The organism is Nonomuraea sp. B10E15 (assembly GCF_039871615.1).
In the GTDB taxonomy this organism is placed as follows: Bacteria; Actinomycetota; Actinomycetes; order Streptosporangiales; family Streptosporangiaceae; genus Nonomuraea.
In genome coordinates, this window is record NZ_JBDPMB010000004.1 from 1 (window position 1) to 224,413 (window position 224,413).

Genomic DNA, 224,413 nt, shown 5'->3' on the forward strand with positions numbered 1-224,413 from the left:
GGAAGCGAGCAGATCACCATCGCCCCCGCGGGGATGACCTGCCCGGCGATCTCCACCTCGGCCGTGGTGGAGCGGGGCGGAGGCGCCTGCGAAATGGACAGCCACCGCAGCAGCTCTTCGACGGCGGACTCGATCAGCGCCGGGTCCTCGCGGATCAACGCGAGCTGGTCCGGATGCCGCAGCAGGGCCAGGGTGCCCAGCCCCAGCATGTTCGAGGTGGTCTCGTGCCCGGCCAGCAGCAACTGCCCGGCCACGCCGATGAGCTCGTCGGCGCTGAGATCGCCGCCGTGCTCGCGCACCAGCATGCCCAGCATGTCCTCGCCCGGATCAGCCTGCGCCCGGGCGACCAGACCGGCCAGATAGGCGCGCTCCTCCCGCCGCACCGCGGTCAGCTCCTCCACCGGCAAGGAAACATCCAGCAAGCGCGTGGAACGCTCCTGGAACTCGAACCGGTCGGCATCCGGCACCCCCAGCAGCTCGCAGATCACCAGGGACGGCACCGGCAGCGCGAAGTGCGCCATCAGGTCGGCCGGCCTGCCCGCCCCCTCCAGACCGTCCAGAGCGGTCTGGACGATCTCGGTGATCCGCGGCTCCAGCCGGCGCATCCGGCGCGCCGTGAACTCGGCAGTGAGCATCCGGCGCAGCCGGGTGTGCTCCGGCGGATCCAACCCGATCAGCTGCCCGGCACGCATCCTGGCCACCTCATCGGGATCCAGCGCACCCGCTCCGCGAAGCGGCGTCAGGGCACTGCTGAACCGGGCCGGATCCGCCAGCACCCCGCGGACGTCCTCATGCCGGCAGACCAGGTACCCCGGCAGACCCCAGGCCGTCCCCACCCGCACCACACCCTCGCCGTCGCGAGCCCGGGCCAGTTCCTCTGCCGGGTCGAGCCCGTTCCGCCGAAACTGCAGCGGCACCTCTTGCGCATGCGTCATCGTCCGTCCACCCGTCCTGTGATCGATGCCCAGCGTCTTGCGCGGTGTGAACCGCGGCCCCGAGACGGCGCACGCGCCAGGAGCCTCGACGCGGAAGGCCGGAGCAGTTGTCGCTCATATCCAGGTGACGAACGGCCGGCCTTCCGGGGGACACCCCGGACCCGGGGAACGGCGTTCAGGGGCCGCGACAGGCACACGGTGGCATGTGCCGTACGTCTGCGGACCCCTGATGCCCCAGGTCAGGTAGTGGGTTCTAGCTGATCCGACGATTCCGCTCCGCGGGCGCTTCGCTCATCGGGAAGGCCCGGGCTCCACTCAGCCGTGTTCCTTCTTGAACCGCTCGTAGGCGGTGTTGACCAGGTTGATGTAGGAGGCCATGTTGTTGCCCTCCAGTTCCTTGACGTAGGCGTCCCACTCGCTGAGGTCGCGCTCGCCGAGGATGAACTTGAGCGTCTGCTGGGTGACGAAGTCCTTCAGCGGCGTCTCCCACAGCGTGGCCTGCTCGCGCTCCTCCTCCTTCAGCGGGTGGGGCGGATCGACCGGCCAGGCCTTCCTGGCGTTCATCACCTTCTGGAACTCCAGCTCCTCCTCGGAGAAGGTGGACTCCAGCAGCTTGGTGGGGCCGCCGTAGGCGAACACGCCGTTGGAGAAGCCGAAGTCCTTCTGCAGGTGCTTGGAGGCGTCGGGGTTGAGCCCGACGAAGTCGACGTCGTCGGCCAGCTTGTAGCCGCCGGAGGCGTCCTTGGTGTGCGTCGTGCCCTCGACGCCCCACTTGGCGAACTCCAGGCCCTGGTCGGAGTACCAGAGCCAGTCGACGAACTGCATCATGGCGACGAAGTTCTTGTGCTCCAGCGCCTTCTTGGAGATCATGACGCCGTTCTCGAGCCGGGTGCCGATCTTGTAGTCGCCGACGGGGCCCATGGGCACCGGGATCTTGGCGATCCTGGCGTCGGGGTTGGCCTTCGTGAGCGCGCCACGGAACTCGTTGACCAGGGTCTGCGCGTTGGTGCTGATCACGAACGACTTGCCGGAGATGAGCTTCTGGTCGGCCTGCTCGTCCTGCTGGGTGAAGGCTTCGGGGTCGAGCAGCTTCTCCTTCACCAGCTTGTGCAGGTACTCGATCATCTGCTTGTACTGCGGCATGGCGCCGGTGTAGACGAACTTGCCGGCGGTGGCGTCCCAGAAGGCGTGCTGGTACTCCCAGCCGCCCTTGGTGCCGTAGGCCTGGGCGACGAGCTTGAGCAGGTTGCCGCCGGGCGTGGGGATGCCGAACCGGTCGGTCATGGGATAGAGATCGGGGTATTTGGCCTTCATGGCCTTGAGGACGGTGTAGAGCTCCTCCCAGGTCTTCGGGACCTCCAGGTCGAGCTCCTCCAGGATGTCCATCCGGACGGCGAGGGTGTAGTCGACCCAGACGTTCTCGTGCAGGCCCGGCAGCAGGTAGATGCGGCCGTCGGCCTGCCGGAGCGTGTCGAGCTCCGGCTCCATCTTCCACTTGGCGACCTTGTCCTTGAAGTTCGGCATCAGGTCGAAGTACTCGCTGACCGGCAGGACCGCGCCCGAGGCCACGAAGGCCTCCTCCTGCGGGTGGTACGTCTTCGGGATGATGAGCGGGGCGTCCCCCGCGCCGATCATCAGGCTGCGCTTCTTCTCGTAGTCGCTCAGCGGCACCGCGACCGGCTTGAGCGTCACGTTCGTGCGCTTGGTCAGCTCTTCCCAGAACAGCCAGTCGTTCTTCAACGGGTAGAACGGGTGGTTGTTGTAGAGCACGTCGAACGACAGCGGCTCGGTGGCCTTGAACTGCTGGCTGACACCGTAGTTGGCCATCGCGCCCGCCTTGTTCGCGGACTGGGCGCTCTGCTTCGGGGCTTCGTCCTCGCCGCAGCCGGCGAGGACGAGGGTGAACGCACCCAAGCCGATGATCGCCTGACGCCGTGATAGTTCGCGCATTGGGGTTCCTTTGCCGTGTCCGGGGGGTTGTAGAGGCGTGAGGAGGCTAACCCTTGACCGCGCCGAGCATGACTCCGGAGACGAAGTACCGCTGGACGAAGGGGTAGACCGCGAGGATGGGCAGCACGGTGAGCATGATCGTCACCGACTGGATGTTGGCCGCGACCTGCGTGAGGTCCGCCGCGCCCGCGCCGGCGTTCTCGGCGCCGGTGGCGCCCGCGATGATGTTGCGCAGATAGACGGTGACCGGGAACAACTCCGTCCTGTTGAGGTAGAGGAACGCCGAGAACCACGAGTTCCAGAACGAGACCGCGTAGAACAGCACCATCGTGGCGATGACCGCCTTCGACAGCGGCAGCACGATCCGCCCCAGGATGCCGTAGGTGTTGAGCCCGTCGATGGCAGCGGCCTCTTCCAGGTCGCTCGGCAGGTTCTCGAAGAAGGCCTTCATGACCAGCAGGTTGAAGACGCTGATCGCGTTGGGCAACACGATGGCCCAGATGGAGTTCGTCAGCCCGAGGCTGTTGACCAGCACGTAGTTGGGGATGAGGCCGCCGTTGAAGAACATCGTGAAGACGGCGACCCAGATGAGGAACGTCCTGCCCTTGAGGTGCCTCTTGGACAGCACGTACGCGTAGCAGGTGGTCAGCACCATCGCGATGGCGGTGGCGACGACGGTGTAGACCACGGTGTTGCGGTAGTTCGTCCAGAACATCGGGTCCGCGACCACGATCTGGTACGTCGTGAGGTTGAACCCGCGCGGGATGAGGTTGACCTCGCCCGACAGGATGTACCGCTCCTCGCTGAAGGAGCGGGCGACGATGTTGACGAACGGATAGAGCGTCACGATCACCACGCCGGTCAGGACGACGGCGTTGACCACCTGGAAGGCCCGGTAGCCCCGGCTTCTGTCGAGTGTCACCACAGGCTCGTCCCCACTGCTCGACGGGAGATCAGGTTCGCCGACAGGATCAGGGTCAGCCCGATGAGGGCCTCGAACAGGCCGATCGCGGCGGCGTAGCTGAAGTTGCTGGACTCGACACCCATCCGGTAGAGGTACGTGGAGATCACGTCGGCGGTCGGATAGGTCAGGGGGTTGTAGAGCAGGAGCACCTTCTCGAAGCCGACGGCCATGAACGTGCCGATGTTGAGGATCAGCAGGGTGACCGCCGTCGGCCGGATGCCGGGCAGGGTGACGTGCCAGATCTGGCGCCACCGGCCGGCGCCGTCGATCCTGGCCGCCTCGTAGAGCTGCTCGTCGATGGTGGTGAGGGCGGCGAGGTAGAGGATCGTGCCCCAGCCGACCGTCTGCCAGATCTCCGACGAGATGTAGATCGTCCGGAACCACTCGGGTTTCTGCATGAACGTGATGGGATCGTCGCCGAACGCCCGCACCAGCTGGTTGACCGGCCCGTCGATGGCCAGCGTCTGCATGACGATGCCGGCCACGACCACGATCGACAGGAAGTGCGGCAGGTAGGACACCGACTGCAGGAACCTCTTCAGACCGCGGTTGCGGACCTCGTTGAGCAGCAGCGCCAGCACGATGGGCAGAGGGAAGCAGAACAGCAGGGTGAGCCCGCCGAGGATCGCGGTGTTGGTGAAGACGTTCCAGAACGTGGGGTCGTTCAGGAACAGGTTCACGTAGCGCAGGCCCACCCATTCCTCGCCCAGCACGCTGCCGCCGGGCTCGAACTTCCGGAACGCGATCACGTTGCCGATCATGGGGGCGTACCGGAAGATCGCGAAGAACAGCAGCGGGAGGATGGCCAGCGAGTACAGCTGCCAGTTGCGGCGGAACGCCCCGCTCCAGGAGGTCGAGGTGCCGGCGGGCCGCCGGCGGCGGCGGACGGGTGACCGGGCCTGCCTGGTGTCCGGTGGCGGGTTCACGGTCGTGGGGGTGCTGCTCATCCTCTGTCCTCCGGTGCGATGCGCTCGATCCGCGCCCGTGGCCGCAGCCGCCGCTCGTGGCCGACCTCGCGCACGTCGCCGGTCAGGCGCAGCGGCACGGCCGCGACCACGTCGGCGCTCGACCGCGCGAAGCGCAGCTCGACCTCGCCCGGCTCGACGATGCGCCGGCCGCGCACCCCGGTGAACGAGGTGACGTCGGCCGGCACGCCGAACGTCACGCGGGCGGCCTCGCCCGGCTCCAGCGGCACGCGGGCGTGACCGACCAGGCGGACCACGGGGCGCGTGGTCTGCGCGACCGGGTCGTGCAGGTAGAGCTGGACGACCTCGGTGCCGGGCCGCGGCCCGGCGTTGCGGACGGTGACCGCGACGCTCACCTCGCCGTCGACCGGCCAGGCGGCCGGCTCGCCGGGCTCCGTCACGTCGCTCCACTCGAACGTGGTGTAGCCCAGCCCGTGGCCGAACGGGAACGCGGGGGTGGGGTCGACGGACGACACCTGGGAGCGCCGGCCCAGCCACGGCGACAGGTAGGTGGCCGGCAGGCCGCCCGCGTCGCGCGGCACGCTGACGGGCAGCCGCCCCGACGGGTTCACCGCGCCGGTGAGCACCTCGGCCAGCGCCTGGCCGCCGCGCTGGCCGGGGAAGAACGCGTACACGATGGCGGCGGCGGCGTCCGCCTCCTCGCCCAGCGCGTACGGCCGCCCGGCCAGCAGCACGAGGACCACGGGGGTGCCGGTGGCGAGCACGGCCCTGACGAGCTCGGACTGGACGCCCGGCAGGCGCAGGTCGGTGGCGTCGCAGCCCTCGCCGGAGGTGCCGCGCCCGAACAGCCCGGCCCGGTCGCCGACGGCCAGCACGCACACGTCGCTGGCGGCGGCGACCGTGGCGGCGGCCGCGATGCCGGAGGTGTCGTCGCCGGTGATGTCGCAGCCGGGCGCGTAGGCGAGGCGGGGCACCAGCGCACCCAGGGCCTCGCGCAGCGAGGGGATCTCCAGCCCGAGCCCGTGCTCGGGGTGGGCGCCCACGTGCGCGGGGAAGGCGTAGCAGCCGAGCATCGCCATCGGGTCGTCGGCGACCGGCCCCACGAGGGCCACCCGCCGGCCGGGCGCCAGCGGCAGGATGTCGCCGGTGTTGCGCAGCAGCACGGCCGACTCGCGGGCCAGCCGCAGGGCGATGTCCTGGCTCTCGGGGTCGTCGAGGCGGAGCCGGTCGGCGCCCTCGGGCAGGCACTGCCAGCCCTCGTCGAGCAGGCCGAGCTCGGCCTTCTGCGTCAGCACCCTGCGCAGCGCGCGGTCGACGAGCTTCTCGTCGACCGCGCCCGCCTTCACCGCCTCGATCAGCGGCTCGCCGAAGGTGTCGACGGTGGGCAGTTCGACGTCGATGCCGGCGCGCAGGGCGAGCCCGGCCGCCTCCGCGGCGTCGGCGGCCACGCCGTGCAGCTTCTGCAGGAACCGGATCGCGAAGTAGTCGGCGACGACCGTGCCGGCGAAGCCCCACTCGTCGCGCAGCAGCCCGGTCAGCAGGCCGTCGTCGGCCGCCACGGGAACGCCGTCGATCTCGGCGTAGGAGTTCATCACCGACCGGGCGCCGCCCAGGCGCAGCGCCATCTCGAACGGCGGCAGGACGACGTCGGCCAGTTCCCTGCGTCCCATCGGCACGGGGGCGAGGTTGCGCCCGCCGCGCGAGGCGGAGTAGCCGGCGAAGTGCTTGAGCGTGGCGACGACGCCGGCGCCCTCCAGCCCGCGCACGTAGGCCGCTCCGATGGTGCCGACCAGGTAGGGGTCCTCGCTGACGGTCTCCTCGGTACGGCCCCAGCGGTAGTCGCGGGTCACGTCGAGCACCGGCGCCAGGCCCTGGTGCACGCCGGCCGCCCGCAGGGAGCGTCCGATCCGCCCGGCCATCTCCTCGACCAGCCCGGGGTCGAACGTCGCGCCCCAGCTCAGCGGCGCCGGGTAGACGGTCGCCCGCCAGGCGGCGAACCCGGTCAGGCACTCCTCGTGCACCTGGGCCGGGATGCCGAACCGGCTGGTCGCCACGATCTCGGCCTGGGAGGCGGCCAGGGACCGGGCGCCGGCGACGGGGTCGACGGGCGCGGTGCCGTACGGCCTGGTCAGCTGGCCGAGCCCGTGGCGGATGACGGTGCTCCACTCGGGCCCGCCCGCCATCTCGGTCTGGTGCGGGGCGACGCCCTCTCCCGAAGCGCCGGCGCCGACCCACACCCCGACCAGCTGGGCGACCTTCTCCTCCAGCGTCATGAGCGGGATGAGGGCCTCGGCTCGCTCGCCGGGGGACAGCCCTGGGTCCCGCCATCGCGTGCTGTCGTCCGGCGTGGGGGACGTGTCGATCGCTCCTTGGCCCGTCATGCCATCCCTTCGGGCTTCCCACGGCAACATGCCACGCGCATTGCGGTATGTGAAGCCGAAACTTTCAAGGAAAAATGCTTAATATTGCGGCAACATAAGGGGCCTCGCGGAAAACTGTCAAGAGTGTCGTCAACTGCTATGTTGCAGATCTGACCGGCCCATGAGGCCCGAGCTCACCGGCTTTGCCGGACGTTGTGCGGCAATAACTTTCCTGAAACTTTCGGAGCAACGTGAGGGTGCCGTGACATGGACACATCCGGACGCATCGATCAGGGAGAACCGTACTGCGAATGCCGCGATCACCGTCACCCCCGGACGGCGTTCCGCTGCCGGATCGGGATGTGACCGCCGGCCCGGCGCGAGCACCGGCTCGGGCCGGGCGGCTCTTCCGGAGGTTCGCGGAGAGCGCGGGCGGCTGCGTCCTCGGCCGTCATCCCGCGCGCGACATGACTCCGCCCACCGGCACGGGCATGAGCACGGGCGGCCGGTGGGCGGAAGCGGGGCGGTCAGTCCTGCAGGGCGGTGCGCAGCTTGGTGAGCACGGCGCGCAGGATGCGGGAGACGTGCATCTGCGAGATGCCGAACTCCGTGGCGATCTCCGACTGGGTCATGTTGCCGTAGAACCGCATCAGCAGGATGTTGCGCTCACGGTCGGGGAGCGCGTCGATGAGCGGCTTGATGGCGTGCTTGCCGAGCATGTTGTCGAGCGAGTCGTCCTGCGCGGGCAGGAAGTCCCCCAGGTCGGCCGCGTCGTCCTCGCCGCCGACCGGCGCGTCCAGCGACAGGGTGCTGTAGGCGGCGGACGCGTCGAGCGCGAGCAGCACGTCCTCCTCCGAGATGCCCATCTTGCCGGCCAGCTCGGCGACCGTGGGGGCGCGGCCGAGGGTCTGGGTGAGCTCGCTGGTCACCTTGTTCAGCTCCAGGCGGCGCTCCTGGTAGACCCGCGGCACCCGGATCGCCCACGTGCGGTCGCGGAAGTGCCGCTTCACCTCGCCGACCATCGTGATCATCGCGTAGCCGCGGAAGTCGTGCCCCAGGGTGGGGTCGAATCCGTTGATGGCCTTCATCAGGCCCACGTACGCGGCCTGGCGCAGGTCCTCCATCGGCTCGCCGCGGTAACGGTAGCGGCGGGTGACCTCGCCCACCAGAGCGTCGTACATGGCCACGACCCGCTCACGGATCCGTACCTTGCGCAGCTCCGGCGTCTCGGGCCGGTTCATCTCGGTGAGCAGCTGCTCGGCGGTCATCTCTTCGAGTGTGATCTCCAGGACGGCCATCTGATGCTCCAAAGGTCAGATCATGGCGGCCCCTGCAGACGCGAAAAAGCCCAGGCAGAGGCACGCCACGTATAACGCGTGGGTCGAAGCCCTCTGCTGGACTTCTGGATCAGAGTATTCCCCATTCGGGGGCATTAATCAACATATCGCGCTACAGATTCGCTCCTTTGCTTCAGCGACCGTCAACGCACGGTGAAGACGAAGGTATGCGGGCCGGACGGGACGGCGGCGGTCAGGCGCACGCGGTGCACCGTCTCCGGCACGCCGTCATGGCCGCGTACCTCCAGCTCCTCCGCCTGGGCCCGCCACGGGGGCGGGACCTCCAGCACCACCGGCCCCCAGCCGACGGAGCCGTGGCCCACCTCGGGGCGCAGGCGGGAGACGAACAGCTCCGCCACCGGGCGGTCGCCGCCCGCGAAGGCGAAGGTGTCGGTGAGCTCCAGCCGCCCCGGCCGCCAGGCGAAGGCGCGGGTGAAGCGGATGAGCCGGGGCGCGTCGTAGGCGGCCGTCAGGTCCAGCGTCCAGTCCACGGTGTCGTGGCCGGCCGCGTACCGGACGGTCTCGGCGCGGCGGTCACGGCCGGGGCGCTGCCCGTTGCCGTCGATCAGCGGGATCGAGTGCCACTCCGCCGAGGCCTGCGGCACCGCGTAGCGGCCCGCGCCGAAGTAGTCGCGCGTGTACTCGGGGGCGCCCAGGTCGTCCAGCACCGTCCTGCCGTGGACGTGGAGGACGAAGTGGCCCAGGTCGAGATGGTTGTGCGGCTCGTCGTTGTGGCCGCCCTTGGCGGCGAAGGCCGTGCCACCCGCCCTGGCGACCACGATCGCGGCGTCCGGCAGGCGGTCGCACGGCGCCGGCGGGGTGCGCGGCGCCCGTGTCGCCCGTGCCGCCCACCACAGGGTGCGGCTCAGGTGGGCCCAGCGGTAGCAGGGGTCGTCGTGGAACGACGGCTCCCGCCCCTGCGGAACGGGCACGCCCAGGCGTCCGGCCAGGCGCTCCAGCAGACCGGCCGGGTAGGCGCCCGTGCCGGAGGAGTCGGCGAAGGCCGGGCGCGCGCCGCCGCCCAGGTCGATCCTGGCGGGGTAGGCGGCCATCTCGCGTACGTGGGGGTCGTCCAGCAGGTCCCTGCCCGTGCGCTCGCGCAGCGCCTCGGCGAAATAGACGAAGTAGCCGAAGCCGTAGGACCAGTAGTCGGGCCCCTCCAGGCAGGCGCCGTCCGGGCCCGCGCCCGCCAGGAACGACTCCAGGGCCCGCTCCAGGCGGGGCAGCAGGGCCGGCAGGTGCTCGGAGTCCAGCGCCAGCGCCGCCATCCCGGCCGCGCCCGCGCAGACGGCCGCCCAGTTGTGCCCGGCCGACTCCCACCACAGGGGAGGCGCCTCCTCCCGGAGCGGGCGCAGGACCCTGCGCTCCACCTCCTCGCGCACCCGGGCCCGCACCCGGGGGTCGAGGTGCTCGCCGAGCAGGCCCACCGCCTCCGCCAGGGCATGGCCGGTCTCGGCGGCGAACAGGTCGACGAACGCGTTGACCGGGCGGTCTCGCGGCTCGTGGGCCGGCAGCACCCAGGTGTGCTCGTCGCACACCGACCACAGCAGGTCGTCCAGCGCCGGGTCGGGGCGATCGTCCAGGTGCGCGGCAAGCATGAGGGCGGCCAGGCGGCGACGGCGCTCGAAGTAGACCCGCTCGTAGGCCTGGCGGTCGCCGGTGTCCGCGTAGCGGCGCCACAGGGCGAAGGTCAGGGCGGGGAGGGGCTCCGTACGCGCCCTGGCGGCCTCCTCCCGCGCCTGCCGCACCAGCGCGTCCGGGCTCATCGGCCCCTCCCCCGCGTCCGCCGCACCAGCGCCTCCCGGCTCATCCGCTCCTCCCCTGCCGTGCGGAATCCCGTACGGCCCGCCCCGGACCCTCCGCGTGCGCGGGAGACCCGCCGCGGCGGCATCAGGCGATGCGGTGCAGGTCGGCAGGGCGGACGGCGCCACGCAGCGGGCGGCCGCGGGCGAGGCGTTCCACCTCCGCCACCGCGAACTCCCCCAGCCGCCGCAGCTCCCGGCCCCTCGCCCCGCTGATGTGCGGGGTCACCAGGACGTTGGGCAGGGCGAGCAGCGGGTGGCCCGGGGGCAGCGGCTCGGGGTCGGTCACGTCGAGGACGGCGCCGATGCGGCCACCCGCGCAGTGGCGTACCAGGGCGTCGGTGTCGACGAGGGCGCCGCGGGCGGTGTTGACGAGCACCGCCCCGTCGCGCAGGAGCGACAGCCGCCGGTCGTCGAGCAGGCCGCGCGTCTGCGGCAGCTCGGGCGCGTGCACGGTGAGGAGCTCGGCGCGCCGGCACAGCTCGTCGAGGGGGACGAGGCCCGCGCCCAGCGCGGCGGCCTCCTCAGGGCTCGCGTACGGATCGCTGAGCAGGATGTCCGCGCCGTGGGCGCGCAGCCGTCCGATGACCAGCCGGCCCACCCGCGAGGCGCCGACGACCCCGACCACCGCGCCGGCCAGCCCGCCGCGCTCCCCCGGCGTGGCCACGCCCGGCAGCGCGTCGCCCGACCAGCCGCCGGCGGCGTACGCGCGGGCGCGGACGAACGCCTGCTTGGCCGCCAGCACCAGCATCGCCAGCGTGAAGTCGGCCACGGGCACCGCGTTGGCCTGCGCGGCCGAGGAGACGACGATGCCCCGGTCGAACACCTCCGCCGTCAGATGGCCCTTGACGCTGCCCGCCGCGTGCACGACCGCGCGCAGCCGGGGCGCGGCGGCCAGCACGCCGGCGTCGATGCGCGGGCAGCCCCAGCCGGTGATCAGGATGTCGGCGTCGAGTGGCCCGTCGAAACGGTCGATGACGCGGTCGTGCACCCGGGCCACCAGCGACAACCGGCGCCGCAGGTCCGGCGGGAAGAGCTCGGGCAGCAGCGGCGGCCGCAGGGCGAAGGCCGCGAGCGGGCTCATCGGGAAGGTCACCGCGGGCCGAGCGGCCGGACCGAGCCGCGTACCACGATGTGGGTGCCGAGGATCAACGGGCCGGCGCCCACCCGGCCGAGCGCGAGCCGCACGGCGGCCCGGCCGAGCTCGTCGTGCGGCAGGTGCACGGTCGTCAGGCGCAGGTCCTGCGCCGGCGGGACGTCGTCGTAGCCGACGATCGAGATGTCCTCGGGGACGCGCAGCCCGTGCTCGTCCAGCGCCTGGATGGCCCCGGCGGCGACCAGGTCGTTGCCGGCGAAGACGGCGGTGAAGCCGGGCGGCCCCTCGGCAAGGCGGCGTTTCATCGCGTCGTAGCCGGCCTCCCGCGAGAACTCCGCCTCGACCTCCAGCGCCGGGTCGGCGGGCACGCCGTGCTCGGCCAGCGCGCTGCGGTAGCCGGCCACCCTGCTCTCGGAGGTGGTGTGGCCGGGCCGCAGCCCGAGGTAGAGGATGCTGCGGTGACCGGCCGAGAGCAGGTGGGCGGTCACGGCGTGGGCGCCGCCGGTGTTGTCGTAGCCGACGACCAGGGCCGGCACCCCCTCACCCAGCGGCGGGCGGCCGCACAACACCAGGCGCGAGCCCGCGGCCGCCAGCGCGTGCGCGTACTCCGTCATCCGCTTGCGGTAGTCGTCGTCCAGGATCACGCTGCCGACCAGGATGACGGCCTCGGCCCGATGCTCGCGCAGGAGCCGCACGATCGACAGCTCGCGGCCGGGGTCGCCGCCGGTGGTGCAGATGAGCGACAGCCGGCCCTCGAGCGCCGCCTGCTCCTCCACGCCCTGGGCGATGTAGGCGTAGTAGGGCATGGCCACGCTGTCGACGACGATCGCGATGGCGCCGGGGCGGGCCGCCGACAGGGCCCTGGCGTGGGCGTTGGGGACGTAGTCGAGCTCGCGCACGGCCCTGACGACCTTGTTGCGGGTGGCGGCCAGCACGGGGTAGTCGCTGGCGAGCACCCGGGAGACGGTGGCCACGGACACCCCGGCCCGCCTGGCCACGTCACGGATGGTGACCCGGCCGGACGGGGTCACGTGGCCTCCCCGGTGCGGAGAGCCGCGGTGACGGCGGCCCCAGTGACGGGCCCGGTGACGGGCCCGGTGACGGGCCCGGTGACGGGCCCGGTGACGGGCCCGGTGACGCCGACGCCGGGCGCGCGCGGCGCCACCCGCTCCCGGGCCTGGCCGGTGCACGCGCGGGCGGCCCGATCGGGCGGCAGTCTCACGGCGAACCTCCAGACGGGTAACCGGTTACATGGCTGATGCCCGCGACGCTAAGAGATCCACCACGGTCCGTCAAGGCCAGCTCCAGCAGCTTTGTAACAAAAAGTTAACAGCGCATTGACGCCACCTGCCGACGCGTCTAGCGTCCGCCTCACGACGTCAGAAGTAACCGGTTACCTCGCATCGGCACCGATCTCATTCCCCCACGAGAGGTGGCCTCGATGGACAGACCACTCACCCGCCGCGGACTGCTCAAAGGATCCGTGCTCTTCGTCGCCGGCGCCGCCGTCTCCGCATGTGGCGGCGACCCGCTGGCCAAGACCAAGACCCCGCCCGCCACCGGCAACGCCAAGATCACCCTCAACCACTGGTACCACGAGTACGGCGAGGAGGGCACCCAGCAGGCGGCCCTGCGCTACGCCGCCGACTTCACCAAGGCCAACCCCGACATCGCGGTCAAGGTGTCGTGGATCCCCGGCGACTACGCCACCAAGTGGACGGCCGCCGTCCTGACCCCCGACGGCCCCGACGTCTACGAGGTGAACGACGTCGGCCCCAACATGGTCAAGGCCGGGCAGGTCACACCGCTCGACGACGTGCTCGGCGCGGAGAAGTCCGACTTCGACCCCAAGGTGCTGGCGCCGTACACGTGGGGCGGCAAGGTCTACGCCGTGCCCATGGTCGTGGACCCGATGCTGGTGTTCTACCGCAAGTCGCTGTTCCAGAAGGCCGGGGTGGCCGTGCCGACGAGCTTCGCCGAGTTCGCCGCGGCGGCCAGGAAGCTGACCACGGGCAGGCAGAAGGGCCTGTTCGTCGGCAACGACGGCATCGGCGACCTGGGGATGCTGGTGCCCTGGTCGAACGGCAACCTGCTGGTCGACGACCGGAAGATCATCTACGACGACCCGAAGGTGGTCAAGGCGCTGACCGCGCTCAAGGACCTGTACGACAGCAAGGTGACCCTGCAGGGTTACTCGACCGACTGGTGGGACCCCGGCGCGCTGATCACCGGAGCGGCGGCCATGCAGTGGGTCGGCATGTGGGCCGTCCCCGGCATGACCGCCGAGCTGGGCGACGACTTCGCCTCCTTCCCGCTGCCGGCCTTCGGCCCCGGCGGCCGGCAGGTGGTCAACATGGGCGGCTGGGTGCAGGTCGTCAACGGCAAGAGCGCCCACCTGGAGGCGGCCACGAAGTACGTGCGCTGGTTGTGGGTGGAGAACACCGCCGCGCAGACCGACTGGAACCTCGGCTACGGCTTCCACATCCCGCCCCGCACCAGCGCCGCGAACGCGGCGGACAAGCTCAGGACCGGTCCGGCCCAGGCGGTGATGGAGGCCGCGAACACGCACGGCGTCAAGCAGCCCGCCCTGTGGACCCCCGAGGTGGAACAGCCCTACACCGACGCGGTCACCGCCATCGTCAAGAAGGGCGCCGACCCGGCCAGGACGCTGGCGGAGGCGGCCAAGCGGTCCCAGGACATCCTGGACAAGGTGCCCGCGCTATGACGACGACGGCCGCGCGCCCCCGCGCCGGCGGGCCCCACCGCGCCCGCGCGCGGTGGGCCTCCAGGTGGCCGGCCTGGCGCGCGTTCGTGCTGCTCACGCTGCCGATGGTGGCCGGGCTCCTGCTGTTCAAGTACGTGGCCATCGGCTGGGGCCTGCTGCTCAGCTTCAACGACGCGCGCGGCACGATCAGCCTCGGCTCGTGGAACGGCCTGGACAACTACCGGCGGCTGCTCGGCGACCCCGCCTTCACCAGATCGCTGGTCACCATCCTGGTGTTCACGCTGTTCATCGTCCCGGTGACGTTCGCGCTGGCGCTGGGCCTGGCGGTGCTGGTCAACCGGCTGCGCGGCGGCCGGGCGTTCTTCAGGACCACGTTCTTCATCCCGGCGGCCGTCTCGTACGTGGTCGGCGCGCTCGTGTGGAAGATGAGCCTGTTCAGCGGCACGCCGTCGGGCGTGGCCAACAGCCTGGCCTACCTGCTCGGCCACGAGGACTCGATCGGCTGGGTGGCGACCGTGGACCCGCCGCTGTACTGGATCGTGCTGGTCACGGTCCGGCTGTGGCTGCAGACGGGCTTCTACATGATCCTTTTCCTGGCGGGCATCCAGCAGATCCCCGCCCAGCTGTACGAAGCGGCGCGGGTGGACGGCGCGCACACCGAAGGGCAACTGTTCCGGCACATCACCTGGCCGATGCTGCGCAACACGTCGGTCGCGGTGACGCTGCTGCTGATCATCAACGCGTTCCAGGCGTTCGACGAGTTCTACAACATCCTGGCCTCCAACCTGTCGGGGCTGGGCGGCGCGGACGGCAGGACACCGCTGACCTACCTGTTCCAGACGGCGCTCGGCGAGCAGAACTACGGCGCAGGATCGGCGGGGGCGTTCGTCGTCACCCTGCTGATCGTGGTGTTCACGCTGCTGCAGGGCCGCTTCGCCGGGTTCGGCAGGACCGCCGAGGAGGAGGGGCGATGAGGAGACGGCATCCGGGCTCCTACGCGGCGGCGATCGTCTTCGCGGTGCCGTTCCTGCTGCCGTTCTACCTGCTGATCCGCAACGCGCTCATGACCAGGCGGGAACTCGGCTCGCTCGAATGGCGCTGGTGGCCCGAGGAGATCAGCTTCCAGGGCTTCGCCGACGCCTTCGGCAACGAGGCGGTGCCGCTGGCGCACGCCCTGGTGAACTCCACGCTCATCGCGACGATCTCCGCGCCGCTGTCGACGCTGCTCGCGTCGATGGCCGGGTACGCGCTGGCCCGCATCCCCGTGGCGGCGTCCAGGCCGGTGTTCTTCTTCATCATCGCCACGATGATGGTGCCGGGCGCGGCCACGTTCATCCCGACGTTCGTCGTGGTCGGCTCGATGGGCGGGGTCAACACCCTGTGGGGGCTGATCGCGCCCGGCCTGTTCAGCGCGTTCGCCGTGCTGCTGTTCCGCGGCTTCTACCTGCGTTTCCCGCGCGAGCTGGAGGACGCGGGCCGGGTGGACGGCCTGGGCTTCCTCGGCCTGTACGCCCGGCTGGCGCTGCCGAACTCCGGCGCCCTGTTCGCCTCGCTCGGCATCCTGTCCTTCATCGAGCACTGGAACGCCTTCCTGTGGCCGCTGGTCATCGGCCAGGACCCGGAGTACTGGACCGTGCAGGTGGCGCTGTCCACCAACCTCAACCAGCAGGCGGTCAACCTGCCGGCGCTGTTCGCCGGCGCCCTCGTGGCCATCCTGCCCCTGGTCGCCCTCTTCCTCATCGCCCAGCGGTGGATCGTCAGGGGCGTCCTGCTCACCGGCATCAAGGGCTGAACCGGCGATCCACCAGGACGCGGCCCCGCCCGGAATGGCCTCGCGGGCGGGGCGCGGCCTTGGTTACATTTGCGTACGTGTCGGAACCTCTTGAAGTGGTGTGCGACGAGTCCGGCGCGGAGGGCGAGAAGCTCGTCGGCGGCAACACCGACGTGTTCGCCCACGCCGCCGTCCTGATCAGCCGGCGGGCGGCGGAAGAGTGCATCGGCGAGCTGCGCGAGAGGGCGCCCACCCCGGCCAGCCAGTACGCGGCCGCCCACGTCCTGCGCGACAAGCACCGGGCCACGCTCAGGTGGCTGCTCGGCCCGTCGGGTCCGCTGCTCGGCCGCGCCCACGTCTTCCTGGCCGACAAACCCTTCCTCGCCGTACGCAAGATCGTCGCCCTGCTCGACGCGGGCCACCCGCCGGGCATCGACCTCGACCTCGGCCCGCTCTCCGCGGCCAGGGCGCTCACGCTCCACCGCGAGGGCCCGCGCGCGTTCGGGGCCACGCGGTGGACGTCCTTCCTCGACTCCTTCAACTACCTGCTGCGCGCCAAGAACGGCCAGGGCGTCACCATGTCCGCCGACGACGCCTTCCTCCTGGTGGACGAGCTGCGCGGACCCGGGCCCGCGGGCGAGATCATGGAGCTGCTGTGGCAGGCCAGGCCGCGGGTGGCCGCCTTCAGGGAGCGGCTGCTGGAGGCCCCGCACGTCTTCCCCGCCCTCGACCCGCTGATCCCGGCCATCGTGCGGGCCGTGGAGTTCTGGCACCGCGGCGGCGAACCGGTCCGGATCGTGCACGACCGGCAGACCACCCTCACCGACGAGCGCGTCGCCCAGCTGCGGGAGATCCTCGACGGCCGGCTCGCCGGGCTGCGGCTGGCCGAGTCGTCCCTCGACGTCCGGGTCCAGGTCGCCGACGTCATCGTGGGCGTGGCCCGCAGGATCGCCGAGGACGAGCTGGCGGGGCGGGGCGATCCGGTGCTCACCGCGCTGTTGCGGCCGTACGTCGACGAGCGCTCGATCTGGAGCGACGCCCGGATCTGGGCGCCGCTGGGGCAGCACCCAGATGCGGTCATGTCCGGGTAAATACCCTGACCACGCCCTGTTTCGCCACAAAATGCGACGATACAGTGACGTACTGTGAACGAGACTAAGCGTGTGGAAATAACCTGGCCCAGCCTCGGCATCACCGTGGCGGCCCAACTCGACGAGCGCAACCCCGCCCTGGCCCAATGCCTGTGGGACGCGCTCCCCTACCGCAGCCTGCAAGGACACGCCCTGGTCGCGGGATACCACCTCTACCACGTGGCCCCGGTCCACTCGCTGCTGCACGCCCCCGCGGAATACCGCGTGGACCGCCGCACCGTGCCCGACGGCACCCTGTTCTGCTCGCGCCTGCAGCACCTGGGCATCAAGTACGGCGAGCTCACCGAGCCCATGACCGCCACCCCCGTCGGCCAGGTCGCCGAAGAGGACCTCGACGCCCTCACCCAGGCCGGCCACGAGGTCTGGAACGCCGTCTACACCACCAAGGAACCCGTCATCGCCGAAGTGCGCCGCGCCGGCGGGGACGGCGGCCACGTCCTGCCCCGGCTGCCCATCGGCGACCCGCAGCTCAACGAACTCGTCAAGGACGTCCACGCCGAGACCCAGCGCATCTGGCTCGACCCGCCCCGCGAGCTCGTCGACCTCCACGAGGGCCGCATCCCCTCCGGCGCAGGCAGCTACGAGACCGTCCTGACCACGCTCCTGTTCGTCAACGGCGAGACCCGCCCGCTCGGCTACAGCTGCTACGGCGGCCTCGTCCGCGCCGCCCTCGACGGCATGCCCATGCCGTGGCTGCGCCAGATGACCCGCCAGCTCGCCGCCACACCCGCCGAGTTCCTCGGCTACTGCGGCCTCGACACCCTGTGGGACTTCACCCAGCGCCTCCTGTCGGGCCTGGAGCGCCTCGACAGCCACGAGGACTTCATCTCCGTCATGGCCCACATGGCGCTCTACTGCAACTGCCTGGGCGGCTGGAACCTGCACCTGTTCCCCTGGCAGGCCGGCGAGAGCCTGCGCGCCGTACGGGAGCCGGTGTGAACGGCGGCTCCCGGGTGGTGGTGGTCGGCGGCGGCGTCATCGGCCTGTCGATCGCCTACCACCTGGCCGAAGCCGGCGTCGACGTCACCCTGCTCGAACGCGGCACGCTCGGCTCCGGCGCCTCCCGCGCCACCGCCGACGTGGTCCGCTCCTACTTCGCCGGCAACCCCGTCAGCTCCGCGCTGGCCGTACGCAGCCTGCAGGCCTACCACGCCTTCCCTGACCGGCCCGGCACCGACCTGCCCCTGCGGCAGGTCGGCTACCTGATCCTGTTCACCGAGCCCGAGCAGCTGTCCGCCTTCCAGGCCGACCTGCCCGCCCAGCACGCCGCCGGCGTCGACGTCCGCCTCATCACCGCCGAGGAGGCACGGGAGCTCAACCCCCTCGTCGGCGACGACACGCCGCTGCTGGCCGCCGCGTACTCGCCGCAGGCCTACATCTCCGACACCACGGCCATCGTCACCGCCTACGCGCAGGCGGCCGAGAAGGCCGGCGCCGTGCTGCGTACCGGCTGCCCGGTCACCGGCATCGACGCGCAGGCCGGCCGCATCCGCACGGCCAGCGGCGAGATCGGCGCCGACGCGATCATCTGCGCCGCCGGCGCCTGGTCGGCCTCGCTCGTCCGCTGCGCGGGCGTCGACCTGCCGCTCACCGAGCCCATCGAGCAGGAGCTGCTCACCACCGACCCGCTGCCGCCCGGCACGCCCGACGTCCCGGTCACCCTGCACGCCGCCACCGGCCTGCTCATCAGGGTCCGCGACGACCGCATGCTGATCGGCATGGGCTACCCGGGGCCCGACCGGGAGGCATGGCGGCGCGAGGTCGCCGACCGGGTCGCCGACGTCTACCCGAGCCTCGCGGAGCTCGCGCTGCACACCGCCGTCACCGGCCTGCGCGACGCCAGCCCCGACCGCACCGCCTTCATCGGCCACCAGCCGGGCCCTCCGGCGTTCCTGTACGCCACCGGCTTCTCCGGCCACGGCCTGTGCAACGCGCCCGCCGCCGGCGAGCTGGTCCGCGACCTCTACCTCGACCAGGACCCCGGCTTCGACGTGACCGCGCTGGCGGTCAGCCCACGACGAACGGGATGACCATGACAGACGACCACCGCTTCATCCTCGACCCGGCCACCCCCGACCTGCACGGCGACGACGACCGGCTGCGCGCGGCCGGGCCGCTCGTCCCGGTGACCGCGGAAGGCGTGCACACCTGGGCCGCCACCCGCTACTCCACGCTGCTGGCCGTGCTGACCCACCCGGACCTGTCCAGGGAGCTGCGCTACTGGAAGGACCGCGACAGCGCCCCGCCGGGCACGGCCATCACCCGCATCGTCACCGACACCTCGATGCTCAACGCCGAAGGCGACGAACACCGCAGGCTGCGAGCCCCGCTGACCGCCGCGTTCACGCCCCGCCGGCTCAAAGGGCTGCGCCCGAGAATCGAGGAACTCACCGCCGCACTCATCGACCGGCTCGCCGCGATGCCACCCGGCCGGCCGGTCGACATGCGCAAGGAGTTCGCCTACCCGCTGCCCCGCGACGTCATCTCCGACATGATCGGCATCCCGGCCGGGCACCAGGAGAGGCTGCACGAGCTCACCGACGCCGTCGCGCAGGTCGGCGGCAGCCTCGACGACACACCCGACCTGCGCCAGGCCCTGCACGTGCTGCTCGGCCAGATCATCGACGAGCGCCGCGACAGCCCCGGCGAGGACCTCATCACCGACCTGATCACGCTGCGCGAGCAGGACGGCGGCCGGCTCTCCAACGAGGAGCTGTTCGCCACCATCGAGCTGCTGTTCATCGCCGGCCACGTCACCACGGTCAACCTCATCACCAACGCCATCGGCGCCCTGCTCCACGTGCCCGACCAGGTCGAGCTGCTGCGCGCGGGCAAATGCCCCTACAGCGCGGCCGTCGAGGAGACCCTGCGCTGGGACTCGCCGATCGCCTACTTCCCCATGCGCTACGCCCGGCGCGACGTCGAGATCGACGGCGTGCGCGTGCGCGCCGGGGAGCCCGTGCTGGCCTGCTTCGCCTCCGCTGGACGCGACCCTGACCAGTACGGCGAGGACGCCCACCTGTTCGACCTCACCGACCCGCCGGCCACTCACCTGTCCTTCGGGCACGGCCCGCACTTCTGCCTCGGCGCGCCGCTGGCCCGCCTCGAGGCCGAGGTGGCGCTGTCCGCGCTCTTCGACGCGTTCCCGGAGATCGCGCCCGCCGTGCCGGCCGAGGAGCTGCGCCCGCTGGACACCCTGCTCGGCAACAGCACCCGCACCATGCCCGTCCTGCTGGGCCCGCGCGCACAGTGACCAGCCGCGGGCCCGGCGCTATTCGCAGTCTCGTGCTACTCCTGCTGACGCGCCACCCAGCGATCCGCGACGGCGCTCCTGGCGCCGCCCTCGGCCTGGGATTCTGCCCCGTTCTGGCGTCGATCATGTCGGGGTGAGGTCCGGTACCCCTCCTTCGCGAGCAGAAAATCTGTTGTCGTCACGGTAGACATTCGCGCCTGTAGGGGATAATGTTTCTGACATCGCAAGGGACGGATCCACGAGGGCAGCGCAGAACGAGCACCATGACGAACTGCCCGGACGGACGTGGACAAGCAGTGGGAAACACGAGGAAAGGCAGGAAGGCAGAAGGTCGGACTGCCGCGGCCAGTGCGGTTGGTAGAGGGCCGGGGCGGTGGACGCGCTGCCGTTGCACAACGTCGACGCAGGCTGTCGGCGCAGGAAAAACCGGAAAGGAGTGTTGAACGCCATCAGGATCGCCCGTTGCCGGCTGGATGTCATCGCCGCACGGGTACCGCAGCTCCACGAACAGGACGGTGGTCTACGGTCACGATTACGCGATCCCCGCACCCCGCCTCAGCTGGCGGACATCTGCGGAAGAAGTGAACCGGCCGGATGGCCGGTCGATGGTGTTAAACCTCATTCGGGCCCCGGCGCATCCATGCGCCGGGGCCCCTGTTCGCATTCGGGAAGGTTAGATGGATCAAACACACCAGGTGTCACCCTCCGGGCGAAACCCGCACCACCGCGCACAAGACACGGCGGCCGGCAAGGCGGCCGCCGCCTCCGGCAGTCCCGAGCAACGGCTCGATGACGACGACTACCCGGCCTACAGCATGGGCCGGGCGGCCGAGATCCTCGGCGTCAGCCCGGCGTTCCTGCGCAGTCTGGGAGCCGCCAAGCTGATCGAGCCGCTGCGCTCCGAAGGCGGCCACCGCCGTTTCTCCCGCTACCAGCTCCGCCTGGCCGCCCGTGCCCGCGAACTTGTCGATGCGGGCACTGCCTTGGAGGCGGCCTGCCGCATCATCATCTTGGAAGACCAGCTCGCCGAGGCGCTGCGCATCAACGAAGAACTGCGCCAACGTAACTGACCACCGCATTCGGGCCCCGGCGGAGCCGGGGTCACCGCGACCCACACCGAGTAACGGCTTGCCGGAGCCGTAGGAGTTCCGGGCCGCAACACGGCACCTGAGTGCTGACGCCCGCCGATCGCGTTCTACGCTCCAGGGACGACGATTGGAGCCGACGCCGTGCCACAGAACGACCTGCCGCCGACCGACGCGCCCATGCGCCTGGCCACCACCATCCGCCCCTACGACTGGGGCTCGGTCACCGCCCTGCCCGAGCTGTTCGGGACGGAACCCACCGGCCGGCCGCAGGCCGAACTCTGGATGGGCGCCCACCCCGGCGCCCCGTCGACCGTCGACGGCATCCCCCTCAACGACCTCATCGCCCGCGAGCCCGCCGCCACCCTCGGCGAGCGCTCCACCGCACGATTCGGGCCCGCGCTCCCCTACCTGCTGAAGGTCCTCGCCATCGAGCGGCCGCTCTCCCTCCAGGTCCACCCCACCACCGCGCAGGCCGAGGCGGGCTTCGCCGACGAGAACGCCCGCGGCGTCCCGCTCGACGACGCCACCCGCACCTACAAGGACGCCTCCCACAAGCCCGAGATGGTCTGCGCCATCACCCCCTTCCACGGGCTGTGCGGGTTCCGCGACCCCGCCGGCACCGCCGACCTGCTCGACCGCCTGCGCCTGCCGGACCTGCGGCCCTGGATCGGCACGCTCCGCTCCGGCGAGCCGGAGACCGCCCTGCGCACGGTGTTCGCCCAGATGCTCGACGACGCGTCCCGGCCGCTGCGCGCCCAGGTCGAGCGCGCCCTGCTCGACCTCGGCCCCGGCAGCGGCACCGGCGCCGGCTCCGGCGGCGACGACCTCGCTCCCTACGCCGGCATCGCCCGCGCGTGCCCCGGTGACCCCGGCATCGTGGCCGCACTCCTCCTCCACCACGTCGACCTGCTCCCCGGCCAGGCGCTCTACCTCGGCGCCGGGGTGCCCCACGCCTACCTCGGCGGCATCGGCGTGGAGATCATGGCCAACTCCGACAACGTGCTGCGCTGCGGCCTCACCACCAAGCACGTCGACGTCCCCGAACTCATGCGCGTCGTCGACTTCACGCCGGCCGCCCCGCACGTCGTCCCTCCCGGGCACGACACCGCCGGCGAGCACCGCTACCGGCCGCCCGCCCCCGAGTTCGCGCTCACCCGCTACGACCTGACCGGCCAGGCCGCCCACACCCTGCCCGGCGGCGTACCGCGGATCGTGCTCTGCGTCGACGGCGAGAGCCGCCTCGGAGAGGGCCTCACGTTGCGCCCCGGGCAGTCGGCCTTCGTGCCGGCCGCCGCGCCGCCGGTGCGGCTTTCCGGCAAGGGCACCGTGTACGGCGCCGAGCCCGGCGCCTTTACAATGTAGATTTCCAGGCGTCTGGGCCCGCGGGCGGCCGGGCTTGACCTGTCACGTTACTGTGGGACATGGCCACGAAACGGCCCGACGGCAACCTGCCGCTCGAACTGACCAGCTTTGTCGGCCGCCGCCACGAGCTCGCCCAGGCGCGGCGGCTCATGACCCAGGCCCGCATGCTGACATTGACCGGCGCCGGCGGTGTGGGCAAGACGAGGCTCGCGCTGCGCGTCGCGGCCGACGTGCGCCGGGCGTTCCGTGACGGCGTGTGGCTGGTCGACATCGCCCCCCTGAGCGACGGCGAGTCACTCGCCCCCGCCGTCCTCGACGCCCTGGGATTCCGCGACGAATCCCCGCAGCGGCCCGACTCCGGCCTAGTGGAACTCCTGGAGTCGAGGCAGCTGCTCCTGCTGCTGGACAACTGCGAGCACATGCCCATGGCGGCGGCCGTACTCGCCGGCAAGCTGCTGGGCGCGGCCCCTGGGCTGCGGATCCTCGCGACCAGCCGTGAGGCTCTCGGCGTGGAGGGCGAGTGCGTGTTCACGGTGCCGCCGCTCGCCCTGCCCGGGCACGGCCGGTCCACGGCGTCCGACGAGGCGTTGACCCTGTTCGCCGAGCGGGCGGCGGCCGTCCAGCCGGACTTCGCCCTCGGCGACGACAACGAGCCGGCGGCCGAGCTGTGCCGGCGGCTGGACGGCGTTCCGCTGGCCATCGAGCTCGCCGCGGCGCGGGTGCGGGTGCTGTCCGTGGCCCAGATCCTCGACCGCCTGGACGACCGGTTCCGGCTCCTCGTGAACCGGCGGCACACCACCGTCCCCCGGCACCGGACGCTGCGCGCGGCGATCGACTGGAGCTACGACCTGTGCGACCCCGCCGAGCGCGCCCTGTGGGCCCGGTTGTCGGTGTTTCCCGGCGAGTTCGGCCTGGAAGCCGCCGAGCAGGTCTGCTCCGGCGGCGAGATCGCCACGGAGGAGGTGTTCGACCTGCTCGTCGGTCTGCTCGACAAGTCGATCCTGACGCGCTCCGAGCGCGCCGGGCGCGCCCGATATCGTTTCCTCGACAACATCCGTGCATACGGCCATGCCATCCTCGTGGACTCCGGCGAGGAGCCGGAGCTGCGCCGGCGGCACCGCGACTATTCTCTGGGCCTGGCGCGGCGGGCACGGGACGAGTGGTTCGGCCCCGACCAGGCGCGGTGGGTCACCAGGCTCCAGCACGAGAAGGACGACCTCAGGACGGCGCTGGAGTTCAGCCTCGGCGAGCCCGGCGAGGCGCACGCGGCGCTGGAGATGGTCACCTCGCTGTGGAACTACTGGCTCTTCGCCGCGGGTTCCTTCGGCGAGGGCCGCCGCCTGCTGACCCGGGCCCTCGAAGCGGCTCCCGAGGCCACCCCGGTCCGCGCCGACGCGCTGTGGGTGGCCGCCTGGTTCGCGCTCAGACAGGGTGACGTGGACGCCGCCCTGCCCCTGCTCAGCGAGTGCCACGATCTCGCGCTGCGGCTGGACCATCCGGGCGCGCTGACCTGTGCCACCCACTTCTCGGGGCTGGCCGCCCACCTGAAGGGCGAGCACCGCGAGGCGCTCGCGCTCCTGCTGGAGGCGCGCGAGCGCTACCTGGCCGACGGCGATCAGGCGGGCGGGTGGATGACCCTGTTCCACCTGGCGATCGTCCACTCGGCGCTGGGCGACCGTGACCAGGCCGCGTCCTCGGCGGGTGAGTGCCTGGCGATGTGCGAGGGCCTCAGCGCCTACCTGTCCAGGTCCAACGCGCTGTGGGTGGCGGGCCTTTCGCACTGGTTCCAGGGGGCGCACGACCGGGCGGCGGCGCTGGTCAAGAAAGGGCTCGACGTCATGCGCCGCCACGACGACCGGTGGGGCGTCGCCGAGAGCCTGGAGGTGCTGGCCTGGATCGAGGCGGCGCACGGCCGGGAGGAGCGGGCGGCCACCCTGTTCGGCGCCGCGGGCATGGTGTGGCGCTCGATCGGCACGGTGACGCCCGGGCTGCGGCCCTTCACCGACTTCCACAACATCTGCCAGACGCGGGTGCGCGGCGCCCTGGGCGCGAGCGCGTACATGAGCGCCTTCCAGCGGGGCGCCGGCCTGTCCCTCGACCAGGCCGTCGACTACGCGCTCGACGTCGACCGCGGCTCCTCGGCCGAACGCCCGCGGCCCTCCGTCCTCACGCCTCGCGAGCAGGAGGTCGCCGAACTGGTCGCCCAGGGGCTGAGCAACAAGGAGATCGCCGCGAGGCTGGTCATCGCGCAGCGCACCGCCGAAGGGCACGTCGAGCACATCTTGACCAAGCTGTCCCTCTCCTCCCGGGTGCAGATCGCGACATGGTTCACCACCCACGGCCGCTAGAACGACGACGCCGTGCTCAGGCGTTGGGGCAGCGGGCCGGGGCGGTGCCGTAGGCGTACTGGAGGAAGTCGACCAGGACGGCGGGCCAGGAGCCCCTGTCGTGGCCGTGCGAGCGCGTCGTTGCCCAGGCCGGTCAGGCAGGTGTGGAAGGCGCCGGCCTGGGAGCCGAGAATGGACTCGTTGACGCTCCTGGCCTTGGTGTTCTCCGGCGAGGTGGTGCTGTGCGGCCCGAACAGGGTGTCCAGCCGGTTGAGCAGCTGCTCCTGCTGGTCACGGACGAGGACGCCGTCCCTGTACGTGGTCACCCGGTATTTGCCCAGGTCGAGGAGGGTGATCGCGGCTCCCGACTGCCACATCGAGTCGGACACCGTGCGCTGGGCCGGCTTGGCCCGCCAGCCCGCACGCAGCTCAAACCCGTCGGCATGGGACACCACCTCCGCATGGAACGGCCCCAGGGACGGAGCCGGGGGACGGGGCCGCGCGATCAGAAGATCAGGGATCAGCGACCCCGTCAACGACGGCCCTAGGGAAGGCGGCGGATCTTCAGCACGTTGTCGGTGCGGGTGCCCGGCCGGCCCTCGTGGTCGTGCTGGCTGCGCTCGTACTCCTCGCTGCGCAGCACCTCCCACTCCCCCTCCGGCAGGTCGAGCGCGTCGAGCACGTCCTGCGTCGTCGGGAAGTGCACGCCGGGCATCGGGTCGTGCTCCCAGCTGGGCCAGCCGCCGTGCCCGAGGACGAGCAGCACCCCGCCGGGCGCGACGGCCGCCGCCGCGGAGCGCAGGATCTTCTCGCGCGGCAGCTCGCTCTTCGAGTGCAGGAACGAGGCCGAGACCAGGTCGTAGTGCCCGTCGGGGAACGTGCTGCCCAGGTCGTGCCGCTGCCAGTCGATACGGTCGGCCACCTCTGCGGCCTTGGCCTGCTCGGCGCCCCGGTCGAGGGCGACGCGGGAGATGTCGGTGGCGGTCACCCGCCAGCCCCGCTCCGCGAGCCAGATCGCGTCGGCGCCCTCGCCGCATCCCAGGTCGAGCGCCCGGCCCGGCTCCAGGTCCGTGGCCTCGCGCACGAGCATGACGTTGGGCCTCCCGCTCCAGATCTGCGGGCGCTCGGTGTAGAAGGCGTCCCAGAACTCCTCCGGAGAGATCTGGCCACCCGCGTGCGCCCGTCGGACGGCGACGGCCCGGCGGGTCTCCTCGGCGATCAGGTCGGCGTTGATGGCCGCGCCCGCGCGCACACCCGCCGCCGCCGCACCGATGACCTGCTCGGGCAGGTTCGTCACGTTCCCCGCCACCCACACGCCGGGCACGCCGGTCGCGCCCGCCGGATCGGCGGGGACGTAGGTGCCGATCACGTGCCCGGCCATCTCCTGCTCGGCCGTCTCCAGCCCCAGCCCGGCGAGCAGGCCGGAGCGCGCGGTCATCCGGGTGGCGACGGCGAGGGCCCGGCGCGGCACCACCGTGCCGTTCACCCGCACGCCGCTGATCCGCCCGCCGGTCAGCTGCAGCCCGGTGACACGTCCTTCCACCACCGTGACGTCCCTGGCGACGAGCTGCTCGATCTCCTCCTCGCCGAACTCGGGCGCGGTGTGGCGGAAGAGGGTCACGTCGTCGCTCCACTGCCGCCACAGCAGGGCCTGGTGCACGGCGAGCGGGCTGGTGGCCACGACGCCGATCGCCTGGTCGCGTACCTCCCAGCCGTGGCAGTACGGGCAGTGCAGCACGTCGCGGCCCCACCGCTCGGCCAGCCCGGGCACGTCGGGCAGCTCGTCGACCAGTCCGGTGGTAACCAGCAGCCGGGCGGCCTCGACCTGCGACCCGTCGGCGAGCGCGAGCCGGAACCCCTTGCCGGTGCGCTCGGCGGTCTCGACCGTGCCCGTGACGATCTCGCCTCCGTACCCGGTCACCTCATCGCGGCCGGCCGCCAGCAGCTCGTGCGGCGGCACGCCCTCGCGCCCCAGGTAGACGTGCACACCATCGGCGGGCGCGTTGCGCGGCTCCCCCGCGTCGATCACCAGCACCCTGCGCCGCGCCCTGGCCAGCGTGAGCGCGCCGCTCAGCCCGGCGGCGCCGCCGCCTACGACGATCACGTCATATCTCGTGTCCATTGCCGCTCCTCTTGTCCGTGTGGTGCGGCCACTGTCCGCGACGAGGCGCGAGTTTGACAAATATCATTGCCGAAATGGCAAGCTGGATCCATGGAACTCGACGAAGTGCTGCAGGCGGTGGGGCCGCGGCTGCGGGCGTTGCGACAGGAGCGCGGCGTGACGCTGGCGCAGTTGTCCGCGAGCACGGGCATCTCCGTCAGCACGCTGTCGCGCCTGGAGGCCGGGCAGCGCAAGCCGACACTGGAATTGTTGCTCCTGCTGGCCACGGCCCATCAGGTGCAGCTCGACGAGCTGATCGACGCGCCCGTCACCGGCGACCCGAGGGTGCACATGCGGCCGGTCAAGCTCAAGGGAGGCAGGACGTACATCCCGCTGACCCGCCGGCCGGGCGGGTTGCAGGCGTTCAAGCAGATCTACCCGCCGCACTGGCCGGGCTGCGAGCTGGAGCAGCAGGTCCATGAGGGTTACGAGTGGCTGTACGTCCTGTCGGGCCGGCTGCGCCTGCTGCTCGGGCGGCACGACGTGATCCTGACCCCGGGCGAGGCGGCCGAGTTCGACACGCGCACGCCGCACGGCTTCGCCAACCCCGACTCCGAGCCCGCCGAGGTGCTGGCCCTGTTCGGCCCGCAGGGCGAGCGCATGCACGTCAGGGCCAAGCCCGCCCCCAAAGGAGGGCGGGCCGGTGCCTGAACCGCCGCGAGGCGGCGTTCACGTACGATCAGCGAACGACGTGGATCCTGAAGTACGCGACGGTGCCGCGCGGGTCGGGGTTGAGGTGGGTGCGCTCGACGTCCGCACGGAACCGGTACCTGCCGGGGGCGACGTCGTCGGCCGCGATCCGCAGGTTGAGCTCCACCGTCTGCCCCGGGTAGATGGTGTCGATCGTGCAGGTCACCTCGCCGCTCGTCCCCTCGCAGTCGGACTCGGAGTCGGGCACCAGGCGGAACCCGCGCGGCAGCCGGACGCTGACAGGCACGTCCGCCGCGCCGCTCAGGCCGTTCATGGCGACCGTCAGCGTGGCTATGGTGCTCTCGCCCTGCTCGATCGTCCCGTCCGCCACGTCCGCGCTGATCGACAGCTGGTCGTAGACGCCCTCCGGGTCGGCCGCCTTGACGATGGCGCCGTACGAGTCGATGCCCAGCGCCGTGGCGGTGGTGCTGCCGTTGTCGCCGTTGTGCGACCGCCCGGTGGAGGTCACGCCGACGAGGCCGCTGCCCGGGGCGCGCACCATCCACGGGCCGCCGTTGTCGCCGTCGACCAGCTGGCAGTTGTGGGTGGTCAGCCCGCCGAACCGCACGTCGTGGCGGCGCGGCTCGTAGGGGCGGGCCGGGCGGGTGCGGCCCTCGCACCACATCTGGTCCTTGCCCTGGTAGGCGCGGTTCTTGTGCACGGCGGGGTAGCCGATCGTGTTGACCTTGAAGTAGCCCCCCTGGTTGCGCAGCACGGTGTAGCCGCCCACCCGGTCCTGCAACGTCTGGTCGGTGTAGATGTTCTCGACCTCCACCAGCGCGACGTCGTACGGCGAGTTGGCGCCTCCGCCCTCGTGGCCGGTGTAGGCGCTCGGCTTCCACGCGCGCACCGCCCCCCAGCGGCTGTACGGCTCCCGCTCTTTCCGCCCGTCGTAGGCGGGCACGAACAGCAGGTAGCGATGCCAGCCGTGGTGCCGCGGATCCTGGCGGTACCCCCCTTCGTGGTGGTCGCCGGGCTCGCCGTACACGCACTGCGCGGCGGTGACGATCAGCGACTCGTCGCGCGAGCGCACCACGGCCGCGGTGCAGGACCTGAGCTTGTCGTGGGCGTCGACGAAGAACAGCCGGCCGGCCGCGCGCGTGTGCGGGAGCTTGCTGTACGGGCGCCGGACCTTGGCGTAGCCGTTGCTGTCACCGCCGGGCGTCAGCCGCTGGGACGACGGGACGCCGGTGACCCGGGCCGCGCCCTCGCCGTGGTACGGCGTCAGCTCGGTCTCCGGCAGGGGCGCGCCGAGCGCGGCCGCCATGCGGGCGGGCGTCCAGAAGTCGCTCGACCGGTGGGCGTCCATCTCCGGCGACTTGTCCGCGCCGTGCGGCCACCGCGGGCGCGTGTCCGCCGGCCCCGCCACGGGTGCAGCGGCCCTGCCGGCCCCCGACGCGGCGGCCACCGGCACCATGAGGCCGGTCATGGCCAGGGCGGCGGCCGTCGTGATCGGGATGGTCCGTGATCTCATCTGTCCCCCTGAACAGGCGATGACTGAAAATGACGGGGAAACTGTAAGTCATCGTCCTGGCACCCTCCGTGCATGTCGGCGCATGTCCACCACACCCGCGCCGGTTACGGAGGTTGCGCGCTGCCTGGCGTGTCGGCACCCGACGGCCAAAGCAGGAAATATCATGATGCGCACCGACCGCGCGGAATCATCCGTTACGGGCGATGTCACGTGTGGGCGATGGGGATGCGCCTACGAGCGGCGGCGCCGCCGCTCGTCGACCAGCGACCAGGCGTCCTCCCACGCGCGGTACCGGCCGCGGTTCACCAGCCACCGGAACCCCGCCAGGGCCGTCAGCACCGCCGCCACCGCGGCCAGCATGACGAGCATCCCCGTCACCACGCCGGTGACGTGGATCTCCACCGCGGTCGGCGGCGGGAGTGCCGGCCGGCCGGTCTCGTCGACCCAGATCCGCACCGTCGTGCCCGCCTTGGCCATGGCGGGCCCGCGTACCTGACCGGTGTGCTCCTGCCCGGAGGGCATGGTCCACCGCGCCTGGACCGGGCCGCCCCTGGGCACCGAGCCGAGCGACGTCGGGCTGACGGGCACGTCCGCCAGCAGCGTCGCGTTCACCTGCAACCGCCCGCCGGCGCCCGCGTTCGCCGCGCTCTGGTACGCCTGCCGCCCCGCCGTCACCGCGGGCCACGCGCTGAGCAGCACCAGCAACACGGCGACCAGCAGCGCGAGACTCTCCAGGCGGTCGGATCGGCGGCGCAGCGGGTTGCGGTCGAACCGGTATCTCCGCACTTGTCGCATCACCGAGTCGCGCATCACGAACACCCCCTGACGGCACTCTCCGGGTGTCGCCATCATGTCCGGCAGAGGCATGGGTCCCTCATAGGTCCCTGCCCGCCCGAGCCCCGCCGTATCAGGATATTGCCTGGTTAAACCCCTCATGGGCGCACGCCACCCGCAAGCCCCGCGTTCCACGCCGGTACGGGTCGCGGCCAGGCCGGCGCCGCACGGTGATCAGCGGATCGCGGGCGCGCTCGCGGCGCTTCTGCTCGTTCTGCTCATTCGCCGGGGAACCGCCGGCCGGACGGGGAACGTCTTCCAAGCACAGGGGGCCGCCTGCGTTTCATCATTTCTCTGCTCAAGGGGAGACACAATGGACGGGGTTTCCTACGCGATCGCCATCTCGCTGGTCGCACTCATCGCCCTCGCCGCGGCACGTACACACCTGGCGTTGTCCGCCGCCCGATCCAGGACGGCGCCGGCCACAGGCTCTCCACTCGACCTCTACCAGGCGGCCTATCTCGCGGGCGGGCCGCGCCGGGTGATCAACACGGCGCTGGTGTCGCTGGTCGCCCAGGGCGGGGTCCGGGTGTCCAGCGAGGGGGTCGTCACGCCGGTGCAGGGCTTCCGGCCGAGCAAGCGGGCCCGGATCGAGCGAGCGGTATACCGGCAGGTCAAGGGCGGGATGGGCGGATCCACCGCGGCCGAGGTACGCCACGGCGCCGGCGACGCCGAAGCGATGCGATGGTTGTCCGCCCCCCTGCTGCGGCGGGGCTACCTGATGCCGCCGGCCGCCCGGGTGAGGGCACGGCGGCGTACCGGCCTGCTGGTCGTCCTCGCCGCGCTGGCGGTGCTCGCGGCCGCGGTGGGGACGGCTCTGCACGGCCCCGTGGGCGCGGTCGCGATCGCGGTCGTGGCCGCCGTGGCCGGGCTCGGCTGCTCCTTCCTGCTCCGCCGCCGGCTGGCCGACCCGCTCACCAGGTCCGGACGGGCGGCGCTGGAGCGGGCGGACGTCCGGGCCCTCGCGGACGGCTCGTGGCAGAGTTCCGACGACATCAGCGAGGTGGCGTTGCACGGGTTGACGAAGCTGCCCGACCGGCGGCTCGCCGACACGCTGCGCCGCGACACCCGGACCAGGACCCGATCGCGCGCCGCGTGCTGCGCTCCGGGACACTGCGGGTCGTACGGCAGGACGAGCATCCCGGTCCACGACGCCGCCGGCGCCTCCGGCGGAGGGTCGTGCGGTGGCGGCTTCTTCGACCTCGGCGGCCTGTTCGGCTCCGACCGCTCGGGGTCGCACTCGGGCGGCGGCTACGGCGGCGGCGACTTCAGCGGCGGCAGCAGCAGCGGCGGGGACAGCGGCGGCGGTGGTTGCGGTGGAGGCGGCTGCGGCGGGGGCGGCACGTGACAGAGACGGCGCGTCAGGCGGCGCGGGCCGGGCGGGTGACAAAGACGACGGCAAGTCATGAAGCGGGCCTTGCGCTACGCCGACGTTACGCCACATATCGTGGTGGCCTGGGTGACAGGTGACGACCAAGGTGGTGACTGCGATGCCGGAGGCGAGCATCGACGTGGCGGCGCTGAAGCGGCGCATGGGGCGGGTAGGTGTCTGGAACGCCACGCTGACCGGCGAGCCCGCCGTGGTCGAGCGGGACGCCGCCGGCGAGATCGAGAGCCTGGGCTTCGGCACGCTGTGGTTCGGTGAGACCCCGGCGGGCAAGGAGTCGCTGGTCCATGCGGGGCTGCTGCTCGACGCGACCCAGAGCATGATGATCGCCACCGGGATCGCCAGCATCTGGGCCCGCGACGCCACCGCCGCCGCGAACGGCGCGAGCGCGCTCGCCGAGGCGTACGGCGGGCGGTTCGTGCTCGGCCTGGGCGTGAGCCACGCGCCCGCCGTGGAGATGCGCGGTCATGACTACAGCAGGCCGGTGTCGGCGATGCGCGACTACCTCGACGCCATGGACTCGGCGAAATACGGCGGCCCGCTGCCCGCGCCGGCGCCGCGGGTGCTGGCCGCGCTCCGCCCCCGGATGCTGGAGCTGTCCGCCCAGCGCACGCAGGGGGCGCACCCCTATTTCGTCCCCGTGGAGCACACCACGCGCGCCCGTGCCGTTCTCGGCCCCGATCCCGTGCTGGCACCGGAGCAGACGGTCGTGCTGGACACCGATCCGGTACGGGCGCGGCAGACCGCCCGCCGCTTCATGTCGCTCTACCTCGGCCTGCCGAACTACGTGAACAACCTGCTCGACCTGGGCTGGAGCGAGGACGACGTCACCGGTGGCGGCAGCGACGCGCTGGTCGACGCCATCGTGGCCTGGGGCGACCCGGAGGCGATCATCGAGAGGGTGCGCGACCACCTCGACGCGGGCGCCGACCATGTCTGCGTCCAGCCGCTCGCCGCCACGACCGAAGACCTGCTGGAGCACCTGCGCGTCCTGGTCGGCGCCGGCCTCGCCTCGATCTGACCCTGCCGTTCGACCGTGCCCGCTCGACCGGTGAGCCCTGCCCCGCCTCGCTCCGACCCGGCTCAGCTCTCGCGCAGCCCGAGTGCGACCGAGGCGGTCGCCAGGGCGGCGATGTGCTCGTCGACGGAGCTCAGCCCCGCTTTCATGGTGTTGACGGCCAGGTGCGTGGCACCGGCCTCGCGCCACCGGCCCGCCAGCGCGCCCAGCTCGTCGGCGTCGCCCGTCCAGCTGACGCGCCCCTCCATGCCGATGGCGGAGGGGTCGCGTCCGGCCTGCGAGGCGGCCTCCTCGACGATGGCCCTCGCCTCGTCCAGCCGCGGTCCGGGAGACATCTGCGGGAACCACCCGTCGGCCAGCCGGCCGGCGCGGCGGTAGGCCGGAGGCGACTGCGCCCCGAACCAGACGGGGATCGGCCTGCTCACCGGCAGCGGCGCGAGGCCCGCCCCGGTCACCCGGTCGAAGCTGCCCTCGAACGTGACCGACTGCTCGCTCCACAACCGGCGCATCAGCCCGACCTGCTCCTCGATGCGCCTGCCCCGGGTGGCGAAGTCCTGGCCCAGGGCTTCGTACTCGACCTGGTTCCAGCCGAGCCCCACGCCGAACCGGAAGCGGCCGCCGGTGAGCAGGTCGACCTCCGCCGCCTGCTTGGCCGCCAGGACCGTCTGCCGCTGGGGCAGGATGACGATGCCGGTGACCAGTTCCAGCCTGGTCAGCGCGGCGAGATAGCCGAACAGGACCAGGGGTTCGTGAAAGGTGCTCCGCACGTCGTAGGGGCCTTCCCAGCCCTGGTGGACCGCCGGGTCGGCGCCGACCACGTGGTCGAAGGCCATCACGTGCCGGAATCCGAGCTCCTCGGCCGCTTGCCCGTAGGCGCGCACCGCGCCCACGTCCGCGCCGATCTCGTTCTGCGGAAATACGACACCGATTCGCATCTATGGCTCCCGTTCGACACGAGACGTCTTTCGACCATCATCGCGTGCGCGGTGCCGGCGCCTCCCGCGGGTGTCGCGGGAGGCGCCGGCGGCGCGGCTCACTTCAGCGCGTACGCCCGCTCGATGGTCTGCGTGACCGTGGCTCCCTCCTTGTTGGACGCGGTGACCCGCAGCGAGACGTACCCGCTGGTGGCGGAGAGCGGCGGGTGCACCACGAGCGCCTGGTAGCGGTCCTGGCCCCGCTTCCCGGTGAGCGCCGGCAGCCAGGTGGCGCCGTCGTCGACCGAGTACTCGGCCTCGAGCCGCTTGACCGCGTGCTTCTTCGGGACCGACCCGTGCGGGCCCGCCCCGATCTCGAACGTGAACGGCTGGCCGGCCCGCGCCCGGTTCAGCAGGTCGAGCGGGAGGTCGTAGCTGAGCAGGATCGCCGGCTGGACGGCGCACGACGGCCCGTACGAGCAGGACTGCCCGTCCGGAGTGCCGGACGGCGGCGAGGAGGCGAACGACCACTCGGTGCTCACCTTCGGCGACAGTGTCCGCTTGGTGGTGTCGACGCTCTCCAGCCGGTACGCCGCGCTCCCCCCGGGGACGGTGAACGAGCGGGGCGCGCGCCCCTGCACCGGGATCTCCCGGTCGCCCGCGAAAAGCCGTGGCGCGGACTTGACCTCGGCCGTGCTCAGGTCGGTGAGGTGGCGCGGGTCGGAGTCCGACCACCGGTCGAGCGGCACGAACCGGTCGCCGTCGCGGCACATCACGCACGGCACGCCGGCGGGGTAACCCTTGGGCTGCTCGGCGGCGCCCGGCGCCAGGGGCGCCTTGAACCAGTGCTCGCTCTGCCGGCGGTCGTGCCGGGTGAAGCGGTCGCTGGAGTGCAGGCGCAGGCTCTGGTTGGTGATCTCGCGGCTCCAGGTGACCTTGTCGTCGACCGGGCCGAAGTACTCGGTGCGGGCCAGCGGCATGGTCAGGGGCTGCCCGTACGTGATCTCGCCGGGCTCCTCGTCCGTGGTGGACGACCCGAACTCCCGGCCGGCGGTGCCCGGCTGGTCGGCGTGGTACTGGGCGTCGATGCGCACGAGGTCCCGGGTGTCCACCGTGGGGGCCTTGCGGGGGATCCGGTCGCGCTCGTCGTAGCGCAGGCGGTACACCGGTCCCTGGTCATCCGCCGCGTCGTCCGGCACCAGGCGCATGGAGACCGGCCGCGCGTCCACGGCGGCGCGCAGCGCGCGACCCTGTTCGGCGCTCAGCCCCAGCCCGAGGAACTGCCCGGTGGAGTAGGGCGCCCTGGCCCTGCCACCGTCGGCGTCGAGGTAGCCGGCGAAGCCGGCGGCGCCGCGCGCGGCGGCGAGCTTGGCCGCCTGGTCCATCGCCCCTGCCGCGCCCCGGTACGAGCCGTCCGGGACCGGCACTCCGGCCAGGACCAGCTTGCCCGCCACGTCGACGTCCTGGAAGTCCGCCTCCCTGCCCTGCCCCACGGACACGACGGGGAGGGTGCGCTCCTCGGTCAGGGCGGCGTGCATGCCGGCGACGTCGTAGACGGGGTCGAGCCGGAGCCGGCCCGCGGTCGCGGAGGTCAGCGCGGCCGGGTCGAGCCGCCACCCGTGGGAGAGCCGCATCTCGCCGACCGGGACCTCGCCGACGGGCGTGACGTGGAGGTCCTGGCCGGGAGCGGTGCCCGCGTACACGGAGACGGGGTTGTTGCGGTCGGTGAACGTGCGGACGTACCAGGCCCTTCCGTCGCCTTCCGTCTTCTCCTTGGTGACCGGCCTGATCGGCACGGTGTCGCGGGCGTCCAGGGTGACGGTCCTGTCGCCGTCGAGCGTGACGGTCGCGATGACCATGCTGGTACGGTTCGCGGTCGTCGCGTCGTGGATCACCGTGACGACCTCGTACTCGCCCGCGGGCAGCGGCACCTGCCTGTTGCCCTGGGCGTCGGTGCGCGCGGTGTAGTAACCGGCCGGGTGGAACGGGTCCTCGGGGCTGACCTTCCGTTTCGTCGGGATGTAGTAGACGAGCGGCTCGGTGCCCGCGCGTCCGCTGCCGAACTCCTTGAAGCCGTAGGAGTTGACCAGCGAGACGGTCAGCTGGTGGGTGGGCAGGCCGGTGTAGTAGCTGAACGGCGTGACCAGTTCGGCGCCGCCGCCGCTCGCGGTGATCCAGCCGCCGTACGCGCCGGCCTCCCCCTTGGCGGGATCGACGGTGACGTCGACGGTGGCGGAGCCGTTCGCGGGCACGGTGACGCTCCCGGTGCTGAGGCGCACCGCCCCTTCGGGCGCGGGCCTGCCGCTCCAGCCGCGGGTCGCGGGCGCGACGGACAGGGTGACGTCCTCGTTCCCGGTGTTGCGGTAGGTGACCTGCCGCGTGACCGGCTCGCCGGCGAGCACGCGGAAGTCGACGGCCCACGTCGCGAACACCTGCTGGGCGACCGCGCGGGCCACGTCGACGCGGCCGCTGCCCTGCTCGAACCAGCTGTGGCCGCCGTCGCGCGCGGCGGTGGAGGTCAGCGCGTCGCGCAGCTCGCCGGCGTCCCAGCCGGGGTGCTGCTGGGCCAGGATCGCCGCGGCGCCGGCCACGTGCGGGGTGGCCATGGAGGTGCCCGAGCCGGCGGTGTAGCGCTCGTTGCCCGGGTACGGTTTGCCGGACGAGGCGGAGGAGAGGGCGGCCACGATGCCGTCGCCTGGGGCGACGATGTTCGGCTTGACGGCCGCGTCGTACAACCGGGGTCCCTTGCTGGAGAAGCCGCTCAGCGACGTGCCGGTGTCCTTGTCGACCGACCCGACGGCGACGGCCTCGCCGGCGGCGGCGGGGGTGTCCACCGTGAGCGTCTGCCCGGCGTTGCCCGCGGCGGCCACGAACAGCGTGCCGTGCTTCCTGGTGAGCTCGTCCACGGCCTGGCTCATCGGGTCGGTGCCGTCGCCGCAGCAACTGCCCAGGCTCAGGTTGACCACGTCGGCGCCCTGCTCGGCTGCCCATTCCATGCCGGCGATGGCCCACGACCACTCGCCTCTGCCGTTGTCGCCGAGCACCTTGCCGATCAGCAGGGAGGCGCCGGGCGCGACGCCCTTGTACGTCCCTCCCGACGCGCTGCCGGAGCCGGCGATGGTGGAGGCGACGTGGGTGCCGTGGCCCTGCTTGTCGGTGATGCTCGGCGAGGTGGAGAAGTTCTCGCTGGCGGCGATCTTGCCCGCGAGGTCGGGGTGCTCGGCGTCGATGCCCGTGTCGAGCACGGCGACCTTGGTCCCGGTGCCGTCGAAGCCCTTCTCCCAGCCGGCGGGCGCGCCGATGAGCGGCACGCTCTTGTCGAGCGATGCGGTGACCTGCCGGTCCAGCCAGAGCTTGGCGATGCCGCCCGCCGTTCTCTCGAGCGCGGGCCGCTCGCCGAGGAAGCCGTTCCAGAACCGGCCCGCGTCGGCCGGCTTCACGGTGAGCGCGGCCCCGTCGATGCTGGGCAGCGGGCGCACGTCCGCGGCGCCGGCCAGGGCTCTCGCGGTCGCGGGCAGCGCGGACGCGGCGGGCTCGCCCCGGTAGGTGACCAGCAACGGGATGCGGTCGGTACGCCCTTCGCGGGCCAGCGTGTCGACGTCGAACAGCGTCTCGTCCAGGGTCCCCGAGCTGACCAGGGGGGCGGCGTCGGACGGCAGGACCAGCCGGCCGCCGCTCCCGGCCGGGAGGGTCGCGAAGCTGACCGGCGTGCCGCCGGGGCGCGGGGCCTCCTGGATGGAGATCTTGGGCACGCCGTCCTTGACCGGCGTGTACGTGACGACGTCGCCGGTGATCAGCGTGATGGTCAGGGGTTCGCCGGCTTCGGCGGCGACCTGGCCGGCCGTGGCGGGGACCCCGGTGGCGGTCTGGCCGGGAGGGGCGGCGTGGCCGGGGCTCGCGCCGAGGGCGAGGACGAGGGCGGCGCCGGCTAAGAGCGCCGGGAGCCTGAGGTGCTGGTGGTGCACAGGGTTCTCTCTTCAACTACCGGTGGGAACGCTCCCACACTGGAAGATCGGTTCGCCTCCCTTGTACCAGCGCCACCACTGCCCTCAGCCTGCACGGGCCATTTTTCGGTATACCGAATCGCGCGCCGGCGCAGCCGTCCCGCGAAGGGTCAGAGCTTCCTGTGGGGGCCCAGCGTCTCGTCGAGGGCGTCGCGCATCGCGTCGGCGAGGGCCCCCTCGCCGGTCAGCGCCCAGAGGATGAGCACGCCGTTGTAGGTCACCTGCACCGCGCGGGCCAGCCGCGCGACGTCCGTCTCGCCCGCGAGCTCCCCCGCCGCCACCGCCTCGGCCAGCAGCGCGGCCATCTCCTCGCGCGTACGCCGGGCGTGCTCGGCGGCGTGCGCGCGGAACTCGGGGTCGGTCAGGTCGAGTTGCAGGAAGCCGAGGCTGTGGGCCAGCTCTTCGGGGGTGGCCACGCTCTCCGACAGGCCTGCCACGGCGGCCCGCAGCGCCTCCAGCGGCGACCCGTGCTCCTGCCTGGCCCGCAGGAACGGCCGCGCCACGCTCTCCCCGGCCTGCCCGGCCACCGCGAGGAGCAGGCCGCGCTTGGAGCCGAACCGCTGCACCAGGGTGGCCGGGGACAGCCCGGCCTCCTGGGCGACCGCGGCCAGGGTGAGGCTCTGCGGCCCGTGCCGGCCGATCGCGCGGGCGGCGGCCTGGATGATCGCCTCGTCGCTGGTCGTCCGGGGCCTGCCCATGATGCCTCCGCTGGTCAACGAACGGTCATCCATGTTAGCCGCCGGGGTCGGCAGGTGGCGGCGGGCGAGCGCGGTGCGCCGAGTAGGCTCAAAGCTCACATGAATGTCAGAGGCAGGTCTTGTGCCGGAGATCACACGGGGAGGACGACGTGCGCATCGGTGAGCTCGCGTCACACACGGGAGCCAGCGTCCGGTCGCTGCGCTACTACGAGGAGCAGGGGCTGCTCGCCAGCACCCGCAGCGCGAGCGGGCAGCGGCACTACACGGACGACGTGGTCGAACGGGTCACGCTCATCCAGCGCCTGTACGCCGCGGGCCTGTCCAGCCGCACCATCGCCGAAGTGCTCCCGTGCGTCGATTCGCCCAGCGAGGAAACCTCCGACGCCGCCCTGGAACGGATGGCGCAGGAGCGCGACCGGCTCTCCGCGCACATCGCCGACCTCGTCCGCACCCGCGACGCGCTCGACGAGCTGATGGCGGTGAACCGCGCATATCGCGAGAAGCTGCGGGCGGCGCCGGTCGGCTGAGCCGGGTTCGCGCCGCCGGCACCGCCGATCGCAAGGCCTTGGGACGCTCTCACCGGCCTGACGATGCCGCGGTCCGCACCGGCCTTCAGGACGTGACGGTGACGCCCGTCACCGCGAAGCGCTCGACCGTCGCCACGTGACCGCCCGTGGAGACCACGACCGTGAGGGTCCTGCCCGGCCGGGCCGTGAAGTCGACCGTGGCCGACCAGGGTGCCTTCCGCCCGCCGGCGGGCACGCAGCACCGCTCGCCCAGCGGGGCGTCCGAGCCCGGCCGGCGCACGTGGACGGTGATGCTCTCGTCCACGCCCGAGATGCGCCCGCCCACGGTGAGCGGCGAGGTCACGGCGGTGCCGTACGCCGGCTTCGTCAGCGTGAACGAGGTGTCGTCGGTGCCGACGACCTCCCACGGGGCGTCCTCGCCCGGCCCGTACCGCATGAGGTGCACGACGGCCGCGACCGCCGGCCGGTCGCCCTCCTGGCTGCGGTAGCCGACGTGCACGCGCGCGTGCACGCCTTCCTGCTCGGTCTTGACGGCCCGGTCGATCTCGGTGAAGCCGAGGTAGTCGCGGGTGAAGGCGAGCGCGGTGCGGGCGGCGTCGAGGTGCCATGCCTGGTCGCCGTCCTCGCCCCGGGCCTCCCGCCAGCGCGCCGCCTCCTCCTGGGTGGAGAACGGCCACAGCGGCTGGTAGCGGCCGGCGACGAGCGACTCGCCCGGCGCGGGCGTGCCGGCGTCCGGGGCGGTCGAGGGCGAGCCGGACGGGCTGGGCGGGCCGGTGGGCGCGGTCGAGGGCGGCCCGATCGAGGAAGGCGCGGTCGAGGGAGGCGCGGTGGCCGTCGCCTCCTGGTCCGTCCCGCCCCCGCAGCCGGCGACGGTGACCGCGACGGCGACCGGGAGCGCCGCCAGCGGGAGCGGCACGCGGAACACCTTCATGCGGACCTCCTGCGACAGCGCTCACGGTGGCGAACCCAACGTACCCCCGATGGCCCAGGACCGCGGGAAGCCCGCGTGGTGGCCGTCCCGTCCGTCCCGTCCGGTAGCCGGGTCGCACGGTCAGGGCTGGCGGCCCCGTACGCGGGTAGCGTCCTGACATGTCCACCTTCGACCTGAGCAGACTCCGCGCGGTGGTCTTCGACACCGACGGGGTGGTCACCGACACGGCGCGGGTGCACGCGGCCGCGTGGAAGCACGTGTTCGACGCCTTCCTGCGGGGCCGGGGGGCGGCGCCGTTCGACATCCGCGCCGACTACCTGGCGTACGTGGACGGCCGGCCGCGGCTCGACGGGGTACGGACGTTCCTGGCCTCGCGCGGCGTCTCGCTGCCGGAAGGCGGCCCGCGCGACGAGCCGGGGGCACCGACCGTTCACGGGCTCGGGCTGGCCAAGGACGCGCTGTTCCAGGAGCAGATCGACAAGCACGGTGTGGCCGCGTTCCCCTCGACCGTCGCGCTGCTGCACGAGTTGCGGCGCCGCGGGGCCCGTACGGCGGTGGTCTCGGCCAGCAGGCACTGCCGCGCGGTGGTGGCGTCCGCCGGACTGATGCACCTGTTCGACGCGGTGGTCGACGGCGACGACGCGGCCGGGCTGGGGCTGCCGGGCAAGCCGGATCCCGCGCTGTTCCTGGAGGCGGCCCACCGCCTGCAGGTGTCCGCGACCGAGGTGGCGATCGTCGAGGACGCGTTGCCCGGGGTCGAGGCCGGCCGCAGGGGCGGGTTCGGGCTGATCGTCGCGGTGGACAGGAGCGGCTCGCAGGAGGCGCCGATGCGCGCGGCCGGCGCCGACGCGGTGGTGGCCGACCTGGCCGACGCGAGCGTGACCGGGCGGGTGCCCGTGGGGCGGCGATGAACGCCTGGACGCTCGTCTACGAGGGATTCGACGCCGCCGGCGAAGGACTGCGCGAGGCGCTGTGCACGCTCGGCAACGGCCGGTTCGCGACGCGGGGGGCCACCCCCGACGGGCAGCCGCGCACCCCGGGCACGTACCTGGCGGGCTGCTACGACCGGCTCGACTCGGTGGTGGCCGGCCGTACGGTGACGAACGAGGACATCGTCAACCTGCCCGACTGGCTGCCGCTGACGTTCGCCACTCCGGAGTGCGGCTGGTTCCGGCCCGAGGAGGCCGGACTGCTGCGTTACCGGCACGAGCTGGACCTGCGGCACGGCGTGCTGACGCGGGAGCTGCGCTGGCGCGACGGCGCGGGCCGGGTCACGCGCGTACGCCAGCGCCGTCTGGTGTCCATGGCCGACCCCACGCTGGCCGCGCTGGAGACCACGTTCACCGCGGAGAACTGGTCGGGGCCGATGCGGGTGCGCTGCACGCTGGAGGGCCGGGTGACGAACTGCGGCGTCGCCCGCTACCGCGACCTGCGCGGCGACCATCTCACCGGGCACGAGACGGGCGCGGACAACGGCATGGCCTGGCTGACGGCGACCACGCGCAACGCGCGCGTCATGGTGGCGCTGGCCTCCAGGATCGACGGGGACACGCCGTCCGCGCGGCCCGCGCTGGGCGGCGACCACATCACCTCCGACCACGTGCTCGACCTGGCCGAGGGTGAGCCGGCCCGGATCACCAAGACCGTGGCGCTGACGAGTTCGCGCGACCCCGCCGGCCACGACCCGCGCTCGTCGGCCCTGCGTCACGTACGCCGCGCGCCGCGCTTCGACGAGCTGCTGGCCCGCCACGCGTCGGCGTGGGAGTGCCTGTGGCGGCGGGCCCGGCTCGACGTGGACGGCCCCGAGCTGTCGCAGCTCGTCCACCTGTACGTCTTCCACCTGCTCCAGACGCTCTCCCCGCACACCGCCGACCTCGACGCCGGGGTGCCCGCCCGGGGTCTGCACGGCGAGGCGTACCGGGGGCACGTGTTCTGGGACGAGCTGTTCGTGGAGCCGTGGCTGAACCTGCGCTTTCCCGAGATCTCGCTCGGCCTGCTGCGCTACCGCTGGCGGCGCCTGCCCGAGGCCAGGGACGCGGCCGCGGAGGCCGGGTACGAAGGCGCGATGTTCCCGTGGCAGAGCGGCAGCGACGGGCGCGAGGAGACGCAGAGGCTGCACCTCAATCCCGTCTCCGGCCGCTGGCTGCCGGACAACTCCCACCGCCAGCGCCACGTCGGCCTGGCCATCGCCTACAACGTGTGGCACCACTACCTGGCCACCGGCTCGATGCCGCCGTGGTGCGCGGAGCTGGTGCTCGACATCGCCAGGTTCTTCGCCTCGCTGGCCGAGCTGCGCGACGGCCGCTACGAGATCCGCGGCGTCATGGGCCCCGACGAGTATCACGACGCCTACCCGGGCTCCGACGAACCCGGCGTGGCGAACAACGCCTACACCAACGTCATGACCGTGTGGCTGATGACGCTCGCCCGCGAGACCGCCGTGCTGGCGCCGCAGCTGGCGCCGCCGGCCGCCGAGCTGGCCCGCTGGGACGACGTCAGCCGCCGCATGAGGGTCGACTTCCACCGCGGCGTCATCAGCCAGTTCACGGGGTACGGTGATCTGCTGGAGCTCGACTGGGAGCGTTATCGCGGCGTGCGCCGCCTGGACCGGGCGCTGGAGGCCGACGGCGACGACGTCAACCGCTACCAGGCCTCCAAGCAGGCCGACACGCTCATGCTCTGCTACCTGCTGGGCGACGAGCAGCTGACCGCGATCCTGGAACGGCTCGGCTACGCGCCCGACCCCGGCCTGATCTCCAGGACGATCTCCTACTACCTGCGGCGCACCAGCCACGGCTCCACGCTCAGCGCCGTCGTGCACGCCTGGATCCTGGCCCGCCGCAACCGGGAGCGGTCCTGGGAGTTCTTCATCGAGGCCCTCACCGGTGACGTCAGTGACGTGCAGGGCGGCACGACCGCGGAGGGCATCCACCTGGGAGCCATGGGCGGCACGCTCGACCTGCTGCAGAGCTGCTACCTGGGCCTGGAGCTCGAACGGGGCGGGCGGCTGCGGCTGGACCCGCTGGTGCCCGAGCGGCTCGGCCTGGTGTGCATGCCGCTGCGCTACCACGGGCGCCAGATCTTCGTCGACGCCGACCATCGCGAGGCGCGCATCAACGGCACCGTGCGCCGCACCTATACGCGAGGAGATGTGATCATGACTGGTACCGGCGATTTCGGACGCCGCATCATTCATCACCGCGAACGTCTCGGTTTGACCCGGGAGCAGGTCGCCGACAAAGCCGACATGTCACCCGGTTACGTGAAATATCTGGAAGAGAACGCCGACACGCCCGACACCGGCGCCCTCTACCGCCTGGCGGACGCCCTGCAGACCACGGTCGAGGAGCTGCTCGGCGGCGGCCGGGACCGTCCGCCCGGACGCGGCCCCGCCATGGCCCATCCCACCCTGGAAGTGCTGGACCGGGAGGAGTGCCTGCGGCTGATCGAATCCGGCGGGATCGGCCGGGTGGCCTTCAACGGCTCGCACGGGCCGACGGTGCTGCCCGTCAACTACAAGCTGCACGACGGCGACATCGTCTTCCGCACCGCGGCGGGCGGCGCCATGGACGAGGACCTGCGCAGCGGGGTGAAGGGGGTCGACATCGTGATCGCCTTCGAGATCGACCGGATCGACGAGGTCAACCGCGAGGGCTGGAGCGTCCTGGTGCAGGGTCCCGCCCATCACGTGCCGGCCGAGGAGGTGGCGGACGCGGCAGGCTCCGGTGTCACCCCCTGGGCGGGCGGCGAGCGGCTCCTCTACGTCCGCATCTCCCCGCGGCAGATCACGGGCCGCCGCATCCACGGCGTGTGAGCACACCTCACGGGGCCCGCCGGACGGTGTTCATGAAGCTCAGGTCATGGTGACGGCCGAAAGGGGGCGCGTACCACGGCGACCGGGCAGTGGGCCCGCTGGAGCACGCCGTGGCTCACCGTGCCGAGCACCGTCGCGGTGAGCCTGCTCAGCCCGCGCGACCCGACCACCGCCAGGTCGGCGGCGCTGGACGCGCGTACCAGCGCGGGAACCGGGTGCCGGTCGACGAAGGAGTCCTCGATCGGCACGTCCGGGTACATCTCCCGCCACGGCTCCATCGCCGCCTCCAGTTCCTGGCCGAACCCGGCCCCCGGCAGCGGCCCGTACCCCACGGGGTGGGGCGCCAGCACGGACACCTGGCGGCCGTACACGACCCGGACCCGCGCTCTGCGCGCGTTCGCCTGCTCCAGCGCGTACGCGAGGGCCGCGTCGGCGTCGGCGGACCCGTCGTACCCCACCACGACCTCGCCGCGTTCCGGCCCGGGCGGCTCGTGCACGATGACCGCGGGGCAGCGTACGTGCCCGGCCAGCGCGAACCCGGTGGAGCCCAGCATCAGGCCGGCGATCGCGCCCCGTCCCCTGCTGCCCAGCACCAGGCTGTCGGCGTCGGCGCCCTCGGTCCGCAGCCGCTCGACCACCGCGCCGGTGATCAGCACGGCCGTCGTCTCCACCTCGGGCGCCATGGCGCGAACCCTCTCGACGGCGTCCGACAGCAGCGCCTCGCAGCGCTCGCTCAGGGTCAGGCGCGTGCCCGCCAGCGGCCGCTCCGGCTGCCACGGCTCGCGTACGTGGACGATCCGCAGCGGCCGCCCGCGCCGCGCGGCGTCGTCCGCGGCCCACGTCAGCGCGGTCCAGGCCCGGTCCGTCCCGTCGATCCCGACCACGATCGGTCCGCTCATCGCCGCCCTCCCGTCCGGCCTGTCCCTGTCCCGCACAGCTACCCCGGAGCAGGGAGTCATCCACCTCGGCAACCTCCCGCGGCGGGCCCGCCACCGGCCTTGGCGCACGGCCGCGGGCCCCGGACGGCTCGAGCCGCCCTCCCCGCGCAGAGGGCGGCCCACCCGTGCGGACCCGGGCGGCCGGCGGGACGCGCCGGCACCGCGTGGGGTCAGCGGCAGCCTGTCGCGCCGAACACCAGGAAGTTGGTCGACTCGCGCTCGTCGAAGTTGTCGTCGGAGCCGATCACGAGCGTGCACTCGCCGCCGGCCAGGCGTGGCCCCCAGGCCAGGCTCTCCCAGTTCTGCACCGGGGGCCGGAAGGTGCCGAGGTCGAAGACCAGGCGCTTGGTCACCGCGCGGTACGGGCTCCCGCTCGCCAGTGCGGCCCTCTCCAGCACGTTGGTGGCGTCGCGCAGGTTGATCTCGTAGAGCTTCGCGCGGTAGCCGGTGCCCTCGACCCAGGAACGCTCCAGCGCCAGGTAGCGGGACTCGTCGATGGCCAGCAACTCGGACACGCCGGTGTCCGAGTGCCCCGTGGACGGGACGGGCGCGGCGGGCAGCGGGTCGAGCGGGTAGACGTACTGGCCTTCCAGGGTGCCCTGGCGGTTCCACACGGTCAGCCGCGCGGGCGCGCCGCGTTCGGCCGTCGGCGGCTGCCCGTCCTCGTAGCGCGGGCCCTCGGTCACGGCGGTGATCGTACGCCTGGACACGGCCAGGCCTTCGAACCCGAAATTGCGCCGCGGCCCGGTCTCGGCGGTCGTGAGCCGCAGGTTCTCCGGCAGGGGCAGAGCGCTCGTGTGGCGGCCGCGGTGGTCCATCGAGCGCACCGCCGGGGACGACACCGGAATATCCGGATTTCGGGTGTCCGGTCGATCTCCTTCGTCGCCCCAGAACAGCCGCCGGCTCCACCGGTCGTACCTGATGGACTCCGGATCGGCCGACCCCTGCTTGCCGTAGGCCGGGTACGGTGTCCCGTCGGCCCTGAGCATCGTCGTGACTCCCGTCAGGCGTATTCCGGAGAACGCCCCCGACCGGCGGTCGATGTCGAGCCGCCCGGTGTAGAAGCGGGCGGGGTTGTAGCGCCAGCGGTCGTCGGAGACGAAATACCACGTGTCGGTGCGGGGGTCGCGGTCGATTCCGGACAGACCGCCCACGGTGGTCCCCGCGAACTGCACCAGGTGCGGCACCCGCTGCTCGCCCAGGAAGCGCGTGATCCGGACGGACGCCGGCGGCGCGCTCCCTGCCGCCGCCGGCGGCGCGGCGCTCACCACCATCGCGAACGCGATGGTTATTTCCATTATTTTCCGCGAACGACCCATATGATCCCCCGTAATTTCACCGGCCGTCGAGCGAAATCGACGGAGGACATGAAATCGCGGATCACCAGGGAAGTCCACGGACGCCAAACTCGCACGTCACCACAGAAATCAGGGAAATTCCCCTTTTCCCGGCGCCCGTGCCGCATATCTTCCTTGGATCAAGAAATGTCAGGAAGCGTGAGGAGGTGCAGGGTGCCGTCGCCGAGCACCGCGGCCGAGACGTGCAGGACGTCGGCGTCGCCGTCGGCCTTCACCGCCGCGCCGGCCCAGGCCCCGGCCGCGCTGCGCGACCGGTTCCACACCCCGGACCCGGGCACCACGGTCTGCACCTCCAGCCCGCCGTCCGGCAGAGCGGCGCTCGACAGGGCGGTCACCGACCCGTTGGCGTCGATCTTCACCGAACTGGCCCACGCCCCGGCCGTACTGCGCGAGCGGTTCCACACTCCCGCGCCCGGCACCGCGGTCTGCACCTGGAGCGTGCCGTCGGGCAGCCCGGCGGCCGAGAGCGCGTGCACGGCGCCGTTCTCGTCGATCTTGACGGAGCCCGCCCAGCGGCCACCGGCTCTCCGCGTGCGGTCCCAGACCCCCGCCCCCGGCACCAGCGTCTGCACATGCAGGCTGCCGTCCGGCAACGCCGCCACGGCCACGTCGGAGATACCGCCGTTCGCGTCGATCTCGGTCGCGTCGGAAGCCCAGGAGCCCGAGGGGCTGCGGGTGCGCCCCCACACCGTGCCGCGCAGGCTCTGGTCGGCGACGCCGTAGTACGGGCTCCACACGCGCGCCTTGTAGAAGGCCGCGCCCGTGCGCCTGCGCGTCATGGCGGGCGCGAAGAAGTCGACGGTGTCGGTGCACCAGGTGCTGTCGGTGCACGCGCCCGGCGGCGTCTTGGAGGAGTCGGGCCTGGTCTGCACGATCTGCCCGGACGGCTGGTTGCCGATGGACTTCACCGCGGCCCGGTTGGCGCCGCCCGGCAGGTCTCCGTCGAAGGTCCTGGTGGCCTTGTCGTACAGGTAGGCGGCCGAGCCCGTGGTGAGCCAGAGCTTGCCGGGGTCGGTGGCGTGGCCGTACACGTCGTGCCCGCCGCCGGTCGGCAGGACCGCCCTGCGCTGGATGTCCTCGCGCAGCGTCGGCCGGGCGGTGGTGCCCTCCACGGCGAGCGCCGCCAGGATGTGCTGCCCGGACGCGGGGTCCTGGCCGATGACCCACAACCGCCTGATCGCCGGGTCCCACAGGGCGGCGTGCGCGTCGGTCAGCCTGAACTCGGCGTACGTGGCCGCGTTCGGCCCCTGCGAGGACGCGTACACCCTGACGTAGCCGCCGGTGGAGGCGGCGACCGCGATGTTGCCGTCGGGCAACAGCTCGGCGGCGTGCAGGTTGCCCGGCAGGATCCGTGCCCACTGGCGGAGCCCCTCCGGATAGGACACGACGGCCGCGACGACGACGCTCTGCGCGCCGGACGGCCTCGTACGCAGCTTGAAGTCGGCGATGAGCCCGAACGCCGACACCTCGTCGCCGGAGAAGCGGCCGGGCGTGACGCTCGGCTCCCACGACCACTTCACGGCCGCCGAGCTGTTCCAGTCGGTGACGGCGGGATCGAAGGCCAGCAGTCTCCTGCCCGTCTGGTCCCCTCCGGCGACCCAGTAGTCGCCGGGCGTCGCGGCGGCGCCCCCGGCGGGGACGGCCAGGCCGGCCAGCATCACGGCGACCATCGATAACTTCCGCACGCGCGTCCTCCTTCGACGATGACCCACCGATTATCCGTGGACCGGCCCCGGCGCCCAATGCCGTCGACGCCGCTTCACGCGCCTCCCGCACGTCGCCGGTCAGGTGTGCGGGGTCAGGGGCGGGTGCCGATGACGGCGGTGGCGTCCAGTTTCTCCGAACGCTCGACACGGGCGCGCAGCCCGGCGCCCGCCACGGCCGCGGCGGTGGCCTCCGCCTGGCGTTCGCTCGTCTCGATCAGCAGGTGGCCGCCCGGCGCCAGCCACCGCGGCGCCCCGGCGATCACCCGCCGGGCGACGTCGAGGCCGTCGCCTCCTCCGTCGAGCGCCGTCAGCGGCTCGTGCAGCCGGGCCTCGGACGGCAGCAGGCCGATCGACCCCGACGGCACGTACGGCGGGCTGGCGATGAGGAGGCCGACCCGGCCGCGCAACGACGAGGGCAGCGGCTCGAACAGGTCGCCCTCGTGGACGTGCGCGCCCGGGAGGTTGCGCCGCGCACAGCGCACGGCGGCCGGGTCGAGGTCGGCGGCGTGCACCTCGGCCCCGCCTCCCCCGGCGCCGGCGAGCTCGGCGATCACCGCTGCCCCCATCGCGCCCGTGCCGCAGCACAGGTCGAGGATCACGGGCGGGCCGGCGGCCGCGCGGGCCAGCGCGACGGCCCGGCGGACGAGGAACTCCGTGCGCGGCCGGGGCACGAACACCCCCGGCTCGACGACGACGCGCAGGCCGCAGAACTCCGCCCAGCCCAGCACGTGTTCGAGCGGCTCGCCGGCGACCCGCCTGGCGACCATGCCGGCCAGGACCTCGGGGGTCGACGCGGTGGAGAGGAGCAATGCCGCCTCGTCCTCGGCGAACACGCATCCTGCGGCGCGCAGCCTCGTGACGGTCTCAGCGGTCTGGACGGGTGACGAGAAAGCAGACATGGAAGCCTTCCGGGATGCCGATGGGCGCTCCCGCGGTCACCTGGTCCCGGTGGTCCGCCTGGCCGGGAAGGGGAGCACCCAGCCTGTCACAGCGGTAATGGGTCTCACCTCCCTGGCCGGTCCGTTCGGGGATGGTCACGCTAGCAGATCCCTGTCGCAAAGGTCCTGTCCGTCCCCTGATCACCGGCCTACAGTCGAGGTGGAGAGCGGAACGGGGGCACGGCATGGGTCCTGTGGTGATCACTGGCGGTTTCGGGCGGGTGGGCAGCCTGGTGCGGCCCGCGCTGCTGGCGGAGCACCGGCTGCGCGTCGTCGACCGGGTGGCCGGGGCGACCCTGCCCGGCGAGGAGTCCATGGTGGCCGACCTGGCCGAGCCGGGGGTGGCCGAGCGGGCGCTGGCCGGGGCGTCGGGGCTGGTCCACCTCGCGGGCGACCCCAGGCCGCACGCGACGTGGGAGGAGGTCTACCGCGCCAACGTGGCGCTCACCCGCCGCGTGCTCGACGCCGCCGCCGGACAGGGCGTGCCGCGGGTGGTGCTGGCCAGCACGGTGCACGCCATGGGTGAGTACAACCGGCCGGAGCACCGTCCGGTGGACCCTGCGTGGGAACCCCGGCCCTGCTGCGCGTACGGGCTCAGCAAGGTCGTCACGGAGAACCTCGGCCGGCTGCACGCGGAGCTGACCGGCGCTTCCGTGGTCTGCCTGCGGCTCGGCTCGACCGGCTACGCGCTGGACGAGGCGAGGTACCTGGGCATGTGGCTGTCCGGCCGGGACGCGGGCGCGCTGCTGCTGGCGGCGCTGACGGCCGGCCCCGGGTGGAGCGTGCACTTCGGCATGTCGGCCAACACCCGGCGGCACTGGGATCTCGCCTCGGCCAGGAAACTCGGCTACGAGCCGCGCGACGACAGCGAGCCGTACGCGGAGACCGCCGGGCCGCCGACGGTGATGATCTGCCGCATCTTCGACGGCGCGGACAACCCGCCCGCGCAGGCCTGAACGGGGGTCAGGCACCGCCTGGTGGCCGCCCGGCGCGGGGCTCAGGCGGATTTCTCGCGCGGTTCGCCGTCGTGGTGGCTGCGCGGCACGAGGGTCGGGTTGACGTTGGCGAGGACCGTGTCGCGGGTGACCACGACGCGGGCCACGTCGTCCCGGCCCGGCACCTCGTACATCACGTTGAGCAGCACCTCCTCGAGGATCGCCCGGGCGGCCCTGGCACCGGTGCGGCGCAGCAGCGCCTGCTCGGCGACGGCGGCCACGGCATCCTCCTCGAACTCGAGCTCGACCCCGTCGAGTTCGAACAGCCTGCGGTACTGCCTGATCAGCGCATTGCGCGGCTCGGTGAGCATCCGCGTCAGCGCCGCGCGGTCGAGCGGCCGCAGCGTCGTCACCACGGGGAGCCGGCCGACGAGCTCGGGGATCAGCCCGTACGCCACCAGGTCCTGCGGCATGAGCCGGGACAGGACGTCCTCGTCCGCGCCGGGTGGCGTGGCGCCGAACCCCGAACGCCGGCGGGCGACGCGCCGCTCGACGATCTCCTCCAGGCCGGGGAACGCGCCGCCGGCGATGAAGAGCACGCCGGCCGTGTCGAGCTGGAGGACGTCCTGGTGCGGGTGCTTCCTGCCGCCCTGCGGCGGGACGGACGCGACCGCGCCCTCGATGATCTTCAGCAGGGCCTGCTGGACGCCCTCGCCGGAGACGTCGCGCGTGATCGACGGGTTCTCGCCCTTGCGGGCGATCTTGTCGATCTCGTCGATGTAGACGATGCCGGTCTCGGCGCGGACGAGGTCGTCGCCGGCCGCCCGGATGAGCGAGAGCAGCACGTTCTCGACGTCTTCTCCGACGTATCCGGCCTCGGTGAGGGCGGTGGCGTCGACGATCGCGAAGGGCACGTCGAGCATTCGCGCGAGCGTGCGCACCAGGTGCGTCTTTCCGCTGCCGGTGGGGCCGGCCAGCAGCACGTTGGACTTGCCGAGTTCGACGGGCTCCGCCCCGGCGGGTGCGCTCAGGCGCTTGTAGTGGTTGTGCACCGCGACCGCGAGCGTCTTCTTGGCCGGTTCCTGGCCGATCACGTACTGATCCAGGAACGCGTGGATCTCCCGGGGCTTGGGGAAGTCCCTGGCGGTCTCGCCGCCGTCCGCGCGTTCCTCGGCGATCAGCTCGGTGCAGACGGCCACGCACGCCTCGCAGATGTACACGGACGGCGGGCCCGCGATGAGCTTGCGCACCTCGTCCTGCCGCTTGCCGCAGAACGAGCAGCCCAGCTGGTTCTCGCGCCTGCCTGTGCGGGTCATCGGGCGCCTCAGCCGTTCGGGCGCAGCGTCACGGGCAGGGAGGCCAGGCGCAGCGTGCCCGGGTCGGGGGTGTACGCGACGTCGCCGGCGAGCGCCAGGTCGGGGAAGCGGCGCAGCAGCGCGCCGAGCGCGGCGCCCGTCTGCACCCGGGCCAGCGAGGCGCCGGCGCAGAAGTGGGGGCCGTGCGCGAACCCGAGGTGACCGGACGCCTCCCGCCGGATGTCGAACGTGCCGGGATCGTCGAACGCGCGGGGGTCCCGGTTGGCGGCGGCGATCGCGGCGGTGACGGGCTCTCCTCTCGGGATGAGCACGCCGCCGATCTCGACGTCCTCGGCGGGGAAGCGCGGGATCGTCAGCAGTTGGGGGCCGCACCAGCGCGTCAGCTCCTCGACGGCGCGCGGCATGAGCTCCGGGCCGGCGCGCAGGGCGGCGAGCTGCTCGGGGTGGCCGAGCAGGGTGAGCACGGCGTTGGCGATGAGGTTGGCAGGCGTCTGGCCGGCCAGGACCAGCTGCCAGACCATGGTGACCAGCTCGACCTCGCTGAGCCGGTCGCCGCCCTCCTCCATGACGCGGGCGAGGTCGGAGACCAGGTCGTCGCCGGGCTCGGCGATGCCGCGGGCGACGGCCGCCGTGGCGCCCTCCATGATGGCCGGGACGGCCTCCCGCAGGCCCTGGCCGTGCCCGGCGGCGACGGCGGCGCCGTACCCGCGCCAGCGGGGGCGGTCGGCGGCGGGGATGCCGACCAGCTCGCAGATCACCTCGATCGGCAGGGGCCGCGCGAAGTGGGCCAGCAGGTCGACGGCGCCGTCCGCGGCGGCGTGCCCGGGCAGCTCGTCGAGGAGGCGGCCGGCGATCCGCTCCATGCGGGGCCTGGACGCGGCGGCCTTGCGCGGCGTGAACGCGGGAGCGACGAGCCGGCGCAGCCGGGAGTGCTCGGAGCCGTTCAGCACGGACATGGTGCGCATGTACCGCCGGCAGTGCTCGGGCACGTCGAACTGCGGGTAGCTGTCCACGCTGGTCTTCAGGCGCGGGTCGCTGAGCATGGCCCTGGCCTCCGCGCGCCGCGTCACGGCCCAGAACGGGCCGAACCCGGGCGCGGCCAGCCGCACCACGGGCGACAGCTCACGCACCTGGGAGAACGCGGTGAGCGGGTTTGCCAGCACCGCGGGGTCGCTCAGGTCCATCCGGGGCACCTCGGTCATCGCCGCTCCTCGACCATTCACATGATGATGACATCGGGATGGTGAGAGTATCTCGATACTGGGCGTGCGGCAACGTGAGGACCATTCGGATGCGAACCCGGAAAGTCGTTCGCCGAGGGAACCGGAAGGCACGGACGCGCGGTCCAAGCCATGGGCGACGTTCACGCCGGCGCCCCATCGCGCACCGCCCGCTCAGGTGGCGACGGTGGCCGCGACGGGAAGCCGGCCGAGGCCGCGGGCGGCCCTTCCCGTCCGCCGGCGAGAGCTGGACGCCGCCCCCGCCAACGTCACGACACGCTGCCGTCCAGCACCTTGGCGAGGAAGGCGTCCAGGTTGGCGACGGCGCCAGGCGCAGGGTGACGCCGACCAGGTCGCCGCCGCGCTCGGCGACCAGGTAGGCGCGACCCGGGTGATCGGTTTCATGCTTCTTCCCTTGCGTACGGAATGGCGCTAGGAGGACACGCGCCAGTGGGTGAGCGCGTTGTCGAGCGCGTCGAGGATCTTCTCCCACGAGGCCTGCAGGTCGCGCGGATGGCCGAACCCGCTGCTCGCCTCGATGGCGAAGAACCCCTGGTACGTGCTGCGCAACAGGCGGATGGCATCGGTCAGGTCGGGCTCCGGCAGCCCGTACGCGCCCAGGTGGGCGTACGTGATGGCCATGATCCGCTGATGGCCGGTAGACCCGGCGACGGCCTCGGGGGCCAGGGCCATCTGGGTGGCCTGGTAGCGGCCGGGACAGTCGCGCGCGAAGTCGCGCCACGCGTTGGCGAACCCCGCCAGCGACTCCTTGCCCGCCCGGCCCGCCGTCGCCGTGGCGAGGCGGTCGGCGAGCTCGCCCGCGGCGCGCACCGCCACGCGGGTGCGCAGGTCGCGCATGTTCCTGACGTGGGAGTAGAGGCTCGCGTCGGCGACGCCGAAGCCGCGCGCCAGCGCGGACAGCGTGATGTTGTCGAACCCGACCACGTCGGCCAGGTCGGCCGCCGCCTCCGTCACCCGGTCGGCGGTCAGTCCGGCACGCGCCATGGGCCACCTCCGCTCCGCCAACCTATGCCTCCTAGGTTTTAGCCTAGAGAGGGACGGTTACGCAAGCCGGAGGATCAGAGGGCGGCGGGCAGGACCGGGCGGCCGCGCACGCCCGGGTCGGCGGCGAAGAGCGCGCCCGCGGCGGGCTGCTCGCCCCTGTCGACGTCGAGCGCGGAGGTCGTGATGAACAGCCGGTCGAGGCCGTCGCCGCCGAACGCCACCGCCGTGACCTTGCGTACGGGCAGGGTGACGACCGCGTCGAGCCGGCCTCCCGCGTCGTACCTGTGCACGGCCCCGCCCTGCCAGAGCGCCACCCACACCCCGCCCTCGGCGTCCACGGTCAGCCCGTCGGGCGCCCCCTGGTCCGGGTCGACGACCGCGAAGGGCCGGCGCCCGCTCAGCCCGCCGTCAGGGGTGTAGTCGAGCACGTCCACGCGGCCGGTCTCGGTGTCGGCGTAGTAGGCCAGGCTCCCGTCGGGGCTGAAGTCGAACCCGTTGGAGATCGTCACTCCTGGCAGCACCACGCGCAGCTCCCCGTCCGGCCCGGCCACGTAGAACGAGCCGCGCCCCGGGGTGGTGTCGTAGGCCATGCTGCCGATGTAGAAGCGGCCGTCGGGGTCGCAGCCGCCCTCGTTCATCCGGATGGAGGGGTCGGTCCACGCCTCGCCCAGGGAACGCAGCGGGGCGTCGAGGTCGTCGGAGTCGGCCAGGAGCAGCTCGCGCTCGGCCGCGACCACGTAGCCGCCGGAGACGCGGGGCCGTACGACGGCGGCGAGCGCCCCCGCGTGCCGGCGGCGTACCCCTCCGCCGGCGTCCAGCGCGAGCACGTCACCGGCGAGCATGTCGACCCAGCGCAGCCCGCCCCAGCGGCTGGACCACACGGGCCCCTCGCCGTGCTCGGCGACGGGATCGGTCACGGTGTACGCGGCGACGGTCATGCGGCTCTCCTCAGCGGGATCACGGGGGCGTGGTTCACGACTCTAACGGCGGCCCGCCGCCGGGCCGCGGCGTCAGTACGCCACCGTGAACCTGCGCCGGCGATGCCGGGGGCGCTCGGCCTCGTCGAGGAGCGCCACGGCGAGGTCCTCCATGGAGATCACCGAGCGGCCGTCCGCGCCGACCAGCAACTCGTCGGCGCCGAGCCGGTAACGGCCGGTGCGCTCGCCCGGCTCCAGCAGCGCCGGCGGGCTCAGGTAGGTCCAGTCGGCGCGCGGCGCCGTGCGGCAGGCGGCGAGCTGGGCTTCGCAGGCCAGCGCGATGGGCCGCCAGGAGGGCGGGAAGTCCGGGGCGTCGACGACGGTGAGCCCGCCCGTGCCGGGCACGGTCAGCCCGGCCGCGCCGCCGACGAGCAGCAGCCGCACGCCGGTCACCGAGACCCCGGCCAGCAGGGACTCGGCGGCGGTCACCAGCTCGTGCTCGCGGCCGGGCCCGGGTCGGGTGGCGCTGATGACCAGATCCTGCCCGGCGCTGAGCGCGGCGACGTCGCCGATGTCCGACGCGTCGCCGCGGCGGATCTTCGCGCCGGAGTGCGGCAGCGGACGGCGGGCGGGGTCGCGGACGACGGCGGTGACGTCGTGGCCGCGCGACAGCGCCTCGGCCAGCGTCCTGGTGCCGACGGCTCCGGCTGCGCCGAAGAGGGTGATGCGCATGGCGGTCAGGATTCCTTACCTGCGAGCACGGCCTGCGCCGGCCGCGGCCGCGCGGGGCGGAGCTGGGCGGCGACGAGCGCGGCCAGGACGACGACCGCGCCGAACGCCTGGGCGGCGGTGAGAGCCTGGCCGAGCACCAGCCAGCCGAGCGCGGTGGCGACCACGGGGCTGAGCAGGCCGAGGAACGTCACCTGGGTCGCCGACAGCCGTCCCAGTCCCCAGAACCACAGGGCGTAGGCGAAGGCGGAGCCGATGACGGCGAGATAGGCGTACCCGGCGAGGTTGGCGGTCGTGAGGACGGCGGGCGGCGGCCCTTCGACGAGCAGGGCCACGGGAAGCAGCAGCAGGCCGCCGGCGACGAGTTGCCAGCCGGTGGTGGCCAGCAGCGGCGCGGGCGAGCGCCACCGCTTGCTCAGCACGACACCGGTGGCCATGACGGCGGCGCCGCCGAGGGCAGCGGCGACGCCGAGCGCGTCGAGGCGCGCGTCGGCGCGGAGCACGAGCAGGCCGACTCCCGCCACGCCCGCCACGGCGGCCAGCGCGGTGCGCAGGGACAGGCGCTCGGCGAGCAGCCCGGCCGACAGCAGCGCGACGAGCAGGGGCTGGACGGCCCCGACGGTCGCGGCCACCCCGCCGGGCAGGCGGTAGGCGCCCACGAACAGCAGCGCGAAGAACACCCCGATGTTCAGCGCCCCCAGCACCAGCGAGCGCCACCACCAGATCCCCTTCGGCAGGCGCCGGGTGATCGCCAGGAGGAGCAGCCCGGCGGGCAGGGCCCGGATCAGCGCCGCGAGCAAGGGCCGGCCGGGCGGCAGCAACTCGGTGGTGACCAGGTAGGTCGTCCCCCAGATGGAGGGGGTCAACGCGGTCAGCAACACGATTCCCGTTTGATTTCTTAGCACTAAGACAAAGTAGCTCACCACTAAGATACTTGCCTAGGTGATGTACCTCACCGCTAAGACATCGCTAGGCTGGAAGAGTGGCAGATCACGTCGACCTCGTGCTCAAACAGTGGGCCGCCCAGCGCCCTGACCTGGACGTCTCCCCGATGGCGGTCATCGGCCGGCTGTCGCGGCTGTCGCGGCTGATCACCGCCGAGCTGCGCCGCACCTTCGACGCCCACGGGCTCGACCCGGCCTCGTTCGACGTGCTGGCCACGCTGCGCCGCAGCGATCCCCCGCACCGGCTGACGCCCGCCGTGCTGATGCGCGCGTCCATGGTCACCTCGGGGGCCGTCACGCAGCGGCTCGACCGCCTGGAGGCGCGCGGCCTGGTGAGGCGCGCCCCGAGCGACCTGGACGGGCGCGGCGTCCACGTGACCCTCACGGACGAGGGGCGCACGTTGATCGACGAAGTGCTGCCGCACCACATCGCGACGGAGCAGCGTGTGCTCGCCGCGCTGCCGGAGGAGCGGCGCGACGACCTCGCCGACGCGCTGCGCGCCCTGCTGGAATCCCTCGGCGACACGACCGGCCCCGCCTGAACGCGGGCACTCCCGGCCCGGCGCGGGCGCCCGCCGCGCGGGCTCCCGTCCTCCCCGGCAGCACCCCGGCCGGGCGAGGTACCGGGCGACGGTCAGCGGTGGTGATCAGCGGCGACGGCCGGCGCCGCGCGCTCTTCCCCCGCCCCTTGCACGCGGCCGGGACGGCCGGTCCTGCGGGGCGGACCAGTGCGCCGGTCGGGTGAGCGCGGCGGGCAGGCGGGTCGCCCGGTCGCCCCTGGCGGAGTCGAGCTGGGGCTGGGTGAGGAAGAGAGCGCCGTCGAGGTCGGCCCCCGACAGGTCGGCGCCGCGCAGATCGGCCCCGATGAGGTCGGCCTCGCGCAGGTCGGCTCCCCTCAGGTCGGCCCCGATCAGGTACGCCCCTCGCAGGCTGGCCGCGCGCAGGTCGGCGCCGCGCAGGCGGGCGCCGATCAGGTCGGCTCCTCGGTGATCCTTGCCGGCACGGCCCGCCCTGACCAGCTCGCTGACCCGCAGCAGCAGCGTGTTGACGCGCACCCGCTCCGCCTCCACGTCGACCTTCTCCAGCTCGCCGGCGCTGCGCAGGGTGAGGCGCTCGGTCGCGGCGAGGGCCTCGGCCAGCTCCGCGTGCACCGGCCGGGCGGCGTCGAGCGCCAGCGCCTCCGCCAGATACCACAGCAGCTCGTGCAGCTGCCGCATGATCGGGAACACGGAGTACATCAGCCGGGCCGTGCCCGGCGCCTCCCGCCAGCTCGTGCCCTCGAACGTGACCTGCGAGACCTTCTGCCCCGCCCCGAAACAGTCGAAGACCGTGCAGCCGGCGAAGCCGCTCTGCCTGAGCCGGTCGTGGATGGAGCAGCGGAAGTCGTCGCGCAGATTGCGGCAGGGCTGCCCGGCGTCCTTGTCGGCGGCGAAGTCGGCCGAGGCCGAGAACGGCAGCGCCACGCAGCACAGCCCGAAGCAGCTCTCGCAGTCGGCCAGCAGGCCGAGCTCGCGCGGGTTCGTTCCGGGCACGTGCAGGTCTCCTCGCGGGTGACGGGGTGTGGCCCACCCACCCTAGTCAAGGATGCGTGTACGGCGTCGTGGTGGTGAGCGCGGCGAATCCCAGCCGCTCGAGTATGGGACGGCTCTGGCTGGACGCGTCCACCTGCAGGTAGGGGTGGCCGAGCGCGACCGCCTCGCGGGCACGCCACGCGACCAGCGCGCGGTAGACGCCCCGCCCGCGCCATCCGGGCACGGTGCCGCCGCCCCACAGCCCGGCGAAGCCGGTGCCGGGATACGGATCCAGCCGGGCCGCGCTGACCGGCTCGTCGCCGGCCAGGGCGAGCACGGCGTTGAGCGTGCCGGCCGCGAGCCGGTCGAGGAGCTGCCTCCTGAGGTGGTCGCCGTGGCGCTCCCCGACGAGGCCGAACGCCCGGTCGTGCACGCCGGCCATCAGCTCCACCCCGTCGGCGCCGGTCACCGGGACCAGGCGTACGCCCTCCGGCTCGGCGGGCGGGCCCGCTGCGATCGCGGCGGACTCGGCCACCATGACCGTCTCCTCGGGCTCGGCGGTGAACCCGGCCGCCAGCAACCGGTCGCCGAGGTCGGCGGGGCGGTCGTGGGCGTACAGCTTCCACTCGAACGCCAGCCCCAGCGACCCGAAGTGCCGCACCTGCCCGGCGATCTCCGCGTCCGCGTCCTGCTCGTCGAGGCCGGACCACAACACGCCGTTCCAGCCGTGCGCGAGGCCGGTCTGGCGCACCACGCCGCCCGCCCGCTCGACCCGCATCCCCGGCCCGTCGGGGCGGGCCTCCCGCCGCAGTTGCCGGTCGAACAGGGCCAGCACGTCGTCATTGTTCACCCGGACACCTCAGCATCGCCGCGCGTGCCGGGCAACAGGTTTTTCACCCTCCGTAGCGGCGTTGCCGCGCCGCGAAACTCCGCAGCGCGCGCAGGAAGTCGATCTCGCGGAAGGCGGGCCAGTACGCCTCACAGAAGTACAGCTCGGAGTAGGCCGACTGCCAGAGCAGGAAGTTCGACATGCGCTGCTCCCCGCTGGTACGGATCACCAGGTCGGGGTCGGGCTGCCCGGCGGTGTACAGGTGCGGGGCGATGTCGTCGACGGTCAGCGTGGCGGCCAGGTCCACCATGGACTGTCCCGACTCGGCCCGCTCGTACAGCAGCTCGCGCAGGGCGTCGACGACCTCCTGGCGGCCGCCGTACCCGATGGCGAGGGTGAGGTGGAAGCCGGTGGCGCACGTGCGGGTCGCCTCGACGGCGCTCTTGAGGGCGCGGGCCGTGGTGTCGGGCAACATGTCGAGCATGCCGGCGACGTGGACCTGCCAGCGGGCGTCCGGCCGGTCGAGCTGCTCGGCGACCATGCGCTCGATCACGCCCAGCAGGGAGGCCACCTCCTCGTCGCCGCGGCGCTGGAGGTTCTCCGTCGAGCAGAGGAACACGGTCAGATGCTTGATGCCCAGCCCCTCGCACCACGCCATGACGTCGGCGATGTGCTCGGCACCGGCTTTGTGGCCGAGGCCCGGATGCGCCAGGCCCTTCTGCTTGGCCCAGCGCCGGTTGCCGTCGATGATCAGGCCGACGTGGCCGGGGAGCGGGCCCGCCATGACCTGCCGGCGCAGGCGCCGGGCGTAAAAGGCGTGAAGGAGGTCAGTCGTCTGCACCCTCACAGGATGGCGTGCCCGGACGGTCGGTATCGGATCTTTCCGGATTTCCGTCGGTGATCCGTACCAGCTTGTCGGGGTTGGTGACGGCGTAGATGCCGGCCACCTGCTCGCCGTCGGGGGTCAGGTCCAGCACCATCATGCCGAACGGCGCGTCGCCGTCGAACAGCACGGCCGACGGGTCACCGTTGATCTCCCGGTGACGCACCTCGAGCCCTTGCGGTGCGCGCCCGGCGCCCGCGGCCAGGAGCCTGGCCACCTTGTCACGGCCGCGGACGGGACGCAGGCGGGCGGGCGCGGGAGCCTTGCCTCCGCCGTCCGACCACAACGTCACGTCGGGGGCCAGCAGCCGCAGCAGCGCCGCCAGATCGCCGCCGAACACCGCCGCCAGGAACTTCTCCGTGGCCTTGCGCCGCACCCCTGGATCGACGTCGTAGCGGGGACGGCGGGCGTGGACGTGCTCGCGGGCGCGGTGGGCGAGCTGGCGCACGGCCGGCGGCGTACGGTCGAGGATCCCGGCGATCTCGGTGTGGGCGTAGCCGAACACCTCGTGCAGCAGGAACACGACGCGTTCGAGCGGGGTGAGCGACTGGAGCACCACGAACAGGGCCATCGACACCGACTCGGCCCGCACCGCGGGGTCGGCCGCGTCCTCGCGCTCGGTGACGAACGGCTCGGGCAGCCACGGGCCGACGTACTCCTCGCGCCGCCTGCTGACGCTGGCCTGGCGGGCCAGTGCCGCGTTGACCGCGATCCGCACCAGGTAGGCGCGCGGGCTGGCGACCGGCTCACCGGCCGACGGCACGCTCCGCCTGGCCCAGGACAACCACGTCTCCTGCAGCACGTCCTCCGTGTCGGCGACGCTGCCGAGCATGTTGTAGACGATGGAGAACAGCAGCTCACGGTGGTCGATGAAGACCTGCGTGGCCTGCTCGTCGGACATCGCGGCGTTCCTCCCTGCGCGGCTTGCGGCTGTCACGGACCCAGAGCCCGTACGCCCCGTGAGTGTGACATCGGCGCCGCGAATGTGACCGGCGTCTCTTCCTGCGCACGGGCGGCGACGGGGTGGCGGCGGTTCCCGTCCCCCGCCGCTACCCCGCCTCCTAGCTCACGTCACCTCCGTCACCGGCACGCGGCCAGGCGTCTCCCCAGCCGGTGTCCCTGGCCAGCCGGTAGAGCCCGCCCTGGCGTCTGGACACGGTCACGTCGCGGACCGCCTCCTCGTCCGTGCACACCCGCAGCGACACCATGCCCTTGCGACTGCGCGGATGACGTACGACCCTGCCGCCGGCCCGGGGCCACCGCGACGTCGTGGCGGCCACGTAGGAGAACCTCTCGTCCTCGAAGCCGAGGGTGCCCGCCTTGACCCTGCGGTGCAGCGCGCTCCTCGACAGCCGTACGGAGAAGTGGCACCAGTCCTCGCCCTGCCGGATCGGGCAGGGGCCGTCGTGGGGGCAGGGGGCGACGATGGTCATGCCGCGTCCGGCCAGGATCTCCCGGGCGGCGGCGATGGTGGCGTACCCGGACGGGGTGCCGGGCTCGACGACGACCACCATGGCGGCGTCCGCGGCCAGCCAGCGCACCGCCCCCGGGCGGTCCTCCGGGGGGAGCTCGCCCAGGGCGTACGCCATGGTGACCAGGTCGGCCGCGGGCCGGTCGAGGCCCGGCCGGACGGACGCCCGCCGCCACGTGGCACCGCTCAGCGCCGGCGAGGCGCGGGCCAGGCGGCGGCCCAGGCCGATGGCGTGCGGGTCGCGTTCGACGACGGTGACCTCCTCGATGGACGGCCAGGTCGTGGCCGCCGCCCAGACGGCCGCCCCCGTGCCGCCGCCGGCGTCGAGGTGGCTGCGGGGCAGGAATCCCGGCACCGCCGCACGGCGCAGGGCGGCGGCGGTGGCGGCGTACGTGGCGGGCATGCGGACCGCGGCGTAGGCGGCGACGTCGGCCTCGCCGCGCAGGTGCACGCCGCCGGTGGCGGCGCCCGCGCGGTAACGCTCGGTGAGCCGCGCCGCCGCGTCAGCCAGGTCGTGCGCCGGGTGGCGGGCGAGCTCCCGGTCGAGCGCGGCTCTGAGCTCGCCGGGAAGCGCGTACGCGTTCACAGCGCCCTCGCCCCGGCGAGCGGCCGCCACGCGGCTGCGGCGATGGCGGCCGTGACGGCGGCGGCCAGCCAGTAGGGCGCCGTGATCGTCGTGGTCCGGGCCAGCAGCCCGCCCAGGAGCGATCCGAGCGCCGCGCCCCCGACGTCGATCAGCGCGCCGGCCCCGCTCACCCGGCCCATCAAGTGGGCGGGCACGACCTGCTGGCGCAACGTCGTCGCGACCACGCCCCACACCATGGTGTGGATCCCGAACACGACCAGCACCGCCGCCGCGACCAGCGGGGCAGTCGTGGCGGCCAGCGCGGCGTGGGTGCCGGCCTCGATGATCAGCCCCGCCCGCAACAGGGCCGTCGCCCCGAACCTGGCCCGCAGCCGCACCGCCAGCGCCGTGCCGGTCAGCCCGCCGACGCCGAACGTGGTGAGCAGCAGCCCGTAACCCACCTCGTCCAGCCGCAGCCGGTCGCGCGCGTACAGCACGAAGACCGCGAACGCCGCGCAGAACACGATGTTGGCCAGTCCCATGCTGAGCGCGAGCGTGCGCATCAGGCGGTGGCGCCACAACCACCGCAGCCCGGCCGCGATCTCGGCGCGCAGCCCGCCGGTGCCGTCCCGCGGCTGCGCGGGCACCGGCCGTACGGTGGCCACCAGCGCGGCCGCGACCGCGAACGACACCGCGTCCACCCCGAACGGCAGGGCCGCCGCGGCGGCGAACAACCCCGCGCCGATCGGCTTGGCCAGGAACTGGTTGGCGAGGGTGAAGGTGGCCATCAGCCGCGCGTTGGCGGCGGCGAGCCGCTCGGGCGCCACGACGGCGGGCACCATCGCCGCGGTGGCCGTGTCGGCGAGCGTCTCACCCGTGCCGAGCAGGAAGAACGCCAGGTAGATGACGGGGATGCCGGTCGTGCCCGTGGCCACGGAGACGGTCAGCGCGCCGAGCACCAGGGCGCGCAGCAGGTTGACGGCGACGATGAGCCTGCGCCGGTCGAGCCGGTCCGCGTACGCGCCGCTGATCAGCGCGAAGAGCAGCCACGGCAGTTGCTGGGCGAAGGCGGCGCCGGCGACGAGCGCCGGGTCGTTCGTGAGGGAGGCGACGAGCAGCGGCCCGGCGGCCATGGTGATGCCGTCGCCGAGGTTGGAGACCGCGGAGGCGGCCCAGAGTCTGGTGAAGTCCGCGCCGAGCCGCGCGGAGGTGAGGGCACGCAAAAGAGCTCCTCGGAAGGAAGGGAAACGGTCGTGTGCGCGTGCGACCGCTCCAGGCGAGGAGCCTCATGCGCCGGAATGGGTCCGGCGGCACCGTGCCCGCGGGGGATCTGCCGCATCGCACCGCCGTCGCGGCGGTCCGACGAGCAGGTCCCCGTCAGTGAGGCGTCTCGGGCCCTCGCTTCGAAGCGGCGGCGTTGGCCATGCAGGTGCGCATACGGACCCCTCTCCGTCGGTGTCACCGGTCCTGGACGTCTCCGATCTTCTGATGTCGGGCCGGGGCGCGGCCACCGCTTTTCGCCCGGTGCTCCCCGAGCGGCCGCCGGGCGTGGTGCCCGCGGCGTACGTCACGCGTGGCCAGGAACAGCAGCACCGCCCACACGGCGCAGTAGGCGCCGAAGAGCGCGCCCCCGCGATCGGTCACCAGCGCGCCCCCCGTCATCCCCACCGCGCCCACCGCGGCGACCGCCGTGCAGACCCAGTGCGCCCAGAGCACCACCAGGTACGGCAGGCGCCCCGTGAACCGGATCCGTCCCGCCAGCAGGATCGCCATGATCACCACCCCGGACGCCACGTTGCCCCACTGCGCCAGCGCCACCTGGCCGGGCCCGTAGGCGAGGTAGCTGTCCGGCGACACCTGTGGCCCGCCGGTGACGCCCAGCTTGCCCTCCAGGGCGTAGACGACCTTCGACGCCACGTACAGACCCGTCCATGCGACACCCGCCATCACGATTCTCATGGCACCGACTCTGCCGACGGGGCCGCCGCCGGGGCTCCCCCGCGAGGGGGATGGGTTTCCCCCCGAAGAGCCGTTCCCGCGGCTGTGCCCACAGCTGTGCCCACGGCGAACGGCCGCGCTCGCGCAACCGTCCCGCGGTAGCGTCCCCGGCATGGTGACGATCGGCGGCGTCGAGATCGCCTGCGAAGAAGCGGGCCCCGGGAAGCCGGCGGGCACCGTGGTCCTGGCGCACGCGGGGGTGGCCGACATGCGCATGTGGGACCACCAGTTCGCGGCGCTGTCGCGGCGCCACCGCGTGATCCGCTACGACTGGCGCGGCCACGGCCGGTCCGGCGACGCCCAGGGCGAGGTCTGCCACCACGAGGACCTGCTCGCCGTCATGGACGCCATGAAGATCGAGCGGGCGGCCCTGATCGGCTGCTCGATGGGCGGCGCGTACGCCGTGGAGGCCGCGCTCGCCGCCCCCGGCCGGGTCGCCGCGCTCGCCCTGATCAGCTCGGGCCTGGCCGGTCACCGGTGGCCGCGGGCGATGCTCGATCAGGCCCGCGACCGCGTGCACACCTCGGTGCCGCCCGACCGGCTGGCCCGCTACCGCGCCGGCGCCGCAGGCCACGTCGACCCCGCCGACGTGCGCGCGATGGCCGAGGCTCACACGTTGTGGCAGGTCGCCGGCCCTGACCGCGGTCGTGATGCCCTCTCCGAGGAGGTGTGGGCGGCGGCGGTGGAGATGTGCGGGCTGGTTTTCCGACGGTCGTGGTCCGGCCCCAGGTCAGCCGAACGCCACCTCGACCCGCCCGCGGCCACCCGCCTGCCCGAGGTCGCCGTGCCTGCCCTGGTGATCAACGGCCTGTCCGACGTGCCCGGCATCCAGGAGGTCTCCCGCCTGCTCGCGGAAGGCATCCCCGGGGCCCGCCGCCTCGACCTGCCGGACACGGGTCATCTGGCTCCGCTGGAACGGCCCGCGGAGGTGACCGCGGCCCTGACGGCGTTCCTCTCCGAGGTCTTCACCTGACGCGCCCGTTCACCCGCCGGAGCCGAGGGCGGCCCGTTCGCCTGACGGAGCCGCCTTCCTGAGGGCCGCGTTCACCCGCCGGAGCCGCCACCCTGGGAGCCGCGCGCGGACAGCATGCCGGCGATGGCCGAGACCAGCAGTTCCTTGTCCTGCTCCGGCAGGTCCGCCGCCAGTGCCTCCAGGCGCCGGGCGACCTCGTCGTGCGCCAGCACCGCGACCCGGCGGCCGTCGCCGCTCAGCCCGATGCGGCAGGCGCGCCGGTCGCGGGCGTCGCGCGTACGCACGACCAGGCCGCGCCCGGCCGCACGGTCCACGAGCCCGGTCAGGCTCGACTTCTCCAGGTGGAGGCTGCGGGCCAGGTCCGTCATCCCCACCGGCCCGTCCACCAGCAGGCACAGCAGCTGGGCCTGCTGCGGCGTCAGGTCGTGCTCCTTGCCGACCTCGACGAACACCTGCTGCACCAGGTGCGCCAGGCGCACGAGCGCGTCGGTGAACCCCAGCACGGGCTGTCTCGTCATGACCACGGCACGAGTCTAATTGACAGTGGTTTGCCATCCGAACTAATTTACTTTCAACTGTTCGCAATGCCAACCATTTGCCCCGGGGGACCGCCTCATGCCCGACTACGGTCACGACCTGCTCTTCAGCGCCAACATCGTGCCGCACGCCCAGCACGCGGACACCGTCGTGGCCACCGCCCAGCTGGCCGAACGCGCCGGGCTCGACCTGGTCACCTTCCAGGACCACCCCTACCAGCCCGCCCTCCTCGACACCTGGACACTGCTCTCCTACGTGGCCGCCGCCACCGGCACCATCCGCCTGGCCGGCAACGTGCACCCGCTGCCGCTGCGCCCGCCGGCCATGCTCGCCCAGGCAGCCGCCAGCCTCGACCTGCTCAGTCACGGGCGCTTCGAGCTCGCCCTCGGCACCGGCGGCTACTGGGACGCCATCGCCTCCATGGGCACGCCCCGCCTGGCCCCCGGCCAGGCCGTCGACGCGCTGGAGGAGGGCATCCGGATCGTCCGCGCGGCCTGGGACACCGACGCCCCGGGCCGCATCCGCTTCGACGGCCGGTATCACCAGGTCGAGGGGCTGCGGCGGGGGCCGCGCCCGGCCCACGACATCGGCATCTGGCTCGGCGCGTACAAGCCCCGCATGCTCCGCCTCACCGGCCGGCTGGCCGACGGCTGGCTCCCCTCGCTCCCCCACCTCCAGACCACCGGCAAGCTCGGCGAGGGCAACGCCGTCATCGACGAGGCCGCCGAGGAGGCCGGCCGCTCGCCCCGCGACATCCGCCGCCTGCTCAACCTCGGCGAGGAGCTCCCGCCCGCCCAGCTCGCCGAGCTCGCCCTCACCCACGGCATCAGCGTCTTCACCCTCCTCGCCGGCGACCCCCGCCGGATTGAGCGCTTCGCCGCCGAGACCGCTCCCGCCGTCCGCGAGCTCGTCGCCGCGGAACGAGCCGCCGGCGCCCACCTCTCCGCCGGACCGGAGGGCGCCCGGGCATCCCTCGAGACGGACGGCACCCATGTGTCCGCCGGCCCGGACGGCGCTCCCGACGACGGCGTACGGCTGACGGACGGCCGCGTGTGGGACGAGAGCACCCGCCCCACCGCGCCCCGCCCCGACCGCTCCAGGAGCCACACCCCGCACCGGCAGTCGGACGGGCGGCACCTCGTCGACGTCCACGACCACCTGCGCGCCGAGCTGGCCCAGCTGCGCGATCTGGTCGACCAGGTCGCCGCGGGAACGCTCGACGCCGCCTCCGCCCGCTCGAAGATCAACACGCTCACCATGCGGCAGAACAACTGGACCCTGGGCGCGTACTGCGAGTCCTACTGCCGGCTCCTCACCCTGCACCACTCGGCCGAGGACACCGCGCTCTTCCCGCGCCTGCGCAGCGCGGAGCCCGGCCTCGTCCCCGTGCTCGACCGGCTGGAGGAGGAGCACCACGCCATCCACGAGATCATCGAGCGGGTCGACCGCGCCCTCGTGGCCTTCGTCGCCGAACCGGGCGGCCTCGGCAACCTGCGCGCCGCCGTGGACCTGCTCACCGACAACCTGCTGTCCCACCTGTCGTACGAGGAGCGCGAACTGGTCGAGCCCCTGGCCAGGCACGGTCTCTAGCGGCCCGGCGGCCGGGGAAGGCGTGCCGGCGCGCCGCGAGCACGATCGCCAGGGCGACCGCCACCAGCGGCAGGGCCGTCCACGGCAGCGCGCCCGCGCCGGCGCCCTCCAGCACCAGCCCGCCGGCCAGCGACCCGCCTGCGATGCCGGCGTTGTACACCGTGGTCTGCATGGAGGTGGCCACGTCGGCGTTCTCCGGCCCCGACGCGTTCACCAGCGCCGTCTGCAGCAACGTCGGCACGCCTCCGAAGGCCGCGCCCCACAGCGCCACCGCCGCCAGGGAGGCCGGTCCCCCGAGCGCGCCCAGCACGACCATCGCCCCCGCCACCACGGCCAGCACCGCCACGAGCGTCGCGCGCAGGGCCCGGTCGATGACCGCGCCCACCACCCAGATCCCCGCGACCGTCCCCACGCCGAACACCAGCAGCACCGCGCTCGTCCGCCCGGCCCCGGTCAGCGCGGCGAGCGGCGCCAGGTACGTGTACACCGCCTGGTGCGCCACCAGCACCAGCACCGTCACCCCCAGCACCGTCGGGACCCCGGGTACGGCGGCGACCCGCCGCAACGGCACGCGTCCGGCCGCGACTTCACCGGGGAAGCCGGGGACCGTGGCCAGCACCCACCCCACCAGGACGACCGCCGCGACGGCCAGCGCGCCGAACGCGGCCCGCCATCCGAACATCCCGGCCAGCGCCGCACCCGCCGGGATGCCCGCGCACAACGCCACCGTGATCCCGGCGGAGACGATCGCGATCGCCCGCCCCCGCCGCTCGGGCGGCACCATCCGCGCCGCGTAACCGACCAGCATCGCCCACAGGATCCCGCCCATCGCACCGGCCAGCACCCGGACCCCGAACGTCACCGCGTACGACGAGGACAGCGCGGTCGCCGCGTTGCACGCGGCGAACCCCACCAGCGTCCCCACCAGCACCGGCCGCCGGGGGAAGCGCCGCAGCAGCGCCGTCAGCGGGATCGCCGCCAGGAACGACGCCACCGCGTACGCCGTCACCAGGAACCCGGCCCGCCCTTCCGGCACCTCCAGCGCCGCTCCGATCTGCGGCAGCAGCCCGGCGGGCAGCAACTCCGTCATCACCGCCGTGAACGCCGCCGCGAACAACGCCAGCAGTCCCGGCCACGGCATTCTCCCGCCACGCATCCCATCAGCCATAGGACTAGGCTGAAACCTTCACATCAGTGTGAAGGCAAATCCCAGCGGACCGAGGCCTGCCATGAGAATCGGGGAACTCTCCCGGCGCACCGGCGTCCACACGCGCATGCTGCGCTACTACGAGGAGCAGGACCTCCTCCACCCGGAACGCGCGGACAACGGCTACCGCGTCTACCCGCCCTCGGCCGTGCACCGGGTCCAGCAGATCCGCGGCCTGCTCGACTCGGGGCTCACGACGGAGATCATCCGCCGCATCCTCCCGTTCCTCGACGGGCCCGGCGGGATCCACCTGCACCCGGAATGCCTCACGCCCGAGCTCGCCGGCCTCCTGGAGGCCGAGGCGGAGCGCATCCAGCAGCGTATCGACTGCCTCGCCCGCAACCGCGACGCCATCCGGGCCTACCTGGCCGCCGTACGCGATCTGCGGAGCTGATCCCACCGCCCTCCTTTACTATGTAGATCATGGATTCGCTGACCGAACTCCTCGCGGAGGTGCAGCGCGGCCGGCCGCCCGCGGCGGACGGCGGCGTGACGATCGTGCCCCAGCCGTCACCCCGCGACGCCGGCGTGATCGCCTTCACCGCGCACACGGTGGTCTTCACCGATCTCGACCCGGGCTGGGTCCGTGACCGGCTCCCGGCCGACGACCTGTCCGCGCCGCTCTGCCCGCCGTTCCTGCAGGCCATGGCGGACAGGACCGGCCGGCGGATCGGCAACGTCGACCTGCTGGGCCTGGCCACGCCCCTCGACGGCCCTCCGCCCGTCCCCCTGGCGGAGGTCACGGACAGCGGACATCCTCGGGTGGCGCGGGCCCGCAGGTTCCGCGACGCCGTACGCGTGTGGACCGGCCAGGGCGGCCTGCTCGCCGTGGGGCGCGGAGTGGCCGGACGGTGGGAGATCGCCGTGGAGGTCGAGCCGGGACACCGCGGCCGAGGAGCGGGCCGGACGCTGGCCACGTGCGCCAGGCACCTCGTCCCCGAGCCGGTGTGGACGCAGGTCGCCCCGGGGAACGCGGCCGCCGTACGGGCGTTCCTCGCGGCGGGATACCGGCCCGTCGGGGCGGAGGTCCTGCTTGCCTGACCGCCCCCGGGGCAGGCTGATGAGGTGCCGACCGAACAGGAGGTGACCGGCATGGGCCGCGGAAAGCTCCTGCGCCACCACCACGAGCATTCCGGCACCATCGACCATCCGCGCGCCTACGAGCTGTTCTCCCGGCTGGGCTACGCGGGGCGCAGGCGGCTGGTGTTCACGCAACTGGCCGCACTGGCCGGCGCCGGACCCGGCGACCGGGTGCTGGACGTGGGCTGCGGCACCGGCTACCTCACCCGCCGCCTGGCGCCGCTGGTGGCGCCGGGCGGCCAGGTCGTCGGCGTGGATCCGTCGCCGCGGATGATCGCCTACGCCCGCCACCGCGCCCCGGCGAGCTGCGTCTACCTGGTGGGCGAGGGGCAGTCGCTGGACCTGCCCGGCGGGCCGTTCGACGTGGTGGTCTCCAGCCTTGCCGTGCACCACATCCCGGCCGGGGCGCGGGAGACCGCCGTCCGGGAGATGTTCCGCGTGCTGCGTCCGGGCGGCAGGCTGCTGATCGCGGAGTTCCGGCCGCCGCGCCGGCCGCTCGCGCGCCGGTTGACCGGCCTGGTGAGCGGGCACGCCTGGCCCGACCCCGGGGAGACGCCGGCCGCACTGGCGCGGGCCGCCGGGTTCCGCGTGCGGGCCGAAGGCGACCTGTGGCCGCTGCTGTGCTACCTGCGGGCGGTCAGGCCGTAGTCCCGCACCAGAGGTCAGCGCGGAGTCCGGCGCGGCCGCCCTGTTGATCAAAAGAGGGCGTGGCGCTCCCTGGCCCCACAAGATCGCTACGTATAGTGATGACCGATGTCACTTCGTGATTACAGGGGGAGATCATGAGAAGTACCCTCATCGCCACCGGCGGTGCACTGGCCGCGGCGGCCGTGGTGTTCGGGGCCGGCGCGGCCGCCGCCGAATCCGGCCGGCACCCGCACAACTGTGACCTCGCGGTGAACGAAGACTCGACCTACCACCACGTGACGCATCACGGAAGGTTCGCCGGCACCCGCGACATCGACGCCTGCGCCCCGGGCCACGACCACGGGCGCGGCAACCCGCACCGGGGCGGCCGCAGCTGGGTGTTCGACTGGCTCAGCCGCTGACATCCCGCGACCTGCCCGGTCCCGGCCCCCGGCGCAGGGGTGCCGGGACCATGGCCTCTCCGCCGCGTCTCCCGGCCGTGCGCATTCGGTAGCCTGTCCCGGTGCGACTCGGCGTGAACGTTCCCAACTTCGGCCCCGGCACCGACCCCGGCATCCTGCGGCGGTGGGCGCAGACCGCCGAAGGGCTGGGGTTCGACCTGCTGATGGTGTCCGACCACGTGGTGATCACCCCCGACGTGGCGCAGAAATATCCGGCGCCCTTCTACGAGCCCTTCACCACCCTCGCCTGGCTCGCCGGGTGCACCAGCCGCATCGCCCTCGGCACGACCGTGCTGATCGTCCCCTACCGGCACCCGCTGCTCGTGGCCCGCATGGCGGCCAACCTCAACGACCTCAGCGGCGGGCGGCTGGTGCTGGGCGTCGGCGTCGGGTGGGCGCGGCAGGAGTTCGAGGCGCTCGGCGTGGCGCACGAGCGGCGCGGCCGGCTGACCGACGAGCATCTCGCGGCGATCCGCGCCGCCTGGGCCGCCGAGCACGACTACCGCTCCGGCTCCATACCGATCTGGGTGGGCGGCAACAGCGACGCGGCCCTGCACAGGGCGGCACGGTTCGGCGAGGCCTGGCACCCGCTCAAGAACACCATGCCCTACCTGCGGAAGACCTGGCCGCGGCTGAAAGACCTCGCCGCCGAGCAGGGACGGCCGGCGCCCGGCCTGGCGCCCAGGATTCTGCTGCGGGTCACCGCGTCGCCCGTCACGGGCCCCGAGCGGCTCGCGGGCGAGGGCACGATCGAGCAGATCGCCGACGACCTCGAGCAACTGCGCCTGCTCGGGGCGGAGACCGTCGTCCTCGACCCCTTCTCCGGCGACCCCGACGAGACTCTCCACCCGGAGGCGGCCTGGGAGATGATCGCCGCGGTGGCCGCCCGCAGAGGCGCCCGCTGATAGCCTTTATGGCGTAAAGAGTTTGTTCCGCGTGGGGAGTTCCGCGTTGGTCGTCTTCGCCGGGCAGGGTGACGCGCGCCGTTCCATGGCACTGCTGTGGCGCACGGGAGAGCCGGGAGAGGTGCGGCCCGGCCCCAAACCAGGGCTGAGCGTCGACGCGATCGTCGACGCCGCCATCGCCGTGGCCGACAGCGAGGGCATGGCGGCGCTGTCCATGCGCAGGGTCGGCGAGCGGCTCGGCCGCACCGGGATGGCGCTCTACACCTACGTGCCGAGCAAGGGCGAGCTGGTCGACCTGATGTACGACCGGGCCCTCGCGGAGTTGCCCACCGGGCACGACCTGAGCGGCGGGTGGCGGGCGGCCGTCACGTCGTGGGCCGAGGACGTGCTGGCGTTCTACCTGCGGCATCCGTGGGTGCTGCAGGTGTCGCAGGCGCGGCCGGTGCTGGGGCCCAACGAGTTCGCGATGCTGGATGGCCTGGTCCGGATCCTGCGCGAGACCGGCCTGCGGCCGCGCCGGATGCGGGGGGTCGTGGCTCTGCTGTCCGACTTCGTCCGAGGCGCGGCGCGGACCGTCTCCGAGTCGCGGCAGGCGCCGTCGGCGACCGGGGTGTCCGACGAGGAGTGGTGGCGGGCCCGCTCGTCGCTGCTGGAGGAGGTGGCGCCCGGGTTCGCCGCCCGGTTCCCCATGGTGACGTGGGTGGAGTCGGAGGACGACGGGCCCGCGACGGACGAGCCCTACCTCGAACACCGGGTCGGCGAGACGTTCGCCGGCGGCCTGGCCGTGCTCCTCGACGGCATCGAGGTGGCCGTGAAGTCCGGCTGAGCCTCCGGGCCGGTCCGCTCGCCTCAGCGCCGACCGGCGGGGCCGTCCCGGCCCGACCGCCGTTCCGCCAGCTCGTCGAGGTCGCGTACGAACCAGATGTGCTCGCCCCGGTTCGACTCGGTCACCCACGCCTCCAGCGCGGAGCCGGGAGGGGCGAGACGGGAGACGTCGCCGACCACCGCCAGGCCGATCCGGTAGTTGACGAACTTCTGCGCGAACTCGCCTGCGACACCGCTGCGCAGGACGAAGAAGTCGTCGTGCAGGCGCTCCACGGGGACGGCCACCCAGGTGGCCTGCCGCCCCCAGGCCTCGCCGATCAGGTCGAGCGCGTCGCGGGTCTCGCGCAGGGGCTCGCCGTGCGGGTCGCAGACGTACAGGTCGGGCATGGTGGTCTCCAGTCAGTGATCCGGCCAGTGATCAGGTTCGGCGGCGAGGTCATTCGCGCACGAGGGCGTCGACGATCCGCAACACCCGGGCGGTCTCCTCGAGCCCGCCCAGAACGATGATCTTCAGGTGGGAGCGCTCCTCGTCGTGGACGAACTCCACGCGCAGCCCGCTCGGCTGGCCGGCCAGGGCGCCCAGGACCATCGTGCTGACGCGGTCCATGTCGGCCCTGGCGATGCCGTCGATCTGCACGATGCTCGACACCTCGGCGCGGCGCGCGGGCGCGGCGACCGGCAGGCCGGCGAACGCCGCCAGGTCCTCCTTGGCGACGCGGTACCGCTTGCCGATCCGGACGGCGGGCAGCCGTCCGTCACGCACGTAGTTACGCACGGTCTTGACGTGCAGCCCCAGCTGGGCCGCCACCTGCTCCACGGTGTAATGCTCCATAACGCTCCCTATTATGGGGCATGTAAGGGAGCGATAGGGACTTGCAGAACCTATACAAAGCCTGTCACACCTTCTCCTACGCGCCGTCTCACGGATCGGTTCTCCCGCGGCACCCCCGACTAAAGTCAACGTCCCTACGTACCGAACGGCAGATGTGGCGGTCTCCCCCGCGCGCCAGGCTTCCTGGCATGCCACTGATCACCGTCGCTCCCACGTCGGTTCACCCCAATGCCTGGTTTCCCGGGCGCTTCCTCGGAGGCGGCGCCCTGGTGCTCGGGCCGCTCCTGTGGTTCGCCGGGTTGACGCTGCGCCACCTGGCGCAGAGCACGGCGGAGTTCACGCCGCAGCAGCGGGCGTACTTCGCCACGCAGCCGTTCGCCGCACCCGAGCAACTGGCCGCCTACACCGTGAACCCGGGGCTGGCCACCGCCGGGTACGCCTGTTACACGGCGGGGGCCATCGTGTTGTGCCTGGCCATCGTCGTCCTGGCCCGGGTGGCTGCCGCCCGCTCACCCTGGCCGGCCCGCGTGGGCGGCGCGATGGTCGTCGTGGGGCTGTTCTCGCGCCTGTACTGGGCGGGCGTGGACGAGACGGCCCTGCAGCTCATCGGGACGCTCGGGCTGGAGCGGACGACCGAGATCGTGATGGACCTGTACGCGGACATCTCCTACGGGCCCTGGCGCGTGCCGGTTTCCGCGGCCTTCGGCCTCTACATCGGGACGCTGCTCCTCGGTCTGGCCGCCTTCCGCTCGGGCACGTTCGGCACCGGGCGGCTCGTGTTGTTCCTGTTCTCGGGCTGGCTGTGGACCGGCGTGCTGAAGAGGAGCGAGCTGATCGACGGGGTTCTGTCAGGCGCTGCCCTGTGCCTGGTGCTCGTGCCGCTCGGGATCAAGGTGCTGCGCGATGCCGTGCCGGAGCTGCGCACCCGAGCCGAGCCCGCCGGGGACAGGGCCCCGTTGCGGGTGCTCAGCTGGTGACAGGCCCCTCCTGGCATGCGATGTCCTGGTGAGTGAGTCGTCGCGCGCCGGAGACCCGCGCGGATCAGGGCCGGGAGAAGACCGCGTCCAGCTCCGGGATGCGGGCCCGGTAGCCGTCGAGCAGTTCGCGGGCCACCCCTGCCGAGTCGACCAGCGGATGCAGCGCGAACGCCGCAGCCGCCAGCCGCGGCGACCCCGACAGCGCCGCCTCGATGGCCGTCCGCTCCACCGCCTTCACCTGCTGGACCAGGCCGAGGAAGCGGCCGGGGAGCGGCCCGGCAGCCAGCGGCCGCGCTCCTCCGCCGCCCACCGCGCACGGGATCTCCACGACCGCGTCGGCGGGCAGCCCGGGCACCGCGCCGCCGTTGCGCACGTTGAGGATCATGGTGGACGGCTCCCCGCGCGCGATGGCGGCCATGAGCGCGAGCGCGATGCCTTCGTAGCCGCCCGCCTCCAGGTCGGCGTCGTCGCGCTCGCCGGCCGCGGTCACGTCGCGGGCCTCGGCCATGTACGACTCGTCACGCTCCCTGCGTGCCCTCTCCCATGCGGTCAGGGCGTCGCCCGGCCGGGCCCGCACGGCCGCGTAGAAGTCGTCCTGCTGCCGCAGCAGGGTCTCGCCACGGGTGCGGCCGGAGATCGCGGCGACCGACTCGCGGGTGAAGTAGTAGTAGTACAGGTATTCGTTGGGGATCGCGCCCAGCGTGCGCACCCAGTCGGCGCCGAAGACGCGGGCCTCCTCCACCTGCCGCAGTGCCGCGTCGTCGGCGAGCAGGCGGGGCAGGACGTCCTCGCCCTGGTGGGTCAGGCCGCACAACCAGCCGAGGTGGTTGAGCCCCACGTACGCGGGCGACACGCGTGCCGGGTCGAGCCCGAGCGCGGCGGCGGCCCGGCGCACCAGCCCGATCGGCGAGTCGCAGATGCCGATCACGCGGTCGCCGAGCACCTGGCGCATGGCCTCGGTGATCATGCCGGCGGGGTTGGTGAAGTTGATGACCCAGGCCTGGGGGGCGAGGGCGGCCACCCGCTCGGCCACCCGCACCGCGACAGGGACGGTGCGCAGGCCGTAGGCGATGCCGCCGGGGCCGGTCGTCTCCTGGCCGAGCAGGCCCAGTTCCAGAGCGACCCGTTCGTCGGCGACGCGGCCCGCCAGCCCGCCGACGCGGATGGCGGAGAAGACGAAGTCCGCGTCGCGCAGCGCGGTGTCCAGGTCGGTGGTGACGCGCACCTCGGGCGGGTCGTCGTGCCCGGCGGCCTGGGAGCGCAGCACGTGCCGGACGGCCTCGAGCCGCTCGGCGGACACGTCGTGGAGCACCACCTCGTCCACGCGTGGCTTGGCGGCGTCGCGCAGGAGCGCGCCGTAGACGAGCGGGACCCTGAAGCCTCCGCCTCCGAGGACGGCCAGTCTCATCCGCACCCCTTCATGTGAGAAGCACCTGTCATGCGAGAAGCACCTGGGCGCCCGCGGCGACGCAGGCGCCCAGCGTCGTCTCGTCGGCGCCGTCATTGGTGACGATCACGTCGATGTCCTCGGGCCCGCACACCCGCAGGGCGCCGGTGCCGGGGAACTTGTGCCGGTCGACGAGCAGCACCACCTGCTCGGCCGCCGCGATCATGGCGCGCTTCAGCGGGACCTCGGCCAGCGTGGTGTCGACGAGCTGCCCGTCGGGCCGCACGCCGCTGGCTCCCAGGAACACCCGGTCGGCGACGACCTGGCTCAGCGCCGCCTCGGTGAGCACCCCGACCAGCGAGTGGTACGTCCTGCGCACCATGCCGCCGAGCAGCAGCAGCTCGACCGCGGAATCGGCGCGGAGCGCGTCGAGCACGGCCAGGCTGGAGGTGACCACCGTGACCCGCCGGCCGCGCAGCCGCCGGGCCAGCCGCATCGTCGTGGTGCCGATGTCGAGCAGCAGCACCTCGCCGTCGGCGACGAGCTGCGCGGCCCGTGCGGCCACGGCCTCCTTGTCCTGCTCGTCGACCCCGGCCACCTCGGCGAAGGGCCGGTCGTCGTCGGCGTCGGCCAGGGCGCCCCCGCGGACGCGCCTGAGCGTGCCGTCGCGGTCGAGCACCTCGAGGTCCCTGCGGATGGTGGACGGGCTCACGCCGAGCTGGCTGGCGAGATCGCGGACGCTGGTCGCGCCGGAGAGCCGGACCCTTCGCATGATCTCGGCATGCCGGAGGCGCTGAAGCACGGCGCGAGTCTATCAGTCAAATTCGCGCAAGAGTGAGCATCACTGAGCAAAAACACCGGCAAAGCACTTGAAGTACGCGAGCAAACATGCAAGATTGCGCACAATCGGAGTGTCGAGGAGGCCCCATCCCCGTGTCTGCCCAGGCGTACGACCCTCTCGCCGAAGAGCGCACCCCCGAGGGTCCGCAGTTCGACGTGTTCCTGGCGGGCACCGTCTTCCTCGACATCATCTTCACCGGCCTGCCCGCCATGCCCGCCGCGGGCACCGAGATCTGGGCCGAGGGGATGGGCTCGTGTCCCGGCGGCATCGCCAACCTGGCCATCGCGACCAGCCGGCTGGGCCTGCGCACCGCGCTGGCCGCCGCGTTCGGCGACGACGACTACGGCGACTTCTGCTGGCGCACGCTCGAGGAGCAGGAGGCGGTCGACCTGTCCAGGTCGCGGCGCTTCGAGCACTGGCACTCGCCGGTGACGGTCTCCATGGCGGTCGACCGCGACCGCAGCATGGTGACGCACGGCCACCCCGCCCCCATGGCGAGCGCCGAGATGATCGGCTCCCCGCCCCGCTCCCGGGCGGTCATCGTGACGATCTCCCCCGACGAGCCGCTCGGCTCGCCCGGCGGCTCGAGCAACTGGGCCGAGCCGGCCCACCGGAACGGCGCCCTCATCTTCGCGGACGTCGGCTGGGACCCGTCGGGCTCCTGGCCCGCGTCGATGCTCGATCAGCTCTCCTTCTGCCACGCGTTCATGCCCAACGCGATCGAGGCGATGGCCTACACCGGCGCCGACACCCCGCGCGACGCGCTCTACGCGATCGCCGACAAGGTCCCCCTCGCGGTGGTGACCGACGGGGCCAACGGCGCCATGGCCATCGACTCGACGACGGGCGAGGAGGCGTTCGTCCCCGCGCCACGGGTGACGGCGCTCGACCCCACAGGCGCGGGCGACGTCTTCGGCGCCGGACTCGTGCTCGGCACGCTGTGCCGCTGGCCGCTCGCCGACCGGCTGGCCTTCGCGCAGGTCTGCGCGGGGCTCGCGGTGCAGCAGTTCGGCGGCTCGCTGGCCGCGCCCGGCTGGGGCGACATCGCCGACTGGTGGCACGAGGTGCGCGCGGCGGCCGACCACAGCGGCGCCTACGGCAGCTCGCTGGCCCGCCGCTACGCCTTCCTCGACCGGCTGGTGCCCACCGTCCCGGTGGGCGCGGTCCGCCGCGCCGCGGCCACCATCGCCCGCTACGCCGACGTGGGCATGCCGCCCGGAGCCACGGGCACGCAGCCGCACCAGACCCCCCACGAGGCGTCCGACGACCCCGGCGACGAGGGCCCGGCCACGTCTCGCGTGCCTGCGCAGAAGGAGTAACACCATGATCGCCCCGACGCGAGAAGGCCGGAGCACGAGATCGCCGGGTTCCAGGACGCTCGCCGCGCTCGCCGCGGCGGCCCTGGCCCTCACGGCGTGCGCGCCCGGCTCCTCGGCCCCGCCGGCGGCCACCCCCTCGCAGCCGAGCGCGTCGGCGGTCCGCACCGACGCCGCCACCCTCGGCGACGTCACCCTCACGGTCTGGGACCAGGAGGTACGCGGCGGGCAGGCGGCCCAGATGAAACAGCTCAACGCCGCGTTCGAGGCGAAATACCCCAACATCAAGCTCAACCGGGTGTCCCGCTCCTTCGACGACCTCAACACCACCCTGCGCCTGGCGCTCAGCGGCAACGAGCCGCCCGACGTGGTGGAGGCCAACAACGGCCGTTCCTCGATGGGCGCGTTCGTCAAGGCCGGCCAGCTGCTGCCGCTGGACGCCTACGCCGAGGCGTACGGGTGGAAGGAGCGCTATCCGGAGTCGGTGCTGCGCTACTCGCGCTACAGCGCCGACGGCAAGCTGTTCGGCGAGGGCAACCTGTACGGCCTGCCGCAGGTCGGCGAGGTCGTCGGCATCTTCTACAACGCCGCCAAACTCACCGAGCTGGGCCTGGAGCCGCCGAAGACCTGGGCGGAGTTCCAGGCGGCGCTGGCCGAGGCCAAGGCCGCCGGCGAGGTGCCGATGCAGCTGGGCAACCTCGACAAGTGGCCGGCCGTGCACGTGTTCGGCACCGTGCAGAGCCGCGAGGTGCCCGCCGACCAGATCCGCACGCTGGCCTTCGGCCGCAAGGGCGCCTCGTGGAACACGCCCGAGAACACCAGGGCCGCCCAGCAGCTCGTCGACTGGGTCGGCAAGGGCTACTTCAACAAGGGCTTCAACGGGCAGGGTTACGACCCGGCGTGGCAGGCGTTCGGCAAGGGCGAGGGGGTCTTCATGATCGCGGGCACGTGGCTCCTCGCCGACCTGCAGAAGAACCTGGGCGACGACCTCGGCTTCATCCTGCCGCCGGGCGCCACGGCCGGCGGCGCGCCCGTCGCGACCGGCGGCACCGGCCTGCCGTTCGCGATCACGGCGAAGAGCCCGCACCCCGAGGCGGCGGCGGCGTACATCGACTTCATCACCAGCGCCGACGCGATGAAGACGCTCACCGACACCGGCAACCTGCCCGTCGCCGACACGGCCGCGCAGAAGGTGTCCGAGGGACCGCAGCAGGACGTCTTCACCGCGTTCGGCACGGTGACCGCGGAGAACGGGCTGGTCCCCTACCTCGACTACGCCACCCCGACGTTCGCCGACACGCTGGGCGCGGCGCTGCAGGACCTGCTGGCGGAGAAGGCGAGCCCGCAGGAGTTCCTGGCCACGCTGGAGAAGGACTACAAGACGTTCGCTGAGAGCAACGGGTGACCCAGCGGACGGGCGCGGCCCGGCCCCCGGGGGAGCCGCGCCGCGTCGCCTACCTCTACCTGCTCCCGGCGTTCGTGATCTACGCGGCGTTCCTGCTCTACCCGATCGGCCGCGCGGTCCACCTGTCGTTCTTCGACTGGGACGGGTTGTCGCTCGGCCGCTGGGCCGGCCTGGACAACTACGTGGCGATCGTCGCCGACGAGGGGCTGCGGGCCGCCTTCGGGCACGCCCTGGTGCTCATCGTGTTCTACGCGGTCGTGCCGCTGGCCATCGGGCTGGCGCTGGCGGCGATCCTCCACCACGCCAAGGTCCGCGGGCTCGGGTTCTTCCGCACGGTGGTGTTCCTGCCGCAGGTGATCGCCATGGTCGTGGTGGCCGTCGCCTGGCGGCGCATCTACGCCCCCGACGGCACGCTCAACAGCCTGCTCGGCGCGCTCGGGCTCGACTCGCTGACGCGGGGCTGGCTGGGCGACCACACGTTCGCGCTGCCCGCGGTCGGGGTGGTCGGCACGTGGTTCGAGACGGGGCTGGTGACCGTGCTGCTGCTGGCCGGGATGAGCCGCATCCCCGGCGAGCTGTACGAGGCGGCGCGGCTCGACGGGGCCGGGGCCGTCAAGGAGTTCTTCGCCGTCACGCTGCCGTCGGTGCGCGGGGAGATCGCGGTGGCGCTGACGCTGACCGTGATCGCCGCGCTGCGCACGTTCGACCTGGTGTACGTCACCACGCGCGGCGGGCCGGGCGACTCCACGTCGGTGCCGTCGTACGAGGTCTACCACCGGGCCTTCGGGCTCAGCCAGGTCGGCTCGGCGGCGGCGATCGGCGTGACGCTCACCGTCGTGATCTTCGCCATCGCGTTCGGCATCAACCGGTTCGCGGACAGGAGCACCACGTGATCTCGCGCGCTGAGCGGGTGGCCAACTACGTCATCCTGTCGGCGTTCGCCGCGTTCGCGCTCTTCCCCATCGTGACCATCCTGGCGGCCGCGCTCGGCCCCGCCGACAGCGGGGACACGGCCGGGCTCGGCAACTTCGCCGCCGCCTGGGAGATCGGGCACTTCGGCACCTACCTGCGCAGCAGCCTGCTGGTGTCGGCGTTCGTCGTGGTCGTGAGCGTGGTTCTGTCAATCATGAGCGGGTACGCGTTCGGCACCATGCGCTTTCGCGGCCAGTCGGCGCTGTTCTACCTGTTCCTCGTCGGGATCATGATGCCGAGCGAGGCCATCGCGGTCCCGCTCTACTTCGACCTGCGCGCGCTCGGCCTGATCGACACGTTCTGGTCGATGACGTTGCCGCAGGTCGCGCTGTCGGTGGCGTTCGGCACGTTCTGGATGCGGGCGTACTTCCGTGCGTCCAACCGGGCGATCGTCGAGGCGGCGCGCATCGACGGCGCGTCGAGCTGGCGCATCCTGTGGCGGGTGCTGCTGCCGCCGGCCCGGCCCGCCGTCGTCACCCTGACCCTCCTGGTCTTCATGTGGACCTGGAACGAGTTCCTCATCCCGCTGATCATGGTGACCAGCGAGTCGTTGCGGACGGCCCCGCTGGGTCTGGCCTTCTTCCAGGGCCAGTACACCTCCGGCTTCACCCTCCTCGCGGCCGGCTCGGTGATCGTGGCGACGCCGGTCGTGATCTTCTACCTGTTCCTCCAGCGCCATTTCGTCCGCGGGCTGCTCCAAGGGGCGGTCCGCGAGTAGTCATCCGGAGGTTCCATGCGTCCAACAGCCGTGGGCCGGCTGGCCGTGGCGGCGGCCGTCCTGCTCGCCGTCCTGCCGGCCGCACCGGCCGTCGCCGCCCCGCCCGACTCCCCCGCGTCCCCCGCCTCCGCTGTCGACCTCGACGCGCTGTTCGTCGGCGCCCACCCCGACGACGAGGCCTTCAGCCTGTCGACGCTCGGGCAGTGGAACGAGGAGCACGGCGTACGCACCGGCGTCGTCACCGTGACCAGGGGCGAGGGCGGCGGCAACGCGGTCGGGCCCGAGGAGGGCCCGGCGCTCGGCCTGCTGCGCGAGGCCGAGGAGCGCACGGCCGTGGGCAAGGCGGGCGTGCGCGAGGTGTTCAACCTCGACGACGTCGACTTCTACTACACGGTGAGCGCCCCGCTGACGGACCAGGTGTGGGGCGGCGGCACGCTGGAGAAGGTCGTCAGGATCGTCCGCACGACCAGACCCGAGATCCTGCTGACCATGGACCCGGCCCCCACGCCCGGCAACCACGGCAACCACCAGCTGGCCGCGCGGCTGGCCGTCGAGGCGTTCTACGCGGCGGCCGACCCCGAGGCGTTCCCCGAGCAGATCAGCCGCGAAGGGCTGCGTCCGTTCGCTCCCGCCCGGCTGCTGACCGGCGGCGGGCGTGGCACCTCCAGGAACGGCCCCGAGTGCGCCTCGACGTTCCGGCCGGACAATCCTGCGCAGAACGTGTACGGCGTGTGGAGCGGGCGCGCCTCCGCGGCGCAGGGCGCGACGTGGGCCGCCGTCGAGCGCGACGCCCAGCGTACGTACGCCTCCCAGGGCTGGGCCGGCTTCCCCGACGTCCCGGCCGACCCCGCCCAGCTCGGGTGCGACTTCTTCACCCAGGTGGACGCGCGGGTGCCGTTCCCCGAGCCGGGCACGGACGCGGCGGCGGCGCCCATGGCCATCCTCGACGGCGCGCTGACCAGGGCGAAGGGCGCCGTGCCGCTCGGCACGCTGTTCGCCCTGCGGACCGGCACGTTCGACGTGCGCCCCGGGACCGCGTTCACGGTCGAGGTCACCGCGACCGCTCCCCCGCGCACGCCGCTGGGCCGCTCGTCGGTGGCGCTGCGCGTGCCGGACGGCTGGCGGGTCAGCGGGTCCGGCGACCTCGGCAGGCTCGGTCCCGGCCGCAGTGGCGAGGCGACGTTCACGGTGACGCCTCCCGAGGGCGGCGCGGGAGAGCGGGCCCGCCTCGCGGCCGCGCTGACCACCGATCGGGGCCGCGGCTACACCGACCGCCAGGTCGAGCTCAGCCCCGCCGTCCGCGGCGAGCAGCAGCCCCTCCCCCAGGTCGCCCAGTTCCGCACGTGGGTGGCCGAGGTGGGCGTGCCGCAGCTGCGCGGCCTCGTCACCCCGGTGCTCACGCTGCCGTCGGGCGGCTCCCGGCAGGTCGGCGTCGTGGTCACGAACCTGAGCCAGGCCACCCGGTCGGGCACCGTACGCCTGGACCTCCCCGACGGCTTCACCGCCGATCGGGCCGAGGCCGCCTTCGACGACCTGGCGGCGGGCAGGTCGGCGACCGTGCCGTTCACCGTCACCAACGCCGACCCGTCGCTGAAGACCTCCAACGAGGGCGGCGACTACTCCTACACCATCACCACCAGCACCGGCGAGGACGGCTCAACCACGAGCAGGCCGGCGCTCGAACTCGTGCCCGCGGCCACCGTCCCGCAGGCCGGTTCCGCGCCCGCCGTCGACGGCGCCGAGGGCGACGGCGAGTACTCCGGCGCCGCCCTCGACGTCTCCCGCCGCTGGGAGGGCGACGCCTGCTCGTCGGCCGCCGACTGCTCGGGCACGGCCAAGGTCGCCTGGCGCGACGACACGCTGTACCTGCTGGTCCACGTGAAGGACGACGTGCTCGGCACGCGGCTGCCCGCGTCCGACTGCAAGCGGCACTGGCGCACCGACTCCGTGGAGGTCACGCTGGATCCGCGCGGCGCGTCCGAGAACACCTCCACGACGTTCAAGGCCGCGGTGCTGCCGGTGACCACGGAGGGCCCGCCGTGTTTCCTGCGGGACGCCGACCACCACCAGGGGCCGGGCGAGGAGGCCGCTCCGGGCATGCGGGTGGCCTCGGCCGTGTCCGAAGGGGAGTACACGGTGGAGATGTCCATCCCGATGGAGGTGCTGCCCGCCGCCGTCGATCCGGAGCACCTCGGGCTCAACGTTCTGGTGTACGACTCCGACACCCAGGACAAGACCGGCCAGACCCGGATCGGCTGGTCGACGTGGGGCGGGGTGCAGGGCGACCCGTACCGGTGGGGCGTCGCGACGCTGCCCGGGTACGAGCCGCCGGCGGACCGGCCGACCACCCCGGCCGACCCGGTGATCCCCGACACGGCCCTGTCCAGCCTGGACTCGCCGCAGTCGCTGGAGCAGGCGGTCCGCGTGCACGTGCCGCCGGCCGGCGGCCCCGCGGCCAGGCCGTCGCAGAGCGGCGCGGCCGTCTCCGCGAAGCGCGGTGAGGGTGCGGTGAAGGTGCGGCTGCGGGCCGGCGCGGGGGGCGAGGCGCACCTGTTCGTCCGCGACGGCCAGGGCACGGCGGGCAGCCGCGTCGTCACCGTGCCCCGCAAGGGGACGTCGACGGTGACGGTCACGCTGGACCGGGCGCTGGGCGCCGGTCCGAAGGTCGTGGCCGGGTGGGAGGCCACCGGCGGCGGGACGGCCGTCTCGCAGGTCGCCGTGCGCTGACGTAAGCGAAAGACGGGCGCGTCCCGCCCGGGCGGGACGCGCCAGGGCGGGACGCGCGGACACTCGTGCTCAGGGGGTGGCGCCGGTCTCGCGGACGACCTCGTAGCGCAGCCAGAGCATCCCGTCGCCTCCGACCTGGGCGAAGAGCAACCGCAGCCGGGTGGGAAGCTCTCCGTCCGCGAGTTGGGGGCCGTCGAAGAGCGCCGGTGTGCCGTGACCGCCGATGGCGGCGGGGATGACGAGCAGCTGGATCTCGTCGATGAGACCGGCCCGGAGCAGCGCGCCGTTGAGCCCGCCCCCGGCCGTCGAGACGACGCAGGTGACCGCCAGCTTGTCGCGCATGCGCCGCAGGGCCGCGGCGAGGTCGACGCGTTCGCCGCCGGCGACCAGGTAGGGGATCCGCTCCCGGCGCAGATGGGCCAGATAGGCCGCGGGCGTGGCGCGGGCCACCAGCACCAGCAGGTCGTATCCGCCGTTCCGCTTCATCGACCACCCCACCCGGCCCCGGCTGTCGACGACCGTGAACCACTTCTCGTGCCCTGGCCGCTCGACGACCTCCTCGGGCAGGAAGTCCGTGAACAGCGTGTCCACCGGCTCATCGAACTCTTCGGGCAATCCGGTCAGCGGCCCGGTGGAGCCGGTGACGAGCGACCCGCTCCCTTCCAGGACCGCCTGGGGCTGGTGCAGACCGGCCAGCAGCGCCGAACGCGCGTCCTCGGCCGCCTGCGCCCCCTCCGGCTGCATGGACTGCCACATCCGGGCGGCATCGGCCTCCATCAGCAGGCGATCGCTGCCGAGCGTCACTCGCCCGTCGACCGACGTCGACACGGAGACCACGACGCGCGGCCGGGCGGCCGGCCCGGGTTCCTGCTCCATGACTGCACGCTCCTCATGCCGGGGATCTGACGGTGGTCTCGTTTCTATCGATGGCCACCGACAGTTACGCGGACCCCGTTCCGCCCCGGCGGGAGCTCAGTCCCTGGCCTGCCTGATCTCCCTGATCGCCCGCATGATCTCGCGCTCGGCCGGTTCCTTGGTCACGCCCATGTCCGCCAGCGCCCGCACCACGGGCCCGTCCTCCAGCGACAGGATACCGAGCAGGATGTGCTCGGTGCCCACATAGTCGTGGCCCAGCCGCAGCCCCTCACGCAACGTCAGGTCCAGAGCCTTCCTGCCCTGCGCGGAGAACGGCGTGATCATCTGCCGAGGGCTGCCCTCGCCCGGCCCGAGCGCGGCCGTGACGGCGTCCTCGACGGAGCCGGGTGACGCGCCGAGCGCCACCATGGTCGCGACCGCAAGCGCCTCCGGCTCGCGCAGCAGCCCGAGCACCAGGTGACCGGGCTCGATGTGGCCGTGGCCCGCCGCCCGCGCCTCCTCCTGCGCCTTCACGACGACGCTGCGGGCCCGATCGGTGAAGCGGGCGTAGGCGCGTATGTCGGCCGCCAGGTCGGGGCCGCCGTCCTTGGGCACGAACCGCTTCTGCGCGGCCTGCTTGGTGACGCCCATGCTGCGCCCGATGTCGGTCCAGGAGGCGCCGGAGTGCCTGGCCTGGTCGACGAAGTGGCCGATCAGATGGTCGGCCACTTCGCCGATGTACTCGCCCAGGGCCACCGCGTCCGACAGCTCGCCCAGGGGGTCGCCGTCGGGGTGGCGGGTCTTGATCGCGGTGATCAGGTCGTGGAGACGTACCGTACTGTCCATATCGTCAACCATAGGTTGACCATCGCATGCCGTCAACCCACGGTTGACGGTTTTGAGACTCCCAGAGATAGTTGTCACCTGCCAGCGATATCTGTCACCAAAATCGAATCGGAGGCTGTTGGGAAGCCTGATCATGACGTCCTCCGGTGACTGCGGGTGACGAAGAGTTGCTGGCGGGCGTATTGCTGGTGGATGCCCTGCGTGGACATGCCGACGGCTGCGCCGAGTTCGGCCCAGCTCACCGGCTTGGGCAGGTTGCGTGCGATGGTGAGTGCTTCGTACTCGTCCCGGTCCAGCTCGCGGAGGATGCGTTTCGTGCGTTCCATGGTCAGCGTCACCAGCGCGATCGCGGCATCCGGTGTGGGGCTCGGGTCGGCACGGGCGGCGGCCAAGGCGTCCTCCAGGGGAAGAAGTTCACCACGTTCGTGCCAGGCCAGCGCTGCGGGTCCGGTGGCGTAGCGGTCGGTCAGCAGTTCCAGGCCGGTCAGCGGGGAGGTGGCCGATCGGGCACGTCGGGGTGGAGGTGGTGGTGGGTGCATGTTGCCTCGCATCGGAGTGCGTCGGAAGACTTCGGCGAGCGTGCTGGAGCGGCGCGTGCTGGTGCGGATGGCGTTGGCCGTCTGCGGGTCGTGCTTGGCGTGGCCGATCAGCTCTTGGAAGGTGTCCCGGGCGCTGTCGGGGGACGGTTTGCCGAGCAGTTTGTGCGTGATGCAGAGCAGCGCGGCGCAGGCCAGGGCGTCGGTTGGTGGAGCGGCCCAGGGCGAGCGGAAGCCTCGCCTGGCTGCCGCGGGCGAGGCGTCCGGCTGTCGGAGGCGCAGCTCCACTTCGGTGTCGATCGCCGCGGCGAGCGCGCGGGAGGGGCAGAGCCGCCTCGTCAGCGGCCAGGACAGCAGGACCAGGGCGGCGGTGAGGGCGGTGTCGGTGAGGTATTGCACCGGGTCGACGGCCCGGCCCAGCACCATGGGCGGCTCCGTCGTTGGCTGCCCAGGATCGATGTGCTGCAGAAGCCGGGTTTGCAACCTGATCAGACGGCGCAGGTCAGCGACCTCCAAGAGCGGCGTTGCCTGGTCGGTCAGCGTTGCCGCGCAGGCTGGCGTGCGTGGCCGGAGCGAGTAGGCGACCTTCTGAGGGACGTTTCCGATGGTGGCGCGGCATCGCAGGGGGTACAGGCTCGGGTCGGTGGCCCGGCCGACCGCGCAGGGCGGCGATTGCGCGCTGGTGGTGTTTCCGCAGGCGTCGCAGCGGGTGGCGAGGAGCGTCTTGTGCTGTGGGCAGAGGAAGACCACCGGCAGGTGCCATTGTTTGCGCCAGGAGCCGCCGAGCTCTGTCTGGATGGGGCTGCCGTCGCCGGACAGGCATTGCGGGCACCAGCGGCTGGCAGCGGTGAAGATCCACGGGGTCTCGAAGGCAGCGCGGCGGAGATCGCCAGGGGAGCCCTTGCCGCGGTCGGGTAGCCGGAGAGCAGAGAAGGACCTCATCTGCAGATTCTCGGCTTCTTGCCTGGTCAGGCGGGTGCTTGCAGCGAACGCTTCGAGGGCGGGACCTTCTTCGAAGAAGGCGAGCCGGCGGCTGGGGATCTGATGCGGGGAGTGAGTGGGGAGGCCGAGCCGCCTGACGGCCGACGATCGCGGCGGCGCATCCGTCCTCGATAAGCCGTTCCAGGAGGCCGACGACGCCGTGGGTTCGGCGGAACAGGTATTCCGGCATGTCGCCGGTGGTCAGCATGCCGGGGTCGGCGCGGAACAGGCGCAGGCAATCTTCGAGGCCGGCCAGGTGGGTGGTCCAGGCGGCGATGCCGGGCGGGGTGTCGTAGCGGAAGGGGTCGAGGTCGATCAGGTCGAAGCGCCGGTCGGTCTGTGTTCCTGCCTCGTCGTTGAAGTAGCTCTTGCCGTCTTTGCGGGGCAGGAAGCGCCATTGGCCGGAGGCCGCGTCGTAGTGACCGCCGGTCAGCAGTCCGGATTGGCGGATGCCGACACCCACCAGGACGAGGGTGACGTTCATGCTCATCAGTCCGCGCATCAGGTCCAGGGCGTCCTGATCGGCCTCGCGGTGCATCTTCAACCTGGTCACATCATCCAAAATCAGGACGCGCGTGCCGTGATCGCGCAGTGACGCACGGACCAGCCGGCAGAGCTGGGGCAGGGTCGCGCCCCGGGCGACCGGGGCGCCGAAGAAGTCGAGGATGGCCTCGCAGACGCTCTTGGGCTTGGCCGTCACGGGTGTCTGGACGTAGGCGACGGGCGCGTGCAGATCGCGGGTGCCCGCGACGGCCTCGGGGTTGAGCTCCTGATGCAGATCGCGCAGGAAGTCCTCGAACGCGGCCGCGCAGTCGCAGACCGTCTCCGTCTTGCCCTGGAACCTGCCGCCGGAGACCATCAGCCCGGACTGCGTGCTCGCCTTGGTTTTCAACGCGTTGTTCTGCATCCGGGACCGCATCAGCCGATCGACGGCCGCGCTCATCGGCGTCTCCAGCAGCGGCAGGTTGACGTGCGTGGCGGTGCGGTGCAGGTCATGCAGCGCCTTGCGGCGCGGGCTCAACCGGCGATAGTCGGCGAGCGTCAGTCGCGGCGCCGGCTGGAACGACGCCCGGGTGAGCCGATAACGCTGCCAGCCCGCGAGGGTCTCGCGGTCCGGCGGCGGCGTCACCGGGAGCACGAACGGGTTGGTCGGCTGTCCGGCAGGCTCAGGCTGGATCATGCTCATCGCCCTCCGGAGTGTCCGTCTCGTCGGCGGCGGGCAGCAGGAACAGGTTGCCGCGCCGGTAGCTGTCTCCCAGGCGGGCGGGCAGGTCCGGCTTGGCGGCCGTGGTGGCCTCCCGTCGGCGCCGCCGTTCGGCGTCGAGCGCTTGCACTGCCTGAACGGGACGTGGTGCGGCGGGCAGGGCCGTGACGGTGTTCTCGGTCGGCCGCTCTCGACCGGCGTCGGTGGTGGCGGCCGGGGGCCGGTCCGCGGCCGCGGCCTGTCCTTGCAGGGCTTCGCGCGCGTGCTCGGCCCGCTTCTTCTTCGGCATCTGCGTCGGCCAGGACGCGACCGGGATGAGGCCGCCGATGAGTTCCAGCAGCACCGGCAGCAGTTCGGCGTCGGACCGGGGTGCCAGTCCTGCCCGTTTGGCCTCCCGCAGCAGCTCGGTGACCCGGGCGTCGCCGAAGCAGGGCACCTCTCCCTCGGGCGGCAGCCCGGTCCATCGCAGCGTGTGCCACTCCTCGGTGCGGGGATCGTGGAAGAAGGTGTAGCGCCGGTCGCGGGGATCACGGCGGATCACCCAGCCGCGCTTGTGCCGGCCGCCCCTGGCAGAGGGCTGGTTGCGGAAGTCGTCCAGGACCGGACTGTCATAGAACAGGCCGCGGACCTTCACCCCGCGCCCCGGGTCGATGCGCCGGACGTAGGTGATGGGCAACAGCTCGAAGAACAACTCCGGGGCGGGGATCTGCATCGCGAACCCACCCTGGCCCATGGCCACCGCCATCAGGCTGTTGGGGCTGTGCTCCTCGCCCGGCCCCCAGGCGGGGGCGTGACCGCCGAGTTTGCGGTTCTGCCAGATCGTCACGATCCAGGTGGCGATCTCGTGTTCCATCTGTTCGACGGTCAGCACCGCGTCCCCCTCGGGATCGGGTCCGCGGTCGGCGACGTCGACGCCGGTGTATCCGAGCAGCCGCTCGAACAGCAGCGACCGGAACGTGCCGAAGGCCCGCTCGATGGCCTGCTTGTCGGTCGGCCGCAGCACCCGAGAGGGCAGGATGTTCGTCCCGATCACGCGCTGGACCTCCACCAGGTGGTGGTGGCGATAGACCGACCCGTGATCGGTGGTCACCGTCTCCGGGGTGAAGAACGGCAGCGCGGCGACCTTGCGCCCGGCGAACTCCGCCACCACCGTGGCCGGCAATCCGGGATAGGGCCACTCCAGTTCCTCGCCCCAGTCTTCGCGCAGCGGCAAGGGCATCATCATGTCGCCCAGCAGCATCGCCACGTCGATCGAGGAATCGGAGACCAACGTCAGCCGGAACGCCACCGCCGAATGCGTGTAGGCGTCCAAACCCGTGGTCAGATGCACCGAGACCGGTTCGCCGAACACGCCGTCCAGCACCTTCACCGGCAAGATCGTGGTGTCCAGGACCACCACCTGGCCCGGCCGGTGCACGATCACGTGCTGTCCGGAGGTTCTGGCGGAGGAGGCGGCGTAACGCTGACGGGCCCCGCCGGGCCCGAACAGCTCCTTCCAGACCAGCCGCAGGGTCTCCCGTGCGGGCACCGGCATCTGCGGGCCGTGTTCTCCAGGACCAGTTGGCGCAGCAGCACCTCGCGCGAGGCCATGCTCATCCGCGAGCGCCGCAGCGACTCCTGCCGCACCTCATAGATCGCTTCCAGGACCAGGTCGCTGACGCTGGGATGGCCGCCTCCCGGCCGGAGCCACCGGCCGTCCGCGCAGCCCAGCGCGCCCAGACGCCGCTTGCGGACCTCCCACCTGATCAACGTCCGGTAGCCGACCTGGTGCAAAGCCAGCAGCCGGGCGTGCTCACGATCGAGCACGCGCAGTTCGGCGACCTTCGCGTGGCGCCGCTGGGTGAGCGTGGTGACCGCCGGATCGTAGGCCGGCTTCGGCTCGCCCGGATCAGGCCGGGTGGGATCGCCGCCGCGGAACCCGGTTTCGACTTCCAGCAGGTGCGCCATCCGCAAGGCGACCAGGTCCTGCTGATGGGGTGTCAGATCGTCGAGCACGGCCGGCTGACGGCTCCCCTGGGCCGGCGATCCCACCGTCTCCGGTTCCGGGCCGAAGCCTGCGTGTGTGAGCAGATACCGGATGTTCGTGCGCTCCCGCAGCCCGTTCTCGCTGGTCAGCACGACCCGGCTGTGCTGAGGCTCGAGCTGGTCGACCACCCAGCGCATGCCGTGCATCTCCAGGTCCGAGCCGACTGCAAGGTTCAGTAATCCCGCACTCATCGCCCGGCCTCCTCGGCGGGGTAAACGATCGAGTCGTCGGTGAGCGGGCGGGCCAGGTCAACGCCTGCCCGCCGCCACCACAACAGGTGCAGCAACTGAGCACGAGCGACAGCCGGGGCGACCGTGCCGGCCACCAGCGTGCCGAACGGGCAGGGCCCAGATCGCAGCCTGTCCAGCAGAAGCGGCCGCAGCTGCAACGGATCAGACGACGACCGGCGCTGGGAGGAAACACCATCCAGCGTCGTCATCACCTGCTGCCGCCAGCCGGCCACCACCAGATACCGCCATCCGCAGGCCAGCGCGACCTCCGCTGCGGCGGCGAACTTGACCCGGTCGTCCGGACCGATCCGGCCCTGAGGGCGGACATCGATCAGCCAGGTCCCCGACGTCGTCATCGCCAGGACATCGGGGCATGCTTCGCAGCGCCCTCTGGCGTGGCGAAGTGCAGCCAGAATGGCTGACACAGCAGTGTGGTGATCCCGCCCAGGAAGTCCAGCGCAAGCAGGAGCTTGGCCTCTTCCAGGCTCTCGAACCCCACCTGCAGCCCCGTACTGACCATGAAGGCCAGCCCGGGCCGATGCCGTTGTCCCGTCCGCCAGGTGAACCGGCGCACCGGCTCGGCCCGACGCACCTCGAACGAGGTCATGTCACGGACGGGGCAGACCACCTCCGCGCTGTTGACCTGCCACGACGTCGTCCATCTCCGGGACCAATCCGGACTCAGGGCCCAGCCCAGCTCGCCCCAGGACACCGCCCCCGGATCTGCGACGATCAGGTCCAGGAGATCACAGCAATGCGAGAGAACCTCGCTTGTGTCACGACGTCCCAGCGGCACCATCGCACCACGGTAGGGATCACGATAAGTTCAGCTCTATATACGCAAAGCAACAGTTTCGTGTCCAGCGCCACGATCAAGGTGACCGAGAACGGACACAAGGTCTTATTGATGGGCGGCCCACCTAATCCAGGTTGGCCGCCGTCAAAACTCCTGCGGACCCGCTTATTCGAAACCGGTGAGATCGTCGTTGCTCCCGTCGCGGAACCTATGGGGCGGTCAACGCCGTTTCGATCGCCGCGCCGTTTCGCTCCAACCACGCCTCCCGCCGCTTGATCTGATCGCCGACGCCCTCCTGCCACATCCGCGCCCAACCCCCGCCCTGCGCCTCGGCGATCTGCTTCATCGAGAACCACGCCCGCCTTGACCGCAGTACGGCTACCTCGACGAGCCGGGAACGATCCGTATCCGACATACCGTAGGCGTCGGCGAGGATCCGGCAGCGGCGCGGCGCATCGACGTCCTGCAGCAGCGGATCGGCGTCGACGGGATCATCCAGCGGAGCCCAATAGAGCATCGCGTTGCACACCTCATCGACCCGGGAGACCGGCTTGGCCATGTCGAAGTCGATGAGCGCAGCGGCCTCGCCGTCTCGGAACACGATGTTGTCAGGCGTGAAGTCCATGTGCCCGACCAGTTCGGTCGGATAGGGCGGTGCGGGCGGCATGTCCGGCTGCTCGGTGAGCTCCGTGAGCCCCGCGAAAGGCCGAACCCCTTCGGGCAGGACAAAACCGGTGGCCGCGTCGTCGTAGGCCCGGACGAGGCGGCCGACCGAAGCCAACCGCGCCTCGTCGGCAATCCACGCAGGCCTCGGCCGTCCGGCGACCTCGCCGGCGACGAACGTCAGCACCTCACGTCCGGCCGCGTCAATGCCGAGAAATCTCGGAGCACCCGCGAACCCGACCACCTCCAGGTGGCGGAGCAAGGCATGGACGAGTGGAGCGTTGAAGCCGACCGGACGCCGCACTGTGTCGCCGACACGCACGACGCCCTCGGTGACGTCACCGCCGACCAGCGCGATCTCGGGTTCGGATTCAGCAGGTTCGATGTAAGTAGCGGAGCTCATCGCGGTTCCCCTCTTCAATCCGGCCAAGTGTTGAACCCTACTGCGACGCATAGGCACGATCGAGTGATTTCCTTGGCCATCACCAGGATTTCCGATAGTCACCGGCCAGGAACCGCATGGCCATCAGCCCGAACTCATATGGCCGCCGTCCAAGAACCAATTTTCATGGCCGCTGCAGTGACAACTATCGCAAGCGGCCCTGCGCCGGTGACGGATACCCTCGGTAAGAAGTGACAGATACCGGCGGGCAGAGAGTGCCGAGCGCCTGTACGCGATGGATACGCAGTGACAGCTATCGCTGGCAGTCACAACGGTTTGGGCCGCCGGCGCCGGCGACGCCGAGGGCTCGACGACGAGCCCCGCGTGCTGCGGACGGGGTTCGCCGTTTCCAGCTTGACGCTCACCGTGCAGCCGAACCGGCGCCCAGCGCGTCGCGCTCGTACAGCGGCGCGTCCAGGAATCGCGGGTCGATCACCTGGCGAGCCGCTCCGATCCGGTCAAGGTCGAGACGCGGGTTGGGCACGGGCTGAATCCATGACTCCACATTTCATCACTCACCGGATGCCGCCGAGGAGCGAACGGATCAGCCGCCCCACCGCCTCGGGCGAGTCGGCCGGCACGCCGTGACCGGCGTCCGGCACGATCTCCGCGCGGCCGCCGGGGAGCAGCCGCCGCGCGCGTTCCGCCGCACGGCGTACGTCGTGCACCGGACTGCGTTCGCCGAGGACCACCATCGTGGGCACGGCGATCGCGCGCAGCTGATCGTCGGTCAGGGCCTGAGGCGCGGGGACGGCTCGCTGCCGGTGATCCAGCAGCGCCGACACCAGCAGGTCGCGCATCGGCTGCGGCGGCACCCGGCCTGCCCGGCACCAGGCCAGGTAGCGGCCCGCGGCCGCCCTGGAGCCGGTGAGCATCACGGCCAGAGCCCGGAGCACGAAGGCCGCGCGGACGGGGGCGAGCGCCCTGGCCGGCTCGAGCGCCGTCACCGAGGCGACCCGCTGCGGCCGGTGCACGGCCTGGTTGAGCGCCATCCAGCCGCCGTAGGACAGGCCTATCAGGTGGACACGGTCGCAGCCCAGCCCGGCCAGCACCTCGTCGAGCCACTGCGCGCGCTGCCGCGCGTCGGCCACGGGACGCTCCTGGACGCTGGCGCCGGCATCCCCGAGGGTGTCGACGGCGAGAACCGTCCCGTACGAGATCAGCATCGGCATGATAGGCGCCCAGGAAGCCGATGTGGCGTTCCCGCCGTGCAGGAGCACCAGGGGCGGTCCGGTGCCGTCGTGCGCGCGGTGGACGGCGGTGGGCCCGAATGAGGTCGCCACGTCGTGGCGCGTGTGCTCCGGCCACGCCCGCATGGCCTGGTCGTACAGCGAGAAGAACCGCTCCCGCGCCTCGTCGTCCACGTAACCGCTCAGCCGCACGTCGATCCTCCACTTCGCCGAACACCGTTACATTACGAGTGTAATGTAAGGCCCATGAGGACTCGCCTTGACCCGTCACAGCGCCGGACCGCGATCGCGGAGGCGGTCGGCCGGGTGCTGACCCGCGGCGGGCCGGACGCGCTAGGGCTGCGCGAGGTCGCGGCGGAGGCCGGAGTGACCACTGGCGCCATCCAGCATCACTTCACCACCAAGGACGACATGCTGCTGTTCACGCTGGAGCACCACGGCCGTCGCCTGGTCGAGAGGCTCTCGGCGCGCGCCGCCGGTGCGCCGCAGCCCTCCGCGCCCCGCCGCGTGCTGCGCGCGATCGCGATCGAGCTGCTTCCGCTGGACGAGGAGCGTGCCGTCGAGGCGAGGATCGCCGCCGCCTTCACGCTCCGCGCCGCGGCCGACCCGGAGCTCGCGCAGGTCTTCCGCCGGCAGTACGCGCTGCTGCACACCCTGGTGGCCGACCAGTTCGGCAGGGCCGGCGTGCCGGACGCCGACGCCGACGCCCGGGAACTGCTCTGCCTCATCGAGGGCCTGCGCACCCAGCGGCTGCTCGGCGAGATCGACGACGGCACGATCGTGGCCATGGTCGAACGGGTCCTCGACCGGCTCGGCCCGGCTCATCCGGTGCGGCCGGCCTGACCGACCGCTACGCGCTGGTCGACCACCCGCCCACGCTGGGCTCGGGCGCACGGACGTTCGAGGTGGGTGACAACCGTTCGGCCAGCACCTCCAGCGCGTCGGGAACGGCTCCCTCGCGCAGGATCCGGCCGAGCCACCGCTCACGCGTCCGTGTGGCTCATGTCACATCCGTTCCTGTCACACATCGCCGGGCAGGCCCGTCAGTAAGACGACCAGCAACGACGACAAGGAGCCACCATGGATGCTCGTCTGAACGTTTTCGGCAGCCAGCTCGCGGCCAAGGCGATGAAGCACTTCGTCGCGGTGAGCAAGGTGGTCGCGGACTCGAGCCTGCCGGCGGCGACGCGGGAACTGGTGCAGCTGCGCGCCAGCCAGATCAACGGCTGCGCCTTCTGCATCGACATGCACACCAAGGACGCCGCGCACGCCGGGGAGAGCTCGGTGCGGCTCAACCTGGTCGCGGCCTGGCGGGAGGCGACGGTGTTCACCGAGGCCGAGCGAGCCGCCCTGGAGCTGGCGGAGGAGGGCACCCGCCTCGCGGACGCGGCCGGCGGCGTCTCCGACGAGGTCTGGGCGAACGCCGCCAAGCACTATGACGAGGAGCAGCTCACCGCCCTGGTGACGCTCATCGCCACCATCAACGCCTACAACCGCCTGAACGTCATCACCCAGCAGCCTGCCGGCGACTACCAGCCCGGCCAGTTCGGGTAAGGGGAAGGCCCGGGTCCGCCCGCGCCGGAAGGCAGGCGGATCCTGGCGTTCGGCGGAACGTCCCAGGGGTGGCTGCCCGCCGCCCGTGCGAGAGCCGCACGGCGGGCGTCGCTCACGCGTCGAGGAGCCGCCATGCGGTGAGGGCGATTCTGGCGCGGGTCAGCCCGGCCGGTTCCGTGAGGTCGATGGCCAGGGCCTTGCCGATCTGTTCGAGCCGGCGGGCGATGCTGCTGTGGTGCAGGTGGAGGAGGTCGGCGGCCTGGCGCAGGGAGCCGGTGGCGCAGTAGGCGTCCAGGGTCTCCAGATCCTCCGGGGTGCCGGCTATGCGGGCGATCGCGGCCACGTCGGCGTTGCCGCGCGCGACGTCCGGGGGGATCTCGGCCAGGAGGGCCAGCGCGCCCAGGTCGTCGTAGTGGATGACCGGCCGGCGCGGGGTGGAGTAGCGCAGCGCGGTGCGGGCCTGCTGCCAGGACGTGCAGGGGCTCGCCGCGGCGCCGATGCCCGCCCGCACGTCCGCGGGGAACCGGCTCTGGTCGACGGTGGTGGCCAGGATGACGCCCACGCCGCCGAGCGGCGCCGCCTTGACCGGGCGCGACGGGCAGATCAGGCCGCCGACCTGGTCGAGCGGGAGCTGCGAGCGTACGGCGGCGACGCGGACGGGCAGGTCGGCGGCGAATCCCAGCAGGCGCAGCGCCCGCGCTCTGGCGGCCTCCTCGCTGCCGGGGCTGATCGCGAGTTCGACGAGGGCAGGGTCGGCCATGGTGGTGCTGGCGGGGCCGTACCTCTCGACGACGGCCGCGGCGGCGATGGCGAGCCGGTCGAGCAGGAGTTCGTCGAGCAGGACGGGAGGGGCGGCGCGTTCCAGCCAGACCGTGCCGATCTCCTCGTCGTCGAGGGTGATCGGCGCCGTGGTGGACGCGGGGGACGGCGGGTCCGCCGCCTGCCCGCCGTCGGGCGAGTAGCGGATGACGCGTCCCGGGCCGTGGAGCCGTATCCCGGTCACGCACCCGGCCAGGTTGGCCGACGCCCGGGCGAGCGCGGGGAGATCCACCCGGCGGCGCATCAGCGTGTCGTAGAACATGACGACCCGGATCGCGCCACCGGCTTCCGTGTCGAGGTGCGACAACCGTACGGCCAGTGCCTCCATGCCCGGAAGGGTACGCGACGATCGGCGCGCGACCCAGTGGCGATCGGCGACGGTTGGCGGATGATGGCGCGGGGCGGCCGCGGCCAGGATGAGCTGTATGGATCCCGAACTGGAAGCCTTCATCCCGCTGTTCCCCCAGTCGGATCTTCGTGATCCGATCGCCGAGCGGAAGGACTTCGCCGCCCTGGCCGCCGCGGTGGCGCCGCCGGACACCTCGGACCTGGAGATCGAGGACCACATGGTCCCCGCCGAGCCCGACGTGCCGGTGCGCGTCTACCGTCCCCGGCAGGCGGCGCAGGGCGCCGTCGTGTGGCTGCACGGCGGCGGCTGGGTCATGGGCGACCTGGAGACCGAGCACCCCTGGGCCGCCCGGCTCGCCAACGTCTCCGGCACGGTGGTGATCTCGGTCGGCTACCGCCTGGCCCCCGAACACCCCTTCCCCGCCGCCCTGGACGACGCCTACGCCGTGCTCCGCTGGACGGCCGAGCACGCCACCAGCCTCGGACTGGACCCTGCCCGCATCGCCGTCGGCGGCCACAGCGCCGGCGCCGGACTGGCCGCCGGCCTGACCCTGCGGGCCCGCGACGAGCACGGCCCGTCCATCCGCTTCCAGCTGCTCAACCAGCCCGGCCTCGACGACCGCCAGGAAACCTGGTCCGCCCGCGCCTTCACCGACACCCCCTGGATGACCCGCGACAAGGTCACCGCCGCCTGGCGCCACTACCTCGGCGACGCCCCCGCCACCCCCTACGCCGCCCCTGCCCGCGCCGGCGACCTGACCGGCCTGCCCCCCGCCTACATCGCCACCGCCGAACTGTGCCCCAACCGCGACGAGGACATCGCCTACGCCGCCCGCCTGCTCCAGGCAGGCGTATCGGTCGAACTCCACCAGTGGCCCGGCACCTTCCACGGCTCACAGGCCATCCTGTCCGCCGAGGTCTCCCAGCGCCAGATCGCCGAACTCGGCGCCGCACTCCGCCGCGGACTGGCCGGGTGACGCCGCCGCCCATGGCACGGCTGCTGCGCCCTTACGGATGGGGTCTCGCCGCTGTCGTCCTGTCGCAGGCGATCGGCTCCCTCGCGGGCCTGGCGCCGCTGCTCGCGGTCGTCGAGCTGGGCCGTGTCCTGCTGTCGCCGGGCCCCGCCGACCACGGCCATGTCTGGTCCGTGGTGATCGCGGGCGCGGCCGGCCTGCTCGTCCGGCTGCTGTTCACGGCCGCTTCGTCGGGGATCGGGCACGTCATCGACGGCCAGGTGCAGCTGACGTTCCGCCGGCAGCTGGCGGAGCGGCTGGGGCGCGTACCGATGGGCTGGTTCTCGAGGCGCGGGACCGGAGAGCTGGCCAAGGTAGTGGGCGAGGACGTGAGCGCCGTGCACCCGTTCATCGCCCACTCCCCCGGCGAGCTGGTCTCCGCCTTCGTGGTGCCGCTGGTGTCGCTGGTCTACCTGGCCTCCGTCGACTGGCGGCTGACGCTGATCACGCTGATCCCGGTGGCCATGGCGGTGTCGCTGGTCCCGCTGATGATGCTGCCCGCCCGGCTGCGCGAGCAGGAGGAGTTCGACGCGGCCATGGGGCGGATCGCGAGTTCCGCCGTCGAGCTGGTCCAGGGGATCGCGGTGGTCAAGACGTTCGGCGGATCCGGACGCGCCCACCGCACGTTCCTCGAGGCCGCCGACGATTTCGTCAGCGTCTTCTTCCGGTGGGTGCGCAGCATGTCCCTGATCGCGGCGGGCATGCAGCTGGCGCTGTCGCCGCCGTTCGTGCTGCTGGTCGTGCTGATCGGCGGGGCGGCCCTGATCACGTCCGGCGGCATGGCCCCGGCCGACCTGCTGCCCTTCCTGCTGCTCGGACTGGGCCTGACCGCGCCCGTGGCGGCCCTCGGTCACGGCTTCGACGACCTGCAGGCCGCCCGGCGGGCGGTCGGCCGGATCAAGGACGTGCTCGAGGTGCCCTCGCTGCCGGAGCCTGACGACCCGGTCGCGCCGCAGGGGCACCGGGTGGAGTTGCGTGACGTCCGGTTCGGTTACGACGAGGGTCACGAGGTGCTGCGCGGGATCGACCTGGTACTCGAACCGGGGACGGTCACCGCGGTCGTCGGGCCGTCGGGAAGCGGGAAGTCCACGCTGGTCCAGCTGCTGCCGCGGTTCTTCGACCCGGACCACGGCTCGGTCCTCCTCGGCGGCGTCGATCTGCGCGAGCTCGGCAGCCGGGAGCTCTACCGGAGGGTCTCCTTCGTCTTCCAGGACGTGCGCCTGCTGCGCGCCTCGGTCGCCGACAACATCGCCCTCGCGGTGCCGCACGCCGACCGCGACGACGTGGTCCGCGTCGCCCGGCTGGCCGGCATCCACGATCGCGTCCTGGAGCTGCCGCGGGGGTACGACACCGTGCTCGGGGACGACGCGCGGCTGTCGGGCGGCGAGGCGCAGCGCATCGCGATCGCCCGCGCGCTGCTGGCCGACGCGCCCGTTCTGGTGCTCGACGAGGCGACCGCGTTCGCCGACCCGCAGACCGAGCAGGCGGTACGCCGGGCCCTGGCGACGCTGGAGGGCGATCGGACGATCCTGGTCATCGCCCACCGCCTGGAGACGGTCGCCGACGCCGACACCGTCGTGATGCTGGAGAACGGCTCGATCGCCGAACGCGGCAGCCCCGCCGAACTCCTGGCACGGAACGGAAGGTTCGCCGCGTTCTGGCGATCCCACCGGTCGGCGGTCGCCGGCACGAGCGGCACCCCCGGCGACGTACGACAAGGAGATGAGCCCTGATGATCCGCATGCTGCTGCGCGTGCTCGGACACGAGTTCGCCGGGCCGATGCGCCGCACCATGGCCCTCATGACGATCACCGCGACGGCCGAGGGCCTGTCCTACGCGCTGCTGGTTCCCGTGCTGCGGGCGCTGCTCGGGGACACGCCCGCGGACGCCTGGCCGTGGCTGGCCGCGTTCGGGGCCGCGGTCGCCGGCTACGCCGTGCTGCGCTACACCAGCGACCTGTCCGGCATGCGGGTCGGGACCACGATGTTGCGCGGCCTGTACCACCGCCTCGGCGAGCATCTGGCCCGCCTGCCCATCGGCTGGTACACCGCCGGCCGGGTCGGCGAGGTGTCCCTCATGGCGGGTCGCGGGCTGCTGGCGGCGATGAGCGTGGCGGCGCATCTGCTGGCGCCGTTCATCTCCGCCGTGGTGACTCCGCTGGCCATCGTCGCCGTGATGCTCGTCCTCGACCGGCGCATGGGGGTGGCCGCGCTGGCCGCCGTGCCCGTCGTGGCGGCCATCCAGGTCTGGACGGCCCGCTCGATGGCCGCCACCGACGACGAGCGCCACGAGCGCGACCACGAGGCGGCCGGGCGGGTCATCGAGTATGTCCAGGCCCAGCCGGTGCTGCGGGCCGGCGGGCGGACCGTGGAGCGCTTCGCGCTGCTCGACGACTCGCTGCGGGGAGTCCAGCGCGCGTCCCGGCGTAGCGTGCTGGCCACGCTGCCCGGCATGGTGGGGTTGACGCTCGTCGTGCAGGCGATCTTCACCGTGCTGCTGGTCCTGGGCGCCTACCTCGTGCTCGGCGGGTCCATCGGCGCGGCGGAGGTGCTGACGATCCTGGTGCTGGCCGCCCGCTGCGCCGACCCGCTGCTGTCGTTGTCGGACATCGGCGGCCGGCTGCGCGGCGCCCGGTCCGAGCTGGACAGGCTCGACAGGGTGTTGAGCGCCGAGCCGCTGCCGGAGCCCGCCGACCCGGTCGAACCGGCGGGCCATGGCCTGGAGCTCGCGTCCGTCACCTTCCGGCACGGCGCTCGTACGGTGTTCGACGACGTGTCGTTGTCCGTGCCGCAGGGACAGCGGCTCGCCGTCGTCGGACCGTCGGGTGCGGGCAAGAGCACCCTGCTGCAGTTGCTCGCGCGCTTCTACGACGTGGACGCGGGCGCGGTGCGCGTGGGAGGGGTGGACGTGCGCTCGATCGACACGGAGGTGCTGATGGCGCGGATCGCCATCGTCTTCCAGGACGTCTACCTCTTCGACGGCACGATCGAGGAGAACGTACGTCTCGGCCGTCCCGGCGCCGGCGAGGCGGAGGTGCGGGCGGCGGCGGCCGCGGCGCGGCTGGACGAGGTGATCGAGCGGCTGCCCGGCGGATGGGCGGCCAACGTCGGCGAGGGCGGCGCGCTGCTGTCGGGCGGCGAGCGCCAGCGGGTCTCGATCGCGCGGGCGCTGCTGAAGGACGCGCCCATCGTGCTGCTGGACGAGGTGACCTCCGCGCTGGACCCGGAGAACGAGGCGGCCGTCCACGAGGGGATCGAGCGCCTCATGGCGGGCCGGACGGTGGTGATGGTGGCGCACCGCATGCGGACCGTCCGGCGTGCCGATCGTGTCGTCTTCGTGGACGGCGGCCGGATCGTCGAGGAAGGAGGTCACGACGAGCTGCTGCGCCGCGGCGGGCGCTACGCCGGGTTCTGGGAGATCTCCACGACGGCGGGTTGCCCCGCGACCAGGTAGATCGTCAGAGTGGCGCGCCAGGTGAACGCCGCTCGGTCCGGTCGACGTTCTTCGGGGTCACCCGTGACCGGCCGGTCATGGACAGGCCCGCGTTGGCGGCGGCGGCCACCTGGGCGGGGTGGGTGAGCTGCGGGTGGTGCCCCGCCCCCTTGACGATGGTGACCGGGACGTCGAGGGCGTCGCCCACGAGCGGGTCGTGTTCGCCGGCGACGACGCGTACGGGCACCGGGCAGGTGGCCGCCAGAGCGCGCAGTTCGGCCCGCTCGGCCGGCCGCTGCGCTCCTGCCAGCCGGCGCGCGGTGCGCCGCGCGACGCCAGGACGCCGCACCTGGGCGGCCGCGCTCTCCAGCGCCGGCCCGGCGGTGGCGCCGGGGCCGAGCAGCGCCCTGGCGAGCCGCGCGGCTGAGGCCGCGCGCAGCAAGGGGCCGGCGAGCACCCCGGTGCGCTGGGGCCATGGCGGGCGGCGCTGGAGGAAGTAGGGCGAGACGAGCACGAGACCGGAGAGCCGTTCGGGATGGGCGTGCGCGTAGCGCAGCGCGGGCGCGGCGCCCGCCGAATGTGCCACGAGGACCGGCCGGGTCCGTACGGGAGCCAGGAGCGCGGCGAGCCAGGCGGCCGGACCGGCGCCAGCGCGCCGGCCGACGAGGTGTCGTAGCGGTCCTCCGACAGGAAGTCCAGCGACTCGGGCTCGGCTCCGGTCAGCGCGCGGGGCAGGCGGCGGACGAGTCCGGCCGGCAGGAGCACGCGCGGTCCGCGCAGCCCGAGGTGCCGTGCCAGCAGCGCCATCAGCTCGGGCAGCTCGGAGGTGTCGTCGTCGAGGACCCAGTGCGCGCGGAAGGGCCCTCGATCGTGCTCGGGGACGGCGGCCAGGAAGCGGGCCAGGTGGTCGGCGGTGACCACGGGCACGTACGTGTGCCGCGAGCCGGGCAGCGCCGGGAGCCGTCCCGACCACAGGCGCTCCACCAGGCCGGCCAGGCCGAGGTACTGGTCGGACTCGCCGGTGGCCGAGTGGCCGATCACGGTGGCGGGATTGACCACCGTCAGGGGGATGCCCCGTTCCGCCGCCGCCCTCCGCACCGTGGCGTCGCCCTCGCGCTTCGAGGCCTCGTACGCGCCCAGGCGCCGGTAGAGCCCGGCCAGGTCGTGCTCGGAGGGCGGCTCGCCCGCCCCCACGCGGTATCCGGAGATGTGGACCAGGCGCCGCAGGCGCGGGCGGGCGGGCGGCCCAGCGCAGGACGTTCACGACGCCGTCGACGTTGACCCGCCGGGCCTCGTCGCGGCCCAGGCCGAAGCGGTACACGCCGGCGGTGTTGAAGACGTCCCGTACGGAGTCCAGCCGGGCCTCGTCCTGCGGCGCGAGCGCGCCCCGGTGACCAGAGTGTCCGGTTGGTCCATGATGAAGCTCTTCTCTAGACCGATCTACATATTCTGAGGGCCGCGACGTTGACGCGGGACGCACCGCTGTCACCAGGTCAGCCATGGGGGGTGGTGCCGTCGCTGACACCAGACCCTCGCTCAGCACGCATCGATGAAACAGGAACCGGGCGGCGGCCAAGGGCGCACCGGGGTTCGCGCGCCACCAGGTCGGGGCGACGAACCGGGTGTGCGCATGTTCGCCCGGTCGGGGGAACGCGGTGTGGGTGTCGTCAGTCCGGCAGCAGGTGTGACACCAGGGTGCGTGCCCATTCGGGAGTAGGGGCCTGGTCGGTGAAGACGGCGCGGTAGTAGAGGGGGGCGAGCAGGGCGTCCGTGGCGCGTTCGATGGGCGGGGTCTCGTTACCCCGGGCCTGTTCCCGTTCGAGCATGGCTTCGAGCTGCCGCTGGCGTTCCGCGCGGCACGCGCTGGCGTTCTCACCGCCCGTGCCGACGATGGCTCGCACCAGGGTGAGGGTGTCCGGGTCGCTGAGGTCCTTGGCGAGGTCGGAGGCGAAGCGTTCGAGGTCCTCGCGCAGGCTTCCGGTGTCCGGCACCACGATATCTCCGGAGAAGCGGCTGGTCGCGACGTCGGCGAGCAGGTCTCCGACGGAGCCCCAGCGGCGGTAGACCGTGGTGGCGTGCACGCCTGCGCGGGCGGCTATCACCGGGATCGTGAGTTCGCCGGCCTCGTCGCCGAGCAGTTCGCGGACGGCCTGGTGGACGGCGGCGCGGACCCGGGCGGAGCGGCCGCCGGGCCGGCTCTCGGTGCGAGATGAGGAAGGCGCAGGACGCATGCGACCAGTATCGCACTGATCACTGCTTTTTAATCGCAATGATCACTGCGTTTGTGTTACCTTGAAGCCACTAACGCAACGATCACTGCGAGATGTTCATGTCTGTTGAGCCTTCTGACCTCCCCGCACCGCTCGTCGGCGGTCCGCACTTCCGCGTGCCTCGGAAGGGGGCCTTCTCTTCCGTGGCCGCCGTCCTCGTGCTCTTTCTGGCCGCGTCCAGCGCCCCGTCCCCGATCTATGTCATCTACCAGCAGCAGTGGCAGTTCGCGGCGTGGGTTCTGACGGTCGTCTTCGCCCTGTACGTGTTCGGCCTGCTCGGCTCGTTGCTCGTCGTCGGAGCACTGTCCGACCATCTCGGCCGCCGGCCGGTGCTCGCCGCGACGATCGCACTGGAGGTGATCGCGCTCGTCCTGTTCCTGGTCGCAGGGAACGTACTCGTCCTGTCGGCCGCTCGGGTGTTGCAGGGCATCGCGACCGGGGCGGCGACGACGACGCTGAGCGCCACGCTGGTCGATCTCGAGCCGTCCCGGGGGCGGGCGGGCGTCGTCACCTCGGTGGCTCCCCTGACCGGGCTCGCTGCCGGTGCTCTCGGCAGTGGCGCGCTGGTGGAGTCCGGCCCCGCCCCGACCCGGCTGGTCTACGCGCTGCTGCTCGGCGGGATGCTGCTGGCGGCGGTGGTCGTCGCCCTCGTCCCGGAGACGTCGCCGCGCCGGCCGGGAGCCGTCGCCTCCCTGCGACCCCGGGTCGCGATGCCCGCGCACCTACGCGCCGACATCGTCCCAGTGGTGCCGGCGATGATCGCCACCTGGGCCCTGGCCGGGATGTACCTCTCGCTCGGCCCGTCCGTCGCGGCCGAGTCGCTGGGGCTGCACAACCACCTGATCGGCGGCGTCGTCGTGACGCTCCTGGCCGGAACCGGAGCACTCGCGGTCTTCCTGCTCCGCTCCCGGCCCGCCTCCTGGCTGCTGGCTCCCTCGTCCGCGATGCTCGGGCTGGGCACCCTGATCTCGCTCGGTGGGGTCGCGCAGGGCCTCGCCTGGCTCGCCGCCACCGGCACCGTCGTCGCGGGTCTCGGCTTCGGCGCGTCGGTGCTGGCGACGTTCGGCACTTTCGCCCGGATCGCCAGGCCGCACGAGCGCAGCGCGGTCTTCGCCCTGGCGAACACCATCAACTACCTGGGCAACAGCGTGCCCGCCGTACTCGGCGGAATCGCCGTCACCGCCCTGGGACTGAGGACCGCCACCATGATCTACGCGCTGGCCATCGCGGTGATCACGTTCTCCGCCTTCGCCCTGCGCCTGAACCAGCTACGGGCCGAGCGCCGCACCGTCATGGCCACGTGCGGGTGAGAGCCCGCGCCCGCCCTGCTCCACCAGCACATGCGTAACAAGTGACAAGGAGACATCGTGACGGAGACAAGCAGGAGCAAGAAGCACCTGGGGGTCCGGCGAGCGGACCACACGACCATCCGGTACACGGCCAGCGGTCCGGCCGGAGGACCGACCCTGGCTCTCATCCACGGCTGGGCGTGCGACCGCGGCGACTTCGACGCGGTGACCGACCATCTGCCCAAGAACCACCGTGTCCTCGCGATCGACCTCGCCGAGCACGGCGAGTCGCGGTCGACGCGGAAGCTATGGACGATGGAGGAGTTCGCCCGCGACGTGGCGGCCGTGCTGGAGGCCGAGTCGGTGGACAAGGCGGTCGTGGCCGGGCACTCCCTCGGTGGGGCGGTCGCTGTCGAGGTCGGCCGGCTGCTTCCCGATACGGTCTCGCGGGTGGTGGCACTCGACGCGCTGCACTATCTGTCCCTGTTCCCGGCGATGAGCGAAGAGCAGGTCGAAGCGATGCTGCGCCTGTTCCAGGAGGACTTCGCCGCCGGGGTGCGGGGCCTCGTCGAGGGAGGCTCGCCGGCGGGGACCGATCCGGCTCTCAAGGAAACGTACTTCGAGAAGATGGTCGCCGTACGGCAGCCCGCGGGGCTGCGTTCCCTCGAAGGGCTCATGCGCTGGGACATGGACGCGGCGCTGCGCGAGACGAAGCAGCCGATCACCGTGTTCGCGATCCGTGACCTGGTGACGCAGGAAGCGATCGACCGCTACGGGGACCGGCTCGACATCGTTCTCATCGAGCTGGGCAGCCACCACTTCCCGGTGGAGGCGCCCGAGGGCACGGCGAGGCTTCTGGCCGATGTGGGAACCGACTGATGAGACCGCGACTCATTCGGCCAGTCGGCGGTAACACATGAGGGCTGCAGCGATCGCCACGAGGGACGCGCAGTGATCAGCCCGGCGCTCGTAGCGCCGGTGTGAACGGCGGCAGCCGCGAACGAACTGACCATCAATGATCAATGAGTCGGTCCAAGGCGGTGACCGAGCCGGTGACCGAGGCCGTGAGCGCCGCGCTCAGGCGCCGAGCAGGACCGCCACCACCCGTCGCGCCCGCTCGACGGGCACCAGGCTGCGCCGGGCGCGGGCCAGGACGAGTGCCCCCTCGATCAGGGCGAGCAGGGAACCGGCCAGGTCCTCGGCCTCCGCAGGAGGGCGTCCGTCGGCGACCAGGCGGTCGGCCAGCGCCCGCTCCCAGCCGTCGTAGGCGTCGGCGCAGACCTGCTGGAGCGCGTCGTGGGTGGCCGCCACCTCCAGGGCGACCGTGGCGATCGGGCAGCCCTTCGCATAGCCGGCCGCCTCCATCCGGCCGGCCAGCGCGTCCAGCACGGCGTCGATGAGCGCACCGGTGCCGGCGGCCTCGTCCGCCAGGCTCCTGATGAGGGCGTCGACCTCCCGGCCGGACGCGGCGACGGCCTCGGCCGCCAACTGCTCCTTGCCGCCGGGGAAGTGGTGGTAGAGCGAGCCCCTGGGCGCCCGGCCTGCGTCGATCACCTCGTTGAGGCCCGTGCCGTAGTAGCCCCGCTCCTCGACCAGCATGCGCGCGGCGTCGATCAGCCGCGCCCGCGTCTGGTCTCCTTTGACAGCCATGAAGGAAGAGTAGACCGATCTACATATTCTGTCCATCCGGCGTGACGACGGGCTGCCGCGCCGCGGCGGGCGTCACGCCGGCTTCCGGGAGCTCTCCATGGCGCCGGGCTGCAGGTAGGAGAGCAGGAGCTTGATCAGGAGCACCGGCGTGAACCAGGCGACGGCCTGCGGGACGGTGACCAGCGTGAGGCCGAGCACGGCGATCGCGAAGGCCGCCGGGTGGCGCACGCCCGGCGGCGCGAACTGCAGGACGGCGGCCCCTCCCCACGCGATCAGGTAGATCGCCAGGGCGGCGCCCCAGGTGAACCCCGGGACGAGCCACGCCATGAGGAAGGGTTGGACATGGATGCCGACGAAGATCAGGTGATGCCTGGCCGTCCGGCCGGGGGCGTGGTATTTGCGCTTGGCCGCCGCCGTGGCGTTGACGACGGCTCCGCCGTACAGGTCGAGGGCGACGATCGTGATGACCACGACCGCCGGCCAGGGCCAGTGCGCGTCCAAGGCCCGGTGGAGCGCGAGCGCCGCGCCGGCCACGGCTGCGCCGTAGCAGAGGAGCCGGTCGACGCCGGTCGCGCCGGGCGCTATCAGGACGTCGTCGATCCGGCTCATCGCAGGCTCCGCACGCAGATCTGGACGATCGGCCCGGCCAGCTCGCCCAGGTCGAGCTCGGGGTCGGCGAGGCACTGCACCAGGCAGCCCTCGACCGCGCCGACGATGACGGCAGCGGCGTGATCGGGGTCGAGACCGGGGCGGATCGCGGCCCGGCACAGCAGGCCGGCGACCGTCGTGCGGTAGTCGCGGTAGAGGCCCGCCATGTCCAGGCCCGCCATGTCCAAGGGGGCGTTCCACACGTCGAGCTGGACGCGGGCCAGGTCGGCATCGGCGACCAGCATCGTCAGCGTGGCGCCGATCAGCTCCTCCAGCCTGTCGAGCGGGTCGGCGCCGGCGTCGGCATGTGCCAGCAGCGCGGCGACCCGGGCGGCGTGCGCTTCGAACGCGGCCTTCAGCAGCTCGTCGCGACTGTCGAAGTACAGGTAGACGCTGCCCTTCGCGATGCCCGCCTCGGCGGCGACGTCGTCGATGCGGGTGGCCGCGAAGCCCTTGCGGGCGAACATCCGGACGGCGGCGGCCAGGATCTGCTCCCGCCGCTCGGCCTTGTCGACTCTCTTGGGGGTCATGCCACAATAATGACTGACTGGTCAGTCATTATCAAGCGGGCGGTGCGCGCGCGGCGGACGGGCCCGGCCCGCGAAAGCACGCGCGGCGCGCCGGGTTTCGCCGGGCCTGCCGGGGGAACCGGGGCGGACCAGGGCGACGGAGAGGCGGGCGAGATGGCGCGCAGGCTGATGGCGATCGGCAATCCGGCGGCGGGCGGCGACGACGACGAGACGCGGCAGGCGGTGCTGCGCACGCTGGAGAGCGAGGCCGACGTCGTGGCTCCCGTCGTGGCGGCGCCCGGAGACGTCGACCGCGTCCTGGCCCGGCACCCCGGCCGCGACCCCGTGGTGCTGGGCGGCGACGGGACCCTGCACGCGGTGCTGGCGGCCCTCTTCGCCCGCGGCGAGCTCGCCGACCGGCCGGTGGGGCTGGTCCCGATGGGCACCGGCAACGACCTGGCGCGCTCGCTGGGCCTCCCGCTGGACCCGGAGAAGGCCGCGCTGCTGGTGCTGCGCGGCACCGAGCGGCCGCTCGACCTGCTGGTCGACGACGAGGGCGGGATCGTGATGAACGCCGTGCACGTCGGCGTGGGCGCGCTGGCCTCGCAGCAGGCGGCCCCGCTCAAGCCGGTGCTGCGCCGGGCCGCCTACTCCGCGGGCGCGCTGCTCGCGGGGATCCGCAGCCGGGGCTGGCGCCTGCGGGTGCGCGCCGACGGCGTCGTCGTCGCGTCCGGCCGCCGGCGCGTGCTCATGGTGGGCGTCGGCAACGGCGCCACGATCGGCGGCGGCACCCCGCTGGCGCCGGACGCGTGCCCGGACGACGGGCTGGCCGACGTCGTCGTCTCCTTCGCCGTCTCCCCCTGGGCACGGCTCGCGTACGGGCTGCGGATGCGGCGCGGCGAGCACCTCGAGCGCGGCGACGTCGTCACCGTGAAAGCGAGCTCGGTCGTCATCGAGGGCGAGCCCGTGCCGGCCAACGCCGACGGGGAACTGCTGCCGGCCGCGCCCGTCCGGTCCTGGACGGTACGCCCCGGAGCGTGGCGGCTCATCGCACCGGACGATGGCGCTTGACCTGAGGTGCGGCCGGCCAGTCACCCCGGACCGTGACCCTTGACCCCTGTGAGAGCATCGGTCAGGAACGCGTGATGATCGCTCGCCGGCCGTCTCGACGCGGACGCCCGCCGGCGCGCGGTGGATGGGAGGATCCCATGTCCTTGCCCGGCCGGCTCCTGCTGGTGTTACCCCTCGTGACTCCTCCGCTCCCTGAAGGAAGCGGCTTCTCGCCCCGCTTACGCGAGAGACGACGGCCAAGCCCTGACCGATGCCCGAAAGCACAAGCACCATCCGACCCGCAGGAGGCGAGGGTGCCCGAGGTTCTGCCACTGAACGCCCGGGCCCTGGCAGCCCTCCCGCTCCCGACTCCCCCATCACCTGAAGGCGACGGTCCCCTCAGGAGGCTCTGATGGCGACGTTCGCGGCAGGCGGGGGTGCGGCCGGCGCGGCGTCCGCCGCCGTCCCGCCGCCGTCGATCATCGAGGCCGACTTCCCCGACCCCGACGTCATCCAGGCCGGATCCACCTTCTACGCCTACTCGACCAGCAGCCGGGCCGGCCGCATCCAGGTGGCCGGCGCGCCGTCGCCGACCGGGCCGTGGACCGTGCGCGGTGACGCGCTGCCCGACAAGCCGTCCTGGGCGGGCGACGGCGGTTTCTGGGCGCCCGACGTGACCCGGCGCGCGGACGGGCAGTACCTCATGTACTTCACCGGCCCGAGCACCGCGACCAAGCGCATGTGCATCGGCGCCGCGCTGTCGCCCACCCCCCTCGGCCCGTTCCGCCCCGTCGGCGACGGCCCGCTCGCCTGCGACCCCGCCGAGGGCGGCGACATCGACCCGTCGAGCTTCGTCGACACCGACGGCACGCGCTACCTGCTGTACAAGAACGACGGCAACGCCGTGGGCAAGCCCGCCGTCATCTGGCTGCAGCAGGTGGCGGCCGACGGCGTCACCTTCATCGGGGCAAGGAGGGAGCTCATCCGCAACGACCGCCCGGAAGAGGCCGGCGTGATCGAGGCGCCGGTGCTCGTCAAACGCCCGTCCCGGTACATGCTGTTCTACTCGGGCGGCTCCTACACGGGCAACTCCTACTTCACGAGCTACGCCACCTCCCCCTCGCTCACCGGCCCCTACACCAAGGCGTACCGGCCGCTCATGACGACCGGCACCTTCGACGGCGCGGTGCAGGGCCCGGGAGGCACCGACGTGCTGGGCGATCGCGTCTTCTTCCACGGCTGGGTCGGCAACGCGCGCTGGATGTACACCGCGGACCTGGGCTGGGCCGGCGACCTTCCCGTCGTGCGCGGCAGCCGGGTCCGCTACGAGGCCGAGCGCGGCACGGTCAACCACGCGGAGGTCCGCACCGGCGCGGCCGGCGCGTCGCAGGGCGCCGTGGTGGCGAAGCTGGACCACGCCGACAGCTGGGTCGACATCAGGGTGTTCGCGCCGGTGGGCGGCGACTACACCGCGAACGTGGCGTACGCCGCCGGATACGGCGACGCCCAGCACGCCCTGACCGTGAACGGGTCGGCGCGGGCGACCGTGAACTATCCCGACCGCGGCTGGGACAACTGGACGCAGGTCAGGGCGACGGTCACCCTGGCCCCGGGGTGGAACACGTTGCGCCTGCAACATCTGACGCGGTGGGCGGAGCTCGATTACGTCGAGCTCGCCTGACCGGGCCCGCCGGCCGCGCGTTCCCTGAGCACGGCCTTCTGGATCTTGCCGGTCGAGGTCTTGGGCAGGTCGCAGAAGGCCACCTCCCGGGGCGCCTTGAAGTGGGCGAGGCGCCCCCTGACGTGCTCGACCAGCTCGCCCTCGGTGACGCTCGCGCCGGCGGCCAGGCTGACGTACGCGACCGGCACCTCGCCCCAGTGCGGGTCGGGCCGCGCGACGACCGCGGCCTCCTGCACGGCCGGATGGCTCACCAGGGCGTTCTCCACCTCGACGGAGGCGATGTTCTCGCCGCCTGAGATGATCACGTCCTTGGCGCGGTCGACGACCTGCACGTAGCCGTCGGGGTGGCTCACCGCCAGGTCGCCCGTACGGAACCAGCCGTCGGGTGCGGCCCTGCCGGTGGCGGCAGGGTCCCGGTGGTAGCCCACCATGACGTCGTTGCCGCGCATCGCGATCTCGCCGACGGTGGCGGCGTCGGCCGGCACGTCGTCGCCGTGCGCGTCGACGACCCGGACGCGCTGGGCGACCACGTTGCCCACGCCCTGCCGCGCGGTCAGCGCCGCCCGCTCGGCGGCGTCCAGGTCCGCCCATTCCGGCTGCGGCTGGCAGATGGCCGCGGGCCCGTACGTCTCGGTGAGCCCGTACAGGTGGATGACGTCGATGCCCGCTTCCAGGGCGCGCCCGAGCAGCGCGGGGCTCGGTGGCGCGCCGCCCACGCAGGCGAGCAGGCGCGGGTCGAGAGGGCCGGCAGGCGCGTCCTGGTGGGCCAGCAGCGACGTGAGCACGGTCGGGGCGCCGCACAGGTGGGTGACGCGGTGCTCGCGGATCAGGCGCCAGGCCTGGCCCGGCTCCACCTTGGGCAGGCAGACGTGCCGGCCGCCGGCCAGGGTGACCGCCCAGGGGAAGCACCACCCGTGGCAGTGGAACATGGGCAGCGTCCACAGGTAGCCGCTGGCCGCGTCGAGCCTGGCGTGCAGCGCCATCGCCATCGCCTGGAGGTAGGCGCCCCTGTGGTGGTAGACGACCCCTTTCGGCCGGCCCGTGGTCCCGCTCGTGTAGTTGATCGACAGCGGCGCCAGCTCGTCCTCCACCGGGATCAGGAGCGGCTCGGCGCCGGCCCGCAACGCGTCGTACGCGGCGGGCGGCAGGAGCAGCGGTCGCGCCGCGCTCGCGCCGGCCGCCGCCCGCGCCGTGGAGGCGAGGCCGTCGTCGTGCAGGAGCACCGACACCTCGGCGTGGTCGAGGATGTAGGCCAGCTCGCCGGGCGACAGGCGGATGTTCATCGGCACCAGGACGGCGCCGGCCGCCGGCACCGCGAAGGTCGCCTCCAGCGGCATGTGGCCGTTGGCGGCGAGCACGGCCACCCGGTCGCCGGGGCGCACCCCCGCCCCGGCCAGGCCGCCGGCGACCTGCCGTACCCGCTGCCACAGCTCGGCGTAGGTGAGCGTCAGCGCGCCGTCGAGCACCGCCGGGCGCCGCGCGAACACGGTCGCCGACCGTTCGAGGAAGCTCGTCGGAGTCAGCGGCTCGAACGACAGACCGGACATCCGTCCCTCCTGCCTGGGCTGTGCGAAGGGGGTGCTTGATCGATCGTCGCACGGCGAGGCCGCGCCGCGGGAGACCGCACGCATGGCATCTAAAGCGGATTTATATCGCTCCTTTCTACGCTGGCGGGATGTCGAGTGTTGAGGACCGCTTACTGGCGGGTCGCTACCGCCTCGTTTCGCCGATAGGCACCGGCGGCATGGGCACGGTCTGGCACGCGCACGACGAGCGGCTGGACCGGGAGGTCGCGATCAAGGAAGTACGGCTCCCTCCCGAGCTCGGCCCCGGCGAGCGCGCCGAGCTCTGCGCCCGCATGGTGCGGGAGGCGCAGGCGGCCAGCCGGCTCAAGCACCCGGGCATCGTCACCGTCCACGACGTGCTCACCAGGGACGACCGCCCGTGGATCGTCATGCGGCTGCTGCGCGGCCGGCCGCTCGACCGGGTGATCCGCGACTCGGGAGCGCTGCCCGTGCGCCAGGTGGCACGGCTCGGCCTCGGCGTGCTGGACGCGCTCGCCACCGCCCACGCCGCCGGCGTGCTGCACCGCGACATCAAGCCGGCCAACATCTTCGTCGGGGAGGACGGCGCACCGATCCTGACCGACTTCGGCATCGCGACGGTGGAGGGCCAGGCGACGATCACCGAGTCGGGGATGCTGGTCGGCTCCCCCGGCTACATCGCCCCCGAACGGCTGCGCGGGGAGCGCCCCGGCCGGCAGTCGGACCTGTGGTCGCTGGCCGCGACGCTGTACGAGGCGGCCGAGGGCGAGCCCGCCCACCCGGGCGGCGACGCGATGGCGGTGCTGGCGAGGGTCCTCACGGAGGAGGCCCGACCGCCCCGGCGGTCGGGATCGCTCGGGCCGCTGCTGACCCGCATGCTGGCGCGCGAGCCCGCCCAGCGCCCGGCCGCCGAGCTGGTACGCCGCACGCTGGCGAGCATCGCCCAGGACGCGGAACCGCCGCCGCTGCCCGCGCCCGCCGCCCTTCCCTCCGGGCGGCGCGCCCTGCCGTTCTCCTCCGGGCGGCGCACCCTGCCGCTCGCCGGCGGGGGCGGGCGCCGCCGGCGGCTGATCCTGGCCGCGGGCACGGCCGCGCTGCTCGTCTCGGCCGGCACGCTCGCCGTCACGAATCTGCGGGGTGAGGATCCCCCTCCCGTGGCCTCACCGCCGCCCACCGTCTCCGTCACCGCCACGTCCCCGTCCGCCGTGGCCCAGCCGGTGGAGGAGGAGCAGGCCAGGTTCCCCGCCCCGATCGACCTGTGCACGCTCGTCACCGCCGAGCAGGCCGCCGAGATCGTGCCCGGCGCCTCACCGCGCGGCGGCACGCTGTTCAAGAACGGCGACAGCACCGGATGCCGGTGGACGGTCGAGGGCAGGGGCCTGTTCGTCAGCGAGGAGCCGTTCGGCACGGTCTATCCGGAGATGTGGGACAGCCAGCCCGTCGACGCCCACGACGCCTACGTCAACCTGCGCAACCATCTGCACGGCGGCGACAAGCGGCTGATCGTCTGGACCCGCCCCTCCATCGGCGTCACCCAGCGCACGCAGTCCGACCAGACAGGCTCCACGGACGTCCCCGGGCTGGGGGCGGAAGCGCTCACCTACGACCTGCTCGTACGTCACCAGGAGGACGTCATCAGCACCACCGTCGCCTACCGGCTCAGCAACGTGCTGCTGGAAGTGACCTACACCGACATGAAGGCCGGCTCGTCGGAGCGGACCCGCGAACGCGCGCTGCGGGCGGCGCGCTGGACGGCCGCCGCGCTCGAGGAGAGGGCGGCATGAACCCGCCGGGAGACCGCTACCGGATGTCGCGGCCCGCGGGCGAGCGGGCCTTCCTCGCATCGGACCGGCAGTTGCTCAGAGAGGTGCTGATCAGGGAGGTGCCCTCGCCGCCGGAACTGCCCGGGAGCGAGCGCGACGTGCTCGCGCTGAAGGCGGTGCAGCGGGCCCGCGCCGCGTCGCGGATCTCGCATCCGGCGCTCAACCCCCTCCTCGACGCGTACGTGGCGGACGGCGCGGCCTGGCTCGTCTCCGAGCCGATCGACGGCATGCCGCTGGCGCAGGCCGTGCGCGAGCGAGGGCCGCTCCCTGCCGGGCAGGTGACCGCCATCGCCACGGACGTGCTCGGCGCGCTCGCCGCCGGCCACGCGCTCGGCCTGGCGCATCTGGGCGTGCGGCCGGACACGGTCTGGCTCACCGCGTCCGGCAGGGGCGTGCTCACCGGGTACGGCTGCGCGGTGCCCGAGCTCTTCGGGGGCGGCTCCGGGGGCACGCCGGGCTTCACCGCCCCGGAATGCCTGTCAGGAACGGGGCCCGCTCCGGCGTCCGACCTGTGGTCGCTGGGCGCCACCCTGTACCTGGCGGTCGAGGGCGTGCCCGCGTTCCCCGAGGGCGGGCTGGCGACGGTGAGCGCGGTGCTGGCGGGCGAGCCGCGCCCGCCGGTGCGCGCGAGGGCGCTGGCGCCGCTGCTGCTCGCCCTGCTCGCCCGCGACCCCGCCAGGCGGCCCGCCGTGCCGGCCGCGCTCGACACGCTCCACGGAGGCGGGCAGCGCCCGGCGCTCCGGCTGGGGGGCGGCATGGTGGCGCTGTCCGCGGCGGGGCTGAGCCTGGTGGTGGCGGCGCCGGCCGTCGCCGTGACGCTGTCGCTGAGCGGCTCCCCCGGGCCCGCGCCGCGCACCACGTACGCGCCCGTCTCGGCGTCCTCCGCCGCCTCCACCGCGGGTCCGGCGAGCGCTTCTCCTGCCGCCACGGCACCGGTCGGCACCTCCCCCAGCGCCACGGCCACGCGGGGAGGAGCCGCCTTCGCCTCCATCCCGCGACCGTGCAGCCGGCTCACCGAGGAGCAGGCGCGGGAGCTGGTCCCCGGCTACACGAAGTCCCCGCTGGAAGCGAACGAGTGCTCGTGGTCGACCCTGGACGACGGAAAGAACTCGATCATCCTGAAGGCGTTCCTGATGAAGCCGGGGCCGCTGGGCGACGGGACGGCCGTGGCCCGCGAGTACGTCATCGGCATGCGGCAGGAGGCTGCCAGCATGGCCGGCCCGTCCGCCGTGGGCGGCAGGGAGCTGCCGCCGCGCGACCTGCCGGGCGTGGGCGACCTGGCCGCAGGACGCGACAAGGTCTCGTCATGGGCCGGCGACAACAGGCTGAACACGGAGGTCTGGTTCCACGTGCGCAACCTGGCGATGCTGCTGCGCTGCGAGCGAGACGTGCCGAGCACGGTCACCGCCGACACCGACGGCTCCGTGCGCAAGTGCGCGGAGACGGCGGCACGCCACGTCGCGGAAGGGCTGACATGACCACGCTGCTCAACGAGCGCTACCGGCTGACCGTCCCCCTCGACGCCGGCGAGAGGACCACCGTGTGGCGGGCCAGGGACGAGGTGCTGCACCGGGACGTGACCGTACGCGCCCTCGACGAGCGGGACCTGCCCGGCGCCCTCGCGGCGGCACGCCTGCGGCATCCGGCGGTGGCCGCCGTGCACGACGTGTTCACCGTGGACGGCCGCTCGTGGCTCGTCGCCGAGCTGCCGGAAAGCCGCACGCTGGGCCGGCTCGTGGCGGAGCGCGGCCCGCTGCCCGCCGGGCAGGTCGCGGCGCTGGGCGCGGACCTGCTCGAGGCCCTGGTCGCCGGTCACACGCTGGGCGCGTTGCACGGAGCGGTCCAGCCGGACCACGTGCTGGAGCCGAGCTCGGGACGGTGGGTGCTCACCGGGTTCGGTACGGGGGACGCGGATCCCGCCTTCACGGCGCCGGAGTGCCGGGCCGCCAACGCGGTGCCGGTTCCCGCCTCGGACCTGTGGTCCCTGGCCGCCACCCTCCTCACCGCGACCGGCGCCCCGCTTCCGCCACCCGCCCCCGGCCGTCCCGTTCACGGGAAGGTGGCGTCCGGCCGCCCGGCCCTCGAACGGGACGTCCCCGACCGGCCGGACACCGGCCAGACCAGCGCTCACCAGACGGCGGCCGAACGGCACGACGGACCGGACACCACCCGGACCACACCCGACCTGAAGGCAGCCGCACGAGACACGCCCGAGCAACCGGAGACCGGCCAGGACGCGGCCGGCGGAAGCGTGCCGGGCCAAGCGGCCGGCGGAGGCCTGACGAGCCGGGCAGACGGCACCGGCGTTCCGGCCCCCGGAGGCCTGTCTGGCCGGACGGCCGGGGTGGGGACACCAGAGGATCGGGCGCCGACCGTACGGGTCCGTCCCGGTACCGGAGGGCAGGATCGGCGCGGAGGTGGTGATCGCCCCGCCGGCACGCTGCGCCTCGACCGCCCCGGCGCAGGTGCGGAGACGGAGGACGCGGCGGCCCGGTTGCGGCGGCTGCTGCACGAGCTGCTCGCCGAGGACCCGGCACGGCGCCCCGACGCGTGGACGGCGCAGCGGACGATGCGGGACATCGCCACAGCGGGACGGGCGGACCGCGTCACCGGTAAGACCACGGTGGAGCTGCGGCTGGGCCGGCGTCCCGCGCTGCAGGCGCGGCCGTGGGCGCTGGCGGCGGTCGCGGCGTGCCTGGCCGTCGTGGTGGCCGGAACGTCGGCGGGTGTCACCGCGGCGTTCGGCCCGGACCGTACGGCGGCCGTCGCCGCCTCCACCGCCGGGCCGTCCTCGGGAGGCGGGCGCGGCGGCACCCCGTCCCCTGCGGCGACCGGCCGCACTCCTCCGCCCGCGAACCTGCCCGCGACCCCGGTCGTCCCTCCGGGCGCGGACTCGGGGACGGGTGAGGTGACCACCCAGCCGGACATCTGCCGTCTCCTCACGGATGAGCAGCTCGCCCAGCTGGTGCCCGACAGGGATAAGCCGTTCGCGTTCGAGCAGCGGAGTTGCGACTGGAAGTCCGATCTCTCGGACATACCGGGTCGGCTGGTCTACGGGCTGAAGGTGGACGTCGAACGGAGCGGAGACCCCGCCGAGGCGCGGCGGACATTCGGTTACGCTCGCGACTCCGCCTATCGCATGGTGCATGCCACGACGGACGGCAGCATCGTCTACCGCGAGCCCCAGAAGCTGGAAGGGCTCGGCAACGAAGCATTCACGGCCGACTTGACCCACGTGGCCTCGACGAACTCGGAGCCGAGCTTCAGGGCCTCCGTGCACTTCCGGTTCAGCAACGCGGTGGTGACGGTCGAGTACGGACGGGACGTGGAGGAGGACCAGCGCATGCGCGAACTGGCGGTGCAGGCGGCCCGATGGGTCGGGGAAGCGCTCGCCCGTGAGTACTGACGCTCCGCTCGCCGGGCGCTACCGGCTGGGGAGCTCGCTGGGCGAGGGCGGCATGGGCATCGTCTGGCGGGCCTGGGACGAGCTGCTCGGCCGCGAGGTGGCCGTGAAGGAGGTGCGCCTGCCCGCCCACATGCCCGCCGACGCCCGGCAGGAGCTGTGCGAGCGCACCATGCGGGAGGCCAGGGCGGCGGGCGGGCTGGCGCACCCGTCCATCATCACCGTGCACGACGTGCTCGTCGCCGACGGCCGCCCGTGGATCGTCATGGACCTGGTGTCCGGGCCCTCGCTGGAGCGGTTGCTGGCCGGCGGCGAACGGCTGTCGCCACGCCGGGCCGCGGTGATCGGGCTGCAGCTGCTCGAGGCGCTGGCGCTGGCGCATGAGCGGGGCGTGCTGCACCGGGACGTCAAACCCGCCAACGTGCTGCTGGCGGAGGGCGACCGGGCGATCCTCACCGACTTCGGCATCGCCGTGCGCTCCGGGGAGGCGGCGCTCACCTCCGCGGACGCGGTGGTGGGCTCGCCCGGTTACATGGCTCCCGAGCGGGTGCGCAACGACCGCGCGGCCGGGCCGCCGTCCGACCTGTGGTCGCTGGCTGCGACGCTGTACGCAGCCGTCGAGGGCCGGGGGCCGTTCCACCGGGACAACCGGCTGGCGACCCTCGGAGCCGTCCTGACCCACCCGGCCCCTCCCCCGGCGCACGCGGGCCCGCTGGGGCCGGTGCTGCTGGCCGTGCTGGCCAAGGATGCCGGTCGACGCCCTGACACCGAGGCGTTCCGGCAGGCTCTGCACGCGGTGGCGCACCCCGACCAGGCCGGCGTCACCCCCGGTGTCACTCCGGACGGCACCGGGAGTGACACGCCCCGGAAACGTGCCAGGAAACATGCTCGGGGACCCGGTGGGGAGCACGGACGGGGCGGCGCCGCGTACCCGCCCGGGCAGGCCTCCCCGTCGTTCCCCGGCGGGAATGCGCCGGGCCCGCGCACCGGGCGGGACGGGGTCGACACCGTGGACCACCCGTTCCAGCCGGCCTTCCCGGCGGCCCGGCGGAGGCGACCGCTGGTGGCGGCCGCCGTGGCGGGCGCGGTGGCGGCGTCGGCGGTGACGGCTGCCGCGCTGCTGATGACGAACGCCACGACGACGACCGGCCCACCCGGCACCACGACCAGCGGGCCGACCACAGGGCCGACCACAGGACCGACCACCGGGCCGGTGACCGCGACCTCCGTCTCCACGCCGCCCCCGTCGCCCACCGCCGCGGCCGTCCCCGATCCGTGCACCCTGCTGACCGAGGCGCAGGCGGCCGCTCTCACGGGCGGCGCCCCCTCCCCCGAGGGCACCACCACCTGCTCCTGGCGGGGACGTACACAACTCGACATCAAGATCAACGGCTATCCGGAGGAGAAGACCGCCGAGGAGACCCTCGCCCTGCACCGCGCCGCCGCGGTGTCGGAGGCCGGCGTCGGCAAGGGGGAGCTCACCACCGTGACCGTTTCCGCCGTGCGGAAGGTGCCGGGCCTGGGCGATGAGGCGTTCGCGCAGGACGAGGGGACCGTCTCCGACTTCGGTGACAGCGCCGCGACCACCGTGTGGCTGAGATCCGGCCGCACCCTCCTCACGGTCACCCACACCGCGCGCGAGCAGCCGAAGGTGAGCGACGACGTCCGCGACGGCGCGCTCCGGGCCGCCCGCCAGGCGCTGGCCAACCTGCCCTGACGGCGCCACGGCCCGGCGCCGGCGGCGGTCCCGCGCGACGCCGACGCGTCGAGGGGGTCACGCGCGTCAGCCTGTGGTCGCAGCCCGGGTGCGACCAGCGTGGCAGGCGAGGTTCGTCAGGAATGAGGACGAGGACGGCCGCGGGCCCTTCGAGGATGGAGATCGTTCACCGCCGTCCCATCGAAGGAACCTCTACATGTCCCTCCTGACCGGCCGCCGCGTGGCGGCCACCGTCCTCATCGCCGCGGGACTGCTGTCCCCCCTGCCGGCGAGCGCGCAGGCGCAGGAGCATGCCGGCGTGCGCCAGGCGCTCGACGCGATGGTGGCCGCCGGCGCTCCCGGCGTCCTGGCCAGGATCGACGACGATCGCGGCACCTGGATCGCCACCAGCGGCGTCGCCGACCTGGAGACCCGCGCGCCGGTGCCGCGCGAGGCGCGGTTCCGGATCGCCAGCCTGACCAAGAGCATGGTGGCCGCGGTGGTCCTGCAGCTGGTGCGGGAGGGCAGGGTGAGCCTGGAGGAGAAGATCGCCACCCGGCTGCCCGGCCTGGTCGAGGGAGGCGACCGGATCACCGTACGGCACCTGCTCAACCACACGGGCGGCCTGGCCGACTACGCGCAGGCGCCCGGGTTCGCCGACCCCGCCCGCTTGCACAAGACCTACACCCCGCGGCAGCTCGTCGCCGAGGCCGAGCGGCTGCCGCGACCGGAGCGGGGCCGCTTCTCCTACTCCAACACCGGCTACATCCTGCTCGGGCTGCTGGTGGAGAAGGTCACGGGCCACGACCTGGGCGCCGAGCTGAAGCGGCGGATCTTCCGCCCGGCGGGCATGACGCGCACGTACCTGCCGCTGACCCGGCCGGACATCCGCGGCCCGCACGCCACCGGCTACTACCTGCCCAGGGACGCCGACCCCGAGGTGCCGGGCTCGCTCAAGCCCATCACGCGGCTGAACCCGTCGTTCGCGTGGGCGGCGTACGGGGTGGTGTCGGACGCCCGCGATGTGAACCGCTTCTACCAGGCACTGTTCGGTGGCCGGCTGGTCACGCGCGACCTTCTCGCCCAGATGCGTACCGGGGTCGGCACACCGCAGGCGCCGGTGTTCCCGCGGTACGGGCTCGGGCTCGAGTCGGCGGGGCTCACCTGCGGCGAGACGTGGGGCGCGACCGGGGCCATCCCGGGCTACCAGACGTTCGCCTTCGCCGACGCGGCGGGCAGGCGCCGGATGACGCTCTCGGTCAACGTGCACCGCAGCGATCCGAAGGTCGCGCCGATGTTGCTGGCGGGCGTCGACGCGCTCAACCGCTACTTCTGCGGCGAGCCGTACAAGCCGCCGACGAAGTGACGCCGAGCCCGGCGATCGCGTAGGCGCCGACCGCGACCACCACGTCCACCCAGCACAGCCCTCTCCCCCAGGCCAGCGGCACGGCGGCCGCCAGCGCCGCGAACGGCGCCAGCACGGCTCCCCAGAGTGCGGCCGCCGCGACCCGTCCGCGCCCCGGCGCGGGCGGGGCGGCGCCCGCCCGGTTCTGATCGGCGATGCCTGTTGCGGTTGGAGCCATCCCAGATCCGCCTCCCGTCGAACGGCTGAAAGCGCTTCGGGAGACCCACGCCTGCCCGATCGGAAACCGTCATACCGCCCATCGATCCGGATTTGGCATTGACCAGGGTGATTCTGGGCCGGACATCGGCGCGTGTTTGCCACCGGCCTGACCGGACGCCGCGAGCGGCTCATGAGCGCCGGTACGAGCCCGTACACGCGGCAGGGCGTGCCGAAGCTCAACCGGGCGGCCCGTCACGCCCCGCGCAGCGCCGCCGGCGGCACGGGTATGGCGGGGAACGGGTTGTCGGGCAGCAGGATCACCCGGCGTGCCCTGTTCGGCTGCCCGGCGGCGTCGAGGTGGAGCAGCGCCGCGCCGATGCCGGCCGCGCCCACCATGTATCCGGTGTCGGCCGTCACCTCCTCCGGCCGCAGCCGCCGGTAGGCCTGGTACCAGCGGTAGCCCCGCCCGTCGTGGTCGCTGGCCCGGCCGATCAGGTCGGCGGCGAGCGTCCTGGCGTACTCCAGGTGGGAGGGGTTGCCCGTCGCCGCCCATAAACCGGTGAACAACTCGATCAGGCCGGCCGCGCCGCAACACTGGCAGGCCACGTTCCAGTAGCCCTCGGTGCTGCGGCGCGGCACGCCGCTCTGCACGATGCCGCGCGCGAGCCGTTCCACCCAGTCGAGGTCGCCCGGGTCGCCCGCCACCCGGTGCAGCTCGTAGAACATCCGGGCCACGCCCGCCGAGCCGGAGCAGAAGCCCAGGTAGTGCAGCCCGCGCGCCTGCGGCACGTGGTGGGGGACGACCGCGCACGCACCGGTCACCACGCTGATCTCGCGGACGAAGCCGGCACCGCTGCGCGCCGCCGCCAGGAACCGGTCGTCGCCCGTCACGCCGTACAGGCGGGCCAGCAGGAACGCGGTGCCCGCCGTACCGGCCAGGAAGCCGGGTGTGACGGCATCGGACGGCAGGCCGGGACCGTCTCCGAAGAGGTGCCCCGGCACCGGCAACCGGGCGATGCGCAGGCCGGCCTCCACCGCCGCCTCCTCGCAGGCCGGCAGGCCGAAGCGGGCGGCCGCGGACAGGAGGCCGAGCACGACTCCGCCGTCGCCGCGCTGGGCAGGGTCGCGCGACCAGGCGACGCCGTCGCCCGAGGACCTTCCGAGGTGGACGACGTGCTCGGCGATCGCCCTGGCCTCCGCCTCGAAGCGGTCCTCGCCGAGCGCCCAGCCCGCCTCCATGAGCGCCACCATCGTGCCGGTGAGCCCGTGGTAGAGCGAGACGTCGTCGCGCTCGCGCCAGGTGGCGGCGAGCCACCGTGCGCCGGCCCTGGCGTCGTCGAGGTAGGCCTCGTGGCCCGTGGCGGCGGCCAGTTCGAGGAAGAACAGCACGATGCCGGCGCCGCCCGAGTAGAGCGACCAGGGCTCGGGGGTGACCGCCGACCCGCCGCGCAGGTCGGGATTGGCCAGCCAGCGCCTGCCGTGCTCGTCGTCGGCGGCGGCGGACCTGATCCACCGCCCCGCGCGGATGGCGGCGGTCACCGGGGAGTCGGCGCGCGCGCTCGACGGGCGGGTCCTGTCCATGCTCACCACCCCATCTTCCCACACATTTGGTAGGAAAATAAGTATTCACCGCCGCGTCACCGACACGCCCGTGCGCCGCACCGCGGGCGAGTCAGGAGGACGCCACCGTCACGCGTGCGGGCCCGCCGTGACCGTGCCGACGGTCAGGCTCGGCCGGCCCTCCATCACCGCACCCACCCGTTCCACCTGCTCGTCCAGCTCGCGCAGGTGCGCCCGCGACAGGTCGCCCAGCGGCTCCACCGTGACATCGATTCTCCGCCCCGAACGCCGCTGGGGCCAGACCCCGCCCACGACGCCGTCCACGAGCAACACGGGCAAAGTTCCCCGCCTGCCCGCCGTTCAGCGCCCGGCCGGCCGCCGCGCCCGTGATCGGGGCCGGTCATCGCGCGCGTGACGTACGCGACCTCGCGCGCCATCACGGCCAGCCGCACCCCGACGAGCCGTTCCTACGGGTCGCGCCGGGCCCGCAGCTCGTCCAGCACGACCCGCAGCTCGGGCCGTCCGTCCCGGGCGAGCGCGGCCGGACGGCGGCACCGCTGCCCGTGGGACAACGGTTCCACCTCGGCGATCAGGGCGCTGGGTGTGAGGGCATGAGACCGCAATAACCGCCCCATTATGGTGCTACGGCGCGCCGCCGTCCTGCGCGAGCTGCCGGAGTTCGGGGCCGTGGACCGGGTGTGCGAGGGCCACGGCGAACTGCGCCCTGAGGTAGTTGAGCGGCGATCCCGTGTCCCACCAGGTGCCGTCGATGACCTGCCCGTACACCGGGCGCGTCAGCGCGTGATCGTGCAGGGCGTCGGTGAGGTAGATCTCGCCCTCGGGGTGCTGGTGCCACGCGCGCGTCCGGGCTTCCAGCTCGTCGATAACCCCGGGTGTGATGACATAGCCGCCGATCGCGGCGTAACGCGAGGGAGCCCGATCCGGGGTCGGCTTCTCCACCAGCCCGGAGATCAGGAGCCGCCCGCCCCCGAGGTCTTCCTTGACGACAGGGACGCCGTAGCGAGGGGCGTCTTCGAGCCCCATCGGCATCAGGGCCAGGACCGGGGCGCGCGTCGCCTCGTAGGCGGCCTTGAGCTGCTGTGCCCGCGGCACCTCCGCCACGAAGACGTCGTCGGCCCACAACACCATGAACGGCTCGTCGCCGATGATCCTGGCGGCATTCAGAATGGGAGTGCCGTTGCCATAAGGGCCGTTCTGGTACAGGTACGTGATGTGGGCCAGGGATGACACCTCGCGGATTGCGTCGGCCAGATCGTGTTTGCCGGCGGCACGGAGTTGCAGCTCGAGATCGGCATCGGGGGCGAAGTGCTGCTGGATGAGGCTCTTGCGGCCCGACGTGACGATGATGATCTCGTCGATGCCCGAGTCAACGAGCTCCCGGATGGTGTGTTCGATGACCGGTTTGTCGCCGATCGGCAGCATCTCCTTGGGGAGCGCTCTGGTCAGCGGCAGCAGGCGACTGCCCAGACCGGCTACCGGAATCACGGCTTTGCGGACCACGTGTGTTCTCCCTTGATCGTGAGCCAGCGACGTTACCTGGCTCGATCGGCGGAGGGCCATGGCGTGGGTCACGCGCCGCAGGCGGCCCGTACGTCCGCGACCAGCCGCGCCGCCGCGTCGATGGTGCGCCCGATCTCCTCCGGCGTGTGCCCCACCGAGGCGAGCAAGGCCTGGGCCCGCTCTCCGAACCCGCCGGGCGCGGACGGCAGCCGGTCCGCCGAGGCGATCATGGCCTTCTCGTTGACGAGCCAGGCGCCGTCGTGGGCGTGCAGCGCGTGGCAGGCGACGCCGAGCGCCCGGAACAGGGCCGCCGCGGTGTACGCCGGGTCGCGGCCCGCCGCGCCGTACCGGGCGGCCGACAGGGCGAAGTCGCCCTCCCACAGCCCTCCGACCAGGGCGTCGCGCAGCGCCGGCGGGTAGGCGGCGGCGACCTCGTCGCGCAGGGCGGTGAGCTCGCCGCCCGCGTCGGCGAGGACCCGGCACAGGGCCACCTCGCCCGCGTACGCGTGGGAGTAGAAGCCCAGGGGGTGGCCGATCTGGAAGCCGATCTCGTAGCGGCCCGCGCGGCAGTCTCGCCAGACGCTGTGCACGCGGTCAAGGTCACGGTAGATCCAGTCGACCCGCCACCCGTCCATGGTGAGCCAGCCGCCGCCGTCCACCCACGGGCCCCAGCCGCCCGGCTCGGTCAGCTCGGCGGGCGCGCCGGTCAGCTCCGTGGCGAGCGCCCGCAGGTCGTCCACGGCGAGCGGGCCGCGGTAGTAGAGGCCGAGGTCGATGTCGGAGTCGGGACGGTGGGTGCCGCGCGCGCGGCTGCCGCCGAGGACGACGGCGACGACCCCGGGCACGCCGGCCAGCCGGGCGGCGATGGGGTGGAGATCCGGTTGTCGCACGGGCCGATCCTAGCGGGCCGCCCCGGACCGTTTGACAGATTTTTTTGTCGGTGACATCGTTCACGCATGGACGAAGTGGCGGTGATCGAAGACCCCGCGGCGGCCGAGGCGTCCCTCGACCCCATGCGCTCGAAACTGCTGGCCGAGCTGGTCGAGCCCGGCTCTGCCACGTCGCTGGCCGCCAGGGTGGGCCTGGCCAGGCAGAAGGTCAACTACCATCTGCGGACGCTGGAGAAACACGGCCTGGTGGAGCTCGTCGAGGAGCGGAGGAAGGGCAACGTCACCGAGCGCGTGATGCGGGCCACCGCCGCGTCGTTCGTCATCTCGCCGGCCGCGCTGGCCTCCGTGCAGCCCGACCCCGGCCGGTCACCGGACCGGCTATCGGCGCGGTGGCTGCTGGCGCTGGCGGCGCGGCTCGTACGCGATGTGGGCGCTCTGGTCAACGGGGCGGCCAGGGCGCGGAAGCGGCTGGCGACGTTCGCCATCGACGGCCAGGTGCGTTTCGCGTCGGCGGCCGACCGGGCGGCGTTCGCGGAGGAGCTGACGCAGTGCGTGACCTCGCTGGTCAGCAAATATCATGATGAGTCTGCTGAAGGCGGGCGTGATCACCGGCTGATCGTGGCCGTGCACCCTTCCGTGCACCCTTCCGTGCACCCGAAAGAGCGTTGACGTGGGGCACGCGTTCGAGCTCCCCCATGAGGCCCTGGTCGAGGCGACCCCGGAGGAGGTCTGGGAGGCCATCTCGACGGGGCCGGGCATCGATTCGTGGTTCATGGGCCGCAACGAGGTCGCCGGCGGGGCGGTCCGCACGGCCTTCGGCGGCTTCGCGATGCCGGAGTCCACGGTGACGGCCGCCGAGCCCGGCAGGCGCTTCGCCCACAGCAGCGCCACCGGCGAGGACGGGCGCTTCGTCGCCTACGAGTTCCTCATCGAGGGGCGCGACCGGGGCAGCGCGCTCGTCCGCCTGGTGACCAGCGGGTTCCTGCCCGGCGACGACTGGGAGGACGAGTTCGACGCCATGTCCAGGGGCATGGAGATGTACTTCGCGACGCTGGTCGAATATCTCGGCCACTTCGCGGGACGGGCGGGGACGCCCGTCACGGAGTTCGGGCCGCCCGTCGGCGACTGGCCGCGCGCCTGGGAGCTCCTGTACGCCGCCCTCGGCGGCCCTCCCTCCCCCGGCGACCGCGTGCGGTTCGGCCCCGGGCAGGTCGAAGGAGTGGTGTACTTCCGCAACTCCCAGACCCTCGGCATCCGAGCCGATCACGCGATCTACCGCTTCCTCCAGGGCTTCCACGGCCCCATGATCGCCGCACACCTGCTCTTCGAGGATGAGCGCGAGGATGAGCGCGAGGGCGGGCGCTGGCGGGCGTGGCTGGACGAGCTGTACGCGGACGGGACGTGACGACCACCGCGACCGGGGCAGGAAGGCGGGCATGAGAGTCGTCGCGCTGTCCGACACGCACGCCCCCAGGCGCTGGCGCTCCTGCCCGCCCCGCGTCGCCGAGCACGTGCGCGGCGCGGACCTGATCCTGCACGCGGGCGACGTCTGCGTCCTCTCGGTGATCGAGGAACTGGCCGCCTACGCCCCCGTGCACGTGGTCAAGGGCAACAACGACGGCCCCGACCTCGACGCGCCGGAGACGCTGGAGCTGACCCTGGACGGGCTGCGGATCGCCATGATCCACGACAGCGGCCCGGCCAAGGGCCGCCTGGCCCGCATGCGGCGCCGTTTCCCGCGGGCGGGCCTGGTCGTGTTCGGCCACTCGCACATCCCGCTCGACGAGTCGGACGGCGGCCTGCGCATCTTCAACCCCGGCTCCCCCACCGACCGCCGCCGCCAGCCGCACGGCACGCTCGGCCTGCTCACCATCGAGCACGGGGCGCTCACCCGGGCCGAGATCGTGCCCGTCACGTGACGACGTCGTCGCGCGACTTGTCGAGGTTGGCCTTGAGCTCCTCCATGACCTTGGCGTACCCGAGGTAGCTGTAGCGTTCGGCCGCGTGCCACGGATAGAGCTGGCCGGCCTTGACCGCGGGCAGCTTGGCCCAGGTGGGCTTCGCGGCCATCTCGTCGATCTTCATCGACTGGGCGCGGGCGTCCACCAGGATCACGTCGGCGTCGTACTTGTCGGCGTTCTCCCAGCTCAGCACCTCCCAGAAGCCGCCCTCGCTCTTCGTGGGCCGGTCCGGTGAGACGACGTTCAGGCCCAGCTCGCCCCAGTACTTGATGTCGGGGTGGTCGGGCAGGTAGGCGACGTACAGGTTGTCCGGGGTGCCTGTGACGATCATCACCTTCAGGTCCGGCCTGTCGGCGGCGAGCTTCTTGAGGGCGTCACCGGCCGCGTCGAAACGTCTCCTGGCATCGGCCACGGGCGCGGCATCGGGGTCCGCGCCGAGCGCGGCGGCCAGCCGGCCGTACGTCTCGATGATCTCCACCAGGGGCTTGCCGCTGAGCTGCACGCCGACCGTGGGGGCGATCTGGTCGACCACCTTGACCGACTCCTCGGGGACGTACCAGAGGGTGTTCTTCTGGTACATGCCGGCCACCAGCAGATCGGGCTGGAGCGAGGCGTACTTCTCGACGTTGAACTCGCCCCACACGTTCCCGATCGACTCGACCTTGGAGATGTCGACCTCGCCCACCTCGGGGTCGCGGCCGCCGTCCTTCAGCCGGTGCGGGCCGAAGACCGCGACGGGCCGCACGCCGAAGTCCCACAGCGCCGCCGCCGCGCCCGACTGGGCGACGACGCGCTGGGGGCGCTCCGGGAGGGAGACCCGCTTGCCGCGGTCGTCGGTCCAGGTCCATGCCCCCTGGCCGGACGCCGGCGGCGCGGCGGCGGGCGGCGGGGCCGTGCCGCCGCAGGCGCCGGCGCCGAGCAGCGCGGCGGCGCCGATGGCGGCCAGGATGCGGCGCGGGACAGTGGCCATGGGTGCTCCTCTTCGCAGCGATCTACGCCCTGATGGACGCCATATTAGATTAGCCTTACCTAACCGATAATCGCGGGCCGCCGGAACGGGCGTAGCGGGAAGCACGCGCCGTACGACCGGTGGTGTAGCGGACGTGGCGACGGCCGTCCGATGCCCGCGGGGGACGCCCGCACGACCCTTGGCAGTAGGGCGACGGCAAGACGAACGGGAAGAAGTCGTGAGCGCCCTCCAGCACAGTGATCGCGGATCGCGGGAGAGAAGGGCCGGAAGATGAGCCAGCCGCACACCATCCAGGACGAGATCACGCTTCCCGGCTTCTCCGGGGCGGCGCACCTGCCGGGCGAGGCCGGTTACGACGCGGCGCGCCGCTCGCTGAACCCCGCGGTGGACCCCGGGCCGGCGCTCGTGGCCGAGGCGCGGAGCGCCGCCGACGTGCGGGCGGCGCTGCTGGCGGCGCGCGGGCACGGGCTGCCGTTCGCGGTGCAGGCGACGGGTCACGGCACGCACGTCCCGTGCGACGGCGGCATCCTGGTCAGGACGTCGCCGATGCACTCGGTGCTGGTCGACCCGGCCCGCCGGATCGCGCGGGTCGGTCCCGGCGCCCGCTGGGGCGAGATGGTCGCCGCCGCCGCGCCGTTCGGGCTCGCGCCGCTGTCCGGGTCGTCGCCCTCCGTCGGCGTCACCGGCTACACGCTCGGCGGCGGGCTCGGCTGGCTGGCGCGCAGGCACGGGTTCGCGGCCGACAGCGTGGTGCGGGCCGAGGTCCTCCTGGCGGACGGCAGGCACGTGACGGCGAGCGCGGGCAGCCACCCCGGGCTGTTCTGGGCGCTGCGCGGGGGCGGCGGCGGGTTCGGCGTCGTCACCTCGCTGGAGTTCCGGCTCCACCCGGTCGAGCGGGTGTACGCCGGTTTCACCTACTTCCCGATCGAGGCGGCGGGCGAGACGCTCGGCGCGTACCGCGACTGGATGGACGGCGCTCCCGACGAGCTCAGCACAGCACTCGTGTTCAGGCACATGCCGGACGGCGAGGAGGTGCCCGCCCCGGTGCGCGGGCGGCACGTCGTGATGCTGAAGGTCGTGCACGCCGGGACGGCGGAGGAGGCACGGCGGCTGCTGGCGCCGCTGTACCGGGCGGCGGGCCCGGCGCTGCTGGACGACACCCGGACGACCACGTACGCGGCCACCGCGATGGGCGGCACCCCGAACCGGCACATGGACATGTTCGACACCGTCCCCGACCAGGTGATCGACACGCTGGTGCGGGCGGCGGAGCAGGCGCCGACGGTGGAGATCCGGCACTGGGGCGGGGCGATGAGCCGGCCCGGGCCGGACGCCGGGCCGGTGAGCCACCGCACGACGAGGCTCTCGGCCATCGTGGACACGCGGGTCCCCGGGCTGGCCGAGGCGCTGCGACCGTACGCGAACGGCGGGACGTTCCTGAACTTCCTGGCCGACCCGTCGCGGACGGCGGCCGCGTACACGACGGCGGACCGCCGGCGGCTGGGCGAGGTCAAGCGCGCGTACGACCCCGACGGCTTCTTCCGCGTCGGCCACGTCGTCCCCGCCTGACCACGCCGCACTCCCCGCCACCGGCTGAGGCGCGGGCTGGACCCGCTCACGTGGGCGCGTACGGGGAAACGCCCGCCGACGGTCACCGTCGGTCGAGCAGCGCCGCTGTCTTCAGGCGCTCGGGTGCTCCGATGGCCGTGAACAGCTCGTGAGCGCGGCGCCAGTGGCGGCGGGCCTGCTCGGGGGCGTGCGCTTCCCGGGCGTGGCCGAGCGTGAGCAGGGCGCGGGCGTGCTCCAGCCGCTGGCCCGACCGGTGGGCGAGCCTCAGCGCCTGCTCGCACGCGCGTACCGACTGTGCCGCGTCGCCGTCCGCCAGGTGCACGGCGGCGAGCAGCCCGTACAGCCGGGGCAGGTTCAGCGGGTTGGCGTCCTGCGCCAGCTTCAGCGCGCGTTCGGCCTCGTCACGCGCGTCGGCGTGCCGGCCGCCGCGGTGGTGGGCCTCCGCCAGGCCCAGCAGCACCTGGTCCAGGTCCGTGCCCGTCCGCTCGGCCAGCCGCAGCGCGGCCTCGAGGCGGGCGAGCGCGGAGTCCATCCTGCCGAGCTCCAGCTCGGCCTCGGCCATGCCGCTCAGCGAGGCGATCTGGCAGCGCCTGTTCTCGACCTCCCTGGCGACGGCCAGCCCCTGGGCGAACGCGTCCACGGCCTGCTCGTGGCGGCCGGCGTCGCGGTGCACCCAGCCGTAGGTCTCGTACGTGACCGCCACGGCGTACCGCAGTCCCGCGGAGCGGGCCACGGACAGGGCCTCGTCCAGACATGCGAGCGCCTCGCCGAACCGGGCCTGTTTCTGGCGGACGAGGGCGAGGTTGACGAGGGTGAGCGCCTGGAGCAGCCGGTCGCCTGTCCCCTCGGCCAGGGGAAGGTTGGCCACCAGGCATTCCTCGGCGCGGTCGAGCCGGGCGAGCATCAGGTAGGCGGAGGCGAGGTTGTTCTGCGCGCGCAGCTCGCCGCGTTCGTTGCCGAGCGCACGGTGGATGGCCATGGCCCGCCGGTAGCGCGGAAGGGCTCGCTGCGGCTTTCCCAGCTGTTTGCTCGCCACGCCGCCGCCCTGCAGCGCCGTGGCCTCGCCGTGCGCCCAGCCGGCCCTGCGTGCCAGGGCCAGCGCGCGCTCGTACTCCCGCATCGCGCCTTCGAGGTCGGCCATGAGCCACCGGACGAGCCCGAGGGAGTTGCGCATCGCGGCCTGCCCGATGGGGTCCTCCTCCCGCTCGGCGGCGTCCAGCGCGATGCCCGCCAGGCGCAGCCACTCCGCGTGCGTGCGCCGGTGTTGCAGCAGGCCCGTCATGGCCTCGACCAGGAACCAGGCGTAGGGGCGCGGACCGTGCTCGGCCGCGTGCGACACGGCGGCGGCGAGGTTGTCCCATTCGTCGTCGAACCAGCCGACGGCCTCCGCCGGGCCGCCGAACTCCGTCGGCGTGACACCGGCCCCGGCCGGGCCGCCGGGCAGCCGCGGGGCCTCGAAACCCGCCGCCGAGGTGGCGCGAACGACGGTGCGCAGGTAGTAGTCGAGGAGCCGGTGGGCCGCGGCGTGCCGCTCCCGCGGCGGATCTTCCGCCAGGCTGAGCCGCACCGCGTACTCGACCACCAGGTCGTGGGCGGCGAAGCGGCGCGGGCCTGTCTCCTTGAGCAGGTGGACGCGCACCGCCGCGCCCAGGAGGTCCTCCGCGTGCTCCCGGCCCGTGCCGGCCAGGGCGGCGGCCGCGTCGGCGGAGATGGCGGCGCCCCGGGCCACGCCGAGGAGCCGGAACATGCGCCGCGCGGGAGCCGGCAGCGCCTGGTGCGACAGGTCGAGGGCCGCCTGCACGGCGACGCTCTCGTCGCCGTCGACGCGCAGGCGCGCCAGCCGTCCCCGGTCCGCCAGCTCGCGAACGTAGTGGCCGATCATCCGGTGCTCCTGGTCGCCGATCCAGGACATGGCGATGGAGAGCGCGAGTGGCAGCCGGCCGCAGAGCGCCACGAGCTCCGCCGCGGCCTCCCGCTCGCGGCGCAGGCGGTCCTCGCCGATGCCGTGCGCGATCAGCCGCAGGGCCTCCCGCTGGTCCAGCACGTCGAGCGTGAGGCGTTCGACGCCGTCCAGCGCGACGAGGCCGCCGAGGCGGTTCCTGCTGGTGATGACGGCACGGCAGCCGGGGTCGCCGGGCAGCAGCGCACGGACGTGCTCGGGTGCGGCGACGTCGTCAAGGACCACCAGGACGCGCCGGCCCGCGAGGAGCGAGCGGTACAGGGCGATCTGGGCGTCGAGCTCGACGGGGATGTCCTTGGCGTCCTGGCCGAGCCCCTGCACCAGCAGGCGCAGCGCCTCCGGGAGCGTCATCGGCTCGCGCTGGTCGAAGCCGCGCATGTCGACGAACAGCTGCCCGTCGGGAAACGCGGCGGCCGCCCGGTGCGCCCAGTGGACGGCGAGCGCGGTCTTCCCGACGCCGGCCGGTCCCACGACCAGCGTCACCGGGCCGGCGTCCATGCGCCGCAGCTCCTCCTCCCGGCCGACGAAGCCTCCGAGCAGGGGCGGCAGCTGGCGCGGCACGGGCGCCGCGGGCGCCTTTCCTGGCGGCTCTCCGGGCGGCCCCGCGGACGGCCTCCCGGACGGCCCGGCGGGCGACCCCGCGGGTGGTCCGGCGGGCGGCTCTGTGCCGGGCTCGCCAGCCAGCAGGCGCTGGTGGAGGCGCTGCAGCTCGCCGCCGGGCTCCACGCCGAGCTCGCGGACGAGCCGGGCGCGGAAGTCGCGGTAGACCTCCAGCGCGTCGGGTAAGCGCCCGCCGCCGGCGAGCGCCCGCATGAGCAGGCCGTGCGGCCGCTCCCGCAGCGGCACCTCGGCCAGCAGCCGCGTCAGGCCGGCGATGGCCGCCTGTCCCCTGCCCGTCTCCACGAGGGCCGCGGCGCGGCCCTCGGCCGCCTCGTGCTTGAGCTCCTCCAGCCGGTGCCGCTCGGCGTGGGCGACGGGGCCGGCCAGATCCTGGTACGGGTCGCCGCGCCACAGTGCCAGCGCCTCGTCGTACCGGGCGGCCGCCTCCGCATGCCGGCCGTCCTCTGCCGCCCGGTGCCCCTGCGCCACCAGGGAGGCCAGCTCGGCGGTGTCCGTCGCGGCGGCGCGGACCAGGTATCCGGGGTTCCTGGTGACGATCACGTCCTGGCCCTGGTCGCCGATCGCCCTGCGCAGCTCGGCGATCAGGGCGCGCACCCTGGCCGGGGCGGAGGGCGGGATCTCGTCGCCCCAGAGGCGGTCGGCCAGCCGTTCGACGGACACCACATGACCGGCGTCGAGCAGCAGCGCCGCGAGCAGCGCGCGCTGCCTGCCGGTCAGATGGACGGCCCGGCCGCCGACCGCGGCCTCCAGCGGGCCGAGGAGGAGGAAGCGGACCTCCGGCACACGGCCGGCGCCGGCCGTGGCTCTCCCGAAGATCAATTGTCCTCCAGGCACGATCCATGCGGGATCCATGCGGCCGGATGCCACAGTCCTGCCACATCATCTCAGAGATTGGCTGATGCACCGATGAGGCCACAACTCAAGGACATCGCGTGGGAGCGGGTCGGGGATGAGCTGCGGCTGGTGTACGACCCCCGCGACCAGCTGGTCCTGTCCGATCCCGACGGCACGGTGGAGAAGCTTCTCGGGCTGCTCGGCGAGGGCGGCAGGACCGTCGCCGAGCTCGCGGACGAGCTGTCACTGGACGTGGCGGACGTGGAGGGGGCCGTCGCGGCGTTCGACGACGTGAGCCTGCTGGAGGACGGCGACCGGCTCGGCCGCCTGGAACCCGCGGCCGCGGAGCGCTACTTCAGCAACCTGGCCTTCTTCGAGTCGTTCAGCACGCTCGGCCGCAGCCGCGAGGACCTGCAGCGGCGCCTGCGCGAGTCGCACGTCCTGGTGCTCGGCACCGGCGGGCTCAACTCCAACACGATCCCGCACCTGGCCGGGCTCGGCGTGGGCAGGCTGACGCTGCTCGACCGTGACACGGTGGATCCGCGCAACTTCGCCCGCCAGTACCTCTACCGATGGGACGACATCGGCGCCCGCAAGGTGGAGCGGGCCGCGGAGTGGGTCAGGGCCTTCGACCCGGGTGTCGAGGTCGAGGCGATCGACGCCGACGTCGAGGGTCCCGAGCAGCTTCACGAGCTCGTCGCCCGTACCCGGCCCGACGTGGTGGCCTCGGGCATCGACCGGCCGAACCGGATCGACCTCTGGGTGAACGAGGCGTGCGTGCGCAACGGCGTGCCGTTCGTCCGCGGCGGCATCTCGGTCACCACGGGGACCGTCTGGTCGGTCCAGCCCGGCGTGAGCGCGTGCCGCGCGTGCGTGCCCGCGGACCCGTCGAACCCGGCCGACTTCGACGACCCCGAGGACCCGGCGATCGCGGGCGCCATCGCCGCGACCCGCCTCTTCGTCAGCAAACCCCAGCCCAACCGCGGGATCGGCCCGGTCGCCGGCCTGCTGGGGGCATTCGGCGCCTTCGAGGTGCTGCGTTACCTGACCGGTTTCGAGCCACCGGCGTACGCCGGCCGGCCGCTCAGCATCGACTTCGCGCACGGGTGTGCGACGAGTCAGGACGAGTGGCCTCGCAACCCAGCCTGCCCGGCATGCGGAGGGAGGTGATCCTTGTGAAGATCGAGATCAAGCGGGTCGAGAACACCCGTCTGACGCAGCTCATCCACCCGGACTCCTGATACCGGGGCGCAGGGCCGCATCCCGGCCACACCGGGGTGCGGCCCTGCCCATGCCGTACCTGATCCTGGAGAGAGAATGACCACGTCCGTTGATGCGGGGCTGCGCGAGCGAGCCGCGCGGCTGACGGTCTCCTTCGACGGAGAGGCCTGGATTCTCGGCCGCCCCGAGCTGGGCGTCTTCGTCGCGGTGCCCGAGCCTGGCGCCGTGTTCGTGACCACGCTGCAGGAGACGGGCTCGCTGGCCGAGGCCACCGTGCGGGCCGGCGAGGTCGCGGGCGAGCCGGTGGACGGCACGGACTTCGTCGAAGGGCTCACCGCCGCCGGGCTGCTCGACCCGCCCGCTGAGACGGCGCCGGTCCGCGGGCACATCAGGTGGATCGAAGGGGTCAGCCCTCAGGCCGCGGCCCGGTTGTTCGGCCGCGCCGCCTGGTCGTTCTACGTGGCGGCCGCGCTGTTCGCGGCCGGCGTGCTGGTGTTCCGGCCCGGTCTCCGGCCCTCGTGGGAGGACGCCGTGTTCCTGCCCAGCCCGGGGCTGTCGGCGTTCACGTGGCTGCTGATGGGTGTGGCGTTCGGCGCCGTGCACGAGGCCTGGCACTGGCTCGCTGGGCGCGCGGTCGGCGTGCCGGCGATCTTCCGCGTCAGCTACCGCGGTGTGTACGTCGTCTTCGAGACCGACCTCACCCAGATCGTCACGGTTGCGCGCAACCGCCGCTACGGCGTCTATCTGGCGGGGATGGCCGTCGACACCGTGGTCCTGGCCGTGACGCTCGCGCTGCGGCTCCTCGGCCCGCCCGCCGGCGTGGACGGCTTCCTCGCCGCCGTGGCGCTCTTCCTGATCTTCGGCATCGTCTGGCAGTGGGCCGCCCTGCCGCTGCGCAGCGACTCGTACGCGCTGCTCGCGAACGCGTTGCGCTGCCACAACCTCTACCGGACGACGTGGCTCACCGCGAAGAGCCGGCTGTTCCGGCTCACCGAGGCCGAGAGCGCGGAGCTGGCCGGGGCCGGGGAGCGGGACCGGCAGATCGCCCGCTGGTTCGTGGTGCCGTACGTCGCCGGGATCGCCGTCATGGCCTGGATGCTCGTCACGGTGGTGCTACCGCTCATGATCTCGCTGGGCGGCTGGGGACTGGCCCAGTTCGCCGGCGGCGCGGTCGGCTCGGCGGGCTTCTGGGAGGCGCTGGCCGTGGCGGTCTACATCGCCGCGCAACTCGGCCTGCCGCCGCTGCTCGCCCTCCACGAGCGGCGCCTGCGCCGTGCGGGCGCCCTGCTCTGAAGGAGCCGCGTCGGCACGGCCGCGGTGCGGCGGCCGTGCCGCTGCGATCTCATCCCGGCTGCGTCGCCGGGCGGGGACGGCCTATGGGCGCATCCCGCGGTCGGAGACGTGTTCCGAGGTGCCGACGTGGCGCTGCTTACGCATGCCGGCCAGGCCCAGCAGGCCCAGCAGGCCGAGCAGGCCCCACAGGCCGGCGTTACCGCCTCCGTCCGTCTGTTGCTGTGGCGCGGGTGTGACCTGGCTCTGCGCGACGGGCTCGACCGGTGTGTCGGCCGTCGCTGCGGCGGCCGGGACTAGCGTCAAGAAGAACGCCAGGCCCAGCCCGGTGAGCGTCTTACGCATTGGGTTTTCCCCCGATCCGGCGGTCTCACAACCGCGGAGACCGCCTATCACGCCTTCCCCCCGGAAGGCTACCGATAGCGGGGCGATCTCCATTTGCCCTGCTAGGTGGCCTCTACCATCGTCACGCCCGCCTCAAACGCCTTCTCCCGTCAGGTGCGGCCGCGGCGGCCCGCTCGCGTGCGGAACCCGGCCATCCGGGCCGGCGCCCGCGCCGGCCCGGATGGCCGGAGCGATCGTCAGGGTCGCCGCGTCCGTCCGCGCGGCGGAAGTTCTGGCGGACGTGCCGGAAAAATCGGTTCCCTCCGTCATCCCCGTGTGACTACACTCCCCACCGAACGCCGTACCGCATCGATGAGGGAGAGGAGCCGGCCGTGCGCCACAGCACCGCTGCCATCGTCCCTCCCTCGCGGCACGAGGTGATCCTGGTGTCTTCGTCGCCCCGATGCCGGCTGCGCGGCCGCCATCGGACGCCCTGACGAAGCGACCTTCCCGACCCTCCGCGGGCCTGATCCCGCGCCGGGGTCCTCGCACAGCCTCGAGTTCCGGCCGTCCTTCGTCCGGGGAATCGCGCTGTCCTGTTCGACGACACCCGGAAAGGGTCATCGGCTGTGCGCGCCCATCTCTCCACCTCCCTGACGACCGTCCGCAATCTCGGCATCCTCGCCCACGTCGACGCCGGCAAGACCACCGTCACCGAACGGATGCTCTTCCTCGCCGGCGCGACGTACAAGCGGGGTGAGGTGCACGACGGCACGACCGTCACCGACTTCGACTCACAGGAGCGCGACCGCGGCATCACGATCTTCGCCGCCGCGGTGAGCTGCGCCTGGGACGGGCACCGGATCAACCTCATCGACACCCCCGGCCACGTCGACTTCTCCGACGAGGTCGAGCGCTCGCTGCGGGTGCTCGACGGCGCGATCGCGGTGTTCGACGGCGTCGCGGGCGTCGAACCGCAGAGCGAGTCCGTGTGGCGGCTGGCCGACCGGTACGGCGTGCCGCGGATCGCGTTCGTCAACAAGCTCGACCGGGCCGGCGCCGACCTGGACGCCGCGGTCGAGTCGATCCGCCGCCGGCTGCATCCCGCGCCGCTGGTCGTGCAGCTGCCGATCGGGCGCGAGGACGGCTTCGCCGGCGTGGTCGACCTGGTGCGGATGCGGTCGCTGGTGTGGACCGGCGGCGCCTGCGAGGAGGGTGAGGTGCCGCGGGAACTGCGCGAGGAGGCGCTGCGGCGGCGCCGCGTGCTGGAGGAGGCGGTGGCCGAGCTGAACGCGGACGCGCTGGAGGAGTTCTGCGCGGGCCCGTCGATCTCCGCGGGCACGCTGGCCGCGGCGCTGCGCGACCTGACCCGCACCGGTGCGGGCGTGGTGGTGCTGTGCGGCTCGGCGTACCGGGACCGCGGGGTCGAGCCGCTGCTCGACGCGGTGGTGGCGTACCTGCCCTCGCCGCCGGAGGTGCCGGCGGTGCGCGGCGAGGACGGCGCGGAACGCCCGGCGGACCCGGCCGCGCCGCTGGCCGCGCTGGCCTTCAAGGTGAACTCGACCGCCACCGGGCGGCTGACCTACGTACGGGTGTACTCGGGCACGATGCGGAAGGGGGACACGGTGCTGGACGCCGGCGCGGGCCGTACCGAGCGGATCAGCCGCATCCTGCGCGTGCAGGCCGACCGCCACACCGAGGTGGACCGGGCGGTGGCCGGGGACATCGTCGCCGTCGTCGGGCCGAAGGCGGCCCGGCCCGGGACGACGCTGTGCGCGCCGGGCTCGCCCCTCGTGCTGGAGCCTCCGGGGGCGGCCGACCCCGTGGTGTCGGTGGCGGTCGAGGCGCGCAGGAGCACCGACGCCGACCGGCTGGCCGCGGCGCTGGCGCGCCTGGCCGAGGAGGACCCGTCGCTGGCGGTCCGCACCGACGCCGAGACCGGGCAGACGCTGCTGTCGGGGATGGGCGAGCTGCATCTGGAGGTGGCGGTGGAGAAGATCCGCCGCGACCACGGGCTGGCCGTCGGCGTCGGCCGGCCTCAGGTGGCGTTCAGGGAGACCCTCGTCCGCGGCGTGTCGGGCCTGCTGTACCGGCACGTCAAGCAGGACGGCGGCGCCGGCCAGTACGCCCACGTCATGATCGACGTGGAGCCGCTGGCCGACGGCGACTTCGCCTTCTCCTCGACCGTCACCGGCGGGCGGGTGCCGCGCGAGTACGTGCGCGCGGTCGAGGCCGGCTGCCGCGACGCCCTGGCCGGCGGGCCGCTGGCCGGGCACCCGGTGACGGGCGTGCGGGTGACGCTGACCGACGGCGCCACCCACACGAAGGACTCCTCGGAGCTCGCCTTCCGCACGGCCGGCCGGCTGGCGCTGCGCGAGGCGTTGCGGGCGGGCACGATGGCGCTGCTTGAGCCGGTGGCCGAGGTGACGGTCACGGTGCCGGACGACGCGGCCGGCGGGGTGCTGGGCGACCTCGCGGCCCGGCGCGGCCGGATCTCCGGCTCCGCGACGCGGTCGGGCACGGTCGTGATCACCGCGATCGTGCCGCTGGCCGAGGTGTTCGGCTACGCGACCCGGCTGCGCAGCCGTACCCAGGGCCGCGGCACCTTCACCACCCGCCCGGCCGGCTACGCCCCGGCACCGTAGAGACCGGCGCCGTAGAGACCGGCGCCGTAGAGACCGGCGCCACGCAAAAAACCGGCGCGCGTACGGCCCCGTCGCGGGGGCGGGGCCGTACGCGTTTCCCGGCGGCGCACCCGCGGGCCACGGGCCGGGGCCCGTTGGGGGCTCAGCGTTCCCGGTGGTCGGCGGCCACGCCGATCAGGGCGATGAGGCCGGAGGCGAACTCCATCGCCTCGGCGTGCCCCTCGCTGAACGGCGGCTGGAAGCCCACGCCCTCCCACCTGCGTGTCGCGGGGTTCCACAGGTCGGCTCCGACCTCGAAGTCCCAGCCGTAGACGCCGTGGTCGTACCAGAGCTCGTCGGCGGAGTTGCCGGCCGCCGAGTACAGCACGTCCGTCACGGGGCCCGTCTGCTGCGGCCAGGTGACCGTGCCGCGCTCGGCGGCGATGGCCTCCTCGATCGTGCGGGCCGAGCGCAGGAAGTACGCCAGGTCCTGCTCCGACGGCCTGGGCAGGGTGACGCGGCCGTCGAGCTTGTAGGCGCCGGGAGGCCACATGAAGTAGCCGCCGTAGCTGTGCACGTTCAGGGCGAACCGGATGTTGGGGTACGTCTGCGCCAGCCACATGACGTTGCGGCTCTCCGGCTCGGAGTGTTCGGCCGGGCCCGCGTACGTGCCGCTCTGGCAGTTGGCCGAGGCGCCGAAGTAGCCGTCGTGCAGCGATCCGACGGCGTAGTTGCGGTTGACGTCCACGCCCCAGGTGTTGCGCGCCGCCGGGTCGGACTGCGCGGCGGGGCAGTGGTTGGTCATGTTCTTACGCTGGGCGTTGAAGTCGTAGAAGCTGTAGTTGGCGCCGTCGGGGTTGACGGTCGGCACGATGAAGATGTCGGTGCGCTCCAGCAGCCGGCGAGTCGCCCTGTCACGGGCGTGGTTGCGCAGCAGCCGCTCGGCCGCCTCGATGGTGACCAGCGGCGTCACCCACTCCCTGGCGTGCTCCTGGGCGTAGGCGAGCACGCCGGTGCGCGAGCCGTCGCGGTGCGTGCCGATGCGCAGGGCCAGCACGCGCGCGGGCTCGCGGGAGACGCCGGCGGGGGCCTGGAGGAAATCGCTGAGCTGGGCGGGCGGCGCGGGCGCCATGACGCCGCCCCCGGCGTCGTCGCGGTAGGTCGTGGCGGTGACGCCGGCGCCTTCCGTGGCGTTGATCGCGGCGGCGACCTGGGCGGCGGTGCTGACCGGCGTGCCCGAGCCGTCGGTCGCCAGGCTGACGGTGATGAGCTTGCCGTCCACGTTCACCCGCAACGGCCGGTCGGGCGCGCCGGGGCCGGCCAGCTCGACCGCCAGGTCGTTGCCGCCTTCGGAGCCGTAGGCGGCGGAGGTGATCACGACGGCCGCGGCGGGCGGGGTGCCGATCAGGGCCTGGGCGTGGCGCCGGTAGCCGTTGGTCCGGTACGGCAGCGTGATGATCTCGGTGAGCCCGGGGTAGCGCCGGTGCAGGCTCTTGACGCGCTCGTCGAGCTGCGCCGGCGTCATGTACCGGGTGACGAAGTCGCGCTGGTATCCGCGGCCCTCGCGGTCCGGCCGCTCGCCGTCCGGCCATTCCTTGACCCGCGCCTCCGCCGTGCCGCCCGCGGCCGAGGTGACGGTGACCCACCGCGGCCTGCCGTCCGCGGGAACGGGCGTGCTGAGCTGGTGGCCGAGGTACGCGCCCGCGTCGACGTACGCGACCATGGGCGCCTGCCCGTCGGATCCGCGCGCGCCCTTCCACGTGACGGTGAGCGTGGCCGCCTGCCCGGCGTTGCTGGACGCCTCGACGGACAGGAAGTAGCCGTCGCGCGACCTGAACCAGACGGCCCGCTCGATGACGATCTGGTCCTTGGGCGCGGTGGCCCTCGGCCGCGCCTGGGCCGGCGCGCCGGGTGCGAGGGTCGCGCCCAGCGACTTCAGGCCGTCGAGCTGGCCGGGTGTGACGACGGCGTCGACCTGGATGCTGCCGTCAGGTTGCGGGCGGACCCGTTCCGTGAGGTCGGCGCCGGAGGCGACCAGGCGGTCGAACGCGGCCTGGCCGGGAACGGAGAGGGTGACCAGCGAGGCCGGCTCGGGATCGGCCGGCCCGGCGATGACCGGAGCGGCCGGCTCCGCGGCTGCGAACGTCGTGAGCACCATTATCAGAACGACTGCGGACGCCCGTAAACCGCGCATCGGCCCCTCCAGGATCGCCGTATGGGGCTCATTGAAGGACGACTTGCCCCGCCCGGCAAGACCCAGGCCGCGCGCGACCAGGCTCAGGAGGCCGTGACGTGCGGCACCTCCTGGTAGAGGGCCCAGTCGGCGCTGATCGCGCCGGCCGTCTTCAGCAGCAGCGGCAGGTGCTCCTCGGTCAGCTGGTGGAGGGAGGTCTCGGCGGCGTGGGCGTTGACGTTGACGGCCGCGACGACGTTGCCGAGCCCGTCCCTGAGCGGCGCGGCGACCGACCGGATCCCGAGGGCGAGCTGCTCGTCCGTCATCGCCCACCCCTTGGCCCGCACCTCGCGCAGCACCGCCTCGCGCTCGCCGGCGTCCGGCCGCCAGCGCGGCTCGATGCCGGAGCGGCTCGGCTCGGCCAGGACCCGCTCCACCTCGGCGGGGGGGAGCGCGGCCAGCAGCACCTTGCCCAGGGACGTCTGCAGCGCCGGGAAGCGGGTGCCGATCTGCACCGACAGGGCGACGATCTTCGGCACGGCGACCCTGGCGACGTAGACGATGTCGGAGCCGTCGAGCTGGGCGATCGAGGAGGACTCGTGCGTCTGCCTGACCAGCCGCTCCAGGTGCGGCCTGGCCACCTCCCAGAGCCCTGTGGAGCGGATGTAGGTGACGCCCAGCTCGAGCACGCGCGGCGTGAGGGCGAATCCGCCCGCCTCCTGCCGGGCGTAGCCGAGCTCCTGGAGGGTGAGCAGGATGCGGCGGGCCGTCGGCCTGGCCAGGCCGGCGGCGGTCGCCACCTCTGTCAGGGACATGACCGGGCGCCCGGGCTGGAAGGCCCTGATGACATCGAGGCCGCGGGCCAGCGCCTCGATGAAGTCAGGTCCCGTGTCACCGCGTGCCATCGATGCCCTCTCGTTCGGGTCCGCCTGCTCCGACTTTAGACGGTCGGCACGGGCGGCACGGTCGGCCGTCCGCACAGCGGCCGGTCACAGGCGGTGCGTGGAGTCGCTGCGGTAGTCGGTGTACGTGTACGGGTTGTCGAGGATCTTCGTCGCGGGGATGTCCGGGTTCATGCCCTTCTCCCACGCCTCGTCGCCCATCTCGGAGCGGAGGTGCTCGACCGTCCGCTCGACCTGGCGGCGGGCCGCGGCCAGGTCGACACCGACGAGGCGGTGCTCGTGCTTGACCACGCGGCCGTCGACCAGGACGGTGTGCACGTCGCCGCGCTGCGCCTGGAACGCCACGTGGCCGAACGGGTTGAGCAGCGGGAACGACACGGGCGACGCGTCGTTCTTGATGAGCACCAGGTCGGCCTTCTTGCCGGGCTCGACGGCGCCGAGGTCGTCGCGGCCGAGCGCGCGGGCGCCGCCCCGGGTGGCCCAGGTGACGACCTCGTCGGCGCGCAGGCCGCAGTGCGTGACGGTCTCGCCCCTGGCGTGCGCCTCCAGGTGCTCGCGGGAGCGGTCCGCGCCGAGGGTGGTGCGCATGGCGGAGAACAGGTCGCCGCTCCACCAGACGCTCGTGTCCATGGACAGCGACACCGGGATGCCGTGGGCGCGGACGGCCCACGTGGGCGGGTAGCCCTGCCCGGCGCTCTGCTCGCTCTCGGTGGAGACCGAGATGGAGCCGCCGGTGGCCGCGATGCGGTGGTAGGAGTCGGCCGACAGCGAGGCGGCGTGCACGTACACGGTCTCGGGGGTCATGAAGCCGTGCTCGTGCATGAGCTTGATGCCGTCGTCGCTGGTGGCGCCCCACACGCCGGCGTGCGTGGTGACGGGCAGGCCGAGCTCGCGGGCGACCTCGAAGGCGGGCTTCTCCGGGAACGACGGGTCGCCGAGCACGTCGAAGGCGAGCTGGAAGCCGAGCAGGTCGTCGCCGGTGACGCGCCGGGCGACGAAGTCGCGGAACTCGGGCGTGGCCGTCCATTCGGCGGGCGGCGCCTGGATGTTGCCGTACGCGAGCACGTACCGGCCCGGCACGGACTGCAGCGCGTCGGCGGCGGCGTCGGCGTGGTCGACGGTCTGCAGGCCGTGCGACCAGTCGACGACGGTGGTGACGCCGGCGTCCAGGGCCTCGATCGCGGCCAGCGTGTTGCCCGCGTGCACGTCCTCGGGCCTGAAGAGCTTGCCGTGTTCCAGGTAGAACCAGACGAAGTACTGGGTGAGCGTCCAGTCGGCGCCGTAGCCGCGCATCGCGCTCTGCCACATGTGGCGGTGGGTGTCGATCATGCCGGGCATGACGATGCCGTCGGAGGCGTCGATCTCGATGGCGTCCTGCGGGGCCTGCAGGTCCTGGCCGACGGCGGCGATCCTGTCCCCGGTGACGAGGACGTCCGTGCGGGGCAGCACCCGGCGCCCGTCCATGGGCAGCACCGTGCCGCCGCGCAGCACCACGGGGCGCCCGGAGTCGAAGTCGTTCATGGCACGCTCCTCGTTGGCGAACAGCTGTCCGCTATACGGTCACCGCTACTGTGATGAGCGCGCGTCCGGCTGTCAAGACGCTTGACGCCCTGGCCTTCAGATGCTGGGATCGACTGGGCGGACATATGTCCGTTCAACGGACGCGAGGATGGGACTCGATGACTGACACCGAGCCGCGGGGGCCGCTGTCCGGCGTGCTGGTCGCCGACTTCTCCAGGGTCCTGGCCGGACCCTACGCCACGATGTTGCTGGCGGACATGGGAGCCGACGTCGTCAAGGTGGAAGGGCCGGGCGGCGACGACACCCGGACGTGGACGCCGCCCGCCAGGGGCGAGGCGTCCACCTACTATCTCGGGGTCAACCGCGGCAAACGCTCGATCGCCCTCGACCTGCGCGACGAAGCCGACGCCGACGCCGCCAGGGAGCTGGCCCGCCGGGCCGACGTGCTGGTGGAGAACTTCCGGCCCGGCGGGCTGGACAAGTACGGCCTCGGCTACGACGCCGTGCTGGCCGCCAACCCCGGCATCGTGTACGCGTCCATCAGCGGCTTCGGCTCCGGGGCCGGGGCGCGGGTGCCCGGCTACGACCTTATGGTGCAGGCCATGTCGGGGCTGATGAGCCTCACCGGCGACCCCGGCGGGCCGCCCTACCGGGCCGGGATCAGCGTGTTCGACGTGATGGCCGGCAACCACGCCGTCATCGGCATCCTGGCCGCGCTGCGCCACCGCGAGGCCACGGGGCGGGGCCAGCACGTCGAGGTCAACCTGATGTCGTCGGCGCTGACCGGGCTGGTCAACCAGAGCTCTGCGTACGTCGCCGGGGGCGTGGTCCCCTACCGGATGGGCAACGCGCATCCGAGCGTGTTCCCGTACGAACCGCTGCCCACGGCCGACCAGGACCTCATCGTCGCCGCCGCCAACGACGGCCAGTTCCGCAAGCTGTGCGAGGTGCTCGGCGTCCCGGAGGTGGCCGACGACCCCCGCTTCGCCCGCAACGCGAGCCGCACGGCCAACCGCGAGGAGCTGCGGCCGATCCTGGTCGAGCGGCTCGCCCGGCGCCCCGCCGACGAGTGGTTCGACCTGCTCCTGGAGGCCGGGGTGCCGAGCGGGCCCATCAACACGATCGACGGCGGGTTCGCCGCGGCGGAGCGGTTCGGGCTCGACCCGGTCGTGGAGGTGGGCGAGGGCGAGCGGGCGGTGCCGACGACGCGGCACCCGATCCGGTTCTCCGAGACACCCGCCGGCTACGCGCTGCCGCCGCCCGAGCTGGACGAGCACGGCGCCGAGCTGCGCACGTGGCTGTCCGAGGGGCGGCCGTCGTGACGCCCGGGGACTACCCCACCGCGCTCGGGGCGTCGTCGCCCACGTCGATCACCCTGCTCGGCCACGACCTGGCCGCCGACGTGATGGGCGAGGTGGGCTTCGGCGAGCTGGCCTTCTGGCTGGCCACGCAGCGCCGCCCGTCCCGGGGGGAGGTGCGCGTGTTCGAGGCGGTGCTGGCCGCGCTGGCCGACCACGGGTTCACGCCGACGGCGATCGTGACGCGGTTGACGTACCTGTCGGCGCCCGACTCCGTGCAGGGCGCGCTGGCCGCCGGGCTGCTCGGCGGCGGCTCCCGGTTCCTCGGCGTCACCGAGGACTGCGGGCGTTTCCTCGCCGGCGTGCTGAAGGAGCGTGACCCCCTCCCCTCCGACGACGCCGGCTGGGACGCGCTCGCGCTGGACACCGTGACGACCTGGCGCGAATCCGGCCGGCGCGTGCCCGGGCTCGGCCACCACGTGCACAAGGACGGCGACCCGCGCACGCCGCGCCTGTTCGAGATCGCGGCCGAGGAAGGGCTGTTCGGGCCGCACCTGTCGCTGTTCGCCGCGGTCGGCCGGGTGCACCCCCGCGTGCTGGGCAGGACCCTGCCGCTCAACGGCGCGGGCGTCTGCGGCGCGGCCCTGGCCGACCTGGGGTTGCCGATGGAACTGCTGCGCGGATTCGCCCTCCTCGCCAGGACCGCCGGGCTGATCGGCCAGCTCGCCGAAGAGCTGCGCCACCCCGTGGCCAACGAGATCTTCCTGTCCGTGGACCTGAACAACCGGTCCGTGCCCCCCGACCCCTACGGAGAGACGCATGGCTGAACTCGTCGCGGTCATCGCATCCACCCACCACCCCTTCTACCACCGCGCCAGCACCTCCACGGGCGAGGACCGCCCGCCGTTCGCAGACGAGTGGGTGCGCAAGGTGGAGGCGTTCCGGCAGACCCTGACCAGAGCCAGGCCCGACGTGCTGGTCATGGTCGGCTCCGACCACTTCCACCAGCTGTGGCTGGACAACATGCCGCAGTTCCTCGTCGGCAAGGCGCCCTTCTACGACGCGAACTTCTACAACGAGGAACGCGAGTTCGGGCTGCCCAGGATGGTGTTCACCGGGCAGGAGGACCTGTCGGCGTACATCCTGCGCGAGGGCCTGGACGCGGGCTTCGACCTGGCCTTCTCCAACGAGTTGCGGATCGACCACTCGATCACGTGCCCGATCATCACCCTGCGCCCGCAGAACGACCTGCCGATCGTGCCCGTCTACACCAACATCTTCGCCCCTCCCCTGCCGCGGCCGAAACGGTTCGTGCAGCTCGGCCGGACCATCAGGGAACTCGTCGAGTCGTGGCCCTCCGACCAGCGGGTCGCGGTCATCGGCACCGGGCACCTGTCGCTCGAGCTCGGCGGGCCGCGCCAGTTCGGGCCGCACGGCCCCGACCCCGAGTTCGACCGCAGGGCCGTCGAGTGGATCTCCACCGGCGACATCGAGGGCTGCCTGTCGGAGGTCACCCTGGACAGCCTGTGGGAACCCGGCAACGCCACCCACGGCTTCATGGACTTCATGCTGATGATGGGAGTGGCCGGCGAGGGGAAGAAAGCCGACTATGTGGATACGTACGACCTGTTCCACACCATGGAGGCGTACTTCACGTGGTATCCGAACGGAGGCGACGGGTCATGAGCAAATACCTGCTGAACAAGTTCCTCTTCACCGTCGACCGCGACCCCGAGCTGGTCGAGCGCTACCGCGAGGAGCCGCGGGCCACCGTCGAGATGTGGGAGGCCGAGTACGCCAACCGCATCCTCGGCTGCCACACCGGCGAGTCGTCGACGTGGCTCCGCTTCGACGACGTCGAACGCGAGGCCCTGGCCGCTCACGACTACCCGAAGTTGTTCGAGCTGGGGGCGCACCCGTTCCTCACGCTGACGTTGTTCATCGCGATGTTCGAGCGCGACCACCCGCCGCTGGGCTTCCAGAAGGAGTACGCGCGGCGGCTGTCCCACATGAGCCTGCCGTACCCGGACATCGCCACATGACGGACCTGGACGTGATCGCGTGATGCGGGCCGTCACGATCGAGACGTGCGGCCTGCCGCCCGTGGTCGCCGAGCGGGCGGCACCCGTGGCGTCCGGTGCCGAGACGGTCGGGGTCATCGCCGCCCCGATCACCCCGCTCGACCTGCTGTGCGCGGGCGGCGCCTCCTACTTCGGGACGCCGTCCGTCCCCTACGTGCCCGGCGTGCAGGGGGTCGGGGCCGTCGGCGGGCGGCTCGTGTGGTTCCCCACGCCGGCGGGGATGGCGCCGGGCGACGGCAGCATGGCGGAGCTGGCGGCGGTGCCCGCCGAGGACCTCGTCGAGTTGCCCGGCGGCGCCGACCCGTTCGCCGTGGCCGCGCTCGGATTGTCGGCCGTGGCCGCGCACATGGCGCTGACCTGGCGGGGCGAGCTGGCAGCCGGCGAGCAGGTACTGGTGCTCGGCGGCGGTGGCGTGGTGGGGCAGGCGGCCATCCAGCTCGCCCGTCTCGCGGGCGCCCGCCGGGTCGTCGCCGCCGCCCGTTCACCGCAGGCCCGCGAGCAGGCCCGGCAGGCGGGGGCGGACGCCGTCGTCACCCTGGACACCGACGACGTGGCCGCGCTGGCCGCCCGCTTCACCGCCGCCTGCGAGGGGCCGCTGGACCTGGTGCTCGACCCGCTCTTCGGCGTCCCGGCCGCCGCGGCGGCCCGCACCCTGCGTCCCGGGGGCCGGCTCGTCAACCTCGGCAGCTCGGCGTCGGAGACGTCCCCGCTCGACTCCGCCACGCTGCGCAGCCGGTCGTTGCGGGTGCTCGGCTACACCAACAACGAGCTGACCAGGGAGCAGCGCGCCGCGGCCATCACCCTGATCGCCGAGCGGGTGACCGAAGGGCGGCTGTCGGTGGCGCACGAGGTCGTACCGCTGGAGCATGCCACCGAAGCCTGGCGACGCCAGGCGGCCGGCGAGGCCACGGGCCGCATCGTCCTGAGCACCACCTGACCGGCCGGGGCGGCTCAGGCCAGCTGGGCGACGCCGGAGCGCGGGGAGGAGAGCACCGGCACTCCCCCGTCCGCCTCCGCGACGATCCCGGCCATCGACGCCTGGGCCAGCACCACGACGTCCACCTGCCCCGCGAGCCGGCCGAACCCGTCCAGGACCAGGGCGTCGTGGCGGGCCGGATCGCCGCCGCGCAGCGCGTCGAAGGCGCCGTCGCACAGGTGCGGAACGACCTCCCGCGCCACCCCCTCACGGGACGCCGCCCGCCGGACCAGCCGGGTGGTCGGGCCGAGCGTGGTGGCGAGCGTCGCCAGCACCCCGATCCGCCGCCCGGCCCGCACCGCCTCCCCGGCCATCGGCTCGTCGATGCGCAGGATCGGCAGCTCGGCGAACGGGCGCGCCTGTTCGGCGGCCTCACCGATGGAGGAGCAGGTGACGAGCAGCGTCCCGGCTCCCGACTCCTTGGCGTACATCGCGTACGAGACCAGCCTGCGCAGGACGTGCGGGGGCGGGCCGTCGCCGGCGATGGTGTCCTGGAGCAGGCTCTCGTCGGCGAAGTGCAGGATCCGCGTGCCGGGCCGCACCTCGGCGGCCAGTTCGGCCAGCGGCGCGGCGAGCGCGGGCACGGTGTGCAACATCGCGATCGCCGGCCCTCCCGCAGGACGACCAGCAGCCGGTCCGGCCGTCCGCGCCGTCATCGGGCGTTCCACGGGCGGGCGAAGGAGTCGACGATGGACGCCAGCCGCCGCAGCCGGGGCACCGAGCGCGTACGCAGCTCCGCGGCCAGGCCGGCGGACCCCACCACGTCGCTCCAGATCGCGCGGCCGGCCAGCATCCCCGACGCGCCCGCCCGGCAGGCGGCCCGGACGGCGGCGGGGAAGTCGTCCCGTTCCACGCCCTGGGAGAGCACGACCCACGGGACGGGGATCACCTCGTCGAGCCGGGCGCACTCCTCGGCCAGCCGTTCCTCGGGGGCGGCGCCGCCGAGCGGCACCTGGGCCTTGTACACGCTGGGCCGCAGCCCGGCCAGCTCCCTGGCGGCCTCCCGGATCGCGGCGGGCCCGTCGAAGCCCGCCTCCTGGCCCTGGACGGGTTTGGCCACCCCTTCGAGCACGGAGAGCAGGCCCGCATCGGCGCATACACGGACGAACGCGGCGGCGGTCTCCAGGCGGCGCCGCCGGTGCTCGTCGTCGCGCCAGATGAGCAGCAGCTTGGCCGCGACCGCGCCGGCCCGCCGCGCGGCGGCCAGGTCGATCGTCTCGTCGATCGAGGTGTCCTCGACGGGGCCGTCGGGCGCCTGCCGGAGGCTGTCCACGGCGATGATCAGCCCGCCGGGGACCATGCCCTCGGCGGCCACCCGGTCGAAGCCGTAGTCCCTGTCGATCAGGAACCCGGAGGCGTGCGGCCCCACCTCCCGCGCCACCGCCAGCTTGAACCCGGCCAGGGTGTCGTCGTCCACCCGCTCCCCCGTGGCGGCGGCGAACATCTGCCTCAGGCTCTCCCGCTGGTCCATGGCGACCATGGCGAACCCACCGGACGGGCGGGCCAGCAGGTCGAGCGTGGGGGCGGGCGTGGTGGTCTCCTGGCTGGTCATGGGTGCTCCGATCTGATGGTTCTGCCTGGTCATCCGTGCTCCCGCCGGCCGGCGGAGGTCAGGAAGCGTTCGTACAGGGGGAGGTAGGCGGCGGCGAGGCCGGGGTCGTGCCGTTGCGGCTCGCGGGGCAGCACGGGGACGTCACCGAGCGAACCTCCCGCCTGGCCGGCGATGAGAGCGGCGCCCGCGCAGACCGCGTCGTCGGCCCGTACGACCTCCACCGGCACGGGCGAGACCGCCGCCTTCACGCGCATCCAGAGCGGGACCCGGACCTGCCCGCCGAAGACCACGAGCCGTTCGGGAGCGGCGCCGGTCACGGCGGCGAGCTCGGCCACGGTCCAGCGGGTGTGCAGGCACGTTCCCTCCATGGCGGCCGCCAGCAGGTCGCCGAACGTGTGCTCGGGCCCGATCCCGGACATCGTGACCCGGCGTTCGCGGTCGGGCGCGGGCGCCACCCTGCCGCGCAGGTACGGCTCGGCGATGATGCCCGTCGGCAACCGCACCCCGTCCAGCAGTCCGGGCAGGGCGGCGTACCTGTCCCGTCCCGCTTCCCGCTCGCCCGCGCGCTCCGCCGTGGCCCGCGCCCGGGGGTCGTCAGGGGGAGGAGCCAGGCCGAGGAGCCAGTCGAGCATGCCGCCGCTCGTCGGCAGACCTCCGACCAGGACGGTGCCGGCGCCGTCGAGCGAGGGGTCGGCCGTGGCTCCCAGGGCCAGGCCGGTGCGCGGGTCGGGCCGGTGCGCCGCCGGCGCCAGGACCGCCTCCGCCGTGCCCATGGAGTCGGCCACGTGCCCGGGACGGCGTACGCCCGACGCCCACGCGCCCACCGCGTGGTCGTGACCGGCGATCACCACGGGGGTCCCGGCCGCCACCCCGCTCGCCCTCGCCGTCAGCCCGCCGACGGGCTCCACCGCCCCGGCCGTGGGCGCCAGCTGCTCGGGACCCAGCCCGGCCAGGGCGAGGAGGTCCTCGTCGTAGCGGCCGCGTACGACGTCGTAGGCGAGGGTGCGCGCGGCCAGCGTCTCATGGGTGCGCAGCACGCCGGTGAGCGCGTACGCCACCGCGTCGGGCACGCTCGCCCACCACCGCATCGCCGCCGGCACGCCCGGCTCGTGCGCACGCAACCAGAGCCACTTCGCCAGCGGCGCCTTCCCGTCCACCCACCGCCCGGTCCGCGCGTAAACCGCCACCGCGTCCTCGCCCGCGCCGGGTGGGCCGGTGCCGCGGAGCGCGGCGGCTTCCTCGTGGCCGCGGGGGTCGTTCCACCACAGCAGCGGCGTGAGCGGGCGTCCCGAGGCGTCGAGGGGCACGCCGGTCTCGGCCATGCCCGCGATCCCGATCGCGTCGGGGCCGCGCCCCGCGCGGGCGGCGCACTCCGCCAGGGCCTCCACGACGGCGGCCACGAGGGCGGGCAGGTCGCGCGGGGTCGGGCGGCGTACGGCAGCGACGCAGCCGCCCCCGTCGTCGAAGAAGCCCACCTTGACGTGGGTGGTGCCCACGTCGATCCCGCACAACAACGCCATGTTGTCACTATAAGTCCATAAGTTGGCTGAAAAACGCCAACTTATGGGGCATCATGGTCATATGAGCGACATGGAGGCGAGCCTGCGCTACTCGTCGGCCCCGCACAGGCGCGAGGCGATCCTGCGCAGGATCGAGCTCGACGGGTACGTCGCCGCCGCCGACCTGGTCACCGAGCTGGGCGTCTCCCCCAACACCGTCAGGCGCGACCTGCGCAGGCTGGCCGGTGACGGCCTGGTCAGGGCGGTACGCGGAGGCGCCGCAGCAGCCGACATGGGTGCCACGCCGTTCACCGACCGCTCCGTTCAGGCGTCCGCCGCCAAGCGGGCGATCGCCGCCGCCGCCGTACGCCACGTGGAGCCGGGCACGGCCATCGCCCTCGACTCGGGCACCACCACGCTGGAGATCGCCAAACTGCTCCCCTCCGGGGCGAACCTCACCGTGATCACCCACTCGCTGCCCGCCATCGCCGTGCTCGCGCCGAGACCCGACATCACGCTCATCGGGGTCGGCGGCCAGTACGGCAGGGACACCCGCTCGTTCGGCGGGCCGGAGACCCTGGCGTGGCTGGAGCACATGAGCGTGCGCACCCTGTTCCTGGCGGCCACCGCGCTCGACGGGAACGGCGTCTACGGGGCCACACCGTACGAGGCCGAGACCAAGCGCCGGCTCATCGCCATCGCGCGCAGGACGATCGTGGTGGGCGACGCGCGCAAGTTCGCGCTGAGCGCCCCGATCCGGGTGTGCGGCTGGGACGCGGCCGAACTCCTGGTGACCGACGGCGTGCCGCCCTGGTTCGAGGACGTCGGCGTCGAATTCGCGTCACAGGCCCCCTCCTGAGGGCCCTCACCACCTCGGCCGGCGTCACGCGACCGCGTCGTCGACGGCGGTTCCGGGTGCGGTGGCGGAGTGGCGCGTGTCGGTGGCGCTGCCGAGGATCCGGTACCGGCGGAGCCGTTCGGCGAGCAGGTCGGCGGAGCGGGTCATGACAGCCCCGGCACGATCAGGACAAGCCAGCACAGAAGCGGCGCGGCGACCACGATGGTCATACCCCATGTCATCAGGCGCTTGAACACGTCGTCCCGGATCGCCACGTCAGCGTTCGCGACGATCAGCGCGCCGTTGGTGGAGAAGGGGCTGCAGTCCACCACCGAGGAGGAGATCGCCAGCGCCGTGACCATGCCGACGGCGCCGACCTGCCCGGTCTGCAGGAAGGGTACGGCGAGCGGGATCAGCGCGCCCAGGATGCCGGTCGTGGAGGCGAAGGCGGACACCACGGCGCCGATCAGGCAGATCAGCAGGGCCGCCAGGAGCGGAGCGCCGACCTCGGCCACGCCGTCGCCGAGCCACTTCACCGTGCCCTGGTCCTGCAGCAGGGCGACGTACGTGACGATGCCGCCGACCAGGAGCACCGTACCCCAGCTGATCTTGTCGACGGCTCCGCGGGCGGCGGAGGGGAAGATCAGGGTCAGCACGACCGCCACCGCGAGCGCGAGGAAACCGATGTCGAGGTCGAAGACGAGCGCGCCCACCGCCAGCACGAGCAGGCCGATCAGCGTGAGCGAGCGCTGCGCGTCTAGGCGGGGCAGGGCGTCGTCCACGGGGTGGTCGCCGCCGTCAGTATCGCCGTCGGGGCCGTCACCGGGGCCGGGGCCGCCGCCGGCGCGGCTCATGACCGCCGTCCTGAACGACTGCCGGTCACGCTGCAGCAGCTTGGTGCCTCCGAAGGCGAGGAAGCCGACGAGGCTGATGAGAGCGCACGCGCCCAGCGCCCCACCGAACAGGACGGCCGCGTTGCCCGGCAGGTCGCTCTGGTCGACGACGCCGTTGGTGATCGCGCCGAAGATGCCGATCGGCGAGAAGCTCCCACCGGTCGAGCCCTGCACCACCATCAGGCCCATCATCACGGGGTGGATCCGGTAGCGGGCCGCGAAGCCCATCGCCACCGGCGCCACGATGGCCACCGCGGCCGGGCTGGCGGCGCCGATCGCGGTGATCGCGGCGCAGACCGCGAACATCACCCACGGCATCAGGGCGACGCGACCCCGCACGGCGACCACCGCCCGGTGCACGATCCAGTCCACGGTGCCGTTGGTCTTGGCCAGCGCGAACAGGTACGTGACGCCCACCAGGATGACGAACAGGTTCGCCGGGAAGCCGCCGAGCACGTCGTCCACCTCCACGCCGAACACGGAGGTCCCCACGACGAAGGCGGCCACGAGTGCGAGCGCGCCCATGTTGATGGATCGGATGGTGGCCACCAGGAACACCAGTACGAGCACGACCAGCGCGATGATCTCCGCTGACATCGGCAGCTCCTCAGGGGGTCGGGCGCCTGACCCGGTTACGTGCGCCATTTCCAGATTGGCCTAGCCTCTGCTCCACTGAGGCGGGCTGTCAATAGACTGTCCTCCGTGACCAAGAAGCGCCCGCAGACCTCCGCCGTTCCAGGACGCCTGGAACGGCCGCGCCTGTATGTGCAGCTGGCCGATCACATCGCGCGCTTCATCGAGGCCCAGGGGCTCTCCCCCGGCGATCGCCTGCCGCCCGAGCGGCTCCTGGCCGCGGAGCTGGGGGTCAGCCGCGCGTCGCTCAGCCGCGCCCTGGTGGCGCTGGAGGTTCAGGGCAAGGTCGAGGTGCAGCACGGCAACGGCGCCGTGGTGCTCGCGCCGACCCTCCAGGACGAGAAGCCGGCCCTGTCGTCGTTGTGGGCCGAGCGTGATCCCGCCGATCTCGCCCGGGCGCGGGAGGCCGTCATGTCGGGGCTGGCGCGCAGCGCGGCGGCCCACCCCGACAGGAGCCTCCGGCTCGCCCTGCTCGACGCGGACGGCTCTCAGGTCCGCTTCTCCGACACCTGGCCCTGCGTGCGCCGGCTGTCCGGGCCGAGCCTGCTGGCCGAGCTCGACGACCTGCTCGCGGAGGTGGCGCCGGTGGACGAGTCCCGGATCGCGGCCGACCGCCTGGTGGCTCTGGCCCGTGCCGTCGTGGTAGGTGACGAGCAGGCCGCCGCCTCCGCCTGCGCCGGCCTGTTCCACTTCTGACGCCCCGCACGGGACGCGCGCGGGGCGTTCGCCGGAGTACGGGCCGGCCGGAGCGAACCCAAAGAACCGCGCATTATTCACCAAATGTCCCGTGAAATACCGCCACGTCGCAATAAGTCGGTAAATAGCGGCGATACGCACCCTTGACACCTTGCCAAGGCAGCAATAACCTCCCGATTGATTATATCGATTTAATCCGCCAGGGTGCCGGGCCGACCGCATCCATGCGGGCGTCACCCCCAGGAGCCCGTGACCATGAAACCCCCCAGCAGCATCCGCCGCGCGCTCATCACCTCCCTGGCCGCCCTGCTCTGCCTCCCCCTCAGCGCGGCCCCGGCCGCGGCGGGCGGAGCCGGTCACGGACGGCCGGGCGCGAGCCTCCGGCTCGAACACCTCGACCGCGGCCTGGTGGCGGCCACGACCAGCGGCGGCGTCTTCCTGAGCTGGCGGCTGCTCGGCGACGAGGTGACGGGGTACGGCGAGACCGGCATGAAGGGCCCGGCCTTCCGCGTCCACCGCGACGGCCGCCCCATCGCCACGGTCACCGACAGCACCAACCACCTCGACGCCGGCGGCACCCGCTCCTCGCGCTACCACGTGACCCCGGTGACCAGGGGCCGGGAGGGCCGGCCCAGCGCCTCAGTCCAGCCATGGGATAAATCGTTTTATGACCTCAAGCTGCGAAAACCGGCCGACGGCGTGACGCCCACGGGCGAGGCCTACACGTACACCGCCAACGACATGAGCGTCGGCGACGTGGACGGCGACGGCCGCTACGAGTACGTCGTCAAGTGGGACCCGTCCAACTCCAAGGACGTCTCCCAGCGCGGCTACACCGGCAACACCTACGTCGACACCTACGAGCTCGACGGCACCCTGCGCTGGCGGCTCGACCTGGGCGTCAACATCCGTTCCGGCGCCCACTACACCCAGTTCACGGTCTACGACCTCGACGGCGACGGCCGATCGGAGATGATGCTCAAGACCGCACCCGGCACGAGGATCATCCGGTACGGGAGCAGGGGCCAGGTCGTCTCCGAGCGTTACGTCACCATGCCGCGCCGGGACGTCAGAGCGGGCTATTCGCACCAGGACGACTATCGCAAAAGCGCAGCAGACTATTTCGACCATGTTGTGGACATGTTCGCGAAATGGCACAAGCACCCGGAGGTGGTCGCGAAACGCTGGCCGGCCACGCTGGAAGAGGCCTTCGGCATCGAGCCGGCCCACGAATATCCGCTCTCCCATGAGGACGCCGTAGAGCTCGCCACCTATTTCGTCGACGTCTACGCCCCGGGGCGCAGCGGCAACAACCGGCTGCGCGAGTTCGAGGGCTTCGTCCTCACCGGCCCCGAATACCTGTCGGTGCTCGACGGCGCCACCGGCAGGGAACTGCAGACGATCCCCTACAAGCCCGGCCGCGGCGACGACGGGCTCATGTGGGGCGACTACGCGATGTCCAGGATCGAGCCGGGCAACCGGGTCGACCGGTTCCTGTCCGCGGTGGCCTACCTCGACGGCAGGCGCCCGTCAGCGGTGTTCGCCCGCGGGTACTACACCCGCACCACGCTCGTCGCCTACACCTGGAACGGCCGGCGGCTGGAGGAGGTCTGGTACGTCGACAGCGGCCACGCCCCGATGGCGAACCCGTTCGACGCCTCACCTCACGGCGTCCCCGGCAGCAACCCGGAATATGCCGACCTGACCACGCAGGGCTTCCACTCGATGAGCGCGGCCGACGTGGACGGCGACGGCAGGCAGGAGATCGTCTACGGCGCCGCGACCATCGACGACGACGGCGACCTGCTGTACTCGTCGTTCGCCGAGGGCCCGCCGCAGAGCAGCGTGCCCGGGCAGAACGTCCGGCTCGGCCACGGCGACGCCCTGCACGTGGGCGACTTCGACCCCGACCGGCCGGGCCTGGAGATCTGGACGGTGCACGAGGGCGGCGCCTGGGCGCCGTACGGATGGGCGTTGCGCGACGCGGCCACCGGCGAGGTGATCCACGGCGGCTACAGCGGCCGGGACACCGGTCGTGGCATGGTCGGCGACATCGACCCGGCCGTCCGCGGGGTGGAGGCGTGGTCGTCGATGCCCCCCGACCAGGAGATCCAGGCGGGCCTGTGGTCGGCCCGCGGCGAGCACCTGGGGCGCGGCACCCCCGGCACGAACATGAGCATCCGCTGGGCCGCCGACATGACCACGCAGCTCGTCAACGGCGCCGCGACCACCGAGCTGCAGACGCCGACGATCGACGACTGGAGGCGCGGCACGGTCCTCGCCGCCGACGGCACGCTGGCGAACAACTGGACGAAGGGCAACCCGGGGCTGGTCGCCGACGTCTTCGGCGACTGGCGCGAGGAACTGCTGGTCCGTACGGCGGACGGCGAGGCGGTGCGGATCTATCTGAGCACCGAGGTGACCGGCAGGAAGATGTACACGCTGATGCACGACCCGCAGTACCGCGCCGACGTGGCCCGGCAGCAGACGGCCTACAACCAGCCGGCGTACCCGGGCTTCTACTTCGGCTCCGACATCGACTGGTCGCGGGTCCCCGTGCCCCGCGTCAGGACATAGGCACGGGGCCCGGCCCGCCTCACGCGGCAGGCCCGTCGACGGGCAGGATCGGCCCGTCGAGGGGCTCGTCGCGGTCGCAGGTCAGCTCGCCGTCTCGCACCCGCAGCCGCGCGACCTGGACGGACGACCGGCGGCCTCCGTCGGGGTGGGTGAAGTAGAAGGCGAGCGCGTCCTCCCCCGTCACGACGACGTCGGCGTGGTGACCGAACCCGCCGTCGTCCCGGTGGGCGCCGGGCCGGTCGAGGATCAGGCCGCGCGGCTCCCAGGCGTCGAGGTCGGCAGAGGCGAGCACGCGCTGGCCGCGCCATTCGTCGACGATCATCCAGTGCCGGCCGCCGAGCGTGAACACGTTGGGCCCCTCATGCGCCGAGATCGTCACCGCGGGGCCCCTGACCTGCCAGTGGTGCAGGTCGGGGCTGTCGGCGGCCCAGGTGTGGGACCCGTCGGCCTCGTCCTTGTACCAGAGCCGGTGGCCACCGCCCGGCAGCGGCGCCACGCAGGCGTCGATCACGTAGGGGGACGACAGGTTCAAGGTGGAGCGGTAGTCCCAGCGCACCAGGTCGGGGCTGGTGTAGTGGCGGATGTGGCGCTCGTGGGGCCGCCAGGCGGCGGGCACGCCGCGGATGACGCTGACGTACATGTGGTACGTGGCGCCGTCGTCGACGATCTCCGGCGCCCAGTAGGTGTGCCGGCCCCACTCGGTGCCGAGCCCTTCGACAGTGCCGCGGTAGAGCCAGGTGACGCCGCCGTCGGTGGACGACGCCACGCCGAGGTCGGTGCCGTGCACCCAGCTCACGTCGCCCCGGTCGGGAGCCGTCGCGCGCCTGCTGGTGTAGACGAGCCACCACGCGCGCTCCGCCCGGTTCCAGATGACGGTCGGGTCGGTGGCGCCGTCGTGGATGGGGTCGCGGTAGAGCGGCCGGGGGACCATCTGGCGCCTTCCTGTAGGTGATCGCCGCCACGATACCGGCCGGACGCGCCGAGGGCGCCCCCCGGTGCGGGAGCGCCCTCGGCGTACGTGCCGGGTCAGGCGGGAAGCTTCACCAGAACCGGCGTGGTCGCGGGCCGGGTGTCCTTCTCGGCCCACGCGCCGGTCGAGAAGGACACCGGGTGGTTCTTCTTGCCGGCCCCGTCACCCCACTTGGTGACGACGTAGTCGATCTTGATGTGGCCCTTGCCCCCGTTGTCCTCGACGCCGAGCGTCTCGGAGTTGAAGGTGCCGCCGGTCAGCTCGGCGAAGGTCTTCGCGTCCAGGTCGAGCATGACCCCGCGGCTGGAGGGGTCGCCCGGGCCGCGGTCGCCGACGAAGAACGGCACCTTCTTGCCCTGGTAGATGGCGTACCCCTCGGTCATGAGGGGCCAGCTGGGGCTGGCGGCCAGGCCCTTCTGCATGGGCTTGCCCGAGGCGGGCAGGCCGGTGTCGCCGGCCCGTCCGGAGGCGTCGTCCCAGAAGTACGACGCGGTCGTCGAGCCCTTGAGCATGACCTGCTGCACGGTGCCGTTGTCGGCATGTGCCGGAGCGGCGCCCATGGCCAGGGCGGTCGCGGCGGTCGTGGCCAGCATGGCAAAGGTACGCAGGCGAGCTGTCATGATGGTGTCAGGTCCTTTGTTAGGGGACTATGGCAGTTCGCGCTCGCTTGGACGGACGTAGCCGGGCGGCACGCCATACGGGACGCTACGCGGAGCACGGGGGAATCCAGCGGAGGGATCCGGGTTCCGGCGCCCTCGCCGCGACTGCGCGGGCACGGGTCATCGCCGGACAGTCACCAATTTAGCTCCCAAACCGGACAAAGGCAAACATATCGCCATGAAACGGATATAGATCTACCTCAACCGATCTCTCTGCGCATCGTCCGCACCATGCCCGCCGCCATCGGCAGCACGATCCACGCCAGCGCCGACACGGCCAGCCGGGCGGCGTCGCCGCCCGTCATGTCGCCGTTCACCAGCGGGACGGTGGCGGTGTTGAGGTCCAGCCACTCCATCGCGGCCTCCCCCGCGGCACCCAGCCGGCCCACGACACTCCAGACGACCGTGCTGGACAGGCAGATCACGATCGCCGCGGGCGCGTTCATCAGCACCGTCCCCAGGGCCAGCCCCTGGGCGGTGAGCAGGACCGTCGTCGCCGTCCATCCCGCCAGGGGCGGCGGCGCGACCTGCCAGTCGGCCGGCACGCCCTGCGCCGCCGCGACGGCCGCCGTCACCGGCACCGCGACCACCAGCGCGAACGCGCAGGCCACCACGGAGGCGACCAGGGGCGGCAGGCACTTGGCGGCCATCACCCGCCCCCTGCGGGGTTCGAGCGTGAACGTGGTCAGCGCGGTGCGGTGACTCCACTCGCCGGTGACGGTGAGGATGGCGAGCACGGGAAGCAGGATGCCGAACACGATGCCGGCCGTCCCCGCGACGGTCTGGAACTCGGGCCCCGAGACGGCGCCGCGGCCGACGACCGAGCCGACCGCCAGGGCGACCAGCACCCCGGCGATGATCCTGCTGCCGCGGGTGTCGACGAGCTTGCGCGTCTCCACGCGCAGCAATGTCGGGAAGGGGACGCGTCGGGTGTTCATGCCAGGCTCCTGTCGGCGGCGGCGGTCAGTTCGAGGAACGTCTGCTCCAGGCCACGGCCCTGGCCGAGCTCGGCCGGAGTGCCCTGGGCGAGCAGGCGGCCGCGTCCGATCATCACGATGCGATCGGCGACCTGCTCCACCTCGTGCAGCAGGTGCGAGCTGAGCAGCACCGCGCATCCCGAGTCGGCCAGGTCGCGCAGCAGCCCGCGCATCCAGTGGATGCCCTGGGGGTCGAGGCCGTTGGCGGGCTCGTCCAGGATGAGCGCCCGGGGCCGGCCGAGCAGGGCGTGCCCGATGCCGAGCCGCTGCCGCATGCCCAGCGAGTAGCCGCCGACCGCCCGCCGTCCCTCCTTGCCGGTCAGGCCGACCAGCTCCAGGACCTCGTCCACGCGCGAACGTGGCAGGCCCAGCATCATCGCGCCGAGCGTCAGGACCTCCCGGCCGCTGCGGCCGGGGTGCTGGGCGGAGGCGTCGAGCAGCGTGCCCACCTCGTAGCCGGGGCGCTCCAGCTCGGCGTACCGCCGCCCGAGCACGGTGGCGGAGCCGGAGGTGGGACGGGACAGCCCCGCCAGGATGCGCATGGCCGTCGACTTCCCCGCCCCGTTGGGCCCGAGAAACCCGGTGACGGAGCCGGCCGGCACGGTGAAGGACACGTCGTCGAGCGCCTTCACGTCGCTGTACCTCTTGCCGAGGCGTTGAAATTCGATCACCCTCAGAGTCCATCGAACGCGCGCCCCGCGTGCATCGGACCTGGGTCCACGCCGGGTGGCGGCCCGGCCGCCACCCGGCGCCCGCGGTGTAGACCAGGGTCTGCAGCACGATGGACCCCGGTCGCTGACCGGCGCGGCGGCGGGTCCCTAGGCTGGTGGGCGTGCACGACGCCGACGAGCACCAGCCGCCCATCGACCGGCTGGGCAGCACGCTGCGCCACCTGTTCGCGGCGCTGCCCCTGCTGCTCTACGTCGTCATGGTGGTGCTCCTGTCTGGCCGCGTGCCGATGCCGTACAGCTCGCTCGGCTGGGTGCTGGCCGACATGGGGCTGGGCGCGGCCGGGCTGGTCCTCATGCGCTGGCGGCGCAGGTGGCCGTGGCAGATCGCGCTGGCCACCACGATCCCGACCATCGCGTCCTTCACCGCGAGCGGGCCCGCGCTCGTCGCCTACACCTCGCTGGTCACGCACCGGCGCTGGCGCCAGATCGTGCCGGTGGCCGCCGTGGCGATCCTGAGCATGTTCCTGGCGGGCCGGTGGCAGGGCACCCTCACCACGGGCCTGCTCAACGCGGCGGTCGGCGCCGTCACGCTCGCCGGCGCCACCGTCCTCGGCCTGTACGCCCGCAGCCGCCGTGACCTGGCCGCCTCCCAGCGGGAGGCGGAGGCGGCGGCCCAGCGGCAGCGGGTCGAGCAGGCCCAGCTCGCGGAGCGGCTGCAGATCGCCCAGGAGATGCACGACGTGCTGGCGCACCGGATCTCGCTGCTGGCGATGCTGGCCGGCGGGCTGGCGTACCGGAAGGACCTCACGCCCGAGCAGACCAGGGAGGCGGCGCTGGCCATCCAGGAGAACGCCCACCAGTCGCTCAACGAGCTGCGTGCCGTGCTCGGCACGCTCAGGCGGGACGGCGGTCCCACCGGCGGTGCGAATGAGGGTCCCGAGGGCCCGCAGCCGACGCTGGACCATCTGGACACCCTGTTCGAGGAGGTGCGGGCGGCCGGGCAGCGGGTCGAGGTGGACGACGCCATCGACTGCCGCGAGCGGTTGCCCACCCAGACGGGACGCCACGCGTACCGGATCGTGCAGGAGGCGCTCACCAACGCGCGCAAGCACGCGCCGGGCAGCCGGGTGACGGCGGAGCTGGGCGGCCGGCCGGGCGAGGGGCTGCGCATCAGGGTGAGCAACCCGGCGCCGCCCGGCCAGTCGGCGGGGCCCGGCAGCCGGCTGGGCCTGGTCGGCCTGGCCGAGCGCACCCGGATGGCCGGCGGCACCATCAGCCACACCGTCCGTCACGGACGGTTCATCCTCGACGCCCGGCTGCCGTGGGAGGCTTGAGCCCATGACCCGCCTTCGCATAGTGATCGTGGACGACGACCCGATGGTGCGCACGGGGCTGCGCCTCATCCTGGGCGGCGAGCCCGACCTCGAGCTGGCCGGGGAGGCGGCCGACGGCAGGCAGGCCATGGCCGTGATCCGCGACCTGCGCCCCGACGTCGTGCTGATGGACATCCGCATGCCGCACCAGGACGGCCTCGCCACCACCGAGCTGGTGCTCAAGAGCCCTTCCCCGCCCAAGATCCTGGTGCTGACCACGTTCGACGCCGACGACATGGTGCTGCGCGCCCTGCAGCTCGGGGCGCACGGCTTCCTGCTGAAGGACACGCCGCCGCCCAAGATGATCGAGGCCGTGCGCGCGTGCGCGCGGGGCGAGCCGGTGCTGTCCCCGAGCGTCGCCCAGCAGGTCATCGCGGCCGCCACCGGCAGGCACGACCCGCGGCGACCGCAGGCGCTGGAGGAGCTGTCCCGGCTGACCGAACGCGAGCGGGAGGTCGCCGTCGAGATCGCCAAGGGCGGCTCCAACACCGAGATCGCGGCCGGCCTCTGCGTGAGCGTGGCCACGGTCAAGGCCAACATCACCCGCATCTTCGCCAAGCTCGGCACCGACAACCGGGTTCACGTGGCCATGAAGGTGCGCGACGCGGGACTGATCTGAATGCCGCTGGACACCGACCGGCTGCTCGCCGCGCTGACCGCCTGGAACCTGCCGGTGGCCTCCGCGGAGCCGCTGCCCGGTGGCTGGAACTCCGTCACCTGGCTGGTCCGCACCCCTCCCGGCACGCGCTACGTCGCCAAACTGTCCGACGTGGGGTCCGCCACCGCCTTCCTCGGCGGTCTGCGGGTGGCGGCCCGCGCGGAGCGGGGCGGGCTGGCCAGCGGCGCTCCCGTTCCCCTGCCCGGCGGCCGCCTGGCCGCGGACCTGGACGAAGGGCTGCTGGCCCTGCTGCGCTACGTCCCCGGCCGCCCGCCGGACGCCTCCTCGGCGGGCGACCTGCACCGGATGGGGGCCGTGCTGGCCCGCGCGCACCGCGCGCTCGGCAACGACATCGCCGGCGTCGGCAGGCAACACCGGTGGCCGTGGCCGTGGGCGAGTGACTGCCTGCGGGAGCTGCCGATGCCGCCGCACGTCCGCACGGCGGCGGCGCGCGTGCTGGAAGAGGCGCGCGAGGCCGCCCCGCACCTGCGCGCCGGCGTGGTCAACGGCGACCCCGGCCTCGACGGCTTCCGCCTCAGCGCGCGCTCGCCCGAGGAGGACGGCCTGGTCGACTGGGGCGCGGTCCTGCAGGCCCCCATCCTGTACGACCTCGCGTCCGCCGCCGTGCTGACCCGCGACACCCCCCACGCGATCCGGCACATCGTGGCCGGCTACCGGGCCGTCGCCCCGGCCATCGACGACGAGCTGCCCCATCTGGGCACGTTCGTGCGGCTGCGCTGGATGGCCCACGCGATCTACTTCTCCGACCGCATCGAGCGTGGCCTGCTCAGGGGCGTCAGCAGCGCGGCGGGCAACGAGGAGGGGCTCGAGGAGGCGTACGCCGGCATGCGCGGCCGCTGACGCGCCGGCCCTACGAGGGCCCTACGAGGGCCCTACGACGGGAGGGCCGCTCAGCAGCGTGTCGAGGAAGAGCTCGCGGTAGCGGAGGGCGTCGACGCCGAGCGCCACGTCGACGCCGTGCGCCGTCCCGGCCAGCCCGTGGGCGGCGTCCTCGCCCGGCAGCGCCCGCCGGTCCACCAGCGTCTGGCCCCTGCTGTATCCGGGGGCGAGCTCCACGCTCACCGGCAGCCGCTCGGTGGTCAGGCCCTCGGGGTCGGCCACCGCGCACACCGCTCCCGCGTCGCCGAGCAGCCCGTCGCCGTTGACGCGGGGGTCGGCCCCGCACAGGGCGATCTGGTGCCGCAGCAGCAGGCCCGCCAGGCGGCTGCCCGGCTCCTCGTGCCCGATCAGCTCCGCGCACGTGGGCGCGTCCACGGAGACGTGGTAGAAGACGTCCAGCCCGTACATCGTCACCGGCACCCCGGCGTCCACCACGATCGCGGCCGCTTCCGGGTCGTGCCACACGTTGAACTCGGCGACTGGGGTGGCGTTGCCGGTCGAGGCGCTGCCTCCCATGAGGACCAGCCGCTCGATGTTGCCGGCGACCTCCGGGTAGGCCCGCAGCAGCAGCGCCAGGTTGGTGAGCGGGGCCAGGCCCACCACGACGACGGGCTCTGGGGCGCCGAGGATCGTGTCGCGCAGCAGGTCGACGGCGGGCACGCCCGCCGTTTCGCGGGCCGAGGCGGGCAGCCCGAGGTCGGCGAGACCGTCGGCGCCGTGGATGTGGCCGGCGTCGCGGGCCGGCCCGATGAGCGGCCGTTCCGCGCCCGCGCTCACCGGCACGTCCGGCGCGCCGGCCGCGTCAAGGACCTTGAGCGTGTTGGCGACCACCTGGCCGAGGCCCGCGTTGCCGGCCACGCACGTCACCGCGCGCAGCCGCAGCTCCGGGTGGCGCACGGCGAAGAGGAGGGCCAGCGCGTCGTCCACGCCGGTGTCCACGTCGAGAATCAGGTCCTTCATCCCATTCCTTCCTCGATGCACCTTGACAGGTGCGCGGACACCATCCCACCATGTCCTATCTGACCCATGAGGTCTAGACGTCTACCCTCCAACGGGAGCACGCCGTGACAGACGTCCCGCCCACCGCGTCCACCACCACCCCCTCAACCGAGAGGGCCCGCGCCGTGCCGTGGAAGCTCACCGCGGCCACGATCGTCGGCAACACCATCGAGTTCTACGACTTCACCATCTACGGCACCCTCACCGCGCTGGTCTTCGGCCGGCTCTTCTTCCCCACGTCCGACCCCCTCGCGGGAACGCTGCTCGCGTTCGGCACCTTCGCCGTCGGCTTCGTGTCACGCCCCCTCGGCGGCGTGCTCTTCGGGCACCTCGGCGACCGGCTCGGCCGCAAACCGACGCTCACGTGGAGCCTCGCCGTGATGGGCACGGCCACGTTCCTCATGGGATTGTTGCCGACGTACGCGGACATCGGCGTCTGGGCGCCCATCATGCTCACCTTCCTGCGATTCTGCCAAGGGCTGGGCATCGGCGGCGAATGGGGTGGCGCGGTCAGTCTCATGGTCGAAAGCGCGCCCCCGTCCAGGCGCGGGTGGTACGGCAGCCTCGTCCAGACCGGCAGCGGCTTCGGCATCATCCTGTCCAGCCTCACCCTCACCACGCTGCTGGCCACGCTCGGCACCGGCGAGCTGCTGGCCTGGGGCTGGCGCATCCCGTTCCTGGTCAGCGTGGTCCTGGTCGGCGTCGGCGTCGTGGTGCGCATGCAGATCCAGGAGTCACCCGAGTTCCACGAGGTCAAGGCCGGGAAGCAGGTCGAGCGGGCGCCGGTGTGGCAGACCGTGCGGGAGCACCCGCGCACGATCGCGCTCGCGATCGGCATGTACGTCGCCATCGCCGCCTTCGGCTTCGTCATCGGCGTGTTCGTGATCTCGTACACCGTCCAGGAGCTGGGCCTGTCGCGGGAGCTGGCGGTCACCGCCAACCTCGTCAACGGGGTCTTCTACGTGATCGGCATCCTGGCGGCGGGGGCGCTGTCCGACCGGATCGGCAAGCGCAGGACTTATCTGCTGTGCGGGCTGCTGCTGATCCCGGCCCCGTTCCTCTACTTCGCGCTGCTCGACACCCGGTCGATCCCGCTCATCCTCGCGGGCAGCGTGTTCGTCGGCCTGGTCAGCGGCCTGCCGTACGGCGTGCAGGCCTCGCTGTTCTGCGAGCTGTTCCCCGCCAGGCTCCGCTACAGCGGGATCTCGCTCGGCTTCCAGGTCGCGACCGTGCTGGGCGGGGCGCTCGCGCCGACCGTGGCCTCGCTGCTGTTCGCGGCGGCGGAGCACAGCTGGGCCATCTCGGCCTACATCGCGGGCCTCGCCGTGATCATGGTCCTCTGCACGCTGGCCGTACGGCCGTACCCGGAGACGACGAAAGGCATCAACGGATGACGAACCGGCCGAACATCGTGCTGGTCATGGTCGACCAGCTGGCCGCGCGCTGGCTGGAGCAGGCCTGGCAGGGCGTGGTCGACCTGCCGAACCTGCGGGCGCTGGCCGAGGGCGGCGTGCGGTTCCCCAACGCGTTCACGCCCAACCCCGTCTGCGCCCCGGCCCGCGCCACCGTCGCCACCGGGCTGACCAGCCAGGGGCACGGCGTCACCGAGTGCGGCTACGACCTCGACCCGGCCCTGCCCACGTTCATGCGCACGCTCCAGCGGGGCGGGTGGCGTACGGGCGCGTTCGGCAAGCTGCACCTGCGCACGCAGATCGGCGGCGTGCGCCCCGACTACCGCCCCTACGGGTTCGACGTCACCCACATCACGGAGGACTCCCGCGCGGGCGAGTGGCTGGACTGGGTGCGCGAGCACCACCCCGAGCACTACCGGGCGGCGCTGTCCACCGTCTGGATGACGATGATCCCCGAGCTGCGCGCGTACGGGCCGGAGCGGCGCGACCTGGTGGCCGAGATCGAGGCCGCCCGGCGGGAGTTCCCCGCCTCCACCGGCGAGGCGTACACGCTGCCGTTCCCCGCCGAGATCTCCCAGACCAACTGGATCACCGAGCGCGCGTGTGACTTCATCCGCGATACCGAGGCCGGGCGGCCGCTGTTCGCGCACGTCAGCTACGTGCAGCCGCACAACCCCTTCGCTCCGCCCGCCGGGTACCTTCCGCGCGTGCGGGCCGAGCGCATCCCCGGCCCGCTGCCCGCGGAGTGGCGCTCGGGCGGGCCCGCCTACTTCGACCGGGAGCAGTACCGGCAGGCCTCCTACGACGTCGACGACTGGAAGAGCCACCGGCTGCACTACTTCGCCGACCTGGCGCACCTGGACGAGCAGCTCGGGCGGCTGGTGGACTGCCTGCGCGAGACGGGACGGCTGGCCGGCACGTACGTGATCTTCACGTCGGACCACGGCGAGCTGCTGCACGACCACGGGCTGGTCGGCAAGTGGGAGCGCCACTACGACACCTGCATCCGCGTGCCGCTCATCGTCTCGGGACCCGGGCTGAGCCCCGGCGTGCGCTCCGAGCTCGCCGAGCTGACCGACCTCGCGCCCACCATCCTCGACGTGGCCGGCCTCGAACCCGACTCGCTGGCCCGCCCCCAGCTCGGCAACCCGCACGTCCCACGGCAGCTGCCCGCCCTGCCGGGCAGCTCGCTGCTGCCCCTGTGCCAGGGCCTGGACCTCGACTGGCGCACCGCGGTCTACGTGCAGAGCAACAACAACCACTGGGAGGCCTCGCCCCGGAGCTGGTCGCGTACGGTCCGCACCGCCCGCCACCGCTACACCCGGTATTTCGGCGGGGGCGGCGAGCAGCTCTTCGACCTGGAGGCGGACCCGGACGAGCAGCACGACCTCGCCGCCGACCCCGCCGCCGAGCCGATCCGCCGGCGGCTCCACGACGAGCTGCTGGAGCTCGTCGTGCTCGACGGATATCCCAACAGCCCGCGCGGGCTTTACGGCATCGGAACGTGGTAGCGCGGCTCTACAGTAGTCCCGTGATGAAACCGCCCAAGCGAGCCGCCATGGCCGCCCAGGCGATCCGTGAGCTCATCGCGGCGGAGTTCGAGCTGGGCGACCAGCTGCCCTCCGAGGCCGAGCTGGCCCGGCGGCTGGCCGTGAGCCGGGTCACCATCCGCGAGGCCCTCGGACAGCTCTGGCTCGAAGGCCTCATCTCCCGCCGCTGGGGTGTGGGCACGTTCGTCCGGCAGCGTCCTGGGCCGGCCGCGGGGCCGTTCACCAACGTCTTCGTCGACCTGCACGACATCGGCTCGCTGCCGCACCGGATCGCCGCCACGGGCCGCACGCCGTCGCTTCCGCACGCCCGGGTCGAGCAGGTTCCCGCTCCGCCCGAGGCCGCCGCCGCGCTGGGCCTGGAGGCCGGCGAGCCGATCTGGCGGGTGGAGCGCTGCCTGGCGATCGACGGGACGCCCGCGATCGTGCTTTACGACCATGTCCCGCTCCGGGTCAACGGCGTCCCGTTCGACCCGGGGCCGGTGACGGGGATGGGAGGCGACTTCCCCACGCTCGTGCACGCCACCGGCACCCGCATCGTCAGGGACGAAGCCCGGCTGGAGGCGGCGCTGGCCGACGAGGGCGTGGCGAAGCTGCTCGGCGTCGACGCGGGGTCGCCGATCCTCGCCACGCGGCAGACCAGCCACGCCGACACCGGCACGGTGGTGCTGTCGACCCGCTGCTTCTACCGGCCGGAGGTCTTCTCGATCCTGCTGGTCCGCACGGTGCCCTACTGACCCTGGCTCTGCCATCCTGTGCCGGCCGGGGGCTCGACGGGGTGGAGCACGTCGTGGGTGCGCAGCCGCCCGCACATGCCCCACCTGGCCTCCGGGCTCTGCGGCGACTCCAGGAGCGCCGACGCGCGCAGGTGCGCGCCGTCGCCTCGGGCCAGGGCGTCGAGCACGGCGGCGGTGTGGCGGGTCTCCTCGGCGACCGTGCGCTCCCAGGTCTCGCGCCAGGCCGCGACCTTGGGCCGCACCAGCGCCACCGCGTGGTCGTAGAACCGCTCCAGCGGGCCGGGGTCGCCGCCGGCGGCGGCGCCCGCCAGAGCGCGGAAGCCCTGCACGGCCAGCTCGCGCCGGCGCATCGCGGCCGCCTCCATCGACTCCTCCTGCTCACCGGGCAGGGCGGCGGGCAGGGCGGCGGCGGCGCGGTAACGTTCGGGGTCGGCCATGATCTCGGGTGGGAAGGTCATGACCGCGTCGCCCGCCTCGGGCAGGCCCGCGTTCGCCATCACGACCACGACCTGCAGGCCTCCGCGGTTGACCGCCCGGTGGACGATGCCGGGGGTGAACCACACGGTCGATCCCGCCGCGAGCTCCGTCTCCCTGAAGCCGTGCGTGTCGAGGGTCTGCAGCGCTCCGCGCCCGCCGATCACGACGTAGCCCTCAGTGGAGGCGGTGTGCAGGTGCGGGGTGCCGCCTTCCAGGCCGTCGGCGCACGCGCCGGTGTAGACCGACAGCCGGGTGACGGACGTGCCGCCGGGGAACGCCGCGGGCATCACGCGCTCCGCTCGAACGACGTGGTGCTGCGCCGGACGACGAGCGTGGTGGCGAGCTCGATGCGGGTGCCGGAGGGGCCCCGGGGGTGGGTCAGCTCCTCGGAGACGAGCCGCACCGCCTCGTTGGCCATCTCGTCGAGCGGCTGGCGGACGGTGGTGAGCGGCGGCGAGAGCATCTCGCACACCATCGAGTCGTCGAACCCGACGACGGACAGCTCGTCGGGCACGCGGACGCCGCGCTCGGTGGCCGCCTGGTAGACGCCCGCGGCCTGCAGGTCGTTGGCCGCGAAGATGGCGCTGGGCGGGTCGTCGCGGCCGAGCAGCCGGGCGCCGTATTCCTTGCCGCCGTTGACCATGAAGTCGCCGTAGTGGGTGAGCCCGGGGTCGGGGTGGATGCCGAACGTGCGGTGCGCGGCCAGGTAGCCCTCGTAGCGGTCGAGGGTGCACTGCGCGTCGAGCGGGCCGCCGATGAAGCCGATCCGGGTGTGCCCGAGCTCCAGGAGGTGGGTGGTGGCCATGACGCCGCCCAGCCAGTTGGTGGCGCCGACGGTGGAGATGCGCGGGTCGCGCTGACCCGCGGGGTCGAGCAGCACCAGGGGCACGTGCAGCAGCTCCTCGATCGCCTCGATCTCCCGCTGGTCGGCCCGGGTGAGCACCAGCACGATGCCGTCGGTGCCGCGCTTGCGGACCGTGCCGATCCAGCGCCGCAGGTCGAAGTCGTGGCGCGCGGAGGAGGTCACGACGAGCGAGAACCCCCAGCGTGCCGCCGCCCGCTCCGCGCCCCTGATGAGCACCTCGGCCCACGGCGAGCCGAGCCCGTCGATGAGCAGGTCGACCAGGCCGACCCTGGGCGAGCTCGGCGGGCGCGGGGTTTCGTAGCCGAAGACCCTGACCGCTTCGAGGACCTTGTCCCTGGTGGCGGCGGAGACATGTTTCTTGCCGCTCAGGACCTTGGAGACCGTCGGCACCGACACTCCGGCGGCCGCCGCGACGTCGGCCAGCGTGGCTCGCGGCGCTCGGGGCACAGAACCTCCCGTTGCCGTGGGTGCCGGTGTCCCACCGGCACCTGCGAGGTCGTTTTCGGAAAATGCGCACACCCGACATGCCGCCAGCTGACCTGGTGATATCAGGGAGCTGTGGTTGCCTCATGAGGCTGTTGACATGGATGCAGCTCGGAGCCTACCGTAACGGATCGGCAATGTCACCGTAATCTTTCGGAAAGTCATCCGGAAACTTTCTGATCCGTAAGACACGTCCGGCCGGCGCGCCGCAATCTAGCAGGCCCCCTGTTAGCGCTATCAACAGATGGAGATCTCCATGCCACGAACGAGGGTGTATGCCTGCACGAGGTGAGCAGCCGGAGACCGCGGCGCTCAGGGTCGACGACCTGCTCGCGGAGATGTCGCTCGACGAGAAACTCGCCCAGCTCGTCGGCCTGTGGCTGAACGTCAACCGGGAAGAAGGCGTCGTCGCGCCGTTGCAGGACGCGATGCAGGGCGACGAGGAGGAGTTCGAGGCGTTCGCCCGCCACGGGCTCGGCCACGTCACCCGCCATTTCGGCACCACGCCCGTCGACCCCGCGCAGGCGAGCGCCGAGCTGGCCGGACGGCAGCGCTGGCTGCGCGACCACACCCGGCTCGGCATCCCCGCCATCGCCCACGAGGAGTGCCTGACAGGGCTGGCTGCCTGGCGGGCGACGACCTATCCCGTGCCGCCCGCGTGGGGCGCGACGTTCGACCCCGCCCTCGTGGAGGAGATGGGCCGCAGGATCGGGGCCTCCATGCGGGCGCTCGGCGTGCACCAGGGCCTGGCCCCCGTGCTCGACGTGATCCGCGACCAGCGGTGGGGCCGGGTCGAGGAGTGCATCTCCGAAGACCCGTACGAGGTCGCGACCATCGGCGCGGCGTACGTGCGCGGCCTGCAGTGCGCGGGCGTGATCGCCACGCTCAAGCACTTCGTCGGCTACTCCAACTCCCGCGCCGGCCGCAACCTCGCCCCCGTGCACGCGGGCCCCCGCGAGGTGGCCGACACGCTGCTGTTCCCCTTCGAGGTCGCCGTGCGGGACGCGCGGGCGGGCTCGGTCATGAACTCCTACGCCGAGATCGACGGCATCCCGATCGCCGCCGACGCCCACTACCTCACCCGGATCCTGCGCGACGAGTGGGGCTTCGACGGCACGGTGGTGGCCGACTACTTCGCGGTGGCCTTCCTGCACACCCTGCACGCCGTGGCCTCCGACGCCGAGGACGCGGCCGTGCAGGCGCTCAGCGCGGGCATCGACGTCGAGCTGCCCACCGGGGTGGCCTACGTGGAGCCGCTGAAGCGGGCCGTGGCCGCGGGGCGGATCCCGGAGTCGCTCGTCGACCGGGCGCTGCGCAGGGTGCTGACGCAGAAGGCCGCGCTCGGCCTGCTCGACGACGGGTACGAACCGCGCGGGTCCGGCCCGATCGACCTCGACGACCCGGAGTCGCGGGCCCTGGCGCGGCGCCTGGCCGAGGAGTCGATCGTGCTGCTGGCCAACGACGGTGTGCTGCCGCTCGGCCAGGCCGCGGGCAGGCGCGTCGCGGTCGTCGGCCCGAACGCCGGCAGCGTCGCGGCGCTGTTCGGCTGCTACTCCTTCGTCAACCACGTGCTGCCGCACTCCCCCGGCGTGGAGACCGGCATCGCGGCGCCCACGGTGCTCGACGCGCTGCGGGAGGAGCTGCCGGAGGCCGTGATCAGGACCGAGCGGGGAACGGGGGTGGACGACGGCGATCGCTCGGGGATCGCCGCCGCCGCCCGCCTGGCCGGCGAGTCCGACGTCGCGATCCTCGTGCTCGGGGACCGGTCGGGGCTGTTCGGCAGGGGCACCTCCGGCGAGGGCTGCGACGTGGAGACGCTCGACCTGCCCGGCGCGCAGCAGGAGCTCGCCGACGCGGTCATCGCCACGGGCACGCCGGTCGTGGCGGTGCTGATGACCGGCCGCGCGTACGCGGTGCCGGGGATCCTCAGGAACGCCGCCGCCGTCGTGCAGGCGTACTTCCCCGGCGAGGAAGGTGCCGGCGCCATCGCCCGGGTGCTCAGCGGCGCCGTGAACCCCTCGGGCCGGCTGCCGATGAGCATGCCGCGCTCGGTCGCCGGCCAGCCCTACAGCTACCTGCACCCCAAGCTGGGCGCGGCCGGCTCGGTCAGCAACATCGACCCGGCCCCCGAGCTGCCCTTCGGCCACGGGCTGAGCTACACCCGCTTCGCCTGCGAGGGCCTGACGGCCGGCGGGCAGGTCCGGGCCGGCGAGCCGATCCGGTGCTCGGTCGTCGTGCGCAACGCGGGCGAGCGGGCGGGCGCCGAGGTGGTCCAGCTGTACGCCTCCGACCGGATCGCCTCCGTCACCCGGCCGCTCGCCCAGCTCGTCGGCTACGCCAGGGTCGAGCTGGACCCCGGCCAGTGCGCGACGGTGAGCTTCGACGTGCCCGCCCGGCTGCTGGCGTTCACCGGCAGGGACGGGCGGCGCGTCGTCGAGCCCGGCGAGGTGGGCGTGTCGGTGCGCCGCTCGGCCGCCGACGTGGTGGCCGAGGCGAGCGTGCTGCTGACCGGGCCCGTGCACGAGGTCACCGGGGAGGAGCGGCGGCTGACCACCGTGTCGGTCGAGAAGGGGCAGCCGTCATGAGGATCGCGATCGTCGGCGCCGGCGGCATCGCCGGCGTCCACGCCGCCGCCCTGTCGGCGCTCGGCGGGTCGGCGCGGATCGTCGCCGCCGTGGACATCGACGCCGGCCGGCTGGACGCGTTCGCCGCCACGTGGGACGTGCCCGAGCGCTACACGCGCGTCGAGGACCTGCTCGAACGCTCGGAGTGCGACGTCGTGCACCTGTGCTCCCCTCCCGGCCTGCACCGCGACCAGGCCGTGGCGGTGCTGGAGCGGGGCTGGTCGGTGATGTGCGAGAAGCCGCCGGCGTTGTCGCTGCGGGAGTTCGACGAGATCGCCGCGGCCGAGGCGCGCAGCGCCGGCTCGTTCGGCACCGTCTCGCAGCACCGGTTCGGCGCCCGCGCGGTCGCGCTGCGCGAGGCGATCGCCCGAGACGACTTCGGGCCGCTGCACCTGGCGCTCTGCAACACGCTGTGGTTCCGTCCCGACTCCTACTTCGCGGTGCCGTGGCGCGGCACGTGGGAGTCGGAGGGCGGCGGGCCCACCATGGGCCACGGCATCCACCAGATGGACCTCATGCTGTCCCTGGCCGGCCCGTGGGAGTCGGTGCGCGCCACGGCGGGCCGCAAGGCGCGGCCGACTCAGACGGAGGACTTCTCGACCGCGGTGGTGACCCTCGCCTCTGGAGCCACCCTGGTGATCGTCAACAGCCTGCTGTCCGCCCGCGAGACCAGCTACCTGCGCTTCGACCTCGCCGGCGGCACGGCCGAGCTGGAGCACCTGTACGGCTACGGCGACGACTCCTGGCGCTTCACCCCCGCCCCCGGCGACCCGGACGCCGCGTCCCGCTGGAACGCGCTGCCTCCCGGCGCGCCCTCCGGCCACTCGGCCCAGTTCGCGGCCGCCGCCGAGGCCCTGCGCTCCGGCGCGCCCATGCCGGTCACGACGGCGCAGGCCCGCCCGACCCTCGAGCTCATCGCCGCCGTCTACGCCTCCGCCTTCACCGGCCGGGAGGTGGCGCGCGGCGAGCTGGCGGAGGGCTCCCCGTTCTACTCCTCCATGGGCGGCCACCGGGCGCCGTGGCTCACGACCGAAGGGACCGCCCGATGACCGAACCCGTGGACGGGCTGCGGCTCACCGACGAGCGCGGGCGGGCGCTGACGCTCACCAGCGACGGCGTCGACCTGTTCCGCTACGTGTACGGCCCGTGGGACCGGCGGCTGGAGTCGCCCCGCCCCTACTTCCACCCGCTGCGCACCCGGTCCGGCCGGCTGGTGTCGCTCTACCGGCCCTGGGACCACGTCTGGCACAAGGGCATCGCCTGGTCGCTGCCGAACGTGGGCACCCAGAACTTCTGGGGCGGCGTCACGTACTACCGCGACCGCGGCTACGTGCAGGCCGACAACAACGGCGCCATCGTGCACGACGGTTTCGACTCGATCAGCAGCGGCGCGGACCGGATGGCCGTCAAGGAGTCGCTGACCTGGGTGGCGAGCACCGGCGAGCCCTGGTTCACCGAACACCGTTCCTTCGGGGCGCTGCTCGGCGAGCACGGGTGGACGCTGGCGTACGCGACCGAGTTCACCAACGTCTCCGGCGCCACCGTGCCGATCGGCAGCCCCACCACCGAGGGACGGCCCAACGCCGGGTACGGCGGGCTGTTCTGGCGCGGGCCGCGCTCGTTCAGCAACGGCCGCGTCTACCTGGACGGGCGCACCGGCGGCGACGAGATGATGGGCGAGCGCGGCACGTGGCTGGCCTACTCCGGCGATCACGACGAGGTGGACGCGAGCTCGACGCTCGTGTTCGTCGACGACGGGCCCGATGACGGGCCCGATGATGAGCCGGTCCAGTGGTTCGTGCGGACGGGGATCTTCGCGTGCGTCTGCCCCGCGCCGTTCTTCGACGTCGTGCGGCCGGTGGAGCCGGGCGCGTCGCTGGCCTTCCGCTACGCGGTCACCATCGCCGACGGCGACCCCGGACCGGACGGCGCGGCCCGCATCGCCGCGGACACGGCCGGCGTCACCTCGCGCCTCCTGTGATCGGAGTTCCCCTATGACCCGCATGGACACGTTCCGTACCCGCGTCGGCGGATTCGCCTACGGCGGCGACTACAACCCCGAGCAGTGGGAGCCCGCCGTGTGGCACGAGGACGTCCGCCTCATGCGCGAGGCCGGCGTCAACACCGTCAGCCTGGGCGTCTTCGCGTGGGCGTCGCTGGAGCCCGAGCCGGGGACGTACGAGTTCGGCTGGCTGGACGACGTCATGGACCTGCTCCACGAGCACGGCATCAGCGTCAACCTGGCCACCCCGACGGCGGCGCCGCCCGTCTGGCTCACGCACCTGCACCCCGAGGTGTTCCCCATCATGGCCGACGGGGAGCCGTTCGGCTTCGGCAACCGCCTGCACTACGACCCGTCGTCGCCGATCTACCGCGAGTACGCCGCCCGCATCACGACCAGGCTCGCGGAGCGGTACTCGTTCCATCCCGCGCTGGCGATGTGGCACATCAGCAACGAGTACGGTCCGACGGCGTACAACGAGGCCGCGTCGGTCAACTTCCGCAGATGGCTGCGGCGCAGGTACGGCGACCTCGACACCCTGAACGAGGCGTGGACCACCCGATTCTGGGGCCAGCTCTACACCGACTGGGAGCAGATCGAGGTGCCGAACATCCCGCGCACCTGGATGAACCCGGCCCGCAAGCTCGACTTCAAACGCTTCACCTCCGACGCGCTGCTGGAGTGTTATCTGGCCGAGCGGGACATCGTGCGCTCGTTCCGCGATGACGTGCCGGTGATGACCAACTTCATGCGTTTCTTCCGGCACGCCGACTACTGGCGGTGGGCGCCGGAGGAGGACGCGGTCGCGCTCGACATCTACCCCAATCCGGCCGAAGCCGACTCGCACGTGTCGGCGGCCTTCAACTACGACCTGTTCCGCTCGCTCAAGGGCGGGCAGCCGTGGATGCTGATGGAGCAGTCGAGCAGCGCGGTGTGCCAGTGGAAGCTCAACGTCGTCAAGGAGCCGGGGCGGATGCGGCTGGGCTCGCTGCAGGCGGTGTCGCGGGCGGCCGACTCGGTGATGTTCTTCCAGTGGCGGGCCGGCCGGGGCGGGCACGAGCGTTTCCACTCGGCGATGTTGCCGCACTCCGGCCCCGGCTCGCGCACGTTCAAGGAGATCGTCGAGCTCGGCCGGGAGATGAAGCTGCTGGCACCCGTGGCCGGGACGACCTCGCGCGCGGAGATCGCCGTGCTGTTCGACTGGGACGGGTGGTGGGGGCTGGAGGAGACGCACGGCCTGCCCCGCAGCGACTTCAGCTACACCGACACGGTCATGCGGCACTACGCGCCGCTGTGGGAGCGGCACCACGCGGTCGACGTGGTGCCGGCGGGGCCGTCGCTGGACGGGTACAAGGTGCTGGTGGTACCCAACGCGTACCTGATCGGCGACGAGGGCGCGGAGCGCATCCGGGCCTTCGCCCGCGACGGCGGCACGGTCGTCATGTCCTTCTTCTCGGGCGTGGTCGACGACTGCAACCGGGTACGGCCCGACGGGTATCCCGGCGCGTTCCGCGACCTCATCGGCGCGAAGATCGACGAGTACTGGCCGGCGCGCCCGCACGAGACATTCGCCGTGGAGTTCGCCGACGGGCGGCGGGCGACGTCGACCTGGTGGCGCGACGACCTCCACCTGGAGAGCGGCACGGCGCTGGCCACCTACGCCGACGGGCTGCTCGAAGGGCGGGCCGCCGTGGTCGAGAACCGCTACGGCTCGGGGCGGGTCGTGTACGTGGCGACGCTGCTGGAGCAGGCCGCCCTCGACGCGGTGGTGCTGGAGGCCGTGGCGTCGGCGGGCGTGCGGTCACGGTTCGCGGGCGTGCCCGCGCACGTGGAGTGCTCGGTGCGGGGGGACGACACGTACGAGTACGTGTTCCTGCTCAACCACAGCGCGGAGCTCGCCGCGTCCGTCCCCCTCGAAGTGCCGGGGACGGACCTGCTCACGGGGTCGCCGGTGGCGGGGCAGGTGGAGCTGGGGCCGCTGGGCGCGGCGGTGATCCAGCGGGCGCTCCCGTAGCGGCCGCGTCACCCGCGTGGCGCGCCCCTTCCGCGGCGCCAGATCACCGCGCCCAGCACGAGCGCTCCCGCCACCACCGCGACGATCACCATCAGGTTCGTCCGGTCGGGGCCCGGCTCGGCGCGCACCCGGACAGGCGTGCCCAGGGCGTCGATCAGCTCGGGGGTGAGCGGCCGCATGCCCTGGGTCCGGCGAGTACGCGTGACATCACGCCTACCGAAACGTGGCGCGGGCCCGATCTGTTCGCCCGTCGCCGGTCACCGTCACCATCCCCGCCCCTCGCTCGTCACCCGTTGGCATGTCGGTGTGCACCATGACCGAGACGACCGTCGGCAGGGCTGCGCTGCGGAACGGCAGCCGCCCGGCGTCCCCGCGCACGACCGGCAGCCTGGAGCGCGCGTACTCCAGCATGCCCGACGACAGGTCCATGCCCACCGGCGTCCACCCGAGCTCCCTGACCGCTCCCGCGTACGCGCCCGTGCCGCATCCGGTTTCCAGGCACGGCCCGGTCCCCCGCCCGAGCAGCTCACGGATCGAGCGCCGGATGCCGAGGCGGTCGAGATCCCCGTACGTCACGTGATATCCCTGACCGGTGATGATCGCCAAGGAACTGCGCGTGTCCGCGTACGCCATCTGCGTGGAGGACGGACAGATCCTCCTGGCCCGCTGGGTCGGCCCCGCCGGCGAGCGGCTCTGGACGCTGCCCGGCGGCGGCCTCGACCACGGCGAGGACCCGGTCGACGCCGCGATCCGCGAGGTGGAGGAGGAGACCGGCTACACCGTCGCCATCGACGCCCTGCTCGGCATCAGCACCCTGCACCGCCCCTACCCGAGGGCTGACCAGCGCCAGGCCGACTTCCACGCCCTGCGCGTCATGTACGAGGGCCACATCACCGGCGGCACGCTGCGCCACGAGATCGGCGGCAGCACCGATCGGGCCGCGTGGATCGCCCTGGCCGACGTCACCGGCCTGGAGCGGTCGGAGGTCGTGGACGCCGGCCTCGCCCTCCACCGCACACGACCGCCCGACGGCCGGGCGAGCGTCCCCTGACCTCAGGCGCTCAGCGCAGCTCCTGGACGCGGATCATGTTGCCGGCGGGGTCGCGGAAGGCGCAGTCGCGGACCCCGAACGGCTGCTCGACCGGCTCCTGCATGACCTCCGCGCCACCGGCCTGCACCCGCGCGAAGAAGCCGTCGAGGTCGTCGGTGGCCAGCAGGATGCCGGTATAGGTGCCCTTGGCCATCATCTCGGCGATGGTGACGCGCTCGGCGTCGGTGATCCCGGGGTCGGCGGCCGGTGGCTGCAGGACGATGGACGTGCCGGGCTGGCCTGCGGGGCCGACCGTGATCCAGCGCATCCCGTCGTAGCCGACGTCGTCGCGCACCTCGAAACCGAGGACGTCGCGGTAGAAGGCCAGGGACGCGTCCGGGTCGTCGTGCGGCAGGAAACTCGCGTGAATGGATACGTTCATGCACGTCAGGCTAGGCACTGTCGGCGGCTGCACGCTTCTCGATTCCTGATCTCCTCGCCGCCCGCACCGTAGCCTTGCCGTCTTGAAGCTCGTGCCGTTGTGGTTCGCCTGGCACGAGCAGGCCGTCTGGCTGTCGACCAGGGCCACGAGCCCGACCGGGCGCAACCTGCGCAACGGCGGCCGGACACGGCTGGCCTTCGCCGACACCCAGGACGTCGTGCTCCTCGACGACGAGTGCCGGACGATCTCACCCGGCTCGCAGGCACGTCCAGCGCGGCCAGCCCGGGACCGCGCGGCAGCAGGCCGCTCGCGTACGCCAGCGGCTCCCGCCGCCAGTACGCCCAGTGCCGTGGATCTCCGGCGTACGGGGCGTGCCGCCCGGTCCGCAGCGGCCGGAACTCCTTCCTGACCATCCGGAACGACACCTCCCGAGCCCCCGAACCGCGAGCACCCCCCCACGCCGCGGGTGCCGTCGGTGTTGTTCACCCGGGTCGATGCGGCGCCGGACGCGCCTGCCCCGGCATCGTCCGGCCCGAGCAGAGCCGTTCCGGAGAGGCGGGTCACCGCGCCGGTCACCGCACCGGTCACCGCGCCGGTCGCCGCACCGGTCACCGCACCGGTCACCGCACCGGTGCCGCTGCCGATCGGCTCGGCGTGGCAGCCGAGCACCCTGCCACCCGGCCGCCCCAGGACGGCCGCCAGCACCGTGCCGGGCAACCGGTCACCGAGTTCCGCCCGGCCGTCACCCACCGGCGACCGTGGGCGGGACCCGGGCGGGGGCGTCATCCGGCGGCCGGGCGGGCGTGGGTGACGGCGAGGTCCACCACCGGCCGGTAGGCGGCCACCTGGTCCGGAGTCCATGCCTCAGGCCCGTTCAGGGCCTCGTGGGTGACGATCCGGTAGATGAGCGCGCGTACCAGCATCTGCCCCCATTCGGGCAGGTGTGCCCACCGTTCGGCCAGCGCGGGCGAGGCGTCGTGCCAGCACAGCGCGTCCGCGACCGCGACCGCCGCGGCCCAGGACGGCGGACGCCAGTACACCGGCCAGTCGATGATCGCCGGCGGCAGGCCGGGGGCGAACAGCACGTTGCCGGGCAGATCCCCGTGGACCGCCTGCGACGGGAGATCCACCGGCCGCCGAGCCCGTACGAGCGGTTCCAGCAGCCGGGCCGCGCCGGGCGGGCCGGGGAGTTCCTCCCACGCCACGCGGTCCCCGTGGGACCAGGGGTCGTCACGGACGTCCAGGAACGCGGGCCGGGGCAGGTGGGCGATCGCCTCGTGGAAGGCGGCCCCGGCCCTGAGCACGTCGTCCTGCCTGCCGACGTCGGGCTCGCCCGGGACGAGCCGGGCCGCTTCCCATCCGTGCGCCACCCATGCACCGTCCCGCGCTCGTACGGGACGGGCCACGCGGAACTCGGGCGAGTCAGGCAACGCGGACAGCGCTTCGGCCCGCCACACCGTCTCCGGCAGGAAGTCCACCTGCTTCACGACCGCATCGCCGACCCGCCAGGCCCCGCCCATCCAGACCGGCCGCCCCTCGGCCCCGTACGCGTCGAGCACCTCGTCAGGAGGGCCGTCCGGCGTCACCCCGCCCGCAACAGGGCCGCTCACGGCGCCGTGGCCCAGGCGTGCACGGCGGCCCTGAGCTCGGCCTTCACCTCGTCGGGGGCGAACGACGCGTCGATCGACGCGCGTGCCAGCCCGGCCAGATCGTCGTCGGTGCAGCCGAAGACGTCGCGCAGCCGGGTGTACTCGTCCGCCAGCGCCGTCTCCCCGTCGGTGTTGATCGTGACGGTGAGCCCAGCCGCCCGCAGCCGCGGCAGCGGGTGCTCGGCCAGCGACGGGACGAGCCCGAGCAGGACGTTGGACGTGGGGCAGACCTCCAGCGGGATCCCGCGCTCGCGCGCCTCCGCCACCAGGCTCTCGTCGTCGAGGATCCGGATGCCGTGCCCGAGGCGCTCGGCGTGCCCGAGGTCGAGGGCCTCGCGGATGCTGGCCGGGCCGGCCGCCTCGCCCGCGTGGTGGACGAGATGGAGCCCCGCGTCCCTGGCCGCGTCGAGCACCTCGGCGAACGGCGTCAGCGGATGGCTCTCGTCGCCCGCCAGCCCCATGCCGATCACGTTGTCGTAGCGGGTGGCCAGCTTGTACGTGCTCCACAGCCGCTCCACCGGCCGTCGCCTGGAGTGGTCGAGCAGCACCCGGCACTCGATGCCGTAGCGGGCCCTGCCCTCGTCCAGCCCGTCGAGCACCGCCTCCAGCGGCATCTCCGGCTTGCCCACCCGCTCCCCGTGGGAGGCGGCGGTGAAGGTCACCTCGGCGTAGCGGGTGCCCTGCGCGGCTTCGTCCGCGCAGAACTCCACCGCGACGCGCCGGAAGTGCTCGGCCGTGCGCAGCAGCGCGCGCACCCGCGCCCGCTGGTCGGCGAACTCCCTGAAGTCGCGGAACACGCCGCCGTGTCCGGGTGTGCCGCCCAGGTCGCGCACGGTCTCAGGGCGTACGGTGCTCTCCAGGTGAACGTGCAGATGGGCTTTGGGCAGCGACCGGACGTCTTTCACGCGCCACAGGCTAGGCCAGACCACCGCGCGCACGCAGGTCGTTTTCCGCCGTGCGGCTAGGAGGCGGCGGCCCGCCGGGTGACGCGGATCTTCGACTGCTTGTGCGGCAGGCGTTCCCAGTCGTCCATGAACCTCGCCTGCAGCCCGTGCTTGGCGGCCAGCGCGATCAGGGTCTCGGTGCGGTAGTAGAAGTCCTCCCGCAGCACCTGGTGCTCCTTGCCTTCGGTCCGGTCGAAGGTGAAGTCGAACCATCCGCCGGGTTTCATGACGCGGCCGACGTGGGCGAAGCACTCCTCGATCACGTCGAGCGGCGAGTGGGAGAAGACGCTGTGCGCGTGGACGACGTCGAAGTGCTCGTCGGGCAGGAAGGCGAAGCGCAGGTCGCGTACGGGGGTGAGGTGCGGGAGCTTGTCGCCCAGCCCGTGTTCGGCGAGGGTGTCCTGGGCCGCCATGAGGATGTCGGGCGAGATGTCGATGCCGTAGTAGTTGCCGGTGTGCAGGTAGTCGATGAACAGGTGACCGGCCCGCAGGTTGCCGCAGCCGATCTCCAGCATCCGGCATTCCGGCTTCAGCCCGTGCTCGACGAGGTAGTCGAACTGCATACGGCCCAGCGCCAGCCACCGGCGGTGCGTGTGTGAGCCGACCGCGCCCTCGGGGTCTCGCGCGGTGTCGGACTTCATGACGGCACGGTAGTAGGCGACGTGGTCGCGGGTACGCAGCCTGAACCAGGTGTCGCGGGCGAGCCGCCTCACGTGGGGCAGGATCTTGCGCGGGTTCTTGAACGCGTACGTCACTTGGTGGACGAGGCTCGAACGGGAGCGTTTCACGCCTGGGAATCTAGGTCACTCACAGCAACATCCAAGGGGCTGTGGCGACAGTCTTGAGTTCCCGTTTGCGCAGCCTTTCTCTCCGGAACCTCGTGCGCCAGGTGAACGGTCAGCTCAGGTAGTCGCGCAGCGCCAGCGAGCGGGACGGATGGCGGAGCTTGGACATCGTCTTGGCCTCGATCTGCCGGATCCGCTCCCTGGTGACGCCGTAGACGCGCCCGATCTCGTCGAGCGTGCGCGGCTTGCCGTCGGCCAGGCCGTAGCGCATGCTGATCACGCCCGCCTCGCGCTCGGAGAGCTGGTCGAGCAGGGCGTGCAGCTGCTGCTGGAGCAGCGTGAACGACACCGCGTCGGCCGGGGAGACCGCCTCGGTGTCCTCGATGAGGTCGCCGAACTCGCTGTCGCCCTCCTCGCCGAGCGGCGTGTGCAGCGAGATGGGCTCGCGGCCGTAGCCCTGCACCTCGATGACGCGGCTCACCTCGAGCTCGCTCTCCTTGGCGATCTCCTCCGGCGTGGGTTCGCGGCCGAGGTCGCTCTGCAGGCGCCGCTGCACCCGCGCCACCTTGTTGATCAGCTCCACCATGTGGACGGGAATGCGGATCGTGCGGGCCTGGTCTGCCATGGCGCGGGTGATCGCCTGCTTGATCCACCACGTGGCGTAGGTGGAGAACTTGTAGCCGAGCCGGTAGTCGAACTTCTCGATCGTCCGGATCAGGCCGAGGTTCCCCTCCTGGATCAGGTCGAGGAAGAGCATGCCGCGACCGGTGTAGCGCTTGGCGATGGAGACGACCAGCCGGAGGTTGGCCTCCAGCATGCGCTGCTTGGCCCGCGTGCCGTCCGCGGCGATCCACTCCAGGTCGGCGCGGAGCTCGCCGGGAAGGTCGGGCTCGGTGTCGAGCCGCTCTCTGGCGAACAGCCCGGCCTCGATGCGTTTGGCCAACTCGATCTCCTGCTCGGCGGTGAGCAGCGGCACCCGCCCGATCTCTTTCAGGTAGGTCTTGACCGAGTCGGCGCCGATGGCGCTGCCACTGTCGGCGACGCTTTCGTCCAGCTCGAGAACCTCTGCTGCTTGGGACAAAACACTCTCCTCGCTCGCGTTGGGTAGGATGGACGGCAACCTAAACTTAGGTCACGCCTAACATTAGGTACATACTCCTCTTGAAGCAAGCCTAAATATAGGTCGCACCTAAAAATCCGTGAGAGACTGCGGCTATGAGCATCGACACCTTGGGATTGAGGGAACAGAAGAAGCGCGAGACCAGGCGGGCCATCTCCGACCACGCTACCCAACTGTTCCTGCAACGTGGCTTCGACCGCACGACGATCGCCGACATCGCCGGCGCCGCCAGAGTGGCCAAGATGACCGTCACCAATTACTTCCCCCGTAAAGAGGATCTGGCCCTGGACCACCACGAGGCGTTCGTGGCGGGCCTGGCGGAGGCGGTCGCCCGGCGCCCACCTGGGGAGTCGGCGCTGGGCGCGGTACGTCGAGCATATGCGCACGCGCTGGAACAGCGTGACCCGGTCATCGGCTTCACCGGACGCGACTTCGCCCGGATGGTCGCCGGCAGCCCGACTCTGGTGACCCGGCTGCGCGACCTGCACGACCAGCGTGAAGAGGCCCTCGCCGGCGCGCTCGCCGCGGAGACGCACGCGGCGGCCCTCGACGAGTCCGCCACGGCCGGCACCCCGGAAGCCGCCAGGACGTCGTACGACACCGCGGCCAGGGCGGCCGTCCACGGTGGCGAGGAGACCGCCGGAGAATCCCAGGGCGGGACGCCCGCCGCCGGCGTCGAAGGGGACATCGAGGGGGACATCGAGGGGGACACGGTCGTCGCGCGGGCCGTGGCGGCACAGCTCGCGGCGGCCGACCGGCTGCTCTTCCGCGAGCTGCAGCGCCGCACCCTGGCCGGACAGGACGACGACGAGATCGCCGGGGCGCTGGCCGAGGCCGCGCGGCGCGTCTTCGACCTCCTCGAACCCGCCATCGGCGGCTACGCCGTCCGCCGGCCGGCGTAGCCGGCCACCTTCAGAAGCAGGCGCCTGCGCCACCGGCGCCCCCGCATCCGCCGGATCACGCCCCACCATGCGGCGGCCCGTCGGACGCGCGCCGTCAGAGCGCGCCAGAGCCGTGCGGGCGGCGGGCTTTCGCGTCCACGTTGCCGACCAGAGCCCTGAGGATGCCGGGGAGCTCCGCCACGGTCGCGGCGGGCCTGGCCGTGCTGGCGACGGTCGCGGGCGCCACAGCCGCGGCAGAGGGCTCCGAAGGCACCGCGGACGCCCTCGCCGCCGGCTACGACCTGGTCTTCCTCATGGCGGCCGGGCTCGGCCTGGCCATCGCGCTGGTCAGCCTGCTGCTGCCGCGGCACGGGCGCGCCTGACGGCCGCTCACGGCTCCGGCCGCACCTCTCATGCCGCCGCCGACCGAGATGGGATCTGCTAGATTTAGCTTTCCGGCCGGAGGTTGCTCCCGGCCGGAAAGTGCTTGTATGACGATTCTTCAGGCAACCGTGCGGCCCGTGAGCGCCGCCGACCACCCCGCCGTCCAGCGCCTCTGGCTCATGTTCCGCCACGACATGGCGGAGTTCCAGGGCGGGCTGCCCAGCCCCGACGCCACCTACCACGGCGAACGGCTGCGCTCGGCGCTCGAGGACGACGACTGGGCGGCCTACCTGTTCACCAGCGGCGACCGGCCGCTCGGCTTCTCCTTCGTGCGGGCGCTGTCCGGCCCCGCCCGCGTGCTGAACGCCTTCTTCGTGGTACGCGGCGCACGGCGGTCCGGGATCGGGATGACCGTCGTACGGGAGGTGATCTCCCGGCACCCCGGCCCCTGGGAGATCGCCTTCCAGGACGCCAACACGGCGGCCGTCGCGTTCTGGCGGCGCGTCGCCACCGACGTCGCCGGCGACGCGTGGACCGAGGAACGCCGGCCCGTCCCGAACCGGCCCGACGTTCGCCCTGACGTGTGGATCTCCTTCACCGCCGCCGCACCGTCACGGGCGGGATAGCGGCGACCCGGCCCGGTGCTTGCCGAACATTCCGGTCATCTGAATTGTCGCGCGATCAGGCCGCCGCGAGCGGGGCGATCGAGGATCATCCGGGGAGCGCAGGCGTCATCGGGGCACGTCGGCTTCCGCGTCGCGCAGGTCGGCCAGGGCGTCCCGCAGGTATCCGGCCAGTTCCCAGGCGTCGGGCACCATCGCGCGGTCGGTGACGACGCCGATGTCGAGCGAGCCGTCGTAGGAGAAGGCCGTGATGTTGACGCCGCCGCTCACGTCCGAGATCACGGAGACCGGATAGTGGTGCAGCAGCCGGGCCCCGCACACGTACAGGGGGAACTGGGGTCCCGGCACGTTCGAGACGATCAGGTTGATCGGCGGGGCGGCCTGCCCGAGCAGGGCGAACGCCGAGCGGGAGGCCAGGCCCATGAGAGCGGCGGGCATCGACTCGCTGAACTCGCGCAACCACCGCGCGGACGCTGGCGAGAACCGGTCCTTGAGCCGCCGCATGGCCTGCCGCACGTGCTGCAGCCGGTCGGCGGGGTCGGCGACGTGCACGGCCAGCGGAGCCGTCATGATCGTCACCTGGTTGCCGGGCCCCTCGGCCCCGGCGTCCCGCAACGAGAACGGCACCCCCGCCACCAGCGGCTGGCTCGGGACGCCCCCGTGCGCGGCCAGCCACCCGCGCAGCGCTCCCGCGCACACGGCCATGACCACGTCGTTGACGGTGACGCCGAACGCCTTGCGCACCTGCTTCAGCTCGTCCAGCGGCAGCGACACGTACGCGAAGCGCCGGTGCTCCGACACGGGACCGCTGAAGGGCGTCCTGGGCACGGGCAGCGTCGGCAGGTCGGGAACCTGACGGGCGCCGGCTAGCCTGCGGGCCAGCCCGGAGACGAACCGGGCGCCGGGGAGCGCGGACACGACAGGGATCTCGTCCAGGTAGGGGACGGCCATGGACGCGAACCGCACGGCGTGCGCGGGGTTGCCGGCCAGCCTGGCCACGCCGCGCGCCAGCATCTCCGCCTGCCCGGGAGGCGGGGCGTCGCGTTCGGGCTCGGCCTCGGGCGGCGGCGCGGGCCGGGGGCCGGTGTCGAGCAGCGCGGCCAGCACGTCGGCGCCGCCCACCCCGTCCACGGCCGCGTGATGGATCTTCGTGTAGAGGCCCATGCGGCCGCCCGCCAGCCCGTGAATGAGATAGATCTCCCACAGCGGCCGGCGCCGATCGAGCCGGCGGGCGTGCAGCCGCGAGACCTGCTCGGCGAGTTGCCGCTCGTCGCCGGGCGGCGGCAGGCCGATCTCGCGCACGTGGTAGTCGAGGTCGAGATCGTCCTCCTGCATCCAGTACGGGTGGTCGAGCCCCAGCGGCACCGGGGCCAGCTTGCGGCGCAGCGCGGGCACGTACGGGAGCCGTTGTTCGAGGAGGGCCTGCAGGTCGGCGCGGTGGAGGTCGCCGTCGAGGATGGCCAGGCCCGCGATGTTGGCGATGTTCGTGGCCGTCTCGAAGTGCAGGAACTGCGCGTCCAGGGCGGTCAGCTGGGGCATCCGTCGAACCTCCGCCCGGACAGTCCGGCCACCCACGTCAAGGGCGCGTTCGGCACGTCGTCCAGCCCCCTTCCCGCGAGATCCGCAGACCTCTTCAGCTCCCTGCCCGGCGGCCAGGCCCGTACGGCGCCGCGTTCTTCGCATGACAGCACAAGAAGGTGCTGACGCGTCCGCGCGGCACGATTGAGGTCTCCGAGGCTGAGCATCTACATACCATGCCTTTCCCTATCAAAACGGTACGCGCCACCTATCCCGCACTCTCCGACGGCTACGCCTATCTTGACGGAGCCGCCGGCACGCAGACGCCGCAATCGGTGATCGACGCCATCTCCACCGCATACCGGACCGGGATCGGCAACGTCGGCGGCGCCTTCCCCGCCAGCCACCGCTCCGACGCCATCGTCGCCGCCTGCCGCGCCGCCGTGGCCGACCTGGTCGGCGGCCATCCGGACGGCGTCATCCTCGGCCCGAACATGACCACGCTCACCTACCGCCTGGCCAGGGCCGTCGCCGGCCCCGGCGACGAGGTCGTGGTCTCCAGGCTCGACCACGACGCCAACGTGCGCCCCTGGACCCAGACCGGCGCCACCGTGCGCTGGGCCGAGGTCGACCCGGTCACCGGGGAACTGCCGGTCGAGCAGTACGAGAGCCTGATCGGCGAGCGCACCAGGGTCGTGGCGGTGACGGCGGCGAGCAACATCCTCGGCACCCGCCCCGACGTGCCCGCGATCGCCGAGCTGGCGCACCGGGCGGGCGCGCTGACGTACGTGGACGGCGTGCACGCCACCCCGCACGGCCCGGTGGACATGCGGGCGCTGGGCGCCGACTTCTACGCCACGAGCGCGTACAAGTGGTCGGGACCGCACATCGGCGCGGTGGTGGCGGACCCGGCGCTGCTGGAGACCATCAGGCCGGACAAGCTGGCCTCCTCGGCCGACACCGTGCCGGAGCGGTTCGAGACGGGCACGGCCGCGTTCGCCGACCTGGACGGGGTCACGGCGGCCGTGGACCACCTGGCCTCCATGGTCCCCGGCACGGGGAACCGCCGCGAGCGCCTGCTCGCCTCGATGGCCGCGGCGGAGGAGCACGAGCTGGCCCTGTTCCAGGTGCTGGTCGAAGGGCTGGAGACGATGCCGCACGTCACCGTGTACGGCAAGCCCGCCAGGCGCACCGCCACCGCCTACTTCAACGTGGCCGGCCACACCCCGCGCCAGGTGGCCGAGCACCTGGCCAGGCTCGGCGTGAACGTGTGGAACGGCCACAACTACGCCTGGGAGCTGACCGGCGCACTCGGCATCCGCGAGTCGGGCGGCGCGGTGCGCGCGGGCCTGGTGCACTACAACGACCGCTCCGACGTCGACCGGCTGCTCCAGGGGGTGGCCAGGCTGGAATGAACCGGGGTCTCCCGGTGCTGTCGAGGAACGCAGTCTTCATGAAAAGAGGCGTTTCCCATGTCCCGGCAGGCCGTCGCCGCCCAGCTGATCGTGCAGGCACTGGAGGCGGAGGGCGTCGAATACGTCTTCGGCATCCCCGGTGAGGAGAACATCCACTTCGTCGACGCGCTCCACGACTCCTCCATCCGTTACGTCCTCGTACGTCACGAGCAGGGCGCGGCGTTCATGGCGGAGATCTACGGCAGGCTGACCGGCAGGCCCGGCGTGGCGTCGGCCACGCTCGGCCCTGGCGCGATCAACCTGCAACTCGGCGTGGCCGACGCCACCACCAACAGCACGCCGGTGGTGGCGATCACCGCCCAGGTGGGGCTCGACCGCATCTACAAGGAGTCGCATCAGGTGGTCGACCTGGTCTCGCTGTTCAGGCCGATCACCAAGTGGGCGGAGCTGGTGCCGTCGCCGCAGGCGCTGCCCGAGATGATCCGCAAGGCGTTCAAGACCGCGCAGACCGAGCGGCCCGGCGCCGTCTACCTGGCGATCCCCGAGGACGTCGAGTCGGCGCCGATCCCCGACGGCCTGGCCCCGCTCCCGGTGAACGTCGTACGCCCGCAGGATCCCTCGGCCGCGCAGATCGCCCGCGCCGCCGAGGTGCTCGACGGCGCCCGCCGGCCCATCGTGCTGGCCGGCCACGGCGCGACCAGGGCGGGCGCCTCGCAGGCTCTGGTGCGCTTCTCCGAACGGCTCGGGCTGCCGGTGGCCACCACGTTCAACGGCAAGGGCGTCTTCCCCGACGACCACTGGCACGCGCTGGGGGCGGTGGGGTTCATGCGCCACGACTACGTGAACTTCGGCTTCGACGAGGCCGACGTGCTGATCAGCGTCGGGTACGAGCTGCAGGAGTTCGACCCCGTCAAGATCAACCCGCTGCGCGACAAGAAGATCATCCATATTCACCGGTTCCCCGCCGAGGTGGACGACCACTACCCCGTGGCGGTAGGGGTGCACGGCGACGTCGCGCGCTCGCTGGACGCGCTCGGCGACGCCGTGCACCGGCGGTTCGAGATGAACGGCACCGGCCAGAAGATCCGCCGCATGATCGGCGAGGAGCTGGCGCAGGGGCGTGCCGAGGGCGCGTTCCCGCTGTCGCCGCGCAGGATCGTCGCCGACATCCGCGAGGCCATGGGCCGCGACGACATCGTGCTGGCCGACACCGGCGCGGTGAAGATGTGGATGGCCCGCATGTACCCGACCTACGAGCCGAACACGATGCTGGTCTCCAACGGGCTGTCGTCCATGGGCTTCGCGGTGCCGGGCGCGCTGGCGGCCAAGCTGGCCCACCCTGAGCGCAAGGTGCTGGCCGCGACCGGGGACGGGGCGTTCCTGATGAACTCCCAGGAGTTGGAGACCGCCGTGCGCGAGCGGATCCCGTTCGTGGTGCTGGTGTGGGTGGACGACGCCTACGGCCTGATCGAGTGGAAGATGGACCTGGAGCTGGGGCGCGACTCCCACGTCGCGTTCGGCAACCCCGACTTCGTCACGTACGCCGAGAGCTTCGGAGCCCGCGGCCACCGCGTGACCAGCGCCGGCGAGCTGCTGCCCACGCTGCGCAAGGCGCTGGCCGACGACGTCGTGTCCGTGATCGCGGTCCCGGTCGACTACGCGGCCAACCTGCAGCTGACCGACAAGCTGGGCGAGCTCACCGGCCCCTTCTGACAGGACGGCGGCCCGGCGCCGGCGCGGCGCCGGGCCGCGCCTGGATGGGCTCGTGGACGGCGGGGCCGTAAGATCGGCCCGGTGAGCCTGCCTGCCGTGCCCGATGCCGCGGCGCTGCCGGTCGAGCCGGCGCGCGACCCCTACCACGTCTATCTCGACTCGCTCACCAGCCCCGAGTCGCGCCGCACCATGCGCGGCTGCCTCGACCGGCTGGCCCGGCTGCTCACCGGCGACGAGAGCGCCACGGGCGCGGGCCAGCCGTGGCACCTGCTGCGCTACGAGCACACCGTCCGCATCCGCACGATGCTCACCGACCAGGGCTGGTCGGCGGCGTACGTCAACAAGCACCTGGTGGCGCTGCGGCGGGTGCTGAAGGAGGCGTGGCGGCTCGGCCAGACCAGCGCCGAGGACTTCGCCCGCGCCTCCGACCTCGCCCCCGTACGCCAGAGCCGGCTGCCCACCGGGCACCACGTTCCGCCCGAAGTGGTCGGGGCGGCCCTGTCGGCCTGCGACGACTCCCCGGCCGGGGTGCGCGACGCGGCGCTGATCGCCGTCCTCTACTCCACCGGCTGCCGCCGGGCCGAGCTCTCGGGCCTGGCGCTGGCCGACTACGACCCCGGCGCCCGGTCCCTGCGGGTGCGCGGCAAGCGCGACAAGGAGCGCCTCGTCTATCTGACGGCGGAGGCGATCGGGCTCGTCGAGCGGTGGCTGGCGATCCGCGGGACCAGCTCGGGGGCGCTGTTCAGCCCGATCAGCAAGTACGGCACCCTGCGGCGGCGCGACGGCAGGCCGGTGCGGCTGACCGGGCAGGGCATCGCCGACATCCTGGCCCGCCGGTTCGGGGAGGCGGGCGCGTCGCGGCGTACGGCGCACGATTTCCGCCGTACGTTCATCGGCGAGCTCCTGGACGCCGGGGTGGACCTGGCGACGGCCCAGGCTCTGGTGGGCCACTCCTCCCCCGCCACGACGGCCCGCTACGACCGCCGCCCGGAGAAGACCCGCCGCGACGCCGTCGACCGCCTCCGCCTGCCCGCCCCCCGCCCTCTCGCCTGACCGAGCCGGTCACCTTTTCCCGCCTGCGGGGGCGTCGGCGTTCTTGCGATATTCGCCGGGCGTCGAACCATGCCATTGCTTGAAGGCCAGGTGAAAGCCGACCGCCGACCGATAACCGACGCGCCGCGCGATCCGGCTGTGCGGGAGGGTGCTCTCGGCGAGGAGCCGCGCGGCCTCCTGCATCCTGCGGGCGGTCAGGTGCCGCATCGGCGCCTCGCCGACGAGCTCACGGAAGGCCGCGGCGAACGCCGAGCGCGACAGTCCCGACTCCTCGGCCAGCGACTCCACCGTCCAGGGCTCGGCGAACCTGGTCTGCACGGCCAGCAGCGCCGCCCCGACGGCCGGATGCCGCAGGGCGCGCAGGATCGGCTCGCCCTCGGACAAATTCGCGAGGGCCGCGCGCAGGGCGAGCACGAAGGCCAGCTCGAAGGCGCGCAACGCGACGATCTCCAGCCCTGGCTCCCCGCCGTCCCAGCCGCCGGACAGCCGGTCCAGCATGTCGCCGAGCAGCGGCTCGCCGTCGATCGCCGCGCGGTCCAGTACGAGCATCTGCGGCAGCGCCCGGTAGAGCGGGGCCGCGGCGGCGGCGTCGTAGTGCAGCCCGCCGCAGAGCACGGCGGTCAGCGGTCCAGGGCCGTCGATCGACACCCTGCGCGCCAGGCCCGGCTCCCGCCCGGGGAGCAGGCTGTCCAGCGGCACGGCGGGGCCGCCGCTGGCGTCGCCGAGCCGGTGGCCCGCGCCGTGCGGGAAGACCGCCAGCTCCCCCGCGCCCAGCAGCACCGGCTCGGCCCCCGGCAGCTCCACCGTGCACGTGCCTTCGCTGATGTAGTGCAGCAGGGCGCAGTCTTCCCGCTCGCCCGTCACGCCCCACGGCGCGCGGGCCGTCCAGCGGCTGCGGAACACCCCGCGCAGGCGGAGCGGTCCCAGCAGTTCGCTCAGCAGGTCACCATCCACCGGACGATCCTTAAATATCGTGAGAGGTCCTTTTATAGAGCGTACTGCCGCACGCCGGAAGGATGGAGCCCATGAGATTCCTGGTGATCGGCGCCTCGGGCGCCCAAGGCGGCGCGGTCGCCCGCCGGCTGGTCGCGGCGGGGCACGAGGTCCGCGGCTTCTCCCGCACCGCGAACGTCCCTGAAGGGGTGCGACCCTTCCCCGGCGACCTCGGGGACGCGGGGCGGGTGAAGGAGGCGTTCGACGGGGTGACGCACGCGTCGGTGTCGCTGCCCATGGAGTTCGACCCCGCCACGGTCTCCGCCTACGTGCGCCACGTGATCGGCGGCGCCCGGGCCAGCGGGGTGCGGCGGCTGGTGTTCAACACGGGCAACCGGCTGCCCGGCCGCGACACGGGCGTGGCCGCGTTCGACACGCGCGCGAGCGCGGCCGCGACCCTGCTGGGCAGCGGGCTTCCGGTGGTGGTGCTGCGCCCGCCCCTGTACGCCGACAACCTGCTGGCGCCCTGGGTGTCCGGCCCGCTGGCGAGTTCGGGCGTGCTGCGTTACCCCGTCCCCGCGCGGGTCGCCGTACCGTGGCTGACGCACGACGACCTGGGCGCGGTGACGGCCGCGGCGCTCACGCGGGACGGGCTGGACGGGCTCACGCTGGACGTGGGCGGGCCGCAGGCGCTGACGGGGCACGAGCTGGCGGCGGCGTTCGGAGCTCAGGTGCGCTACGAGGAGCAGGACGTGGACGCGTTCGAGGCGGACCTGGCGCGGATGGCGGGCGCGCCGACGGCCGCCGGGGTCGCCGGCACCTACCGGTGGATCCGCGACACGGACGGCTTCTTCGCCACCGCCCACGACGCCGGTGAGCGGCTGGGCATGTCCCTCACGCCGCTGCGCGAGTGGATCGCCGCCAGGGGTCTGTCATGACGGACGCCGAGCGCGAGGTGATCCGCCTGCACCGGGTGATCGAGGCGTGGCTGACCGGAGCGGCCGACCGGGCGGACTTCGCGCCCTTCGCCGGGGCGCTCGCACCGGACTTCACCCTGGTCGGTCCCGACGGGGTGGCGATCGCGCGGAAGGAGGTCGTGGCCTGGGTGGAGGGCTCCCACGGCAGCGCGCCGGATCTCAGGATCACCATCCGCGACGTCCGCGTGGTGGCCGGGTCGGGCGATCTCGTGGTGGCGACCTACGAGGAATGGCACGGGACGGCTCCCGGCGGGCCCGCGCCGCCACCGGACGCGCAGGGGCGCCGGGCGACGGTGGTGTTCCGGCGCGGCGCGGGCCTGGACTGGCTGCACCTGCACGAGACCTGGCTGGCGGCCCCGCCGCCGGCCGTGACCGGGTGAGCCCGCGCGCGGGTCACAGCGCGGGAAGCAGCGAGAACGCCCGCTCGGCCGCGCGAACCGCCTCGGGCTCGACCTCCCCGAGCGGCCGGCCGCCGGCCAGCTGCTCCCAGGTGCGCCGGGCCAGCACCCGCTGCGTGGCCAGCACCTGCCCCGCGAGCAGGCCCGCGGTGAGGTCGTCGGCCGTCTCGGCCAGCGCCTCGGCGAGCGCCCGCTCTTCCTGCGCCATGTGCTGCAACAACCGCGCCGCCAGGCTGGGCGTGAAGAACACCATCCGGTGGTAGGCCACCACCTCGGGGTCGTCGTTGAGCCCGGTGACGGGGTCGTGCCGGGCGAGCCCGTCGAGGAAGTGGCGGCGCAGCGCCCGCACCGCCCCCTCGCCCTCCGCGCGCCGCCGCACCACGCGCGCCGACTCCCCCCGGTGGTCGGCGATGCGGTGGAGGGCGAGGTCCTCCTTGGTCGGGAAGTATTTGAACAGCGTCGGCTTCGACACCCCGGCCGCCGCCGCGATCTCCGTCACGGGCACCTCGTCGAAGCCGCGCTCCAGGAAGAGCGCGATGGCCGCCGTCGAGATGGCGTCGTGCACCCGCTGCCGCTGAAGCTCTCGCAGTCCCGTCATGAGCACACCCTACCAAAGTGTTAACCTGGTTAATCTCTTAACCGAGTTAACACTTTGGGGGTGCGATGGGCACGCTCGACGACGAGAGACGGTACGTCGAAGAGTGCAGGGCCGGACTGCGCAGGATGGTGCAGGGCGCGCGCGACAACGTGATCGTCGGCGAGGCCGTGACCGGAAACAGCTACAGCGCGGAACGGCTGGGACGCCGCCTCAAGAGCCTGGTCAAGGAGCTCGACGAGGAGCCCGACGGGCCGCCCTTCTTCGGCCGGCTCGACTTCGGGGCGGGCTCGGCCGAGCACCGCGGCCGCGCCTACCACATCGGCAGGCGCCACATCACCGGCGAGCACGGCGGCCCGCCCGTGGTGATCGACTGGCGCGCGCCCGTCGCCAGGGCCTTCTACCGGGCCGGCGCCCGCGACCCCCAGGGCGTCGCGGTGCGCCGCCGCTTCGGCTGGTCGGGCACCACCCTGACGAGCTTCGAGGACGAGCGCCTCGAACAGGGCGAGGAAGGCGGGAGCAGGATCCTCGCCGCCGAGATCGAACGCCCCCGCGTGGGCCCCATGCGCGACATCGTCGCCACCATCCAGCCCGAGCAGGACGACCTCGTACGCGCCGCCCTGGACACCTCGATCTGCGTCCAGGGCGCCCCCGGCACCGGCAAGACCGCGGTCGGGCTGCACCGGGCCGCCTTCCTGCTGTACGCGCACCGCCGGCGCCTCGAACGCTCGGGCGTGCTGGTGCTCGGCCCCAACCGGGCCTTCCTCGGCTACATCTCCGCCGTCCTGCCCGCGCTCGGCGAGGTGGACGTCGAGCAGACCACGCTGGGGCGGCTGCTCGGCGCGCTGCCCGTCACCGCGACCGACAGCGAGCAGGCCGCCGCCGTCAAGCATGACGCCCGGATGGCGAAGGTCCTGCGCAAGGCCCTGTACGGCCGGATCAGCAGGCCGGCCGAGCCGGTCGTGGTGCCCGACGGCTCCTACCGGTGGCGGGTGTACGAGGACGAACTGCGCCGCTTCGTCGACGACACCCGGCGCGAGTCGCTCCCGTACGCCGTGGGGCGGGAACGCGTGCGCGCGAGGGTGGTCGAGTCGATCCGGCGGCAGGCCGAGACCCGCGGGCGGACGCCGAACGCGGCCTGGCTCCGCAGGATCGGCCGCGCCGTCACCTCGTCGCTCGACGTGCTCTGGCCCGCCGCCAAGCCCGTGGAGGTCCTGTACGAGCTGCTGCGCGGCCCCGCCGCCGGCCCGGACCCTGCCGCCGGCGTGCTGTCGGACGCCGAGCGCGCCGCCATCACCTGGAACAGGCCGGCCCCGCAGCGTCAGGAGCGCCACGTGGTCGGCCGCCGACCTGGTGCTGCTCGACGAGCTCGCCGCGCTCATCGAGCGCCCGCGCGGCTACGGGCACGTCATCGTGGACGAGGCCCAGGACCTGTCGCCCATGGAGTGCCGGGCGGTGGCCAGGCGCAGCGAGCACGGCTCGCTGACCGTGCTCGGCGACCTCGCCCAGGGCACCACCCCGTGGGCCGCCACCTCGTGGCGGGAGCGCATGGAGCTGTTCGGCAAGCCGGACGCCCGGATCGTCGCCCTGACCACCGGCTTCAGGGTGCCCGCGGCGGTGGTCGACCTGGCCAACACGCTGCTCGCGGCGCTCGACGCGGAGGTGCCCGCGACGCGCTCGTACCGCGCCGACGGGCGGCTGCGGGTGACCCGGGTGGCGACGCCGGCCAGGGGCGTGGTGGCGGCGGTGCGCGAGGCGCTGGCGTTCGAGGGCTCGATCGGGGTGATCGCGGCCGGCTCGGACGTGGAGGAGCTCGCGTCGGCGCTGCGGGACGAGGGCCTCGACGCGGGCGAGCGGCTGACCGTGCTGCCCGCCGCCATGGCCAAGGGACTGGAGTACGACCACGTGATCGTGGCCGAGCCCGCCGCCATCGCCGAGGCGGAGCCGCGCGGGCTGAACCGCCTGTACGTCGCCCTCACCCGGGCCGTCTCCCGGCTCGACGTCGTGCACGCGCGTCCGCTGCCTCCCCAGCTCACCCCACCCGCTGAAGCCGCGGGAATGCCGATCCGGCTCACCGGCTCGACAGGGCCGCCGTAGCGAGGTGTGATGTGTTTCACGCCTCCGAGAGGAGCCAGCGCAGTGACGACGTCCTCCGAACCGCCCCACGGCGACGAGCCTCCGGCCCCGTGGTCGCAGCCACCGCCCTACTCTCAACCGCCCCATCAGCCGCGGCCCACCCAGGTGCTGTCGATCATCGGGTTCGTCTGCGCCGCGGTGGCCGTGCTGTTCGTCCCAATCCTGTTCGGCCTGGCCGGCATCGTGCTCGGCATCGTCGGCCACACGCGCGGCGAGCCGCTGGGCAAGTGGGCCGCCGTCGCCGCAGGGGTGGGGATGATCCTGGGCTTCGTGCTCGGCATCGTGGTCATGAGCAGCATGTACGCCTGACGCCGCGCGCCGCCGGCGCCCAGGTCGTCATGGTCCCGCGCGCGTCACACGCGCCGTGAGATCCTGGTGGCGTGCTGTCGCCCATCGACGTGCTGCGCGAGCAGATCATCGCCCACCTGGCCGCCTTCGACCGCAGGCAGGTGCCGCCGGTCGGCGGGGTGCGCAGGGCCGCCGTCACCGTGTGCGTGCTGGAGGACGCCGAGCGCCGCCCGTACACGATCCTGATCAGGCGGGCGCCGCACGGCCGCAACCCAGGGCAGTGGGCGCTGCCCGGCGGGCGGCTCGACGACGGCGAGCGGCCGGTGGACGCGGCGCTGCGCGAGCTGGCCGAGGAGACCGGCGTCACCGGGGTAGAGGTGGCCGGGCTGCTCGACGACTTCGTCACCGACTCCGGATTCGTGATCACGCCGGTGGTGGCGTTCGGCGGCCGGCAGGAGCCGGTGGCCGACCCGCGCGAGGTGGCCTCGGTGCACGCGGTGCCGCTGGAGCGGTTCCTCGCACCGGGGGTTCCGCGCTGGGAGGGGAAGCTGCTGCAGATGCCGCTCGGCCCCTCGATCGTGATCCACGCGCCGACCGGGGCAATTTTGTGGCAGTTCGCGGAGGTGGCGCTGCGTGGCCGTGAGCAGCGGGTCTTCGACGTAGCGCAACCACATTGGACGAGAACGTGACCGATTCTTGGGGGCGTATGGAATTCGTGTCGCCGGATGTCCGTTAGCATCGAAAGGCCGATGTGGTCTGTGTCCCCCGGGCCGCAAATTACCGCCTTCACGGAATACCGTTCGGCTGGAGCCGTGTTGTGCATCTCGCCGAGGAGGCGACCGCCACATCGGCCTTAACAGCTTTTCCAGGCGTCCCGCCCACCGGCGGGGCGCCTGCTTTATGGTGGGTTGGCCGACCGCCCGATGATCGCAGGAGTGCTCGTTGCTGTACGAAGTGGTCAAGTTCGCCGCCGCGCCACTGGCACACGCCATGTGCCGGCCGCATGTCACCGGTGCGGCCCACGTGCCGAGGAGCGGGCCCGCGATCCTGGCCGCCAACCACCTGTCGGTGCTCGACTCGTTCCTGCTGCCCGCGCTGCTGCCGCGCCACGTGACGTTCACCGCCAAGAACGAGTACTTCGACGGCAACCCGGTCTCCGGGTTCTTCATGCGGCTGGGCGGGAGCCTGCCGATCGACCGCGAGAGCGCGCACGCCGCCCAGGTCATGCTCGACGAGGCCGCCGCGCTGCTGGGACGCGGCGAGCTGTTCGGCATCCATCCCGAGGGCACCCGCTCCCCCGACGGCCGCCTCTACCGCGGCAAGGTCGGCGTGGCCTGGCTGACGCTCAAGACGGGCGCCCCCGTGCTGCCCGTGGCGCTCAGCGGCACCGAGAAGGTGCTGCCGCCCGGGACGTCGGTGCCGAGGCCCGCGCGGATCGGCATCGCCATCGGGGCGCCCATGCGCTTCGACGGCGACCACACCAAGGCCCGTGACCGCCGCCGGGTGACCGACGAGATCATGGCGGCCATCCAGCAGCTGTCGGGGCAGGAATACGTGCCGGCCTACGCGTCGAGCCTCAAGGCCGCCGCCAACGGCACACCATGAGCCGGGCCGTCCGGCGTCGATGACGAGGGGGCTGATCAGTGGCGCGGGGTCGTACGATCGCGATCGTGTCCGTCGCCGCCGTGCTCGCGGTGGGGGCCGCGGGCGGCGGCGCCTACTACGTGCTGCACACCAGGGGCACGCCCGCCGAGACGGCGCAGCGCTTCGCCGCCGCGTGGCAGGCGGGCGACAAGGCCGCCATGGCGGCCGAACTGGCCACACCGCAGCAGTTCAGCGCGTACGACCAGCAACGCGAGGCGCTCGCGGTGGAGTCGACCGTGATCCGGCTGGGCCAGGTCACCGAGGGCGACGACCGGGCCAGCGCCCCCTACACCGCGACCCTGACGCTGAAGGACATCGGCACCTGGGTCTACGAGGGCGAGATCGACCTCAAGGTGGCCGACCGCACCTGGAAGGTCGACTGGAAGCCCACGACGCTGCACCCGTCGATGACCGAAGGGGCGTCGTTCGAGGTGAAGACCCGCTGGCCCGAGCGCGCCGAGATCACCGACGCCGAGGGCGGGCGCATCGACACCGGCACGGTCGGCGGTTCGGTGCAGCAGCTCGTCGGCTATCTCGACAAGGCCTCCAAGAAAGACGCCGCCAAGCTCGGCTCCGCCTACAGACCCGGGCAGACCATCGGGCACCACGGGCTGCAGAGGACGTTCCAGAAGCAGCTGGCCGGCACGCCCTCCACGGAGATCATGCTCGGTGGCAAGACCCTGGAGACCATCGAGGGCAAGGACGGCGAGCCCTTGCGCACGACGCTCGACCCGAAGGTACAGGCCGCCGCGGTGGACGCGGTCAAGGACATCGAGAAGCCCGCGTCGATGGTGGCGATCAAGGCGTCGACCGGCGAGATCCTGTCCGTGGTCAACAACAAGGGCGGCTTCAACCGGGCGCTGGACGGCCGCTACCCGCCCGGCTCGACCTTCAAGGCGGTCACCGCGATCGGGCTGCTGGCGGCCGGGGTGTCGCAGGAGGACACGGTGACGTGCCCGCAGTACGCCACCGTCGGCGGGCTGAAGATCCGTAACTCCGACAAGGCGGAGTTCGGGTCGGTGTCGTTCCTCGACGCGTTCGCCCACTCGTGCAACACGACGTTCGCGCCGCTGGCCCAGCGGGAGCTGGGCGCCGACAAGCTGCTGGAGGCGGCCGAGTCCGTCGGCTTCAACCAGCCGCTCAACATCGGCGTGCCGGCCACGGAGGCCGGCTTCCCCAAGGCCGAGTCCGACGCCGAGCTGGCCGCGGAGTCGTTCGGGCAGGCCAGGATCACCGCGAGCCCGCTGTCGATGGCCTCGGTGGCCGCCGCCATCGCCGACGGCACGTGGCGGCCGCCGACGCTGGTGCCCGAGCTCGAGCAGAAGGCCTCGGAACAGAAGCTGCCCGAAGGGGTCAAGGACGGCCTGCACGCGATGATGTCCGCCGTGGTGACCAAGGGCACCGCCAAGGCGGCCGGGCTGCCCGCCGGCACCTACGGCAAGACCGGCACCGCCGAATACGGCACCGGGGAGGAGCTCGACAGCCACGCCTGGTTCATCGGGTTCAAGGACGACGTGGCGTTCGCGGTGGTCGTGGAGGGCGGTGGCGGCGGCGGGTCGGTGGCCGCCCCGGTGGCGGCCACCTTCCTCAAGGGCCTCTGAGCCGGGGCTCAGGCGAGGAAGTCCCGGATCTCGGCGGCCACCCGTTCCGGCCGCCCGCGCCGGTCGGCGTTGCAGGTGGCGCTGTGACCGAGACCCGCCAGCTCCACCCGGCGGGCGCGCGGCAGCACGCGTTCCAGCGCGTCGAGCGCCGTACGCAGGTAGGCCGGGCTTCTGGAGCCGCCGAGCAGCAGCACGTCGGCGTCCACCGACCGGTAGGCCACCGGATCGCCGGCCGTGGCCGTCTCGGCCACCACCTGGACGTCGTAGTGCAGCGTCGGGGCGAGCTCGTCGAATGTCGGCTCCCCGTTCGCCGCGGCCTTCTCCTGCCCCTTCTGCGCCAGGACGGTGAGCCATTCCAGCAGGAAGCGCGGCATCATCGTGAAGATCGGCGGGCCCATGCGGGTGGCCCGCATGCCGGTGACCAGCGCCGCCGTGGTGTCACCCGCGGCGATCTCGCGATCGAAGCGGGGCAGCCAGTCCGTCGGGTTGGAGCCGGCGATGTCCAGCGGGGGCTCGAAAAGCACGATCTTGTCGAGGGCCGCAGAGGTGAGGGCGGTGCGCAGCGCGATGATGGCTCCCGAGCTGATGCCGACGGCGTAGCGGGCACCGGTCGCCGCGAGCAGGGCGTGGAGGTCCTCCACCTCCCGCTCGACGGCGTAGGCGGGGCCGTACGGGCCGCTCACGCCGCGGCCCCGGCGGTCGGGCAGGTAGCAGGTGAAGTCGTCCGACAGCGCCTGGGCCAGCTCGATCTGGCTCCGGCCGACCTGCATGGTTCCGTGCAGGAAGACGAGGCCGGGGCCCTGGCCCAGCCGGTGGTAGCCGATCGTGGTGCCGTCCTTCGACGTCACGTCGCCCGAGGTGGTGGTGGTCGTCATGCTTGGCTCCCATGGTGGTTTCCGCCCGTGAAGGGAGCCCGGCTATTGTTGCGAGTGCCATCTCGTGGCCGGGGTCCGCTTCGCGGGTCTGCGGTGCGAGGTCTCCCGGCGGCGGTGCTGCAACACCGCCGCCGGTCTTTCGTGGTACGGCCGGACGCCCGCTCAGCGCGGCCCGGGATTTCCCGGAAAGGCCCGGGGATCGCTCGGCGCGGCCGGGTTCCCCTGCGGACCTGAGGTTCGCAGGGCGGCCCGGGCCAGCTGGTGCGGCCGGGCCTTTCCTGGGCCTGGGTTGGTCAGTCGGTGCGGCCCCTCTCGGCGAGGTCCGCCACGTCAGGAGGCATCCGGCCCGTACGGTGATAGGCGCGCCACTCCTCCAGGCCGGGGAACGCGCCTTCGCCGAACTCCGCCAGCAGCGAGCTCACCCAGCGGGCCTCGGCCTCCCGCATCGCCAGCGCGTACTCCGACTCCAGGAGGAAGAGCCGGGGCAACTCGCCGCTCTGATGTTCCAGAGCGCCGCGGTCGTCGCCGATCCGGCGTCGCAGCTCGTCCAGCCGCTGCCGCAACAGCGCCGCGACCTCGTCGGGACCGAGACCGCCCATCACCGACAGCCCGGCCTCGAACGCCGTCGGCTCCCGCTCGGGAACCGACAGCAGCTCGCGGGTCCAGTCGTCGGCCTCCTGGCGGCCCGCGTCGGTGACGCGATAGACCGTGCGCTCCGGCCTGGCGCCCTGCCGCCCGCTCTCCACGACCTCCAGCAGGCCGTGTTTCTCCAGGTTGCGGACCACTGTGTAGAGGGAACCCCACTTGATCGGCATGTCCTGGTCCTTGCCGCGCGCCCGCAGGACCGAGGCCATCTCGTAGGGGTGCATCGGCCGCTGGACGACCGCGGTCAGCACGGCGAGCGCCATCAGGTTTCCGACCCGTCGCCGCTTCGCCATCCGCCCACCTCCTACTCGTCTACGAATATACGCGCACGAGTAGCAGGCGTAAAGACCGTCACCGGGACGCGGTCGCCTCGTCGTAGTCGAGGCCGAGCCTGGGGGCCATCTCCCGCAGGCATTCCTCGAAGACCGGCTCCAGGTCGGAGTAGGCGAAGCTCAGCTGGTTGAGCGCCTCCATGCAGAGCAGGCCGTACAGCCTGATCCAGCACGTCAGGAAGACGTGCACGGCCTCCACCGGCATGTCCACCCCGGAGGAGCCGGCGTACGCGCGCAACTGCTCCGCGATGGAGGGATGCAGCTCCCCCGGCGCGGGCACCGGGAACGGGCGCGCCTTCCACAGCTCGGCGACCTCCTCGAGGAAGACCTGCTCGAAGTCGCGCCCGGCCAGCTCGCGCGGCGAGTCGGGCCGCCTCCCGGCGGTGATCGGGCTGGCGAACACCCAGCCGAACTCCGCCTGATGCGTGACCGCCCAGCCGCGCATCGCCCGGCACGCAGAAAGCAGCCGGCGGCCGTGCTCGCCGGGCGGGCAGGAGTCGCGCGCCGCCTCCACCACCGCCGTGAGCTCGCGGAAGAAGTCGGCGGTCACCGCGCCGACCAGCTCGTCGTGCCCGGTGAAGTAGTGGTAGAGCGCCGGCCCGCTCATCCCCATCTCCCTGGCCACGGCGTTGATCGTCACAGCGGCCGGACCCTGCTCGATCAGCAGCTTGCGCGCGACCGCGCGGATCTCCGCCAGCGTCGCCTGCCTGACCCTGTCACGCCTGCTTGGGCCCTGCGCGGCCATAGCCCGCCCTCCTCCGGGGACACGAACGGTGACTTCCTCATCGGAGTAAGGAAGCTTAGTGCCTCAAGGAGAACGACCGACGTCGCACCGGTGGCGGCAGCACCACGCCCCGCGATCACCTGCGACGGGACGGCGAGCCGTGCGCGGCGGTGCGCGCGTGTCACATGTCCGGGCGGGGCCGCCCTTCGACGCGTCGCAGATCCGGCTACGCGCGGCCGGGAGGCGAGCGGAAGGCCGGGGTGCAGGCTGGGGGTCAGAAGGCCGTGGTCAGAGCCAGCGCGGCGGCGGCGTCGAGGCGGAGCACCATGATCAGGAGGGTGGCGATGAGGGTCGCGATGAGCAGCCAGCTGATCAGGATGATCACGGTCGAGCGGCGCGGCCTGCGCGGGGCGCCCGGTGGCCGCCGGGCCGTCGCCTCGCTGCGACGGACCCGCTCGTTGAACGACTCGAGCCGAGCCACGAGTCGCGGGTCGTCGTCGACGAGGTGCTGCTCGATCTCCGCCAGCATCCGCTCCTCGTCCTGCGACCAGGCCATGGGCGCACCTCCAGAACGCAAGCTCTTCAGGCGTGTTTCTGCCCAACCATGAAGATCATTAGCCCCCGCCCGACCAGGTAATTGCCGCCTCTTTTCATTTGCGATCACGCTCGAATCCTTGTTCTAATCATGGGATGCGCTGGGACAACCTGCGCCTGGCCGCGCCCGGCCAGGACGATCCGGCCGTGCCGCTGTTCGCCCGCGGCGCGGTCACCCGCACGTTCGACACGCCCGAGTTCAAGGGGATGACCTTCTACGAGATCCAGGCTCGGTCGATCATCAACAAGGTGCCGGGGGCCAGCCGGGTGCCGTTCGAGTACACGATCAACCCCTACCGTGGCTGCAGCCATCGCTGCGTCTACTGCTTCGCCCGAAAGACACACGAATATCTGGACATGGATGCCGGAGCGGACTTCGACTCGAGGATCGTGGTCAAGGTCAACGCCGCCGAGCTGGCCCGCAAGGAGCTGGCCGCGCCCCGCTGGGGCGGTCACCACATCGCGATGGGCACCAACGTCGACTGCTACCAGCGCGCCGAGGGCCGCTACCGGTTGATGCGCGGCATCCTGGCCGCGCTGCGCGACGCCGCCAACCCGTTCTCCGTCCTCACCAAGGGCACGCTCATTCTGCGCGACCTCGACCTGCTGACCGAGGCCGCCGGCGTGACCGACGTGAGCGCCGACGTCTCGGTCGGCTTCGTCGACGCCGGCGTGTGGCGGGCGGTCGAGGCGGGCACGCCCCACCCGCGGCGACGGCTGGAGACGTGCGCCACCCTCAACGACAACGGCATCGCCTGCGGCGTGCTGATGGCGCCGATCCTGCCCTACCTCACCGACTCCCCCGCCCAGCTGGAGCGCACGGTCAAGGAGATCGCCGAGGCGGGCGCCACCCACCTCGCGCCCATCGTGCTGCACCTGCGGCCGGGGGCGCGCGAGTGGTGGCTGGGGTGGCTCTCGCGCGAGCACCCACGGCTGGTGCCGCGCTACCTGGAGCTCTACGGCAGAGGTGCGTACGCGCCCAAGACCTACCAGGCGCGCGTGACCGGGCTGGTCAAGGAGCTGGCCGAGCGCCACGGCGTCGGCCGCGCCACCCCTGCCATGGCCCGCCGCGTCCCACCCCGCCGCCCACCCGCGCCGGCCGAGCCCGAGCAGCTCCGCCTCCTGTGACCACCGCACCACCCTGACCGCCGCCCCCTGGGGTGGTCAGTGCCTGGACGGTCCCAGATGGGCGCGCTCCCCCTGCGCCCCGAACAGGGTGAGCAGCTCCGCGGGCCGGCTGCCGGCGCTGCCGATGCAGTGCGGTATGCGGGTGTCGAACTCCGCGGCCTCCCCGACGCCGAGCAGGAACTCCTGCTCGCCCAGCACAAACCTGACCTGCCCGTCGAGGACGTAGAACCACTCGTATCCCTCGTGGGTCCGCAGCTTCATCGTGGGCGTCGGGCCGGCGGGGGGATAGATCACCTTGTAGGCCTGGATCCCGCCCGGCCGCCTGGTCAGCGGCACCAGCACCAACCCTGATCGCCGCACCGGCCGCAGGTGGATGCGCGGATCGCCGGTGGGCGGGGCCGCGACCAGGTCGTCGAGCGGCACGCCGTGCGCCCGGGCCAGCGGCAGCAGCTGTTCCAGGGTGGGGCGGAGCCTGCCGTTCTCGAGACGGGACAGGGTGCTCGCCGTGAGGCCGGTCTCGCCGGCCAGCTCCGCCAGCGTGGTGCCGCGCTCCCGGCGCAGGGCACGCAGACGCGGCCCGACTCCCGCCATTACGTCTCCCACAGGGTTGTCCATCGTTCGATAATGCGGATCCGCAACTTTTCTTGCAAGCAGGAAACGGCGGCGGCGATGCTGCCGGTACATCGCCGGCGTCGCGGGCGCGTATCGGATCACGCCCGGCACGCCGGCCGGCGAAGGGGCATCTCTGATGGATTCCACCCGACAACGACCGCCCGCCACCGGCGCCAGGGACGGCCGGGGCACGGCAGAACAGGACGCCGGGCAGGACGCCGGGCAGGACGCCGAGCTGTTCTGGGAGCGCCACTACCGCGCCCGGCGCTCCTGGGACGCGCGCGTCAACCCGCTGCTCGCCGAGACCGTCGCACCGCTGCGCCCCGGCGCCGCCCTGGACCTGGGGTGCGGCGCCGGTGGCGACGCCATCTGGCTCGCCCGGCAGGGCTGGCACGTCACCGCCGTGGACATCTCTGCCACCGCCGTCGGACGGGTGCGGGAACGCGCCCGCGATCTCGGCGTCGCGGACCGGGTCGTCACCGAACAGCACGATCTGGGCAGGAGTTTCCCCGCCGGCGCGTTCGACCTCGTCTCCGCCCAGTACTTCCACACCCCGTTCCCCCTGCTGCGCAACCGGGTCCTGCGCACCGCCGCGGAAGCCCTGCGTCCCGGCGGTCTGCTGCTGATCGTCGACCACGGCTCCACGGCGCCCTGGTCGTGGAACCAGGATCCCGGCTCCCACCACCCCACGCCCGCCGAGATCTCCGCGGAACTCGCCCTCGACCCCGCGCGCTGGCCCGTCCTGCGCGCCGACATGCCCAGCCGCCGGGCGACCGGACCGGCCGGTGAGAGCGCCACCGTCATCGACCACATCCTGCTCGTCCAGCGAGCCGGCGGAACGGAGTGACCCATGCCGGCAAGAGGCTCCAGCACACGGGCGAAGGACACCACGCCGCCGCGGACCGGCTCCGGCGAGAAGGCCACCCTGCGGGGTTTTCTCGACCACCTGCGCAACGCGATCGCGGACAAGGTCGCGGGGGTGCCGGAACCGCGGGTACGGACCCCCGGAGTGCCCTCGGGCACCAATCTTCTCGGGCTGCTCAAGCATCTGACGTTCGTCGAACGGTTCTACTTCCTCGGCGAGGACGTCCGCGACTGGCGCGCGACCATGCGGCCGTCGCCCGAGGAGACCGTGGAGGGCGTGCTCGCCGGCTACCGGAAGGCCGTCGAGCGAGCGAACCAGGCCATCGACGCCTGCCCTGATCTGGACCTTCCCGCCCCGCGGCCCACCCGCCCCGGGCCGGCGCCCTCGATGCGATGGGTCCTGGTGCACATGATCGAGGAGACCGGCAGGCACGCCGGCCACGCCGACATCCTGCGCGAGCAGATCGACGGATCCACCGGCCGCTGACCTGCCGGCCGGTGCGCGGCCCGGCCGGAAAACGGCTGGCTCGGGCGCGGTGCCCGGTGGCAACATGGGCGGGCACGTACCCGCCGACGATCAGGAGCACAAGATGCGGCGCCGCCTCGGAATCTCCCAGCGCCCCATCGGCACGAGAGTTCTCGAGGGCTCCACCACACATGCACATCCTGAACATCGGCATACTCGCGCACGTAGACGCGGGCAAGACCAGCCTCACTGAGCGGCTGCTGTTCGAGACCGGCGTGATCGACCGGCTCGGCAGCGTCGACGACGGCAGCACCCAGACCGACACCGGCGCGATCGAACGCCGTCGCGGCATCACCATCCGCACGGCCGTCGCCTCCTTCACCCTGGACGACCTGCAGGTCAATGTGGTGGACACGCCGGGCCACGCCGACTTCGTGGCCGAGGTCGAACGAGCTCTCGGCGTGCTCGACGGCGCCGTTCTGGTGTTGTCGGCCGTCGAGGGCGTCCAGCCGCACACCCGGGTCCTGATGAGGTCCCTGCGCAAGGTGCGCCTGCCCACGTTGATCTTCGTCAACAAGATCGACCGGTCCGGCGCGAGAGAACGGGAACTGCTGGCCGACATCCGACGGCGGCTCTCGCCGTACTGCGTCGCGCTCAACACGGTGCGCGACGTCGGCGGCCCGGCCGCCACGACGCGGCCCCTCGCCTCCATGGAGGAGGCGGCCGAGGTGCTGGCCGAGCGGGACGACGGGCTGCTCCAGCTTCTCGTGGACGGCGGAACGCCCGGCGACCGGCAGGTACGCGCGGCGCTGGCGCGGCAGTGCGCCGGCGGCGTGGCCCATCCGGTGCTGTTCGGCTCCGCGCTGACCGGGCAGGGCATCGGTGACCTGCTCGACGGCATCGGCCTGCTGCCCGCCACCCGCCGCTCCCCCGAGCGCGGCAGGCGGCAGGGTGTGCGGGCGAGCGTGTTCGCGATCGAGCGCACCCGCTCCGGCGAGAAGGTCGCCTACCTGCGGATGCGCGCGGGTGTCCTGCGCGCCCGCGAGCAGCTGTCCTTCCACCGCGGCAGGCACGAGTACGCCGGCCGCCTGACCGCGCTCACCGTCATCGGCTCCCCGAGACAGCGGCAGGCGGCGGCGGGCGACATCGTCAAGGTGCGGGGCGTGCCGGAGATCCGCGTCGGCGACCACCTGGGCGCGCCGGGCCCCGCCGGGCAGGCACACTTCACGCCGCCCGGCCTGGAGACCGTCGTACGCGCCCGCGTGCCCGGCCAGGAGTCGCGCCTGCACGCCGCCCTCCTCGCGCTGGCCGAGCAGGACCCGCTGATCGCCACCCGTACGCTGGCCGGCGGCGACACCTCCGTCCTGCTGTACGGGGAGGTGCAGAAGGAGGTCATCGGCGAGACCCTGGCCAGGGACTTCGGGGTGGAGGCCGATTTCGAGCCCAGCCGCCCCGTCTACTTCGAACGTCCCGCGGGCACCGCCGAAGCGGTCGAGGAGATCCAGCGTCACGGCCCGAACGCGTTCATGGCCACGGTGGGCCTCCGCGTCGAGCCGGCCGCTTCCGGCTCGGGCCTCACCTACATCATGGGGGTCGATCCGGGGTCGCTGCCCGCCGCGTTCCATCGGGCCATCGAGGAGAGTGTGGGCTCGGCGTTGCGCGCGGGCCCGCACGGCTGGCCGGTCACCGATGTCACGGTCACGCTCACGAGGACCGGCTACGCGGCGCCGACGACGGTCGCGGCCGACTTCCGCGGCCGCACCCCGATCGTGTTGTCGAAGGCGCTGCGCCTGGCGGGCACCACGGTGTACGAGCCGTGCCACCGCTTCGAGGCGGAGGTGCCGCTGGAGTCGTTCGGCGCGGTCACCGGGAAGCTGGCGGTGCTGGGCGGCGTGCTGCGCGACACCCGGAGGCAGGACGACACGTGGGTGCTGGCGGGGCAGATCCCGGCGGCCGCGGTGCACGAGGCCGAGCAGCGGTTGCCGGGCCTGACGCACGGCGAGGGCGTGTGGTGGTCGGAGCCGTCGGGCGACCGTCCCACCCGATAGGCGGTATGTCGGATTTCTTCGTTAGTTGGGTATTAACGCCCGTGGTGCACTAATAGGGGTGCACCACGTCCGTACACGGGGGGATTCCCATGGCTGACACGAAGAAGAAACCCGCGGCCAAGACCGGCAAGTCGAAGAAGCAGGCCATCAAGACGAGCAGGCAGGCCAAGGAGACGAAGAAGGAGACCAGAAAGGCTCCGGACGAGGGGTGACCCTGGCCGGACGGCGGGCGGTCCGGGGCACCCGCCCGCCGAGCCGGACACCATGACCGGACAGCCGAGGGAGCCGCGCCTCGGCTGTCCCGTCGACCGGAGGCCGCAGGGCCGCGACGGCATCGCGGGCGAGCGCATCCCGAAGCGTGGTCAGCGTCAGACCTGGGAGATCATCCGGCATAAGCCGCGCGTGCAACCTTAGCCATATATATGGCGTCTAAAGATCATAGGTGGGGAAAGCGCACAGGGGATGAACAACGTGCACTCCGCCGACGCGATGAAAAGGCCGGTGGCAGGGTGGAAACCCGCGCCACCGGCTACGTGTGTTCGCAGTTCTTCCGGCCCAGAGGGGATTACGTCAGGTGCGCGCACTGGCTCGTAAGGGTAAGTCGGCCGTGGTCAGGCTGTATCGGGGGTACGACCGGCGCAGGGGCAGGAAGGCCCCGCCACCCACGACGCGGCAGGTTCGCATCCTGTTGCTGCACGCCAACGGGATGGGCGGAACCATCAGGACGGTGTTCAACCTGGCGAGCCACCTCGCCAAGGAGCACGACGTCGAGATCGTGAGCATCCTGAAGGAGAGCGAGCACCCGTTCTTTCCCATCGATCCGCGCGTGAGGTTCCGCTATCTGGACGACCGGCTCAAGCCCGGCGCCAACCCGTTGCGCGCGATGTTGTCCAAGCTGCCGAGCAAGCTCATCCCGAAGGGAGAGACGGCCTACCACCGGTTCTCCCTGTGGACGGACCTCGCACTCACCCGCTACCTCCGCTCGCTCGACACCGGCGTGCTGATGGGCACCCGCCCAGGGCTCAACCTCGCGATGGCCCAGTTAGCCAGGCCCGGCGTCATCACCATCGGGCAGGAGCACGTGGCTCTGCGCACCCAGGCCGAGCCGATCCAGGAGCTGATCAAGTGGCGGTACCGCCGCCTCGACGCTCTGGTCACCCTGACCAAGGCCGACCTGCGCGACTACCGGGAAATGTTGCCGAAGCAGCCGCGCAAGCTGGTCCGCATCCCCAACGCCGTACCCCCGATGACGGGCGAGCAGGCCAAGCTCGACGCCAAGGTGGCCGTGGCGGTCGGCAGGATGACCCGCATCAAGGGCTTCCACAGGCTCATCACCGCCTGGCAGACCGTCTCGGCGGCCCACCCCGACTGGAAGCTGCGCATCTACGGTGCCGGGCCGCAGGAGGAGAGCCTCGCACAGCAGGTCGTGGAGCTGGGCCTGCAGGAGACGGTGGAACTGCCGGGGCCCACCTCCGACGTGGGGGCGGCGCTGGAGAAGGCGTCGATCTACGTGCTCAGCTCACGCCACGAAGGATTCCCGATGACCATCCTGGAGGCGATGGCCAAGGGGCTGTCCATCGTGAGCTTCAACAGCCCGCACGGCCCCAAGGAGATGATCACGCACGAGGTGGACGGGCTGCTGGTCAAGCCGCGTACCAACGCCAACCTGGCGTCTTCGATCATCCGCGTCATCGAGGACGAGGGGCTGCGCAGGGACCTGGCCGCGCGTGCGCTGGAGACGGCCCGCGGCTACGACCCCGACGTGATCGGCCTGAAGTGGGACAAGCTGCTGGCCGACCTGCTGGCCCGCCGCGACGGCACGCGCGCCCGCCGGCGCAGAGCGGCCGCGGACGCCGCCCAGGATGCGCCGCCGGACCCCCAGCACGACACGAACACCACCCACGCAGGTGCTCGGGCAGCGGCGCGGGAGAGGTGGCCGGTCCCGGGAACACCTTCCTGACCCGGCCGTCCCTGATCAGCGCGGCGATGACGGAGCGGGTCGTTGCGTTCACCGGCGCGACCCGCCCCACACCGACGCCCGCCACCACCGCTCAGGCCGCCGCCGCTCAGGCCACGGCCTGAGCCAGCGCCACTCCGCAGTAGGCCGCGCCCAGCCCGGCCAGCACACTGGCCACCGCGTTGGCCACCGCGTGGAAGCGGGCGCCCTCCTCCACCAGCCGGACCGTCTCGTACCCGAAGGTGGAGTACGTCGTCAGCGCCCCGCAGAACCCCGTGCCCGCCAGCGCCATCACCCCGTCGCCGGCGGGCAGCACGGCCAGGAACCCGAGCAGCGCCGACCCGGCCACGTTGACCGTCAGCGTCCCCCACGGGAAGACCGTGTCGTGGCGTGCCTGCACCGCCCGGTCCGCCAGATACCGCAGCGGCGCCCCTACGGCCGCGCCCAGCACGATCAGCAGCACCGTCATGGCGCGCACCGGCCACTCACCGCGCGTGCGCCGTCATCGGCCCGCCTGGCGGGCGCCGCCCTCATTTCGCCCTCGCCCGCGCGACAACGGGGATCCGCCTGGTCAGCCACATGCCCGCGACCACCGCCGCGAGCGCCGCCAGCAGGGTGCCCACCAGGTAGACCAGCCCCGTCACCGGCGCGCCCGCCTCCACCGCCTGCCGCACGCCGTCCGCGTACGTCGAGAACGTCGTGTAGCCGCCCAGCACCCCCACTCCAAGGAACGGCCGCACGAGCCGGTGGGCCCGCCGGACCTCGGTGATCACCACCATGAGCACCCCGATCAGCAGGCAGCCCGACACGTTGACCCAGAACGTCGCCCACGGGAAGTCCGCGGGACCGGCGGGCACGGCGGTCTGCAGGCCGTGCCGCGCCAGCGCTCCCAGCGCGCCGCCGGCCGCGATCACCGCGAGCACCTGACCGCTCACCTCGGCGCGCCGAGCGGGCACGTGGAGATCGGATGCCGGATCGATCGGGCGATCAGTCACGAAACCCTCCCCGTGTCGGCACCCCGGATGCCGGGCACCTCTCTAGACAACCTGGGGAGCCGCACGGAGGACCGGTTGAGCACGAAGGACGCGATCGCCTTCCTCGCAGGAGCCGTCATCGTCGTTTCTCTCATCAACAGCGCCAAGACCGGACCGGCCACCGCGGCCGGCCCTCTGGGCAACGTCAGCGGGACGCTGCCCGGCCTGGCACCTATCATCTCCGACGCGGAGAAGGCCGACGCGCGCGCCCTCATCAAGCGGCTGCGGGTCGAACGGCTCGGCCCCAACACCGGATACCGGCGCACGAGGTACGGAGCGAACTGGGCCGACGACGCCGTGGGGGTGCCGTACGCGCGCAACGGCTGCCGTACCCGGGACGACCTCCTGGCCCGCGACGGCCGCGACGTGACCTACCGGGCGGGCTCCAGCTGCGAGGTCGTCTCGATGAGGCTGGCCGACCCCTACACCGGCCGGATCATCCACTGGCGCAAGTCCCGCGCCGACGAGGTGCAGGTCGACCACGTGGTGCCGCTCAACTACGGCTGGCGCATGGGCGCGCCGCGCTGGCCGATGTCCAAGCGGCTCGACTTCGCCAACGACCCGCTCAACCTGCTGCCCGTGGACGGCGACACCAACGAGGACAAGGACGCCTCCGGCCCGTCACGCTGGCTGCCGCCGCGCCGGGTCATCCGCTGCGCCTACGTCACCCGCTTCGCGCAGGTCGCGCTCAAGTACGGCGTGCCGGTCACCCGCGCCGACAAGAAGGCCATGCTCGCCCAGTGCCGGTGACGGCTACCGCGGGTCGAGCCAGTCGAAACCGCGCTCGAACGTCTGTTCCGCCAGCACCCGCTGCCCGGCCGTGCTCGGATGGAAGTAGTCCCACCTGCTGACGTGCTCGAGGGTGAAGGGGAAGGAGAACACCGCGCCGCCGTCGGTGCGGCAGGCCGGCCCGTACGCGGCGCAGGCCCTGGCCGCCTCGCGGTTGTAGGCCATCGCCCGCTCCCGCACCCTGGACCTGCGCTCCTTGTCGGCCCGCTTGGCCGACTTGGGCCTGGCCAGCATCGTCTGGCAGATGCGGCCCAGCGTCCAGAACGACCGGGCGAGCGCCTGGTCCTTGCCCACGCGCCACAACCGCCGCAGGTCGGGAATGCTGGCGATGAACACCCTGGCGCCGGGCATCCCTGCCCGCAGCTCGTGCAGCGCCCGGTCCAGCCGGGCCCGGTAGGTCGACACGGGGGTCATCGCCTGCTCGGTGCGCACGCAGGCGTCCTGGGCGCCGATGAGGATCGTCACGTAGTCGGCCTTGGCCGCGACCGCCTTCTTCACCTGGCCGAGCAGGTCGGCGCTGGTCGAGCCGGGCGCGGCGAAGTTGAGGTTGTGCTTGTGGAGCGTTCCAGAGAGCTGCGACAGGCGCAGGTAGTGGCTGGACACCTCGCCGTGGTCGCCCGACGACCAGGAGCGTGAGGGGCAGGAGACGTACCAGCCGCAGGCGTTGAACCCGGTGGAGATCGAGTCGCCGAGCGCGGCCATGATCTCGGGAACGGGCTGGACGGCGGCGGCGCGCGCGACACCTGAGCCGGAGAGGACGACCACGGCGGCGAGGGAGGCGGAGCCCAGACGAGCGATCATGGCCCTAAGGTAGGGAGCCGATCACGAGGGTCCTATGACGTCAGGGCAAGGTCTGTCATTTCAGGACCGACTTCATATCGCCGCTTGACAGGGCCGCAGGTGGTGAGAGTGTGGCCGATACCCCTGCCCGTGCGGTCATATCCGGGTTCGATGTCCACAACCTCACATTCGCGGGGGTCCGAGTCGAACATGTTCAGTTCCCGCATAGAGTGTCTCGGGTGAGTGTCGCGCTCGGAACAACCCGCCCGCTACCGGTTCGCACCACCCCTGTCGGCGACCCCGGTGACCTGCTGGCTTCCCTGCCCAGGACGACACCTTACGCCTGGGTCAGAAACGGCGAGGGCCTGGTCGGCTGGGGCGAGGCCGCTCGGGTCACCGTCCCCCCGGGCCCCGGCCGGTTCGCCTGGGCCCGCCAGTGGCTGGCCACCGTCCTCGGCGACGCCCACGTCGACGACGCCGTGCGCACCCCCGCCTCGGGCCCCGTCGCCTTCGGCAGCTTCACCTTCGACGAGGACGCCCGCGGCTCCGTCCTGGTCGTGCCCCGGGCCGTGCTCGCCCGGCGCGACGGGCGCGCCTGGCTCACCACGATCGGCGAGGCGCCGCTGGAGACGTTCTCCCCCGTACGCGCGCCGGGCCGCATCAGCTACGGCGACGGCAGCCTGAGCGCTCCCGAGTGGGAGCACGTCGTCGCCCGCGCCGCGCGGCGCATCCGCGACGGCGAGCTGGAGAAGGTGGTGCTGGCCCGCGACCTGCTCGCCACCGCCGAACGGCCCATCGACGTGCGCCTGCTGCTCACCCGGCTGGCGCGGCGCTACCCCGAGTGCTACACGTTCTCGGTGGCGGGGCTGGTGGGGGCCACGCCCGAGCTGCTGATCCGGCGCACGGGCCAGGAGATCGAGTCGCTGGTGCTGGCCGGCACGACCCCGCGCGGCACCGGCCCCGCCGACGACCTCGCCAGAGGCGCCGCGCTGTTCGCGTCGGCGAAGGACCGCCACGAGCACGAGTGCGCGATCGCCTCCGTACGCGACACGCTGGCGCCGCTGTGCTCCGCGCTGATGACGCCCGACGAGCCCGAGCTGCTGATGTTGCCCAACGTCCAGCACCTGGCCAGCCACGTCACCGGCCGGCTGGCCGACGGGGCGTCGGTGCTCGACGTGGTCGCCGCGATGCACCCGACGGCGGCCGTCGGCGGCACCCCCACCGGCACCGCCATCGAGGTCATCCGCGAGCTGGAGGGCATGGACCGCGCGGGCTACGCCGGCCCCGTCGGGTGGATCGACGCCAACGGCGACGGCGAGTGGGGCATCGCGCTGCGCTCGGGGCTGGTGCAGGGGCGGCGGGCACGGTTGTTCGCCGGCGGCGGCATCATGGGCGACTCCGACCCGGCGGCCGAGCTGGCCGAGGCCCAGGCGAAGTTCCGTGTCATGCAGTACGCCCTGGAGGGCTGATCACTCCGGGACGTGGAGGTCTTCGCCCAGCGAGACGCGGGCCCGGCCGGCCGTCAGCCCGGCCACCCAGTCGGTGAACGCCGCCACCTCGTCGGCGCCCACCGCCACGCCGAAGCAGACCTCGCCCGCGTACGTCACGTCCCGCACCGTGTGGCGGGAGGCGCGCAGGTCGTTCTCCACCCGGCCGGCCTGGTCGTGGGCGACCGCCACGCGCACCAGCCTGGCCGGCACCATCCGCACCGGCTCGACCCGGTCCAGGGTCTCGGTCACCGCCGAACCGTAGGCCCGCACCAGCCCGCCCGCGCCCAGCAGGGTGCCGCCGAAATAGCGGGTCACCACCGCCACCACGTCGCTGAACCCCCTGCCCACCAGCGCCTGCACCATGGGCGTGCCCGCGGTGCCGCCCGGCTCGCCGTCGTCGTCGCCCTTCTGGATGCGCTCGCCGATGACGTAGGCCGTGCAGTTGTGGGTGGCGGACGGATGCCGCTGCCTGCGCTCGCCGATGAAGGCCGCCGCCTGCTCGACCGTGCGCGCCGGCGCCAGCGCGCAGATGAACCGCGAACGCCGCGCCTCGGTCTCGTGCTCGACGGTGGTGGTGATGGTCAGGTACGGCGCAGGCACATCCCCCAGGGTATTGCCCTCCGGCCTCACCCCAGGTCCTCGGCGCCCTTCTCCGTCGGCCTGGCAGGCGGCCCGTGACCGCCCAACCGGTCCATCTCCCGCCATTCGCGCCGCAGCCCCGTCAGGCTGGTGGTGAGCCCGTACGCGGAGCCGCCGGCCACCAGCACCGGCGCCAGCCCGGCCGCCGTGACCGCGACCCCGCCCAGCAGACCGCCCAGCGGGATTCCGGCCCAGGCCAGCGACGTCTGCAGGGCGTTCACCCGGCCGAGCAGGGGTCTTGGCACCCGCTCGTACGAGATCGCCCCCAGGATGGGGTTGACGAACCCGCTGGCGAACCCGCCGACCGCGAACACCGCCACGATGGCGTACAACGGCAGGTCGGTGGCCAGGATGAGGAATCTCGGCGGCCCGGCGATCAGGAACGCGGCGAAGAAGACCGGCCTGCGCCGCATGCGGTGCGCGACCGCCGCGGCGATCAAGCTGCCGCCGGCCGCGGTCACCCCCATCACGGCGCTGTTCAGGCCGAGGGCCGCGGGACCGTGGCCGGACTCCCTGGCCCACACGGGCGCGAGCACCTGGCTGAAGGCCGCGTCGAGCAGATTGGTGATGCCGACCATGAAGGCCACGGCGAGGAGCAGCGGCTCGCCGCGCAGGAACGTAAGGCCATGGCCGAAACGCCGCCAGTACCCCTCCTTGTCCTCCGGCGCCGGCGCGTGGTGTCCCATGCCACGCGGCAGCGCCCACGCCACCAGCATGGAGCCGAGAGCGAAACACGCGGCGCTGACCACCAGGCTCGTCATCGCGCCGGCCAGCGCCACGACCGCACCGCCGGCCGCGGGCCCGGCCGTCTGCGCCAGGCGATCCGTCACGCCCATGAGTCCGGCGGCCCGTTCCAGCGGCACCCGCCCGCGCTCGGACGCCTCCGGGACCATGACCTGTTTCGCCAGGTCTCCAGGACCCCTTGCCGTGCCGATCACCGCCACCAGCGCGATCAGCGCGCCGAGCGGCAGGAGACCGAGCCCGTGCAGCAGGACCACCGCCCCGGCGCCGGAGGCGCTCACCATGTCGGCGACCCACGAGATCCGGCGCGGCCCCCGGTCGACCATCGGCCCGGTCAAAGCTTTGGCCAGCACGTACGGCGCCATCTCCGCGAACGCCACCAGTCCCGTCTGAGCCGCGCTTCCGGTGGACTCCAGCACGAACCAGGGCAGCGCGATGGCCGACACGCGTGTCCCGGTCAGTGACACGGTCAGGGCGGCGAGCAGCCCGGTCAGCGGGCGTAAGGAGGCACGCCGTCCCCTCACGTGACCTCCGGCGGCTCGGGAAGCAGCTGGGTGATCAGCGAGACGCGCGCCGAGCCTTCGGGCGCGGCCACACCGGGCTCGTCCTGCCGGTAGCGGGCGACGACCGCGCCCAGTTCTTCGCGCAACCGCCGGCTCTCCTCCGGGGTGAGGCGCAGCGCGAACGAGCTGAGGTCGAGCACGTGCCGCCACTCGCCCGGCATCGTCTGCATCTCGTTGAGTGCCCGCTGGGTGCGCAGGTTGTAGAGGGCGGCGACGGACTGCATGTAGGCCAGCACCGCCTCCGGCTCCCGCTCGGCCAGCTCGTCGCCGGTCAGGTGGGTGGCGCGGTGGACCGAGCGCCACCAGCGCTCACGCGCGTTGCCGCGCTCGGTGTCCTCCGCGACGAAGCCCGCCGCGCCCAGCCTGCGCAGGTGGTAGCTGGCGGTGCCCGAGTTCACCCCGAGGCGCTCGGCCAGCCGCGTCGCGGTGGAGGGACCGTGCCGGCGCAGCAGGTCCACGAGTTGCACGCGAACCGGATGGGCCAGGGCGCGCAGACCCTTGGCATCGAGGACGACCACGCTGTCCCTGGATTGCGTCATGGGGGAGAGACTAAACCACCAACAGTTCTTCGCAAAGACTTCTTCGCGAAGAACTGTTGGCATTGACTCGGGCATGACATGCGACGGCCGCCCGGCCTGGAGCTCGGGCGGCCGTCGCGCCGGGTAATAAGGGGCCGTACAGGAGCGAGCGCCACCGTACGACGCCCGGCGCCTTTACGTTGTAGATCAACAGATCCCCCGATGGCACTAGGCGTACCTATGGGGTCTTTGCCCGGTGCATCCGCCCAGGTGAACGCCGGAATCGGTCAAGTGTCGCCCAAATTCACTCCCGTTCCAGCTCGTGCGCCAGCTCCTCCAGTTCCGCCCCGCCGGACATGAGCGCGGTCAGCTCCTGCGTGGTGATCTCGCCCTTGCCGTACTCGCCGAGGCTCGTGCCCCGGTTGAGCAGCAGGAACCGGTCGCCCACCGGGTAGGCGTGGTGCGGGTTGTGGGTGATGAAGACCACGCCGAGCCCCCGGTCGCGGGCCCTGGCGATGTAGCGCAGCACCACACCCGCCTGCTTGACCCCCAGCGCCGAGGTGGGCTCGTCCAGGATGAGGACGCGGGCGCCGAAGTACACGGCCCTGGCGATGGCCACCGACTGCCGCTCGCCCCCGGACAGCGTGCCGACCGGCTGGTCCACGTCGCGGATGTCGATCCCCATCGCGCGGAGCTCGTCGCGGGCCACCCGCCGGGCCTTGGCGACGTCGAAGGCAAGGCCCTTGCGCGGTTCGGAGCCGAGGAAGAAGTTCCGCCACACCGACATGAGCGGGATCATGGCCAGATCCTGGTAGACGGTGGCGATGCCGCGGTCGAGCGCCTCGCGCGGGCTGGCGAAGCTCACCTCCGCGCCGTCGACGAGCAGCGTGCCCGCGTCATGCCGGTGCACCCCGGCGAGGATCTTGATGAGCGTCGACTTGCCCGCGCCGTTGTCGCCGAGCACGCAGGTGACCTGTCCGCCCGTCACGCTCATCGACACGTCGCGCAGCGCCAGCACGGAGCCGAACGTCTTCCCGATGCCACGGGTCTCGAGAATCAATGCCGCACCTCCTCGGCGTACCGCCGGACCAGGCGGTTGGCCAGCGTCGCCAGCAGCAGCATCGCGCCGAGGAAGAACTTGAACCAGTCGGCGTCCCAGCCCAGGAAGACGATGCCCTTGTCGGCCATGCCGAAGATGACCGCGCCGATGGCGGCCCCGACGGCCGAGCCGTAGCCGCCCGTGAGCAGGCAGCCGCCGATCACGGCCGCGATGATGTAGATGAACTCCTGACCGATGCCGATGTTGGCCTGCACGGACGTGTAACGCAGCGCCATGATCGAGCCCACCAGCCAGGCCGCGAACGCCGTGGTCATGAACAATGCGATCTTCGTCCGCGCGGCCGGCACGCCCACGGCGCGGGCGGCCTGCTCGTTGCCCCCCACCGCGAAGATCCAGTTGCCGGCCCTGGAGCGCATGAGCACCCAGGTGGCCAGCGCGGTCACGAGGATCCACCACAGGATCGCCACGCGGAACGAGGTGCCGCCGATCTCGACCGTGCCCGCGAAGATCGCGCTCGCGCCCTCGAACCCCTCCGCCCGGCGCAGCCCGCTGACCTGGACGGTTCCGGTGATGGCCTTGGTGACGCCGAGGTTGATCCCCTGCAGCATGAGGAACGTGCCCAGGGTGACGATGAAGCTGGGCAGCCGCGTCCTGGTGACGATCAGGCCGTTGGCGTACCCGACGGCCAGCGCCACGACGAGGCCGGCGAGCATGGCCAGCCACACGTTGAGGCCGAACCGGGTGGCCAGCGTGACCAGGATCAGCCCGCTGGTGCCGGTCAGCACGCCGGCGGACAGGTCGAACTCGCCGCCGATCATCAGCAGCGCCACCGCGACCGCCATGATGCCGAGCGTGGCGGCCGGGTCGAGCCAGTTGGCGATGCCGGCCGGCGACCGGAACACCGGTGACTGGGTGGCGAAGAACACGAACACCACGACCAGGCCGACCACCGCGCCCAGTTCGGGCCTGATCAGCAGCCGCCGGACCATGCCGACGTCGGCCATGCGGTCGTCTGCCCGGGCCTGCGCGCCCGTCACGCGGCCTCCCCGGCGGACGGCGTCATCGGGTGCCCGCCTCGGCCAGCTTGGACACCTGCTCGGCGTTGTCCTTGGTGACGAAGCCCGGCCCGGTGTTGACCGGCAGGCCGCCGCCGACGGTGTTGAGGTTGGTCCTGTACAGGTTCAGGAACGTGATCGGCAGGTAGCCCTGCAGGTACTGCTGCTGGTCCACGGCGAACAGGATCTCGTCCGCCTTGATCGCGTCGACCACGTCGGCCGACAGGTCGAACGTGGCCAGCTTGGCCTGCGAGCCCGAGTCGCTGATCGCGTCCCTGGCGGCGACCGCGATGGCCGGGTTGAGCGCCAGCACGCCGTTGACCTGCTGGTCCGACTGGAGTTTCGCGGTGACCTTGGACGTCACGTCGGCCAGGTTGCTGATGTCCACCTGCAGCCGCTCGACCGTGCCGCCCAGCGTCTCCTCCGCGCCCTTGCAGCGCTGGTCGAGGCCGACGTTGCCGGCCTCGTGGACGACGCAGACCAGCTTGGTGACGCCGGCCGCCTTGAGCTGCTCGCCCGCGCCGCGCCCGGCGACGTCCTCCGACTGGCCGACGTGCGTGAGCGCGCCGAACGCCTTGGACGACTCGGCGCCCGAGTTGATCGTCACCACCGGGATCTTCGCCGCGACCGCCTTGCCGATGGCCTCCTTCAGCGCGTCGGGGTTGGCCATGGAGACCACGATGCCGTCCACCTTCCCGGAGACGGCCTGGTCGATGAGCTGCGACTGTTTGGCGGGGTCGCCGTCGCCCTGGTAGGTCACCTGCACGCCGTACTGCTCGCCCGCGGCCTCGGCGCCGTTCTTGACCACGTCCCAGAAGGAGTCGCCGGGCGCGCCGTGGGTGATGACCGAGAAACTCGCGTCACCGCCCCCGCCCGCGCCGGTGGAGGAGGCGGGAGGGGCGCTCTGCGCGCTCTCTCCTCCCGAGGAACAACCTGTCATGACCAGCGCGCCCACCAGGGCCAGCACGATCGGGGTACGTCTCACAGGACACCTCCAAGACCAACGGGCTAGCCACGGTTCTACCTCAATGTCAACACCATGTATAGACATGCGGACTAATGCGGCGATCTTCTTCTCTTCGCAGCCTGGTGCGTATCGTATACGCATAGCACAGAGAGTAGAACGGAATCGTACGTTCCCATATGATGGCGGCATGACCAGCGCACCCATGAGCGGCCGCAAGGCCCAGGCCGCACGTAACGACGAGCTGATCCTCCAGGCGGCCAGGGCGGTGTTCACCGCCGACCCCGGCGCCCCCATAGCGGCCGTGGCCGAGAGGGCGGGGGTCGGGATCAGCGCGCTCTACCGCCGTTATCCCAGCAAGGAGGCCCTGCTGCAGAAGCTCTGCGGCGACGGGCTGAAGCTCTACATCGAGGTGACCGAGCGGGCGCTGGCCGAGGAGGGCGACGCGTGGGAGGCGTTCGCCGGCTACCTGCGCGGCATCGTCGACGCCGACACCAACTCGCTGACGATCAGGCTGGCGGGCACCTTCCGCCCGACGGAGGAGCTCTATCGCGACGCCGTCAGGGCCGACGGCCTGGCCACGGAGATCCATCGCCGCACGGTCGAGGCGGGCGCGCTGCGGCCCGACGTGACGGTCGCCGACATCGCGCTGCTGCTGGAGCAGATCGCCTCGATCAAGCTGGGCGACGAGAAGCGCACCGCGCAGCTGCGCCACCGCTTCCTGGCGCTGGCGACGGACGCGCTGAGGGTGACGCCCGGCCACCGCGAGCTGCCCGGCCCGCCACCTGAGGACGACGAGCTCAAGGCCCGCTGGAACCCTGCCGGCTAGTCCTCGCCGGGCTTCCAGCCGAACACGTAGGCCATCACGAAGGCGAGCAGACCGGTCGCGCCCGCCGCCACGGTCATCGGCAGGCCCAGCGCGGACACCACGCCGGAGACCAGGCCCGGGCTTCCGGCGACGAGGCCGACAGCCTGGGCGAGCACGACGACGACCCCGAGGGCGAGGAACAGCACCAGGCCGATCTTGAACAGGACCATGGTCACGGTCTTGACGGCGTTCACGTTGTGACTTCCTCTCAGATCGGCAGCGCGCCGGTCGCCACCAGCACGCCGATGACCAGGGTCGGGATGACGAACCAGACGATCAGCCGGACGAACGTCCTGGCCGGGTCCACCTGGGCGATGCCGCAGGCGATGTAGATGGGGGCCGCGCCAGGCGGGGACGCCCCCTCCGTCGAGGCGAAGATCATGACGGCGGTGGCCGCGGCCGCGGGGTCCATCCCGGCCGCGGTCAGCGCGCTGAAGGCCACCCCGCCGACCGCGGCGATCGTCGCGGTGGAGGTCAGCGGCGCGGCGACGACCACGATCAGCAGGCCGACCACGGTGGCGATGACCACGGCGGGGGCGTCGAGCGCCTGCATGATCGTGGTCAGCTGCTCGACCAGGCCCAGCTCGCCCAGGGTGGCGGCGGCCGCGAAGGCGAAGAACAACGTCGCGCCGATGACCGCGTACCTGGGGCCCATGTCGGCGAGCAGCTCGCTCCAGGCGCGGCCGGTGCGCGGCAGCCGCTTCCACGCCACCGCGAGGGTGACCAGCACGGTCAGCACGGGGATCCACACGACGATGCTGACGTCGTCGGCCGCCGCCTCCCCCACCCGCGACTCCATGAGCTTGACGCCGAAGTCCAGGGTCATCAGCACCGGGATGACGATGCCCGCGTACACCAGCAGCGACGTCCACCCGGCCCGCAGAGCGGCCCGCAGCGGGACGATGTCGGCCGCGTCGGTGGCGGCGATCTTGTGCCGCCGCACCCAGAGGAACACCAGGACGAACCGGTACGCCACCGTCCACAACCCGCCCACGAGCGCGGGCACGAACAGCTGGTCGGCGGTCAGCACGGGCGCCACGGCGGCGGAACCGAGCAGCAGGAAGATCGACGAGCTCGGCGGGATCGAGATGCCGAGCCCGGCGTTGCCCGCCACCAGCGAGGCGGCCAGGTCGGGCCGCCAGCCCGACCTGGTCATCCACGGGATGGTCACCGACCCCACGGACGCGGCGATGCCGGACCCCGAGCCCGACGGCCCGCCGAGCAGGGCGGCCGCCGAGGTGGAGACGTATCCCGCGCCTCCGCGCAGCCGGCCGAAGACGGAGTTCAGCACGGTGACCTGCTCCTGGATGAGCCCCAGTTTGGTGAGCAGGTAACCCATGAACACGAACGCCAGCGCGGCGAAGACGACCTCCTCGGCCAGCGCCTCGGTGATGCCCGCCCAGGCCAGGCCGAAGAACTCGGTGCCACCGAACAGGCAGATGGCGACGAACCCGAGGAGCATCGCCTCACCGATGCCGCGTTTCAGCACGCCGTTCCAGACGACGATGATGGCGATGTAGGCGACGAGCGCCCATACGGCGATTCCCATGGCGAAATTCCTCCAGTGGGGGACGATTCCACGCGTTCCGGACGGCGGACGGCGGACGGGGGTCCGGGGTCAGCCGTCCGAGGACGGCGGATCGGCGAGCCTGTGGGCCAGCTCCACGGTGCGGCGGGCCCTGGCGACGATGGGAGCGTCCACGAAACGGCCGTCGGGCAGCGCGAGCGCGCCCGTGTCGGTCCGCTCGGCCCGTTCGGCGGCCTCGACGATCTCGGCGGCTCTGGCCACCTCCTCGCGGTCCGGGCGGAAGGCCTGCCGGATCACGGGGATCTGGCGGGGGTGGATCGCGGTCCTGCCGAACAGGCCGAGCGCGCGGCCGGCCCGGCACGAGGCCAGCAGGCCGGCCTCGTCCTTGACGTCCGGATAGACGGACATGGGCACCGGCGGCAGGCCCGCCGCGGCGGCGGCCAGCACGACCTGGAGCCTGAGGTGGTTCATGGCGTGCTCGTCGGCGACGGCCAGCTCGGCGGCCAGGTCCTGCTCGCCGAGCGCCACCCCGGCGACGCTCGGGTGGGCGGCGATCTCGCGGGCGGCGACGATCCCCGCCGCCGACTCCAGCAGCGCGTACGCGGGCACCCCGGCGATCGTGTCCAACGAGGCGGGCGATTCGACCTTCGGCAGCCGCACACCGTCGGCGAGGCCGGCGACCGCCTCCAGATCGGCCCGGCCGCGCCCGGTCGCCAGGTCGTTGACCCGGACGTGCACCTGGACCGCCGCGTCGCCGGACGGGCCGTCCCGGCGGGAACGCAGGTAGGCGACGGCGTTGGCGCGGGCCTCGTCCTTGCGGGCGGGGGCGACCGCGTCCTCGAGGTCGAGGATCACGACGTCGGCTCCGGACGCGACCGCCTTGCCGAACCGCTCGGGCCGGTCGCCGGGCACGTACAACCAGGTCACGGGCGGGTTCACGCGATCACTCCGGCTTCGCGCAGCGCCGCGATCCGCTCGTCCGGGTAGTCCAGCTCGGCGAGCACCTCGTCGGTGTCCCTGCCCAGGGGCCGGCCCGGCCAGCGGATCTCGCCCGGCGTGTCCGACATGCGGAACAGCACGTTCTGCATGGTGACCGAGCCGAGTTCCTCGTCGGGCACGTCCACGAACGTGTTCAGCGCCGCGTACTGCGGGTCGCCCGCGACGTCGGAGACGTCGTAGATGGGCGCGACCGCGGCCTGCACCTCCTCGAAGCGGGCGATGACCTCGTCGGCGTCCCGCTCGGCGATCCAGGAGGCGACCGCCTCGTCCAGCTCGTCGACGTGCTGGACCCGCCCGTGCCCGCTGGCGAACCACGGCTGCTCGACGAGGTCGGGCCGCCCCACGAGGGTCACCACCCGCTCGGCGATCGGCTGGGCGCTGGTGGAGATGGCCAGCCAGCGGCCGTCGCGGGTGCGGTAGGTGTTGCGGGGGGCGTTGCTGGTGGAGCGGTTGCCGGTGCGCTCGGGCACGATCCCGAGCGCCTTGTACGCGCTCACCTGCGGCCCCAGCAGGCCGAGGATGGGCTCGATGATGGCCAGGTCGATGACCTGCCCGCGCCCGGTGCTCTCGCGGGCGCGCAGCGCCACCATGATCGCGTACGACATGGCCAGGCCGGCGATGCCGTCGGCGAGGGCCAGCGGCGGCAGCGTCGGCGGGCCGTCGGGCTGGCCGGTCATGGCCGCGAACCCGCTCATGGCCTCGGCCAGCGTCCCGAACCCGGGCCGCGCGGACATCGGCCCGAACTGCCCGAAGCCGGTCATCCGTGCGACGATCAGCCGCGGGTTGACCCCCAGGAGGTCCTCGGGGGCCAGGTTCCAGCGCTCCAGGGTGCCGGGGCGGAAGTTCTCGATCAGCACGTCGGACCGCTCGGCCAGGCGGCGCAGGATCTCCTGCCCCTCGGCCTGCGACAGGTCGACGGCCGCGTTGCGTTTGTTGCGCGACAGCGTCTTCCACCACAGCCCCACACCGTCCACGGAGGCACCGTGCCCGCGTGAGGGATCGCCGCGGCGGGGATGCTCGATCTTGATCACATCGGCGCCGAAGTCGCCCAGCATCATCGCGGCGGAGGGACCGGCGAACAACGTCGCCGCGTCGATGACCCGCAGGTCAGCGAGGCTAGTCATGGGAATGTAACTTATAAGAAATATGTCATAGGTCAAGACGTTCGCCTGATTGGTCCTGAATCTGGGAGACACTTGACGCATGCCGACCCCACGACCGCCCATGAGCAAGGCCGAGTACGTCTACAGCGTGCTCCTCGACGAGATCCGCAGCGCGCGGATCCCCGGCGGCACGGCGTTGCGGGCCGGAGAGGTGGCCAAACGGCTCGGGGTGTCGGTCACGCCCGTGCGCGAGGCCCTGCGCAGGCTGGAGAAGGACCGGCTGATCAGCTATGAGGCACACCACGGCGCGACCGTGGTCGACCTGGGCGACGAGGCGCTCGCGGAATACTACGGCCTGCGCGCGGTCGTCGAGGGCCTGGGCGCGCGGCTGGCGGCGGCCAGGATCACTCCGGAGCAGCTGGCCTCGCTGCGCGAGCTGCACGCCGCGATGGCCGAGGACGCCGAACACGGCCGGTACGACCTGCTCGGCGAGCAGAGCAGGCGCTTCCACCTGAGCATCGTCGACATCGGCGGCCCCGCCTTCCTTGGCGGGCACGCCCGATCGGTGCGCAACAGCTTCCCCGTGCCCGCCGAGGCGTCACTCTGGCTGGACGAGGCCCAGGTCAAGGCCCAGATGGCGGCGCACGAGGGCATCCTCGCGGCGCTCGCGGCCGGCGACGGGGCGGCCGCGGAACGCATCATGGTCGACCACGTCAACCGCGCCGGCGAGTTCCGCAAGGAGACCCCCGGCCCGCTGACGGGCGGCCTGGCATGACCGGCGTCAAGGGGGTCCTGTTCGACCTGGACGGCACGCTGCTCGACCACCGGGGCGCCGCCGACGGCGCCATCGTCTCCTGGGTCTCCGCCCGCGCGCCCGGCCATCCCCGGCTGGGCGAGGTGGCCGCGCTCTGGGCGGAGCTGGAGGGGCCGTACCTCGCGATGTGGCAGCGCGGCGAGTGCTCGGTGCAGGAGCAGCGGCGGCTGCGGCTGAGCGCGCTCTGCGCCGAACTGGCCGTGCCCGAGCCCGGCGACCTCGACGCGGCCTACGCCGACTTCACCGGCCGCTACCGGCGCGGCTGGGCGGCCTTCCCCGACGCGGCGGAGGCGGTGAAGAAGCTGGGCGGGTTCGCGCTCGGCGTGCTGACGAACGGCGCCCAACCGGTGCAGGAGGAGAAGGTCCGGGCGATCGGACTGGGCGGGCTGGTCGGCCCGGTGCTGACGGGCGAGGTGCTGGGCGGGCACTTCAAGCCGTCACCCTCGTCGTACACGAGGGCCGCCGCGGCGCTCGGCCTGGCGCCGGAGGAGGTCGTGCTGGTGGGCGACGACGTGGTGAACGACGTGACGGGGCCGGCGGCGGCCGGGATGCGCTCGGTCTGGCTCGACCGGCTCGGCGTGCAGCGGCCGCCCGCCGGGTTCCCCCGCATCACCTCACTGACCGGCCTGGCGCGGCTCGTCGGCGACCTCGGCCAGCACGGAGTGCTCTAAGGCGAAGCCGCCCACGTGCGCCAGGTAGTCGCCGGGGGCCAGAGGATCTCCCAGGTAGACGCCGCCCGCCCGGCGCACCAGCAGGGCTCCCGCCGCCACGTCCCACGGGTTGGCCCGGGTGCCGTACGCGGCGTCGGACCATCCGGCGGCCACGTGCGCCAGGTTCAGCGCCGCGCTGCCCGGCCTGCGCACGGCGGCGAAGGACTCGAGGAAGCGCCGGTAGCGCCGCAGCGCCTCGTCGCCCTCCGCGTCCAGGTCGTGGGGTGAGGGGTAGCTCGTCAGCAGCATCGCCTCGCGGTCGGCGGCAGCGCCGGCGCTGCGCAGCGGGGTGCCGTTACACCAGGCGCCGTCGGCGGAGGCGGTGAACTCGTCCTCGCGCACCGGGTCGTACACCACCCCCGCCACCAGCTCGCCCCCGACGGCGGCGGCGATGGACACGCAGAAGAACGGCAGCCCGGCGGCGAAGTTGGCGGTGCCGTCGATGGGATCGACGTACCAGACGAGGTCGCCGGAGCCGGTCGTGCCGCCCTCCTCCCCCACGATCACGCTGACGGGGAAACGGGCGCCGATGACCGCGCGGATGGTCTCCTCGGCCGCCCTGTCGTGCTCGGTCACGGGATCGTGGAAGTCCCGTTTGGTGGTCACACCGGGCCGGGATCTGAAGGCCTTGCGCAGCCTGGGCCCGACGGCCCTGGCCGCTTCGGTGGCGGTGTCCAGCAGAGGGGTCACGTCCATGTGGTGCTCCAGCTTCAGCCGATCGAGGTCATCGCAACCGTCATGCCCAATCCCGAGCGCCACGCACGCCCTTTCATGACCTGTTTGTCAGGACATTATGACCTCGGTTAAGCTGATCAGTATGAGCCGCGATCTCGCCATCGACCTGGATCGATCCAGCCCCGTGCCGCTCTATTTCCAGGTGGCCGAGCAGATCGCCGAGGCGATCCGGCGGGGTGACCTGGCTCCGGGCTCGCGGCTGGACAACGAGATCCTGCTGGCCGACAAGCTCGGCCTGTCGCGGCCCACGATCCGCCAGGCGATCCAGTATCTCGTGGACAAGGGCCTGCTCGTCCGCAAGCGCGGCGTCGGCACGCAGGTGGTGCACGGGCAGGTCAAACGCTCGGTGGAGCTGACGAGCCTCTACGACGACCTGCGCAGGGCCGGCCAGGAGCCGGCCACGCAGGTGCTGGCCCTGGAGCCGCACCCGGTCGACGACGACATCGCCGCCATCCTGGGCGTGGAGGCCGGCACGGAGATCCTCTATCTCGAACGCCTGCGCTTCGCGGCCGGCGAGCCGCTGGCCGTGCTGCACAACTGGCTGCCGCTCGGGCTGGCCCCGCTCACCGCCGCCGACCTCGAGGGCCGCGGCCTGTACGAGCTGCTGCGCGGCGCGGGCGTGCGGATGAGGGTGGCCAACCAGCGCATCGGCGCCCGCGCCGCCAGCCAGTCCGAGGCGAAGCTGCTGGACGAGCGCCGCGGCGCCCCCCTGCTCACCATGATCCGGACGACGTACGACGACCAGGGCCGGGCCGTCGAACACGGCTCGCACGTCTACCGCGCCTCGCACTACTCCCTGGAGGTCACCCTCATCGAGCGCTGAGGCCGCGACTCCTCGCGCGCCCAGCCGGACGGATATGCGCCGCACCGCGCATGCACTCCGACAGGCGGGCTCACACGGACTCAACAGGTTCTCAACACGGCGCCGCCTACCGTCCTGTCATCAGCCCGGTCACGGGGACCGACACCGACGGAAGAGGAAAGATGCGCACCAGAACGATCGTCGCCGCGGGCGTCTTCGCGGCCGCCGCCATAGCCGTCTCCCCCGCCCCCGCGCAGGCGGCGGCGCCGTCCTGCCTCACCTACAAGCTCGACGACGACGGCGGCAAGGACGAGCTGTGGGTCTGGAGCACCTGCAAGGGGGCGAAGAGCTACAAGGTCAGGCTCGCCAACGGCCAGGACATGCCCTGCACGTACAAGAAGCCCGGCAGCGGCTACGACAAGTGGTGGTGGAACTGGCCACGCCGCTTCGACGGGCTCGTGAGCTGCTGACCCGTACCTCCTTCACACCGGCGAACCCTCACAAACGAACAGGGAGCACCCCACCATGCGCGCAACCACCATCGCCATGCTCGCCCTGGCCGGGTTCGCGGCCACGACGGTCGCCGCCCCCGCTCACGCCGCCGCCGCGGCCTCGGGGCGGGCGCCCTCCTGCCTGGCGTACAAGCTCGACGACGACGGCGCCCAGGACGAGCTGTGGGTCTGGAACAACTGCTCCAAGGGCGTGGAGTTCCGGGTCCGGCTGGCCAACGGACCGGACGGCGTCTGCACGTACAAGGAGCCCGGCAGCCGTTACAGCAAGTTCACCTGGGAATGGCCGCAGCGTTTCGACGGGCTCAGGACCTGCTGAGACACGCCGGCCGCGCGCGCCGGCGCCGGCCTGGCAGCCACGAATCCCGACCCGTCCGGAAATTTCCGGACGGGTCATCTTCTTGTCACCAGTGCACTCCCGGCCCTTGGCAACAGACCATCCCGACATTTATCGTTCAGTGCAATGCCACACATTACTGGGATGGTTCATGACGTCTAAGCAGGTCAAGCCCCCGGCGGGCGCCGTGCGTACGGCCGCCGGAGCGGTACGGCCCGTCTCCGGGGTGCGCATGACCGGCGGTCTGCTCCACGACTGGCGGCGCCGGAACAGCACGGCCACGATCCCGCACACCATCGAGCAGCTCAGGGCGGCCGGCAACGTCGCCAACCTGAGCCGCCTCCTGGAGCCGGACCCCGCCCCCTACCGCGGCCGCTACCCGTTCCTCGACACCGATCTGTACAAGACCCTCGAAGGGCTCGCGTACGACCTGGGCGACGGCGTCGCCGCGGAGCCGGTGCGGGAGTTCTACGAGGAGGTCGTCGGCCTCCTGGAACGTGTCCAGGCCCCCGACGGCTACCTCAACTCCTTCTTCCAGGACCCGGCGGCGGCCAAGAAGCCGTGGGAGGACCCGGGCTGGGGACACGAGCTGTACAACCTGGGCCACCTGATCCAGGCCGCCGTCGCCGCGCACCGCCGGATGGGCGACGACCGGCTGCTGCGGGTGGCGGTGCGCTTCGCCGACCTGGTGGTCTCCCGGTTCGGCGAGGCGGGCGTCTGCGGGCACCCCGAGGTCGAGATGGCACTGGTCGAGCTGTACAGGGAGACGGGCGAGCGGGGCTATCTCACCCAGGCGGCGCGGTTCGTCGACCGCCGCGGCACGGGCGCGCTCAGGCACACCATCTTCTCCGGCGACTACTTCCAGGACCACCTGCCCTTCCGCGAGCTGCCGTCGGTGACCGGGCACGCGGTGCGCATGGGCTACCTGGCGGCCGGCGCGGCCGACGTCCTCCTGGAGACGGGCGACCCGTCGCTGGCCGGGGCGCTGGAGCGGCTGTGGGACGACATGGTCGCGACCAAGCTGTACATCACGGGCGGGCTGGGCAGCCGGCACTCCGACGAGGCGATCGGCGACCGCTACGAGCTGCCCTCGGAACGGGCCTACAGCGAGACCTGCGCGGCCATCGCCGTCATGCAGTGGGCCTGGCGGATGTTCCTGGCCACGGGCGGCGCGAAGTACGTGGACGTGTTCGAGCGCGTGCTCCACAACGCCTACGCCGTGGGGCTGTCGGCGGAGGGCACGGCCTTCTTCTACGACAACCCGCTCCAGCGCCGCCCCGACCACGAGCAGCGCAGCGGCGCGGAATCCGGCGGCGAGCCGCTGCGGCGGGCCTGGTTCGGCTGCCCCTGCTGCCCGCCCAACATCGTGCGGTGGATGGCCCAGCTGGCCGACTACGTGGCGGCCGAGCGGGACGGCGCCGTGCTGGTCGCCGCCTACACCACC

214 protein-coding genes and 1 pseudogene (1 of these 215 cut by a window edge) are annotated in these 224,413 nt (G+C 72.7%); 102 read left to right on the forward strand and 113 right to left on the reverse strand.

Translation table 11 applies throughout. The annotated features are described in order from the left end of the window. The 10 genes from ABGB14_RS15605 to ABGB14_RS15650 all read right to left on the reverse strand — a co-directional run. Window positions 1-935: cytochrome P450 (locus tag ABGB14_RS15605; protein WP_347644360.1), on the reverse strand; the 935-nt coding region annotated here is incomplete at its 3' end. A 315-nt stretch (window positions 936-1,250) separates the two neighbouring features. Then, a complete protein-coding gene (locus tag ABGB14_RS15610) occupies window positions 1,251-2,885 on the reverse strand; it encodes an extracellular solute-binding protein (RefSeq protein WP_347644361.1) in 1,635 nt (544 codons plus the stop codon). A gap of 46 nt (window positions 2,886-2,931) precedes the next feature. Beyond that, window positions 2,932-3,807, reverse strand: a complete 876-nt coding sequence (locus tag ABGB14_RS15615; protein ID WP_347644362.1) for a carbohydrate ABC transporter permease — start codon at window positions 3,805-3,807, stop codon at window positions 2,932-2,934. Further along, window positions 3,804-4,796: an ABC transporter permease subunit gene (locus ABGB14_RS15620; protein ID WP_347644363.1), complete on the reverse strand. Its 993-nt coding sequence runs from the start codon at window positions 4,794-4,796 to the stop codon at window positions 3,804-3,806. The genes ABGB14_RS15615 and ABGB14_RS15620 overlap by 4 nt, the downstream gene beginning before the upstream one ends. Next, a complete protein-coding gene (locus ABGB14_RS15625; RefSeq protein WP_347644364.1) occupies window positions 4,793-7,156 on the reverse strand; it encodes a glycoside hydrolase family 3 N-terminal domain-containing protein in 2,364 nt (787 codons plus the stop codon). Before ABGB14_RS15625 ends, ABGB14_RS15620 begins: the two co-directional genes overlap by 4 nt. Window positions 7,157-7,662: 506 nt before the next feature. Continuing rightward, window positions 7,663-8,445, reverse strand: a complete 783-nt coding sequence (locus tag ABGB14_RS15630) for a SigB/SigF/SigG family RNA polymerase sigma factor (protein WP_347644365.1) — start codon at window positions 8,443-8,445, stop codon at window positions 7,663-7,665. Window positions 8,446-8,615: 170 nt separating this feature from the next. Next, entirely contained in the window at window positions 8,616-10,238 is a 1,623-nt protein-coding gene (locus ABGB14_RS15635) for a heparinase II/III family protein (RefSeq protein WP_347644366.1), read from the reverse strand. 124 nt (window positions 10,239-10,362) lie between these two features. Then, entirely contained in the window at window positions 10,363-11,358 is a 996-nt protein-coding gene (locus tag ABGB14_RS15640) for a hydroxyacid dehydrogenase (RefSeq protein WP_347644367.1), read from the reverse strand. Window positions 11,359-11,366: 8 nt separating this feature from the next. Beyond that, window positions 11,367-12,401: a LacI family DNA-binding transcriptional regulator gene (locus ABGB14_RS15645; protein ID WP_347644368.1), complete on the reverse strand. Its 1,035-nt coding sequence runs from the start codon at window positions 12,399-12,401 to the stop codon at window positions 11,367-11,369. Beyond that, a complete protein-coding gene (locus ABGB14_RS15650; protein ID WP_347644369.1) occupies window positions 12,398-12,592 on the reverse strand; it encodes a hypothetical protein in 195 nt (64 codons plus the stop codon). The genes ABGB14_RS15645 and ABGB14_RS15650 overlap by 4 nt, the downstream gene beginning before the upstream one ends. 219 nt (window positions 12,593-12,811) lie before the next feature. Here ABGB14_RS15650 and ABGB14_RS15655 point away from each other — a divergent pair, with 219 nt between their 5' ends. The 10 genes from ABGB14_RS15655 (at window position 12,812) to ABGB14_RS15700 (ending at window position 25,068) form a co-directional block, all read left to right on the forward strand. Further along, a complete protein-coding gene (locus tag ABGB14_RS15655) occupies window positions 12,812-14,095 on the forward strand; it encodes a sugar ABC transporter substrate-binding protein (RefSeq protein ID WP_347644370.1) in 1,284 nt (427 codons plus the stop codon). Beyond that, the gene (locus ABGB14_RS15660; RefSeq protein ID WP_347644371.1) at window positions 14,092-15,069 is read left to right on the forward strand and encodes a sugar ABC transporter permease; all 978 of its coding nucleotides are present in this window, start codon (window positions 14,092-14,094) and stop codon (window positions 15,067-15,069) included. Before ABGB14_RS15655 ends, ABGB14_RS15660 begins: the two co-directional genes overlap by 4 nt. Further along, window positions 15,066-15,887: a carbohydrate ABC transporter permease gene (locus tag ABGB14_RS15665; RefSeq protein WP_347644372.1), complete on the forward strand. Its 822-nt coding sequence runs from the start codon at window positions 15,066-15,068 to the stop codon at window positions 15,885-15,887. Before ABGB14_RS15660 ends, ABGB14_RS15665 begins: the two co-directional genes overlap by 4 nt. 77 nt (window positions 15,888-15,964) lie before the next feature. After that, window positions 15,965-16,957: a hypothetical protein gene (locus ABGB14_RS15670; RefSeq protein WP_347644373.1), complete on the forward strand. Its 993-nt coding sequence runs from the start codon at window positions 15,965-15,967 to the stop codon at window positions 16,955-16,957. A 54-nt stretch (window positions 16,958-17,011) separates the two neighbouring features. Beyond that, window positions 17,012-17,956 (forward strand): hypothetical protein, encoded by a 945-nt coding sequence (locus tag ABGB14_RS15675; RefSeq protein ID WP_347644374.1) that lies wholly within the window; start codon window positions 17,012-17,014, stop codon window positions 17,954-17,956. Continuing rightward, complete coding sequence (locus ABGB14_RS15680) at window positions 17,953-19,047, forward strand: FAD-dependent oxidoreductase (protein WP_347644375.1); 1,095 nt, start codon at window positions 17,953-17,955, stop codon at window positions 19,045-19,047. The genes ABGB14_RS15675 and ABGB14_RS15680 overlap by 4 nt, the downstream gene beginning before the upstream one ends. Continuing rightward, complete coding sequence (locus tag ABGB14_RS15685) at window positions 19,044-20,270, forward strand: cytochrome P450 (RefSeq protein WP_347644376.1); 1,227 nt, start codon at window positions 19,044-19,046, stop codon at window positions 20,268-20,270. Before ABGB14_RS15680 ends, ABGB14_RS15685 begins: the two co-directional genes overlap by 4 nt. 677 nt (window positions 20,271-20,947) lie before the next feature. Further along, window positions 20,948-21,340 carry a MerR family transcriptional regulator gene (locus tag ABGB14_RS15690; protein ID WP_347644377.1) on the forward strand — a complete coding sequence of 131 codons (393 nt, stop codon included), beginning with the start codon at window positions 20,948-20,950 and terminating at the stop codon, window positions 21,338-21,340. Window positions 21,341-21,499: 159 nt separating this feature from the next. Continuing rightward, complete coding sequence (gene manA / locus ABGB14_RS15695) at window positions 21,500-22,720, forward strand: mannose-6-phosphate isomerase, class I (RefSeq protein ID WP_347644378.1); 1,221 nt, start codon at window positions 21,500-21,502, stop codon at window positions 22,718-22,720. A gap of 59 nt (window positions 22,721-22,779) precedes the next feature. Then, entirely contained in the window at window positions 22,780-25,068 is a 2,289-nt protein-coding gene (locus ABGB14_RS15700) for a LuxR C-terminal-related transcriptional regulator (RefSeq protein ID WP_347644379.1), read from the forward strand. Here the strand turns inward: ABGB14_RS15700 and ABGB14_RS15705 are convergent. Together ABGB14_RS15705 and ABGB14_RS15710 are read right to left on the reverse strand one after the other, a co-directional pair. Further along, window positions 25,065-25,502, reverse strand: coding sequence for a hypothetical protein (locus ABGB14_RS15705; RefSeq protein ID WP_347644380.1), 438 nt, complete (start codon window positions 25,500-25,502; stop codon window positions 25,065-25,067). The two genes, ABGB14_RS15700 and ABGB14_RS15705, sit on opposite strands and share 4 nt — an antisense overlap. A gap of 89 nt (window positions 25,503-25,591) precedes the next feature. After that, window positions 25,592-27,169, reverse strand: a complete 1,578-nt coding sequence (locus ABGB14_RS15710) for an FAD-dependent oxidoreductase (protein ID WP_347644381.1) — start codon at window positions 27,167-27,169, stop codon at window positions 25,592-25,594. A 90-nt stretch (window positions 27,170-27,259) separates the two neighbouring features. Between ABGB14_RS15710 and ABGB14_RS15715 the strand changes: the two genes are divergently transcribed. Next, the gene (locus tag ABGB14_RS15715) at window positions 27,260-27,859 is read left to right on the forward strand and encodes a helix-turn-helix transcriptional regulator (RefSeq protein WP_347644382.1); all 600 of its coding nucleotides are present in this window, start codon (window positions 27,260-27,262) and stop codon (window positions 27,857-27,859) included. A 28-nt stretch (window positions 27,860-27,887) separates the two neighbouring features. On the opposite strand, the gene ABGB14_RS15720 is transcribed toward ABGB14_RS15715, so the two are convergent. Both ABGB14_RS15720 and ABGB14_RS15725 read right to left on the reverse strand, forming a co-directional pair. Beyond that, on the reverse strand, window positions 27,888-29,372 hold the full coding sequence (locus tag ABGB14_RS15720; RefSeq protein ID WP_347644383.1) for a hypothetical protein: 1,485 nt from the start codon (window positions 29,370-29,372) through the stop codon (window positions 27,888-27,890). Window positions 29,373-29,603: 231 nt separating this feature from the next. Beyond that, window positions 29,604-30,239 (reverse strand): hypothetical protein, encoded by a 636-nt coding sequence (locus ABGB14_RS15725; protein ID WP_347644384.1) that lies wholly within the window; start codon window positions 30,237-30,239, stop codon window positions 29,604-29,606. A gap of 280 nt (window positions 30,240-30,519) precedes the next feature. Between ABGB14_RS15725 and ABGB14_RS15730 the strand changes: the two genes are divergently transcribed. Further along, the gene (locus ABGB14_RS15730; RefSeq protein WP_347644385.1) at window positions 30,520-31,554 is read left to right on the forward strand and encodes a TIGR04222 domain-containing membrane protein; all 1,035 of its coding nucleotides are present in this window, start codon (window positions 30,520-30,522) and stop codon (window positions 31,552-31,554) included. A gap of 142 nt (window positions 31,555-31,696) precedes the next feature. Further along, window positions 31,697-32,614, forward strand: coding sequence for an LLM class F420-dependent oxidoreductase (locus ABGB14_RS15735; RefSeq protein WP_347644386.1), 918 nt, complete (start codon window positions 31,697-31,699; stop codon window positions 32,612-32,614). Window positions 32,615-32,676: 62 nt separating this feature from the next. On the opposite strand, the gene ABGB14_RS15740 is transcribed toward ABGB14_RS15735, so the two are convergent. From ABGB14_RS15740 to ABGB14_RS15750, 3 genes are all read right to left on the reverse strand, one after another. After that, complete coding sequence (locus ABGB14_RS15740) at window positions 32,677-33,546, reverse strand: LLM class F420-dependent oxidoreductase (RefSeq protein WP_347644387.1); 870 nt, start codon at window positions 33,544-33,546, stop codon at window positions 32,677-32,679. Between the two features lie 98 nt (window positions 33,547-33,644). Continuing rightward, entirely contained in the window at window positions 33,645-37,490 is a 3,846-nt protein-coding gene (locus ABGB14_RS15745; protein WP_347644388.1) for a S8 family serine peptidase, read from the reverse strand. Between the two features lie 149 nt (window positions 37,491-37,639). Beyond that, on the reverse strand, window positions 37,640-38,227 hold the full coding sequence (locus ABGB14_RS15750) for a TetR/AcrR family transcriptional regulator (RefSeq protein ID WP_347644389.1): 588 nt from the start codon (window positions 38,225-38,227) through the stop codon (window positions 37,640-37,642). Window positions 38,228-38,376: 149 nt separating this feature from the next. Between ABGB14_RS15750 and ABGB14_RS15755 the strand changes: the two genes are divergently transcribed. Then, window positions 38,377-38,754, forward strand: coding sequence for a MerR family transcriptional regulator (locus ABGB14_RS15755; RefSeq protein ID WP_347644390.1), 378 nt, complete (start codon window positions 38,377-38,379; stop codon window positions 38,752-38,754). A gap of 85 nt (window positions 38,755-38,839) precedes the next feature. Here ABGB14_RS15755 and ABGB14_RS15760 read toward each other — a convergent pair whose 3' ends face one another. Then, on the reverse strand, window positions 38,840-39,685 hold the full coding sequence (locus tag ABGB14_RS15760; protein WP_347644391.1) for a hypothetical protein: 846 nt from the start codon (window positions 39,683-39,685) through the stop codon (window positions 38,840-38,842). A 158-nt stretch (window positions 39,686-39,843) separates the two neighbouring features. Here ABGB14_RS15760 and ABGB14_RS15765 point away from each other — a divergent pair, with 158 nt between their 5' ends. Continuing rightward, window positions 39,844-40,596: an HAD-IA family hydrolase gene (locus tag ABGB14_RS15765; RefSeq protein WP_347644392.1), complete on the forward strand. Its 753-nt coding sequence runs from the start codon at window positions 39,844-39,846 to the stop codon at window positions 40,594-40,596. Then, window positions 40,593-43,499, forward strand: a complete 2,907-nt coding sequence (locus tag ABGB14_RS15770; RefSeq protein ID WP_347644393.1) for a pyridoxamine 5'-phosphate oxidase family protein — start codon at window positions 40,593-40,595, stop codon at window positions 43,497-43,499. The genes ABGB14_RS15765 and ABGB14_RS15770 overlap by 4 nt, the downstream gene beginning before the upstream one ends. 44 nt (window positions 43,500-43,543) lie before the next feature. On the opposite strand, the gene ABGB14_RS15775 is transcribed toward ABGB14_RS15770, so the two are convergent. The 4 genes from ABGB14_RS15775 to ABGB14_RS15790 all read right to left on the reverse strand — a co-directional run bounded on the left by ABGB14_RS15775 (window position 43,544) and on the right by ABGB14_RS15790 (window position 48,400). Next, complete coding sequence (locus ABGB14_RS15775) at window positions 43,544-44,398, reverse strand: universal stress protein (RefSeq protein WP_347644394.1); 855 nt, start codon at window positions 44,396-44,398, stop codon at window positions 43,544-43,546. 209 nt (window positions 44,399-44,607) lie between these two features. Beyond that, window positions 44,608-45,735, reverse strand: coding sequence for an esterase-like activity of phytase family protein (locus ABGB14_RS15780; RefSeq protein ID WP_347644395.1), 1,128 nt, complete (start codon window positions 45,733-45,735; stop codon window positions 44,608-44,610). 179 nt (window positions 45,736-45,914) lie between these two features. Further along, the gene (locus ABGB14_RS15785) at window positions 45,915-47,480 is read right to left on the reverse strand and encodes a DUF6528 family protein (RefSeq protein WP_347644396.1); all 1,566 of its coding nucleotides are present in this window, start codon (window positions 47,478-47,480) and stop codon (window positions 45,915-45,917) included. 113 nt (window positions 47,481-47,593) lie between these two features. Then, on the reverse strand, window positions 47,594-48,400 hold the full coding sequence (locus ABGB14_RS15790; RefSeq protein WP_347644397.1) for a putative protein N(5)-glutamine methyltransferase: 807 nt from the start codon (window positions 48,398-48,400) through the stop codon (window positions 47,594-47,596). A gap of 236 nt (window positions 48,401-48,636) precedes the next feature. Here ABGB14_RS15790 and ABGB14_RS15795 point away from each other — a divergent pair, with 236 nt between their 5' ends. After that, a complete protein-coding gene (locus ABGB14_RS15795; RefSeq protein ID WP_347644398.1) occupies window positions 48,637-49,395 on the forward strand; it encodes an NAD(P)-dependent oxidoreductase in 759 nt (252 codons plus the stop codon). A gap of 41 nt (window positions 49,396-49,436) precedes the next feature. Here the strand turns inward: ABGB14_RS15795 and clpX are convergent, their stop codons facing one another. From clpX to ABGB14_RS15825, 6 genes are all read right to left on the reverse strand, one after another. Beyond that, the gene (gene clpX / locus ABGB14_RS15800) at window positions 49,437-50,690 is read right to left on the reverse strand and encodes an ATP-dependent Clp protease ATP-binding subunit ClpX (RefSeq protein ID WP_347644399.1); all 1,254 of its coding nucleotides are present in this window, start codon (window positions 50,688-50,690) and stop codon (window positions 49,437-49,439) included. A gap of 8 nt (window positions 50,691-50,698) precedes the next feature. Then, the gene (locus ABGB14_RS15805) at window positions 50,699-51,892 is read right to left on the reverse strand and encodes a cytochrome P450 (protein ID WP_347644400.1); all 1,194 of its coding nucleotides are present in this window, start codon (window positions 51,890-51,892) and stop codon (window positions 50,699-50,701) included. A 450-nt stretch (window positions 51,893-52,342) separates the two neighbouring features. After that, window positions 52,343-52,915 (reverse strand): WHG domain-containing protein, encoded by a 573-nt coding sequence (locus ABGB14_RS15810; RefSeq protein ID WP_347644401.1) that lies wholly within the window; start codon window positions 52,913-52,915, stop codon window positions 52,343-52,345. A 74-nt stretch (window positions 52,916-52,989) separates the two neighbouring features. Continuing rightward, window positions 52,990-53,853 (reverse strand): SMP-30/gluconolactonase/LRE family protein, encoded by an 864-nt coding sequence (locus tag ABGB14_RS15815; RefSeq protein WP_347644402.1) that lies wholly within the window; start codon window positions 53,851-53,853, stop codon window positions 52,990-52,992. A 72-nt stretch (window positions 53,854-53,925) separates the two neighbouring features. Then, a complete protein-coding gene (locus ABGB14_RS15820) occupies window positions 53,926-54,564 on the reverse strand; it encodes an NAD(P)H-binding protein (protein ID WP_347644403.1) in 639 nt (212 codons plus the stop codon). A 5-nt stretch (window positions 54,565-54,569) separates the two neighbouring features. Further along, on the reverse strand, window positions 54,570-55,442 hold the full coding sequence (locus ABGB14_RS15825; RefSeq protein WP_347644778.1) for an EamA family transporter: 873 nt from the start codon (window positions 55,440-55,442) through the stop codon (window positions 54,570-54,572). Window positions 55,443-55,543: 101 nt separating this feature from the next. Here ABGB14_RS15825 and ABGB14_RS15830 point away from each other — a divergent pair, with 101 nt between their 5' ends. Beyond that, window positions 55,544-56,047: a MarR family transcriptional regulator gene (locus tag ABGB14_RS15830; protein ID WP_347644404.1), complete on the forward strand. Its 504-nt coding sequence runs from the start codon at window positions 55,544-55,546 to the stop codon at window positions 56,045-56,047. Window positions 56,048-56,152: 105 nt separating this feature from the next. Here ABGB14_RS15830 and ABGB14_RS15835 read toward each other — a convergent pair whose 3' ends face one another. The 7 genes from ABGB14_RS15835 to ABGB14_RS15865 all read right to left on the reverse strand — a co-directional run bounded on the left by ABGB14_RS15835 (window position 56,153) and on the right by ABGB14_RS15865 (window position 62,723). Next, window positions 56,153-57,037: a pentapeptide repeat-containing protein gene (locus tag ABGB14_RS15835; protein ID WP_347644405.1), complete on the reverse strand. Its 885-nt coding sequence runs from the start codon at window positions 57,035-57,037 to the stop codon at window positions 56,153-56,155. A gap of 46 nt (window positions 57,038-57,083) precedes the next feature. Then, window positions 57,084-57,866, reverse strand: coding sequence for a GNAT family N-acetyltransferase (locus tag ABGB14_RS15840; RefSeq protein WP_347644406.1), 783 nt, complete (start codon window positions 57,864-57,866; stop codon window positions 57,084-57,086). Window positions 57,867-57,909: 43 nt separating this feature from the next. Beyond that, entirely contained in the window at window positions 57,910-58,686 is a 777-nt protein-coding gene (gene uppS / locus ABGB14_RS15845) for a polyprenyl diphosphate synthase (RefSeq protein ID WP_347644407.1), read from the reverse strand. Continuing rightward, window positions 58,673-59,629 carry an RNA polymerase sigma factor SigJ gene (sigJ, locus tag ABGB14_RS15850; protein WP_347644408.1) on the reverse strand — a complete coding sequence of 319 codons (957 nt, stop codon included), beginning with the start codon at window positions 59,627-59,629 and terminating at the stop codon, window positions 58,673-58,675. The genes uppS and sigJ overlap by 14 nt, the downstream gene beginning before the upstream one ends. Window positions 59,630-59,789: 160 nt before the next feature. Further along, window positions 59,790-60,785, reverse strand: coding sequence for a small ribosomal subunit Rsm22 family protein (locus tag ABGB14_RS15855; protein WP_347644409.1), 996 nt, complete (start codon window positions 60,783-60,785; stop codon window positions 59,790-59,792). Continuing rightward, a complete protein-coding gene (locus tag ABGB14_RS15860) occupies window positions 60,782-61,987 on the reverse strand; it encodes an MFS transporter (protein ID WP_347644410.1) in 1,206 nt (401 codons plus the stop codon). Before ABGB14_RS15860 ends, ABGB14_RS15855 begins: the two co-directional genes overlap by 4 nt. A gap of 235 nt (window positions 61,988-62,222) precedes the next feature. Further along, window positions 62,223-62,723 carry a hypothetical protein gene (locus ABGB14_RS15865; protein ID WP_347644411.1) on the reverse strand — a complete coding sequence of 167 codons (501 nt, stop codon included), beginning with the start codon at window positions 62,721-62,723 and terminating at the stop codon, window positions 62,223-62,225. A 151-nt stretch (window positions 62,724-62,874) separates the two neighbouring features. Here ABGB14_RS15865 and ABGB14_RS15870 point away from each other — a divergent pair, with 151 nt between their 5' ends. Then, a complete protein-coding gene (locus ABGB14_RS15870) occupies window positions 62,875-63,735 on the forward strand; it encodes an alpha/beta fold hydrolase (RefSeq protein WP_347644412.1) in 861 nt (286 codons plus the stop codon). A 71-nt stretch (window positions 63,736-63,806) separates the two neighbouring features. Here the strand turns inward: ABGB14_RS15870 and ABGB14_RS15875 are convergent, their stop codons facing one another. Further along, on the reverse strand, window positions 63,807-64,253 hold the full coding sequence (locus ABGB14_RS15875) for a MarR family transcriptional regulator (RefSeq protein ID WP_347644779.1): 447 nt from the start codon (window positions 64,251-64,253) through the stop codon (window positions 63,807-63,809). A gap of 97 nt (window positions 64,254-64,350) precedes the next feature. Between ABGB14_RS15875 and ABGB14_RS15880 the strand changes: the two genes are divergently transcribed. Continuing rightward, window positions 64,351-65,862 carry an LLM class flavin-dependent oxidoreductase gene (locus ABGB14_RS15880; protein WP_347644413.1) on the forward strand — a complete coding sequence of 504 codons (1,512 nt, stop codon included), beginning with the start codon at window positions 64,351-64,353 and terminating at the stop codon, window positions 65,860-65,862. Here ABGB14_RS15880 and ABGB14_RS15885 read toward each other — a convergent pair. After that, entirely contained in the window at window positions 65,786-67,030 is a 1,245-nt protein-coding gene (locus ABGB14_RS15885) for an MFS transporter (protein ID WP_347644414.1), read from the reverse strand. The genes ABGB14_RS15880 and ABGB14_RS15885 overlap by 77 nt on opposite strands. Window positions 67,031-67,091: 61 nt before the next feature. On the opposite strand from ABGB14_RS15885, the gene ABGB14_RS15890 reads away from it, so the two are divergent. From ABGB14_RS15890 to ABGB14_RS15915, 6 genes are all read left to right on the forward strand, one after another. Further along, the gene (locus tag ABGB14_RS15890) at window positions 67,092-67,463 is read left to right on the forward strand and encodes a MerR family transcriptional regulator (RefSeq protein ID WP_347644415.1); all 372 of its coding nucleotides are present in this window, start codon (window positions 67,092-67,094) and stop codon (window positions 67,461-67,463) included. A 29-nt stretch (window positions 67,464-67,492) separates the two neighbouring features. Continuing rightward, window positions 67,493-68,110 (forward strand): GNAT family N-acetyltransferase, encoded by a 618-nt coding sequence (locus ABGB14_RS15895; protein WP_347644416.1) that lies wholly within the window; start codon window positions 67,493-67,495, stop codon window positions 68,108-68,110. A 24-nt stretch (window positions 68,111-68,134) separates the two neighbouring features. After that, a complete protein-coding gene (locus ABGB14_RS15900; protein WP_347644417.1) occupies window positions 68,135-68,797 on the forward strand; it encodes a class I SAM-dependent methyltransferase in 663 nt (220 codons plus the stop codon). A 134-nt stretch (window positions 68,798-68,931) separates the two neighbouring features. After that, window positions 68,932-69,198, forward strand: coding sequence for a hypothetical protein (locus ABGB14_RS15905; protein ID WP_347644418.1), 267 nt, complete (start codon window positions 68,932-68,934; stop codon window positions 69,196-69,198). Between the two features lie 101 nt (window positions 69,199-69,299). Then, complete coding sequence (locus tag ABGB14_RS15910) at window positions 69,300-70,142, forward strand: LLM class flavin-dependent oxidoreductase (RefSeq protein WP_347644419.1); 843 nt, start codon at window positions 69,300-69,302, stop codon at window positions 70,140-70,142. A gap of 46 nt (window positions 70,143-70,188) precedes the next feature. Next, window positions 70,189-70,968 (forward strand): TetR/AcrR family transcriptional regulator C-terminal domain-containing protein, encoded by a 780-nt coding sequence (locus tag ABGB14_RS15915; RefSeq protein ID WP_347644780.1) that lies wholly within the window; start codon window positions 70,189-70,191, stop codon window positions 70,966-70,968. Window positions 70,969-70,991: 23 nt separating this feature from the next. Here the strand turns inward: ABGB14_RS15915 and ABGB14_RS15920 are convergent, their stop codons facing one another. Both ABGB14_RS15920 and ABGB14_RS15925 read right to left on the reverse strand, forming a co-directional pair. After that, window positions 70,992-71,354, reverse strand: coding sequence for a DUF4180 domain-containing protein (locus ABGB14_RS15920; protein WP_347644420.1), 363 nt, complete (start codon window positions 71,352-71,354; stop codon window positions 70,992-70,994). 49 nt (window positions 71,355-71,403) lie between these two features. Then, on the reverse strand, window positions 71,404-71,799 hold the full coding sequence (locus tag ABGB14_RS15925; protein WP_347644421.1) for a helix-turn-helix domain-containing protein: 396 nt from the start codon (window positions 71,797-71,799) through the stop codon (window positions 71,404-71,406). A gap of 188 nt (window positions 71,800-71,987) precedes the next feature. On the opposite strand from ABGB14_RS15925, the gene ABGB14_RS15930 reads away from it, so the two are divergent. Then, the gene (locus tag ABGB14_RS15930; protein ID WP_347644422.1) at window positions 71,988-72,776 is read left to right on the forward strand and encodes a hypothetical protein; all 789 of its coding nucleotides are present in this window, start codon (window positions 71,988-71,990) and stop codon (window positions 72,774-72,776) included. Between the two features lie 64 nt (window positions 72,777-72,840). On the opposite strand, the gene ABGB14_RS15935 is transcribed toward ABGB14_RS15930, so the two are convergent. Beyond that, on the reverse strand, window positions 72,841-74,184 hold the full coding sequence (locus ABGB14_RS15935) for a 6-phospho-beta-glucosidase (protein ID WP_347644423.1): 1,344 nt from the start codon (window positions 74,182-74,184) through the stop codon (window positions 72,841-72,843). Window positions 74,185-74,212: 28 nt separating this feature from the next. After that, window positions 74,213-74,965 carry a DeoR/GlpR family DNA-binding transcription regulator gene (locus ABGB14_RS15940; RefSeq protein WP_347644424.1) on the reverse strand — a complete coding sequence of 251 codons (753 nt, stop codon included), beginning with the start codon at window positions 74,963-74,965 and terminating at the stop codon, window positions 74,213-74,215. A 131-nt stretch (window positions 74,966-75,096) separates the two neighbouring features. Here ABGB14_RS15940 and ABGB14_RS15945 point away from each other — a divergent pair, with 131 nt between their 5' ends. The 5 genes from ABGB14_RS15945 to ABGB14_RS15965 are packed head-to-tail and all read left to right on the forward strand — an operon-like array spanning window position 75,097 to window position 82,142. Further along, window positions 75,097-76,323, forward strand: a complete 1,227-nt coding sequence (locus ABGB14_RS15945; RefSeq protein ID WP_347644425.1) for a PfkB family carbohydrate kinase — start codon at window positions 75,097-75,099, stop codon at window positions 76,321-76,323. A 4-nt stretch (window positions 76,324-76,327) separates the two neighbouring features. Continuing rightward, window positions 76,328-77,725 carry an extracellular solute-binding protein gene (locus ABGB14_RS15950; RefSeq protein ID WP_347644426.1) on the forward strand — a complete coding sequence of 466 codons (1,398 nt, stop codon included), beginning with the start codon at window positions 76,328-76,330 and terminating at the stop codon, window positions 77,723-77,725. Beyond that, window positions 77,722-78,618 carry a sugar ABC transporter permease gene (locus ABGB14_RS15955; protein ID WP_347644427.1) on the forward strand — a complete coding sequence of 299 codons (897 nt, stop codon included), beginning with the start codon at window positions 77,722-77,724 and terminating at the stop codon, window positions 78,616-78,618. The genes ABGB14_RS15950 and ABGB14_RS15955 overlap by 4 nt, the downstream gene beginning before the upstream one ends. After that, window positions 78,615-79,415, forward strand: coding sequence for a carbohydrate ABC transporter permease (locus ABGB14_RS15960; RefSeq protein WP_347644428.1), 801 nt, complete (start codon window positions 78,615-78,617; stop codon window positions 79,413-79,415). The genes ABGB14_RS15955 and ABGB14_RS15960 overlap by 4 nt, the downstream gene beginning before the upstream one ends. Before the next feature lie 15 nt (window positions 79,416-79,430). After that, window positions 79,431-82,142, forward strand: coding sequence for a sugar-binding protein (locus tag ABGB14_RS15965; RefSeq protein ID WP_347644429.1), 2,712 nt, complete (start codon window positions 79,431-79,433; stop codon window positions 82,140-82,142). 69 nt (window positions 82,143-82,211) lie between these two features. Here the strand turns inward: ABGB14_RS15965 and ABGB14_RS15970 are convergent, their stop codons facing one another. The 11 genes from ABGB14_RS15970 to ABGB14_RS16020 all read right to left on the reverse strand — a co-directional run bounded on the left by ABGB14_RS15970 (window position 82,212) and on the right by ABGB14_RS16020 (window position 92,103). Continuing rightward, window positions 82,212-83,018: a dihydrofolate reductase family protein gene (locus ABGB14_RS15970; RefSeq protein WP_347644430.1), complete on the reverse strand. Its 807-nt coding sequence runs from the start codon at window positions 83,016-83,018 to the stop codon at window positions 82,212-82,214. Between the two features lie 96 nt (window positions 83,019-83,114). Further along, entirely contained in the window at window positions 83,115-83,843 is a 729-nt protein-coding gene (locus ABGB14_RS15975) for a Clp protease N-terminal domain-containing protein (protein ID WP_347644431.1), read from the reverse strand. Between the two features lie 131 nt (window positions 83,844-83,974). Next, a complete protein-coding gene (locus ABGB14_RS15980; RefSeq protein WP_347644432.1) occupies window positions 83,975-84,805 on the reverse strand; it encodes a hypothetical protein in 831 nt (276 codons plus the stop codon). Between the two features lie 76 nt (window positions 84,806-84,881). Next, entirely contained in the window at window positions 84,882-86,546 is a 1,665-nt protein-coding gene (locus ABGB14_RS15985) for an ATP-binding protein (protein WP_347644433.1), read from the reverse strand. After that, window positions 86,527-88,098 carry a hypothetical protein gene (locus ABGB14_RS15990; protein ID WP_347644434.1) on the reverse strand — a complete coding sequence of 524 codons (1,572 nt, stop codon included), beginning with the start codon at window positions 88,096-88,098 and terminating at the stop codon, window positions 86,527-86,529. Before ABGB14_RS15990 ends, ABGB14_RS15985 begins: the two co-directional genes overlap by 20 nt. After that, a complete protein-coding gene (locus tag ABGB14_RS15995; protein ID WP_347644435.1) occupies window positions 87,984-88,781 on the reverse strand; it encodes a hypothetical protein in 798 nt (265 codons plus the stop codon). Before ABGB14_RS15995 ends, ABGB14_RS15990 begins: the two co-directional genes overlap by 115 nt. Then, window positions 88,778-89,176 carry a hypothetical protein gene (locus ABGB14_RS16000; protein WP_347644436.1) on the reverse strand — a complete coding sequence of 133 codons (399 nt, stop codon included), beginning with the start codon at window positions 89,174-89,176 and terminating at the stop codon, window positions 88,778-88,780. The genes ABGB14_RS15995 and ABGB14_RS16000 overlap by 4 nt, the downstream gene beginning before the upstream one ends. Beyond that, complete coding sequence (locus ABGB14_RS16005; RefSeq protein ID WP_347644437.1) at window positions 89,173-89,427, reverse strand: hypothetical protein; 255 nt, start codon at window positions 89,425-89,427, stop codon at window positions 89,173-89,175. Before ABGB14_RS16005 ends, ABGB14_RS16000 begins: the two co-directional genes overlap by 4 nt. A 397-nt stretch (window positions 89,428-89,824) precedes the next feature. Next, on the reverse strand, window positions 89,825-90,709 hold the full coding sequence (locus tag ABGB14_RS16010; protein WP_347644438.1) for a phosphotransferase: 885 nt from the start codon (window positions 90,707-90,709) through the stop codon (window positions 89,825-89,827). Between the two features lie 373 nt (window positions 90,710-91,082). After that, window positions 91,083-91,205 (reverse strand): hypothetical protein, encoded by a 123-nt coding sequence (locus ABGB14_RS16015; protein WP_347644439.1) that lies wholly within the window; start codon window positions 91,203-91,205, stop codon window positions 91,083-91,085. A gap of 31 nt (window positions 91,206-91,236) precedes the next feature. Beyond that, window positions 91,237-92,103: an alpha/beta hydrolase gene (locus tag ABGB14_RS16020; protein WP_347644440.1), complete on the reverse strand. Its 867-nt coding sequence runs from the start codon at window positions 92,101-92,103 to the stop codon at window positions 91,237-91,239. Window positions 92,104-92,157: 54 nt separating this feature from the next. Here ABGB14_RS16020 and ABGB14_RS16025 point away from each other — a divergent pair, with 54 nt between their 5' ends. Together ABGB14_RS16025 and ABGB14_RS16030 are read left to right on the forward strand one after the other, a co-directional pair. Then, window positions 92,158-92,754 (forward strand): TetR/AcrR family transcriptional regulator, encoded by a 597-nt coding sequence (locus ABGB14_RS16025; RefSeq protein WP_347644441.1) that lies wholly within the window; start codon window positions 92,158-92,160, stop codon window positions 92,752-92,754. A 237-nt stretch (window positions 92,755-92,991) separates the two neighbouring features. After that, complete coding sequence (locus ABGB14_RS16030) at window positions 92,992-93,465, forward strand: carboxymuconolactone decarboxylase family protein (RefSeq protein WP_347644442.1); 474 nt, start codon at window positions 92,992-92,994, stop codon at window positions 93,463-93,465. 112 nt (window positions 93,466-93,577) lie between these two features. Here ABGB14_RS16030 and ABGB14_RS16035 read toward each other — a convergent pair whose 3' ends face one another. Then, window positions 93,578-94,612: a helix-turn-helix domain-containing protein gene (locus ABGB14_RS16035; RefSeq protein WP_347644443.1), complete on the reverse strand. Its 1,035-nt coding sequence runs from the start codon at window positions 94,610-94,612 to the stop codon at window positions 93,578-93,580. Window positions 94,613-94,709: 97 nt separating this feature from the next. Here ABGB14_RS16035 and ABGB14_RS16040 point away from each other — a divergent pair, with 97 nt between their 5' ends. Genes ABGB14_RS16040 through ABGB14_RS16050 form a run of 3 tightly spaced genes read left to right on the forward strand, consistent with a single transcriptional unit; the run spans window position 94,710 to window position 99,099 of the window. Then, on the forward strand, window positions 94,710-95,609 hold the full coding sequence (locus ABGB14_RS16040; RefSeq protein ID WP_347644444.1) for an alpha/beta hydrolase: 900 nt from the start codon (window positions 94,710-94,712) through the stop codon (window positions 95,607-95,609). Window positions 95,610-95,620: 11 nt separating this feature from the next. Then, the gene (locus ABGB14_RS16045) at window positions 95,621-97,378 is read left to right on the forward strand and encodes an ABC transporter ATP-binding protein (RefSeq protein ID WP_347644445.1); all 1,758 of its coding nucleotides are present in this window, start codon (window positions 95,621-95,623) and stop codon (window positions 97,376-97,378) included. After that, window positions 97,378-99,099, forward strand: coding sequence for an ABC transporter ATP-binding protein (locus ABGB14_RS16050; RefSeq protein ID WP_347644446.1), 1,722 nt, complete (start codon window positions 97,378-97,380; stop codon window positions 99,097-99,099). The genes ABGB14_RS16045 and ABGB14_RS16050 overlap by 1 nt, the downstream gene beginning before the upstream one ends. 4 nt (window positions 99,100-99,103) lie before the next feature. Here the strand turns inward: ABGB14_RS16050 and ABGB14_RS16055 are convergent, their stop codons facing one another. Beyond that, complete coding sequence (locus tag ABGB14_RS16055) at window positions 99,104-100,051, reverse strand: alpha/beta hydrolase (protein WP_347644447.1); 948 nt, start codon at window positions 100,049-100,051, stop codon at window positions 99,104-99,106. Here ABGB14_RS16055 and ABGB14_RS16060 point away from each other — a divergent pair. Then, entirely contained in the window at window positions 99,992-100,228 is a 237-nt protein-coding gene (locus ABGB14_RS16060; protein ID WP_347644798.1) for a hypothetical protein, read from the forward strand. The genes ABGB14_RS16055 and ABGB14_RS16060 overlap by 60 nt on opposite strands. A gap of 517 nt (window positions 100,229-100,745) precedes the next feature. Here ABGB14_RS16060 and ABGB14_RS16065 read toward each other — a convergent pair. Next, window positions 100,746-101,309 (reverse strand): TetR-like C-terminal domain-containing protein, encoded by a 564-nt coding sequence (locus tag ABGB14_RS16065; RefSeq protein WP_347644448.1) that lies wholly within the window; start codon window positions 101,307-101,309, stop codon window positions 100,746-100,748. Window positions 101,310-101,491: 182 nt separating this feature from the next. Here ABGB14_RS16065 and ABGB14_RS16070 point away from each other — a divergent pair, with 182 nt between their 5' ends. Further along, complete coding sequence (locus ABGB14_RS16070) at window positions 101,492-102,658, forward strand: MFS transporter (RefSeq protein ID WP_347644449.1); 1,167 nt, start codon at window positions 101,492-101,494, stop codon at window positions 102,656-102,658. Between the two features lie 57 nt (window positions 102,659-102,715). Then, window positions 102,716-103,516: an alpha/beta hydrolase gene (locus ABGB14_RS16075; RefSeq protein ID WP_347644450.1), complete on the forward strand. Its 801-nt coding sequence runs from the start codon at window positions 102,716-102,718 to the stop codon at window positions 103,514-103,516. A 198-nt stretch (window positions 103,517-103,714) separates the two neighbouring features. On the opposite strand, the gene ABGB14_RS16080 is transcribed toward ABGB14_RS16075, so the two are convergent. From ABGB14_RS16080 to ABGB14_RS16090, 3 genes are all read right to left on the reverse strand, one after another. Beyond that, on the reverse strand, window positions 103,715-104,287 hold the full coding sequence (locus ABGB14_RS16080) for a TetR/AcrR family transcriptional regulator (protein ID WP_347644451.1): 573 nt from the start codon (window positions 104,285-104,287) through the stop codon (window positions 103,715-103,717). Between the two features lie 72 nt (window positions 104,288-104,359). Then, window positions 104,360-104,896: a hypothetical protein gene (locus ABGB14_RS16085; RefSeq protein WP_347644452.1), complete on the reverse strand. Its 537-nt coding sequence runs from the start codon at window positions 104,894-104,896 to the stop codon at window positions 104,360-104,362. After that, entirely contained in the window at window positions 104,893-105,465 is a 573-nt protein-coding gene (locus tag ABGB14_RS16090; protein WP_347644453.1) for a helix-turn-helix domain-containing protein, read from the reverse strand. The genes ABGB14_RS16085 and ABGB14_RS16090 overlap by 4 nt, the downstream gene beginning before the upstream one ends. A 9-nt stretch (window positions 105,466-105,474) precedes the next feature. Between ABGB14_RS16090 and ABGB14_RS16095 the strand changes: the two genes are divergently transcribed. Beyond that, a complete protein-coding gene (locus ABGB14_RS16095) occupies window positions 105,475-106,515 on the forward strand; it encodes a diacylglycerol kinase family protein (protein WP_347644454.1) in 1,041 nt (346 codons plus the stop codon). 391 nt (window positions 106,516-106,906) lie between these two features. Beyond that, complete coding sequence (locus ABGB14_RS16100; RefSeq protein ID WP_347644455.1) at window positions 106,907-108,175, forward strand: family 43 glycosylhydrolase; 1,269 nt, start codon at window positions 106,907-106,909, stop codon at window positions 108,173-108,175. On the opposite strand, the gene ABGB14_RS16105 is transcribed toward ABGB14_RS16100, so the two are convergent. Beyond that, the gene (locus ABGB14_RS16105) at window positions 108,157-109,722 is read right to left on the reverse strand and encodes an AMP-binding protein (protein WP_347644456.1); all 1,566 of its coding nucleotides are present in this window, start codon (window positions 109,720-109,722) and stop codon (window positions 108,157-108,159) included. The two genes, ABGB14_RS16100 and ABGB14_RS16105, sit on opposite strands and share 19 nt — an antisense overlap. 128 nt (window positions 109,723-109,850) lie before the next feature. On the opposite strand from ABGB14_RS16105, the gene ABGB14_RS16110 reads away from it, so the two are divergent. The 5 genes from ABGB14_RS16110 to ABGB14_RS16130 all read left to right on the forward strand — a co-directional run bounded on the left by ABGB14_RS16110 (window position 109,851) and on the right by ABGB14_RS16130 (window position 118,007). Next, a complete protein-coding gene (locus tag ABGB14_RS16110) occupies window positions 109,851-111,503 on the forward strand; it encodes a serine/threonine-protein kinase (RefSeq protein WP_347644457.1) in 1,653 nt (550 codons plus the stop codon). After that, window positions 111,500-113,020 (forward strand): hypothetical protein, encoded by a 1,521-nt coding sequence (locus tag ABGB14_RS16115; RefSeq protein ID WP_347644458.1) that lies wholly within the window; start codon window positions 111,500-111,502, stop codon window positions 113,018-113,020. The genes ABGB14_RS16110 and ABGB14_RS16115 overlap by 4 nt, the downstream gene beginning before the upstream one ends. Continuing rightward, complete coding sequence (locus tag ABGB14_RS16120) at window positions 113,017-114,948, forward strand: hypothetical protein (RefSeq protein WP_347644459.1); 1,932 nt, start codon at window positions 113,017-113,019, stop codon at window positions 114,946-114,948. The genes ABGB14_RS16115 and ABGB14_RS16120 overlap by 4 nt, the downstream gene beginning before the upstream one ends. Then, complete coding sequence (locus ABGB14_RS16125) at window positions 114,938-116,662, forward strand: protein kinase (protein ID WP_347644460.1); 1,725 nt, start codon at window positions 114,938-114,940, stop codon at window positions 116,660-116,662. The genes ABGB14_RS16120 and ABGB14_RS16125 overlap by 11 nt, the downstream gene beginning before the upstream one ends. A 196-nt stretch (window positions 116,663-116,858) precedes the next feature. Beyond that, complete coding sequence (locus tag ABGB14_RS16130; protein ID WP_347644461.1) at window positions 116,859-118,007, forward strand: serine hydrolase domain-containing protein; 1,149 nt, start codon at window positions 116,859-116,861, stop codon at window positions 118,005-118,007. Here the strand turns inward: ABGB14_RS16130 and ABGB14_RS16135 are convergent. From ABGB14_RS16135 to ABGB14_RS16155, 5 genes are all read right to left on the reverse strand, one after another. Beyond that, window positions 117,961-118,224: a hypothetical protein gene (locus tag ABGB14_RS16135; RefSeq protein WP_347644462.1), complete on the reverse strand. Its 264-nt coding sequence runs from the start codon at window positions 118,222-118,224 to the stop codon at window positions 117,961-117,963. The two genes, ABGB14_RS16130 and ABGB14_RS16135, sit on opposite strands and share 47 nt — an antisense overlap. Window positions 118,225-118,457: 233 nt before the next feature. Continuing rightward, window positions 118,458-119,786, reverse strand: a complete 1,329-nt coding sequence (locus tag ABGB14_RS16140) for a lanthionine synthetase LanC family protein (protein WP_347644463.1) — start codon at window positions 119,784-119,786, stop codon at window positions 118,458-118,460. A gap of 108 nt (window positions 119,787-119,894) precedes the next feature. After that, entirely contained in the window at window positions 119,895-120,098 is a 204-nt protein-coding gene (locus tag ABGB14_RS16145; protein WP_347644464.1) for a hypothetical protein, read from the reverse strand. 309 nt (window positions 120,099-120,407) lie between these two features. Beyond that, window positions 120,408-121,286, reverse strand: coding sequence for a UTP--glucose-1-phosphate uridylyltransferase (locus ABGB14_RS16150; RefSeq protein WP_347644465.1), 879 nt, complete (start codon window positions 121,284-121,286; stop codon window positions 120,408-120,410). Window positions 121,287-121,354: 68 nt separating this feature from the next. Further along, window positions 121,355-122,176, reverse strand: a complete 822-nt coding sequence (locus ABGB14_RS16155; protein ID WP_347644466.1) for a nucleotidyltransferase domain-containing protein — start codon at window positions 122,174-122,176, stop codon at window positions 121,355-121,357. Between the two features lie 66 nt (window positions 122,177-122,242). On the opposite strand from ABGB14_RS16155, the gene ABGB14_RS16160 reads away from it, so the two are divergent. Genes ABGB14_RS16160 through ABGB14_RS16170 form a run of 3 tightly spaced genes read left to right on the forward strand, consistent with a single transcriptional unit; the run spans window position 122,243 to window position 124,095 of the window. Beyond that, the gene (locus tag ABGB14_RS16160; protein ID WP_347644467.1) at window positions 122,243-122,845 is read left to right on the forward strand and encodes a helix-turn-helix domain-containing protein; all 603 of its coding nucleotides are present in this window, start codon (window positions 122,243-122,245) and stop codon (window positions 122,843-122,845) included. Window position 122,846: 1 nt separating this feature from the next. Then, complete coding sequence (locus ABGB14_RS16165) at window positions 122,847-123,581, forward strand: SRPBCC domain-containing protein (RefSeq protein ID WP_347644468.1); 735 nt, start codon at window positions 122,847-122,849, stop codon at window positions 123,579-123,581. A gap of 31 nt (window positions 123,582-123,612) precedes the next feature. Then, window positions 123,613-124,095 carry a metallophosphoesterase family protein gene (locus ABGB14_RS16170; RefSeq protein ID WP_347644469.1) on the forward strand — a complete coding sequence of 161 codons (483 nt, stop codon included), beginning with the start codon at window positions 123,613-123,615 and terminating at the stop codon, window positions 124,093-124,095. On the opposite strand, the gene ABGB14_RS16175 is transcribed toward ABGB14_RS16170, so the two are convergent. Continuing rightward, window positions 124,088-125,107: an ABC transporter substrate-binding protein gene (locus tag ABGB14_RS16175; protein ID WP_347644470.1), complete on the reverse strand. Its 1,020-nt coding sequence runs from the start codon at window positions 125,105-125,107 to the stop codon at window positions 124,088-124,090. The genes ABGB14_RS16170 and ABGB14_RS16175 overlap by 8 nt on opposite strands. A 270-nt stretch (window positions 125,108-125,377) precedes the next feature. On the opposite strand from ABGB14_RS16175, the gene ABGB14_RS16180 reads away from it, so the two are divergent. After that, the gene (locus tag ABGB14_RS16180) at window positions 125,378-126,676 is read left to right on the forward strand and encodes an FAD-binding protein (RefSeq protein ID WP_347644471.1); all 1,299 of its coding nucleotides are present in this window, start codon (window positions 125,378-125,380) and stop codon (window positions 126,674-126,676) included. Window positions 126,677-126,758: 82 nt separating this feature from the next. Here the strand turns inward: ABGB14_RS16180 and ABGB14_RS16185 are convergent, their stop codons facing one another. Further along, on the reverse strand, window positions 126,759-130,076 hold the full coding sequence (locus tag ABGB14_RS16185) for a BTAD domain-containing putative transcriptional regulator (protein ID WP_347644472.1): 3,318 nt from the start codon (window positions 130,074-130,076) through the stop codon (window positions 126,759-126,761). An 87-nt stretch (window positions 130,077-130,163) separates the two neighbouring features. On the opposite strand from ABGB14_RS16185, the gene ABGB14_RS16190 reads away from it, so the two are divergent. Both ABGB14_RS16190 and ABGB14_RS16195 read left to right on the forward strand, forming a co-directional pair. Then, a complete protein-coding gene (locus tag ABGB14_RS16190) occupies window positions 130,164-131,261 on the forward strand; it encodes a ThiF family adenylyltransferase (RefSeq protein WP_347644473.1) in 1,098 nt (365 codons plus the stop codon). Between the two features lie 147 nt (window positions 131,262-131,408). Further along, on the forward strand, window positions 131,409-132,605 hold the full coding sequence (locus tag ABGB14_RS16195) for a hypothetical protein (RefSeq protein WP_347644474.1): 1,197 nt from the start codon (window positions 131,409-131,411) through the stop codon (window positions 132,603-132,605). Between the two features lie 81 nt (window positions 132,606-132,686). On the opposite strand, the gene ABGB14_RS16200 is transcribed toward ABGB14_RS16195, so the two are convergent. Continuing rightward, window positions 132,687-132,947, reverse strand: coding sequence for a WGxxGxxG family protein (locus tag ABGB14_RS16200; RefSeq protein WP_132636554.1), 261 nt, complete (start codon window positions 132,945-132,947; stop codon window positions 132,687-132,689). A gap of 608 nt (window positions 132,948-133,555) precedes the next feature. Here ABGB14_RS16200 and fusA point away from each other — a divergent pair. Then, window positions 133,556-135,571 (forward strand): elongation factor G, encoded by a 2,016-nt coding sequence (gene fusA / locus ABGB14_RS16205; protein ID WP_347644475.1) that lies wholly within the window; start codon window positions 133,556-133,558, stop codon window positions 135,569-135,571. Between the two features lie 142 nt (window positions 135,572-135,713). On the opposite strand, the gene ABGB14_RS16210 is transcribed toward fusA, so the two are convergent. The 3 genes from ABGB14_RS16210 to ABGB14_RS16220 all read right to left on the reverse strand — a co-directional run bounded on the left by ABGB14_RS16210 (window position 135,714) and on the right by ABGB14_RS16220 (window position 140,146). Continuing rightward, window positions 135,714-137,708 (reverse strand): M14 family zinc carboxypeptidase, encoded by a 1,995-nt coding sequence (locus ABGB14_RS16210; protein ID WP_347644476.1) that lies wholly within the window; start codon window positions 137,706-137,708, stop codon window positions 135,714-135,716. A 119-nt stretch (window positions 137,709-137,827) separates the two neighbouring features. Further along, window positions 137,828-138,628 carry an IclR family transcriptional regulator C-terminal domain-containing protein gene (locus ABGB14_RS16215; protein WP_347644477.1) on the reverse strand — a complete coding sequence of 267 codons (801 nt, stop codon included), beginning with the start codon at window positions 138,626-138,628 and terminating at the stop codon, window positions 137,828-137,830. Window positions 138,629-138,712: 84 nt separating this feature from the next. After that, window positions 138,713-140,146, reverse strand: a complete 1,434-nt coding sequence (locus tag ABGB14_RS16220) for an amidohydrolase family protein (RefSeq protein WP_347644478.1) — start codon at window positions 140,144-140,146, stop codon at window positions 138,713-138,715. A gap of 158 nt (window positions 140,147-140,304) precedes the next feature. On the opposite strand from ABGB14_RS16220, the gene ABGB14_RS16225 reads away from it, so the two are divergent. Genes ABGB14_RS16225 through ABGB14_RS16245 form a run of 5 tightly spaced genes read left to right on the forward strand, consistent with a single transcriptional unit; the run spans window position 140,305 to window position 144,462 of the window. Further along, on the forward strand, window positions 140,305-141,468 hold the full coding sequence (locus tag ABGB14_RS16225; protein WP_347644479.1) for a CoA transferase: 1,164 nt from the start codon (window positions 140,305-140,307) through the stop codon (window positions 141,466-141,468). Beyond that, window positions 141,465-142,271 (forward strand): citryl-CoA lyase, encoded by an 807-nt coding sequence (locus tag ABGB14_RS16230; protein WP_347644480.1) that lies wholly within the window; start codon window positions 141,465-141,467, stop codon window positions 142,269-142,271. The genes ABGB14_RS16225 and ABGB14_RS16230 overlap by 4 nt, the downstream gene beginning before the upstream one ends. After that, window positions 142,264-143,130, forward strand: coding sequence for an extradiol ring-cleavage dioxygenase (locus ABGB14_RS16235; RefSeq protein ID WP_347644481.1), 867 nt, complete (start codon window positions 142,264-142,266; stop codon window positions 143,128-143,130). The genes ABGB14_RS16230 and ABGB14_RS16235 overlap by 8 nt, the downstream gene beginning before the upstream one ends. Next, window positions 143,127-143,486 (forward strand): hypothetical protein, encoded by a 360-nt coding sequence (locus ABGB14_RS16240; RefSeq protein ID WP_132331584.1) that lies wholly within the window; start codon window positions 143,127-143,129, stop codon window positions 143,484-143,486. The genes ABGB14_RS16235 and ABGB14_RS16240 overlap by 4 nt, the downstream gene beginning before the upstream one ends. A 22-nt stretch (window positions 143,487-143,508) precedes the next feature. Continuing rightward, window positions 143,509-144,462, forward strand: coding sequence for a zinc-binding dehydrogenase (locus tag ABGB14_RS16245; protein WP_347644482.1), 954 nt, complete (start codon window positions 143,509-143,511; stop codon window positions 144,460-144,462). Between the two features lie 14 nt (window positions 144,463-144,476). Here ABGB14_RS16245 and ABGB14_RS16250 read toward each other — a convergent pair whose 3' ends face one another. Genes ABGB14_RS16250 through ABGB14_RS16260 form a run of 3 tightly spaced genes read right to left on the reverse strand, consistent with a single transcriptional unit; the run spans window position 144,477 to window position 147,573 of the window. After that, the gene (locus ABGB14_RS16250) at window positions 144,477-145,157 is read right to left on the reverse strand and encodes an aspartate/glutamate racemase family protein (protein ID WP_347644483.1); all 681 of its coding nucleotides are present in this window, start codon (window positions 145,155-145,157) and stop codon (window positions 144,477-144,479) included. Further along, on the reverse strand, window positions 145,154-146,086 hold the full coding sequence (locus tag ABGB14_RS16255; RefSeq protein WP_347644484.1) for a hypothetical protein: 933 nt from the start codon (window positions 146,084-146,086) through the stop codon (window positions 145,154-145,156). Before ABGB14_RS16255 ends, ABGB14_RS16250 begins: the two co-directional genes overlap by 4 nt. After that, complete coding sequence (locus tag ABGB14_RS16260) at window positions 146,083-147,573, reverse strand: FGGY family carbohydrate kinase (protein WP_347644485.1); 1,491 nt, start codon at window positions 147,571-147,573, stop codon at window positions 146,083-146,085. The genes ABGB14_RS16255 and ABGB14_RS16260 overlap by 4 nt, the downstream gene beginning before the upstream one ends. Window positions 147,574-147,634: 61 nt before the next feature. Here ABGB14_RS16260 and ABGB14_RS16265 point away from each other — a divergent pair, with 61 nt between their 5' ends. Beyond that, the gene (locus ABGB14_RS16265) at window positions 147,635-148,411 is read left to right on the forward strand and encodes a DeoR/GlpR family DNA-binding transcription regulator (RefSeq protein ID WP_347644486.1); all 777 of its coding nucleotides are present in this window, start codon (window positions 147,635-147,637) and stop codon (window positions 148,409-148,411) included. 24 nt (window positions 148,412-148,435) lie between these two features. Here ABGB14_RS16265 and ABGB14_RS16270 read toward each other — a convergent pair whose 3' ends face one another. Then, the gene (locus ABGB14_RS16270; protein ID WP_347644487.1) at window positions 148,436-148,558 is read right to left on the reverse strand and encodes a hypothetical protein; all 123 of its coding nucleotides are present in this window, start codon (window positions 148,556-148,558) and stop codon (window positions 148,436-148,438) included. After that, window positions 148,555-149,880: an SLC13 family permease gene (locus ABGB14_RS16275; protein ID WP_347644488.1), complete on the reverse strand. Its 1,326-nt coding sequence runs from the start codon at window positions 149,878-149,880 to the stop codon at window positions 148,555-148,557. Before ABGB14_RS16275 ends, ABGB14_RS16270 begins: the two co-directional genes overlap by 4 nt. A 105-nt stretch (window positions 149,881-149,985) precedes the next feature. Between ABGB14_RS16275 and ABGB14_RS16280 the strand changes: the two genes are divergently transcribed. Both ABGB14_RS16280 and ABGB14_RS16285 read left to right on the forward strand, forming a co-directional pair. Continuing rightward, the gene (locus ABGB14_RS16280) at window positions 149,986-150,612 is read left to right on the forward strand and encodes a GntR family transcriptional regulator (RefSeq protein ID WP_347644489.1); all 627 of its coding nucleotides are present in this window, start codon (window positions 149,986-149,988) and stop codon (window positions 150,610-150,612) included. 255 nt (window positions 150,613-150,867) lie between these two features. Then, window positions 150,868-153,189, forward strand: a complete 2,322-nt coding sequence (locus ABGB14_RS16285; RefSeq protein ID WP_347644490.1) for a rhamnogalacturonan lyase — start codon at window positions 150,868-150,870, stop codon at window positions 153,187-153,189. A gap of 19 nt (window positions 153,190-153,208) precedes the next feature. Here the strand turns inward: ABGB14_RS16285 and ABGB14_RS16290 are convergent, their stop codons facing one another. The 4 genes from ABGB14_RS16290 to ABGB14_RS16305 form a co-directional block, all read right to left on the reverse strand. Continuing rightward, window positions 153,209-154,120 (reverse strand): hypothetical protein, encoded by a 912-nt coding sequence (locus tag ABGB14_RS16290; RefSeq protein ID WP_347644491.1) that lies wholly within the window; start codon window positions 154,118-154,120, stop codon window positions 153,209-153,211. 95 nt (window positions 154,121-154,215) lie between these two features. Further along, complete coding sequence (locus ABGB14_RS16295; protein WP_347644492.1) at window positions 154,216-154,779, reverse strand: hypothetical protein; 564 nt, start codon at window positions 154,777-154,779, stop codon at window positions 154,216-154,218. A 239-nt stretch (window positions 154,780-155,018) separates the two neighbouring features. Next, window positions 155,019-155,756: a hypothetical protein gene (locus ABGB14_RS16300; protein WP_347644493.1), complete on the reverse strand. Its 738-nt coding sequence runs from the start codon at window positions 155,754-155,756 to the stop codon at window positions 155,019-155,021. Next, a complete protein-coding gene (locus tag ABGB14_RS16305) occupies window positions 155,753-156,466 on the reverse strand; it encodes an ATP-binding cassette domain-containing protein (protein ID WP_347644494.1) in 714 nt (237 codons plus the stop codon). Before ABGB14_RS16305 ends, ABGB14_RS16300 begins: the two co-directional genes overlap by 4 nt. Window positions 156,467-156,627: 161 nt before the next feature. On the opposite strand from ABGB14_RS16305, the gene ABGB14_RS16310 reads away from it, so the two are divergent. Genes ABGB14_RS16310 through ABGB14_RS16320 form a run of 3 tightly spaced genes read left to right on the forward strand, consistent with a single transcriptional unit; the run spans window position 156,628 to window position 159,358 of the window. Continuing rightward, window positions 156,628-157,800, forward strand: a complete 1,173-nt coding sequence (locus ABGB14_RS16310; protein ID WP_347644495.1) for a histidine kinase — start codon at window positions 156,628-156,630, stop codon at window positions 157,798-157,800. A gap of 4 nt (window positions 157,801-157,804) precedes the next feature. Beyond that, entirely contained in the window at window positions 157,805-158,458 is a 654-nt protein-coding gene (locus ABGB14_RS16315; RefSeq protein ID WP_347644496.1) for a response regulator transcription factor, read from the forward strand. After that, the gene (locus tag ABGB14_RS16320) at window positions 158,459-159,358 is read left to right on the forward strand and encodes a phosphotransferase (RefSeq protein ID WP_347644497.1); all 900 of its coding nucleotides are present in this window, start codon (window positions 158,459-158,461) and stop codon (window positions 159,356-159,358) included. Between the two features lie 21 nt (window positions 159,359-159,379). Here ABGB14_RS16320 and ABGB14_RS16325 read toward each other — a convergent pair whose 3' ends face one another. Further along, entirely contained in the window at window positions 159,380-160,357 is a 978-nt protein-coding gene (locus ABGB14_RS16325) for a nucleoside hydrolase (RefSeq protein WP_347644498.1), read from the reverse strand. A 104-nt stretch (window positions 160,358-160,461) separates the two neighbouring features. Between ABGB14_RS16325 and ABGB14_RS16330 the strand changes: the two genes are divergently transcribed. Genes ABGB14_RS16330 through ABGB14_RS16340 form a run of 3 tightly spaced genes read left to right on the forward strand, consistent with a single transcriptional unit; the run spans window position 160,462 to window position 164,092 of the window. After that, the gene (locus ABGB14_RS16330) at window positions 160,462-161,790 is read left to right on the forward strand and encodes an MFS transporter (RefSeq protein WP_347644499.1); all 1,329 of its coding nucleotides are present in this window, start codon (window positions 160,462-160,464) and stop codon (window positions 161,788-161,790) included. Continuing rightward, on the forward strand, window positions 161,787-163,319 hold the full coding sequence (locus tag ABGB14_RS16335) for a sulfatase-like hydrolase/transferase (RefSeq protein WP_347644500.1): 1,533 nt from the start codon (window positions 161,787-161,789) through the stop codon (window positions 163,317-163,319). Before ABGB14_RS16330 ends, ABGB14_RS16335 begins: the two co-directional genes overlap by 4 nt. A 23-nt stretch (window positions 163,320-163,342) precedes the next feature. Continuing rightward, window positions 163,343-164,092 (forward strand): GntR family transcriptional regulator, encoded by a 750-nt coding sequence (locus tag ABGB14_RS16340; protein WP_347644781.1) that lies wholly within the window; start codon window positions 163,343-163,345, stop codon window positions 164,090-164,092. Here ABGB14_RS16340 and ABGB14_RS16345 read toward each other — a convergent pair. Both ABGB14_RS16345 and ABGB14_RS16350 read right to left on the reverse strand, forming a co-directional pair. Next, window positions 164,086-164,856 carry a cupin domain-containing protein gene (locus ABGB14_RS16345; protein ID WP_347644501.1) on the reverse strand — a complete coding sequence of 257 codons (771 nt, stop codon included), beginning with the start codon at window positions 164,854-164,856 and terminating at the stop codon, window positions 164,086-164,088. The genes ABGB14_RS16340 and ABGB14_RS16345 overlap by 7 nt on opposite strands. Further along, the gene (locus tag ABGB14_RS16350; RefSeq protein WP_347644502.1) at window positions 164,856-165,881 is read right to left on the reverse strand and encodes a substrate-binding domain-containing protein; all 1,026 of its coding nucleotides are present in this window, start codon (window positions 165,879-165,881) and stop codon (window positions 164,856-164,858) included. Before ABGB14_RS16350 ends, ABGB14_RS16345 begins: the two co-directional genes overlap by 1 nt. Window positions 165,882-166,192: 311 nt before the next feature. On the opposite strand from ABGB14_RS16350, the gene ABGB14_RS16355 reads away from it, so the two are divergent. The 4 genes from ABGB14_RS16355 to ABGB14_RS16370 are packed head-to-tail and all read left to right on the forward strand — an operon-like array spanning window position 166,193 to window position 172,557. Next, window positions 166,193-168,502 carry a glycoside hydrolase family 3 N-terminal domain-containing protein gene (locus ABGB14_RS16355; RefSeq protein ID WP_347644503.1) on the forward strand — a complete coding sequence of 770 codons (2,310 nt, stop codon included), beginning with the start codon at window positions 166,193-166,195 and terminating at the stop codon, window positions 168,500-168,502. Further along, window positions 168,499-169,590, forward strand: coding sequence for a Gfo/Idh/MocA family oxidoreductase (locus tag ABGB14_RS16360; protein WP_347644504.1), 1,092 nt, complete (start codon window positions 168,499-168,501; stop codon window positions 169,588-169,590). The genes ABGB14_RS16355 and ABGB14_RS16360 overlap by 4 nt, the downstream gene beginning before the upstream one ends. After that, entirely contained in the window at window positions 169,587-170,522 is a 936-nt protein-coding gene (locus ABGB14_RS16365; RefSeq protein WP_347644505.1) for a PmoA family protein, read from the forward strand. Before ABGB14_RS16360 ends, ABGB14_RS16365 begins: the two co-directional genes overlap by 4 nt. Window positions 170,523-170,535: 13 nt before the next feature. Beyond that, on the forward strand, window positions 170,536-172,557 hold the full coding sequence (locus ABGB14_RS16370) for a beta-galactosidase (protein WP_347644506.1): 2,022 nt from the start codon (window positions 170,536-170,538) through the stop codon (window positions 172,555-172,557). A gap of 8 nt (window positions 172,558-172,565) precedes the next feature. Here the strand turns inward: ABGB14_RS16370 and ABGB14_RS16375 are convergent, their stop codons facing one another. Beyond that, window positions 172,566-172,736, reverse strand: coding sequence for a hypothetical protein (locus ABGB14_RS16375; protein WP_347644507.1), 171 nt, complete (start codon window positions 172,734-172,736; stop codon window positions 172,566-172,568). A 34-nt stretch (window positions 172,737-172,770) separates the two neighbouring features. Continuing rightward, the gene (locus ABGB14_RS16380) at window positions 172,771-173,133 is read right to left on the reverse strand and encodes a methyltransferase domain-containing protein (protein ID WP_347644508.1); all 363 of its coding nucleotides are present in this window, start codon (window positions 173,131-173,133) and stop codon (window positions 172,771-172,773) included. A gap of 19 nt (window positions 173,134-173,152) precedes the next feature. On the opposite strand from ABGB14_RS16380, the gene ABGB14_RS16385 reads away from it, so the two are divergent. Beyond that, on the forward strand, window positions 173,153-173,608 hold the full coding sequence (locus ABGB14_RS16385; RefSeq protein WP_347644782.1) for an NUDIX hydrolase: 456 nt from the start codon (window positions 173,153-173,155) through the stop codon (window positions 173,606-173,608). A gap of 10 nt (window positions 173,609-173,618) precedes the next feature. Here ABGB14_RS16385 and ABGB14_RS16390 read toward each other — a convergent pair whose 3' ends face one another. Continuing rightward, window positions 173,619-174,029, reverse strand: coding sequence for a VOC family protein (locus ABGB14_RS16390; RefSeq protein WP_347644509.1), 411 nt, complete (start codon window positions 174,027-174,029; stop codon window positions 173,619-173,621). An 82-nt stretch (window positions 174,030-174,111) separates the two neighbouring features. Between ABGB14_RS16390 and ABGB14_RS16395 the strand changes: the two genes are divergently transcribed. After that, entirely contained in the window at window positions 174,112-174,438 is a 327-nt protein-coding gene (locus ABGB14_RS16395) for a hypothetical protein (protein WP_347644510.1), read from the forward strand. 373 nt (window positions 174,439-174,811) lie between these two features. On the opposite strand, the gene ABGB14_RS16400 is transcribed toward ABGB14_RS16395, so the two are convergent. The 4 genes and pseudogenes from ABGB14_RS16400 to ABGB14_RS16415 all read right to left on the reverse strand — a co-directional run. Continuing rightward, window positions 174,812-175,639 carry a TIGR02569 family protein gene (locus tag ABGB14_RS16400; protein WP_347644511.1) on the reverse strand — a complete coding sequence of 276 codons (828 nt, stop codon included), beginning with the start codon at window positions 175,637-175,639 and terminating at the stop codon, window positions 174,812-174,814. Beyond that, the gene (gene add, locus ABGB14_RS16405) at window positions 175,636-176,583 is read right to left on the reverse strand and encodes an adenosine deaminase (RefSeq protein WP_347644512.1); all 948 of its coding nucleotides are present in this window, start codon (window positions 176,581-176,583) and stop codon (window positions 175,636-175,638) included. The genes ABGB14_RS16400 and add overlap by 4 nt, the downstream gene beginning before the upstream one ends. A 56-nt stretch (window positions 176,584-176,639) precedes the next feature. Next, window positions 176,640-177,410 carry a class I SAM-dependent methyltransferase gene (locus ABGB14_RS16410; protein ID WP_347644513.1) on the reverse strand — a complete coding sequence of 257 codons (771 nt, stop codon included), beginning with the start codon at window positions 177,408-177,410 and terminating at the stop codon, window positions 176,640-176,642. 109 nt (window positions 177,411-177,519) lie between these two features. Beyond that, window positions 177,520-178,455 (reverse strand): annotated as a pseudogene (locus tag ABGB14_RS16415) (RNA polymerase sigma factor); the annotation flags it as partial. A gap of 167 nt (window positions 178,456-178,622) precedes the next feature. Here ABGB14_RS16415 and ABGB14_RS16420 point away from each other — a divergent pair. From ABGB14_RS16420 to ABGB14_RS16430, 3 genes are all read left to right on the forward strand, one after another. Continuing rightward, a complete protein-coding gene (locus ABGB14_RS16420) occupies window positions 178,623-179,429 on the forward strand; it encodes a TetR family transcriptional regulator (protein WP_347644514.1) in 807 nt (268 codons plus the stop codon). 161 nt (window positions 179,430-179,590) lie between these two features. Further along, a complete protein-coding gene (locus ABGB14_RS16425; RefSeq protein ID WP_347644515.1) occupies window positions 179,591-179,791 on the forward strand; it encodes a hypothetical protein in 201 nt (66 codons plus the stop codon). A gap of 108 nt (window positions 179,792-179,899) precedes the next feature. Then, the gene (locus tag ABGB14_RS16430; protein WP_347644516.1) at window positions 179,900-180,418 is read left to right on the forward strand and encodes a GNAT family N-acetyltransferase; all 519 of its coding nucleotides are present in this window, start codon (window positions 179,900-179,902) and stop codon (window positions 180,416-180,418) included. A 105-nt stretch (window positions 180,419-180,523) separates the two neighbouring features. Here the strand turns inward: ABGB14_RS16430 and ABGB14_RS16435 are convergent, their stop codons facing one another. After that, complete coding sequence (locus ABGB14_RS16435; protein WP_347644517.1) at window positions 180,524-181,954, reverse strand: wax ester/triacylglycerol synthase family O-acyltransferase; 1,431 nt, start codon at window positions 181,952-181,954, stop codon at window positions 180,524-180,526. Window positions 181,955-182,169: 215 nt separating this feature from the next. Here ABGB14_RS16435 and ABGB14_RS16440 point away from each other — a divergent pair, with 215 nt between their 5' ends. From ABGB14_RS16440 to ABGB14_RS16450, 3 genes are all read left to right on the forward strand, one after another. After that, window positions 182,170-183,348 carry a cysteine desulfurase-like protein gene (locus ABGB14_RS16440; protein WP_347644518.1) on the forward strand — a complete coding sequence of 393 codons (1,179 nt, stop codon included), beginning with the start codon at window positions 182,170-182,172 and terminating at the stop codon, window positions 183,346-183,348. Window positions 183,349-183,405: 57 nt separating this feature from the next. Next, window positions 183,406-185,061: an acetolactate synthase large subunit gene (locus tag ABGB14_RS16445; protein WP_347644519.1), complete on the forward strand. Its 1,656-nt coding sequence runs from the start codon at window positions 183,406-183,408 to the stop codon at window positions 185,059-185,061. 81 nt (window positions 185,062-185,142) lie between these two features. Continuing rightward, window positions 185,143-186,114 (forward strand): tyrosine-type recombinase/integrase, encoded by a 972-nt coding sequence (locus ABGB14_RS16450; protein ID WP_347644520.1) that lies wholly within the window; start codon window positions 185,143-185,145, stop codon window positions 186,112-186,114. A gap of 9 nt (window positions 186,115-186,123) precedes the next feature. Here ABGB14_RS16450 and ABGB14_RS16455 read toward each other — a convergent pair whose 3' ends face one another. Then, entirely contained in the window at window positions 186,124-187,068 is a 945-nt protein-coding gene (locus tag ABGB14_RS16455) for an AraC family transcriptional regulator (RefSeq protein WP_347644521.1), read from the reverse strand. A 71-nt stretch (window positions 187,069-187,139) separates the two neighbouring features. On the opposite strand from ABGB14_RS16455, the gene ABGB14_RS16460 reads away from it, so the two are divergent. Both ABGB14_RS16460 and ABGB14_RS16465 read left to right on the forward strand, forming a co-directional pair. Beyond that, window positions 187,140-187,985, forward strand: a complete 846-nt coding sequence (locus ABGB14_RS16460) for an NmrA family NAD(P)-binding protein (protein WP_347644522.1) — start codon at window positions 187,140-187,142, stop codon at window positions 187,983-187,985. Next, window positions 187,982-188,404, forward strand: a complete 423-nt coding sequence (locus ABGB14_RS16465) for a nuclear transport factor 2 family protein (protein WP_347644523.1) — start codon at window positions 187,982-187,984, stop codon at window positions 188,402-188,404. The genes ABGB14_RS16460 and ABGB14_RS16465 overlap by 4 nt, the downstream gene beginning before the upstream one ends. 13 nt (window positions 188,405-188,417) lie before the next feature. Here ABGB14_RS16465 and ABGB14_RS16470 read toward each other — a convergent pair whose 3' ends face one another. The 3 genes from ABGB14_RS16470 to ABGB14_RS16480 form a co-directional block, all read right to left on the reverse strand. After that, window positions 188,418-189,020 carry a TetR family transcriptional regulator gene (locus tag ABGB14_RS16470; protein WP_347644524.1) on the reverse strand — a complete coding sequence of 201 codons (603 nt, stop codon included), beginning with the start codon at window positions 189,018-189,020 and terminating at the stop codon, window positions 188,418-188,420. A gap of 29 nt (window positions 189,021-189,049) precedes the next feature. Beyond that, window positions 189,050-189,910 carry a hypothetical protein gene (locus ABGB14_RS16475; protein ID WP_347644525.1) on the reverse strand — a complete coding sequence of 287 codons (861 nt, stop codon included), beginning with the start codon at window positions 189,908-189,910 and terminating at the stop codon, window positions 189,050-189,052. Between the two features lie 86 nt (window positions 189,911-189,996). Further along, window positions 189,997-190,311: a hypothetical protein gene (locus tag ABGB14_RS16480; RefSeq protein WP_347644526.1), complete on the reverse strand. Its 315-nt coding sequence runs from the start codon at window positions 190,309-190,311 to the stop codon at window positions 189,997-189,999. 59 nt (window positions 190,312-190,370) lie between these two features. Here ABGB14_RS16480 and ABGB14_RS16485 point away from each other — a divergent pair, with 59 nt between their 5' ends. The 5 genes from ABGB14_RS16485 to ABGB14_RS16505 all read left to right on the forward strand — a co-directional run bounded on the left by ABGB14_RS16485 (window position 190,371) and on the right by ABGB14_RS16505 (window position 194,686). Next, on the forward strand, window positions 190,371-191,114 hold the full coding sequence (locus ABGB14_RS16485; RefSeq protein ID WP_347644527.1) for an ATP-binding domain-containing protein: 744 nt from the start codon (window positions 190,371-190,373) through the stop codon (window positions 191,112-191,114). Between the two features lie 42 nt (window positions 191,115-191,156). Then, window positions 191,157-191,462 carry a hypothetical protein gene (locus ABGB14_RS16490; RefSeq protein ID WP_347644528.1) on the forward strand — a complete coding sequence of 102 codons (306 nt, stop codon included), beginning with the start codon at window positions 191,157-191,159 and terminating at the stop codon, window positions 191,460-191,462. Window positions 191,463-191,533: 71 nt separating this feature from the next. Beyond that, the gene (locus ABGB14_RS16495; RefSeq protein WP_347644529.1) at window positions 191,534-192,130 is read left to right on the forward strand and encodes a CoA pyrophosphatase; all 597 of its coding nucleotides are present in this window, start codon (window positions 191,534-191,536) and stop codon (window positions 192,128-192,130) included. A gap of 253 nt (window positions 192,131-192,383) precedes the next feature. Continuing rightward, window positions 192,384-193,046: a lysophospholipid acyltransferase family protein gene (locus ABGB14_RS16500; RefSeq protein ID WP_347644530.1), complete on the forward strand. Its 663-nt coding sequence runs from the start codon at window positions 192,384-192,386 to the stop codon at window positions 193,044-193,046. 65 nt (window positions 193,047-193,111) lie between these two features. Continuing rightward, entirely contained in the window at window positions 193,112-194,686 is a 1,575-nt protein-coding gene (locus ABGB14_RS16505) for a penicillin-binding transpeptidase domain-containing protein (protein ID WP_347644531.1), read from the forward strand. Between the two features lie 8 nt (window positions 194,687-194,694). Here ABGB14_RS16505 and ABGB14_RS16510 read toward each other — a convergent pair whose 3' ends face one another. The 4 genes from ABGB14_RS16510 to ABGB14_RS16525 form a co-directional block, all read right to left on the reverse strand. After that, complete coding sequence (locus ABGB14_RS16510; protein WP_347644532.1) at window positions 194,695-195,561, reverse strand: alpha/beta hydrolase; 867 nt, start codon at window positions 195,559-195,561, stop codon at window positions 194,695-194,697. Window positions 195,562-195,854: 293 nt separating this feature from the next. Continuing rightward, entirely contained in the window at window positions 195,855-196,499 is a 645-nt protein-coding gene (locus tag ABGB14_RS16515) for a PadR family transcriptional regulator (protein ID WP_347644533.1), read from the reverse strand. Window positions 196,500-196,557: 58 nt separating this feature from the next. After that, window positions 196,558-197,283, reverse strand: coding sequence for a TetR/AcrR family transcriptional regulator (locus ABGB14_RS16520; protein WP_347644534.1), 726 nt, complete (start codon window positions 197,281-197,283; stop codon window positions 196,558-196,560). Between the two features lie 253 nt (window positions 197,284-197,536). Beyond that, the gene (locus ABGB14_RS16525; protein WP_347644535.1) at window positions 197,537-197,818 is read right to left on the reverse strand and encodes a DUF3040 domain-containing protein; all 282 of its coding nucleotides are present in this window, start codon (window positions 197,816-197,818) and stop codon (window positions 197,537-197,539) included. 134 nt (window positions 197,819-197,952) lie between these two features. On the opposite strand from ABGB14_RS16525, the gene ABGB14_RS16530 reads away from it, so the two are divergent. Next, on the forward strand, window positions 197,953-198,984 hold the full coding sequence (locus ABGB14_RS16530; protein ID WP_347644536.1) for an Rv2578c family radical SAM protein: 1,032 nt from the start codon (window positions 197,953-197,955) through the stop codon (window positions 198,982-198,984). A 36-nt stretch (window positions 198,985-199,020) separates the two neighbouring features. On the opposite strand, the gene ABGB14_RS16535 is transcribed toward ABGB14_RS16530, so the two are convergent. Continuing rightward, a complete protein-coding gene (locus ABGB14_RS16535) occupies window positions 199,021-199,599 on the reverse strand; it encodes an XRE family transcriptional regulator (protein ID WP_347644537.1) in 579 nt (192 codons plus the stop codon). Window positions 199,600-199,732: 133 nt separating this feature from the next. Between ABGB14_RS16535 and ABGB14_RS16540 the strand changes: the two genes are divergently transcribed. From ABGB14_RS16540 to ABGB14_RS16560, 5 genes are all read left to right on the forward strand, one after another. Further along, window positions 199,733-200,443, forward strand: a complete 711-nt coding sequence (locus ABGB14_RS16540; protein ID WP_347644538.1) for a class I SAM-dependent methyltransferase — start codon at window positions 199,733-199,735, stop codon at window positions 200,441-200,443. A 3-nt stretch (window positions 200,444-200,446) separates the two neighbouring features. Next, on the forward strand, window positions 200,447-200,947 hold the full coding sequence (locus tag ABGB14_RS16545) for a DinB family protein (RefSeq protein ID WP_347644539.1): 501 nt from the start codon (window positions 200,447-200,449) through the stop codon (window positions 200,945-200,947). Window positions 200,948-201,117: 170 nt separating this feature from the next. Continuing rightward, entirely contained in the window at window positions 201,118-202,974 is a 1,857-nt protein-coding gene (locus tag ABGB14_RS16550; protein WP_347644540.1) for a GTP-binding protein, read from the forward strand. A gap of 89 nt (window positions 202,975-203,063) precedes the next feature. Continuing rightward, on the forward strand, window positions 203,064-203,186 hold the full coding sequence (locus tag ABGB14_RS16555; RefSeq protein ID WP_281284160.1) for a hypothetical protein: 123 nt from the start codon (window positions 203,064-203,066) through the stop codon (window positions 203,184-203,186). 395 nt (window positions 203,187-203,581) lie between these two features. After that, the gene (locus ABGB14_RS16560; RefSeq protein WP_347644541.1) at window positions 203,582-204,934 is read left to right on the forward strand and encodes a glycosyltransferase family 4 protein; all 1,353 of its coding nucleotides are present in this window, start codon (window positions 203,582-203,584) and stop codon (window positions 204,932-204,934) included. Between the two features lie 106 nt (window positions 204,935-205,040). On the opposite strand, the gene crcB is transcribed toward ABGB14_RS16560, so the two are convergent. Together crcB and ABGB14_RS16570 are read right to left on the reverse strand one after the other, a co-directional pair. Then, window positions 205,041-205,400 carry a fluoride efflux transporter CrcB gene (gene crcB, locus ABGB14_RS16565; RefSeq protein ID WP_347644542.1) on the reverse strand — a complete coding sequence of 120 codons (360 nt, stop codon included), beginning with the start codon at window positions 205,398-205,400 and terminating at the stop codon, window positions 205,041-205,043. 61 nt (window positions 205,401-205,461) lie between these two features. After that, entirely contained in the window at window positions 205,462-205,926 is a 465-nt protein-coding gene (locus ABGB14_RS16570) for a CrcB family protein (RefSeq protein ID WP_347644543.1), read from the reverse strand. Between the two features lie 75 nt (window positions 205,927-206,001). Between ABGB14_RS16570 and ABGB14_RS16575 the strand changes: the two genes are divergently transcribed. Continuing rightward, window positions 206,002-206,715, forward strand: a complete 714-nt coding sequence (locus ABGB14_RS16575) for an HNH endonuclease family protein (RefSeq protein WP_347644544.1) — start codon at window positions 206,002-206,004, stop codon at window positions 206,713-206,715. A 3-nt stretch (window positions 206,716-206,718) separates the two neighbouring features. Here the strand turns inward: ABGB14_RS16575 and ABGB14_RS16580 are convergent, their stop codons facing one another. Further along, window positions 206,719-207,555 carry an SGNH/GDSL hydrolase family protein gene (locus tag ABGB14_RS16580; RefSeq protein ID WP_347644545.1) on the reverse strand — a complete coding sequence of 279 codons (837 nt, stop codon included), beginning with the start codon at window positions 207,553-207,555 and terminating at the stop codon, window positions 206,719-206,721. Window positions 207,556-207,773: 218 nt separating this feature from the next. Between ABGB14_RS16580 and ABGB14_RS16585 the strand changes: the two genes are divergently transcribed. After that, window positions 207,774-209,003, forward strand: coding sequence for an isochorismate synthase (locus tag ABGB14_RS16585; protein WP_347644546.1), 1,230 nt, complete (start codon window positions 207,774-207,776; stop codon window positions 209,001-209,003). Here ABGB14_RS16585 and ABGB14_RS16590 read toward each other — a convergent pair whose 3' ends face one another. The 6 genes from ABGB14_RS16590 to ABGB14_RS16615 form a co-directional block, all read right to left on the reverse strand. Then, window positions 209,004-209,624 carry a YigZ family protein gene (locus ABGB14_RS16590; protein WP_347644547.1) on the reverse strand — a complete coding sequence of 207 codons (621 nt, stop codon included), beginning with the start codon at window positions 209,622-209,624 and terminating at the stop codon, window positions 209,004-209,006. Window positions 209,625-209,650: 26 nt separating this feature from the next. Then, window positions 209,651-210,928 (reverse strand): MFS transporter, encoded by a 1,278-nt coding sequence (locus tag ABGB14_RS16595; protein ID WP_347644548.1) that lies wholly within the window; start codon window positions 210,926-210,928, stop codon window positions 209,651-209,653. Further along, window positions 210,925-211,506: a helix-turn-helix domain-containing protein gene (locus tag ABGB14_RS16600; RefSeq protein WP_347644549.1), complete on the reverse strand. Its 582-nt coding sequence runs from the start codon at window positions 211,504-211,506 to the stop codon at window positions 210,925-210,927. Before ABGB14_RS16600 ends, ABGB14_RS16595 begins: the two co-directional genes overlap by 4 nt. A gap of 283 nt (window positions 211,507-211,789) precedes the next feature. Beyond that, window positions 211,790-212,545 (reverse strand): ATP-binding cassette domain-containing protein, encoded by a 756-nt coding sequence (locus ABGB14_RS16605; RefSeq protein ID WP_347644550.1) that lies wholly within the window; start codon window positions 212,543-212,545, stop codon window positions 211,790-211,792. Beyond that, window positions 212,542-213,549, reverse strand: a complete 1,008-nt coding sequence (locus ABGB14_RS16610; protein ID WP_347644783.1) for an ABC transporter permease — start codon at window positions 213,547-213,549, stop codon at window positions 212,542-212,544. The genes ABGB14_RS16605 and ABGB14_RS16610 overlap by 4 nt, the downstream gene beginning before the upstream one ends. A gap of 55 nt (window positions 213,550-213,604) precedes the next feature. Beyond that, entirely contained in the window at window positions 213,605-214,585 is a 981-nt protein-coding gene (locus ABGB14_RS16615) for a sugar ABC transporter substrate-binding protein (RefSeq protein ID WP_347644551.1), read from the reverse strand. 169 nt (window positions 214,586-214,754) lie between these two features. On the opposite strand from ABGB14_RS16615, the gene ABGB14_RS16620 reads away from it, so the two are divergent. Then, a complete protein-coding gene (locus ABGB14_RS16620; protein WP_347644552.1) occupies window positions 214,755-215,393 on the forward strand; it encodes a TetR/AcrR family transcriptional regulator in 639 nt (212 codons plus the stop codon). On the opposite strand, the gene ABGB14_RS16625 is transcribed toward ABGB14_RS16620, so the two are convergent. From ABGB14_RS16625 to ABGB14_RS16640, 4 genes are all read right to left on the reverse strand, one after another. After that, window positions 215,390-215,626, reverse strand: a complete 237-nt coding sequence (locus tag ABGB14_RS16625; RefSeq protein ID WP_347644553.1) for a hypothetical protein — start codon at window positions 215,624-215,626, stop codon at window positions 215,390-215,392. The two genes, ABGB14_RS16620 and ABGB14_RS16625, sit on opposite strands and share 4 nt — an antisense overlap. A gap of 14 nt (window positions 215,627-215,640) precedes the next feature. Then, window positions 215,641-216,981 (reverse strand): TRAP transporter large permease subunit, encoded by a 1,341-nt coding sequence (locus ABGB14_RS16630; RefSeq protein ID WP_347644554.1) that lies wholly within the window; start codon window positions 216,979-216,981, stop codon window positions 215,641-215,643. A gap of 69 nt (window positions 216,982-217,050) precedes the next feature. Beyond that, on the reverse strand, window positions 217,051-217,899 hold the full coding sequence (locus ABGB14_RS16635) for a CoA ester lyase (RefSeq protein ID WP_347644555.1): 849 nt from the start codon (window positions 217,897-217,899) through the stop codon (window positions 217,051-217,053). Next, window positions 217,896-219,083: a CoA transferase gene (locus ABGB14_RS16640; RefSeq protein WP_347644556.1), complete on the reverse strand. Its 1,188-nt coding sequence runs from the start codon at window positions 219,081-219,083 to the stop codon at window positions 217,896-217,898. Before ABGB14_RS16640 ends, ABGB14_RS16635 begins: the two co-directional genes overlap by 4 nt. A 79-nt stretch (window positions 219,084-219,162) precedes the next feature. On the opposite strand from ABGB14_RS16640, the gene ABGB14_RS16645 reads away from it, so the two are divergent. Together ABGB14_RS16645 and ABGB14_RS16650 are read left to right on the forward strand one after the other, a co-directional pair. Further along, window positions 219,163-219,837 (forward strand): GntR family transcriptional regulator, encoded by a 675-nt coding sequence (locus tag ABGB14_RS16645; protein ID WP_347644557.1) that lies wholly within the window; start codon window positions 219,163-219,165, stop codon window positions 219,835-219,837. Further along, on the forward strand, window positions 219,834-220,547 hold the full coding sequence (locus ABGB14_RS16650) for an HAD family hydrolase (protein ID WP_347644558.1): 714 nt from the start codon (window positions 219,834-219,836) through the stop codon (window positions 220,545-220,547). Before ABGB14_RS16645 ends, ABGB14_RS16650 begins: the two co-directional genes overlap by 4 nt. Here ABGB14_RS16650 and ABGB14_RS16655 read toward each other — a convergent pair. After that, window positions 220,491-221,282, reverse strand: a complete 792-nt coding sequence (locus tag ABGB14_RS16655; protein ID WP_347644559.1) for an inositol monophosphatase family protein — start codon at window positions 221,280-221,282, stop codon at window positions 220,491-220,493. The two genes, ABGB14_RS16650 and ABGB14_RS16655, sit on opposite strands and share 57 nt — an antisense overlap. Before the next feature lie 121 nt (window positions 221,283-221,403). Between ABGB14_RS16655 and ABGB14_RS16660 the strand changes: the two genes are divergently transcribed. The 4 genes from ABGB14_RS16660 to ABGB14_RS16675 form a co-directional block, all read left to right on the forward strand. Beyond that, window positions 221,404-222,144: a GntR family transcriptional regulator gene (locus ABGB14_RS16660; protein ID WP_347644560.1), complete on the forward strand. Its 741-nt coding sequence runs from the start codon at window positions 221,404-221,406 to the stop codon at window positions 222,142-222,144. Window positions 222,145-222,305: 161 nt separating this feature from the next. Continuing rightward, window positions 222,306-222,593, forward strand: coding sequence for a hypothetical protein (locus ABGB14_RS16665; protein ID WP_347644561.1), 288 nt, complete (start codon window positions 222,306-222,308; stop codon window positions 222,591-222,593). Between the two features lie 55 nt (window positions 222,594-222,648). Continuing rightward, window positions 222,649-222,951, forward strand: a complete 303-nt coding sequence (locus ABGB14_RS16670) for a hypothetical protein (RefSeq protein ID WP_347644562.1) — start codon at window positions 222,649-222,651, stop codon at window positions 222,949-222,951. 169 nt (window positions 222,952-223,120) lie between these two features. Next, window positions 223,121-224,413 carry the 5' portion of a beta-L-arabinofuranosidase domain-containing protein gene (locus ABGB14_RS16675; protein WP_347644563.1) on the forward strand. 624 nt of this gene lie beyond the right edge of the window, so the window shows 1,293 of its 1,917 coding nt (coding positions 1-1,293); the start codon lies at window positions 223,121-223,123; its stop codon lies beyond the right edge, outside the window.

Excerpts from the sequence above, each read along its gene's own strand:
- ABGB14_RS15610 (WP_347644361.1), bottom strand. The coding sequence starts at position 2,885 with ATGCGCGAACTATCACGGCGTCAGGCGATCATCGGCTTGGGTGCGTTC.
- ABGB14_RS15620 (WP_347644363.1), bottom strand. The coding sequence starts at position 4,796 with ATGAGCAGCACCCCCACGACCGTGAACCCGCCACCGGACACCAGGCAG.
- ABGB14_RS15625 (WP_347644364.1), bottom strand. The coding sequence starts at position 7,156 with ATGACGGGCCAAGGAGCGATCGACACGTCCCCCACGCCGGACGACAGC.
- ABGB14_RS15635 (WP_347644366.1), bottom strand. The coding sequence starts at position 10,238 with ATGAGCCCGGACGCGCTGGTGCGGCAGGCGCGGGAGGAGGCCGCCAGG.
- ABGB14_RS15640 (WP_347644367.1), bottom strand. The coding sequence starts at position 11,358 with ATGAGCCCGCTCGCGGCCTTCGCCCTGCGGCCGCCGCTGCTGCCCGAG.
- ABGB14_RS15655 (WP_347644370.1), top strand. The coding sequence starts at position 12,812 with ATGGACAGACCACTCACCCGCCGCGGACTGCTCAAAGGATCCGTGCTC.
- ABGB14_RS15660 (WP_347644371.1), top strand. The coding sequence starts at position 14,092 with ATGACGACGACGGCCGCGCGCCCCCGCGCCGGCGGGCCCCACCGCGCC.
- ABGB14_RS15665 (WP_347644372.1), top strand. The coding sequence starts at position 15,066 with ATGAGGAGACGGCATCCGGGCTCCTACGCGGCGGCGATCGTCTTCGCG.
- ABGB14_RS15685 (WP_347644376.1), top strand. The coding sequence starts at position 19,044 with ATGACCATGACAGACGACCACCGCTTCATCCTCGACCCGGCCACCCCC.
- ABGB14_RS15690 (WP_347644377.1), top strand. The coding sequence starts at position 20,948 with ATGGATCAAACACACCAGGTGTCACCCTCCGGGCGAAACCCGCACCAC.
- ABGB14_RS15700 (WP_347644379.1), top strand. The coding sequence starts at position 22,780 with ATGGCCACGAAACGGCCCGACGGCAACCTGCCGCTCGAACTGACCAGC.
- ABGB14_RS15710 (WP_347644381.1), bottom strand. The coding sequence starts at position 27,169 with ATGGACACGAGATATGACGTGATCGTCGTAGGCGGCGGCGCCGCCGGG.
- ABGB14_RS15715 (WP_347644382.1), top strand. The coding sequence starts at position 27,260 with ATGGAACTCGACGAAGTGCTGCAGGCGGTGGGGCCGCGGCTGCGGGCG.
- ABGB14_RS15720 (WP_347644383.1), bottom strand. The coding sequence starts at position 29,372 with ATGAGATCACGGACCATCCCGATCACGACGGCCGCCGCCCTGGCCATG.
- ABGB14_RS15725 (WP_347644384.1), bottom strand. The coding sequence starts at position 30,239 with ATGCCTCTGCCGGACATGATGGCGACACCCGGAGAGTGCCGTCAGGGG.
- ABGB14_RS15730 (WP_347644385.1), top strand. The coding sequence starts at position 30,520 with ATGGACGGGGTTTCCTACGCGATCGCCATCTCGCTGGTCGCACTCATC.
- ABGB14_RS15735 (WP_347644386.1), top strand. The coding sequence starts at position 31,697 with ATGCCGGAGGCGAGCATCGACGTGGCGGCGCTGAAGCGGCGCATGGGG.
- ABGB14_RS15740 (WP_347644387.1), bottom strand. The coding sequence starts at position 33,546 with ATGCGAATCGGTGTCGTATTTCCGCAGAACGAGATCGGCGCGGACGTG.
- ABGB14_RS15750 (WP_347644389.1), bottom strand. The coding sequence starts at position 38,227 with ATGGGCAGGCCCCGGACGACCAGCGACGAGGCGATCATCCAGGCCGCC.
- ABGB14_RS15760 (WP_347644391.1), bottom strand. The coding sequence starts at position 39,685 with ATGAAGGTGTTCCGCGTGCCGCTCCCGCTGGCGGCGCTCCCGGTCGCC.
- ABGB14_RS15765 (WP_347644392.1), top strand. The coding sequence starts at position 39,844 with ATGTCCACCTTCGACCTGAGCAGACTCCGCGCGGTGGTCTTCGACACC.
- ABGB14_RS15770 (WP_347644393.1), top strand. The coding sequence starts at position 40,593 with ATGAACGCCTGGACGCTCGTCTACGAGGGATTCGACGCCGCCGGCGAA.
- ABGB14_RS15775 (WP_347644394.1), bottom strand. The coding sequence starts at position 44,398 with ATGAGCGGACCGATCGTGGTCGGGATCGACGGGACGGACCGGGCCTGG.
- ABGB14_RS15780 (WP_347644395.1), bottom strand. The coding sequence starts at position 45,735 with ATGGAAATAACCATCGCGTTCGCGATGGTGGTGAGCGCCGCGCCGCCG.
- ABGB14_RS15790 (WP_347644397.1), bottom strand. The coding sequence starts at position 48,400 with ATGTCTGCTTTCTCGTCACCCGTCCAGACCGCTGAGACCGTCACGAGG.
- clpX (WP_347644399.1), bottom strand. The coding sequence starts at position 50,690 with ATGACCCGCACAGGCAGGCGCGAGAACCAGCTGGGCTGCTCGTTCTGC.
- ABGB14_RS15805 (WP_347644400.1), bottom strand. The coding sequence starts at position 51,892 with ATGACCGAGGTGCCCCGGATGGACCTGAGCGACCCCGCGGTGCTGGCA.
- ABGB14_RS15810 (WP_347644401.1), bottom strand. The coding sequence starts at position 52,915 with ATGGCGCGTGCCGGACTGACCGCCGACCGGGTGACGGAGGCGGCGGCC.
- ABGB14_RS15815 (WP_347644402.1), bottom strand. The coding sequence starts at position 53,853 with ATGACCGTCGCCGCGTACACCGTGACCGATCCCGTCGCCGAGCACGGC.
- ABGB14_RS15820 (WP_347644403.1), bottom strand. The coding sequence starts at position 54,564 with ATGCGCATCACCCTCTTCGGCGCAGCCGGAGCCGTCGGCACCAGGACG.
- sigJ (WP_347644408.1), bottom strand. The coding sequence starts at position 59,629 with ATGTCCGACGAGCAGGCCACGCAGGTCTTCATCGACCACCGTGAGCTG.
- ABGB14_RS15865 (WP_347644411.1), bottom strand. The coding sequence starts at position 62,723 with ATGAGAATCGTGATGGCGGGTGTCGCATGGACGGGTCTGTACGTGGCG.
- ABGB14_RS15870 (WP_347644412.1), top strand. The coding sequence starts at position 62,875 with ATGGTGACGATCGGCGGCGTCGAGATCGCCTGCGAAGAAGCGGGCCCC.
- ABGB14_RS15875 (WP_347644779.1), bottom strand. The coding sequence starts at position 64,253 with ATGACGAGACAGCCCGTGCTGGGGTTCACCGACGCGCTCGTGCGCCTG.
- ABGB14_RS15880 (WP_347644413.1), top strand. The coding sequence starts at position 64,351 with ATGCCCGACTACGGTCACGACCTGCTCTTCAGCGCCAACATCGTGCCG.
- ABGB14_RS15885 (WP_347644414.1), bottom strand. The coding sequence starts at position 67,030 with ATGGCTGATGGGATGCGTGGCGGGAGAATGCCGTGGCCGGGACTGCTG.
- ABGB14_RS15890 (WP_347644415.1), top strand. The coding sequence starts at position 67,092 with ATGAGAATCGGGGAACTCTCCCGGCGCACCGGCGTCCACACGCGCATG.
- ABGB14_RS15895 (WP_347644416.1), top strand. The coding sequence starts at position 67,493 with ATGGATTCGCTGACCGAACTCCTCGCGGAGGTGCAGCGCGGCCGGCCG.
- ABGB14_RS15905 (WP_347644418.1), top strand. The coding sequence starts at position 68,932 with ATGAGAAGTACCCTCATCGCCACCGGCGGTGCACTGGCCGCGGCGGCC.
- ABGB14_RS15920 (WP_347644420.1), bottom strand. The coding sequence starts at position 71,354 with ATGCCCGACCTGTACGTCTGCGACCCGCACGGCGAGCCCCTGCGCGAG.
- ABGB14_RS15925 (WP_347644421.1), bottom strand. The coding sequence starts at position 71,799 with ATGGAGCATTACACCGTGGAGCAGGTGGCGGCCCAGCTGGGGCTGCAC.
- ABGB14_RS15930 (WP_347644422.1), top strand. The coding sequence starts at position 71,988 with ATGCCACTGATCACCGTCGCTCCCACGTCGGTTCACCCCAATGCCTGG.
- ABGB14_RS15935 (WP_347644423.1), bottom strand. The coding sequence starts at position 74,184 with ATGAGACTGGCCGTCCTCGGAGGCGGAGGCTTCAGGGTCCCGCTCGTC.
- ABGB14_RS15950 (WP_347644426.1), top strand. The coding sequence starts at position 76,328 with ATGATCGCCCCGACGCGAGAAGGCCGGAGCACGAGATCGCCGGGTTCC.
- ABGB14_RS15965 (WP_347644429.1), top strand. The coding sequence starts at position 79,431 with ATGCGTCCAACAGCCGTGGGCCGGCTGGCCGTGGCGGCGGCCGTCCTG.
- ABGB14_RS15970 (WP_347644430.1), bottom strand. The coding sequence starts at position 83,018 with ATGGAGCAGGAACCCGGGCCGGCCGCCCGGCCGCGCGTCGTGGTCTCC.
- ABGB14_RS15975 (WP_347644431.1), bottom strand. The coding sequence starts at position 83,843 with ATGGACAGTACGGTACGTCTCCACGACCTGATCACCGCGATCAAGACC.
- ABGB14_RS15980 (WP_347644432.1), bottom strand. The coding sequence starts at position 84,805 with ATGGTGCTGGGCCGGGCCGTCGACCCGGTGCAATACCTCACCGACACC.
- ABGB14_RS15985 (WP_347644433.1), bottom strand. The coding sequence starts at position 86,546 with ATGAGCATGATCCAGCCTGAGCCTGCCGGACAGCCGACCAACCCGTTC.
- ABGB14_RS15990 (WP_347644434.1), bottom strand. The coding sequence starts at position 88,098 with ATGCCGGTGCCCGCACGGGAGACCCTGCGGCTGGTCTGGAAGGAGCTG.
- ABGB14_RS15995 (WP_347644435.1), bottom strand. The coding sequence starts at position 88,781 with ATGAGTGCGGGATTACTGAACCTTGCAGTCGGCTCGGACCTGGAGATG.
- ABGB14_RS16000 (WP_347644436.1), bottom strand. The coding sequence starts at position 89,176 with ATGACGACGTCGGGGACCTGGCTGATCGATGTCCGCCCTCAGGGCCGG.
- ABGB14_RS16005 (WP_347644437.1), bottom strand. The coding sequence starts at position 89,427 with ATGACCTCGTTCGAGGTGCGTCGGGCCGAGCCGGTGCGCCGGTTCACC.
- ABGB14_RS16025 (WP_347644441.1), top strand. The coding sequence starts at position 92,158 with ATGAGGACTCGCCTTGACCCGTCACAGCGCCGGACCGCGATCGCGGAG.
- ABGB14_RS16030 (WP_347644442.1), top strand. The coding sequence starts at position 92,992 with ATGGATGCTCGTCTGAACGTTTTCGGCAGCCAGCTCGCGGCCAAGGCG.
- ABGB14_RS16035 (WP_347644443.1), bottom strand. The coding sequence starts at position 94,612 with ATGGAGGCACTGGCCGTACGGTTGTCGCACCTCGACACGGAAGCCGGT.
- ABGB14_RS16040 (WP_347644444.1), top strand. The coding sequence starts at position 94,710 with ATGGATCCCGAACTGGAAGCCTTCATCCCGCTGTTCCCCCAGTCGGAT.
- ABGB14_RS16045 (WP_347644445.1), top strand. The coding sequence starts at position 95,621 with ATGGCACGGCTGCTGCGCCCTTACGGATGGGGTCTCGCCGCTGTCGTC.
- ABGB14_RS16050 (WP_347644446.1), top strand. The coding sequence starts at position 97,378 with ATGATCCGCATGCTGCTGCGCGTGCTCGGACACGAGTTCGCCGGGCCG.
- ABGB14_RS16065 (WP_347644448.1), bottom strand. The coding sequence starts at position 101,309 with ATGCGTCCTGCGCCTTCCTCATCTCGCACCGAGAGCCGGCCCGGCGGC.
- ABGB14_RS16080 (WP_347644451.1), bottom strand. The coding sequence starts at position 104,287 with ATGGCTGTCAAAGGAGACCAGACGCGGGCGCGGCTGATCGACGCCGCG.
- ABGB14_RS16085 (WP_347644452.1), bottom strand. The coding sequence starts at position 104,896 with ATGAGCCGGATCGACGACGTCCTGATAGCGCCCGGCGCGACCGGCGTC.
- ABGB14_RS16090 (WP_347644453.1), bottom strand. The coding sequence starts at position 105,465 with ATGACCCCCAAGAGAGTCGACAAGGCCGAGCGGCGGGAGCAGATCCTG.
- ABGB14_RS16095 (WP_347644454.1), top strand. The coding sequence starts at position 105,475 with ATGACTGACTGGTCAGTCATTATCAAGCGGGCGGTGCGCGCGCGGCGG.
- ABGB14_RS16100 (WP_347644455.1), top strand. The coding sequence starts at position 106,907 with ATGGCGACGTTCGCGGCAGGCGGGGGTGCGGCCGGCGCGGCGTCCGCC.
- ABGB14_RS16105 (WP_347644456.1), bottom strand. The coding sequence starts at position 109,722 with ATGTCCGGTCTGTCGTTCGAGCCGCTGACTCCGACGAGCTTCCTCGAA.
- ABGB14_RS16110 (WP_347644457.1), top strand. The coding sequence starts at position 109,851 with ATGTCGAGTGTTGAGGACCGCTTACTGGCGGGTCGCTACCGCCTCGTT.
- ABGB14_RS16115 (WP_347644458.1), top strand. The coding sequence starts at position 111,500 with ATGAACCCGCCGGGAGACCGCTACCGGATGTCGCGGCCCGCGGGCGAG.
- ABGB14_RS16120 (WP_347644459.1), top strand. The coding sequence starts at position 113,017 with ATGACCACGCTGCTCAACGAGCGCTACCGGCTGACCGTCCCCCTCGAC.
- ABGB14_RS16130 (WP_347644461.1), top strand. The coding sequence starts at position 116,859 with ATGTCCCTCCTGACCGGCCGCCGCGTGGCGGCCACCGTCCTCATCGCC.
- ABGB14_RS16135 (WP_347644462.1), bottom strand. The coding sequence starts at position 118,224 with ATGGCTCCAACCGCAACAGGCATCGCCGATCAGAACCGGGCGGGCGCC.
- ABGB14_RS16140 (WP_347644463.1), bottom strand. The coding sequence starts at position 119,786 with ATGGACAGGACCCGCCCGTCGAGCGCGCGCGCCGACTCCCCGGTGACC.
- ABGB14_RS16160 (WP_347644467.1), top strand. The coding sequence starts at position 122,243 with ATGGACGAAGTGGCGGTGATCGAAGACCCCGCGGCGGCCGAGGCGTCC.
- ABGB14_RS16170 (WP_347644469.1), top strand. The coding sequence starts at position 123,613 with ATGAGAGTCGTCGCGCTGTCCGACACGCACGCCCCCAGGCGCTGGCGC.
- ABGB14_RS16175 (WP_347644470.1), bottom strand. The coding sequence starts at position 125,107 with ATGGCCACTGTCCCGCGCCGCATCCTGGCCGCCATCGGCGCCGCCGCG.
- ABGB14_RS16180 (WP_347644471.1), top strand. The coding sequence starts at position 125,378 with ATGAGCCAGCCGCACACCATCCAGGACGAGATCACGCTTCCCGGCTTC.
- ABGB14_RS16190 (WP_347644473.1), top strand. The coding sequence starts at position 130,164 with ATGAGGCCACAACTCAAGGACATCGCGTGGGAGCGGGTCGGGGATGAG.
- ABGB14_RS16195 (WP_347644474.1), top strand. The coding sequence starts at position 131,409 with ATGACCACGTCCGTTGATGCGGGGCTGCGCGAGCGAGCCGCGCGGCTG.
- ABGB14_RS16200 (WP_132636554.1), bottom strand. The coding sequence starts at position 132,947 with ATGCGTAAGACGCTCACCGGGCTGGGCCTGGCGTTCTTCTTGACGCTA.
- ABGB14_RS16210 (WP_347644476.1), bottom strand. The coding sequence starts at position 137,708 with ATGGTGCTCACGACGTTCGCAGCCGCGGAGCCGGCCGCTCCGGTCATC.
- ABGB14_RS16215 (WP_347644477.1), bottom strand. The coding sequence starts at position 138,628 with ATGGCACGCGGTGACACGGGACCTGACTTCATCGAGGCGCTGGCCCGC.
- ABGB14_RS16220 (WP_347644478.1), bottom strand. The coding sequence starts at position 140,146 with ATGAACGACTTCGACTCCGGGCGCCCCGTGGTGCTGCGCGGCGGCACG.
- ABGB14_RS16225 (WP_347644479.1), top strand. The coding sequence starts at position 140,305 with ATGACTGACACCGAGCCGCGGGGGCCGCTGTCCGGCGTGCTGGTCGCC.
- ABGB14_RS16235 (WP_347644481.1), top strand. The coding sequence starts at position 142,264 with ATGGCTGAACTCGTCGCGGTCATCGCATCCACCCACCACCCCTTCTAC.
- ABGB14_RS16240 (WP_132331584.1), top strand. The coding sequence starts at position 143,127 with ATGAGCAAATACCTGCTGAACAAGTTCCTCTTCACCGTCGACCGCGAC.
- ABGB14_RS16245 (WP_347644482.1), top strand. The coding sequence starts at position 143,509 with ATGCGGGCCGTCACGATCGAGACGTGCGGCCTGCCGCCCGTGGTCGCC.
- ABGB14_RS16250 (WP_347644483.1), bottom strand. The coding sequence starts at position 145,157 with ATGACGGCGCGGACGGCCGGACCGGCTGCTGGTCGTCCTGCGGGAGGG.
- ABGB14_RS16255 (WP_347644484.1), bottom strand. The coding sequence starts at position 146,086 with ATGACCAGGCAGAACCATCAGATCGGAGCACCCATGACCAGCCAGGAG.
- ABGB14_RS16260 (WP_347644485.1), bottom strand. The coding sequence starts at position 147,573 with ATGGCGTTGTTGTGCGGGATCGACGTGGGCACCACCCACGTCAAGGTG.
- ABGB14_RS16265 (WP_347644486.1), top strand. The coding sequence starts at position 147,635 with ATGAGCGACATGGAGGCGAGCCTGCGCTACTCGTCGGCCCCGCACAGG.
- ABGB14_RS16270 (WP_347644487.1), bottom strand. The coding sequence starts at position 148,558 with ATGACCCGCTCCGCCGACCTGCTCGCCGAACGGCTCCGCCGGTACCGG.
- ABGB14_RS16275 (WP_347644488.1), bottom strand. The coding sequence starts at position 149,880 with ATGTCAGCGGAGATCATCGCGCTGGTCGTGCTCGTACTGGTGTTCCTG.
- ABGB14_RS16285 (WP_347644490.1), top strand. The coding sequence starts at position 150,868 with ATGAAACCCCCCAGCAGCATCCGCCGCGCGCTCATCACCTCCCTGGCC.
- ABGB14_RS16290 (WP_347644491.1), bottom strand. The coding sequence starts at position 154,120 with ATGGTCCCCCGGCCGCTCTACCGCGACCCCATCCACGACGGCGCCACC.
- ABGB14_RS16295 (WP_347644492.1), bottom strand. The coding sequence starts at position 154,779 with ATGACAGCTCGCCTGCGTACCTTTGCCATGCTGGCCACGACCGCCGCG.
- ABGB14_RS16300 (WP_347644493.1), bottom strand. The coding sequence starts at position 155,756 with ATGAACACCCGACGCGTCCCCTTCCCGACATTGCTGCGCGTGGAGACG.
- ABGB14_RS16315 (WP_347644496.1), top strand. The coding sequence starts at position 157,805 with ATGACCCGCCTTCGCATAGTGATCGTGGACGACGACCCGATGGTGCGC.
- ABGB14_RS16320 (WP_347644497.1), top strand. The coding sequence starts at position 158,459 with ATGCCGCTGGACACCGACCGGCTGCTCGCCGCGCTGACCGCCTGGAAC.
- ABGB14_RS16325 (WP_347644498.1), bottom strand. The coding sequence starts at position 160,357 with ATGAAGGACCTGATTCTCGACGTGGACACCGGCGTGGACGACGCGCTG.
- ABGB14_RS16335 (WP_347644500.1), top strand. The coding sequence starts at position 161,787 with ATGACGAACCGGCCGAACATCGTGCTGGTCATGGTCGACCAGCTGGCC.
- ABGB14_RS16340 (WP_347644781.1), top strand. The coding sequence starts at position 163,343 with ATGAAACCGCCCAAGCGAGCCGCCATGGCCGCCCAGGCGATCCGTGAG.
- ABGB14_RS16345 (WP_347644501.1), bottom strand. The coding sequence starts at position 164,856 with ATGCCCGCGGCGTTCCCCGGCGGCACGTCCGTCACCCGGCTGTCGGTC.
- ABGB14_RS16355 (WP_347644503.1), top strand. The coding sequence starts at position 166,193 with ATGCCTGCACGAGGTGAGCAGCCGGAGACCGCGGCGCTCAGGGTCGAC.
- ABGB14_RS16360 (WP_347644504.1), top strand. The coding sequence starts at position 168,499 with ATGAGGATCGCGATCGTCGGCGCCGGCGGCATCGCCGGCGTCCACGCC.
- ABGB14_RS16365 (WP_347644505.1), top strand. The coding sequence starts at position 169,587 with ATGACCGAACCCGTGGACGGGCTGCGGCTCACCGACGAGCGCGGGCGG.
- ABGB14_RS16370 (WP_347644506.1), top strand. The coding sequence starts at position 170,536 with ATGACCCGCATGGACACGTTCCGTACCCGCGTCGGCGGATTCGCCTAC.
- ABGB14_RS16375 (WP_347644507.1), bottom strand. The coding sequence starts at position 172,736 with ATGCGGCCGCTCACCCCCGAGCTGATCGACGCCCTGGGCACGCCTGTC.
- ABGB14_RS16385 (WP_347644782.1), top strand. The coding sequence starts at position 173,153 with ATGATCGCCAAGGAACTGCGCGTGTCCGCGTACGCCATCTGCGTGGAG.
- ABGB14_RS16390 (WP_347644509.1), bottom strand. The coding sequence starts at position 174,029 with ATGAACGTATCCATTCACGCGAGTTTCCTGCCGCACGACGACCCGGAC.
- ABGB14_RS16420 (WP_347644514.1), top strand. The coding sequence starts at position 178,623 with ATGAGCATCGACACCTTGGGATTGAGGGAACAGAAGAAGCGCGAGACC.
- ABGB14_RS16425 (WP_347644515.1), top strand. The coding sequence starts at position 179,591 with ATGCCGGGGAGCTCCGCCACGGTCGCGGCGGGCCTGGCCGTGCTGGCG.
- ABGB14_RS16430 (WP_347644516.1), top strand. The coding sequence starts at position 179,900 with ATGACGATTCTTCAGGCAACCGTGCGGCCCGTGAGCGCCGCCGACCAC.
- ABGB14_RS16435 (WP_347644517.1), bottom strand. The coding sequence starts at position 181,954 with ATGCCCCAGCTGACCGCCCTGGACGCGCAGTTCCTGCACTTCGAGACG.
- ABGB14_RS16440 (WP_347644518.1), top strand. The coding sequence starts at position 182,170 with ATGCCTTTCCCTATCAAAACGGTACGCGCCACCTATCCCGCACTCTCC.
- ABGB14_RS16445 (WP_347644519.1), top strand. The coding sequence starts at position 183,406 with ATGTCCCGGCAGGCCGTCGCCGCCCAGCTGATCGTGCAGGCACTGGAG.
- ABGB14_RS16460 (WP_347644522.1), top strand. The coding sequence starts at position 187,140 with ATGAGATTCCTGGTGATCGGCGCCTCGGGCGCCCAAGGCGGCGCGGTC.
- ABGB14_RS16465 (WP_347644523.1), top strand. The coding sequence starts at position 187,982 with ATGACGGACGCCGAGCGCGAGGTGATCCGCCTGCACCGGGTGATCGAG.
- ABGB14_RS16470 (WP_347644524.1), bottom strand. The coding sequence starts at position 189,020 with ATGACGGGACTGCGAGAGCTTCAGCGGCAGCGGGTGCACGACGCCATC.
- ABGB14_RS16475 (WP_347644525.1), bottom strand. The coding sequence starts at position 189,910 with ATGCTTGACGGCGGCGGCCTGCTCGCTGTCGGTCGCGGTGACGGGCAG.
- ABGB14_RS16480 (WP_347644526.1), bottom strand. The coding sequence starts at position 190,311 with ATGGCGGCGCGCTCGGCGTCCGACAGCACGCCGGCGGCAGGGTCCGGG.
- ABGB14_RS16510 (WP_347644532.1), bottom strand. The coding sequence starts at position 195,561 with ATGACGACCACCACCACCTCGGGCGACGTGACGTCGAAGGACGGCACC.
- ABGB14_RS16515 (WP_347644533.1), bottom strand. The coding sequence starts at position 196,499 with ATGGCGAAGCGGCGACGGGTCGGAAACCTGATGGCGCTCGCCGTGCTG.
- ABGB14_RS16520 (WP_347644534.1), bottom strand. The coding sequence starts at position 197,283 with ATGGCCGCGCAGGGCCCAAGCAGGCGTGACAGGGTCAGGCAGGCGACG.
- ABGB14_RS16525 (WP_347644535.1), bottom strand. The coding sequence starts at position 197,818 with ATGGCCTGGTCGCAGGACGAGGAGCGGATGCTGGCGGAGATCGAGCAG.
- ABGB14_RS16530 (WP_347644536.1), top strand. The coding sequence starts at position 197,953 with ATGCGCTGGGACAACCTGCGCCTGGCCGCGCCCGGCCAGGACGATCCG.
- ABGB14_RS16535 (WP_347644537.1), bottom strand. The coding sequence starts at position 199,599 with ATGGACAACCCTGTGGGAGACGTAATGGCGGGAGTCGGGCCGCGTCTG.
- ABGB14_RS16540 (WP_347644538.1), top strand. The coding sequence starts at position 199,733 with ATGGATTCCACCCGACAACGACCGCCCGCCACCGGCGCCAGGGACGGC.
- ABGB14_RS16545 (WP_347644539.1), top strand. The coding sequence starts at position 200,447 with ATGCCGGCAAGAGGCTCCAGCACACGGGCGAAGGACACCACGCCGCCG.
- ABGB14_RS16550 (WP_347644540.1), top strand. The coding sequence starts at position 201,118 with ATGCACATCCTGAACATCGGCATACTCGCGCACGTAGACGCGGGCAAG.
- ABGB14_RS16555 (WP_281284160.1), top strand. The coding sequence starts at position 203,064 with ATGGCTGACACGAAGAAGAAACCCGCGGCCAAGACCGGCAAGTCGAAG.
- crcB (WP_347644542.1), bottom strand. The coding sequence starts at position 205,400 with ATGACGGTGCTGCTGATCGTGCTGGGCGCGGCCGTAGGGGCGCCGCTG.
- ABGB14_RS16580 (WP_347644545.1), bottom strand. The coding sequence starts at position 207,555 with ATGATCGCTCGTCTGGGCTCCGCCTCCCTCGCCGCCGTGGTCGTCCTC.
- ABGB14_RS16600 (WP_347644549.1), bottom strand. The coding sequence starts at position 211,506 with ATGACGCAATCCAGGGACAGCGTGGTCGTCCTCGATGCCAAGGGTCTG.
- ABGB14_RS16610 (WP_347644783.1), bottom strand. The coding sequence starts at position 213,549 with ATGGCCGACGTCGGCATGGTCCGGCGGCTGCTGATCAGGCCCGAACTG.
- ABGB14_RS16620 (WP_347644552.1), top strand. The coding sequence starts at position 214,755 with ATGACCAGCGCACCCATGAGCGGCCGCAAGGCCCAGGCCGCACGTAAC.
- ABGB14_RS16630 (WP_347644554.1), bottom strand. The coding sequence starts at position 216,981 with ATGGGAATCGCCGTATGGGCGCTCGTCGCCTACATCGCCATCATCGTC.
- ABGB14_RS16640 (WP_347644556.1), bottom strand. The coding sequence starts at position 219,083 with ATGACTAGCCTCGCTGACCTGCGGGTCATCGACGCGGCGACGTTGTTC.
- ABGB14_RS16645 (WP_347644557.1), top strand. The coding sequence starts at position 219,163 with ATGCCGACCCCACGACCGCCCATGAGCAAGGCCGAGTACGTCTACAGC.
- ABGB14_RS16650 (WP_347644558.1), top strand. The coding sequence starts at position 219,834 with ATGACCGGCGTCAAGGGGGTCCTGTTCGACCTGGACGGCACGCTGCTC.
- ABGB14_RS16655 (WP_347644559.1), bottom strand. The coding sequence starts at position 221,282 with ATGGACGTGACCCCTCTGCTGGACACCGCCACCGAAGCGGCCAGGGCC.
- ABGB14_RS16660 (WP_347644560.1), top strand. The coding sequence starts at position 221,404 with ATGAGCCGCGATCTCGCCATCGACCTGGATCGATCCAGCCCCGTGCCG.
- ABGB14_RS16665 (WP_347644561.1), top strand. The coding sequence starts at position 222,306 with ATGCGCACCAGAACGATCGTCGCCGCGGGCGTCTTCGCGGCCGCCGCC.
- ABGB14_RS16670 (WP_347644562.1), top strand. The coding sequence starts at position 222,649 with ATGCGCGCAACCACCATCGCCATGCTCGCCCTGGCCGGGTTCGCGGCC.